This window comes from Bradyrhizobium sp. AUGA SZCCT0176 (genome assembly GCF_018130145.1).
GTDB lineage: Bacteria > Pseudomonadota > Alphaproteobacteria > Rhizobiales > Xanthobacteraceae > Bradyrhizobium.
On sequence record NZ_JAFCMB010000013.1, the window covers coordinates 1 to 176,712 of the forward strand.

Genomic DNA, 176,712 nt, shown 5'->3' on the forward strand with positions numbered 1-176,712 from the left:
AAGCCGAAGCCGAGCGTCACCGCGAGCACGATCCAGACATAGGGATTGAGCGGGTTGGCCCACAGCAGCGTCGAGACGACGAGGCCGGACAGGATCATCAGCCCGCCCATCGTCGGCGTGCCCTTCTTGGCGATGATGTGCGAGGCCGGACCATCGGTGCGGATCGGCTGGCCCTTGCCCTGCCGCAGCCTTAAGTGATCGATGATCCAGGGACCGAACAGGAACACGAACAGCGCGCCCGTCACCATCGCCCCGCCGGTGCGGAAGGTGATGTAGCGAAAGACGTTGAGGAGGCCGCGCAAGAAGGAGAAAGCGGGGACGGTGTTGGAAAGCTCGATCAGCCAGTAAAACATTCAATATGCCCTATTGCGCGGCACGGATACCGCTTGCAGCACGAACAACCCGACGATGACGGCGAGCAGCATCTCGTGTTTGACCGCGACTGCGATGGCGCCCAGCATACCGCCGAGCGCAAGTGAACCGGTATCGCCCATGAAGGTTGACGCCGGTGGCGCGTTGAACCACAGGAATCCCAATCCGGCGCCGAGCACCGCGCCGCACAGCACCGCGAGTTCACTGGTGCCGGCGACGTATCTCATCTGCAGATAGTCGGATAAAACGGCGTTGCCGGTGAGATATGCGATCATGCTGAGGCTTAGCCCGGCGATCATGACGAGGACAATCGCAAGACCGTCGAGACCGTCGGTGAGATTGACCGCGTTGCCGGCGCCGACAATGACGAGGGCGCCGAAGATCGCGAAGAACCAGCCGAAATTGACCACCACGTCCTTCAGGAAGGGGACCCCGAGCGAGGTGTACGTCACGTCGCGGCCGAGCCGCACCAGCGCGTAACAGGCGATCAGCGCGATCACGCCTTGGATAGCGAGACCAAACCTGCCCGCAACACCGCTGCGGGTCTGTTTCGTTATCGTCAGATAATCGTTGTAAAAGCCGACAAAGCCGAAGCCGAGCGTCACCGCGAGCACGATCCAGACATAGGGATTGAGCGGGTTGGCCCACAGCAGCGTCGAGACGACGAGGCCGGACAGGATCATCAGCCCGCTTATCGTCGGCATGCCTTTCCTGGCGATGATGTGCGCCGCCGGGCCATCGGTGCGGATCGGCTGGCCCTTGCGCTGCCGCAGCCTTAAGCGATCGATGATCCAGGGGCCGAACAGGAACACGAACAGCGCGCCCGTCACCATCGCCCCGCCGCTGCGGAAGGTGATGAAACGGGCGAAAGCAGGGACGGTGTTGGAATGTTCGATCAGCCAGTAAAACATTCAGTATGCCCTGTTGCGGCCTGGTTGCGCCGTCTTGCCGGGTAAGCGCATTGCTAGCGCGTTGACAATCGTTTTCATCCTAGAAACCAAGCAAATCCTGGTCACGATCGCGGCGGCACGTCAGCGAATCACCACGGAAATCACGGGTGGGTCAGCCCGGCCAGTTTACGCTTTTGCCTGTAAGGCGGCCAGCAGCTTGGGCACAAACTTGTTGACCCAGAACATCTTTTTGCTGCCCTTGACCACCACGACGTCACCGCTTTGCAACAATGCGGCGATTTTCTGCGGCTCCAGCGTGGCCGGGTCGTCGTGCCAGCCGAGGGCGCTGTTGGCCGGCAGCAGGTCGTAGAGATGGCGCATCAGCGGGCCGACACAATAGACGCCGTCGATGCCGGGCAGATCCCTGGCCAGCTTGACATGATAGGCGGGTGCGTCGGGGCCGAGTTCCAGCATGTCACCCATGATGGCGATACGCCGGCCTGACTTGACCGGCCGCGCCTTCAGGCTGTCGAGCGCCGCGACCATGCTGGCCGGATTGCCGTTGAAACTGTCGTCGATCACGGTGACGCCGGCTGCGGTCTGCTCCACCCCGCGCCCAGTCATGATGCCGACCTTGCCGAGCTCTTTGGCCAGCGCCGCTTCATCGAGGCTGGCGGCATGGATCGATGCCAGCGCGGCCAGCGCGTTCTGCAGGCGATGCGGCGCGCCCGGCGTCAGTTCGAACGCGACCTGTTTGCCGCCAACTTGCGCTGACACGTCCCAGCTTTCGCCATGCGGGCTGTGTTTCAACTCATGCACTTCCGAGCCATTGCCGAAGCGGACAAGCTTGCCGTTCCATTCCGGCGCTTCGACGCCGGTCGGCAGCACCAGCACGCCGTTTTGCGGGAGGCCCTCCGCGATGCTCACCTTCTCGCGCCGGATCGCCTCCAGGCTGCCGAGCTTTTCCAGATGCACCGGCTGAACGTTGACCACCAGCGCCACGGTCGGCTGCGTCAGTTCGCTGAGCCGCGCGATTTCGCCGGTCTGGTTCATGCCCATTTCCACCACCCACAGCGAGGCGCTCGGGCTGGCATTGCACAGCGTCAGCGGCACGCCCCAGAAATTATTGAAACTGCTCGGGCTGGCATAGGCGTTCGGATAGGCGGCGAGATATTCCTTGGTGCTGGTCTTGCCGGCGCTGCCGGTTAGGCCGATCACCGGGCCCTTGAACCGCGCCCGCGCCGCGCGCGCCAAACCCCAGAGACCGTCGATCAGCGTATCCTTGACGATCAGCTGCGGAACACTCACGCCTTCGATCCTGTGCGGCACGATCATCGCCACCGCGCCGGCGGCTTCCGCCTTGTCGGCGAACTCCCAGCCGTCGCGCGCGCTGGCGAAACTCGAAATGAAGCCGCCGCTCGGCGTGCCGCTGAGCGCCACGAACAGGCATCCGGGTTTTACCAGCCGGCTGTCCTGCGTGACAAAATCGATCGCGGTGTCGGGAAATGTACCCGCAAGGCCCAGCGCCTTTGCAATCCCGGCAATCGTCCACAATGGCGCAGCGCTCATGCATTCCTCTCCGCCAGCGCGGCTGCCACCGCGTCGTGATCACTGAATGGTAATGTCTTGTCGCCGACGATCTGGCCGGTCTCGTGGCCCTTGCCCGCGATCAATAGCGCGTCGCCCGGCTGCAACGCCGCAATCCCGGCCTTGATGGCTTCCGCCCGGTCGCCGATATCAGCGGCGTCCCTGGCAGCGTCCAGAATGGCGGCGCGGATTTTTTGGGGATTCTCGCTGCGCGGATTGTCGTCGGTGACGATCACGCCGTCGGCGTTCTCGGCCGCGATCGCGCCCATCAGCGGACGCTTGCCGGCGTCACGGTCGCCGCCGCAACCGAACACCACGACCAGTTTTCGTTTCGCATAAGGCCGCAGCGCCTGCAGCGCTTTCGCCAGCGCGTCCGGCTTGTGCGCGTAGTCGACAAAGATCGGCGCGCCATTATGTTCGCCGACCTGTTCCAGCCGGCCCTTGGCGCCTTCGAGATGTTCGAGGCCGGCGAGCACCGCCGCGGCTTCGCTGCCGGTACCGATCGCCAGCCCCGCTGCGACCAGCGCATTCTCGATCTGGAATTCACCGACCAGCGGCAGCTTGATCATATGCCTGCGCCCGCGATGCTCGAGCGTCAGCTTCTGCGCAAAGCCATCGACGATTGCATCGACCAGACGGATTCCCTCGCCCAAACCGTCCGCGTTGCGGCCGATGGCGATGATCCGCAGTTTCCGTTCCCGCGCGGCGTCGATCACCTGTTGCGAGCAATCATGATCGGCCGAGATCACAGCGGCTCCATCGGCCACGACGAGATCGCGGAACAGCCGCAGCTTGGCGCCGAGGTAATGCGCGACGTCGGGATGATAATCCATGTGGTCGCGCGTCAAATTGGTAAAGCCGCCGGCAGCGATGCGCACGCCGTCGAGCCTGTATTGGTCGAGCCCGTGCGACGAGGCTTCAAAGGCAAGATGGGTGACGCCATCGCCGGCGATCGCGTCGAGCTGGCGATGCAGCGCGATCGGGTCCGGCGTCGTCAGCGAGCCGTAGACGGTGCGCTTCGGCGAGACGAGCCCGATGGTGCCGATGCTGGCGGAGACGTGGCCGAGCCGCTGCCAGATCTGGCGGGTGAACGCCGCGACCGAAGTTTTTCCACTCGTGCCGGTGACGGCTGCGATTGTCTGGGGTTGCTTCGGATAGAACCGTGCCGCCGCCAGCGCCAGCGCACGGCGCGGATTTGGCGTGGTGACAAACGGCACGCGATCGCTTGTGGCGTGTTCGCCCGCGATCGCGACCGCGCCAGCGGCAATGGCTGAATCAACAAAGCGCGAACCATCGGTCTTGCTGCCGGCGAGCGCGAAAAACAAATCGCCCGGCTTCACCGCGCGGCTGTCCACCGCCAGGCCCGTCACGTCGACAGATTCGGCCTGCGGCTCGATCGCGGCATCATTGCTGAAGAGGTCGCGAAGTTTCATGGTCGTCCAGTCCGGCCCGGGCGCAGCTTGGCGCGTCGTCCTACGCCTTACTGGGTTGTCCTCGATGTCGCAAGAATGAGGCGATCTGCCGTCGGCAGATCGAAGCGCGGTTCGACGCCCAAAAGCGGTCCGATTCGGGCGATCACCTTGCCGCCGGTCGGCACCGTGTTCCAGCCCGAGGTGATGAAACCATGGGTTTCCGGCAGCGCCTTGGGCTCGTCCAGCATGATCAGCAGCTGATATTGCGGGTTGTCGGCCGGGAAGATTGCGGTGAAGGAATTGAGCACCTGCTTCTTGGAATAGCGGCCATTGACCACTTTTTCCGAAGTGCCGGTCTTGCCGCCGATGTAATAGCCCTTCACGTCGGCTTTCTTCGCGGTTCCGATCTCGGCGTTCAGCCGCATCAGATACCGCATCTTGTCCGACGTTTCGGTCTTGAGCACCTTCTTGCCGATCGCCCTGGCTTCTTCCTCCGAGCGCTTGAGGAAGGTCGGCGGGATAAGATAGCCGCCATTGACGACCGCGTTGATGCCCATCACGGCCTGCAGCGGCGCCACCGCCATGCCGTGGCCGAAGGCAATGGTGATGGTGTTGAGTTCACCCCAGCGCTTCGGCACGATCGGCGACGTGCTTTCCGGCAGTTCGGTGCGCAGCCGGTCCAACTGGCCGAGCTTTTTCAGGAACGCCTTGTGCGCCTCGACGCCCTGCCCCAGCGCGATCTTGGCCGCGCCGACGTTCGAGGAAAACGTGAATACTTCCGACAGCGTGATCGAGCGGCCGACGGGATGCGTATCGTGGATGGTGAACTTGCCGTATTTCATCGCACCCCGGCCGTCGTAGAGCGTGTTGAGGTTGGCCTTGCCGGAATCCAGCGCCATCGCCAGCGTCAGCGCCTTGAAGGTCGAGCCCATCTCGAACACGCCGGTGGTCAGGCGGTTGATGCGGTCGGGGTCGTGCGCCTCTTTCGGGTTGTTCGGGTCGAAATCCGGCAACGACACCAGCGCGACGATCTCGCCGGTCCTGACGTTGGAGACGAGGCCGGAGGCGGCCTTGGCCTTGTACTTCTCTTTCGCTTTCATCAGTTCGTCGCGCAGCGCGTGCTCGACGCGCAGATCGATCGACAATTCCACCGGCCGCTGCAGCCGATCGGTGGCAAAGCCGGCGCGATGCAGATCGGCCAATCCGTTATTGTCGAGCCACTTCTCCATCCCGGCGATGCCCTGGTTGTCGATATTGACCAGACCGATCAGATGGGCGACCGACGCACCGGTCGGATAGACGCGCTTGTTCTCGCGCAGGAAGCCGATGCCGGGAATGCCGAGGCGATGAATCGCCTGCTGCTGCTTCGACGTGATCTCGCGCTTCAGCCACACAAAGCCCTTGCGCGACGACAACCGCTCGCGCACCTCGGTCGTGTCGAGATCGGGCAATGTCGCGGTCAGAAGCTCGATCGCCTCGTCCTTGTCGATGATGCGGCGCGGTTCGCCGAACAGGCTCGGCGACTTGACGTCGGTCGCCAATATCTCGCCGTTACGATCGACGATGTCGGGCCGCGCGGTCGCGATCGCGTCCCGCGAGCCGGTGCGGGCCGAGCTGTGGCTGTCGGCGCCGATCGCAAACATGACGAGGCGTCCGGCAATGATGGCGTACACCAATGCGAACGCCAGCACCGCAAATCCGACGCGCGCGCGCGCCTTCGCCGCGCGATCGACATTGCGCCCGTAGAGCACGCTGCGGATCAGCCGCTGACGCCAGGGCTCGGCAGGCTTGGCAGGTCGGCTGGTGACAAGCGCCTGATCGGTCATCGCTGATCTCCCGGCGCGGGCACCGAGCCGGTCACGGTCGGCGCATCGGTGGCAGCCTCGATGGTATTGATCATCGCGCCGATCGGATCGGGCGCGCCTGGCCTTGCAAAGCTGGGCGGCCGTTCCGGCAGGTTCTTCAACTGGTCATATTGCGTGGCGACCAGCGACTTCAGCGGAAGGTGGCGGTCGGCAAGGCCCTGCAGCCGCAGCGGCGCGTCGAGCTTGGCCCATTCGGCGCGGAGCCCAGCAATGGCGTCGCGCTGCTCGCGGATTTCCGCGTTCAGCCGCAGCACGCGCTCGGTGCGCGAGGTCGATTCCATCTTGATCCGGTAGACATAGGAGGCGGCGAACACCAGCATGCCGATCACGAGGAGGTGGATGATCCGCATGATCAGCCTCCCCTCATGACGCTGTCGATGGTCGGCCACGCCGGCAGTGCGTCTGCGGCATGCGCCGGCGCCACGGTCCGCTCGGCGGCGCGCAGTTTGGCGGACCGTGCACGCGGATTGGCCGATATCTCCGCCTCATTCGGCGTGACCGGACGCTTGGTCAGAATCTGGAAACTCGGAACGGCCTGCGCGACCTCGGGCAGATGCCGCGATCCGCCGCCGGACTTGCCGCGCTGGTTAAGGAAATCCTTGACGATGCGGTCTTCCAGCGAATGAAACGACACCACGACCAGCCGGCCGCCCGGCTTCAGCACGCGTTCCGCCGCCGACAGCGCCAGATGCAGCTCGTCCAGTTCCGCGTTGACGAAAATCCGCAAGCCCTGGAACGTCCGCGTCGCCGGATGAATTTCGTTCGGCTTGGAGCGGACCACCTTGCCGACGATGTCGGCGAGCGCCTTCGTGGTCGTGATCGGCGCTTCCTTGCGGGCGGCGACGATGGCGCGCGCGACGCCGCGGGAGTGACGCTCCTCGCCGAAGATGTAGATGATGTTGGCGAGATCGGCTTCGGAGGCTTTCGCGACCACGTCCGCCGCGGTCGGGCCGTCATGGCCCATCCGCATGTCGAGCGGGCCACCGAGCCGGAACGAGAAGCCGCGCTCGGCCTGGTCGAGCTGCATCGAGGAGACGCCGACGTCCATCACGACGCCATCGACGGCATCAACGCCCTGCGCGGTACAGACCTCGGCGAGATTGGAAAACCGGTCCTCGACCAGCGTCAGCCCGCCATCGGCCTGGTCGACCAGATCGAACCCGCCAGTAATCGCCGACCGGTCGCGGTCGATACCGATCACCCGGGTTCCAGCGGTTTGCAGGATCATGCGGCTGTAGCCGCCGGCGCCGAAGGTGGCATCGACATAGATGCCGCCGTCGCGGGGGCCAAGCATCTCGACCGCCTCGCGGCCGAGAACGGGGATATGGCGGGAGGCAGCCGGGGTCATTCGCCGGCCTTCAGCGTATTCCAACGTGCACAACTGAAACTGGACGCCAACCGGCCCATTGCGCCTCAAATCCCTGCGCTTTGCCGGGCTGTTCCGGCCAAAAACCCGCTGCGAGGCGCGACTGCTGTCATCAACCCCAGCCCGCAACCCCTGTTTTCCGGACGGAATTTGCTGGGCTGCCATGGCTTTTCGAGCGTGAAAGAGGGCCTCGGCCGTCCCCAAAACCGGTTCGGCTCTTCATCACTTAGTAACGGCACTTAGCGTTAAGAAAGCGTTGATGATCGGCCGCGGCTTTTACGCGCTTTTTTACTACTGCAGGCCGGTGATGTCCCGGCTCACTGGCCCAGCCAGTAACGGCTCACCTCGTGAAGGCAGTGATGCCCGGCTCACCTGGCGCAGACAGTGATGCCCGCCGCACACACTCGGTCAAAATACGAAACCGGGCGCGGCTGCCGGATTGCGCGGATGACTTGGTAAAGGAATAGTAAACATCGATATTTTGTAAAATTTGCGGGTTGTCGTTCTCCTGCCCGGTTTGAGCTCATATAATGGCTGCTGGTTCGTTCACGTCCGCTGGTATTGATTCGAAGCGTCAACGCGCCCTTCCCGTTCCCAGGGCTAACGCGGACATGAAGACTTTTACCCCGGATTCCTCGATTGCCTCCGACGTGATTCCGTCGGCGAACTATGGCGACCGCAACAAGGGCCGCCTGCCCGACATGATCCTGCTGCACTACACCGGCATGCCGGATGTGGAAGGCGCGATCGCCCAGCTCTGCACGGCCGGAACCGACGTCTCGGCACATTACATCGTGCTGGAAGACGGCCGCATCGTGCAATCCGTGCCCGAGAGCAAGCGCGCCTGGCATGCCGGCGTGTCGTTCTGGGCCGGCGAAGAAGACATCAACTCCTGCTCGATCGGGGTCGAGATCATCAATCGCGGTCACGACTGGGGCTATCCGGATTTTCCGCTGCGCCAGGTCGCCGCCGTGATCGCGCTGTGCCGCGGCATCATGCTCCGCCGCAACGTGCCGCCGCATCGCGTGCTCGCGCATTCCGACGTCGCGCCTGCGCGCAAAAAGGATCCCGGCGAGAAATTCCCGTGGCATTCGCTGGCCAATTCCGGCGTCGGCCATTGGGTGCAGCCGGCGCCGATCGTGCGCGGCGAATCGCTCAAGCTCGGCAGCATCAGCGACGATGTCGCTGGCCTGCAGACTGCCCTGGCGCGCTACGGCTACCAGGTGCCGAACCACGGCAAGTACGACGGCCCGACCATGGAAGTGGTCACCGCGTTCCAGCGCCACTTCCGCCCGGCCCGCGTCGACGGCATCGCCGATCATTCGACCATGAGCACGCTGCACGCGCTGCTGGCCACTTTGCCGGCCGATGCGACGCCGACCGCCGTCGCGGCGAAGTAGATTAAGCGAGAGCATTCGACCGTCATTGCCTGCGACAAACGCGAAGCGTTTGCGCAAAGGAGCAAAGCGACGAAGCAATCCATGCTTCGGCTTGGCGAGCTATGGGTTGCTTCGCTGCGCTCGCAATGACGGCTAGAGTTCGTCGAGCTCTGCCATCCGCCGTGCATAAAGCCGCCGCAGCGGCTCCAGTTGCGTCGCTGATGTGGCTGCCTGATAGGCTTCCCGCGCCGCGTCACGCCGGCCAAGGCGGCGCAAGAGATCGGCGCGGACGGCCGGCAGCAACTCATACCCTTTCAACCCGCCACGCGCCTCCAGCGCATCGATCAGGTCGAGTGCCCGCGCCGGCCCATCGACCATCGACACCGCGGCGGCGTGATTGAGTTCGATCACCGGCGACGGGCTGATCCGCAGCAGCACCTCATAGAGGCCGGCGATCTGCGGCCAATCGGTGTCGTTATAATTCGGCGCACGCGCGTGCAGCGCTGCGATCGCGGCCTGCACCGCATAGGATTGCGGCCGCCCCGGCACCCGCAACGCCTCTTCCACCAGCTTCAAGCCTTCCGCGATCTGGGCCTGATCCCACAGTGAACGGTCCTGCTCTTCCAGCAGCACGATGTCGCCGCCCGCGGTCTCGCGGCCGGCGCGGCGGGAATCATGCAGCAACATCAGCGCCAGCAATCCCTTGATCTCGCCGCGGCCGGGCATCAGCGCGTCGAGCAGCCGCGCCAGCCGGATCGCTTCGCGCGCCAGATCAGGTCGCATCAGATCGTCGCCCGAGGTCGCGGCATAGCCTTCGGTGAAGACCAGATAGATCACCGCGAGCACGCCGCGCAGGCGCGGCTCCAGTGCTTCGCGTTCCGGTACTTCGTAGGCGATGCCGGCGAGGCGGATTTTTTGTTTCGCGCGCACCAGCCGCTGCGCCATCGCGTCTTCGCTCGCGAGGAACGCCCGCGCCACCTGCGCTGTCGAGAGTCCGCACACGGTGCGCAGCGTCAGCGCCACCTGCACTTCCGCCGCAAAGGACGGATGGCAGCAGGTGAAGATCAGCCGCAGCATGTCGTCGTCGAGCACGTTGTCGGCAGCCTCGTCAGGCGCCGACGCATTCAGCAGGATTTCGCGCGTCAGCTCCTGCTGCTTGCCGCGAAACGCGACGTTTCGGCGGACGCGATCGATCGCTTTGTTGCGCCCGACATTGACCAGCCATGCGCGCGGATTGGATGGCAGATTGGCGGTGGACCAGCGCTCCAGCGCCACCGCGAACGCGTCCTGCAGGGCATCCTCGGCGAGATCAAAATCGCCGACGAGGCGGATCAGGGTCGCCAACACCCTGCCCGCCTCGTCGCGGAAGATTTTTTCGGTCTCAACCGGGGTCATGGCGCCCTACATCGTCATTCCGGGGCGTCCGAAGGACGAACCCGGAATCTCGAGATTCTCCGATGTGCAATTGCACATCGTAGTTCGCTTCGCGCCCCGGAATGACGGCTTCGCCGTCAATCATAAACCATGACCGGCCGCACCTCGATCGAACCTGTCTTGGCGCCGGGAATGCGCGCGGCGATGGCCAGCGCGGTGTCGAGATCCTTGGCCTCGACCAGATAATAGCCGCCGAGCTGCTCACGCGTTTCCGCGAACGGACCGTCGGTCGTCAGGGTCTTGCCGTCGCGAACGCGCACGGTGGTTGCGGTCGTCGACGGCTGCAGGCCGTCGCCGGCCTTGAAATGGCCGCTCTGAACGATGGACTGGGTGAACGCGCCGTAGTCCGTCATCATTTGCTGGCGCCCCGCGGCGTCCATTTTGCCAAGCTCGGCTTCGCTCCGATAGATCATCAACAGATACTGCATCGCTCTACTCCTCTTGATCGGCTGGATCGCCGACACCCAGTCGAACGGGCCGGACGCGAAACGACATCTTCAGGATAGTTTATTTTGCTCCGTTTCGTGGCTTGACGCCACGCCGCCCAGCCGCCATGCGTAAGGGGTCAGTCGGCCGGACGGCCGCTCCCGCTACGGTCGAAAGGCTGCGGGAGAGGAAAGTCCGGGCTCCATCGACATACGGTGCCGGATAACGTCCGGCGGGGGCGACCCCAGGGAAAGTGCCACAGAGAACGAACCGCCTTCTCCTTGGGAGAGGGCAAGGGTGAAAAGGTGCGGTAAGAGCGCACCGCGGGTCCGGCAACGGAACCGGCATGGCAAACCACACCGGGAGCAAAACCGAATAGGGACGGCAACGCGGGCAGTTCGCGAAAGCGAAAACGCCGCAGGGCGATGTCAGGCTCGCCGTCCGGGTAGGTTGCTCGAGGCCATGTGCAAACATGGTCCCAGAGGAATGGCCGTCACGTATCACTCGCGAAAGTGAGTGGTGCCCTACAAAACCCGGCTTACAGGCTGGCTGATGTTTCTAAAATGAGGGGTTCGGCGTAACGCGCCGGACCCCTCGCCATTTTTCGCACCGATGCGCGCGCGTGCTCGGGAAGTTCAGTCGCGCGCCGCCTCCTCGATCGCCTGCGCGAGCCGAGCCGGATTGCTGAAGAACATTTCATGGCTGCCGTCGCACTCGACGAGGCGAAACAGGCCGAGGCGCTCCGACAACCGTGGATGCCACGGCAGGCTGTGCGGCAAGGCGATATCCTGGCGGCAGTTGACGTAGGATTTGCCGACCGGCAGCTCCGCCAGCGGACGCTTCAGCGCGATCTTATCGGTGAACGTCTTGTAGGGATGCGGGTTGAGTTTGGCGAACGCAGACTTTGCCAGATCGAGGTCGGCGTCGTTGATGAAGGCATCGCGCCAGATTTCAAACGGCAGCATGACGGCGTTCTTGTTGGCGGCGGCCACCGCATCGAACAGCCCGACATAATGCGGCGGCACCATGTCGTTGAGACACTGCCCGTCCAGCGGGACGAAGGCATTGACATAGACGAGACGCTTGATGCGATCCGTCAGCCGATCGGCAACGCCTGAAATCAGCATTCCCCCATAGCTGTGGCCCACCAGCCAGATATCCCGCAGATCGTTCTTTTCGATGTAGGCGGCAACCGACGCGATCGCCTGTTCCAGCCCGATCTTGTCGCGATCGTCGCCCGCGTTGTTGCCGGCAACCGTCGGGCAATGCACGGCATGGCCGTACTTGCGCAAGTGTCCGGCGACGGCATCCATTTCGGCACCGGTGTGCCACGCGCCGTGCACAAGAACGTAAAGGCCTGCCATTTCCGTCTCCCCCGTTTATGGAAGTGGATTTGATAGGCCCGACAGATTATGCCGGATGGCCGGACTAAGCCACCATCATCGCCGATTTACGCCAGGGACTTTGCCAGAACGGGTCAGCGCTGTCGCCTGAATGCGGCCGGTGTCATGCCGAAATATCTGCGGCATTGGCGAATGAAATGGGACGGATCGGACAGGCCGACGCGCAATCCTATCCCGCCGACACCGATGTGATCGAACCGCGCTTCACTCAGCATCCTGCGCGCGACCGCCATCCTGCAGTCGTTCAGCATGCCGCTAAACGTCAGGCCTGACTTGTTGAGGCAGCGATGCACCGTCCGCTCCGAAACACGCAGATGCTCCGCGACGGAAGCGGCCGTCAACCCCGGTTCGGCGTAGAGCAACCGGATGGCGCGGCCGATCTGATCCAGCAGGTTGCCCGCCTCGCGCCGCTCCGACGGCGTGGCTGGAATCTCGCTGCCCGCCGCCAGCGCCAGCAGCCCGCCGAGCTGGTCGGTGAGAACCTGCGCGGGCAGCGGCAGACTGACCGCCAGATGCGGCGACAGCTGGCATGCAAAGGCGCTGAGCGCCGCGCCCCAGCCGGTGCGCCCGTCGATCCGCTGCCCGGCCCGCCGTTCGGGATCGACGAGCCACGATTCAACCCAGGGGATCGGCAGTTCCAGCGACAGCGTATTGGAAGTCACCGGAAAGTTGAATTCATAGCAGCGCCGGGAGTCCAGCAGCACGAGATCGTACGGCTGCAAGATCGACCGATGGCCATTTTGCATGACCGTCCAGTCGTTGTCGGTCTTGCATAGAAGGTAATAGTAGTTCGACGCACTGCGTGCGAGGCTGGCTTTCCTGCGGTAGACGTGCTGCGCCGAGCCCTCGACGCGATTGACGCCGATGGTGTCGAGTTGCCCGCGCTGAACCGAGCAGTCGAAGCCCGACCTGACCGGCGTCGTGACGTCCATCTCGAGAAAGCATTCGCAGACGGCGCCGATCCAGTAGTCCAGCCGCCGCTCCGGTTCGACCACACTGGTCGACCACTTCTCGATGACTGCCGTCGCCCTGGCTGCCATGGCTCTGACCTCCCGTTATTTCACGCCACGATCTTCTCCAACAGCGCCATCAACGCTTCCGGCGCGGTGACGTTCGGCGCGTGGCTGGCATCGATCTCGAAATAGCGCCAGCCCGCCTCGTTCCTGGTTCGCCTCGCAAACGGACCGAACGTGTCGGCCGGCGGGAAGCGGGTGGCGTAGATGTAACTGCGTGGCAGCGTCAGTGTGCCACCTTGCAGCTTGAGCCTGGTCTCGAAGCATTTGACCGGCATTGGAACGCGGCGCGCAGCCAGCCATTCGACGTCTTCAGCCGCGGTGTCCGGCGGCGACGTCATCGGTGGAATGCGCCAGCCATCCCCCTTCTTCGCGCCATCCAGCATCGGCTGCCGGCCCGGTTCGTTGATGTCGAACAGCGACTGTCCATCCTCCGGCACGAAGGCGTCGACGTAGATCAGCTGCGTAACGCGATCCCTGGCGCGATCGGCCACGCCGGTCGCGACCATGCCGCCATAGCTGTGGCCGACCAGAACGATGTCGCGCAGATCCTCATATTTGATGACGTTGAGCATGTCCTCGATATGGGTTTCGAGATCGATCGAGGGGTTTGCCAGATGCGCGCGTTCGCCAAGCCCGGTATAGCTCGGCGTCACCAGCCGATGCCCGGCGGCGCGCATCAGCGGGTGCATCTTCTTCCACGCCCAGCCCGCGGACCACGCGCCGTGACAAACAAGGAATGTCTTTGCGGAGGTTGAGCTCATCGGGGCGTTTCCGTGAAGTTATTGTTGAAGGCTTGAATTGCGATAGTACCCGCTGGCGGCGTCGTGTAAATGTCGCGCTAAATTCAACGACGTCATTCCGGGATGGTCCGAAGGACCAGACCCGGAATCTCGAGATTCCGGGTTCGCTTCGCGCCCTCAGATGCGCTATTGCGCATCGGGGAATGACGAAGGAAAAAGCGGTTGGAAACGTCCACCTACGCGCTGTTGCTTTTTGGCGCGCTTGCCGGCGGCTTCGTCTCCGGGCTTGCCGGTTTCGGAACGGCGCTGATGGCGCTAGGGATCTGGCTCTATGTGCTGCCGCCGTCGCTGGCCGTCCCCTTGGTGCTGATCTGTTCGGTCAGCTCGCAGATCTCGACGCTGCCGACGATGTGGAAGGTTCTCGACTTCAAACTGGCCGCGCCGTTCGTCATCGGCGGGCTCGCCGGCATGCCGATCGGTGCGCTGCTGGTCGCGCAGGCCGAGCCGCAAATATTCAAATTGAGCGTGGGCGTGATGCTGCTGGTGTTTCCGGCCGCGCTGTTCTTCGTTCGCAAGCCGATGGCGTTCGCCTTCGGCGGCAAGCCGGCGGACGCGGCCGTTGGATTTGCCGGGGGCATCCTGGGCGGCCTCGCCGGGCTGTCCGGCCCGCTGCCGACCCTGTGGGCCAGCGTGCGCGGCTGGACCAAGGATCAGCGCCGCGGCGTATTCCAGATCTTCAACGGCACCGTGCTCGGCGCCGCCTTGCTGCTGCAGATCGCCAATGGCTTCGTCAAGACGGAAGTGTTCTGGCTCGCGCTGCTGGCGCTGCCAGGCACTTTGATCGGCGCACGGATCGGCGCGCGCGTTTATCAGGCGCTCAGCGATCGCAATTTCTACGACATCGTGCTCGGCCTGCTGTTTGTGTCCGGACTCGCACTGGTGTGGAGCGGCATTGCTCCGAGTTAGCAGCGCATGGCGGCCATGTGCTCCGAGTAGATTGCTGTACGCTGATCTGTAAAACAGTTATCCAGTCGCATCATGACCCCTCCAACTTTTTCACGCACACGTCTCGGTCTGTTGCTGGGTTTTATCGGCGTGCTGATCTTCGGCGGCACGCTGCCGGCGACGCGGATCGCGGTGTCGGCCATTGATCCGATTGCTCTGACCTCGCTGCGCACCCTGATCGCCGGGCTGTGCTCGCTGATCCTGCTGGTCGTGCTGCGCCGCCCGCTGCCGCCGCGCGCGCTGTGGCCGCAACTCGTCATCACGATGATCTGCGTCGCCATCCTCTTCCCGTTCCTGATGTCGGTGGGGGTGCAGACCGTCGATGCCTCGCATGGCGGCGTGGTGTTCGGGATCATGCCGATCGCGACCGCCCTGGTCGCGGTCATGATCACCCATGAGCGGCCGCGGCCACTGTTCTGGATCGCCTCGTTCGCGGGCGCCGCATTGGTGATTGCCTTTGCGCTGCGGCAAGGCGGCGGTGAACTGTCGAGCGGCGACCTGTTCCTGCTTGCGGCGGTCGTCGTGTCCGGCATCGGCTACGCCTTCTCCGGCCGGCTCACCGCGCAGATGCCGGGCTGGGAAGTCATCAGCTGGGTGCTGGTGATCGCACTGCCGCTCTCGATCCCGGCCGCCGCGCTGACGATGCCGGCTGATCTCACCCACATCCCCCTAAAACCGTGGCTGGGGCTGCTCTATGTCGCGCTGTTCTCGCAATGGATCGGCTTCTTTGCCTGGAACGCCGGCATGGCGATGGGCGGCATCGCGCGGGTGTCGCAGGTGCAATTGCTGCAGCCCTTCGTCGTGTTTGCACTCGCGGCGATTTTCAACGACGAGACCATCACGCCGCAGATCGTGCTGTTCGCCGCCGGCGTGGTCGCAACCGTCGCGATCTCGACGCGCACGCGCGGGCGCAAAGCGCCCGATCGTTCGGAGCTGGCGTCAGTTCCAGGCGTCACACCGCCGGCAACGCCGACTTGAGCGGCGTCAGGCGTTTCCTGAACTCCAGATGCAGCAACCACAAACTCAATGCGGCTTGCAGCGTCGTTGTCAGGTTCGATATGTACCACGCGTACTCAATGCGAAACCCCGGCCTTGCAGACAGCCAGAGTACCGGCAAGGCGTAGGTGACCAGACGTACGCCGGAACTCAGCAGCACCGGTTTGGTGTTGCCCAGTCCCTGGAACATGCTGGAGCACACGAAGTTCAATCCCTGTGCGACGAGATTGAGCGAGACCAATTGCAGGAACACGACGGCGACCGCTATCGTCTGCGCGTCGCTCGCGAAGCCGCCGAGCAGCAGCCCGGGCCAGCATTGCGCCAGGATCGTGAAAACGATCATCACGATCGTGGCGATCACCGCCGCCTTGGCGAAGGTTTCCTTCACGCGTGCGGCGTTGCCGGCGCCGAAATTCTGCCCGGCGATTGGCCCCGCGGCGAGCGCTATGGCCAGCGCCGGCATCTGGATCAGGCCGAGCACGCGCGTGCCGATGCCGAAGCCGGCCTGCGCCGCCGCCCCGAAATCGCGCAAGGCGTAATAGATGACGCCCATCCAGATGAAGATGATCGCGAACTCGCCGCCGGCCGGCAGGCCGACATTGAGGATGCGCTGCCAGTGCCGGGCCTGCGGCCGCAGCTGCGCGCGATCGACGCCGACATAGCGCTCCAGCCTGCGGAAATACATCCACAGCATCAACACGGCGAACAGCATCGCAATCGAGCTCGCAAGTCCGGCGCCCGCGACGCCAAACGGGCGGCCGGTTCCCCAGCCCGAGATGAGGACCGGCGCCAGCGCGATATTGATCATCACCACTGATATTTGCACGATCATGATCGGCCGCACGATGCCCGTGCCGCGCAGCGCGGCCCCCATCACCTGCGTGACGAACTGCAGCACCAACGCCGGAACGAACCAGAGCAGATATGTCGTGCCCGCAGCGACGGTGGCCTCGTCGGCGGCCACCGTCCGCATGTAACCGCCGGCGAACACAGATACTGCAACCCAGGTCAGCAATCCGCACACGACCGCCAGGCCGAGCGACTGATTGTACACCAGATTGGCGTCGGCCCGGTCCTTGCGGCCGACGGCCTGCGAAATGAGCGCGCCGGTGCCGACGCCGAGCACCTGCATCAGCCCGTTGATGAGGAATGCCAGATTGCCCGCCGCCGCCACGCCCGCGACGGCGGCATCACCAAGCCCCGCCACGAAATACAGATCGACGAGCTGGCAAATCATGATCGTGATCATGCCGGCGACGATCGGCGGCGCCATGCTCAGGATGTGGCTCACGATCGAGCCTTGCGTAAGGTCTTTCATTTCAAATCCGCCCCTGGAGCCTGTTCCGATTGAACCGGAACGGGGCTCCATCTTTTTGTATTGACGCGGTTTCTTTACGCGAACCGGTAGCTACCCCCGGATCAAGTCCGGGGGCATGCTTCGCTTGAAAACGCTCGCGCGCGCGGCTTTCGAACATCCGAAGGCCGCGCGCCGCAATGCCATTTTACTCCGCCGCCGTAATGCGGCCGAACTCCGTCGCCTGCCGCTCGAACAGCCCGCGATAGATGCCCCCCGCGCGCGCCGTCAGCATCGCGTGGGTGCCCTGCTCGACGATCTCGCCGCGATCGAACACCAGGATCCGGTCGAGGCTGCGCACCGTCGACAGCCGGTGCGCGATCACAATCGAGGTGCGGCCTTTCATCAGCCGCTCCATCGCCTGCTGGATCAGGCCTTCGGACTCCGAGTCGAGGCTGGAAGTCGCCTCGTCCAGGATCAGCACCGGCGCATCCGCCAGGAACGCCCGCGCCAGCGCGACGCGCTGCCGTTCGCCGCCCGACAGCTTGACGCCGCGTTCACCGACCAGCGTGCCGTAACCCTTCGGCAGCCGCAGGATGAACTCATGCGCGTTCGCCAGCCGCGCCGCCTGCTCGACCGCCGCCATGCTGGCGCCGGGCCTGCCATAGGCGATGTTCTCGGCCAATGATCGATGAAACAGGATCGGCTCCTGCTGCACGATCGCGATCTGGCTGCGCAGCGAATGCTGCGTCGCCTTGGCGATGTCCTGACCGTCGATCAGGATCCTGCCGCCGCCGATGTCGTGGAGCCGCTGCACCAGCTTTACAAATGTCGTCTTGCCCGAGCCGGAACGGCCGACCAGACCGACACGCTCGCCGGCGCGGATGTCCACCGACAGGCCGTCATACAAGGGATCGCGATGTCCGCCGTAATGGAACGTCACGGCGTCGAACACGATGCGGCCGCCCTGGATATCGATCGGCCTGGCGTCGGGCGCATCCGCGATGCCGATCGGCTCGGCGTGGATCGCGACTAGCTCCTCCATGTCGTTCACCGAACGCTGCAGATTGTTGATGTGCATGCCGACATCACGCAGGTAGGCATGGATGATGTAATAGCTGGTCAAGACATAGGTGACGTCGCCCGGCGTGGCGCGGCCCGCGATCCACAGCAGGATCGCGCCGCCGATCACGGACGTGCGAAAGCACAGCAGCACCGCGAGCTGCGCCGTCGAGGTGTAGTTGTAGCGTATCCAGGTCCGCCGCACCCGCGTGCGCCAGCGGCCGATCACGCCGGCCAGCCGCCCGTCCTCGCGCGCTTCCGCGCCAAAGGATTTCACCACCGCGTTGCAGGTCAGGGCATCCGCCAGCGTGCCGCCGACCTTGGTGTCCCAGGCGTTGGAGACGCGCGCGGCAGGGGCGATGTAATTCATCGAAAACGCGATCGTCATCGCGACATAGATCAGCGTGCCGACCGCGATGACCGCCCCGAGCGAGGGCCAGTGCAGCCCGAGCAGAATCATCGAGCCCAACAGCACCGTCAGCGACGGCGCCAGCGCCATCAGGATGGTGTCGTTGAGCAGGTCGAGCGCCCACATGCCGCGCGTGATCTTGCGCACGGTCGAGCCGGCAAATGAGTTGGCGTGCCAATCGGTCGAGAAGCGCTGCACCCGCATGAAGGCGTCGCGCGACACGTCGGACATGATCTTCAGCGTGAACGGCACAATCGCCTGCAGGCCGATCAGCCGCAGCACCATCGACAGCGCGCCCAGCGCCACGATGCCGCCAAAGGCGATCATCGCCGCGCGGCGCGCAGCCGGATCAGACGCGCCTTGGGTCAGCGCATCGACCAGATGGCCGGAGAACAGCGGCATGAACAGGTCGGCTGCGGTCGCGCCCAGCAAACCGCCGGCAACAACGCTGGCGCGGGCGGGCTGTTCGAGCCAGTGCCGGAACACGAACGGGATCACCACGCGTATCGCCGCGGGACGCTTGCTGGTTTGAACGGTCATGGCCTCATCCGGCACTGCGTTCTGCGCACGCCGGCTCCATCTGAAGGACGCAAGGGACGGCACAGGACCGAACGCAAGCGTCGTTGAAAAATCGGTAACTCGTTGGGAAGCTTGGGATGATCGGGACGTCAGGCCCGGTCAGCGCTGGCGAAATTGGGCCTCAAAGGCCCGGTACGGCGCCCAGCATAGGCATCGAACGCGAGCGGGCGGTCTGCGAATAAGACGAAATCATGCAAATCCTCCCCGGTTCGAGCGACAATGCGCACGCTTATAAATGCATCACGGGTGATTTGCAATATGACAACCGCGTGAGCGCGCGAAATCAATCAACGCTAAGTTCAGTGCCCTGGGCCGCCGCCCGCCTGCCACGCCGGCGGCTTGTTCAGCAGCACGACCAGAAGGCTGAGGCCGACATAGAACACGGCCAGCATGAAGAAGGCGTCGCCGAACCCCATCACGACAGCCTGGCGGTGGACGATCTGCGATAATTGCTTCATCGCCATCCGCGCGGCGTCGCCCATGCCCTGCATGCGCTGGGTAAACATGTTGAGCGTCTCTACCGCGGTGGCGTTGCCCCAATTGACGCGTTCGTGCAGCCGCGAGATGTGCAGATCGGTGCGCTCGTTCAGCACCTGGTTGATCAGCGCGAGCCCCACCGCGCCGCCGAGATTGCGCGTCAGGTTGAACAGGCCGGAGGCGTTCTTGACCCGCTCCGGCGCCAGCGTGCCGAGCGCGATGGTGTTGGTCGGCACCATCGCGAACATCATGCCGACGCCGCGCAGGATTTGCGGGACCAGCAGTTCATAGAAATCATATTCGCGGGTGATCCAGGTCATCAAATAGGAGCCGAGCGCGAAGCTGCAAAGCCCGAAGGCGATGAGGTAACGCATGTCGACCTTAGTCATCAGCCGTCCGACGATCGGCGCGGTGAGGAACATGGCGATCCCGGAGACGAACATGGTCTCGCCGATCATCAGCGCGCTGTAACCGCGCACTTCGGCGAGATAACGCGGATAAACGTAGGTCAGGCCGTACAGCCCGATGCCGACGCAGAACGAAATCAGGCAGCCGATGGCAAAATTGCGGTCGCCGAACGTCCTGATGTCGACGATCGGCTCATGCGCTGTCAGCACACGCCAGAAAAACGCGATCGCCGACACCAGACAGACGGCGGCGCAGATCGCGACCGACGTATCCTGCAGCCATTGATATTGCGGGCCTTCCTCGAGCACATATTCGAGCGAGCCGAGGAAGCCCGCCATGAACAGCAGGCCCCACCAGTCGAAATGTTCGAGCAGCTTGAAGTTCGGCTCGTCGAAATCGACCAGGATCAGCACGCCGATGGTGATGCCGATGCCCGGAATGATGTTGATGAAGAACAGCCAGTGCCACGACATCAGGTCGGTGATGTAGCCACCGACAGTGGGACCAATCGTCGGCGCCAGCGTCGCGACGAGGCCAATGATCGGACCGACGATGTAGAATTTCGAGCGCGGAAACACCGTATAGGCGGAGGCGAACACGGTCGGGATCATGCCGGCGCCGAGAAATCCCTGCAGCGCGCGCCATACGATCATCTGTTCGATCGTCGAGGCGAAACCGCAGAAGAAACTCGCGATGGTGAAGCCGGAGGCGGAGATTGCAAACAGCAGGCGGGTGCCGAACGCGCGCGACAGGAACCCGGAAAGCGGAATCGCGATCACCTCGGCGATCAGATACGAGGTCTGCACCCACGACACTTCGCTCGAGCTTGCCGAAAGCCCGGCCTGGATCTCCGACAGCGATGCCGAGACGATCTGGATGTCCAGGATCGACATGAACATCCCGAACACCATGATGAGGAACGCAAACAGCCGCCGCGGCGGGATGCGCTCGTCCGGCACGCTTGCGGCTGGTATCATCGACGGCGATGCGGTGGTGGCGTCTGCCATGATCTGCTCAGGACGCGCGCCGGGCTCCCCCTGCGCTGAAAAAATTACTTCGGATGAAGCATCGGCGACGCGTCGAGGTCGGCCTCGTTGTCCGCATCGGCCGCGCCGTCACGGGTGTTGACGGTGGTGTAGACCGACATGCCCGCGCGCAGCAGGTTTTGCTTCGCGACATCCTTCGGCACGCGGATACGCACCGGCAGCCGCTGCACGATCTTGGTGAAATTGCCGGTGGCATTATCCGGCGGCAGCAGCGTGAACACCGAGCCCGCTGCCGGCGAAATGCTGTCGACCACGGCGGCGAACTTGCGATGGCCGTAAGCATCCACGGAAATCGTCACGGGCTGGCCCGGGCGAATCCGCTTGAGCTGGGTTTCCTTGTAATTGGCGTCGATGAAGACGTCGTTGAGCGGCACCACATTGCCGAGGCGCTGGCCGGCCTGGATGAAATCGCCGGTGTTGACGATGCGGTTGGAGAAGGTGCCGTCGACCGGCGCACGCACCGCGGTGAAGGCGAGATCGCGCTCGGCCTTTGCCAGCGTGGTCTGCAACTCCGCCAGCTGGGCGCGGGCCTCGTTCTGCTGCGCCCTGGTCACCTCGACATTGTCGCGCGCGGCATCAAAGGCCGCCTGCGCCGATTTCACCTGCGCCACACCCTGATCGCGGCCGGCTTCGGAAACCTCGAACGTGGCGCGCGAGGCAAAGCCCTTGGTGCTCAGCGCCTGCTGGCGGTCGAAGTCGAGACCTGCGCGCTTCAGCGCCGCTTCCGCCGAGACGAGTTGCGCCTTGGCCTGCTCGACCGCGCTTTCCATCGCCGCCACCTGACGGCCGATGCGGTCGATGGTGGCCTGCTGGGTCGCGATCTTGGTGCGCGCGGCCTCCACGGCGATCCGGTAATCGCCGTCATCGATCTTGTAGATCACGTCGCCGGCGCGAACGATTGTATTATCGACGGGAATGATCGCCGCGATATGGCCCGCGACCCGCGCACCCAGCGTGGTATTGTTGGCACGCACATAGGCGTCGTCGGTCGAGATGTAAAAGCGCCCGATGAATGTGTAGTAGACGCCGTAGCTGACGGCCGCGAGTGCCAGCAACGCGAACACGCCCATCATCACGAATTTGCGCTTGCCGGATTTCGGCGCGGGTTGTGCGGCATTGGCGGGCGGTGCGGCCGGCCTGTCGGTTGCCGGCGCGCCTGGAGCAACTGCCGGCTGGCGCCTGGTTTCTTCCGCAACGTGAGCTCGAAGCTGGTCCGCCAACTGGGCGGGGTCGCGCGCGGCTTCGTCTTCGGCCGTTGCCGCCTCCGGCTCCTGACGAGCCGACGCCTCCGGCTGTTGCCGAACGACGCGTGCGGCCTGGTCTCTCGCTGCGGCCATACCCGGCCTCCCCATTACTCATGCACGGTGCAGACGCAGCCGAACCCCGGCCGTGAAGGCATCGTCATTTCCAGAATTAACATTGACCGAACGGTTCGGTCAAGATACATTTGCGTGAAGGGACCATAGATCGAAAGCACCTTCCCGTGCATATGTCCGGTTGAAATCTTTCCCGAGAAGATAAACCAATGGTTGCAGACACGTCGCATACGCTAGATGTCATCGCCGACGAGGATTCCTCGAAGCGCCGCCAGATCCTCGATGGCGCGCGGAAAGTGTTCCTGGATCTCGGTTTCGACGGCGCCAGCATGGGCGAGATCGCGCGCTCCGCCGGCGTCTCCAAGGGAACGCTCTACGTCTATTTCGCCGACAAGCACCGCCTGTTCGAAGCCATCGTCGAGGAAGAATCGATCGAACAGGGCAAAACCGCATTCAATTTCGATCCCGACCGCGACGTAGACATCACGCTGCCGGAATTCGGCCGGGCCTACATCCAGGTGCTTTGTCGTCCCGGCGGCGGCTCGGCGATCCGCACCGTGATGTCGATTGCGGAGCGGATGCCGGAAGTCGGCCGCAGATTTTATGACAATGTGCTGGCCCGCACCGTCAATCGCTTCGCCACCTATCTTGAGGCGCGGGGACGGCTCGGCGAGCTCTTGATCGACGATTACGAACTGGCGGCCTGGCAGTTCATGCAGATGTGCCAGGCGACGCTGTTTCAGGCTTTCATCTTCCAGGCCAAGCCGTCGCCGTCGCCAGAGCAGATCGCAACCGTTGTCGACAGCGCGACGCGGGTGTTTCTGACAGCGTATCGGGCGAAGTAGATCGCAGGTAACCGGCATTCGCTCCAATCCGTCGTCCCGGCGAAGGCCGGGACCCATAGCCACATGTTTCAGTGGCGAAAGTGATTGGAGCTCCAGCTTGGTGCAACATCAGGATGCGGTGGTTATGGGTCCCGGCTCAAGGCCGGGACGACAGTTTTTTCCGAATTGAGTTTTGGAAAACTCCAAACGCAATAGCTCCGCCCCCGCGCCTTCCCGTTCGTTCAAATTGTCCGCAACTGCAACCAGCGTCCCCTCAGCGCGTTTGATCGGCGGGAGGTATCCGCATGGCAATTTTCGGTCGAAAGTCCCGGCCCTCTCGCCGGCGAACCAACCAGCCCGCATGGATGACCATCGATGGCAGTTTTGCCGCGCGTCAGTGCACGGTCATCGACATTTCGGAAGGCGGTGCGCGATTGCGGGTTGAAGACCCGCAATTCGTCAAGCCGCATTTTCATCTGAAATTTGACCGGGCCTCCCCGGGCAGGGCCTGCAAGCTCGCCTGGAAGAAGGGCGACCTGATCGGGATCAAGTTCGTTTAATTGGGCAAAGCAACAATGTAGCCCGGATGAGCGAAGCGACATCCGGGTGTCCGGCCCCTGATCCCGCATGTCGTGGAGCCTGTCATCGGGCGCGCATTCGCGCAACCCGGTGGCTCATGCGGGCTACAGCTGCGGCGACCGCCATCATTGAGTGTCATGCGGTGCAACAATCGACGCCCGCTATGGAACAAGTGTTCCCGCCAGCAGTTGCCAGCGACGAAACCAAAATCGACCTTTGATTCAAAAGCCGGGTTCGTATTTGCACCGACGCAGGCTCTCAAAGCGAAATCATTTGAGAGACTCGGGGAACAATAGGCCATGCGTGTCTTGATCCTAGCCTTGTCGATCCTGGGAATTCTTGTCTGCTCGGATGCTGCCAAGGCCGGGCCAAGCACGACCACGCGCGATCAGGCCGCATCCGTCGATGAGGCGGTCTTTACCGACGAAGCAACGCAGGAAACCGAGGATCGGATCGGCCTCGACAAGCCCAAGCGCCGCGACCTGCAGCGCCGTCTGACCCGTCTCGGCTTCGACACCAGGGCGAACGGAAAGTTCGACGCGCGGACCCGCGCCGTCATCACGCGCTGGCAGGCCGCGCGCGACTATCCCAAGACCGGTTTCCTCAACACGTTGCAGCATCAGGCACTCCTGAACGATTCCGTCTCGACGGCGAACGCCAGCATCCGCGACAACAAGTCCGGCAACGAGCGCCGCGCCCGTCGTCGCGGCGGGGGCGGCGGCGGCGGTCCGGTTGGTGTGATCGGCGGCGTCGTGGGCGGCGTGGTCGGCGGAATTTTCGGACGCCGGTGATCCGTAAATGGTCCTTGAACCCGGCCGCCGCGACCAGCAGCGAGACGTGGGGCAGTTAGCCGCGCCCCAACACAAATCCGTCATTTGACACTTCGTCTAGTTTTGTCAAATTCGTCAAATGAAGCCCCGCGACCGCATCCTCGATGCCGCCATGCTGGTGTTCCGCCGGCAGGGGTTTCGGCGCTCGTCGATCGAGCAGGCGGCGGAGGCCGCCGGCCTGACACGTCAGGCGCTCTACCATCATTTCAAGTCCAAGGAAGAACTGTTCCGCGCCGTGATCGAGCGGCTGCATGAGAACGCGCTGGCCGCCGAGATCGCGGGGGGCGAGGCCACCGAAAAGGCCGGCGGCGGTCTCGCCGACATCCTGATCGCCGAGATCACCGCGCGGATCGGGCAGTTGATCGCGCCGCTCGAGGGTTCGCCCCATATCGAAGAGCTGTTCTCCGAGCACCTGCTGCAGGCCCGCGACATCTACCAGAAATATGCCGCGCATTATGCCGCGCAGCTGACGTCCACGATCGAACGCGTCTGCCGCAAGCAACGTCTCGCGATCAAGGGCATGAATGCGTCCGACCTCGCGAGGTGCGTTGAAATGGCGTTCAACGGCACCAAGTCCGCCTATCCGGCGATGCAGCCGGCCGACGCCTTCCTGCGGGATTTCGGCATCATGGTGCGCACGCTGGTTGCCGGCGCCGTGAGCCCGTCGCCGAAGCCGCGTTCAAGAGAAACTGCAAGAAGACCTGCAACAAAACCTGTCGCAAGAAAAACCGCCCGCAAATCAGGAGATCGCAGATGAGTACGATGACGATCAACGGCCGTGTCGCACCCCTGCCCGACGACGTCGACGCCATGCTGATCGATGTGGTTAGAAGCGATCTCGATCTCACCGGCACCAAGCTCGTCTGCGGCGCCGGCGTTTGCGGCGCCTGCACCGTGCTGGTGGATGGCGCGCCGGTGGCGAGTTGCCTGATGCCGGCCCGCGCCGCCGCCGGCAAGACAGTCACCACGGTCGAGGGCATCGGCGCCGAAAAGCTGCACGCGGTGCAGAAGGCGTTCATGGTGCACGACGCGCTGCAATGCGGGTTCTGCACGCCGGGCTTCATCGTCGAGGCCGCGGCGTTTCACGACCACTGGCGCGCAACACGAGGAACGGCAACACCTTCGCGCGACGAAATCGGCGCGGCGCTGTCGGGGCATCTGTGCCGCTGCGGCGCCTATGACGGCATCTTCAGCGCGGTGGCCGCGGCCTGCAGCGGCCAGTTCGACGGCGGCGACATCGTCTCGCCGCGCGTCGAGGCGCGCGACAAGGTGACGGGTGCGGCGAAATACACCGTCGACATCCGTCATGAAGGCCAGCTCGAAGGCGTCATCCTGCGCTCAGAGATCGCGCATGGCAAAATCGCAGAGCTCGACCTCGCGCCCGCGCTGGCGCTGCCGGGTGTCGGCGCCGCGATCTCGCTGCTCGCTGAAGACCGTATCGTCCGCTTTGTCGGCCAGCCCATCGCCGCCGTCGCGGCCAGGGATCGCAAGACCGCACTGGCAGCGATTGCCGCGATCAAAATATCCAGCGAAAAGCTGCCCTCGGTGATCGGGCTCGATGAAGCCCGCAAGCCCAATGCGCCTGTGGTGTTCGAAAAGGCCGACCGCAAGAAAGCCGGCAACGTCTCCGAAGGCGCCGGTGCGCCGGCGCCGTGGAAGGCGAACATCCGCGGACCGTCAGCTGCGTTCTCGCTCAAGCCGAAGCAAGTCCGAAGCTGGGTCGAACGCGCGCGGCAGGAGAAAAATCCGTTGCTGGTCGAAGGCGTGTTCCGGACCGGCACGCAATCGCATACCTGTCTGGAGCCGCACGCCACAGTCGCGCATTTCGAAGGCGACCGGCTCACGGTGCACGCCTCGACGCAGAGCGTGTTCCATTTGATGGAGCTGATCGCCAAGCGTTACAAGCTCGACCACGACAAGGTCCGCGTCATCGCCGATCACGTCGGCGGCGGCTTTGGCTCGAAGGCCAGCCTCGGCGCGGAGACGACGATCGCGATCGATCTGGCGCGCGCCGCCAACGCGCCGGTCCGCGTCGCCTTCGATCGCCACGAAGAGCTTTCGGTGACCGGCTATCGGCCGGCGTCGGAGGTCAAGCTCGCGCTGCTGCCGTCCGAGCAAGGCGGCCTGAAAGCGCTGTCGCTCACGGCCTACGCCGACACTGGCGCCGCGATCAATTCCACCATCGCCACCCTGGCACGGCTGATCTATCCGGCTGATGGCAAGGAGCTCGCCGATTTCGACGTCATCAGCAATTTGCCGCCGGGGGCGGCGTTTCGCGGCCCCGGCGGACCGCCGATGGCGTTCGCGGTGGAGCAGGCGATCGACGAAGCCGCGCTGCGGATGAAGGTCGATCCAATCGAGCTGCGCAAACGCTGGGATACCGATCCCAACCGACTGCGGCTTTATGAATGGGCGCAAGGGCTCGACGTCTGGCGCAACCGGAAGTCACCGGCCGAGCAAACCGGCCGCTATCGCCGCGGCGTCGGCGTCGCCACCGGATACTGGCTTTATCTCTGGCAGCCCGGCTCGAAGGTCGAAGTATCGGTCAAGGGCGGCCGCCTGATCGCGAGTACGGCGATCCAGGATATCGGGACCGGCAGCCGCACCGTGATCGCCAATACGGTGGCGCGCGAATTCGGCCTCGAACCGCATGAGGTCGAGGTTCACATCGGCGATTCCAAGCTGCCGGTAGGCCCGGGCTCGGGCGGCAGCCGCACCACGGCCTCGGTGGTGCCGCCGACATTGCTCGCGATTCAAAAGCTCAAGGCCGCGATCGAGAAAAATGCAAAACGAAAGCCGGCGCCGGGCTCCAATGCGCCGTGGCGCGAATTGCTGGCGGCGTCGCCCGACCTCACCGCGTCAGGCGTGCGGCCGGAGGACAGCAGGCAGATGGCGCCGGGCGTTGAGTCGCCCCTGAAGCAGGTGGGGATTCTGGGCTGGATCTTCGGCAAGATGATGCGCTGGATGTCCAACATGGTGATCGGCGCCGGCGTACCGAGTTCGGTGCAGGTGATCGAGGTCGAAGTCGATACCTGGCTCGGCCATGTCCGCGTCCTCAACGTCCACACCGGCATCGCGGTCGGCAAGATCGCAGCACCCGCGCTGGCGCGAAGCCAGGCGGCGGGCTCGGTCATTCAAGGCATTGGCTACGCGCTTTACGAAGCGCGCGAGATCGACGGGCGAACCGGCGATACGCTGAGTGGCGGGCTGGAGGATTACCGGATTCCCGGGATAGCCGACACGCCCGTGATCGACGTGCATTTCGACGAAGCCGGTTTCGATCACGTGCTCGGCGGTAGCGTCGGCATCGGCGAGGTCGCCACCGTGCCGACGTCACCTGCGGTCGCCAACGCGATCTACAACGCCACCGGCATCCGGCCGATGGAGTTGCCGATCCGGCCTGATCGCCTGATATCAGCCCTGAAAGGGAGGGCCGCCGCATGACATCAGCCATGACGACCGAATTCCGCGCCGCCGGCACCGACCTTTCCGAACGCCGCCGCAGCGGCGTCTCGAAGGGCCCGCTGATGGATATCGTGCCCGCGTCTGACATCTCGGGCATGAACTGGGGCGCCGACGGCACGCTGCGCATCGGCGCCTACACGACAATCGCTGCAATCGCCGCCGATCGAAGCATCGCCGCCGCCTATCCCGGCATTGCGGCGTCAGCGCTCGGCCTGGCAACACCGCAGATCCGTCATCTCGCCACGCTCGGCGGCAACATCGCGCAGCGTTCACGCTGCTGGTATTTTCGAAATCCGCATATCGCCTGCCTGAAGAAGGGCGGCACCGATTGTCCCGCCCGCAACGGCAATCACCTCTATCATGTCGCCTTCGATCTCGGCCCCTGCGTCGCACCGCATCCTTCCACGATGGCGGCCACACTGCTCGCTTATGACGCGACCATCATCACCTACACGCGAAGCGGCCTGTCGATCCCGGACGTGCTCGGCGACGGCTCCAACGGCACCGTCGACAACTTGCTGCAGCCGGGCGAGATGATCCGGGGCATTGAACTGCCCAAGCCCTTGGAAGGCGAGCGCGCGTTCTACAAGCGCGCGATCAGCCGCTCCTATGCGGAATGGCCGCTGGTCGAAGTCTGCGCCCGCGCGGTCATCAAGGACGGCGCGTTCCAGTTCATCCGCCTCACCGCCGGCGGCATCGCGCCGGTGCCGCTGCGGCTAAAGGCGGCGGAAGGCGCCGTGCAAGGCAAGGCGGCCAATGCGTTGAACATTGAAGTGGCCGCCAAGCTTGCGATGTCAGGCGCAAAGCCGTTGCCGATGACGGGCTACAAGCTCGATCTGCTGGAAGGCGTGGTGCGCGATGTGCTGGAGAAGTTGGGCGCGTAAGCAGGCTGAGCCTTCAACAAACGGTGTCATACCCGCGCATGCGGGTATCCAGTACGCCGCGGCCATTCGGTTCTATCGCTGACGTCTCTGGAATACTGGATCGCCCGCTCCAGTGCGCAATTGCGCACAAGGCGGGCGATGACAGTGGGCCTAATGGCCGTCGAATTCGTCTTCCTCGTTGACCTTGCTTGAGTGCCGGTGCGCCCTCCTGCCGCCGAGTGAACCCGTCACGTAGGGCTCGCGCGACGAAGCGTAGGGATTGCGGCCGCCGGCCCTACCCGCGACCTGATCGCCGGACACCGCAGCCGGCTGGCAGATCACCCGCCCGCTGGAGCGGCGCATCAGATCGACATGGATGTGGTCCTCGTGATGACGGTTGGAGCCCGGCGCCAGCACGGTGTTGAACTGCTGGCAGGCGCTCGCCTGCACGTCGCGCAGAAAGCCCTGCTCTTCCGGCATGCCGCGCCAGCCGCCCTTCACCGTCACGCGCCTGCCATCGGCCAGCGTAAAGGAGGCGATATCGAGCGCGTTGCCAAAAGCGTGTTCGGAAATATGCGAATTCGGATTGCCGTTCATGCCGCGGCAGGAATAGGCGGAGATCTGCCTGATCTCGACCACGCGCACGCCGAACCAGCGCTGAGCGGCCGGCTGCACCGAATCGGCGAGCCAGCGGTCGAGCACCGAGACGATCGGACAGGCCAGCGTCGCGGTCGGTTTGATCGCGACTGGCCCCACCGTGTTGACGGGATCGCCCAGCGTCGGTCCGAGCCGCGGCGGCGCGGCGGCTGGCGCCTGCGAATAGGGTGCCGGCGAATAATTCGGGGATGACGGGTAGCGGTCGCGCGGCGGATAGGAAGGCGCGGCCATATAAGAGCCGCCGCCGCGCGGGTCGCGCGATTGCGGCGCGCCTTCGGCCGGCAGATCGATTTCGTCGTCCTGCTGGGCCACGCCCGGCGCGGTCAGCGAGACCGGCCCGTTGGACGGCGCGCCATAGCTCGGCTGGCGCAGTGCCGTATCGGAATAGGTCTGCGACGGTGCGGCGGCAGGCGCCGGCCGGACCGGCCAGCGCGGCTGGTTGCCGATAGCGCGGGGCGGCCGCAACTCGTCGGCAAAACCGAAACTCGGGCTGCCCTCGCCGAGGGCTGCGACTTTCAGCGGAAATTGCGCGCCACAGGCGCCGGGACCGGAAATCGGGTCAATCCGGACCAGTTCGGGGGTCTCCTTGACCGCACCGGACTTCAGGCATGCGACCTCGGCCTCGGCCCGCCACGGTTCACGCTCGGCGGACTGAAACAGTCCGCGGCCGCAACCCGCCAAGGAGACAAGGACGAAGGAGCCGACGAGATACAAACGAACTCCGCGCGTCATCCGCGCACGTTCGGCGAATTTATTTAAGAAGTCTTCAACACGTTGATTTCATGAATCATTTACTATGCTTGCTGGAACCACCGGCTGTGGACAGGGCCGGGATGGACAGCAACGCTGACTTGTTTGGGCCGGGAACGCTTTGTTAGCCTGAAGCGTTATGAGCGGGCACGACGTGAACCAAGGGAGTATTCCCATGACCATGGTCAGCAGACTGAGCGTTGTAACCGCGTATCTCGCATTCGCCTTCGTCGGCGCCATTGTGATCGGCGTGTTCTAGGCTTCCGCTTCTTGAAGCCAATCGAAAACTGTTCGCCCGGTGGTCGCTCCACCGGGCATTTTCATGCGTGATGACTACGACCGCGGCTCCACAAAAGTCTGCCGCGACGACATCAGGCTTTCGTTCCCTGTCGTAATCCGGCGCCAGTTGTTGCCCGAGCAGTAGAAGCGGCCGAGCGCGCAGGCTTCGACGCGCAGCGTGTTCTGGCCTTTCATATCCATGGTGCCGTAATAGGTGTCGCCGCTGGCCTGGCTGTAGACGCTGCCGGTCCACTGCTTCTCGCTCTTCGGCTTCATGTTGATCAGGACGGCCTCGCCCTTGTCGTTGGAGGACGAATTGAGCACGTAGCCGCACAGCGCGTTGCCGCATTTGGCGATACGAACCGATCCCTTGCCTTCGGTCTGCCAGTCTCCAACAGGCGTGTCGGCATCGTCGGCGAAATCACTCGAGACACGCGAAATCTGCGGCACGGCCACCGGCGCCGGGCGCACCGGCTCGGCCGGCTTCGCAACCGGTGGTGCAGGCGGTGGCTGCGGCGGTGGCGCGGGCGGAACAGCGAGTGTTGCCGGCGGAGCGGGCGACTGCGGCGCAGGCACAATTTGCGTCGCGGCGGCGGCCGGCCTGTACACGGCCGGCGGCGGAGCGGCAACGGATTGAACCGGGGGCGGAGCTACCGCCGGTGCGGTTGGTAATGTCCTCGTTGACTCGCTGATCCTGCGATCATCGCGATAGCGATCATCGTCGTTGTAACGATCACGGTCGTCATAACGACCTCGGTCGTCATAGCGATCACGGTCATAACGACTTCGGTTACGCGAGGTGCCCGAAATCGAAACCGAGGCGCAGGAGGTCGAACGGCAATATCTGGACGCGTCGATCTGGATGCGATGGCCACCGACCACGAATGAAATCGAGTCACCCGCATACGCGGACGGACTGAGCAGCATCAGCGCGGCGAGAAAACAAAGGCGGTTCATCGGACCCTCCCCGGGTTGAGCGCACAAGCTAGGCCGCGGCCGGTTCCCCTGGATGTGATTTGAGTCACCTGGGTTCCCCGTGACCTACGTCACAGAAGGCGAACCCGGCCGGGCATAGGGTCTGCGCAAGTTCATCGCCAACCAATTCAAGCCGCCCAGGAGGCTCTCATGAAGAAGCTCTACATCCTCGCAGCCCTGCTGTTGGCCACCACCTCGGCCCATGCCGGAGGCATCTCGTTCCAGATCGAAGGCCAGCGCGTCCGCATCGAAGCGCCGCGCGGTTGTGCCTCGCTGTCCTGCATCAACATCACGGCGCCCGGCTTCAAGGGCCTCAAGTCCAACCGCTACGACGACGATGACGATGTCGCGCCGGCGCCGGCACGACCTGAATACAGCGACTCCAAGCGCTACAATGATGATTACGCGCCGGCGGCCGGGAAGCCCCGTTACAACGGCTACCAGCCCAAGCGCTACAACGACGATGACTACGCGGCAGCGCCTCCAAGGCAGGACCGCCCTCCGGCCCCGGCTCCTGACCAGGCGGCGGCCCCTGCCCCTGCCCCTGCCCCGGCTCCGACCACCTACGCCGCCGCGCCTCCGCAAACCGACGTCGCACCACCGGCACCCGCGCCGGCTGCCGAGCCGGCTCCAGCCAGGTACTCAGCGCCTGCTCCGGCTCCGGCTCCGGTTGACGCTGGCCCCGCGTCCGATCCGAACTCGCCGATCGGCGTCTGGGCCACCGAAGAGAACAAGGGCAATGTCCGCATCGAGCAGTGCGGCGACAATCTCTGCGGCTATGCCGTCAAGACCGGCGAAAAGATCCTGATCAACATGAAACCGCAGGGCTCGAAGTGGGCCGGCCGGATCAACGATCCCGACAGCGGCCGCAAGTACGACTCGACGATGTCGATGAAGAGCAACGGCTCCCTCCGCGTTCAGGGCTGCGCCTTCGGCGGCATGTTCTGCGGCGGCCAGACCTGGAAGCGCGTGAGCTGATATTTCTTCGAGCTGGACGTGAAAGGGCCTCGTGACACGTCACGGGGCCCTTTTCGCGTTTCCATTCGTTAACGACTCCTTACTCGCGATAGACGACGAAACAATTCTCCGCGCGACGAAACCGTTTTGGTCCCGCGACGAAGAAATCCCGAAACCAAGCCCGCGTAGTTCTCTTGCCCAACGAGGCGCCACCCGGCGCGCAACTCGGGCGCACCACTCACCAAACCTGCAAGAGGGACACACCATGGCTTTCGCACGCTCCACCATCCGTAACTGCCAATTGCTGATCGCGGCCACGCTTGCGTTCGGAATGCTGACGACCGTTTCGCAGGCCCATACGCAAGAGCAGGAGCAGATGTGCGCCGGCGACGCGATGCGGCTGTGCGGAGCGGAAATTCCCGATGTTGATCGCGTCACCGCCTGCATGATCCGGCAGCGCGCGTCGCTGAGCGACGGTTGCAAGGCCGTGTTCCGTTACGAGCCCCCGGCCGCGACACCCGTCAGCTACGCGCCGTCGGCCAAGCCGTCGAAGCCGCTGAACCTGACCCCGCACAAGCGCGGCTGATCAACACTCTATGTAAGATAAGAAAGCGCCATGCCCGGGGATGCCGGACGTGGCGCTTGTCCGTTTTGCCTGACCATGACAACAAGGCGGAAACGTTCATCCCGCATTCAGCCCGGCAGCGCTGAAATCGCGGCGCCGCTCCTCGCCCTCGTCTCTCCCTGTTCCCGGAACTCCCCTTGATGCCGCGCCGGTTGCGATTCGCGCTTCTGCTGTTGGTTTGCGGCACGCTGTTTGGCGCGACGAACGGTTTCGCTGGCCCCTCCGTCACAGCAAGATCGGCGCAAGCCGCACCCGCGCAGCCTGCGGCGCCGGCGCAGGCCGCGCCCGATCCGGCGGCTCCCGCGGCCGACGCACAACAGGCCGCGGAAGAGCCGATCGGCAATGTCGCGACCGTGACCGGCAGCGCCAGCGTTATCCGCAACAACGAGACCACACCGCTCAAGGTCAAGGACGACATCTATTTGAACGACGTCGTGCAGACCGGCGCAAAGTCCTCGCTCGGCATCACCTTCAGCGACGCCACCACCTTTAACCTCAAGGCGAATTCGCAGATCACCATCGACAGCTATGTCTATGAGGATGGCGGCAAGCAAAATGCCGGCGTATTCGACGTCGCCAAGGGCACGGTTGCCTTCGTCGCCGCCGCCGTCGCCAAGACCGGCGACATGAAAATCACCACGCCGACCGCGACGCTGGGCATTCGCGGCACCACCGGCCTCGTCGAGGTGCCGGAAGGTGCGGCCGCCAACAGCCCGAACAACGTCGCCATCAAACTCTATCCCGACGCCGACGGCAGGGTTGGACGCATCGAGGTCAACGACCGCGCCGGCGCGCGGCTGGGTTTCCTCAACCAGGGTTCCAGCGGCTTTACGATAAGTCCCGGCGCGGGCGGCATGCGCTTTGCCGCGGTGCCGCTGACGATTTCGCCGCAGCAGGTGCTGCGCGATCAGGGCTTTGTGCGCCAGGTGCACTCGACGCAAAATCTCGGCCGCCGCGTTTTCAACGAGCAGCGCGATTTCCGCCGCGCCAACCCCGGCTTCAATCGTGGCAACGCTCCGCGCCGTGGGCCGCAGCAAAACGGATTGCCGGGACAGAACCGCACCGGCCAGCAACCGGGCTTACAGAATCGTCCCGGGCAACAACGATTGCAGAACCGGCCGGGCCAGCCGCAACAGCTGCAGCAACCAGGCTCGCCTAACCGGCAGGGTCGGTCGTTGCAGCGGCCGGGATCGACGCAGCCGGGTACGCCACGGGAGACCGGCTTGCCGCCGCGACCCGGTCAGCCGCAACAACCGGTGACGGCGGGACGACCGGGCGTCCAACAAGGCGCGCCCTCGCAAGCTGGTGGGCCGCAGCGCTTCCAGCAGCCCGGCGGTCAACAACAGGGCGTTCAGCAACCGGGCTTCCGGCAAGGCTCACGGCCCGGCGGTTTGCAGGCTGCGCCCGGTGTGCTGCGGCAAGGCTTGCCGGCTCGACCCGCTCCGGGTCGGGCGCCGCCGCCAAGGGGAAGCAAGCTGCCGAAGGATGCGCGGTAAGCTCCGTCTGAAGGACGGCGTCGCTTCCGCTCGCCTTTGCCCCGGCCATCCACGTCGTACTTGTCGAGGCACTGCAAAGACGTGGATGCCCGGCACAAGGCCGGGCATGACGAGAGATTGCGGATCACGCTGCGCGCCGAAACCAGTCCCGCATCTTCTGCATGAGGCTGCGCCGATCCCGGAATTCACTAACCGTTTCGACACGCGCAGGCTCAGGCACACGAGCAACCGACGTACCTATCTGCGCGACCCTCCCCGCAGCCATCGCGATCGGCCCGACATTTTCCAGAAACGCCCGCTCATAGCCGCGCGACAGCCGCTCGACCGCATCCGCCAGCGGCAGCCACTCCACCGCCTTCACGTCGCGCATCAGTTTACGGACCGGCTCGGCGCCTGCCTCCATCCGCCAGAAGTGCACGACCTTGGAGCCGCCGCGGGATTCGTAGACCAGCGTGCCGAGAAACTCGTGCACGGCGACATCGTGCCCGGTCTCTTCATTGACTTCGCGCTCGGCCGCAGCCCGCGGCGTCTCGCCGCGATCGAGCTTGCCCTTCGGCAGGACCCATTCGTTGCGCTTGCGCAGGCGCACGATCGCGACCAGCGGCGTCGCCGCCTGCCGCAACACAATGCCTCCCGCCGCCAGCACAGGCGCTCGCGCCATCGCCATCCTCTCCGATCGTCGTAGGAATGCTCCACACATAGAGAATTTCGTACGGCGATGCTACCGTCTCGGTTCGTCAACGCACGATGCAGTTCCAGTGGTCTCGAGACGCCGCATGCAATCCATAACAGGAACCGCCCGCATCTGACGGCCGGCACGCAGCAAAAGAAAAGCCGCCTCACGGCGGCTTCTGTGATTTTGATTTATTGAGCACCGCCGCTGAGTCGCTTCGGCGCTGACAACGCAGTCAGCCCTTACGTGCCATTGTTGTAAGCCCTTCCCCGATTGACTTCAGGGCTTCGGAAAACGCGCTGCCGAACATGGCGCCACCGGAAACGGCCTCAAGCTCACCATCTTTCAAGACCCGCTCGTCCAATGTGCGCTGGTTTCCATTGATCGACTTGCTGGTCTGCGTCATGGCACTGCTCCCTTGTTTGCTGCGGAGGTGTTAGCGGAGCCAAGATAATCGCACGATGTGTAGCGGCGCCTCGGTGATCCAGCTCACAGTCGCGGCAGTGCCTTGCGGAACACCACAATCATCCCTTTGGCTTCCGCAGCAACGCCTCACCGGCACGAACGCGCGCACCCTCGGCTACATTGTCGGCGAACTCAAAATGCTCCGGCGCCAGCACGATGATGGTCGAGCCGTGCTCGAACCAGCCAAGCTCATCGCCCTTGCGCATGCTGGCGGCGCACGGGAAATCCACCGGCCCCCTGCTCTGCGCGTTGAGAGTCACATCGAGGAAGTGCAGGCGGATGCTGGCGACCAGGATCGCGGCAACCGGCACCAGGGTCAGCGCTTCGCCGGACGCGAGCCGCGTCTCCAGCACCGCGCGCTCGTTCTTGCAGAACAGCCGCTCCACCCTTTTCAAGGCAATCGGATTGACGTTCCAGACGTCGCCATGGATGAATCTCACCCGCTCGATCGTGGCGTCATAGGGCGCGTGAAAACGATGATACATGCTCGAGGTTAGCCGCAGCGTCAGGTAACGGCCGTTGCGGTGACGCTCCACTAACGCGGGATCGCCGAGCAGATCCAGCAGCGAATACGGCGCGCCCTTGATCTGGAACAGTCTTGTGTCCTCGATCCCGCCGAACGCGCCGATGATGCCGTCGGAGGGGCTGGCGACGACGCCCGGATCCGGGTCGGCGGGGCGCAGGCCCGGGCGCAGCTCGCGGGTAAAGCAGTCGTGCAGGCTCTTGAACTCGGTCTTCTTCGCCTCCGACAGGTCGAGATCGGAGAACAGCCGCCAGCAGGCGATCGAGGCGTCCCGTACCAGCGGGTTCTCGATCTTGCTGAACCACCCCATGAAGCGGGTGATGGCCGCCCGGGGAATCCGGTTGGTCAGCAGGAAATTGAGGTCTTCCTGCTGGGTAAAGGCCGAAATCAGGCCTTTGACTGTCATGAATCTGTTAGCAGGATTAGCTAGCGCTGGTGGCATGGATTCGCCCCTTTCGATTCTGTCGCTGTCCGCCGTTGCGATTGCCGGCGCCGCGGTGACCTTCCCCAAATTGCAGGCGCGGCTGGCGCTGTCGCGCGCCAAGCACCGCTCGCTGACCGGGCATTCCAAGATGTCCAAGATGGTCGCGCGGCTGATGCCGCATTACGAATTCGATATCGGCGACTTCTTCCGCTCCGACGGCGCGCCGGCCGATGTCGCGGCGCAGCGCCAGGACGGCTTCTTCCGGCTCGCCGGCGTCTATCAGGACCGTTATCCCAAGGGCCGGCAGATGACCGCCGAGGCGGCCGAGCACATTTCCGACCTGCAATTCACCGAAGCCTACCGGGTGCCGTTCCAGTACAGCCGGCTGGTGCGCGAGCATCTTTCCACCAGCGCCTTCGTGCAGTCCTCTTCCGGCGTCACCGTCACCGATGTCGACGGCAATGTCTCCTACGACCTGACCGGCTCGTACGGCGTCAACATTTTCGGCAACGATTTCTACAAGGACTGCATCACCGAGTCGGAAAAGCGCGCGCAGGCGCTCGGACCGGTGCTCGGTCCCTACCACCCCGTCATCACCGACAACGTCAAGCGTCTCTGCGAGATTTCCGGCCTCGACGAAGTTTCGTTCCACATGTCCGGCACCGAGGCCGTGATGCAGGCGGTGCGGCTGGCGCGCTACCACACCAAGCGCACGCATCTGGTTCGCTTTGCCGGCGCCTATCACGGCTGGTGGGGCGACGTGCAGCCCGGCGTCGGCAATCCCGTGTCGCCGCACGAGACCTATACGCTCGCCGACATGTCGGAGCGGACGCTGCATGTTTTGAACACGCGCCGCGACATCGCCTGCGTGCTGGTCAACCCGCTGCAGGCGCTGCACCCGAACGCCAACGCGCCCGGCGATTCCGCGCTGGTCGATAGCTCCCGGTCCGGCAATTTCGATCGCGCCGCCTATACCGAATGGCTGAAGAAGCTCCGCGAAGTCTGCACCGAGCGCGGCATTGTCCTGATCTTCGACGAGGTCTTTGTCGGCTTCCGCCTTGCGGCCGGCGGCGCGCAGGAATATTTCGGCGTCCGCGCCGACATGGTGACGTATGGGAAAAGTCTTGCGGGTGGACTTCCGGTCGGCGTGGTCTGCGGCGCTAAGGATTTGATGCGGCGTTTTCGCGACGATCGCCCGGCCGACATCTGCTTTGCCCGCGGCACCTTCAATTCGCATCCCTACGTCATGACGGCGATGGACGAATTCCTCGGCCGGCTCGCCAGCCCGAATTTCAACTCGGTCTATCATGGCCTGGACGAGACCTGGAACGCGCGCGCCAAGACGCTCAACGACCGGCTCGCCGCGCAGGACCTTCCGGTGCGCGTCAGCAATCTGTCGTCGATCTGGATGGTGCATTATACCGAGCCGTCCCGTTACAACTGGATGCTGCAATATTATCTGCGCGCCGAGGGGCTGGCGCTGAGCTGGGTCGGCACGGGCCGGCTGATCTTCAGCCTGAACTATACCGATGACGACTTTGCCGCGGTCGCCGACCGTTTCGTCGCCGCCACCGAAAAGATGAAGCACGACGGCTGGTGGTGGCGTGATGCAGGCCTCACCAACAAGAACATCAAGCGGCAGATTCTGAAAGAGATGTTCACGCGAAAGTGGATGCGGTAACTCCGCTCTCTCATTTCTCGTCATGGCCGGGCTTGTCCCGGCCATCCACGTCTTCCTTTGTCTGTCGCCAAGACGTGGATGCCCGGCACGAGGCCGGGCATGACGCGCATTTGATAGATTCAAGATCAACGATCAGGCGTGCTTGACGTGCTTCTCGAGGCCGGGGTCGATCAGTTCACCCTTCATCAGGGCGATCGGCGCCTTGTAGTAGAGCTTGAGATCGCTGAACGGGTCGGTCACGATCTTGGTCATCCAGACGAGGCCGGTCTCGACGTCGCGGATGAAGAACAGGTGGATGGTGCGGAACAGAAGCCCGCCGATACCGATCGCCAGCCAGATCTTGGCGACCTGACGCATGAAGTCCGCCGTCGTCTCCCACGGCGCGAACATGCCGAACAGGGTCGGATCGACATACAGCACCAGCGGCGACAGTGCCCAGATCACCATCAGCACGACCTTGCGCTGAAGATTGTAGCCGACCTTGATATCTTCCTTGTGCTCGTGGGTGGCGTGGTTGACGTGGTCATAGCCCTTCGGCTCGAAGAAGAAGTGACCGGCCTGGCGCGACGTCATCGAGACCAGCCAGCCGACCAGCGCCGATACCATCGGATCGATGAACAGCATGACATAGGCGAACAGGAAGCTCATGGCGCTGACGAAGTGCAGCGACTGGTTGATGCGGCTGTGGTGATAATAGCGATGGTCGTCCCAGCGCTGGGTTCGCAGTTCCTGCATGAAGTTCTTGATCATGATCTCCCCCAAAATTCTTTCGGGTTAAGGATTAACGGGATTCGATGTCCGGCGTATGACATCATCTAAATGTCATATGAAGTTTCGCGGCGCCGCAGCTGCCACCGCGATGACGCGGTTACGCTGCCTTCGCGACGTCGACTTTTCGGAAACGCACCAGCGAGAAGTGACCGAGCGGCGGCACCAGGCGGCGCTCCGCCAGCTCCATGCCGGGCGCTCCGGCCAACCACTGCGCGTAGCGCGACCAGGCGAACTCGGCGGTGCGGAAGCCGAGCGGGCGAACCACCGGCTGCAGGCGCTGCTCGATGAAGCGGCGCACGCCGGCGTCCGCACTGACGCGGGTCAGGATGATGAGTTCACCGCCGGGCCGCAGCACGCGGGCGAATTCGTCGAGCGCCGCTTCCGGGTTCGGCACGGCCGTGACGACGTACTGCGCCATCACGACGTCGAAGGAGTTGTCGGGGAATTCGAGCTTCTCGGCGTCCATGACAGCCAGGCCCTCGACGTTCTTCAGCTTGAGCTCGTCGACGCGCTTCTTGGCTTTCTGCAGCATCGCTTCCGAAATGTCGGTGCCGAAGATGCGTAAGTGGGCTGCGTATTGCGGCAGCGAGATGCCGGTGCCGACACCGACCTCGAGCACCCGGCCGCCGATCTTGTTGGTCGCCTGAATGGCCGCCTTGCGGCCCTTGCTGAACACGCCGCCGAACACGAGGTCGTATACCGGCGCCCAGCGGTCGTAGGCCTGCTCGACCGTCTCGCGGTCGAAGTCCAACGCCCTGGTGCCGTCAAGCTTGATGATGTCTGCCATGGTCTGCCTTCTCGTCTCTCTTCAAGTAGATTGAACTAACCCTGTACGGCGCTGGTGCCGGGGATGCGGCGCGCCGGCAGCGTGGCGCGGCTGGGCTGCAGCGCGGCCAGATTGCCGATGAATTGACGGGCGCTGTTTTCCCAGGAACGCCCGAGCGCAAAGTTCCGGCAGGCCTCGCGCGACATCGTCAGCGCGCGCAGACAGGCGCTGCGCAGATCCCCGTCCAGCGCGCCGATCGGATGATCGGCGATGACGTCCAAGGGCCCGGTGACCGGAAACGCCGCAACCGGCGTGCCGCAGGCGAGCGCTTCCAGCTGCACCACGCCGAACGTGTCGGTGAGGCTCGGAAACACAAAGACATCGGCGGCAGCGAGATGGGACCTGAGATCCTCGCCCTTCTTCTCGCCGAGGAAGACGGCGTGTGGATATTTCTGCGCCAGTAGCGCCCGCTGCGGCCCGTCGCCGACCACGACTTTCGTTCCCGGCAGATCGAGCGCGAGAAACGCCTCGAGATTCTTTTCAACCGCAACGCGGCCCATGGTCATGAAGATCGGCCGCGGCAGGTCGATCGTGGCCGGGCTTTCAGGCGAGAACAAATCGGTGTCGACGCCGCGCGTCCAGAAACCAAGCTTGCGAAAACCGCGCTCGCTCAGCTCCTGCCGCAATGAGGCGGTCGCGACCATAGTGGTCGACGCCGCCGCATGAAAATGCCGCAGCAAAGCGTAGCCGACGCTGGCCGGGATCATGGTGCGGACCGCGACATATTCCGGGAAGCGCGTGGTGTAGGACGTGGTGAACGCGAGCTTGTGGCGGCGGCAATAGCCGCGCACCGCCCAGCCGATCGGACCTTCGGTCGCGATATGTATAGCGTCGGGCGCCGCCGCCTCGATCCGGCGCGCGATCTCGCGGCGGTTCGGCAGCGCGATGCGCAAGCCGGGATAAGTCGGGACGCCGACGGATGGAAATCCGTCGGGGGTCAGGAAGCTGATCTCGGCGTCAAGCTTGGACGCGCTGCGCGCCAGCGAGGTTAACGTCCGGACCACTCCATTCACCTGCGGATGCCAGGCGTCGGTTGCTATCAATACCCGCATGTCGGGACCCCGGGGTTATCCATGATTCTCACTTCCCGACGTTGGTTCATGGATATTTCAAGCGTATGACGTCATCGATCTGTAAGGATGTTTTTCCCGTCGCCCCGGCGCTTTTTCGTGTAACGTGACAGTACGATGTCAAACCCGAACGCAAATTCCGCTCCATCCCGCCCGCGTCGGAAGCGAAAGAACTATGCGCTGCTGGTCCTCGCCGCCGGAATTTTCGTTTTCGGCGCCGCCGCCGCCACGCTTTATTATCTGTTGCAGCCGACCACCTTGCGGATCGCGGTTGGCCCTCCCGGAAGCGACGATCAGAAACTGATCCAGCTGATGGCGCAGACCTTCGCGCGCGATCACAGCTCGGTTCGGCTGTCGCTCGTTTCGACCCCGGGCGCGGCCGAGAGCATCGCGCTGTTCAATACCGGCAAGGCCGACCTTGCGGTGGCGCGCGGCGATCTGAACCTGCCGACCAACGCCGAGTCGGTCGCCATCCTGCGCAAGAACGTCGTCGTGCTGTGGGCGCCGTCAGGCCTCGCGCCGAAGGGTTCGAAGAAAACGCCGGTGGCCAAGATCAAGAGCCTCGACGAACTCGCCGGACATCGCGTCGGCGTCGTCGGACGAACGGAGGCCAACGTCAAGCTGCTGCGCACGATCCTGACCGAGGCCGGAATCAAGGTCGACAAGGTGACGATCACCCAGTTCGGCGTCAATCAGCTCGCCGAGATGGCGCGCGACCAGGCCGTCGACGCGTTCATGACGGTCGGCCCACTCAACAGCAAGATCACCGTCGACGCGATCAACGCCACCGTAGCGGTCCGGGGCGAACCGAAATTTCTCCCGATCGAGGTGTCGGAGACGATTGCGAAGAAGCACCCGGTCTATGAAGCCGAGGAAATTCCCGGCAGCATCTTCGCTTCATCGCCGGCGCGCCCCGAAGACAAGATCGATACCGTCAGCGTCAACCATTTGATCATCGCGCCGAAGACGCTGTCCGACACCGCGGTCGGCGCGCTCGCCCGCCAGATCTTTACCCACCGCCAGCAGCTCGCGCGCGAATTGCCGAGCGCCGCGCAAATCGAGAAGCCCGACACCGACAAGGACGCCGCCTTGCCGGCGCATCAGGGCGCCGCCGCCTATATCGACGGCAACGAGCGCACGTTCCTCGAAAGAAATACCGACTTTCTCTGGTTCGCGATCATGGTGTTCTCGGGCATCGGCTCGGCATGGGCATGGCTGCAGCATTACTGGAAGCGGGAAGAGCGCGAGCAATATTCCGAGCATCGCGACAATCTGCTCGACCTGATTTCGAAGGCGCGCATGGCTGAAACGCCCGAAGAATTGTCCGAGATGCAGGGCACGGCGGATGCGCTGTTGCGCGAGGCGCTCGACTGTCACGAGGACGGTGCGATCGAGGACGGGGATTTGGCCGCGATCGGTCTGGCGCTCGAACAATTCCACCATGCGGTGGCGGACCGCCGCGCCATGATCGGCACGGCCGAACCCGACATGCAGCGGCTGCGGGCGCTGCAGAGCTAAAGCGTTTTCCGGAGAACTTCGGTTCTGATCCAATCAGAACCGAGGTTCTAAGGAACGGCGGCTTTTTCTCTATTTTTTTAATGCTTTGCGCACGAACGGCGCCCCGCTGCCGTCCCCCAAGACCCTGCGACGAAGCCGTCCTGAAACAATTCCCTAACGCGACGAAACCATTTTGGCGGCATTGTGCAAATGTCCTGAAACGGTTGGCCTGTACTGGTTTGCCTCAACGACGCGCTGGAACTGGCGCGACAGGGCGCAAACTGAAGGGGACGACCGATGTTCAGCTCATTCAAATTGAATACCCGCCTCGCCGCCGCCGCTTTCGGCGCAATCGCGATTGGCGCTACCGTATTTTCCGCACCCGCCGCCGCAGCCCCGCTGCCGCTGTTTCCCTTCTTCATGGCGCCCCCGGTCGAAGCCGCTCCGCCGCCGGTGGCGGTTGCTCCCTCGCAGGACGAAGAGCGCTTCGAGCTGCCCGCCCGCCTGCGCCGCCAGGTCGTGAACTACAACACCCGCGAAGCTCCGGGCACCATCATCATCGACACCCCCAACACCTATCTTTATCTGGTGATGGGCAACGGCCAGGCGATGCGCTACGGCATCGGCATCGGCCGCGACGGCTTCACCTGGTCCGGCACCCAGACGATCACCAAGAAGGCGGAATGGCCGGCATGGACGCCGCCCCCGGAAATGATCGCCCGCCAGCCCTACCTGCCGCGCCACATGACCGGTGGCCCGGGTAACCCGCTCGGCGCGCGCGCGATGTATCTCGGCGGCACCATCTATCGCATCCACGGCACCAATGCTCCGGAGACGATCGGCACCCGCGTTTCCTCCGGTTGCCTGCGCCTCACCAATGAAGACGTCAGCGACCTCTATTCGCGGGTCAGCGTCGGCACCAAGGTGATCGTGCTGCCAATGACGGATCGCCGCGCCGACCTCGGCCGCACCATCCGCTAAGACCCAATCTTCGAAATCCAAAAATGGCTCCGGCGTTCGCCGGGGCCGTTTTTGCGTTGCGGAGTTCGCTACCGCCAGTCCGATCCTCCAAAAACATCTTCGCGCACGGCCGAAGTGCGATATGTTCCTTGAGAATTCGGCAATAAAAAGCAACGACGCCGTCGGCTGGCAGCACCAGGAATGGCCGGCTGTGTTCAGCGGTCAAAAAAGGCGGAATGACGCCGCCGTCGATTGTAGGGAGGATTCATGAAGCTTCAGCGCCGTCGATTTTTGAATCTGGCAGCGGGTGCTGCCGCGTTCCCGGCCGCTTCGCGGATGGCGCGGGCGCAGACCTATCCGACGCGGCCGGTTCGGATCATCGCCGGGTTCGCTGCCGGCGGCATCGTTGACATCCTGGCGCGCATCATTGGCCAGGCCTTGTCGGAGCGCCTCGGGCAACAATTCATCGTCGAGAACCGTCTGGGCGCCGGCAGCAACATCGCCACCGAAGCCGTGGTTCGCGCGTCTCCCGATGGCCATACGCTGCTCCTGATCAGCGTCGGGAACGCAATCAGTCCGGCGCTTTACGACAATCTCAGTTTCAATTTCATCCGCGACATCTCGCCGGTCGCGGCCATCATGCGTGTGCCGAACGTCATGGAGGTGACCCCTTCATTGCCGGTTAAGACCGTTCCCGAGCTTATTGCCTATGCCAAGGCCAATCCCGGCAGCATCAGCTACGGGTCGGCCGGCATCGGAACCTCCGTCCATGTCTGCGCCGAGTTGTTCAAGCAAATGACCGGTGTCGACATGGTTCATGTGCCGTATCGCGGCATGCCAGGTGTGCTGACCGACCTGCTGAGTGGCCGAATACAGGTCGCCTTCGATAACGTCTCCAACTCGATCGAACATATCAGGGCTGGCCGACTGCGGGCGTTGGCGGTCACAACCGCAACACGCTGGCATGGCTTGCCTGATATCCCGACGGTAGGCGATAGCGTGCCGGGCTTTGAGGCGAGTGCGTTTTTCGGCGTTGGCGCCCCGAAGGAAACGCCGGCCGAAATTGTTGCCCTGCTCAACAAGGAAATCAACGCGATCCTCGCCAGCCCTGTGGCAAGGGCGCGGCTTACCGATCTCGGCGGCACGATGCTGTCAGGCTCGTCTGCCGACTTCGGCACGTTCATCGCCGATGAAACCGAGAAGTGGGGCAAGGTGATCAGCACGGCAAACATCAAGGCGGAATGACTCAGTCGGCACTTCGCCGGCGATTCCATAAGCCCGATATGGCCGCGGCGCGTTTGGCGATTTTCAACGCGCGCTTCTTCCTGCGCCGGACCGACCCCTTCGACGCGAGCAGGGCTCTTCGGCTTCGATTTAGGATTGAGCCGAACGGTCTCGGCCCAAGCGCTCTTCCGCATGACGCGCGTTTGATGTAGGCTAATCGACAGCCGCAAGCGGGCAGTGCCGAAGGCCCGTTGGAGTGCTAGCGGTATTTTGCCCACGGCGGGCTTGCAATGTTCATCTCACGTTTTGGGGGGCCGATCCGTTTTCAATGGAGTCGGCAGGGAGGCGTGCGCCTCGTTGATCAAACACACCCAACAGGAGAACATCATGCATTTTTGTATGACAGCACAATACACGCCTCAGGCTCTCAACAAAATCATGGAAAATCCCAAGACCAATCGCCATGAAGCGGCGAAAAAGCTGATCGAAGCAGCTGGTGGCAAATTACTCTCGATGTATAGCACCGCTGCCGATGGTCCCGGCGTTCTGGTAATCTTCGATGTACCTGACCCCAATGCAGCACCGGCCATTTCAGGCACGGTGGTGGCATCCGGTGCCATCCACAATGTACACCTGACTCGTTTGTGGACGCAGGATGAAATCATGCTGGTTCGCCAAAAGGCGGTCCAGCTTCGTGCCTCATACACGCCGCCCGGCGGCTAGTCCCCAGGGTGGATTGAGCCCAACGGGCGCGCGCAAAGCGCGGCCCGTTGGGCGCCACTCGTAACTCCATCCTGCGCCGACGACGAACGATCGTCGTCCGAGATCGATGTGCGGAGATTTTGATGAGGATGATCGCGCGGAGGCTTCGCGTTGCCTTGGCGAGGCCGGACGCCAGCGAGCCGTCGCCCAATCCAGCCTCACGGACAGGATCAACCTCAGCGTTGCTGAGGCCTTCGTCAACGTCGGCTCGCTGACTTCATTGAATCTACACATCCGTCGCTGCCCACGCAATTTGCATGTGGGCGCTTTTTTCTCGGCGCCTCGATTTCTTCGGCTAGGCAATCCGCCAACCCTCGCCCGGTCCGATCAAGCAATCGCAATTATTAGTGAGCGCCGCAAATCGCATGGCGTCTGCCGCCATCGTGCCGTTAATCCGCCATCTCGCCAAGCCTTGTTGCCTTGTCCGCACGCCGCTACGGCGTGCCCGGTGTTAACGGATTAACGTGATGAGTTCCGGCCCACTCTGGCGCCCCCCTCGCCGCCCCTGTAAGAGAAGTAATTCAATCGGTCCGGGGGGACGATGCGTCTGCCGATGCATTCCAAAACGATCCTGATCGGGGTCGCGGTAATCGCGGTCTCGTTTCTGATCAGCCTGAAAGCTATGGATTGGCTGGCGCCGAGCGGCACGGTTAAGCCGCCGGTGCTTGTCGAATTGCCGCCGCTCGCTCCCGCCCCGCGCAGCTCCACCGTGATGGCGCCGATCGCGGTGGCGCTGACGGCGATCCGCGACGCCGCCGATCGCGGTTCGCCGCGCGCCTTCAACGGCAAGGCGGAAAATCCCATCTCGCAGATCCTGCAGAACGCCGATATCGGCTGGACCGCCTCGCGCGGCCCGATCGCCGCGACCGGCGGGCAGGACCTGCTGACGCTGACGACGCCGCTGACCGGGACGCTTAACGTCACCGGTTCGCTGTCGGCAAAGGCAACGGGGGCGGTTGGCGACGCGCTCGGCGGCCTGCTCGGCGGCAACGTCGCCAAACAGATCGGCAGCGTGAACATCAAGAACCTCAACGCGTCAGCCGAGATCAAGGGCAATGTCGTCATCACCGCGCGGCCGAAGATCGCCGCCGCCTGGCGCATCGAGCCCAATCTCGCCGCGCAGGTGAATCTGGGCGACACCAGCGTTACAATGGCCGGTGCCCGCATCAACGTGCCGGCCCAGGTCAAGCCGCTGATCGACAAGACGGTCGCCGATCAGATCAACCTGGTGCAGGCGCGGATGCGTAACGATCCCGCGTTTGAAAACAACGCGAAGGTGCAATGGGCCAAGGCCTGTCGCTCGATCCCGCTGCAGGGCACCGGCACCAGCTCTTCTCTGCCGGCGCTGTGGCTGGAGCTGCGGCCGACAAGGGCGATCGCGGCCCAACCGCGCGTCGACGCGCAGGCGCTGATACTGACGCTAGGCATCGAGGCGGAGACCCGCATTACCCCGGTCGAGACCAAGCCCAGTTGCCCGTTCCCCGCCACCATCTCGATCGTGCCGCCGACGCCGGGCCGGGTTGCCATCGGCGTCCCCGTCGACATGCCCTTCACCGACATCAACAAGATCGTCGAGGCGCAGTTCGCCGGAAAGACCTTTCCCGAGGACGGTTCGGGTTCAGTCGACGTCACCGTGAAGCGCGCCACGGTGGCGGCATCCGGCAATCGCCTGCTGATTTCGCTGTTGGTGAACGCCAAGGAGAAGAAGAGTTTCTTCGGCTTCGGCGGCGAGGCCAATGTTCATATCTGGGGCAAGCCGGTGCTCGATCAGACACAGCAGACCCTGCGGTTGACCGATGTCGAACTCGCGGTCGAGTCGGAAGCGGCGTTCGGCCTGCTCGGCGCCGCGGCGCGCGCGGCGATGCCACATCTGCAGAAGGCGCTGGCGGACAAGGCCACCGTCGACCTCAAGCCGTTCGCCAGCAATGCGCAGAAAAAGATCGCCGCCGTGATCGCGGACTTCCAGAAGAACGAGGACGGCATTCGCGTCGCCGCCGAGATCACCAAGCTGAGATTGGCCGACATCGCCTTCGATTCGAAAACGCTGCGCGTGATCGCGGAAGCCGAAGGCGCCATCAATGTGTTTGTGACCACGCTGCCGGGATTGTAGCGCCGTCCTTGCTGACAGATCGTAGGGTGGGCAAGGCGTCCTTACGCCGTGCCCACCAGATCTTTGCCGAGAAGAAAATGGTGGGCACGACGCTTGCGCGTCTTTGCCCACCCTACATTCTAGCCTTCGAATTTGAACGAGACTTTCACCTTGGCGCGGTAGGCTTCGACCTTGCCCTTGGCGTCCAGTTGCAGATCGAGTTGCACGATTTCGGCGACGCGAAGATCGCGCAAGGACTTTCCGGCCCTCGCGACGGCCGCGGTCGCGGCCTTTTCCCAGGAGTCCTTGCTGGTACCGATCAGCTCAATCACCTTGTAGACGCTCTCAGCCATGTCGTCCTCCCGTTGATGTTACAGGCAGGACTTATGGTGCTCCTGCCGCGCCTCAGCCTAACATCGGGATTTCAGACCTGATAGGATGCGGTGCAGCAATTGCACGCAGAGCGAGCTTCAGCAAAACAAAAGGCCGGGCGGCAATGATGCCGACCGGCCTTTCCAGATCAGTCGTAACTTAAGGTCGCGAGCCTAGTTGGTCGTATATTTGAACTCGCTCATCGCCTTCAGCTCATCCTTGGTCGCGCTGAGTACGGCGTGATCCGGATACCAGGGATTCGGCTTTGCCGCAGGCGCCGTGGCCGCACCCGTGGTCGTGGTCGATCCCGGCCGTGCGCCGCCGCTGGCGGGCGTATTTGCGGCGCCGGTATAGGCGACGGGCTCCATCACGAACTTGACCTTGTCGAGCGGCACCGCAACCAGATGCTCGCCTACGCCGAGGAAGCCGCCAACGCCGATCACGACGGCCTTGATGTCACCGCTCTTGTCGGTGAGCAGGTCGTTGATCGAGCCAAGGCTTTCATTCTTGTCGTTGTACACGCTCAGGCCGACCATCTTCGAGGCGCGCCAGGTGCCCTGGAACGACGAAGACATGTCCGACGCTGTCGCAGGCGCTGGCGCCTTGCTCATTTCAGCGGCGGGCGCAGGTGCCTTGCTGGTTTCAGCGGGAGCCGTCGGTGATTGCGCGAACGCGACAGTCGCAAGCAACGCAGAACCGGCCAGGCCGGCGATGGTATATTTGGCTAACATATCGGTTCTCCTCAGTTTCGAAATCGTGCTGAGAAAACCCGTGACATGAACAAGTGTTCCAATGGAACATGCGACAAGAGTTCTCTTTGGACGCGCTTTCTTCACCGCGAACCCGGTACCCACTTCGCTCGAAAGCGCGCTAGAAGCCGCTCCAGTATGGCGGCATGCCGTAGTAGCGATGCAGTTCCGCTTCCTGCGCGCGATCGCCCCAATCGAAATCCTTGTCGGCGCGGAATGACGGCGCGCGCTTCAATTCTTCATCGTCGATGTCGAGTTCGTAAGCTTCGAATTTGGTGTTGTAGCTGAGCCGGCCCCAGGGCAACGGAAGCAGGTTGGTGCCCATGCCCAGGAACCCGCCGAAACTCAACACGGCGTAAGATACTTTGCCGGAGATCTTGTCGATCATCAGCCGTTCGATATGCCCGATCATGTCGCCGTTCGGTCGTCGCACCGCGGTGCCTTCGACACGATCGCTCGCGATCAACTGATGCGGCTTGGTCATGACGTCGATTGCCATCGGACCCTCCACACATAAAATCAATGATCTAACGCTCCAGCCGGTGGCCGGTTCCCGCACCGCAAAATGAGACAGCCACCCTTCCCTTTCAGCAAGGAAGGATGGCTGCGACGTATCGCTGCGTTGGCTAGATCAGCTTTGGTAGTCGATCAGCAGCGCCGAGAACGAGGCACTGGTGCTCGATGTGCTCGAGCTGCCGGTCGCGCTGTAGCTCGTGGATGACGACGCCGACAGTGATTCCTGCAGCGTCTGCAAAAACTGCTTGAGGATGTCGTCGAGCGAAGTGGTGCTCGAAGAAGTGTCGTCACTCGAGGACGCGCCGTCAGCGGGCGGCGGACCGCCGGGAGGCGGACCACCGGCGCCGCCGGGACCACCCGGTCCGCCCGGACCACCAGCCCCGCCGGGGCCATTGGCGAACGCGGCCTTGAAGACGCCCTGCAATTCGGTGGCCTGCTCGCTGGTCAGCTTGCCGCTGGAAACCTGGCTGCTGATCAGATCGTCGATCTTCGACTTCATCTCCTCGGGCGAGGGCCGAACGCCGCTGGCCTGGTCGCTGGCCCGGCTGGACTGCATCGCCGAGTCGATATCGGTCAGCGCCGCCGACAGCGCATCCTTGTCCGACGAGCTGATGACGCCGGAATTGACTTCCGACAGCAACTCGTTCTGCAACTTCTGAAGGGGCGACTGGTAGGACTGGGCCGAGGCCGCCGAAATCGAGGTCATGATGGCTCCAAAGTTTCGTAGCAAGCGGTGGTAAGAGACGTCACGACCGTAGGGTTAACGGTCTTAACGAGGTCTTTGCAGCCGCTCCCTGACCTGTTGCCCCGTATTGCCCGACTCCATCTGGAAACATTGGGAAACAAAAATCCTTCGCCCGCACCCCCGAATCACCGACAAAAGGTCGACATGGCCCAGGCACAACCCAACATCCTCGTAGTCGAGGACGACCGCGAGACGCGCACGCTGATCGCGAAATATCTGCGCAACAATTCCTGCAACGTCACCACGGCGAGCGACGGCCGGGAGATGGCCCGCGCCATGACCGACCATCGCGTCGACCTCTTGATCCTCGACGTCATGCTGCCGGGCGAGGATGGTCTCAGCCTGTGCCGCAAGGTGCGCGCGACGTCGCAGACCCCGATCATCATGCTCACCGCGCGCGGCGAGGACGTCGACCGCATCCTCGGCCTGGAGATGGGCGCCGACGATTATCTGCCCAAGCCGTTCAACCCGCGCGAATTGCTGGCGCGGATCAACGCGGTGCTGCGCCGGCAGGCGGCCGCGCAAACCGCCAGCGCGGTCGAAGGCGCGAGCGTGCTGACATTTCTGGGTTGGCGGATCGACTGCCGGCTGCGCGAGCTGCGCAATCCCGAGGGCGCGCGCGTCGCCATGACCAGCGCCGAATTCGACCTGCTGCGGACCTTCTGCGAGCGGCCCGGCCGCGTGCTGTCGCGCGACAGCCTGCTCGACCTCACCCAGGGCCGCAACGCCGGCTCGTTCGAGCGCTCTATCGACGTGCTGGTCAGCCGCATCCGCCGCAAGATCGAACCGGATCCGCTGGAAGCCACCATGATCAAGACGGTGCGCTCGGGGGGCTACATGTTCACGCCGAGAGTTGAAGCGACAGGAGTCGAGGCGGTGACCGCCGGCGGCAGGTGATCATGAAGCTTTTGGGCTTTCTGAATCTTCGCGGCATCAGCGGCCAGATCGCGGCCCTCGTCATCGTCTCGATCGCAGCGCTGCATCTGATCATCACGACGGGTTTCTGGCTGCACCGGCCCGACCAGCCGGATCCCTCGTTCGACCGCGGGCACGGCCAGCTCGCCAGCGCCGTCCAACTGCTCGGCGCGGCGCCTGCCTCCGAACGGCCGCGGCTGTCAGGCGACATCGCGCGCGCCTTTCCGCAACTCGGGATCCAGATCCTGCCGCCGGGCTTGACGCCGGAGGCGCGCGAACCCGAGGGCAATCTGCGCGGCCTGCAGCGGCGGCTCGGCCGCGATTTTCGCATCTTCCCGCTGCCGCCGGACGGAGACGTCCGCAAGATCGGCGTGGCCTTGCCGGACGGCGCGATGGTTTCGGCGAATGTGATGCCGGACCAGCACCGGCCACCACCCTTCCTGGGCGGACCGTGGATGATGACGCTGCTGTTTGCGGTCATCAGCGTCACCCTGCTCGGCCTTTGGGCGGCTCGCGCGCTGACCGCGCCATTGTCGTCGTTCGCAAAGGCCGCCGAAAGCTTCAGCCTCAATGGCGCGGCGGCGCCGCTGCCCGAGCGCGGACCGGAGGAAATCCGCTCGGTGGCACGGGCGCTGAACCGGATGCGCGCGCGCATCACCGGCCTGATCGACGACCGCACCAAAATGCTCGCCGCCATCAGCCACGATCTGCGCACGCCGATCACAAGAATGCGGCTTCGTTCCGAATTCATCGAGGACGAAACCCATCGCAGCCGCATGCTTGACGATCTCGACCAGATGCGCGCGATGCTGGAATCGGTGCTGTCGTTCCTGCGCAACGACCGCAGGCTTGAATCGATGACGCTGGCCGACGTCGCCAGCACGCTGCAACTGATCACCGATCAGTTCGGCGACATGGGACGCAAGGTCGCTTACGACGGCCCCGCGCATGCGATGGCGACGGTGCGGCCCGACGATCTGCACCGCAGCGTTACAAACCTCGTGGAAAATGCCGTGCGGTTCGGCGCCGAGGCCGTCATCCGTCTTCGCGTATCGGGCGATCAGATCACGATCGACGTCGAAGACGACGGCCCCGGTATTTCGGATGCGCAGAAGCAGAACATGCTGGAGCCGTTCGTGCGCGGCGACGACGCCCGCAACATGGATGAAGCCGCGGGCTTCGGCCTCGGCCTTTCCATCGCCAACGCCATCGTGCTCGCCCATGGCGGCACGCTGTCACTGCACGACCGGCAGCCGCGTGGGCTGGTCGTGCGCATCCAGCTGCCGGTTCATCAGCAGAGCGTTGCGGCTTAGTTTCTGGCGGATGAGCTTGGTCACCTCGCCCCGCTTGCGGGGAGAGGTCGGATTGCGAAGCAATCCGGGTGAGGGGGTACTGGTCCCTCTGCTGCCAACGCTCGCTGATAGAGCCCCTCACCCCGACCCTCTCCCCGCAAGAGCGGGGAGAGGGAGGAGATATTCAGGCCGCCAGTGAATCCGGATGCGATTCCTCGTAGATCGCGACCGCCTCGAACTGATAGTCGCAGGCGCGGCAATACCACAGGAAGGACGTACGGCCCGCGTTGCTTTCGATCCAGTCGGGTCTCGAGATCGGCGTTCCGCATTGGGCACAGGGATTCTCACGGGGCAAATAGCTGGAATCCAGTCGAGCCATGGCGCATCTCCCCTCGCTGATATTCTTGTTTTGTATTTGAAATAGACAGCTTTGCTGTCGAAACTGAACACGCTGTCGCGAAGTCTTTTAAACCCTCCTCGAATCATTTGCACGACATTCATGCTCGGACGAATCGCCGCAATGCTGTTCGAACCAATCGCCGCAATGGCGTCGAATTTTTCCTCTATTGCCGGTCGCTCCTCCGCAATAATCGTGTTACGCAAATCGTTAACGCGCAGGTTGCGACCGAGATTTTTGATGAAGGCTTTGATTGTTTGATGAAAGCTTTGCTGAACCTGGCCTCGTTCGCCGTCGTGGCAGCTTGTTTGGTTGCGCCACCAGCTGCAGCGCAACAGCGCGCGCAATATGAAAGCCTGGTCGCCGCCCATGCCAGCGCCAACAATGTGCCGGAAGCGCTGGTGCATCGCGTAATCGTTCGCGAAAGCAAATATCATCCGGATCTGGTCGGACGCGGCGGCACCATCGGGCTGATGCAGATCAAGCTCGCGACCGCGCGCGGCGTCGGTTACACCGGCGACGCGGCCGGCCTGCGCGATCCCGCCACCAACCTCGCCTATGGCGTGAAATACCTCGCTGGCGCCTGGCGCGCTGCCAACGGCAACCAGGACCGCGCCGTGCGCCTTTATGCCGGCGGCTATTATTACGTCGCAAAGCGCCAGCGGCTGGAACGGCTGAACCAGCCCGGACCGGTGCTGGCGAGCGCCCTGCCAAGGAACATCGCGCCGGCCAGCGACGCCCCGGTGGAGGCGACGGAAGCCGCTATTGAGCCGAAACAAGCTTTGAAACCGGCCGAAGCGGTCGAAAAGCCGAAAGCGGCGGCGACGCTGGTCCCGATCCCGAAGAAGCGTCCGAAGAAACTCGCCGAGGCGAAGCCGCAAGTTCCGCACCCGCCAGACGCCTTATCAGGTGCAAACGGCGCCAAGCCGCGTTGACACGCCCCCACATCGGCCTACATTAGACCTGTTCCGAGGGGAGCTCCGATGAGGAGCTGAGATACCGCAAGCTTGGACCTGCCAAATGGCACGGTTTGGGACCGCGGTGACCCTTTGAACCTGATCCGGGTCATGCCGGCGAAGGGACAGGGATGTTTCAGGGTTTCAAGCCGCGGGGGGATTCCCCTGTATCTATTATCGGCGCCGGCATTGCCGGCGCGTGGCAGGCGTTGCTGTTCGCGCAAGCCGGCCATGCCGTCACCTTGTACGAGCGCAGTGACGCCGGGATGACGCTGTCCACCAGCCATTGGGCCGGCGGCATGCTGGCGCCCTGGTGCGAGGCCGAAGCGTCCGAACCCGTGATCGGCCGGCTCGGCATCCGCTCGCTCGACCTCTGGCGCGAGCATTTCCCGGAAACGCCGTTCAACGGATCGCTGGTCGTGGCGCATCCGCGCGACCGCGCCGATTTCGAGCGTTTTGCCAAACTCACGTCAGGCCATGTCAGGCTGGACGCGCTAGCTTTGCGCGAACTCGAACCGTCGCTGGAAGGCCGTTTCCGCGACGGGCTGTTTTACGCCGATGAAGGCCATGTCGAGCCGCGGCGCGTGCTGCCGGAACTGCACGCGCGTATCGCCGCGGCCGGCGGCCAGATCAAGTTTGACCATGACGCCTGCGCGGACGATCTCGACGGCCTCGTGATCGATTGCCGCGGCCTCGCCGCGCGAGACGCGCAGCCGGAGCTGCGCGGCGTCAAGGGCGAGATGATCATCGTCGAGACCTCAGAGGTCGAACTGGCGCGCCCGATCCGGCTGATCCATCCGCGCTGGCCGCTCTATGTGATCCCGCGCGGCGACGGCAGGTTCATGCTGGGCGCGACCTCGATCGAAGCCGAGGACACCGGCGTCAGCGTGCGCTCGGCGCTGGAACTATTGGGCGCCGCCTACGCGGTGCATCCGGCATTCGCCGAAGCGCGCATCGTCGAATTCGGCTCGGGGCTGCGCCCGGCCTTTCCCGACAATCTGCCGCGGATCGCCATCAACGATGAAAAGATCGCCGTCAACGGACTCTATCGCCACGGCTTTCTGCTGGCCCCGGCGCTGGCAGAGCTGACGCTTGGCTACATCAAGCGCGGCGTGATCGACAATGAGGTGATGCAATGCGTGTAACCATCAATGGCGAGGCGCGAGAGATCAACGCGTCAAGCGTCGATGCGCTGCTGCGCGAGCTCGAATACGAAGGCACGCATTTCGCGATCGCGCTGAATTACGACGTGCTGCCGAAGAGCCGCTGGGCCGAGACGCCGATCAAGAGCGGCGACGAGATCGAGATCATCACGCCAAGGCAGGGAGGGTGAGTTGATGATCGCAACCTCTCTCCACCCGTCGTCCCGGCGAACGCCGGGACCCATAACCACCGGCCTGCGTGGTTACGAAAGGTCTCTGACACCGTGCCTTAACGAGATGTCACGGCGTATGGGTCCCGGCCTTCGCCGGGACGACAACGGAATGTTATCGCCATGCTGAATTTCTACGGCAAAACCTTCTCTTCCCGCCTCCTGATTGGCAGCGCGCTCTACCCCTCGCCTGCGATCATGCAAGGCGCTATCCGCGCGTCCGGCGCTGGCATCGTCACCGTGTCGCTGCGGCGGGAAGCCGCCGGCGGCAAGACTGGCGATGCTTTCTGGTCGCTGATCCGCGAGCTCGACGTGTCAGTGCTGCCAAACACCGCGGGCTGCCGCAGCGTCAAGGAAGCCGTCACCACCGCAAAACTGGCGCGCGAATTGTTCGGCACGCCCTGGATCAAGCTGGAAGTGATCGCCGACAACGACACGCTGCAGCCCGACGTGGTTGGCCTCGTCGAGGCCGCCGGCATCCTGATCAAGGACGGCTTTGAAGTATTTCCCTACTGCACCGAAGACCTCGGGGTGGCGATGCGGCTGGTCGACGCCGGCTGCAAGGTCGTGATGCCATGGGCAGCCCCGATCGGCAGCGCCAAGGGCATCACCAACCGCGATGCCTTAAAACTGCTGCGCGACCGGCTGCCTGACATCACGCTGGTGGTCGACGCCGGTTTGGGCGCGCCGTCGCATGCGGCCCACGCCCTCGAACTCGGCTACGACGCGGTGCTGCTCAACACGGCCATCGCCAAAGCCGCCGACCCCGTCGTGATGGCGAATGCGTTTCGTCTCGGCGTCGAGGCTGGACGTACCGCTTATGAGGCCGGGCTGATGGAAGCCCGCGATTTCGCCTCCCCTTCAACCCCTGTCATCGGGACACCGTTCTGGCATGCCGTATCCTGATAAATTCTATCCCGTCGTCGACAGCGTCAGATGGGTAGCCCGGCTGACCGCCCTCGGCGTCGGCACCATCCAGCTGCGCGCCAAGGACTTGAATGACTCCGAGGCGCTGCAGATCGTCAGCGACGCGCTCGCGGTCACCAAGGGCACGTCCACAAAACTCGTGGTCAATGATTACTGGCGCGCGGCGATTGTGGCCGGCGCGGAGCATCTGCATCTCGGCCAGGAAGATCTTGCCGACGCCGATCTCGACGAAATCCGCAAAGCAAAGCTGACGCTCGGCATCTCCACCCATGACGACGAGGAACTGGCGACCGCGCTGCGCGCAGCGCCGGATTACATTGCGCTGGGGCCGATCTTCCCGACCACGCTGAAATCGATGCGCTTCGCCCCGCAGGGCATTCCAAAGATCACCGAATGGAAAAAGCGCATCGGCGACATCCCGCTGGTCGCGATCGGCGGCATCAAGTTCGAACAGGCAGCCGAGATCTTTGCCGCCGGCGCCGACTCGATCGCTGTTGTCTCCGACGTCACCCAGAACACCGACCCCGATGCGCGGGTACGGCAATGGCTCGGCCAGGATGCGAAGGCCGCGTGATGATGCTCACACCAACCACCGTCATTGCGAGGAGCGCAAGCGACGAAGCAATCCATCTATCACCGGCGACGCTGCCCGATGGATTGCTTCGCTGCGCTCGCAATGACGACACCAACCAATCAGAAATTCAACGGAGGATAACATGAACATCCGCTCCAACCCCGACACCACCCTGCCCGCCGTCACCACCGGGCCGCTGCCCGCCTCGCGCAAGATCTGGGTCACGCCCGACGAGGCGCCGGATGTACGCGTTCCCCTGCGCGAGATCATTTTGAGCGAAGGCGCCGGCGAGCCGAACCTGCCAGTCTACGACACCTCCGGTCCCTACACCGATCCTGACGTCACCATCGACGTCAACGCCGGCCTCAAGCGCGCGCGCATCGAATGGGTGAAGGAGCGCGGCGGCGTCGAGGAGTATGAAGGCCGCGACATCAAGCCGGAAGACAACGGCAATGTCGGCGCTTCCCATGCCGCAAAGGCCTTCACCGCGCACCACAAGCCGCTGCGCGGGACAGGTGACCACATGATCACGCAGCTCGAATTCGCCCGCGCCGGCATCATCACCAAGGAGATGATCTACGTCGCGACCCGCGAAAACCTCGGCCGCAAGGTGCAGCTCGAGCGCGCGGAAGCCGCCATCGCCGACGGCGAGAGCTTCGGCGCCGCGGTACCCGCATTCGTGACGCCGGAATTCGTGCGCTCTGAGATCGCGCGCGGCCGCGCCATCATTCCCTGCAACATCAACCATGGCGAACTCGAGCCGATGATCATCGGCCGCAATTTCCTCACCAAGATCAACGCCAATATCGGCAACTCCGCGGTGACCTCGTCGGTCGAGGAGGAAGTCGACAAGATGGTGTGGGCGATCCGCTGGGGCGCCGACACCGTGATGGACCTTTCCACCGGCCGCAACATCCACACGACGCGGGAATGGATCCTTCGAAATGCGCCGATTCCGATCGGCACGGTTCCGATCTACCAGGCGCTGGAGAAGTGCGACGGCGATCCCGTCAAGCTGACCTGGGAGCTCTACAAGGACACGCTGATCGAGCAGTGCGAACAGGGCGTCGACTATTTCACCATCCACGCCGGCGTGCGCCTGCCCTACATCCACCTCACCGCCAACCGCGTCACCGGCATCGTGTCGCGCGGCGGCTCGATCATGGCGAAGTGGTGCCTGGCGCATCACAAGGAAAGCTTCCTCTACACCCACTTCGAAGAGATCTGCGACCTCATGCGCAAATACGACGTGTCGTTCTCGCTCGGCGACGGCCTGCGTCCGGGCTCGATTGCGGATGCCAACGACCGCGCGCAATTCGCCGAGTTGGAGACGCTGGGCGAACTGACGCAGATCGCCTGGAAGAAAGGCTGCCAGGTCATGATCGAAGGCCCCGGCCACGTGCCGCTGCACAAGATCAAGATCAACATGGACAAGCAGCTCAAGGAATGCGGCGAAGCGCCGTTCTACACCTTGGGCCCGCTGACGACCGACATCGCGCCGGGCTATGACCACATCACGTCAGGCATCGGCGCCGCCATGATCGGCTGGTTCGGCTGCGCGATGCTCTGCTACGTGACGCCGAAGGAGCATCTCGGCCTGCCCAACCGCGACGACGTCAAGGTCGGCGTCATCACCTACAAGATCGCCGCCCACGCCAGCGATCTCGGCAAAGGCCACCCGGCAGCCCAACTGCGCGACGACGCCCTCTCCCGCGCCCGCTTCGACTTCCGCTGGGAGGACCAGTTCAACCTCGGCTTGGACCCCGAAACCGCCCGCGCCTATCACGACGAAACACTGCCCAAGGAAGCCCACAAGGTCGCCCATTTCTGCTCGATGTGCGGCCCAAAATTCTGCTCGATGAAGATCACGCAGGACGTACGCGACTACGCCGCCACGCTGAACGACCCCGACAAGCGCGCGGTGGCGGGCAGCGTCGGCATGTCGATGTCGGGCGTGATCGAAGATGGGATGGCGACGATGTCGCAGAAGTTCAAGGACATGGGCGGACAGGTGTATCTGGACGCGGAGAAGGTGAAGGAGAGCAATCGGGTGTTGTGAGGGGTTCTCGGATGCCTGGGCTTGACCCGGGCATCCGTCTAAAAGTAGCAATTGGTAAGCGTATCTCCGGCATGCCTCACGTCGGATTTCGTACTTTCAAAACCGCGTTGATCAAATTCGCAGATCGGCCATTTCGCTAAAATTCTTAGTATTCTTAGATGGAGATGAACTGGGAACAACTTGTCCGAGTGACGCAATTCATAACTGGTTTCAAACGCGCCAGCCGAAGAACATTCATGTCCGCTTCGCATTTCACGAAGTCGAAAGTTGGCTGCTGGCGGATAAGCACAACTTGGCCGCTTTCTTAAACGTGTCTCCGAGCGCCATCCCTCCCGCGGGAGACAGTGTTCGAAATACGAAAGAGTTGCTTATTCAACTTGCGCGCCGAAGCCGTACCCTTACTCACCTGAACCCCAATGACCGACGATCTGACCGGCGTCTGGGACGGCACCTATATTCAGCCGTCAACTGGAATGGTCACGTTCCTGGCGACGCTCATCGATTCCGGTGGCGCGGTCGGAGGAAGCGTGACCGAACCCTGCATGACATCAGGCTGCCCGGTGAGCACCCACAACGCTTCGATTTCAGGTCACCGATCCGGCAGCGCGGTTTCGTTCGTCAAGACGTACGAACCTCCGGGCTACGGCTATGACAAGGTCTTCTATGAAGGCACGGTCAATGCCGACGCCACGGAGATCAGCGGCCGCTGGCGACTGCCGGGCGCTACGCTCTCGGGGACATTTTTGATGATCCGCTCGAGCAAGACGGCGGAAACGACCGCAGCCGACGAACAGGCCAAGGAGCCGGTGCGCTAGCGGACGCAGCCCGGATGAGCGCAGCGACATCCGGGGATGGTGGGAATCCCGCATATCGCGGAGCCTGTCATCGGGCGCGCATTCGCGCGACCCGTTGGCTCATGCGGGCTATAGACCAGGAACTCCAGAACTTCGCGCTCCAACCAGGAGTAGCGCAGGTCTTCTTTTTCTCCCGTTAGCATTTCGTTAACCATTTCCGCCCACCTTCCCCTCAGCGGCTTGGGGGCCGTTGATTCCTGATGCTTCTGCTCCGTGTTTGGGGGCTAGCGTTGATCGGGAGGTGTTGATGACCCAAGAGTCCCTTGAGCGCTTTTCCGGCGCGCCGGAGTTTTCATCGCCGGATCCGCAAAGCCTTGCGCCCCAAGATCTTGTACCCCACGAACTTACGCCCCATGAAATCGTTCCGATGCTGATCGGCTCCACCGTCGAGGCGGTCGAGCGCGAGCTCGTGGTGCAGACGCTGGTCCGGTGCGACGGCAATCGCACGCGCGCCGCGCGGGTGCTCGGCTTTTCCGTGCGCACGCTGCGCAACAAGATCCGCCAGTACACCACCGACGGGCTCGACGTTCCCGGGCCGGAGTAGAGGCGTGTAGGGCGGATTAGCGGAGTAATCCGCCATTCTCGCGAACACATGGAATTGGTTCCGCAACGGTGGGTTACGCTTCGCTAACCCACCCTACGAAGCTGCGTCGCCCCGCGCGCAAGCGCAATCTCGCGATCTACCTGCGACAAAGTAACCCGACGGGCAAATCAGTTCTGATTTGCGGAAATCATGTCAAGCCCCGGAGCAAAAAATATTTCTCTTTTACCGAACCCCAAATCAGTGTTCCTGTATGCCCATCCCGCCCTGATCAGAAGGGCGTCGGCCGTCGTCACGGACGTTGGGCGGGGAGCGGTGGACGCGTTGGCGTCAGGCGTGAAACGAGATCGCAGGGCGGTTTTGCCGTGAGCGGTCATCGGCACGCAGACGAACGGCGCCAATGCGTACGGCAAAACCGTGTGGTCCTGGCATCCGTTGCTGATGTCAAGCTGGCGGAGGTGAAGTTGGCCCAACCGGGTTCGATCAGCCTTAATCCGTCAGCGACGGTGACAACAAAGAACTCGTCGCCGGGGAGAGCACGATATAAGCCGTAAAGCCACTGCGCAGGGAATGTCGGATGTTCTCCGCTGCCCTGTATGCTCGTGTGCAGCCTACTTAGCACTAACCGCACACGGGACCGCGGGTGCAGCGCGCATCCGGCATTCCCTGCGCCCTCTCTATTTGAGGGCGGCAAGTGACGCAAAGCTCGGGCGTATCGCGCCGCGAGGATGTGGAACCATATCCACGCGTCGTCCCGGCGAAGGCCGGGACCCATACGCCGCGGCCCCTGTTGTCGAAACGAAGGATAACGATGAGCGCGCAAGACAATTATCGCTGGTGGCTATGGGTCCCCCGATGCGCAATTGCGCATCTGAGCCTTCGCCGGGACGACGTAGCGTAGGCCGGATGCACCGAGCGACATCCGGGACTGGCAGAAATCCCGCATGTCGCTATGCTCATGCGGGCTATAATTCACATCAATCGAGGCGCCCCATGCCCATTCAGCATTTCCTCCCTCCCGCCGGCATCAAGTCGCCGCCGCTGTCGTTTGCCGCCCGCGTCGGCGATCTGCTGTTCATCTCAGGCATTCCCGGCTTCGACGAAAAAGGCGCGCTGCCAGATACGTTCGAGGCGCAGTTCGGCAACGTCGTGATCAACATCAAGCGCATCCTCGTTGAGGCCGGCGCGACGTTCCGCGACCTGGTCAAGGTCAACGTGCTGCTGACGCGCGCATCCGATGTCGCCACCATGAACAAGCTCTATGCGGAAGCGTTCGGGCCGGCGCCCTATCCGGCGCGCACCACCTGCGTGGTGGTGGCGCTGCCGAACCCGCAGATGCTGATCGAGATCGAGGGCGTGGCGTCGCTGAAGGCGCGGTGAGCCGATGCTGACGCTTTATTCCTATCCAGAACTGTTCGGCGTCGCCGACAATAACGGCTATGGGCTGAAAGTGTTCGCCTTCCTCAAGCTCACGGGCGTTCCGTTCGTCCATGAGCATGTGTTCGACGCCTCGGCGGCGCCGCGCGGGCAGCTGCCTTACATCGTCGACGACGGCGAAACGATCGGCGACAGCGAGACCATCATCGCGCATCTGGTGCGAAAATATCGCCTCACCATCGACGCAGCGCTGACACCTGCGCAGCGCATGACCGATCATCTGGTCACGCGCATGCTCGACGATCTCTATTGGGTGATGTCGTATTCGCGCTGGAAGGACGATCGCTATTTCCCCGCGTTCCGCGACGGCTTCATGGCCCAGCATTCGCAGATCGACGCAGCCGGGCTGAACAAGGCGCGGGACTACAACGCGCAGCGCTATTATTACCAGGGCATCGGCCGCTACACGCCCGACCAGGCCTACGCGCGCGGGCTGGCTGACTTGCAGGTGCTGGCCGATTTGATTCCGGCGGATGGATATGTGCATGGGGTGACGCCGACCAGCGTCGATGCCGGCATCTACGGCTTCATCGCCAACATCCACTTCTTCCCGATCCCGACGCCGCTGAAAGCGTTCGTGTCGGATCATCCCAATCTCGTGCGCCATTGCGAAGCGATTCACGCAATGGTCAGCAAGAAATCGTAGGGTGGGTTAGCCGAAGGCGTAACCCACCACGTGATGAGCAAAGATGGTGGGTTACGGCTTCGCCTAACCCACCCTACGCACCTCGCGTTACCTCAGCGTAATCGCGAGCCCGCTCAAATCCGCATTCGCCATCAGGCCGGTCTGCTGGCCGGCGAGTTCGAGCACTGCGCCCTTCTGGTTGGTCAGCACGATCGCGCGCGCGCCGCGGCCGATCGCAAGGCCCGCGCCCGCCGCGCCATAGACGCCTGCGACGTCGGACGGGCGGTAGATGTTGCTGACGCGGCCGCGCAGCACCGTCTTCGAGCCGCCGAACACCAGGCCGTAGTCCAGCCCGCCGGTGGAGAGCGCGTAGCGCCTGCCGCGGAAGTTCAGCGTGCCGCTGCCGCCGGAGCCGCCGATGACCCATCCGGCCTTGTAGATCGTCATCGCGATGGTGCCCTCATCGGCACGGGCGACGGAGGACAGCGCGGCGCCGGCGAAAGCCGTCAGCGCAACGAGCGCGACACGAATGGCGGATGACTTCTTCATGGAGTGTTTCCTTAGGCGGTGGAGAGCGAGCGCCGCGACGGTGAATCAGAGTCGCGCCTGGCTGATTGTAACCGATTGACGGGATCGACAAAGCCTATTCACGCCGCGCGATTTGCAGGGTTCCACCGCGCTTCAGGCCCGGCCATTTCTGGGCGCGCGGCTTTGAACCAATCGGGCACTTGCGGGACATAATTCATGACCGGGACATGACGTCTCGGGCACCTCCCCGATCGGATTTCATTGGCTGGGAGAGCTGCAAACCCCTTGATGCTCAGGAGACCCTCGATGCGCCGTCTTTGCCTCCTCGCCGCCGCTGCCGCTGTTGGCGTCACTTCGCTTGCCGCCATGAGCCCCGCCGAAGCCTCCTTCCATCTGATCCGCTGGCAGGATTCCGGCTTCTGCCAGATCTGGGACCAGAGCGTGCCGACCGCGCCGTATCCGAGCAACTACACGGTCGTCGTCGGCAGCGAAGTGCCGACCTTCGGCGATGCGCTGGTGCTGAAAGACGGCCTGCTGCACAACGGCACCTGCTCGTTCTGAGCGCGCGTTGACGCTTCGATCAAGGCCGGCCCCACCGGCCTTTTTCGTGGCGGAAAAATTGAACCAATCACGCTTTCGCCACACTCAATGAATGCCCGGATCCCCATCGGGCGCCGCCCCCGCCAGCACGCATTGCGGGGGCCGGCCGACATTTCCCAACAGGAGACCTTTGCCCATGCTTCGAGTTACCGCTCTCAGTGCCGCCGCCGCTATCGCGCTGTCCGCTTTTGCCGCGACCGCGCCTGCCGAAGCCGCGTTTCACCTGATCCGCTGGGAAGGCACCGGCGCCTGCCAGATCTGGGACGAGAGCATTCCGGGCAAGCCGATCCCCTCGAACTACAAGACAGTCAGCAAGCCGGTCCCGACCTTCGCCGCCGCGATCGCGATCAAGGACGGCATGCTCAAGAAGGGCGCCTGCAAGATCTAAGCTTGCGCCTATCGACCATCATTTCGTCGATCAAGGCCGGTGGGTGATGCCCCGCCGGCCTTGCCGCTTTGAAAAACGCCTGCCGCGTCGCGCTGCCGGCTCCATGCTCCGCACACACCTGCCCCGCGCTTCCAGCACCGTCCGGGGGCTGACGGCCCGCGATCCGCATCCTAGTATGATCCTCACACAAAAACAGAACCGTTGAGGAAACATCCATGCCCCTGCTCCAAAATCACATCGCTGTCATCACCGGCGCAGGCTCCGGCATCGGGCGCGCGATCGCGAAAGGCTACGCCAGCGAGGGCGCGCGCGTGGTGCTGCTCGACATGAACGAGGCGGCGGCGGCCAGCGTGGCAAAGGAAATCCGCGACGCCGGCGGCAAGGCCGAAAGTTTCCTGCTCGACGTCACCAGGCGCGACGACTGCGTCGCGATCGCCAGGCGCGTCGCCGAAAAGGTCGGGCAGACCTCGATCCTGGTCAACAATGCCGGCATCGCCCGCCGCAACGGCATGCTGGGCGCGGCCGAAGCCGTGATCAACGATTGGGAAGACATCATCGCGATCAACCTCACCGGCGTCTTCAACGTGACGCATGCCTTCCTCGAACCGCTGCGCGCCGCCAAGGGGCGCATCGTCAATATCGGCTCGATCCAGTCGTTCGTGCATCTGAAGACGCCGAGTTCACCGGCCTACACCGCCTCCAAACACGGCGTGCTCGGCTTCACCAAGGCGCTCGCCGCCGAACTCGGCAAGGACGGCGTCCGCGTCAACGCGATCGGCCCAGGCTTCATCGAGACGCCGCTGAACGAAAAGGTGCGCGCCAGCAATCCGGCGCTGGTAAAAGTGTTCGTCGACCACACCCCGCTCGGCCGCGCCGGCACCGCCGAAGACATTGTCGGCCCCGCGGTCTTCCTGGCGTCCGATCTGTCCGCCTATGTGTCGGGGTCGATCGTGATGGTGGATGGAGGCTACCGGACGGTCTGAGCCGACGGGACCCGCGATTTGGTGCGGGAACCCAAGAAAAACGGATTGCGGGGTCAGGCCCGGCAATGACATACTTGCCTAGGCAACTAGTTAGCTCTCCCACCCGCGGTAACCGATCATGTCCAACGCCCCGCATTTCGACATCGACGTACCAACGTTCTGGGCCGATCCCTATCCGGCCCTGGCGCGGATGCGGAAGGAGGCGCCGATCGCGTTCGTGCCGCAGCTGGGCTCGACCGTGTTCACCCGGCGCGACGACATTTTCACCCAGGAAAAACGCACCGACGTGTTCTCCTCGCATCAGCCGGCGGGGCTGATGAACGTGCTGATGGGCCACAACATGATGCGCAAGGATGGCGATGCGCATAAGTCGGAACGCGCGGCGATGTTTCCGGCGGTGTCGCCGCGCACGGTGCGCGACACCTGGGTGCGCCAGTTCCAGGCCCATGCCGACCGCATCCTCGACGAGCTCATGCCGCAGGGCGGCAAAGCCGATCTGTGCAAGGCGCTGGCGCTGCCGCTGTCGGCCGAATGCCTGAAGGACGTCACCGGCCTGACCAACATGCGCTACCAGGACATGGACGCCTGGTCGCAGGCGATGATCGACGGCATCGCCAACTACACGGGAAACAAGGAGGTCGAGGCGCGCTGCCACGCCGCGACGTCAGGCATCGATGCCGCGATCGACGACATGATCCCGGTGGTGGCCAAACATCCCAACACCTCGATCCTCAGCGTGCTCCTGGCCTCCGGGCAGAACATGGAAAGCATCCGCGCCAACATCAAGCTGGCGATCTCGGGCGGCCAGAACGAACCGCGCGACGCCATCGCCGGCGCGACCTGGGCGCTGCTGACGCATCCCGAACAGCTCGCGCTGGTTCGCGAGGGCAAGGCGAAGTGGCTCGACGTGTTCGAGGAGTATGCGCGCTGGATCGCCCCGATCGGGATGTCGCCGCGCCGCGTTGCGAAACCGTGGTCCTATGGCGGCGTCGATTTCGAGCCGGAGGATCGCGTGTTCTTCATGTTCGGCTCCGCCAACCGTGACGAGGCCGTTTTCGGCGATCCTGATCGCTTCGACATCACTCGCAACACGTCGAAGAGCATCGCCTTCGGCGCCGGCCCGCATTATTGCGCCGGCGCCTTTGCCTCGCGCGCGATGGTCGCGGATGTCGCGCTGCCCGGCATTTTCACACGGCTCAAGGGTCTGCAACTCGACGAGAGCGAGCCGGTGCGGATTGGCGGCTGGGCGTTTCGCGGCCTGCTCAATCTGCCCGTGACCTGGATCACATAAGCAAAGCGAGACTCCCGGTTCGGGCCGAAAAATCGAACGGACATCGGCAAGCTGACGACCAATCTCCACATACGCTAACAATGGAGAACGACAATGCTTGCGGAAATCTTTTTGCTGCGCCTGGAAGCCAAGTTGCGATCGAACCAACAAACCACGCCATTGAGGAATCCACGCTTCGTGCCGATCGTACTGCGTTCGTAGCAGAACCGTCATCGGAGGCCCGCCAACGGGACGCCTCCATGACGATTCCGTTGATGTTGATCAAAATCGACAACTCAATTGAAGCCGTCATCAAACGTCTGATAAGAAGCGCTTCGGAATCATATTCGGAGCGCACACGTGGCGGACGAAGCAGGTACCCGGCAGGGACGACAGGGACCACAGGGCCCGCGCGGCGAGCCCGGACGTCCCGGACCGCAGGGGCATCCCGGACCGCCGGGCCTGGAAGGCCCGCGCGGCAAGCCTGGAGCGGACGGCAAGGCCGGCGCGCAAGGTAAAGCCGGACCGCAAGGCAAGCGCGGCGAAGCCGGTCCACAGGGCAAAGCCGGCGCGCAGGGTCCGGCAGGCTCCCGCGGCGAACCCGGACCGCCCGGCCAGTTGCCCTCGATCGAGCAGGTAATGCCGTGGCTGCATCTGATTTTCGATGCCTGGGAAGATCACCGGAAGATGCGCGAGCGCGAGGCGGCGGAGCGCGAAGCGGCGGCACTCGAGGCCGCCGAACGGGAAGCCGCCGAGCGAGAGGCGCTCGAGACGGCCTTGCACGGTGATGATGGCGACGCTGATGATGACGACGATCGCCAAAAGGAAAAGAAGAAGCACAAGCGCAAACACAAGGACAAGAAGTAAGCGCGCCGCTCAGCGCCGCGGACATTCCCTGTAGCCGAACCTGTCGATGATCATCGCCCCCCGAATGGCGTGAAACGCCAAGCGTGTCCATGTGGCGATTGTCGATGAGATATTGGCGCAAGGCGAAGTTGTAGGCACTCAGCATCCGCCTGCGTGGAGCCGGCGTGAATATTGCCATTCGCCCGCGGGGATCATGGGATCGACCAGGCCGTCGCCAGTCCGGTGAACAGCATCAGCAACGCCGAGCCCGATGCGATCATGACGTTCAATGAGCGGCGCTGGGCCCGGCGCCAATATCCGGCAGCAGACGCATGAGCCGGAAGCACCAGCGCATGACGCGATACCAGAGAAAACCCGCAATGGAGCCCGAAATCGCGAGAATGATGATGATGGCGGGCTCGTAGCTTCCGCCCACCCACAGCATCCAGCCGGACCACAGCACGGTGAAAGCGATGGCGCTCAGTTTCAGGGGAATCGTCGGCTTCATGACACCCTCCACGGCAATCGGATGGTGCCAACCTATGCCCGGGCGACCGGACGCACTGTGAGCTACGTCACGTGGGCTACCGAACCCAGGAAAACGCGATCAGGAACGCCTCCAATTCAATGCCGGGCGGCGAACGCAGCCCGTCTTACCCGAATCTCGCCCGCGATCGTTCCCGTGCCTTCTCGGCCTCGACCTCGCGGTCGCGGGCCGGCGCGTTGGTCTGCAGCGACGCCAGCAGGCGGCGGGCGCTGTCGGAGACCTCGGAGACCGCGCGGTTGAAGGCCTCCGCATTGGCCTGCGACGGCGAGTTGAACCCGGAAAGCTTGCGCACGAATTGCAGCGCCGAAGCATGGATTTCCGCGTGCGTCGCCGGCGGCTCGAAATTGAACAGGGTCTTGATGTTGCGACACATGGTTCTCTCCTCGGGATGCAGGCTGGCCATTCCAAGGACGAACGGCCGATGCAAAATCCGACAGTTTCGACTATTCTGTCATAGATTGACCGGCGCGTTCACCCTCTCGGCAATGGCATAGCGAGTTCCCGATGAGCCACGTGACCTACAAGATCGTCGAGCATGACGGCGGCTGGGCCTATACCGCCAATGGCGTTTTTTCCGAACCGTATCGGACCCATGCCGCGGCGCTCGCGGCCGCGCGGCGTGCGGCGGCCGAGCAGCGGGTGCCCGGTCGCACCGAGGTGATCGAATACGAAACCGCTGACGGCAAGTGGCAGACCGAGACCGCGGCCGGCAACGACCGGCCGGAGACCGATGTCGAGGACACCGCCTAGCCGCCCAGGGCGCACGCCTCAAGTCTGGTGAACGCGAGGGGTGAAAGCCGCGACCAACGTAGCGCGACAGCGAAAGGCTTCCGATGCTCGCCCCGATCCGCCTCGGCCTTGCGCTCGCCATTTATCTCGTGGGCCAGACGTCCTCCGCCCTCGCCTGCGCCTGCTGCACCAATGAAGGCCAACGCAACGTCGCCACCGTGGCGCTGGATTCCAGCAAGCAGCAGGAGATTGAAAGCCTGCGTTTCGGCGGCAAGGCGACCTTGTTCACGGGCGAAGGCGACGTCGAGGGCATCCAAGGCATCGCCTCGCCCGCCGGCACCTACACGCTTTCGGCGCAATGGCGCGAGGACAGACTCGTGCTTTCGTTCCGCGACGCCGCCGGCCACACCGGCACGTTAGCGTTGACGCGTCCCCCAACGATCTCGGTGTTCGAGGTCGACCCGCGCGACCGGCCCGACAGGGGCCGCGGCCCGACGCTCTACAAGGAATGGAAGCTGTCAGCGCCCGCCTCAGGCAGCGGCGTGTTTCAGCCTGGTATCGCGACGCAGCAGATCCTGACGCTGATCCTGCAGGGCGGTGGCAATTCCTGCACCTCCTCGATCGACTTTACGCACTGGACGCTGGTGATGCAGGGCCCGAAAGCCAATTACACGCTGTACGGCAATCTGGTGCGCTGAAACAGCCGTTGTGATAGGCTCCCTGACAAGTGGCCCTAAAAAAGAGCGCCGCATCGGGGAGATCAGCATGAATTTTTCGCAAATCACATTAACGGCTGCCATCGCCTTGACCTCCTTCGCCGCGTCTGCCGCAGATTATCCGGCGCCCAAACAGGGCGACTGGATCGCCAAGGATTTCAAATTCCACTCCGGCGAAACCATGGAGCTGCGGCTGCACTACACCACGATCGGCGAGCCGACCGGCCAGCCGGTGCTGGTGCTGCATGGATCGGGCGGCTCGGCCACCAACATGCTGACGCCGACCTTTGCCGGCGAATTGTTCGGCCCCGGCCAGCCGCTGGACGCGACGAAATACTACATCATCATCCCGGACGGGCTCGGCCACGGCAAATCGTCAAAGCCCTCCGACGGCATGAAGACGGCATTCCCGAAATACAATTACGAGGACATGGTCGACGCGCATTACCGCCTGGTCAAGGAAGGCCTCGGCGTGAAGCACCTGCGGCTGGTGATCGGCAATTCGATGGGCGGCATGCACACCTGGATCTGGGGCGGAAAATATCCGCAGTACATGGACGCGCTGGTCCCGATGGCCGCGCAGCCGAGCGAGATGGCGGCGCGCAACTGGATGCTGCGGCGGATGATGCTGGAGACCATCCGCAACGACCCCGACTACAACCGCGGCAATTACATTACCCAGCCGCGCATGATGAAATACGCCATCGCCGCCTATGGCATCGCCACCGGCGGCGGCACGCTGGCCTATCAGATGCTGGCGCCGACGGGCGCGAAGGCGGACAAGATGGTGGACGACCGGCTGGCGCTGCCGATTACAGCCGATGCCAACGACTTCATCTATCAGTGGGAAGCTTCGCGCGATTACAATCCGTCCGCAGGGCTCGACAAGATCGAAGCGACGCTGCTTGCGATCAACGCCGCCGACGATGAGCGCAATCCGCCGGAAACCGGCGTCACCGATGCAGCGATGAAACGCGTCAAGAATGGCCGCCTGTTCCTGATCCCGCCCTCGACCGAGACGCGCGGACACCTCACCACCGGCAACGCGGCATTCTACAAGAAACAATTGCAGGAATTGCTGCAGACCGCGCCGCAGCGGACGATGTAGGCCCGGAAGAAAGCGTGCAATGTCAACCAGCCGTTTTCGTCGGACCGCACTCGCGCTTTCCGATACGGTGGAGAGCGCGCATCACGGCAAGGCTGATTTCCGCGTCGGCAAACGTATCTTCGCTACGCTGGGCCATCCCGACGAAAACTGGGGCACGGTGAAGCTAACGTACGAGCAGCAATCGATGCTGGTAGAGGCGGAGCCCGAAATCTTCCGCCCGGTGCCAGGTGGATGGGGCAAACAGGGCTACACCAATGTTCGCCTGGCCAAGGCCAATGCGGCGACGCTAAAAAGCGCGCTGACAATGGCCTGGCAGAATGTCGCGCCAAAGGCATACGCCAAGCGACGCGCGATGCCGCAATAGCGATTGCTGCAACCCCATAGCTCCTTCCGATTGCTGCATCATCTATCGTCGACCCGCCTGGATATTCGAAACTCGGGACAACTACCCCATGGGACGTTGCGCGCGCGATTTTTGTCGGGGGCTCCTTTCAGCCCGGCGTGCAGAACGTTGACTTCCTGCAACGCGTATCGATCGGTGGCAAGATCATGAGAAAAGATCACGTCAATGGTTGTGTACGACCATATCAGGCAAAGAACACACACAGGCGCGAAACGCACTTGAGGCAAGTAGTATTGGAAATGGACGCGCGAACTGGTGCGGTCCCCGCGCATGTCCGGCACCTCCTGCGTTTGGACGTATTCTGCACCCATGCTGCGCATGACGGCATGGGCCGAGGCCAGTTGGCGACTGATGGACGGATCGGATCCAGCAAGCTCTCTAATGTGTGAGAGAAGCTGATCATTGAGATTGCTGTTGAAGGTTACTGTCGGGCCCCGAAAGCCACTGTCCGACGGCCAAAACACCCCATTCGACAGACCGGGCCAGACTGTCCAGCGTTGCGCGCCCGCCCGAGACAGGATGCGCTCGTATTCAGCAACGCCAATCGAACCGACGCTGCATTTCTCCAGCCCGAGGAGTTCGGTAAAGCTGAAAGCCCAGAGCAAGACGGGGAGCGCAAACAGCAATCCCACGGGTGAAAGCAAGCCTATCGCAATCTTCGGATTCGTGCCCAACGCGTTTCCAATCGTGACGATGACCGCAGAGCGGCTCCTGCCACCAACCACGGGCGGTCAGACCGCATGTTAGGCAGCTTGCTGCCCCCGCCAGCTCACCACACGTCCACCGCAAGAAGATAGCACGTTCGTGCTGCGCCCATTTCAAGGCACTAATCAGTTCGATGCAACGGCTGAGCGGCCAGCATGAATTCCCGATTTCGCACCGCATCAATTTTGGACCCGCCGCATCGCTCATTATTTGAGCGTGCATCAGTTCGCGTGCTCCGCTTGAATTGTCACCGATACGATTCGAAAGACAACACGGTGGAGGATTGGATGCGAAGACTCGCGCAGCTCGCTCTACTCGTGTGTCTCTGTGCGCTCGCAAGCGCAACGCTCGCCGTCGACAGGGGCCAGTTCGAAAATGTCCCGCCCGATATCCGCAACTGGTTCAAGAGTGTGATCGCGCCGAACGGCGTGCCCTGCTGCGATATTTCCGACGGCCATCGCACCTCCTACGACGTGCGCGACGGCGCCTATTGGGTGCCGATCGAAGGCCAATGGATGGTGGTGCCCGACCGCGCCGTCATTCGCGATCACGGCAATCCGATCGGAGAGGCCGTGGTGTGGTACGTGCATCACCGCGGCAGCATCATCATCAGCTGTTTCGTGCCTGCGGACGCGGTGTAGGATTCCGGCAGCATCCGGGATCGCAGGATGGAGAGATAATAGGTGGTCGCCGGAATACCGCGATGGTATCTTCACCTCATCGCGCCGCATTCACTCAGGAGATGTGCCTTGACCGACTTTGCCGCCAGCGACCTCGCCGCGATCTATCCTGCCCCCTCGCCGCGCGTGATCGCGAAGGCGCGCCCCGAGATCGACGTCCATGCGAAGAAATTCATCGGCATGTCGCCGTTCTGCGTGCTGGCCACGTCGGGCGCGGACGGCAGCGTCGACGCCTCGCCGCGCGGCGGCAATCCCGGCTTCATCCATGTCGCCGGACCGAAGGCGCTGCTGATGCCGGACCGCTCCGGCAACAACCGGATCGACAGTTTTCGCAACATTGTCGAGGGAAGCGGCTTCGTGCAGCTGATCTTCTTCGTGCCGGGGATCGACGAGACGCTACGCGTCGGCGGCAAGGGCAAGGTATCGGTGGATCCGGAGGTGATGGCGTCGATGGTGGAGTTCGGCAAGCCGCCGCGCGCGGTGCTGCACATCGACGTGCACGAGGCCTATTTCCATTGCGGCAAGGCGCTGATGCGCTCAAAGCTGTGGGCGGGCGATACGCGGGTTGAACGCGCCGTGATGCCGAGCATCGGCGAAGTCATTCACGACCAGACCGGCCTTGGCGAACGGGAAAGCCAGGAAGTGATTTACGAGCGGTACAAGACTCAGCTGTAAGATGAAGAGTTAAGCTGCGACTCTCGCCGTCATGCCCGGGCATTGCCGTCTAAAGGACGGCGTGGCTTTCGCTCGCCTATGCCCCGGCCATCCACGTCTTCACGGTCTGGCGGCGCCTAAGTCGTGGATGGCCGGGTCATCCAAGGCGAAGACGCGCTTCGCGCTTTAGCCCGGCCATGACGAGATGGTCACCTGTGACCGCCGAATCTGACCGCCTCAGTGCTCGCTCTCGAGCCCGCCGACATGCTTCTGGGTGTAGAGCTCAAGCCCGATGCGCTTGATCAGGTCGAGCTGGGTCTCGAGGAAATCGATGTGATGCTCCTCGTCCTTCATCAGCTGCTCGAACAGGTCGCGTGAGACGTAATCCTTGACGCCGTGGCAGTGGGTAGCGGCTTCCTGGTAGAGCGCGCGCGCGGATATCTCGGAGGCCAGATCGCATTCGATGATTTCCAGGACGTTCTGGCCGATCCGCAAGGGATCGAGAACCTGCAAATTGGGAAAGCCGTCGAGGAACAGGATCCGATCGGTGAACTTGTCGGCGTGTTCCATCTCCTCGATGGATTCCTTGCGCCAGACCTTGGCCATATTCAGCAGGCCCCAATTGTTCAGGAGCCGGTAATGCAGCCAGTACTGGCTGATCGCGGTAAGCTCGCTGCGCAGGCCCTTGTTGAGATAATCGATGACTTTTGGGTCGCCCTGCATTGGTGCACTCCGTGGTTTTGAGGCCAAATCGGCCCGAAACTGTATTTAGAACGTTTCTAAATCAGTTTGGAGGCAAGAGCAACCGTTCCCGCAAAAAAGCGGTGGGAACCGAACTATCCCGTGGATTTGAGAGGTATCAGGAGGCAGCGAGCGCGAACTCGTGGGCCTGCTCTTCGGTCACGGCGTGACTATGCGGGCAGCCCGAGCAGCAGGCCTTGGCGCAGGGACCCAGCGCTTCGTCGATGATGGCCTTGATGGTGCGCGCGCAGCGGCCGCACTCGGCGCTGCAGCCCAAGCATCCATAGATCTGCTTCGGATTGCGCGGCAGGTCCGAAGCTGCACTGACAGCATTGCGGACATCATGGTCGCTGAGGACGTTACAGGAACAGACGATCATGAATACGGCAGGTCCATCGGTGATGCTTACCCACTTCGATATTGAAGCGGCGGTCGCGATGCAAAAGGAAAAACAACACTTTCAAGCAATTCCAAAGTGAACCCAAGTCAGTTTGGAATGAGTCTAAAAAGCCTTGTCTTACAGGCACAATCGCAGGCTTCCCGCGCGGGCACCGTGACCTTAATCACCACCACCTCCACCACTATCAATCATCGCTACTACCGCCGCTGTCGCTGTCACTACCGCTGTCGCTGTCGCCTCCCCCGCTATCATCGCTGGAGGAATCACTCGACGAGCTGGAGTCGTCGGACGAGCTGAAACTGTCGGACGAACAGTTGGAGCTGGAATTATCGGTCGGCGTGGAATTGTCGGACGAGCAGTTCGAACTGGAATTATCGCTGCTGAACAGGTTGGCGATGCTCGAGCCACTGCTGCCGCCGCCGCTACTGGAACCATAGCTGTCATCATTGCGGTCGCGATAGCGGTCGCTGTCGCGCGACGAGCCGCTGGGCCATGCGCTGATATTGTACGTCCGGGCTATCACCCAATAGAACATCACCGCCATGCCGCCGAGTGCGACCAGATATATTGGCATCCCGCTCATCCCGGAATCCTCTTCAAAAGCGGTTGGGAAACGGGCCTTTTGCACCGCAATGAAGCCCAACCGTACGCCCCTTCGTCGCAAAAAGAGGCGGTCCCGTTCATTGATCATTTCAGCGAAATATGGAACTTTCGCCGCGACGGACCGCTTTCCCGCCGTCCTTTGCTCCATCAGAAAGGTGAGGCCCATGAAGAAGACATTGATGGCGCTGACTGCCGTCACCGCTTTGGCTGTTTCCGCGGTAGCCGTTCCAGCTCCTGCCCATGCGCAGCGTGGCGTAGCGGCCGGCGTCGCAGCCGGATTGATCGGCGGCGCCATTGTCGGCGGTGCGATCGCCTCGCAGCACGGCTATTACGGTGGTCCGGGCTATTATGCGCCGGCTCCGGGCTATTACGGCGGCCCGGCCTATGTCGCCGAACCCGGCTACGGTCCGGACTGCATCTGGCAGAAGCAGCGCTTCTGGGACGGCTATGGCTGGCGAGTGCGCAGCGTCCGGGTTTGCGACTAGAGCATTGTCGGTTCTGATCTGGTCGGATCAGAACCGAAGCCCGAAAACGCTCTGAACACCCGTTCACCTTCATTAAATCGCACGCAAAGTCCCGGAAACCCGATGGGTTGTCCGGGACTTTGCCCTTCCATGGCCAGAAAAAACCGCTTTTTTCGGCCATCAAGCCCGCACGTTTACTTTCGGTTGACCGTTGTGCGCTCTTTTCGAAGCGGCCAATTCGAGTACGGCGTGTTTGCCTAACCCTAAACCCGGCGTCGGCTGATCAGGCGCCACCTCCAGGAGAGTCCCCAACATGAAGAAGACATTTGCTGCCTTCGTCGCGGCCGCAACGATTGCCGGTTCGCTCGCTGCGGCACCCGCACCCGCGAACGCTCAGCGCGGCGTGGCAGCTGGCGTGGTCGGCGGCCTGATCGGCGGCGCGATCATCGGTGGCGCCATCGCCTCCAGCCGCCCGGCTTACGGCGGACGGGTCTATGTGGAAGACGCGCCCCCGGCCTGCCGCCTGGTTCGCGAGCGCTTCTGGGACGGCTACGGCTGGGCCTACCGCCGCGTCGAAGTCTGCCACTGATCTGACCGACCGGCGCGTCTAACGCGCCTTGCGAGTTCAAGCCCGGCCGGGATCCTCGGCCGGGCTTTTTCGTTCGCGCTGATGTCTTTTGCCTGCGGCACAGCTTCCGTAGCCCAGGATGAGCGCAGCGATATCCGGGAACAAGGCGCGCACCGACCCGGATGTCGCGGAGTTTATCATCGGGCGCGCATTCGCGCGACCCGTTGGCTCATCCGGGCTACGATCAACCAAGTCAGCGCGACGAACTAATCGAACGCAGCACCGCTTCGCTCGGCCAGCAATCGACCTTCAATCCGGCGGACTTCTGATACGCCCCCAGCGCCGCGCGGGTCTGCATGCCGGCCTTGCCGTCGAGCTTGTCCTTGTAGAGGCCGATCCGCGTCAGATGCCGCTGCATGGCTTCGACGTCCTTGCTGCGCAATTGCGTCGAAGCCGACCATGGCGTCGCGAACGGCAGCGGGTTCGACATGCGATCGGCGAGATGGCCGACGAACAGCACGTACAAATCAGAAAAGTTATATTCCTTGATCACGAAGTAGTTCTTCGTGGTCAGGAACGCCGGACCATAGATGCCTTCGGGCTGCAGCAGCGAGGCTGGCTGGGCCTGCTCGGCCGCACTCAACTTCGCGCCGCGCACCGGCACGAAGCCCGCGCGCAGCCATTCGCCGATAGGCTTCGTCACCTCGGGCACGCCCATGGTGCAGTCAACATTATCAGGCGCGCGCACTTCATAGGCCCAGCGCAAACCCGGCTGCCAGCCCTTGTTGACAAGCTGCTGGGCAGCGGAGGCGAGTGCATCCGGCACCGAATTCCAGATGTCGATGCGGCCATCGCCATCGAAATCGACACCATGCTTGTAATATTCGCCCGGCAGGAATTGCGTCAGGCCGGTGGCGCCGGCCCAGGACGAGCGCATGTCCTTGCGCGTCACCGCGCCCTCGCCGAGGATCTTCAGCGCCAGAATGAATTCGCCGCGGTACTGATCCTTGCGCCGGCCGACATAGGCCTGCGTCGCCACCACGCGCACGGTGTCGTAAGGCAATCGATACCGGCCGTAATCGGTTTCGCGGCCCCAGATCGCGAGCACGACCGTCGCGGGCACGCCGAAGCGGCTCTCGATCTGACTGAGCGCTGCGCGATGCTTTGCCATCAGCTTCTGTCCCTCCGCCGCCAGCCGCGCGATCGAGGCCTCCTTCACATAATCGGCTGGCACCTGCACGAACTCGGCCTGCGACGGCGCGCCGGTGGCGGGCCGTCCCGGCAGGATCAGGTCGGGCAATTTGTAATCCGGCTCGAGGCCGCGGGTCTCGGCGTCAAACGTCGCCCGCGACACGCCGGCGGCCTGCGCCTCCGGCCACAGCGAGGCAATGAACTGCGTGAAGCCGGCATCGGCGGCAAGGGCGGGTTGTGAGCCGAACAGGGCGACCCATAACAGAATTCCCGCTCGCCCAATCATAGTTGCATATTGCACGCGCGCACCTGTTCCATGACGCTCGGTAATCTACCAGACTGAGTCGTTCGGCTCAGTGATTTTAACCAGCCGGGACCATCCACGCGATGTTCTTCCCAAAGATCAATGTGAAGAATGACCCGGCCAAGCACTGGCACAGGCCCGATCGGCACTTCTTCGCCAATGGCGCCTGTCAGGTGCTGGCCTTCGCTTTTCTGGAACGATACCCGGACCTGGGCTTCCACGCCCGCTGGATCAAACCCACGGCCGGGTTCACCGGCAACCACATCTATGTGACGGATGGCATCAACGCCTTCGACTATCACGGCCTCACGACGGAACAGCGCCTGCTCGCCTTCGGTTTCAAACGCGGCCGCCGGTTTTTTCCCGGCTGGGACGCAAGCCTGGTGGACTTGCCAGCCGCCATTCTGGTTTCGGAACAGCGCTCGCGGCAAATCGAGGGGCTCTGGCTGCGAGAACCAAAGCAGTTCCTCCATGATGCTCTGCCTCGAGCACGCAATTTCCTCGACAGATTCGGCGATATCAAACGCCGGCTGAAGTGACGTCCACCGCTTGCCGAAGGCGATCGCCGTCAATGCGTGGCGGCGGCGTGTTTGGCGTTTTCGGCGGAATCATTCGACAGCTTGTCGACATAGGCAATGCCGATCGCGGACAGAATGAAAACCGTATGGATGATGGTCTGCCACATCACGCCGGTTTCGGTGTAGGAGCCCTTGCCCGAAGCGAGATTCCCGGCCTCGATGAAGGTGCGCAAGAGATGGATCGACGAGATGCCGATGATGGCCATCGCGAGCTTGATCTTGAGCACGCTGGCGTTGACGTGGCTGAGCCATTCCGGCTGGTCGGGATGTCCTTGCAGATTGAGACGGGAGACGAACGTCTCGTAGCCGCCGACGATGACCATCACCAGGAGGTTCGAAATCATCACCACGTCGATCAGGCCCAGCACCGCCAGCATGATCTGCTGCTCGCTGAAATCGAAGGCGTGGGCGAACAGGTGCCACAGCTCTTTCAGAAACAGCACGACATAGACGCCCTGCGCGACGATCAGGCCGATATAAAGCGGCAATTGCAGCCAGCGGGAGCTGAAGATCAGGAACGGGATCGGACGCAATGCCTTCCTCTCAGCTGGGGGCGGCAACGGCGTTTCCGGCGTCATGGACATGGTCGGGGGTCTCTCTGTGCGGGACTTAGGTGGGGCAATCGCGGCCAATCTAATAGCCGGATATGGCACCCTCCGGACGGGCGGAATTGAGCGGCCATTTGGCGCAGGCGGAGTAGCGCCTGCGACACGGCTTCGTCATCTCGGCGCGAACCACAACTCAGCGCGTCAGCTTCTTGTACTTCACGCGATGCGGGATGATGGAGTCCTGGCCGAGCCGGCGCATCTTGTCCTTCTCGTAATCCTGGAAATTGCCTTCGAACCATTCGACATGGCTTTCCCCTTCGAAGGCCAGGATGTGGGTGGCGATGCGGTCGAGGAACCAGCGGTCATGGCTGATGATGACGGCGCAGCCGGCGAAGTTCTCCAGCGCCTCTTCCAACGCGCGCAGCGTGTCGACGTCGAGATCGTTGGTCGGTTCGTCGAGCAGCAGCAGGTTGGCGCCGGACTTGAGCATCTTGGCCAGATGCACGCGGTTGCGCTCGCCGCCCGACAGCGCGCCGACCTTCTTCTGCTGGTCGGCGCCCTTGAAGTTGAACGACGAACAATAGCCGCGTGAGTTGACCTCACGCTTGCCGAGCAGGATCAGTTCGTTGCCGCCCGAAATTTCCTCCCACACGTTCTTCTTGCCGTCGAGATCGTCGCGCGACTGGTCGACGTAACCGAGATGCACGCTTTCACCGACGGTGATCGTGCCCTTGTCCGGCGTCTCCTGCTGGGTGATCATCCGGAACAGCGTGGTCTTGCCGGCGCCGTTGGCGCCGATCACGCCGACGATGCCGCCCGGCGGCAGCTTGAAGGTGAGGTCGTCGATCAGCATGCGGTCGCCAAAGCCCTTGCTGAGGCCTTCGAAGTCGACGACGTTCTGGCCGAGCCGCTCGGCCACCGGAATCGTGATCTGCGCGGTCTGGGTCTGCTTCTCGCTGGCCTGCTTCAGCAGGTCCTCGTAGCGCTGGTAGCGCGCCTTGGACTTGGCCTGGCGCGCCTTGGGCGACGACGCAATCCACTCCTGCTCGCGCTCAAGCGTCTTCTGGTGCGCGGCGTCCTCGCGGCCTTCCTGCAAGAGGCGCTTCTGCTTCTGCACCAGCCAGGACGAATAATTGCCCTCGTAGGGAATGCCCTTGCCGCGATCGAGCTCGAGGATCCAGCTCGTGACGTTGTCGAGGAAGTAGCGGTCATGGGTCACGATCAGGATCGCGCCGGGATAGTTGCGCAAATGGCCTTCCAGCCACGACACTGACTCGGCGTCGAGATGGTTGGTCGGTTCGTCGAGCAGCAGCAGCTCCGGCTGGTCGAGCAGCAGCTTGCACAACGCCACGCGGCGGCGCTCACCGCCCGACAGCTTGGTGACGTCGGCATCGTCGGGCGGGCAGCGCAACGCGTCCATCGCCTGGTCGACCTTGCTGTCGAGATCCCACAGGCCGGCGGCCTCGATCTCGTCCTGCAGCTTGGTCATCTCGTCGGCGGTCTCTTCCGAGTAATTCATCGCCAGTTCGTTGTAGCGATCGAGGATCGCCTTCTGCTTGGCGACGCCCAGCATAACGTTCTCGCGGACCGTCTTGGTCTCATCGAGATGCGGCTCCTGCTCGAGGTAGCCGACCCGGGCGCCCTCGGCGACCCAGGCCTCGCCGTTATATTCCTTGTCGAGGCCGGCCATGATCCGCAGCAAGGTCGATTTGCCGGAGCCGTTGACGCCGAGCACGCCGATCTTGGCGTCCGGGTAGAACGACAGATGGACGTTATCGAGCACCTTGCGGGTCGGGTAGCTCTTGGTCAGACCCTGCATGAAATAGACGAACTGGCGAGCCATCGCGATCCCTTGAAACCAGAGGATTTATGGAAATTTGCTGCCGCTGATGTAGCGGCGCGGCCCCCAAAGGGCAACCGCGGGAACGCGTTTTCTGTTCGTTCACCACGGATGAATACGGGATGGTCACCATGTGCGGGCATGTGTGCGCCGGATCACGACAATTGAAACCAACTTTTAATAAATCAGGCCAAAAGTCGTTCAAGACGCCGAAAAACGGCGTCTCCGCGGCGAAACCGCGAATGGCAAACCAGAGACCCTCGTCATGGCGACGACCAGTTCGGCATCCCTTTCCACCCCGGCGCACGGCCACGGCCTTGCCAAGCCGCTCGCCGAACTCCGCAACTTCTGGCGCCAGTTCGTTGCCAAGGCCTTCAACCCCTACCGTCCGGAACTGCACTATATGCGCGGCCCCGGCCCGGCCTGGCGCGCCAAGCAGGCTCGCCGCGATTAAGCGACTTTCAAGCAAGTCCCCAAACGGCGCGTGACGCCCGGTAATCCCGGCTGTTAGCGTATCATGCAACCTTGCATTGTCGCAGACCGCGAGCAAAATCGATGAACGGCTTGCTCTATGTCCTGGCCGGCGGCTGTCTTGCCGGTGTGATCGCGCTCGCATTCTTCCAGAAGCAGGATATTGGAAAAATCGGCTCAACGGATGTTTTCGTCACCCTCTTGTTCCTTTCGGCCCTGGCCGGCGCAGCTTGCATTCTGACGTACTCGCGCTGGGGCCGGAAGTTGAGGTCGCGGATCGAGCAGAAACATGCTGACGCGGACGACCGGGTACGCACCAACGCCCGCACAAAAGGTGAGGTGCGAAAGCCAGATTCTTGGCCCCTGACGTGAGACATCAGCCGCTTGCGTTCGACCACAAAGCGCGCAAGCATGGCTGATCCTGGGCGGCCCTCGAGCCGCCATCTCTCAACGTATGGACTTTCCAATGACGCGGCTGCGCTGTGCAATCCTCGACGACTATCTCGATGTGGCCTTGAAGGTCGCGGACTGGTCCCAAATCGCCGACCGGGTCGATGTCACCGTCTTCAACCAGCCGTTTGCGAACGCGGAAACCGCGGCCAGTGCGCTGAAGGATTTCGAGATCATCTGCGCGATGCGCGAGCGCACGCCGTTTCCACGCACGATGTTTGCGGCGCTGCCGAAGCTGAAACTGCTGATCACCTCGGGCATGCGCAATGCCGCCATCGACATGGAAGCCGCCAAGGACCACGGCGTGGTGCTGTGCGGCACCCAATGGGGCCGCGATCCCACCGCGCCCCTGACGATGGGCCTGATCCTGGAATTGACCCGCAATATCGGCCGCGAGAATGCGCGCATGCATGCCGGCGAGCCCCTGCAGAAATTCGTCGGCATGGAGATCGAGGGCCGCACCCTGGGCGTGATCGGCCTCGGCAAGCTCGGCACCAAGGTCTCAAAGCTGGCGCAGGCCTTCGGCATGAACGTGATCGCCTGGAGCCCGAACCTGACGCCCGAGAAGTGCGCGGAAGCCGGCGTCGGCTACGCCTCCAAGGAGGAACTGTTCGCGACATCAGACATCGTCACTATCCATGTCGTGCTGGGCCCGCGCTCACGCGGGCTGGTCGGACGTGAGGACCTCGCCCGCATGAAACCGACCGCCTACCTCGTCAACACGGCGCGAGGGCCGATCGTCGATGAAGGCGCTTTGCTGGAAGCACTGACGCAGAACAAGATCGCGGGCGCCGGCATCGACGTGTTCTCGGTCGAGCCGCTGCCGGTCGAGCATCCCTTCCGCAAGCTCGACAACCTCGTGCTGACGCCGCATCTCGGCTACGTCACCGAGGACAGCTTTCGCAACCACTATCGCCAGATGGTCGAAGGCATCGACGCCTGGTTCAAGGGCGAGGCGCTGCGGAAGCTGGCCTGAGGACGCGAGCCTCAGTCACGCCGCAGTCCTCTCCGCCACCTGCCTCGCGACCATTGCAAATCCGTTACGCCAGGATGAATAGGCCGGCCGCCAGCCCAGCTCCTGCCTCGCCTTGGCGTTCGACCCTGCCCGCACCTCGGTCATCATCGAGACCATGTGCTCACCCGCCAGCAGCCGGCCGAGCCAGGCCGGTACGTGAAATGGCGGCTTGGCACCGAGAATGCCTGATAGCGCCGGGAGCCAATCCCTGACTTGCGCCGGTTCGTCGTCGACGATGTTGTAGATGCTGCCGGGCCTGCCATGCTCAATAGCGGCAACGGTTGCGGAGGCCGCGTCCTCGACATGCACGAACGACCACCAGCCGCCGCCGTCGCCGATCAGCGGCACGCGGCGATGGCGCAGCTGGCCGATCATGGCTGACGACAGCATGCCGGTATCGGGTCCGTAGAACGATCCGTAGCGCAGCACGATGCCTTCGGGCGCGGCCGACGCGGTCACGGCACGCTCCAGATGCTGGATCGCTTCGAGTGTGGGGCGCAATTCCTGCGGCGGATCGGGATCGAGTTCGTCGGCTTCGGTTTTGACCGGCCCGCCACCGCTGCCATAGGTCCAGCCGCAGAAACTCTGGGCGATGAAACGTTTCGCGCCGGCATCGCGCGCGGCAATCAGCAGAAAATCGGTGCCGCGCGTCCGCAGCTGATTGGTGGTGGCGAAGGCGCGATCGAAACGGCGCAGATCCGTCACCGCGGCAAGATCGGTCATCTCGTCGATCACGACATCGGGCTTCGCTGACATCACGGCGGCATGAACGGCCGGTGCGTCGAGGCCGTCGGCCACGACTGGTTCAGCCCCCAGCCGTTTGACGGCATCGGCCTTCGCCGCCGTCCGCGTCATGCCGGTGACGGAGTGACCGGCCGCAACCAATGCAGGAACGAGTTCGCGGCCAACGGCGCCGGTGGCGCCCGCAACGAAAATTCGCATGCTGAGATCCTTCTGCTTGCCGCCCAGCTTCTGACGTCGGCGGCAAATAGTCGGAAGAAATGTGAATTCAAGTGGCAGCCGGACAAGGCGCGGCGCCGAAAGCTTGCGTACGACGCCGAACGACGCACAGCCGTCATTGCGAGCGAAGCGAAGCAATCCATGGTCCGGCAAAGCAAGTGTGGATTGCTTCGTCGCTTCGTTCCCTTGTGCAAACGCTTCGCGTTTGTCGCAGGCAATGACGAAAAAAAGGCCCGCGTTGCGGGCCTTTTTCAATAACGGTCGTGCAAACCTCTGACCCTAGCGCACCGTCACCGGCGCGGGCAGCGGGGGCACCACGGTCGGCTGCATGCCGGGAACCGGGGCGAGCTGCGCCTGAGCCGGCGCGCCCTGAGCACTTGCCGGCGGCAAGCCTTGAGCAGGGGCCAAGCCTTGGGCAGGCGCGGCCGAAGCGGTCGCAGTTCCGGGCGGCGGACCACCGGGCATCACGACGACGCGGGTGCCGACTTTGACGCGCTCGAACAGGTCGGACACGTCCTCGTTCAGCATGCCGATGCAACCCGACGAGACGAACTTGCCGATCGTCGACGGCTGGTTGGTGCCGTGGATGCGATAGACGGTCGAACCCAGATACATCGCGCGGGCACCCATCGGGTTGCCGGGGCCGCCGGCCATGAAGCGCGGCAGATAGGGCTGACGCTCGATCATCTCCGACGGCGGATGCCAATCCGGCCACTCGGCCTTGCGGCTGACCTTCTGCACGCCGGTCCAGGTGAAGCCATCGCGGCCGACGCGGACGCCGTAGCGGATCGCGCGGCCACCGCCGAGCACGTAATAGAGGTAGGTATTCGGCGTATCGACGACCAGCGTGCCGGCGGGCTCCTTGGTCGCGAACGAAACTTCCTGACGGCGCAGATGCGGCGGAAGCTGCACGGGCGCCGCTTCCGGCTGTTCTTCCGGTGGCAGTGCTGACAGCACCATCGGCCTGCCGTCAGCGCCAACAGCGGGCTGCTGCGGTTGCACGGCGCCGGTGACGGCGGGTCCGCCGCCGACGGCTTCCGGCGGACGCAAGCGGTCGTCGCTCGGATAGACCACGCCTGCAGCGGGAACACGGCCATCGCCGCGATCGGAGTAGATCACCGGGGGAGGACCGGCAGGACGGCCGTAACGCGGATCATCCGGCGAAAGGACGGGACCCGTGGGCATCGGCGGGCCGCGGTCGGAATACATCGGCCGGCCGTAGCGCGGGTCGTTCGGCGACAGCACCGGACCAGGCGGCAGCGCGGTCGAACTCCGGGCGTTCGGCGCCTCGTCGTCTTCGTCGTCCAAGGCATCGAAATCGGGCGTGCCGGGTCCGCGGCGCTGATCGATGCCATAACCACCGGGAACATACGGTCCCGGAGCTGCCGAATAGGTCGAGCCAGCGGGATAGCCCTGCTGTGCCTGGGCAAGCGAAATTCCTGCCGAGGCAGCAGCGACGGCAGCGCAGATCGTCAGAATACGGTTAATCATCATCGCTCTTGTATAGTCCCCAAGCCACACCGGACCGTTAACGGCAGATGACGGAAGATAGCGGCGCATTCAAGACAAATCCGTCAAATTCGGCCCAAATCGGTCATTTTGTGATGGGCCGTGAACGCTGCGGCAAAGATGCCGCACGGCGCGAAAAACATTGATTACCGGCGTAGAGCCTTTTCCGTTCCGATTGAATCGGAACGGGGCTCTAGATTCTTGATTTGACGCGTTTTCTTGACGCAAACCGGGTGCCCACTTCGCTGGAAAACGCTCTAGCGCCGCCATTGGCCGCCAATTTTGTAACAAACAGGTTAGAGACGTTGAGATACTCTCGAATCGGCCTGATTCGCGGTGCGAATCCAGCCGCTTCCCAGTGGTCACCGCGTTCCCTTGGCATCAACAGCCCTGCATATTCTTGGCAAGGCGGAACTCGCGTCCATGCTCCCCGGTTTTCGCTTTCTGTTCGCCGCGATCGTGCTGTCGATGTCGGTTCTGGTCTTTGGGCTCGGAGCGGCAGCACTGCTGCGTGCCTCGCACGAGCAATTTGCCAGCATTCCGTCGCGGCGGCCGCCGCCCGAACCCGTCTTTGTCAGGCAGAACGAACCGCCGATGCCGACGCTGGCCCTGCTGCGCGTCGAGCCCGATGTCGCGGAGAAGGTGCCTGACAATGTCGCGGCGACGATTATCGAGACCGTTACCCCTGCCGCACAAGCTCCGGAAGCGCCGCCGGCTGAACCGGAAAAGACTGCTGCGCTGAAACTGGACGAGCCCGTGAAGCTGAACGAGGTCGTGCCGGCCGAGACGGTGAAAGCGGAAATCCCGGCGACGGAAACAATACCGGCTGTTCAGGCCACGCCGGCCGAGGTGCCTGCCGCCGAAGCGCCTGCTGCCGAGACGCCTGCGGCCAATGAGCAAGTGAAGCTCGCGGCGATCGCGGAAACGCCGCCGCCGGCGACATCAGCCGTATCGACCGAGCCTGCGCCGGTGGCGGAAGCGCCCTCCCTGGAAGGCAACCTCGCCGCAATGAAGATCGCCACGCTGGGCGGTCCTGCCGTCGCTATCCAGGAAACGGCTTCGGTGAAACCGACGGCCGCGAAACCAGAGCGCAGCGTCAACCGGAAGCGGGCGCAGCGCGCCAAAGAGCGCCGGCGCATCATCGCGGCGCGACGCGCGCTGCAGGCGCGGCAGGTGGCTCAGCAAGCGGCCGACCCGTTTGCGCAACTAACCTCGCGCGGCAGATAATAAAACCCGCGCCGCTCAGGTGGGGCCGGTCGCAACCGGCGGCCCGTCCTGCTCACCCCATTCGGTCCATGAGCCGTCATATAGCGCACTGCCGCGGACGCCGAGGCGATAAAGCGCCAGCGTCAGCACCAGCGCGGAGACGCCGGAGCCGCAACTCGTCACGATCGGCGCGTCGAGCTTGACGCCGGCGCCGACAAACACGCCGCGCAACTCCTCGAGCGACTTCATCGCACCGGTCGAGGCGTCGAACAACTGGTTGTAGGGCACGCTGAGGCTGCCGGGAATATGCCCCGAACGCAGGCCCGGCCGCGGCTCGGGCACCTTGCCCTGGTAACGTTCGTTGGCGCGCGCATCGAGCACCTGCTCAGTGCGGCTGGTGAGATTGTCGACCATCTGCTGGATGTTGCGCGTGTACCGCGCATCGAAGGTCGCCTTGAACGTCGCCGGCTTCGGCGTGATCTCACCGCCCTCAACCTTGCGGCCTTCGGCACGCCACTTCTTCAGGCCGCCATTCAGGATCCGGACGTTCTGGTGTCCGAACGACAGGAACATCCACCACACGCGCGGTGCTGCGACCCATCCGCCGGAATCGTAGAGCACGACCGTATCGCCGTTGCCTATTCCAAGCCCGCCGACATCGCGGCCGAACTGCTCGGCGCTCGGAAACATGTGCGGCAGCGGATTGGAATGATCGGACACCGCATCGACGTCGAAGAAGACCGCGCCCGGAAGATGGGATGCGAGATAGTCGTCCTTCGGCAGCGGCAGGATGCCCGGCATCTTGAACGACGCGTCGATGATCTTGATTGTTGGGTCGTCGAAATGCTCGGCGAGCCAGTCGGTGGAGACAAGCGGATCGTCGGTGGAAGACATGCACGAAATCCCTATGGTGTTCGTCATGGCCGGGCTTGTCCCGGCCATCCACGCCTTTGGTGTTGCAACTACCGTAAGACGTGGATGCCCGGGTCAAGCCCGGGCATGACGGCGGTGGTTGTGGCTGACGACCTTCAGCCCTTCTTCTTCGGCTCCCACTTCTCGACCGGGCCGCCGGCGTCGCGCCAGGCGGCGAAACCGCCGGCCATGTGCGCGACCGGCTTCAGGCCCATGTCTTTCGCGGTCTTGGCCGCCAGCGCCGAACGCATGCCGCCGGCGCAGTGGAAGATGAATTTCTTGTCCTGCTGGAACACCGGCTTGGCGTATGGGCTTTCCGGATCGATCCAGAATTCCAGCATGCCGCGGGTGCAGGAGAACGCGCCGGGAATGCGGCCGTCGCGCTCGATCTCGCGGGGATCGCGGATATCGACGATGACCACGTCGTCGCTGGCAGCCGCCTTGATCGAATCCGCAGCACTCAGGGTTTCGATCTCGGCATTGGCTTCGTCGATCAGGGATTTGATACCGCGGTGGATGGTCTGGGGCATTGATTGCACCTTTGTTGTTATCCGACTGCTGTTGTTTGCTGCCGTCATTCCGGGGCGATGCGAAGCATCGAACCCGGAATCTCGAGGTTCCGGGTTCGCGCTACGCGCGCCCCGGAACGACGACATCCTTTTACCGCACCAATTCCTTCATCGCGCCTTCGAGGCCTTCGATCGTGATCGGGTACATCCGCTCCGAGAACAGCCGGCGAATGATGGTGGTGGATTCCGAATAGTCCCAGTGCTTCTTCGCCACCGGATTGAGCCACACCGCGTGCGGATAGGTGCGCGTGATGCGATCGAGCCAGACCGAGCCGGCCTCCTCGTTGACGTGCTCGACCGAGCCGCCGGGGACCATGATCTCGTAAGGCGACATCGAGGCGTCGCCGACGAACACCACCTTGTAGTCGTGCGGGTACTTATGCAGCACGTCCCAGGTCGGCGTGCGATCGGTGAAGCGCCGCTTGTTCTGCTTCCAGACGCCTTCATAGAGGCAGTTGTGGAAGTAGAAATATTCCATGTGCTTGAATTCGGTCTTCGCCGCCGAGAACAACTCCTCGACCTGCTCGATATGCGAATCCATCGACCCGCCGATATCGAAGAACACCAGCACCTTGACCGCGTTGCGCCGCTCGGGGCGCATATGCACGTCGAGATAGCCGTGATTGGCGGTCTCCTTGATCGTGGTGTCGAGGTCGAGTTCATCGGGCGCGCCGGTGCGGGCGAATTTGCGCAACCGCCGCAACGCGATCTTGATGTTGCGGATGCCAAGCTCGACGTTGCCGTCGAGATCCTTGAACTCGCGCTTGTCCCACACTTTCACGGCGCGGTTGTTGCGGTTCTTTTCCTGGCCGATCCGCACCCCTTCGGGATTGTAGCCGTGGGCGCCGAACGGCGAGGTGCCTGCCGTGCCGATCCACTTGCTGCCGCCCTGGTGGCGGCCCTTCTGTTCCTCAAGCCGCTTGCGAAGCGTCTCCATGAGCTTGTCCCAGCCCATCGCCTCGATCTGCTTCTTCTCTTCCTCGGTGAGGTATTTCTCCGCGAGCTTCTTCAGCCATTCGGCGGGAATGTCCGCCTTCTCCATGGCGTCGAGCAGGTTCTCCAGCCCCTTGAACACGGAGCCGAACACGCGGTCGAACTTGTCGAGGTTGCGTTCGTCCTTCACCAAAGCGGCGCGGGAGAGGTAATAGAAATTCTCCACCGTTTGATCGGCGAGGTCGGCGTCGAGCGCCTCCATCAGCGTCAAATATTCGCGCAGGGTCACCGGGACCTGTGCGTCGCGCAGCGATGTGAAGAATTGCAAGAACATGGAATACAGATTGCCCGCCGGGCCGCTGACGTCAAGGGCTGGCGGATTCCCGACGGGGAAGGCCAGCGCATACCAGACAGGCCTAGACCGGGAGGGTTTTTCCTCTAGAATTGAGCCATAAAGGGCTTATTCCGGCAGGGGAAATTCAATGGGGATCATAGCTGCGCTGATCATCGGCGCGATTGCGGGCTGGCTGGCCGGGAAGATCGTGCGGGGCGCAGGCTTCGGGCTGATCGGCAACATCGTGATCGGCATCATCGGCGCGCTTCTCGCGGGCTGGCTGTTGCCGCAACTGGGCGTCAACCTCGGCGGCGGCTGGATCCGCGAGATCATCAACGCCACCATCGGCGGCGTGATCATCCTGGTGATCCTCTCGCTGGTCAAACGCTGAGAGGCGCGCATCACCTCCAATCGCGACCGCCGAGCCGGCGGTCGTTTACTGTTCAGGCCGGAAACGGCGCAAGAACGAACAACAAGGCAAAGAGATAGATGAAATTTACCGGCACCAAGGACTACGTCGCCACCGAAGACCTCAAGGTCGCGGTCAACGCCTCGATCGTGCTCGAGCGCCCGCTGCTGATCAAGGGCGAGCCCGGTACCGGCAAGACCGTGCTGGCCGAGGAAGTCGCCAAGGCGCTCGGCGCGCCGCTGTTGACCTGGCACATCAAGTCCACCACCAAGGCGCAGCAGGGCCTTTACGAATACGACGCGGTATCGCGGCTGCGCGACAGCCAACTCGGCGACGCCAGGGTCTCCGACATCTCCAACTACATCAAGCGCGGCAAGCTGTGGGAAGCCTTCACCCATGACAAGCGCCCGGTGCTGCTGATCGACGAAATCGACAAGGCCGACATCGAATTCCCCAACGACCTCCTGCTCGAACTCGATCGCATGGAGTTCTTCGTCTACGAGACCGGCGAGAACATCAAGGCGAGCCTGCGCCCGATCGTGATGATCACCTCGAACAACGAGAAGGAATTGCCGGACGCGTTCCTGCGCCGCTGCTTCTTCCACTACATCAAGTTCCCCGACGCCGACACCATGGGCCGGATCGTCGACGTGCACTTCCCCAACATCAAGAAGCGCCTGGTCGAGGAAGCCTTGCGGATCTTCTTCGAGGTGCGCGAGGTGCCGGGGCTGAAGAAGAAGCCCTCGACGTCGGAGCTGCTCGACTGGCTCAAGCTGCTGCTCAACGAGGACATCACCCCGGAAATGCTGCGGGAGCGCGATCCGCGCAAGCTGATCCCGCCGCTGCACGGCGCGCTGCTGAAGAACGAGCAGGACGTGCATCTGTTCGAACGGCTGGCGTTCCTGAGCCGCCGCGAAGTGTAATCGGAAGACGACAACGCCAGAACCCGGGGTTCTGGCGTTGTGCTTTTGAAACGACAAAACCAACGACAAGAAGAACAGGGAAGATGAACGTTCAAACCCAGATTCACGCCGCCCCGCCGGGCCATACCGAGCATTTCGACGTCCTGATCGCGGGCGCCGGGATCTCCGGCGTCGGCGCGGCCTATCATCTCACCACGCAATGTCCGGGCACGAGTTTCGTTGCCCTCGAAACCCAGAAGACGTTCGGCGGCACCTGGAGCACGCACCGTTATCCGGGCATCCGCTCGGACAGCGACCTGCATACGTTCGGCTATCGCTTCAAGCCGTGGACCTCGGCGCCGATCGCAAGCGCGGCCGAGATCCTCAAATATATGGGCGACGTCATCGAAGAGAACGATCTCGCCCGCCATATCCGCTATCAGCACACCATCAATTCGGCGACCTGGTCGAGCGAACAGAACCTCTGGACCATCGAAGCCACTCGGAGCGACACCGGCGAAAAGCTGCGTTTCACCACGAATTTCTTCTGGATGTGCCAGGGCTATTACCGCCACACCGAAGGCTATACGCCGGAGTGGAAGGACATGGCCAAGTTCAAGGGCCAAATCGTCCATCCGCAGAAATGGCCCGAAGATCTCGACTACAAGAACAAGCGCGTCATCGTGATCGGCTCCGGCGCCACCGCCGCGACGTTGATCCCGGCGCTGGCCAATGACGTGGCGCATGTCACCATGCTGCAGCGTTCGCCGACCTATTTCCGCACCGGCCGCAACGCGATCGAAATCGCAGAGCAACTGCGGCAGTTGCAGGTCGACGAGAAGTGGATCCACGAAATCACGCGGCGCAAGATCCTGTTCGATCAGGACGCGTTCACCCGCAAGACGTTCGAGGAGCCGGAAGCGGCCAAGAAGGATCTGCTGTCGGCGGTGGAGGCCTATCTCGGCAAGGACTACGACATCGCTACCCACTTCACGCCAAAATACCGGCCGTGGCGGCAGCGCATCGCCTTCATTCCCGACGGCGACCTGTTCCAGGGCATCAAGTCGGGCAAGGCTTCGGTCGTCACCGACGAGATCGAGTGCTTCACCGAGAAGGGCATCCTGCTGAAGTCCGGCAAGGAGCTGGAAGCCGACATCATCGTCACCGCGACCGGCTTCAACCTCAGTGCAAACGGCGACATCGAATTCGCGGTCGATGGCAAGAAGCTCGATTTCGCCGATACCGTGACCTATCGCGGCATGATGTTCACCGGCGTACCCAATCTGGTCTGGGTGTTCGGCTATTTCCGCGCCAGCTGGACCTTGCGCGTCGACCTCGTCGCCGATTTCGTGTGCCGGCTGCTCAACCACATGAAGGACACCGGCGCGAAGAAAGTGGTGCCGCAGCTTCGGCCGGAAGACCACAACATGCCGCTGCTGCCCTGGATCGATCCGGAAAATTTCAATCCCGGCTACATGATGCGCGGCATGCACCTGTTGCCCAAGCGCGGCGACAAGCCGGAATGGCAGCACAACCAGGATTACTGGGCGGAGAAGGATGAATTCCCGGCCATCGACCTGAAGGACCACGTCTTTATCTACGGCTCCTGATGATGGGCGCCGAGTGACGGAGACATCCGTCACTCGGGCAGCTGTCAGTTGAGATGTGCCTCAATCACGTTGAAGCGGCCGGCCGGATAGATCGCGGCGAGGCGGAAGCCGGTTTGGGCAAGCAGTTCGGCATACTGCCGCTCGGTGCGCTCGAGCCCGCCCGGCCCGCGAAGCATGTTCAGATCACTCAGTGCGTGCGCCCTGTCCTCTTCCGTCGTCGTTGGCGATTCCGGCATCAGCCGTTCGACCAACAGCAATTTGCCGCCGCTCGGCAGCGCCTGGCGGCAGTTCCGCAAGATTGAAGTGCTGCGGACGTTATCCCAATCGTGGATCACGCTCTTGAGGATGATTGCGTCAATGGCCGGCGGCACGCGCTGAAAGAAATCACCGGCTACGAAATCCACGCGGTCACTCACATCGATGTGTCGAAGATGGCTGGTTGCAGCCTCCGCGCACCTCGGAAGGTCGAAGACAGTTCCGCGCAGCTGCCGGTTTTGCCGGGCGATGGCGCCGAGCAATTCGCCGGACCCGCCTCCCACATCCATCAGGTGGGACAATCCGCTGAAGTCGTAGCATCGCAGAATTTCCGGCGTGACCAGCCGCGTAAGGTCCGTCATCGCCGCGTTGAATTTGGCGACGCTGCCCGGCGTTTGCCCCATCAAATCAAAGCTGTTCTCAAGCCCCATAAGTTGAGCGGCGGTCTTGCCGGTCATTATCGTTTCGAGCAGGCCAGCCCAGGACTTTGTGAGCATCTCCGCTTCCAGGAAGGCCCACGCCTTGAACGATTGCTCGGATGCGCCGTCGAGGCAGGCCCCCACGTCAGTCAGTGCGTAGGAATTGTCGCTGGTCCGCGCGAACAGGCCGATGGTGGAAAGTGCGGTGAGCAGACGTCCGAGCGCCCGCTCGTCCGCGCCGGTCGCCGCTGCAAGCCTGCCCACCGTCTGCGGTCCGTCCCGCAGAAGCTCCGCCAGCCCCAGTTTCACCGCGACATGGATCACCGCAGTGATGCGGTGCGACTGTATCAAGTCGAGAAGCTTGAGGGCCGGGAGTTGTGACGACATCGCCTCTCTCCGATCGCGGGTTTATTGCGGGCTCCGGATATCAATCGATTTGGTGATTTCGCTCAACGCTGTTCGTTGCTTTTCGATCCCTTGTTTCAGCTCCTCGGTCGTTCCGTTGAGCACGTTATGCCCGCTTGCCTCCAGTTTGCGGCGAACATCGGCGTCCCGGCAGATCGCGGCGACATCAGCGGCAATTCGGTTTCTCAGCGCTTCGGACAGGGCCTTGCCACCAAAAATTCCTGCCATTCCAGCGATTTCAAGCTCGGGGTAACCGAGTTCGCGCACGGTCTTGATGTCGGGCAGCGTGGCTGCACGGCCTGGATTGGCGACGGCAAGAAAGCGCGCCTTTCCGGCCTGAACAGGCGAGGACGAGGCCGTCAATGAGGTCAGAAGCGCCTGTATCCGGCCCTCACCGAGGTCAGCCTGCGGCTGGGAGGCGTCTCGATAACTGACGAAATTCATCTTCAGATCGTGTTGTTTCAGGAATGCTGAAAATACAAATCGCGGCAGGGTCGGTCCGGACGCCCAGGCATATTTCTCGGGGCTGGTCCGCAGCGCCGCGATCAACTCCGGAATGCTGTTGACTGACAGCTGATTGCTGACCGCGAGCGTCAAAACGATCTCTGTGGTCGCCGCAATCGGCACCAGATCCTGGTTGACGTCGTATGGCAGCCGGTCGACGAGCAGTGGCGCCACCGTGATGGAGCCGGCCACCGTATACAACAACGCATGATCGTCCTGGTTTGCGACGAACGATCCGACGCCAATCGTACCTTCAGCGCCAGGCCGATCCTCAACCACGACTGGCTTGCCCCATTTTTTGCCTAGAGCATCGGCGAAGATTCGGGCAGCGGCATCATTGGCGCTTCCGGGCGGAAAGGTCACAATCAGCTTGACCTGCCGCTCGGGCCAATCCGCTCTTGCCGACATCGGCGCGATAAGCGCCGTGACACAAGCCGCAAGAACAGCGATCGCGCGCAGCCCTCGCGCCTTGCACCCGATGGATTTTCCTTGAGCTGAGCGATGAGCCGACGATGTTGAACCATGAGACACTTGCGAGAACATTGTCACGACTGCCTCCCATTCGTTACTGGCTTGGATTTACTGGCTTGGATTTGCGTTGCGGCTTTCGGCGACCGTTTCCGGGACGCGCGTAGGAATCATTCGCTTCAATGACGCGCACGAGCATGTCCAGCAACGCGCGCCGTTCATCTGGCGATAGCGGCGCCAGCAGGCGTTCCTGAGCGGCGAGCAAGTCGGGACTTAAGCGGCGGCGCAAGGCCGCGCCTCGCTCGGTCACGTAGAGCTTGCGCGCGCGCCGGTCATCGGGATCGATCTTCCGCTCGACGAGGCCCTTGCCCTCCAGTTCGTCGATCATCTGGCCAAAATTGACCACATCGACGCCCATGCGCTCGGCCACCTGTCTCTGGCCTCTCCCCGGCTGCTCCAGGACGGCCACGAGGACGCCGAAAATCATCGGCGTCAGATCGTCACCGCTCAGTATCTCGGCGGTGACACCAAGGCAGATTTGATTGAAGCGACGCGCCAAATGAGCCGGCACCCGGTGGGACGGCAATACTTCCGGAGAAGCGTGCGGCTCGGCCATGACCATCTCCAAAGGTAATAATTATTATTATAATAATTCTTACTGTATGTCAAACCGCCGAGAATTTAGATGTATGTATACTTTAAAGGTAATATAAAACCATAAACATTCGCAATTTGCCATCTATGGCACACTAATGTATACATAATGAACTCATTGTGCCATGGAGTGCAGCCATGCCGTCATCCTTCCCACTCAATGCCTGGTACGCCGCCGCCTGGGACGTCGATCTCAAGCACGCGCTGTTTCCCCGCACGATCTGCGGCAAGCATGTCGTGATGTACCGCCGCTCTGACGGCCAGGTGGCCGCGCTGGAAGACGCCTGCTGGCACCGGCTGGTGCCGCTGTCGAAAGGCCGGCTCGACGGCGACACCGTCGTCTGCGGCTATCACGGGCTGAAATACAACGCGCAGGGCCGCTGCACCTACATGCCCTCGCAGGAGACCATCAATCCTTCCGCCTGCGTGCGTTCCTATCCCGTGGTCGAGCGGCATCGCTTCGTCTGGCTCTGGATGGGCGACCCGGCGCTGGCCGATCCGGCGCTGGTGCCTGACATGCACTGGAACGACGATCCGGCCTGGGCCGGCGACGGCAAGACCATTCAAGTGAAATGCGACTACCGCCTCGTGGTCGACAATCTGATGGACCTCACCCACGAGACCTTCGTGCACGGCTCCAGCATCGGCAACGACCACGTCGCCGAGGCCCCCTTCGACGTCACCCATAGCGAGCGCACCGTGACGGTGACGCGCTGGATGCGCGGCATCGAGGCGCCGCCGTTCTGGGCCGCACAGCTCGGTAAGCCCGGCCCGGTCGACCGCTGGCAGATCATCCATTTCCAGGCGCCCGGCACCGTCAATATCGATGTCGGCGTGGCGCCAGCCGGCACCGGCGCGCCGGAGGGCGACCGCTCGCAGGGCGTCAACGGCTTCGTGCTCAACACCATGACGCCGGAGACCGACACCACCTGCCACTATTTCTGGGCCTTCGTCCGCAACCACCGCCTGACCGAACAGAAGCTGACCACCGAGATCCGCGATGGCGTCTCCAATATTTTTCGCGAGGACGAGATCATCCTCGAGGCACAGCAGCGCGCCATGGACGAGAACCCGGACCGCACCTTCTACAATCTCAACATCGACGCCGGCGCGATGTGGGCGCGGCGCGTGATCGATCGCATGGTGGCCCACGAGACATCGCCGCCGACCACCGCGCAAGCCGCGGAGTGAGGCCATGAGCGAACGCGATTCCGAACGCTCGATCTCGCAGACGGTGCGGGCCCAGCTCGCACTGCGCGACATGATCCTGTCCGGCCGATTGCGGCCGGGCGAGCGCATCAGCGAATTGCAGGCGGTCGAGATCACCAGCGTGTCGCGGACGCCGGTGCGGCTGGCGCTGGTCCGGCTCGAAGACGAAGGCCTGCTGCAGGCGATCCCCTCCGGCGGCTTCATGGTGAAGGCGTTCACCGAGCGCGACATTCTCGATTCAATCGAGCTGCGCGGCACGCTGGAAGGCCTCGCCGCCCGCTTCGCCGCCGAACGCGGCGCCAGCGCGCGCAGCCTTGAACCGCTGAAGGAGTGCCTCGCCGACCTCGATCAGCTGGTTCGCCAGGATCCGGTCTCGGTCGAAGCCTTTTCCGCCTATGTCACCATGAACGCGCGCTTTCACGCGCTGCTCACTGAACTATCCGCCAGCCCGCCGCTGATCCGGCAGATCGACCGCGTCTCGGCATTGCCGTTCGCGTCGCCGAGCGGCTTCGTGATGGCGCAGTCGGCGCTGCCGGAAGCGCACCAGATCCTGCTGATCGGCCAGGACCATCACCGCATCGTGGTGGACGCGATCGAGAACCGCGAGGGCGGGCGCGCCGAAGCCATCATGCGCGAGCATTCGCGGCTCGCCGCACGCAATCTGCGGCTGGCGCTGCGCAATCGCACGCATCTCGATTTGCTGCCCGCGCTCGCTCTGCTTCAATCCCCGGCCGTATAGGTTAGTCATGCGCTTTGCCGAACAATGGAGCTGGTGCACGGTCGAGGATATCCGCGACGTTGCGCCCATGATCCGCGAATTCCGCCTGCGCCCTGACGGCGGCGTGGCGCCCTACCCGGCCGGCAGCCATCTCAACGTCGCGGTGCTGATCGACGGACAGCCCGCACGGCGGTCCTATTCGCTGGTCGGCGACCGCGATCCACACAGCTATCGCATCGCGGTGCGGCTGGCGCCGGACAGCCGTGGCGGCTCGCGCGCGATGTGGAGTCTGAAGCCGGGCGCGCGGATCGAGATCTCCAATCCGACATCGCTGCTCGAGATCGACTGGAACAGGCAGAATTATTGCCTGATCGCTGGCGGCATCGGCATCACCCCGATATCAGGCATCGCCAGCGCGCTGCAGCGGCGGAATATCGACCTCACCCTGCACTACGCGGTGAAGTCGCGCAGCGATGCCGCTTATCTCGACGAACTTTCATCCGTACTCGCTGACCGGATGGTCGTCCACGCCAGCGACGAAGGCGCACGGATCGATCTCGATGCCACCTTCCGTGCGCTGCCATCGGATGCGATTGCCATCATGTGCGGGCCGATGCGGATGCTGGAAGCGGCGCGGCGTGCCTGGAACGAGGCCGGGCGGTCTCCCGCCGATCTGCGCTACGAGACATTCGGCTCCAGCGGCCTGCTGCCGACGGCGGAATTCCGCGTCCGCCTGAAGGACACCGGCGCCGAGCTTGTGGTCTCGCCCAACAGCTCGATGCTCGACGTGCTCAACGACGCCGGCTTCGAGGTGATCTCGGACTGCCAGCGCGGCGAATGCGGCGTCTGCGCGGTCGACGTCATCGCGGTCGACGGCGAGATCGACCACCGCGACGTGTTCTTCAGCGACCAGCAGAAGCGTGACAACCGCAAGATCTGCCCCTGCGTGTCACGCGCCGTGGGCGTGGTCACGATCGACACGCTGTACCGGCCTGAGCCACCTCTGCGCGGCTAGACCCGCGCCGCCTCCGGCGCGGCCTTGCCGCGGATCATGTCGGAGGCCTTGTCGGCGATCATCATGGTCGAGGCGTTGAGATTGGCGGAGATCATCCGCGGCATGATCGAGGCGTCGACCACACGCAGGCCCTGCAGCCCGTGCACGCGCAGCTGGTCGTCGACGACAGCCCATTTGGTATCCGCCGGTCCCATCCGGCAGGTGCAGCCGGGGTGGAACGTGGTGGTGCCGCGCTCGGTGGCAGCGGCGAGAAACTCGTCGTCGCTTTGCACTTTCGGTCCGGGGAAATCCTCATAGGCGTAATATTGCGACAGCGGCGCGGAGGCGAGCAGCCGGCGCGCCAGCTTCATGCCGGCGACGACGACGCGGCGATCGAGCTCCTCGACCAGATAATTGGTCTGGATGATCGGCGGCGCAAACGGATCGGCCGAGCGGATGCGGACATAGCCGCGGCTTTCCGGGCGCTGCTGCCATGAGGCGATGGTCATGCCGGGCTCGTCTTCGAGCTGACCCTGCACGCCCTCCTTGTAGCTTGCGGGCGTGAACGTCAGCTGCAGGTCGGAGCTTTCGGTGGTCTCGCCGGAATGCCAGAAGCAATAGACCATGGTCGGCGACAGCGACAGCAGCCCGCGCCGCGTCGTCGCCCACTTCAGCGCCTCGACCCAGAGGCTGAGCCCGCGCCGGAGTTCGTTGATGGTCCTGATGTTCTTGACGCGCGCGACCGAACGCGGCGCGTAATGATCCTGCAGACCCTCGCCGACGCCGGGCAATGCATGACGGACCTCGATGCCGTGCGACTGCAACAGCTCCGGCGAGCCGACGCCGGACAATTGCAGCACCTGCGGCGAATTGTAGGTGCCGCCGGACAGGATAACTTCCTTGTTGGCGCGCACTTCGGTGGGCGTGCCGCCCTTGCCACCCTTCAGGTAGCGAACGCCGACCGCGCGCTTGCCCTCGAAGATGATGTTGGTGACGTGCGCATGGGTCCGCACATCGACATTCCCACGCTTCACCGCCGGATGCAGGAACGCGGTCGCGGCGCTGACGCGCAGGCCGTTTTTAATGGTGCGCTGGGCGTAGGAAACGCCCTCCTGGATCGCGCCGTTGTAATCGGGGTTGCGCGGAATGCCGAGGCTCATGGCGCCCGCCATGAACGCCTCGCAGAGCGGATCCCGCCAATCCATTGTCGTGACGGTCAGGTTGCCGTCGCGCCCGCGAAAGGTTTCATCGCCCTCGCCGACGCGCCGCTCCAGCCGCCTGAAATAGGGCAGTATGTCCGGATAGCCCCAGCTGCGATTGCCGAGCTGCGCCCAGGTATCGAAATCCTGGCGCTGGCCGCGGTTATAGATATGGCCGTTGATCGACGACGAACCACCGAGCGTCTTGCCGCGCGGCGCGTAGATGCTGCGGCCGCCGGTCCAGGGGCCGGGCTCCTGCTGATACGCCCAGTTGATGCTCTTCATATGGAACGTCTTGATGAAGCCGGCCGGCAGATGGATGTAAGGATGCCAGTCCTTGCCCCCTGCTTCGAGCACGCAGACGCGGGTGCCCGCATCTTCGCTGAGGCGATTGGCGAGCACGCTGCCTGCGGAGCCCGCGCCAATGATCACATAATCGAACGTTTCCATCACACTTTTTTCCGCCGCGGGCTAAAACTACCGCAGTCTATCGTTGAGTTGATAATTGAGATGCGCCTTCACCGTCGGCCACTCGCTGGCGATAATGCTGAAGACCACGGTATCGCGCAACGTGCCGTTCGGCGCGATCACATGGTTGCGCAGGATGCCATCCTGCTTGGCACCCAGGCGTTCGATGCCGCGGCGGCTCTGCTGGTTGAAGAAGTGGGTGCGGAACTCCACCGCAATGCAATCGAGCTGCTCAAACGCGTGCGTCAGCAACAGCAATTTGCACTGCGTATTGACGGCGCTGCGCTGCACGCGCTTGGCGTACCAGGTGGAGCCGATCTCGACGCGCCGGTTGGCGGCATCGACATTCATGTAGGTCGTCATGCCCGCGATCTTGCCATCGGTATCGAACACAGTGAACGGCAGCATCGAGCATGATGCCTGCAAGCCGAGCCGGCGATCGATCTCCTTGGTCATGTCTTCCGGCGCCGGCACGAAGGTGTACCAGAGATTCCACAGTTCGCCGTCGCGCACCGCTTCGGTGAGGCCGTCGCGTTGATCGTGCGACAGCGGTTCGAGCCGCGCGTAGGCGCCGCGAAGGGTAACCGGTTCAAGCCAGGGCATTCAAAACTCCGAAGTCGTCGTTGCGAGGAGTGTAAGCGCAATTTCAGAGATCGTCATTCCGGGATGGTCCGAAGGACCAGACCTCAGGTGCGCAATTGCGCATCCGGGGAATCTCGAGATCCCCCGATGCGCAATTGCGCATCTGTGGTTCGATGCTTCGCATCGCCCCGGGATGACGATCGCGTTTTGCGCGATCGTCACTTATTCAAGAAATTCAGCGGCAGGCCGGGGCGCGGCCAGTCCATCGCGACCAGTTCGCCCTTGGTTGACAGCGTGATGTAGGCAGTCTTCAGGTCGGGCCCGCCGAAGGCGATATTGGTGGTCATGCGGTCGCCGGTCGGCACCTGCTCGACCAGCGTGCCGTCGGGCGCGATCACCGAGATGCAGCCCGAGATCAGCGTCGCCACGCAGACATTGCCTGAGGCTTCGACCGCAAGCGAGTCGAACATCTGATAGCCGCCGAGGCCCGTGATCGGCTTGCCGCGTTCACCGCGATAGATCGGCTCACGCGGCTTCAACATGCCGGGCGCGGAAAGTTCGTAGGCCCATAGCCGCGCGGTCGGAGTTTCGGCGATGTAGACGGTGTTTTCGTCTGGCGACAGCCCGATGCCGTTGGCCGGCAGCACACCGTGCACGATTTCGACGATCTCCTTCATGCCGGGCTTGACGTAGTAGACGCCGCCGACATCCATGTCGCGAGCCCGGCGCTTGCCGAGTTCGGAGAACCACAGGCCACCGTGCTTGTCGAAAACGAGGTCGTTGGGACCCCGCAGCGGATACTCGCCGCATTTGTCGACCACCGTCTCGACCTTGCCGTTCGAGAGGTCGACGCGCTGGATCGAGCCACCGAGATAATCATCGGGCTGCGGACCCGGCATAATCACCTTGCCCGTCGGAATCCAGCTAAAGCCGCCATTGTTGCAGAAGTACATTTTTCCGTCGGGGCCAAGCGCCGCGCCATTGGGGCCACCGGGGACTTCCGCGACCACCTCCTTGCGCCCGTCCGGCCAGATCCGTGTCAGCCGCCGGCCGCGGATTTCGACCAGCACGACCGATCCGTCCGGCATGACCACCGGGCCTTCCGGAAACTCCAGATCGGTGGCGAGAACGCGGATATTGGCCATGAAATCCTCCCGGCTTGCTTTTGGCTGCAGGCGGATTTTTGGCTCGACCCCGCACGCGCAACATTTCGTTGCGTGATGTTATGGCAAAGCAGATCACGCTTGCCAACCCGACGACCTGCGCAACAGGTATGCCGCGCTCCCCGGCCGCGCCACCAGCGAACGGATACAGTACAGCAAAAAGGCGTATGCGCCTTTTCAGTTCACTCGTACAAATACCCGACCGGCTTGCCTTCGTTACGCAGCGGACGAACGTCCTTCCGCGTGATGATTTGACCAGCCAGGCCGTCAATTTCGTCGCGCTGCGTCGGCGTCCAGCTGCGAAGATTTTCCATGCCTTTCAGCAAGCCCAGTCGGAGGATTTGGGTATTTTCGCTTAAGCCCACCAGATCGATCGTGTTCTTGCCCGCCGTGACCGTATCGCCGGTCGCAAGTTCAAAATTCTCCCCCGCGCCATTCGTGAATTGGGCTGTGCCGCGAATGACGCGATAGATGACAACCTCACCTTTCCCAAGAAAGGCGGTTTCCGCTGCTGCGGAGGTGCTCTTCGGCAGCAGCGACTGGCCACGCGGATCGGTCGCGATGATATGTCCAGTTGTAAGGCGGCCGCTCGGAATCTCTATACCGATATCGCGCACGTAAACAGGCCCGGCGGATTTGATCGGCGAACCTGCCGGCAGCGGCTTGTAGAGTGCTTCCAGCTCCAGCGGATCCTGCAGCCAGAAACAGGCATCGGCAGGACGGTCATGCAGCGGATGGCTCCAGGCTACACGCGGCGTTTCCTCTTCGTTGATGTGATCATGATCCACCACCGTCGGGTTGGGGAAGGTCGTGGGATCGGTGATGAAGGCTTCAAGAAATTTGCCGGAATAGCCCATCGACATCGGATCCGGCACCACCGTCTGCGGCGTTTTCAGGTTTTCTTCGGTGGACAGTCCCGACCATGTGTAGAAGAGCTGGCGATGCACGATCGCGCTCTGCAGCATCACCGCACCGGGACCAACGTAGTAAAATCGGCCATCGTAGTCGAAGGTGAACACGCCAGACGTGACCAGCACGAGTTGGTAACCGCCGGGTGGAAGGTGAAGATGGAAATCGGTGGGGCCCGTATCGGAGCGGTAGATCGGCAGATTTGTCGAAACTTCGTGGAGGAGGAAGGTTTCGTTGTTCGCATGGAAACCTTCGTTCGCGCGATTATAGAGGGCTTGCGGGCGATAGGTCGGCTCGTGCAAGGCATCCCGATCGCGATCGATAGCCACGAAGTTCGTTTTATTCAGGCGGAGGGCATCGCCGTCCGGACGAGTAAGGCCAGGCCATTTGAGATCAACCGCGGCATGTATATTCATGGCGTCCTCCAATCCCTGAACTTCAGCGCGACCTCGGGCCTGTTCAAATGCGCTGCTCAGCTTTGGCAGAGCGCTTGGAGTCGCCGGTCGACGCTGACGGGCTCATGCTGCAATGCGAATTCCGGGCCAGTTCGAGCACGGAGCATCGCGCCGATTCCCAAGGCATTCTTTGGGGCAGGACGATTGAAAAAAATTCAAGGCGTACAGGACGTTAGACAGCCCGCCGCTTGACGCTGCCTTGCCCCTCATCGCCAACTTCGCAACTCCAGGGAGAATTAGCGAGAGTTGCCTTGCGTAAATTGTCAGCAAGCCTTGCCAGGAAACGCGCAGCTGGATGCCGCGAGACTGATCTGCCGCCACGCGCTGCTTTGGTCATGCGGTCTACTCATCCCGGAGAGAGCTCATGCCCGGCGCGTCGGCTCCGCGCTCCGGCGCTCGCCCCGAAGGTGATGGATTTCGCTTCCGCCAACTCATTCCACGAGCCGTCCTACTCCCTCACCGGTATCCATATCTCGAGCCCGCCATTGCCGGTCGCGGCATCGAACGTCTCGTCATAGCGCTCGAAGTTCGGCGCGTCGGCGGCCTTCATGCCGGACGCCGGCAGCCAGTGATTCCAGATCGTGTTGACGGTACGGCGGATGGTCGAGATGTGCTCGGCGTGGGTAAACACGGCGTATTTCTGTTCGGGAATCCGCACCCGCTGGAATTCGCGCGGCAGGTCGGAGAAATCGGTCACTTCGACGGCGGCGACATAGTCGAAATTGCCGGCATCGTCGGCGTTGCAGCAGACGCCGTAGGCGACCTTGCCGATCCGGCTGGGGACGTTGCCGATGGTCTGATGGAAGCGCTGCCACAGGCTTGGGATGAACGCGCCTTCGTTTTCGTGGGTGCAGCGTTCGCCGATGCCGGCAACGAGCAAGGCCTTGCCGGTCTCGAAACGCGGGGGCTTGAGATGATCGAGCGCGGTTGAAATCATGACGATGGGCTCCTGAAGCTTGCGGCGATCAAGGCACGTTCCTGATCGAACCATCTCGGGCGTGATGCCGAAATGGTCGCGGAACGCGCGGGTGAAGGCTTCGTGAGAGCTGTAATCCGCATCCAGCGCCAGGCTGAGAATGTCAGGCGCGCCGGCCGCAAGCGCACGCGCCGCGTTGCTGAGACGACGCGCACGTACATAGCGCATGACCGAATATCCCGTCGCGGCGGCAAACGCCCGCACCAGATGGAAGCGCGAGACGCCGGCGACCGCCGATATCTCGTCGAGGGTCAACGGTGCGGCGAGATGGCTTTCGATATACCAGAGCGCCTTCTGGGCCGGATTCATCGGTGACAGCTTTCATTCGAAACGGCCGCAACCATGAACGCTTACCGCGCGCCGCATTTGACCGGCGTTGCTCTCGCAGCCGCAATTGCGCCGCTGATTACCGAGGCCGGGCATTATCCCGCAACGGCGGCAATTATTTCGCCGCAGGCGCCGCATCCTTGGCCGCCGGCGCGTCGGCTTTCTTTTTCAATTCCTCCGCCGTCTTCTTCTGCAGATCGTCCACGAACTTCTGCAGCGCGATCACCGTTCCCTTCAGCGCCTCGATCTGCCGGTTGGCGGCGTCGAGCTTCTGCTGATTGTCCTGCGTGATCTTGTTGATGGTCTTTTGCAGGAAGTCGACATTGCTCTGCAGGCAAGAGGTGCGCCGCTCCATGGTTTTTTCGACCGTGCAGATTTCGATGCCGGGAACATCCTGCGCGTAGCTTGCGCAAGGCATTAGCAGCGCTGCAACGGCGACAGCGGTTCTTGCAATCCGGGTAATCATCCAACCCTCACTCAAACTTCATTCGGTCAATCACATTGATTTGCTCGTATCAGTCCGCTGGCTGCAGCGATACCACACTGATACCGCATTCAGGCGGTGAGCTTCCCCTTTATTGGTGTGGATGGACTATCGCCGGGGAACCCAAACGTAAGGTTTGCACGCCCGGCAGTGGAGATTGAACATATGGCAACGCGCGAGAAGCGGCTGGCACAGTTCGATGGCAACGGGGAACCGCCGCCGGACCGGCCGGTGGAGGTGCTGTGCGAGGATCACAGCGGCACGTATCAATTGCCATTCGCCTGCCGCTGGATTGAAGGTCAATGGCGCAATGAGCGGACCGGCGGCGCGGTCGAGGCGACCGTGGTCGGCTGGCGGCTGCCACGGGTGAGCAGTCAGGTTTGACGGGCATTTTCCGGGGCTAGAGCCTTTTCCGTTCCGATTGGAATCGGAACGGGGCTCTAGATTCTTTGTTTTGACGCGTTTTCTTCACGCGAACCGGTGTCCACTTCGCTGGAAAACGCTCTGGGCGGCTGCAGGTCAGCCGGACGCGCGGCGCATTGTTCCAGAATGCGACGATATCGCGCGTCATCCGGAGCGGTCTTTAAGTTTCGGAACGCGGGCGGAACGAATCGCGCCCGAATCACTGCTTGGCGGCTGTACTCCCCTGTTCACGGCTAGATATCGGCTGGAACGTCAGGCGGCGCACCACATGCAGCACCGCCACGATTGGCCGCAACCAGCGGCCGACGACAAAGGTTAATTCCTCGGGGGATGACATCGCGGTCACTTCCAAGGTGTCGGCGGCGAAATGCCGAGGTCGCGATAGAGGAAGTAGTTGCGCGCGATTGCGGTGTGATTCATCGAAGCCTCCACGGTTCTTCGCGAGATCGCGACCACGCAAGGCGTCCAGATTTTCGGCAGCGCCGCATCGTCGCGTTCACAGCTGCATGCTGCCATGCGAAATCCGCACCAATCGCGTTGCACTGCAGCGATCACGGACGGTCACCGCTGAAAGCCCGTCAAACGGGCACAGCGCCGGGTGCACTGCCTAATATTCGACCTCGAGCTCCTCGATGTCGGCGGGCTCGGCCTTGGCGGCTTCGATCCACTCGACCATCTCGGGCATCACCATGATGGTTTTTGCGTAGGCTGCAAGCTTCGGGTCGAGCTTGACGTCATAGGTCATGAAGCGGGTCACGACCGGCGCGTACATCGCGTCCGCCATGGTGCGCTCGCCGAACAGGAACGGCCCGCCGGATTGGGCCAGGCACTCGCGCCAGATGGTGCAGACCCGGTCGATATCGGACTGTGCGCGCGACCAGATCTTGAAGTTCGGGAAATGGCCCTTGAGATTGACCGGCAGTGAGGCCCGCAGCGTGGTGAAGCCGGAATGGATTTCACCACAGATCGATCGGCAGTGCGCCCGCAGCACGCGGTCCGCCGGCAACAGGCCGGCGTCCGGCATCACCTCGTTGAGGTATTCGCCGATCGCCAGCGTGTCCCAGACGGTGGCGCCCTCGTGCCGCAGGCACGGCACCAGGATCGATGACGACAGCAGTAGGATTTCGGCCCGCGCCGACGCATCGTCGGGTGCGGTCACGACCTCTTCGAAGGGGAGCCCTGAGAACTTCGCGAGCAGCCAGCCGCGCAGGGACCAGGACGAATAGTTCTTGCTGCTGATGGTTAGTGTCGTATTCGCCATAGGGCCTTCCCTCACGCCTGAACGTCTACCGCAAGGCTAAGTGGACGGCCGCGCCAGCGCGCCGCCGCCGATAGCTTACGCCGGTCACGTGCGCCGGTCACGTTCCGCAGCAAGCCACGTGCCAGTTTTTCGGGCGGTTCGCTCTGCTTTGGCTTCGATATTGCATGGCATCATCGGGCAAGGGCGGATGGGTATGATGTCATTGATGTACCAAGCTTATCAGAACCATATGGACCTCACGGCGCCGTGGCGGACCGGGGCCGGAGCGGCGCTGAAATATCTCAACCTCGTGCCGCAAGGCGTGTCCGACAAGGCGTTCGGGCGGCTGGCCGCGGCGCTCGAACTGATCTCGCGCACCTCGCTGACCTACACCCGCCCGGCCTACGGCATCGACAAGGTCATGGTCGGCAATCAGGAATTGGAGGTGACCGAGGAAGTCACCTTTGCCACGCCGTTCGGATCGCTGCTGCGGTTCAAGAAGGAGCATGCGCCGGAGCAACCCAAACTGCTTTTGGTGGCGCCGATGTCCGGCCATTTCGCGACGCTGCTGCGCGGCACCGTGAAGACCTTGCTGCAGGACCACGACGTCTACATCACCGACTGGCATAATCCGCGCGAGATCCCGCTCAATGCCGGCCGCTTCGGCCTCGAGGATTATACCGACCACCTCATCACCTTCCTCGACAAGATGGGCCCGCGCTCGCACATGGTGGCGATCTGCCAGCCCTCGGTTTCGGCGCTGGCGGCGGCGGCCGTGATGTCGGAGCAAAATCACCCGGCGCGGCCTGCGACGCTCACGCTGATGGCGGGGCCGATCGACACCCGCATCCAGCCGACCAAGGTCAATGATTTCGCCAAGAGCAAACCGATCAAATGGTTCGAGGAGAATTTGATCAACTACGTGCCCGTTCAATGCAAGGGCGCGTTCCGCCAGGTCTATCCGGGCTTCGTGCAGCTCACGGCGTTCGTCTCGATGAACCTCGAGCGTCACATCAAGCAGCACATCGATCTTGCCCAGCATCTGGCCAAGGGCGAGAAGGAGAAGGCGGAAGTCATCAAGACTTTCTACGACGAATATTTCGCCGTGATGGACCTGCCGGCGGAATTTTACATCGAGACCGTACGCGACGTGTTTCAGGAGCATCTGCTGCCGCTGGGCAAGCTGATGCATCGTGGCAAGCCGGTGAACCCGGCCGCGATCAAGCGCATGGGCCTGATGACGGTCGAAGGCGAAAAGGACGACATCTGTTCGATCGGCCAGACACTGGCCGCCCAAGACCTCTGCACCGGCGTGCGCGCCTATCGCCGCGTCCATCACATGCAGGCCGGCGTCGGCCATTACGGCGTGTTCTCCGGAAAACGCTGGAACAACGAGATCTATCCGCTGCTGCGGGATTTTGTTCATGTGAATTCGTGAGGCGGGACGCTTTCGCTTCGCGTCGTCGCAGGGACGACGTGAGGTGGGATTCTGATTCTCAAACGGCGTGAGGGCACGCGTCGGCATTTTCGCGGCGCGATGCGCCCGAAGTTTTCAAAATCATCCGCCCTCAAGATCGGAGAGCGCAGGGCTTTCCGCCGCACCTTGTGCTTCGCGGCGCCACGCGGCCGGGCTGACGCCGACCAGGGCCGAAAATACCCGCGTAAAGTGGCTTTGATTGGCAAACCCGGCGGATACTGCGATCTCCGCAAGCGACAGGCCACGGACGGTCATCAACTGCTTGGCGGCGTCAACGCGCTGGCGAAGGAGCCACTGGTGTGGCGGCAGGCCGACGGACGCCCGAAACGCTCGAGAAAAATGGCTGACCGACAGGCCCAATTCAGCCGCGATCTCCTGCAGCGTGAGTTTGCCACTGAGATCAGACTGGAGCCGTTCGCAGGCCCGCTTCGTCTGCCACGGAGCAAGGCCGCGATACACGGGTTCGGCATTGCGAAGCCCGCCATACGCCCGAGCGACATGCGCTGTGAGCGCCAGCATCATGTGATCGACGAAAAGCTGGTTCGCTTCGGATGGCCGGCGCAATCCCTGCAGGAGCGCTGCGCCGATGTGATGCACGGCGGCGTCGTCAAAGCCGTTGCCGAACTGGCAGTCGAGCTGGCCGACACGCCGCGCGCCGAACCGCTCTGCGACGCCGTTAAGCGCCAAAGCCGGAACATAGAAATGAACGGAGTGGAACGGCTTTTCGATCACAAAGCGCGGATCGCACTTCATGTCGTACAGATATGTCGTGCCTGCCCGGATATTGGGCTTGGCCACGCACTTGCCATGCTCCCAGTATTCGCAGTCGGGATAATCGCGAAGTTTCAAGCTAACGAGATAGGCATCCTCAGGTGCGATGGCGCCGCAAAGGCCCGGCACGGGATTGTCATCCCGCGTTTCGGTGGCTGTGACCTCGACACCGCGCATAGACCGCGTGATCAGCGATGACGGTGTATCCTGAAGGTGCAGCAGGTCCTTGAACGCCTGACCGTGAAAACCGCTCTGTGTCATATGCGTCTACCCATGGGTAACGCGGGATCAGCATCATTGCCGCGCCGTCCCGCATTATCGTAGATCAGCGAGGGGCCGTCCAGCGCGGCCGATGACAGGACCGTTTACGCTGCGATTTCAAGGTATCGTGATTTCCACGGTCCGCTTCGAGTCAATTTCGGAACCTGGACTCCATGACGGGATCCTTATCCACCTCGGGACCGGACGTGGTCAGGCCGAATTTCCGGCGAGAGACTGTTGATGATCCGCCCGTCCGGGTTGTTTTGTCGCACCGATGTATCCAGATCGTTACAATCCGAGCCGCGGGCCGCTCTTTCTCCTGCGCAGGCTGTCGTATAAAAGTGAATCGCCCCCGGAACGGGCCGAATTCGCGGCGTGGATAGTGGTGGCGATTGGTTGATCCAAAATTCATGAATCTGACATCTGATCGACGCACGCGCGGACAGACATTTGAACCGGGGCAAGGAATGGTAATTCGATTGGCGACGGCGCGATACTCCGTGGCGATGCGGCGTCGGGGTGTTCCTGCCATTGTGACATTCGCGGCGGTGGCCGCATTGGCGGCCTTGACGGGACTGGCCGCCGACGCCGCGCCGAAACAAGCGCGCCCGAAGCCCGCCACCGAGGCGACGGCGCCGCGCGATGCCGGCGAGCCGCTCATGGCGATCGTGTCGATCAAGAGCCAGCAGGTCACTTTCTACGACGCCGACGGCTGGATTCTGCGCGCGCCGGTGTCGACCGGCACCAAGGGACGCGAGACGCCCGCCGGCATCTTCGCCATCCTCGAGAAGAACAGGGAACACCGCTCGAACATGTATGACGATGCCGAGATGCCGAACATGCAGCGCATCACCTGGAACGGCATCGCGCTTCATGGTGGGCCGCTGCCCGGCTATGCGGCCTCGCACGGCTGCGTGCGGATGCCGTTCGGCTTTGCCGACAAGATGTTCGACAAGACGCGGATCGGAATGCGGGTGATCATCTCACCCAACGACGCTGAGCCAATGGAATTCTCCCATCCGGCGCTGTTCTCGCCGAACCGCGAAGCCATCGCGGCCGCGCCGGCCAAGGCCGAAGCGCTGCCCCGCGAGGCGGCCGAGGCTGCCAAGGCGGCCGACGAGGCGAAGAAAGCCATCGCGACGGCGACGCGCGAGACCGCGTCGCTGACAGCGTCGCTGCGCAAGCTGCAGGGCCTGAAGACCCGCGCCGACGGCGAGCTTGCCGCCGCCGAGAAGGCGGTCGCCGCCGCCAAGACCGACGAGGCCAAGACGCGGGCCGAGGACCTCAAGCAAAAGGCCGCAGCCAAGGCCGCGGACCTCGGGACCCAGCTCGACACCGCCAAGGCCGACTCGAAATCGAAGCTCGACGCCGCCGCCGCGGCCAAGGAAGCGGCCAAGACGGCCCAGACCAGGAAGGCCGACACCGCCAAGGCGGCGAGCGAGGCCAAGCTCGCGCTCGAGCCGGTCTCGATCTACATCAGCCGCGCGACGCAAAAGCTGTACGTGCGCCGCCCGACGCATAAGCCGGCCCCGGACGGCGGCGGCATTGTGTTCGATGCGACCATCGAGGTTCCGGTCACGATCCGCAATTCCGACAGGCCGATCGGCACGCACGTCTTCACGGCGGTGGCGCAAAAGGATTCCGGCCTTCGCTGGACCGCGGTCACCATCGACAGCGCCGACGACGCCAAGGCCGCGCTCGACCGCATCACCATCCCGCAGGAGGTACTCGATCGCATCGCGCCGACCGCCATACCGCGATCCTCGATCGTGATCTCGGACGAGCCGCTGAGCGTCGAGACCAACTATCGCACCGAGTTCGTCGCGGTGCTGAGCACCCAGCCGCAAGGCGGCTTCATCACGCGCAAGCCGACGCCCCCGGTCGATGTCTACGCTTCAAGCGACCCCGTCCAGGGCGACGGCTTCAACCCGTTTTTCCAGCGCAGCTGGGAACCCCAGCCGCCCCAACCCGCCAATACGCGCCGGCGCGGCGGCCAACAGTACTGGCAGCCGGGCACGAACTGGTGGTAGGGCAAGGCACGCTGGGCGCAGGGCGCAGGGACGCTCAGGTTCATTCGCGTCGATTTAATCTGCCTCTCGATGTCCGATCAGCGGAGCGGCTCAACCCGCCCCGCGAGGGCCTCGGTCTCAGCAAGTAGCCTTAAGCGACGCGCCAAACGGGATCACGTCACCGCGAAAACCCGGATGTCGCGGAGCCTGTCATCGGGCGCGGATTTGCACGACCCGTTGGCTCATTCGGGATACGCTCGCTGAATTCAGTCGGCGTCCGTAATTCTTCCCTTGCCGGCACAGGCCTCGCACTTCGCCGGATAGATCTTGCGAGTTACCAGCACGGGCTGCTTCACGGCAGGGAATCCCGTTCCATTGCAGGCAGCGCAGGTGTGCTCTTTGATCTTTTGTATCATGGCGTTCATTTGAACCCCTTCCACGCCGCCATGTTTGGCAGCCCTCGTACAGTATGTATGGCAATGAGACGCGGCCAGTTATTTTCGCCCGTGTGATTGCGGAGACCCCAAACGCGCGCATGGGGGCGCACAGGTGTGAGCGCCTCAGCAAGTAGCCCGTACAAGCGAAGTGCCATACGGGATCACATCACAGCGAAAACCCTGAAATCGTGGAGCCTGTCATCGGGCGCGCATTCGACCCGTTGGCTCAGCCGCGCTAGACTCGCTCAACAAGATGCGCACGCGAGGCTGCAGGGTCAAAACGATCGGCGAAATATTGCGTTTCGTGGGCCACCAGTCCTTCGCGGAACTCCATGATGCTCACGGCGTAAGATGGTATGCCGTCATAGGTAAGCACGAATTCAGTGATCCAGAGATCGCTGCTGCCGATCATTCGCCGCACCGCAAAATGTTTCTTGTTTGGCTGGACGGTTCGGCTCTCCTGAATTTTGCGCCGGCCGCGGATCCGCTCGCCCGATTGCGGATAATCAAGCACAGCATCCTCGCGGTAGATTTCATGTTCGGCCTCGAAATCGCTCGCGTCCGAAGCATCCCAATGGCGCTGCAGCGCAGCCTGCACGGTTCGATCATCCATCGCAATCTCCCGCTTGCGCTTCCGGCTATTATTTTCCGAAACCCTCGCATTCATTTAGCTGTAAACTCCAGAACACCTCGCTCGAATGTTTGAAGCAAGGACGGTAGGGTGGCTCTACCCATCCCACGAACTATCAATATCGTCAGATCATTCGAAAGGCTCGCCATGTCGCGTCCCGCCCGGTTCCCTCTGCGTTTCCCGCTGGCCTGTATCGCCGCCTGCACCCTGGCCTTGTCGCCCCTGCCCGCACGGGCCGCGCCGGTGACCAGCATTCACGAGCTGGCGCAGCAGGAAAAGGCCCCGCTGCTCGACACGCTGCGCGACCTCGTCAACATCGAGTCCGGCAGCAAGGATTCCGAGGGCCTGGCGCAGCTGGCGGCGTTGATCGCCGAACGCCTGACCAGGCTCGGCGGCAAGGTCGAGATCATCGAGCCGACCGAAATCTACCGGATGGACGACACGCCGCCGAAGCCGGGTTCCATGGTGCATGCGGTGTTCAAGGGAACGGGAACCAGGAAGATCATGCTGATTGCCCACATGGACACCGTCTATCTGAAAGGCATGCTGAAGGACCAACCCTTCCGCATCGACGGCGACCGCGCCTATGGCCTCGCCGTCGGCGACGACAAACAGGGCATCGCGCTGATCCTGCACGCGGTGGCGATGCTGCAAAAACTGAAGTTTACGGATTACGGCATGCTCACCGTGCTGATCAACGGCGATGAGGAGATCAGCTCACCCGGCTCGCGCAGCACCATCACCCGCATGGCGGGCGAGCACGATGCGGTGTTCTCCTATGAGGGCGGCGGAATGGATGGCAATTTGCGCCTGGCCACCAGCGGCATCGGCGCGGCGTACCTGACGGTGGACGGCAAGGCCTCGCACGCCGGTGCGGCGCCGGAAAAGGGCGTCAACGCGCTGTACGAGCTGTCGCACCAGATGCTGCAATTGAGCAACCTGTCGCGGCGCGAACAGGGCCTGTCCCTGAACTGGACCGTCTCGCAGTCCGGCACCAATCGCAACGTGATCCCGGCGCAGGCCACCGCGCAAGGCGACGCAAGGGCGCTGAAGGTGTCCGATTTCGCCGAGCTGGAGGCCACGCTGCAGCAACGCATCAAGACCCAGCGGATCCCCGACGCCAAGGTGCAGCTGCGGTTCGAGATGCGCCGCCCGCCGCTGGAAGCCACGCCCGCCTCGCGCCGCCTAGCCGCCCACGGCACCGCCATCTACGAGGAACTCGGGTTGCCCTTGAAGGTGATCGACGTCGCCTCCGGCGGCGGCACCGACGCCGCCTTCGCCGCGCTGATGACCAAGGCTCCCGTCATCGAGGGCTTTGGTCTCAGCGGCTTTGGCGCCCATTCCAACGACGCCGAATACGTCAAGCTGGAGACCATCGTGCCGCGGCTTTATCTGTCGGCGCGCATGATCATGGATGTGTCGCAGGACAAGGTGAAATGAGACGGTTCAGCGGTGGCTGGGCCGCTGGAATCGGCCTCGTTGTCACGAGTTCCAAAAATAAAAAGGCCGCTGAGTGATGTCAGCGGCCTCGCTAAAATTTTTAAGTATGAAATCCTGCTTGGCAACTTGATAGCGCAGAACCGTTCTATTGTGGATTCCGGGCAAATACGGTGTCCTGATCTGCGAAGGCTGTCGCGTCGCTAACAGCGCACGTCCTAACCGCGCTTGCCGCCGATCGAGATGAAGGCCATCAGACAGGGCTCCGGCAACGGGTTACGCCAGCGATGCCTTGTGCCGTTCTGCACGATGCAATCGCCCTGGCGCAGATGGACCTTCTGGCCGTCGTCCAGTTCAAGCGTCATCTCGCCGCGAACCACGACGCCGTAGTCGATGGTATCGGACGTATGCATGCCCGGCGCGCTGCGGTCGAAAACGTCACCCATGCCGGGGAGCTTGTCGGACAATTCCTTCAGCCCGCTTTCGAACGTGACGCCGGCCGGCGGCTTGTAGCCTTCGGGCCGCCTCGGCGGATACGAGATCAGGCGGAACATCGTGCCGCCCGGGCCGGGAAACCCTATTGTGCCCTTGAGCATCGGGTCCGGCTCCCGGCCGGTGAGCTGCGGCACACCTTCGGTCATGTATAGCTCGTAGAATGTCAGCCCCGGATTGCTATCGATCTCCACGACCTTGGACGTGACGTCAAAGGACTTGAACACCGACTTGCCGGCCTCATCGCGGCCGGTCAGCGCCCGCTTGGGCGGCGGCAGGTCGCTGGAATCCTTGGCTTCGGCAGGTTGCGAGATCACGGCCAGCGCGCCGCTGCCGGCGATCGCGGAAAGCGCCTGGAGCAACTGGCGCCGATCCCCGCCTGCAAATTCTTCGGACGGGGGCGTCCTCTCGCTTACGGATTTGTCCTTGTTCCGTGTCCACCAGCGCCACGAGAGCCTGCTCATCTGTGTCCTCCGCCTGTTTTGGTTTTCGTTGTCGTCAGTACTATTTGTGCCGAAGCAAGCAGGCCCGTGGAACTAGACCTTAGGCGTAACATGCAACCAGTGAGGGTGTCGCATGCAGGTGGCGAGGGCTTCATTTGAGATAGCCGCTCGGCCTTATGCGCAGTAACATCCCTCGCAAGGACGTCCGCTCAAGAAGCGCCCCGGGAGGAATAACCATGCGGCTGAATTCAACTGTTTTCCGCGCACTCGCACTCGGCTTCGTTGCCGCCTTCGCGTTTTCAGGCTCAGCCTCCGCCGCCGAGGTCCGCGTCATGATCTCCGGCGGATTGTCCGCCGCCTATAAGGCGCTGGTCCCTGAGTTCGAGCGTGCCACCGGCCACAAGGTGCTGACCGCCTACGGTCCGTCGATGGGCACGACGGCGAATGCTATCCCGGTGCGGCTGGAGCGCGGCGAGGCCGCCGACGTCCTGATCATGGTCGGCTATGCGATCGACGATCTCGCCAGGCAGGGCAAGGCGATTGCGGAAAGCAAGATCGACCTGGTCAAATCGCCAATCGGGGTTGCGGTGAAGGCAGGCGCCCCGAAGCCGGACATCAGCAACGCGGACGCGGTCAAGCGCGCGCTGCTGGCCGCGAAGACCATCGCCTATTCCGACAGCGCCAGCGGCGTCTATGTCTCGACCGAGATGTTCGACAAGCTCGGCATCAAGGACGCCATGAAGGACAAGGCGCGAAAAATTCCCGCGACCCCGGTCGGCGAAATCGTCGCGCACGGCAACGCCGAGATCGGCTTCCAGCAGATCAGCGAGCTGCGGCCGGTCGAAGGCATCGACATCGTCGGTCCCCTGCCCGACGAACTACAGAAGATCACGGTGTTCTCCGCCGCGATCGCCAGCGTCTCCAAGGAGCCCGACGCCGCCAAGGCGCTGATCAAATTCCTCGCCTCGCCCGCGGCGCGGCCGGAGATCGTCAAGAGCGGGATGGACCCGATCGTGGGGGCGACGAATTAGGTGATGCTAGCGCTCCCTCTCCCGCTTGCGGGGAGGGTTGGGGGGAGCTGCCGCGAGTCGCACTCTTCGTGGGGAGAGAGTCTCCACCCGCCGCGCTCTTCGAGCGCAGCGACCTAAGAGCGAGCTTCGCTCGTCTCGACCCCGCAAGCGGGAGAGGTGAAGTCCCGCGTCACCGGTGCATGCCGTGCTGCATCGCCAGCAGCACGATGATCGCCAGCGCCAGCACGACCGTGGTGCTCTTCCAGAACAGCAGCGGGTTGCGCTCGATCAGCGGTGTTGACGAATTGCTGAGATAATTGGCGTTGGGATGACGCAAATCATGCAGGAATTCCGACAGGCTGTCGTATCGCTTGTAAGGATTCGGATGCACCGCGCGCTCCAGCGTGCCGTCGACCCATAACGGCACTTCGCGGTCGCGGTGCGAGGCCGGGCTGTAGATCAGCCTGCTGAACTGCGAGCGGGTTCGGGCTTTCGCCGCTGCGGCGCCATAGGGCAGCTTTCCCGTCAGCATGTGATAGGTGATGACCCCGAGCGAGAACAGGTCGGAGCGCGACGAGACCGGCTCGCCCAGAAAATATTCCGGCGCGGTGTATTGCGCGGTGCCGAGGATGTCGTTGCGGTTGCCGGATGGAGCGGCCTCGATGACGCCGGTGATCTTGGTCGAGCCGAAATCGATGATCTTCACCGTTCCGGTCTTGTCGATCATGATGTTGTCGGGCCGCAGGTCCTGATGCAGCATCTCCTTGCGGTGGAACGCGCGCAGGCCCTTGGCGATCTGCTCGACGATGCCGCGCACCGTTTCCAGCGTCGGCCGGGGATTGTCGATCATCCATTGCGTCAGCGTCTGGCCGTCGATGTATTCGGTCGCGACATAGAGGAAGTTGCGCTTGCGTGACGGCAAACACGGCTTCAGCACATGCGGGCTGTCGATCCGCCGCGCCACCCATTCTTCCATCATGAACCGCTTCAGATATTCCGGGTCGTCGCGCAGGTCGATCGACGGAATCTTGAGAGTGACGACGTCCTCGCTCTCGATGTCGACCGCAAGGTAAATGTGGCTGCGGCTGCTGCCGTGCAATTCCCTGACGATGCGGTATCCATCGAAAACCTGCCGCGCTTCCAATAGCGGCGGCAGCGGCAGTTCTCTCGGCTGCCCGAACACCTCGCTGGCGGCGCTTTCGGGCAGCTCATCGACGCGCACGATCTGAATGGTGAGATTGTCCTTGCTGCCGAGTTCAAAGGCGAGTTCGGCGACGGCTTTTGCCGCCTGGTCGAGATCGGTGGCGTTATCCCGGACCGTTCTGGCGATATGGCGATCGCTGACCTGTTCGTAGATGCCGTCGGTCACCAGCACGAAGGTGTCGCCCTTCTCGACCCGGGACATCAGATAGTCGATTTCGATCTGCGGATTCACCCCGAGCGCGCGGCCGAGATAGGACTGTTCCGACGAAATGATGACGCGATGGTCGTTGGTCAGCTGCTCCAGCGAGTTGCCGGACACGCGATAGATCCGGCTGTCGCCGACGTGAAACAGATGCGCCGTGGTCGACTTGAGGACGATGGCGCTCAGCGTGCAGACGTAGCCGCGGTCCCGGTCGTAGGAATACTGGCTTCTTCGCGTTTGCGAGTGCAGCCAGGAATTGGTCGCTTCCAGCACGCGCTGGGCAGAAGTTCGCACCGACCAGGATTCCGAGGTGCAGTAATAGTCGGTCAGAAAACCCTTGACGGCGGACTCGGCTGCGATCCGGCTGACATTGCTGCTCGAGATGCCGTCCGCCAGCACGATGGCGATGCCCTTGAGGCTCAATAGCGGCTCGGCCGGAATCAGGACGCCGTGAAAATCCTGATTGGTCTCCTTGCGACCTTTGTCAGAATATTGCCCGACCGATATTTTCAGTTCACGCGGCATCTGTCCCGTCAAAGGAAATGGGGGTCTCAACCCTTGGAATAATCCCTGGAGTTGAGACCCCGAATGGCCGATGCGGTCAACCCACGGCGCGCTTCGGCGCCGTCTTGACGTGGGTGGCGTACAGCGTCAGGCCGGTGAAGGCGAGGCCGCCGACGAGGTTGCCGACCACGGTCGGAATCTCGTTCCAGATCAGGTAATCCCAGACGGTGAAGTGGCCGCCCATCAAGAGGCCCGACGGGAACAGGAACATGTTCACGATCGAATGCTCGAAGGTCATGTAGAAGAACAGCATGATCGGCATCCACATCGCGATCACCTTGCCGCTGACCGTCGTCGAGATCATCGCGCCGACGACACCGGCCGAAACCATCCAGTTGCAGAGCATGCCGCGGATGAACAGCGTCAGCATGCCGGACGCGCCGTGCGAGGCGTAACCGACGGTGCGGCTTTCGCCGATGGTGCCGATCACCTGACCGACCTTGTCCGGCGGCGTCGAGAAGCCGAAGGTGAAGACGATCGACATCATCACGGCGACCGTGAACGCGCCGCCGAAATTGCCGACGAACACCAGGCCCCAGTTGCGCAGCACGCCGGCCAGCGTCACGCCCGGACGCTTGTCGATCAGCGCCAGCGGACACAGCACGAACACGCCGGTCAGGAGGTCGAAGCCGAACAGATAGAGCATGCAGAAGCCGACCGGAAACAGCGCCGCACCGACGATCGGCACGCCGGTCTGCACGTTGATGCTGACCGCAAAGGCGGCCGCGAGCGCGAGGATCGCGCCGGCCATATAGGCGCGGATGATGGTGTCGCGCGTCGACATGAAGATCTTGGATTCTCCGGCATCGACCATCTTGGTCACGAATTCCGAAGGCACGAGATAAGCCATTGCAGTTCCCCCTGTTTCGCAAAAATCTAACCAGCGCCGGCATCCATATGGCCCGCGCCGATGTGAGGTGTGGCGAGCCGTCCTCGCGCGCGCGTGCCGCAACCAACACCATCAGCAGAAGCAAAACGCTTCTGCTCGGCGCCGCGGGTCACACGCTCACGCTTGATCTGAGACAGAGATGTTTGTGGAGTGGTCCCGATGACTGCTCCAGACGCCTCATGGAGGTCGCCTGATCCCTGCGCCTTGGCCAACACTGGCTTTGGCAATCCGTAGGACGGCAGTCGTCATTGACTGAGATTTAATTAAGCAATCGATGTGCCAACACGGGGCGGGCGCCGAAGTGGCAAAAACCCCGTGATTTTACAGGATTAATCGCCCCGGATCGCATCCAGGCGCATCGATCTCATGCCTTGTATTTGTGCAGTTGCACAGATGTAGCGCAGGGTTCGACTCCTCACGCTAACATCGCAAACCACGGAGACACCCCCACCCCAACCCTCCCCCGCAAGTGCGGGAGAGAAAGCCCAGCTCCATCGTGGAAGCAGTGTGCGGTCTAACGCTCTAACCGCTCACTTCGTCTGGGTCCGGATCGGCGAGTCCTTCAGGCCGTTATTGTCATAGGCCTTGCGCAGCGTGCCGTTCGAGATCGACTCGGTCAGGAACTTGACCGCAAACGCGTGCGACAACGGATGATTGAGCGGCACCGCGACCGCGGTCACCGTCTGCTTGAAGGTTTCGTCGAGCACGCGCGTGCCCGGAATTTTTTTGGCCATGGCATTGAGCGTTTCGCGCGACAGCGCGAAGGCATCGATCTCGCCCTTCGCAAGCAGGCCGGCGATTTCGTCAAAGGTCTGGTAGCCGGTGATCTTGGCATTCTTCAGATGCACGATCGCGCCGCGCATGGTCGTGGTGTTGTTGACGGCGGCGATCTTGACGCCGGGTTGATCGAGGGTCGCGAAATCAGTCACCGTCGAGCCGGGCTTGACGATGTAGGTGGCGTCCGCGACCTCATAGATCGGCCCGAACGACATCTTTCCCTCGCGTTCCGGATCCTTCGGCAGGAAGGTGACGTCCCAGGTGCCCTTCGACGCGGCGTCAACGATCTGGCCGGAATTCTGGTGCACGACATATTCGACGGCAACGCCGAGCTGCGCCGCCATCGCCTTGCCGAGATCGACCGGGACGCCAGCATAGCCGGATTCGGTTTTGGTCGACCAGAACGCGCCGCCCGCCGGGCTGATCGCAATCGCCACCCGCAGCTTGCCGGTCGGCGCGATTTCATCTTTCAGGGCATCGGCATTTGCCGGCATGGCTATCATCATGGCTCCAAGGACGAGGCCGGCAAGTCGCGGCAATTGATGGGACATAGCTTTCCTCCACGCCGGGTCTTCGCCCGGTCAATTCTGGAAAGTTTGCTTTTAGCTCAGCGAAGATCGGGCGTACAGCGATCCGCCATGCACGCCGCATATGACGCAAAGCCCTATCCAGACCATCTGCAGGCCACTATCGTCTGCCGCAAACGCAGATCGGGAGCGAAACGTCTTGACGGGTAAATCCGGTTTTGATGCGGAGTTCGATGTCGTCGTGGTAGGCGGCGGCTCCGCCGGCTGCGTGCTGTCGGCACGACTGACGGAAAATCCAAGAGTGTCGCTTTGCGTCATCGAAGCCGGCGGACGCGATCGCAATCCATGGATTCACATTCCGATGGGTTTCGGCAAACTGGTCCCGAACCCGAAGATGAACTGGGGTTACGAAACCGAACCCGAACCGGGTCTGGGCGGCCGAACCGTGATCTGGCCGCGCGGCAAGGTTTTGGGCGGCTCCGGCTCCATCAACGGCCTCGTCTTCCTGCGCGGCGCCCCCAGCGACTACGACGAATGGCAGCGCCTAGGCGCGCGTGGCTGGGGCTACAATGACGTGCTGCCCTATTTCAAGCGAATGGAGCACAGCGTTGACGGCGCCAATGCATGGCGCGGCACCGGCGGTCCGATGACGGTGTCGAACATCAAACGCCCTTCGACGGCGGCGAAGGCATTCGTCGAGGCCTGCGAGCGCCTGCAATATCAGCGCAACCCTGATTTCAACGGCGAGCGTATTGACGGCGTCGGCTTCGCGCCGCTCAACGTCCACAATGGCTGGCGCCGCTCGACGGCGGTCGGATATCTCAAGCCGAACCTTGCCCGCAAAAATCTCGAGCTGATGACGAAGACCCGCGTCCGCCGCATCCTGTTCGACGGACGCCGCGCCATCGGCGTGGAGGTCGAACGCGACGGCCAGATCCAGCGCATCGGCGCGCGGCGCGAGCTCATCGTCTCAAGCGGCGCGATCAATTCTCCGGTGCTGTTGCTCGCCTCCGGCATTGGCCCGGCCGCAGAACTGGCAAAGCTCGGCATCGACGTGAAATGCGACCTGCCCGGCGTCGGCAAGAATCTGCAGGACCATTATCAGTCGAACTTCACATTCAAGACCAACGCGACCGATACCTTGAATGAAGCCGTGATGAGCCCGGCCAAGTCGGTCAAGCTCGCGCTCGAATGGCTGCTCAGGGGATCCGGACAACTCTCGGTCGGCGCGACCGAAGCGACGCTGTTTGCGAAATCGGACCCTTCCGAACCGGTGCCTGACATCCAGTATCAGTGCCTCAATTTTTCGACTGACGGGTTCAAGAACGGCCTGCATCGGTGGCCGGGCTTTACCTTCATCTTCAGCGTCTGCCGGCCGAAGAGCCGCGGTGAAATTACGCTGCGCGACGCGGAGGGCCGCACGCCGCCGCATATCCGCGCCAACTATATGACCGACCCTGATGATATGCGCATCATGCTGGCGGGCTTTCGCATTGCCCGGCAAATCGTCGCGACCGAGCCTTTCCGATCGCTGGTGGTCGAACAGATCAGGCCCGGTCCCGAGGTCACCAGCGACGATCGGGCCGCCGATTACATCAGGAATATCGGCTCGACCGTCTATCATCCCTGCGGCACCTGCCGGATGGGCGAGGATGACGGGGCCGTCGTCGATAGCCAGCTCCGCGTTCGCGGCATCGACGGTCTGCGGGTCGTCGATGCGTCCGTCATGCCGGCGATGCCCTCGCCGAACATTCACCCGGCGACGATCATGGTCGCAGAGAAGAGCTCCGATATCATCGCCAGCGCGCTGGCGAACTGACGCTGGCGAGCTGACGCGAAAACTCGACTGCGATCAATTCGTCTGCGCCGCCGGCACCTTGATTTCCTGCGGCAGGATGATGGCGGCGACGATCACCAGGAGGCACAGCGCGCCAAACGCCTGCAGCATGGTGACAAAGCCGCCCTTCTCGTACAGCCACGCCACCAGCCCGACGGAAGCGCCCGCGGCCGTGAAGCCGATGAAGTAGCGCACGGAGTAAGCGCGCGAGCGCCATTCATCGGTGGTGTACTTGCCGACCATGGCGTCGTTCACCGTGACCTGGCCGAACGCGCCCATCACGATGCCGATCGAGGCGATGATCAGCGGCAGGTTCGACAGCGTCGCCGCGAAATACAGGAATGGCGCCAGCAGGAACGACAGCGGCAGCATCACGGTCTTCAGTGAGTAGTGATCGATGAGCTTGCCGATGGTGTACTGCGTCATCGCGCCGAACACATAGACGCCGGCGGCGATGACGCCGAGCAGCGCCGGGCTATTGGTCAAGTCGGCCAGCCGCTCCGCAAACAGCTTTGGCAGCGCCACGGTGACGGCGTTGAAAGTGGTCGAGATCGCGATCACGACGATCAGCAGCGCCAGGATCACCCGCCACATGTCCTCTTTGGCGATGCGCGCCTGGGCTGCCGCCTGCCTGGAGCCGGTTCGATCCTCGTGCACGACCAGCATGGCGAAGGCCACGCCGATCAGCATGGTGACGACCCCCGGCACGATGAAGGCCCAGCGCCAGCCGAGATATTGCCCGATCACGCCGGTGACCAGCGCCGACGACGCCACGCCGAGATTGCCCCAGACCCCGTTCAGCCCCATCTCGCGGCCGAGCTTGTCGGCATAGGATACGATCATGGCGGTGCCAACGGGGTGATAGATCGAGGCGAACAGGCCGATCGAGAGCAGCACCGCGCCGAGCTCCAGCGGTGTCCGCACGAAGCCGACCGCGATCATCGAGGCGCCGATGCCGGCAAAGAAGATCACCATCATGTGGCGGCGGCTCCAGCGGTCGCCGAGCCAGCCGGTGATCAGCGATCCCGCGCCGAAGGCGACGAAGCCGGGGGTGGCGTAAGGCAATAGCTCCGAATAGGCCATGCCGAATGCCGGCCCCATGATGATGACGGCGGCGGCGAAGATCAGCATCGCGTAATGATCGATGAAATGGGCGGCGTTGACGAAGCTGATCACCCGGCTGGGGCTGTTCATGGTCTGGTCCAGTCCTTGGCGCTTGTTGGGCATTTCTTGGCAGGCGGGTCCCGGTCAGAGCCCTGGGCCCGAATCCCGCAACTTTCCAAAATAGGTTATAGGGGGTTGTCCTGACGGGATGTCGCCAATGAATATCGCCGAAAAGCCAATCGCCGCCATTATCGGGCGCCGCATCTCGACCGGCGACGGCATCCATATGATCGCCAACAACTACAAAAAGGGCTTCCGGATCGACACCCACATGCACCGCGAGGCGCAGCTGGTTTACGCCGCCCGGGGCACCATGCAGGTCACCACCCCGAAGGGCCGCTGGCTGGTGCCGCCCGACCGCGCGGTCTGGGTGCCGGCGCGGCTTGCGCATGCCATCGACGTGCTCGCCGACATCGAAATGCGCACCCTGTATTTCGACCTCGACTGGCTGGCCCGCGAGGAGCGCAGCCAGAGCCTCAGGTCAGAATTCGTGGTGCGGGTGTCGCCGCTGTTGCATCAGGCAATTCTGGCGCTGTTCGACGAGCACACCACAGCCGAGCGCACCGGCCTTTTGGTCAAACTCGCAATGCTGGAGCTGCACCAGGCGGAAGATTCCGCGACCTTCATCCCGCTGCCGCACGAGCCACGCTGCCGGCGCGCCGCCGACATCGTGCTGTCGGATCCGACCGGCGCCCATGAGATCGAAACGCTGGCGCGCGAGGTCGGCACCTCGGCGCGGACGCTGTCGCGGCTGTTTTCGGCCGAGACGCAACTCAGCTTCAAGAGCTGGTGCCAGCGCGCCCGTGTCGCGGCCGCGATCGAAAAACTGTCCACCGACGCCAACGTCTCGGTCAAGCAGCTGGCTTCCGACCTCGGCTATGCCAGCGTACCGGCGTTTTCGCACGCCTTCCGGCAGGTCACCGGCAAGACGCCAACCGAATTTGCGGAAAAGGCCTGAATTATACCTTCGTCGAAGCCTGACATATTTCCGTACGATCCATGCGCTTGAATAAGATCGGCCGCGCCCTAGATTCGATATAAGGTTCGGCATCACCTCCGGAATCGACTTCGCCCATGGCCAACGCCTTCTTCTCCGACCTGCTTTCGACGATTTCCGAACGCGGCCGTACGCTGCTTCGGCGCGGCGGATCTTCGGATACCAAGGAAGACGCCTCCGAACTGCTTGAACTGTGCGAGGCGCTGCTGTCGGGCCGCGGCGAGGCTACGGGCACCGCGATGGCCCGCGAAGTGCTCGATCGCTACCATGACCTCGACACAGCCGGCCGGCTTTCGTTCTTTGCCGCCCTCGCCCGCGACTACGGTCCCGATCGCGAACGGCTTTCGCGGGCGATCGAGAGCTGGCGCGCGCAGCCGAGCGACGCCGACGCCAGCGATCTTCATTTTGCTTCCGAGCCGCGGCGCCAGGAACTGGTGCGCCGGCTCAACCGCGCGCCGGGCGGCACCAGCGATCTGGTGGCGATGCGCGCCGATCTGCTTTCGCTCATGAAGGGCAACAAGGATCTGGCAGCGCTGGACCGCGACGTGGTGCATTTGCTGTCTTCCTGGTTCAACAGGGGATTTCTCGTGCTGCGCAGGATTGACTGGTCGACGCCAGCGAACATTCTGGAACAGATCATCCGTTATGAAGCAGTGCATGAAATCCACGACTGGAACGATCTGCGCCGCCGCATCGACCCGGTCGACCGCCGCTGCTACGCCTTCTTCCATCCGCAGCTGACCGACGAGCCGCTGATCTTCGTCGAGGTCGCGCTGACCGAAACGATCCCGACCGCGATTGCGCCGCTGCTCGCCGCCGAACGCCAGCCGGTGGCGATCGAGCGTGCCCGTACCGCCGTGTTCTATTCGATCTCGAACACCCAGAAGGGACTTGGCGGCATCTCGTTCGGCAGCTTCCTGATCAAGCAGGTGGTCGAGGAATTGCGGCGCGAATTGCCGAAACTCGACACCTTCGTGACGCTGTCGCCGGTGCCCGGCTTCATGCAATGGCTGAAGGAAGCCGACGACGTTCCCTTGTCCGACGAGGAACGAACGCTGCTGGAAAAGCTCAACCAGCCCGGCTGGTTCGAGAACGCGGAGACCACCACGCAACTGCGCGCGGTGATCGAGCCCTTGGCCGCGCATTATTTTCTCAAGGCCCGCACCTCAAAAGGCCGGCTGATCGATTCGGTGGCGCGCTTCCATATCGGCAACGGCGCGCGGCTGGAGCGGATCGACTGGCTCGGCGACCTCTCGCCGAAGGGCGTTCGCGAGTCCGCCGGCATCATGGTCAATTACCTCTACCGGCTCGACGACATCGAAAAGAACCACGAAGCCTACGCCAACCAGGGCGAGATCGCCGCCTCCAGCGCGGTGAAGAAGCTGCTCAAGACCGAAGGCCGGCGGCTGCTGGATATGCGGCTGTCGTAAAACGTCATGAAGTTAGGTCAATAGCAACCGCGAAGGAACCGCGCCCCCTCTCCCGCTTGCGGGGGAGGGTTGGGGTGGGGGTGTCGCCGCGAGTACCCGTGTGGCGAGAGCCCCCACCCGCATCGCATCGTTCGATGCGATGCGACCTCCCCCGCAAGCGGGAGAGGTGCAGCGAGCCTGCCGCCGGAGCTACGCAGATTTGCTTCCGCCCCGCTCAGATCTTGTATTCGTAGAGCAAGCGGGCGCGAATGGTGCCCTCGAGAGCCCGGATGTCCGCCAGCACGCGCTGGCCGTCGGCGGCGGAGGCGTCGGCGTCGAGAACGACATAGCCGACGTCGTGATCGGTCTCGTAATATTGCGCGGCGATGTTGACCGAGTGGCGCGCGAGCACTTCGTTCAGACGGCCCAGCATGCCCGGCAAATTGCGCTGCACCTGAATGAACCTTGTGCCCGAAGGCCGCGGCGGCAGTTGGACCTGCGGGAAATTGACGGCGCCCATGGTGGAGCCGGAATCGCTGTATTCGACCAGCTTGCGTGCCACTTCGGCACCGATGCGCTCCTGCGCCTCTTCGGTCGAACCGCCGATGTGCGGCGTCAGGATGACATTTTCCAGCCCCTGCAGCGGCGATACGAAGCGATCCGCATTCGAGCGCGGCTCGACCGGGAAAACGTCGACCGCGGCGCCGCGCAACCTGCCTTCGCGCAGCGCGTCGGCGAGCGCCTCGAGGTCGACGACGGTGCCGCGGCTGTTGTTGATGAAATACGCACCCGGCTTGATCGCGGCAATCTCGTCGCGCCCGATCATCCCGGCCGTGGCCGCCGTTTCCGGCACATGCAACGACACGACGTCGCTCTGTGCCAGGAGCTCATGCAAGCTCGCGACCGGCTCGGTGTTGCCGTGACGAAGCCGGTCCGTGTGGTCGTAGAAGATGACCTTCATGCCCAACGCTTCAGCGAGATTGGAGAGCTGCGAGCCGATATTGCCGTAGCCGATGATGCCGAGCGTCTTGCCCCTCACCTCATAGCTGTCGTTGGCGGACTTGTCCCAGCGTCCCTGATGGGCGGCGTTGGAACGCGCCACGATCCGGCGCAGCAGGATGACGATCTCGCCGATCACCAGTTCCGCCACGCTGCGCGTATTGGAAAACGGGGCATTGAACACCGGAATCCCGCTGCGGCGCGCGGCGTCGACATCCACCTGGTTGGTGCCGACGCTGAAGCACCCGATCGCGATCAGCCGGTCCGCGGCTTCCAGTACATCCGGGGTGATCTGCGTGCGGGAGCGGATGCCGAGCAGATGCACGCCCTTGATGGCTTCCTTGAGCGCATCGCCTTCCAGCGCCTTGGACAGGCGCGTCATGCTGGAATAGCCGGCCGACTCGATCAGCTGCACGGCGCTGTCGTTGACACCTTCGAGCAGCAGGACCCGGATCTTGTCCTTTGCGAGCGAGAGTTGGGGGAGCTTACTGGTCAAGATCGCGGCGTCCTTCAGCGATAGAAATGGATGATTGATCTATGCCGTCATTGCGAGCGAAGCGAAGCAATCCATTCTTTCTTTTTGTGGCGAGATGGATTGCTTCGCTTCGCTCGCAATGACGAATGAGACAGGACCCCCTCAGGACGACGCCTTGTCCCGGAAATACGGCTCGACCGGGCCATGAACCTTGATCGTCAGGGGATTACCGAAGCGGTCCTTGGCATTGCCCGCAGTGACGCGGATCCAGCCCTCGCTGATGCAATATTCCTCGACATTGGTCTTCTCGGCGCCCTTGAAGCGGATGCCGACGTCGCGCGACAGCAGCTCTTCGTTGTAATAAGGGCTGTTCGGATTGGTCGACAGGCGGTCGGGGAACGCGTCGGTTTCGGTTTTCTCGTTCATAGCAGTGCCTCGATTTCTCTTCTCAGTGCTTCGGGTGTCACGGTCGGGGCATGGCGTCCCACCACCTTGCCCGAACGGTCGACCACGAATTTGGTGAAATTCCATTTGATCGACGAGCCCAGCAGGCCCGACCGTTCGTTCTTCAGGTATTCATACAGCGGGTGCGCCTTGCTGCCGTTGACGTCGATCTTGGCGAACATCGGAAACGTCACCTGAAATCTGGTTTCGCAGAACGCCTCGATTTGTTTGGCGTCGCCCGGCTCCTGCGCGCCGAACTGGTTGCAGGGAAAGCCGAGCACCGCAAAGCCGCGCGGCGAAAGTTCGCGATGCAACGCTTCCAGACCCTTGTATTGCGGCGTGAATCCGCAGGCGCTGGCGGTGTTGACGATCAGCAGCACCTGACCCTCGAACTGCTTCAGCGGAACCTCTTCGCCGGCCAGCGACTGCGCCGTGAAATCATAAATGCCTGACATCGAATTCCTTCGGTCTCTTGTTTGACGCGTTTTCTTTACGCGAACCGGTGTCCACTTCGCTTGAAAACGCTCTGCTAGCTTGCCGGATCGATCGCCGCCGACGGCGTTCCGCCGGCCTCGATCGCCTCGCCCGCGGCAAGGCAGAGATCCTCACGGTAACGGCCGGAGACCAGTTGAACGCCGACCGGAATCCGCCCCACCAGTCCCGTCGAAACCGTTAGCCCGGGCAGGCCCATGAAGGGAATGGCAATCTGCGGCAATTGGGCGTGCCACACCCTCGCAAAAGACGCCTCGTCCTTGCGGTCGAGGTGATCGGGGAACGGCAATTCGCCGGATACCGGCATCAGCAGCACCGCGTATTGTTCGAAGAATTCCAGCCATTCACGGGTCAGCGTCGCGCGCCGGGTCAGCGCCCTCGAGAACGCCGCGGCATCGAACGGAAACACTTTTGTCCGGCTGCCGCGCAGACAGGCCAGCGCGCCGGGATCGCCCTCACGCTCGGCGGTCTCCAGCTGCGCCTCATAGCTGTCGCCGAGCCAGAGCTTGGTCTGCAGATCGGCGGGCTCGCGCAGCGGCGGTGTATTGGTGATTTCCTCGACGATCCAGCCCGCGCGCTCCAGCCGCTTGCCGGCATCGGCAACGGCGGCTTTCACCTCGGGCACGGGATCGAGGCCATCAGGATTGAGGCACATCGCGACGCGCTTTTGCACCGGCGGGCCTTCCAGCGGCGCCGGGACCCACCAGGGATCGCGATAATCCCGGGCCGACATCGCCGCCAGGGCAATCCTGATGTCGCCGATGGTCCGGGCCAAGGGTCCCGATACCGCGCTGATCTGGGGACCAATCGTGCGCTCGGGGAGCGCGGCATTGAATGCCGGAATCCGGCCCATCGTCGGCCGCAGGCCATGGACGCCGCAGGCGTAGGCCGGGTAGCGGATCGAGCCAGCGATGTCGGTGCCATGCGCGATATGCCCGATGCCGGCCGCGACCGCTGCACCCGCGCCGCCCGAGGAGCCGCCCGGCGTGATGCCGGGATCGCGGGGGTTTTTGGTATCGCCATGCACGAGATTGGTAGTGAACCAGCGATAGGAAAAGGCCGGGCAATTGGTCCGCCCCAAAATGACGGCGCCGGCCTTGTAGAGATTATCGATCACGGGGCTGTTGGTCGTAGCAATCGCGTCGCGCTGCAGCTTCAGGCCGTTGGTGGTGGCAAAGCCCGTCTGGTCGATATTGACCTTCACGGTAATGGGTACGCCGCCCAGGGGGCCGACATCTTCGCCCCGCCCGATCGCGGCATCGATGGCCGCGGCCTGCGCCAGCACCTCGGCCGGCTTGTGGTCGACCACGGCATTGATCCTGGGATTGACCGCGTCCAGCCGCGCCAATGCGGATGTGGCCGCCTCCGTTGCCGAGACCTTTTTTGTCTTGATCAGCGAGGCCAGCTCCGCGGCCGACAGGCGCCAGATTTCTTGCATGGGAAACTCCGTTTGACCGCCTTGTAGCGCCGCGCGAACAGCAACGCCAGCCGGGGCCGTGAACCAGGGTTTAGCGCAAATGGGCAATGAAATGAGCGAGATCGGCGATCTGCTCTGATGTGATCGGACCCATCACGTCGGCCATGCTGCCGTCATAGCCGTGGCGGCTATTGTCCTTGTATTCGCCAAGCGTCTTGGCGAGATAATCCTCGCGCTGGTTGGCGATCCGCGGCACGTTTTCCTTGCCGGAATAATCCGGGTTGTGACAGCTGTTGCAGCGATGCTGCTGCCCCAGCGTCTGGCCGCGCTGCATCCGCGCGGGATCGCCGGCCTCAGCTGGTGGTGTGGGTTTGGGTATCTTGGCGATGAAATCGGAGAAGGTGCGCAGATCGTCGTCGGTCAGCGCCTTCGCCATCTCGTTCATCGGCTCGAAGCTGCGCAGCTTCTCGCGAAACATGAAGAGCTGGATCAGCGTGTAAGGCGCCTGCTGCGCGCCGAGCGAGGGCGTGTTTTCGGTCTCGGACTGTCCGCGCTCGCCGTGACAGGCCAGACACGGCGCGATGCGATCCTGGAAGGTTTCCGCGCTTGCCATTGAGGCGATCAGGGTGAACGCCAGCGCCGTTATTGTTCTATGCATCGGACTTCCAGGAATGCCTGTCATTCCGGGGCGATGCGCAAGCATCGAACCCGGAATCTCGAGATTCCGGGTCTGGTGCTAACGCACCAGCCCGGAATGACCACGTAGCTTGTTCGTCGCGTTGCTCCTCACAATGACGAACTTCCGATCACTTAGCGCCCGCCACCTTCTGCTTGCCGTAGGTGATGCGATAGACGGCGCCGTTGTAGTCGTCGGAGACCAGCAGCGAGCCGTCCTTCAGCTGCAGCACATCGACCGGGCGGCCGATGTACTTGTTGTCCTCGACGAACCCGGTGAGGAACGGCTCCACGGATTTGACTGACCCGTCCTTGTTCAGCCGGGCGATGAGGACGTCACCGCCGACCTTCTTGGTCCGGTTCCACGAACCATGGCGGGCGATGAAGATCGCGTTCTTGTAGGACTTCGGGAACATGTTGCCGGTGTAGAACCGCATGCCCAGCGCTGCGGAATGCGGGCCCAGCAGGCCGACCGGCGCAGTGTAGTCGCTGCAGGATTTTCCCCAGCCGAATTCGGGATCGACGATGTTGCCCTGCAGGCAGTAGGGCGCGCCGAAATGTTCGCCGACCTTGGTGATGCGGTTGAGCTCATCCTCGGGCACGTCCTCCGACATCCAGTCGCGGCCGTTGTCGGTGAAATAGAGCTGCTTGTTCTCCGGATTCCAGTCGAAGCCGACGGTGTTGCGCACGCCCCTGGCGATCACTTCGGCGCCGGAGCCGTCGAGATTGATGCGCTTGATCAGGCCGTGCGCGTCGCTGTGCAGCACGTTGTTGCCGGGTTGCCCGACCGGAATATACAGCTTGTTGTCCGGACCGATGCCGATGAACTTCCAGCCGTGGGCTTCATCCTTGGGCAGATCGGAGTAGATCACGGTCGGCTTCGGCGCATTGTCCAGATTGTCCTCGATCTTGTCGATCCTCGAGATCTTCGACAGTTCGGCGATGTAGAGCGTGCCGTTCTTGAACGCGAGGCCGTTCGGGCGATAGAGGCCGGAGGCGATCACCTTCACCGAGCGCTTGCCGTCCTTGTTGACGACCGCATAGACCTTGTCGATCAGGCGGGTGCCGGCAAACACCGTGCCCTTGTCGCCTTCGATCAGCGAGCGCGCGTTGGCCATCCCGGCGGCGTAGACTTCGATGTTGAAGCCGGCCGGCACCTTCAGCTTGGCGGTCGGCAATTTGTCGGGCGCGGCGGGGATGGGCGGCGGTGCGATCGGTGCGAGCTTGGCGGCGGCTTCATTATCGGCAGGCCGGCCGATCAAGGGCGAGCCCGGCGGAAGCGGGGCTGCGGCTGCCGGCGCCGCACCTGCCGCAGGCGGCGTGGCGGGCTGCTGCGCTGCAGCGTTCAATGTCAATGCACCGAAAAAAGCACCGGCCAGCAATAGGCTGCGCGGCGCCGACGAATAGCTCATCATGGCATTCTCCCTGGCGGAAGCCTTATCCTCGCGCGGCAAACATCATCCGCCGGTGGCCCCCCGGGCGGCACTCTCTAATATTTGTCCGTACATTTGCAATCGGAAAACATCGCTGACCCATCATCCAGCGCCATTCCCCGGTGCGCAATTCGCACCTGAGATTCACGCTGACGCGCGCCCCGGAATGACGGTGGCTGAATCAATGCCGGGTGATGGAGCGATCCGGCGTGTCGAGAATGGCCTCGGTGAACGGAAACTCGAGCACGATCTCGCCCTCGTCGTCCGTGACCTCGATGGTCGCGTTCAGCAGCGCGCCGTCAGTGCCTTCGGTCTTGAGCAGTTCCCGGATCATGGCGCGCGCCATTTCCCAGGCGCGGTCGGGATCCCGCAGCACTTCGCCATCGGGATCGGAAATCAGCTCATCGCCGATACGGGTGTTGAAAAAATAGCGTGGCATCGGCGGTAACCTACTCCATGGATGCCCCGCAGCCGGGGGCCAGCCCATTTTTCACAAGTTCTTTATCTGAAGCCGGCAGCGCTCCGTCGAACGGAAAATCAGCATTCGCGGCGTTGCGATCAACCCGGAAACGCTTGATCCCACGCAGTTTTGACCGCGGGCCTCCGCACAAAAACGTGAATTATCTCGCGATGCAACATGAAAACACGGAAGGCATGCGGCAAAAAGATTTCACTGGCGAACTTTCTGATCCGCAGTACCTTATCTCCGAGGGCGGAGTTCGTCCGGTATCAAAAGGAGCGCTTAATGGCCTGGAAAGCACCGAAAATCGTCGAAGTGCCGGTCGGCATGGAAATCAACATGTATGCGTGCGCCGCCCGAAAGTAACCGGCAGCGATCGCCAAGGTTTTAGCGAGGTGGATCTTTGGGCCTGACACGTTCCCGAACGCGGAACTGTGTCTTTGGCCCGGATCCACCTCGTAGCGTTTTGACCTTACCCGTTTGTGCCCAAGTTTTGAATTTGCCAGGAGACGGATCATGCTTCGCGTCGTCGTCCTGGGCGCCGCGGCGGGTGGCGGTGTTCCGCAGTGGAACTGCGGATGTCCGGTGTGCCGGACGGCCCGCAACGAACATCCCGAACTCCAGAGCACGCAGGCCTCGATCGCGGTCAGCGCCAATGGCGAGCACTGGTTCCTGATCAACGCCTCGCCGGATCTGCGCCAGCAATTGACCGCGACGCCGCAGCTTCATCCCAAGGCAGGCCAGCTCCGTCACAGTCCGATTGCGGGCGTCATCCTGACCAATGGCGAGATCGACGCGGTTGCAGGCCTGCTGTCGATGCGCGAGGGATCGCCCTTCATCCTCTATGCGCATGAGCGGGTGCTTGCGATCCTCAAATCCAACAGCATCTTTAATGTGCTGAGCGAAAAGAACGTGAAACGCCAGCCGATCGCGGTCGACCGGGCGTTCGAACCTGACTTGCCCGATGGCTCGCCATCCGGCATCGAAATCCTCCCCTTCGAAGTTCCCGGCAAGGGCGCCTGGTATCTCGAAGGCAAGGCGCATCCGGCCGGCGGCAGCGGTGTGGGCGATACGCTCGGGCTTCGAATCCTGGACAAAGCCAGCGGCAAATATCTCTATTTCCTTGCTGCCTGCGCGCGGGTGACCGACGATCTGAAGTCGCGGCTGAAAGGCGCCGCACTGGTGTTCTTTGACGGCACGGTGTGGCGCGACGACGAACTGGTTGCCGCGGGCCTCGGCAACAAAACCGGGCAAAGCATGGGACACATCTCGATGTCAGGCGAGAACGGCGCGATCGCAAGCCTTGAAGGACTCGACATCGGGCGCAAGATGTTTTTGCATATCAACAACTCCAACCCCGCCTTGCTGCACGGCTCGGACGAGCGCAAAACCGCCGAGCAGGCCGGCTGGCACATCCCCGCCGATGGAATGGAGATCACACTGTGAGCGTCGTGCCCGTCACCAGAATGACCGCGCTATCGATCGGCAAAGGCATTTCGCTCAATAACGCCGAGGAACTGGAGGCAACGCTGCGCCACATCGGCGCGACGCGCTATCACAACCTGCATCCGTTCCACCGGCTGCTGCATGGCGGCAAGCTCAACAAAGGCCAGGTGCAGGCCTGGGCGCTGAACCGCTATTTTTACCAGAGCACGATCCCGCTCAAGGACGCGATGGTGATCTCGCGATTCCGCGACCGCGCGACCCGCGTCGAATGGCGGCACCGGATCGAAGACCATGACGGCGATCTCGGCTCCGAAGGCGGCATCGAGCGCTGGCTCAAGCTGACCGAGGGCCTCGGGCTCGACAGCGCCTATGTGGAATCGACCGAAGGCATCCTGCCCGCGACGCGCTTTGCGGTGGAGGCCTATGTGCATTTCTGCCGCGACAAGACGCCGCTCGAGGCGATCGCCTCCTCGCTGACGGAACTGTTCGCGCCGAACCTGCATGAAGAGCGCATCTCGGGCATGCTGCAGCACTATGATTTCGTCAATCCCGACATCATGAGCTATTTCAGCCGCCGCCTGCAGCAGGCGCCGCGCGATGCCGGTTTTGCGCTCGACTACGTCAAGGCGCACGCCAGGACGCCGGCGGAACGCGAGGCGGTCTGCAACGCCCTGATCTTCAAGACCAATGTGCTATGGGTTCAGCTCGATGCGCTGTATCATGCTTATGTCGAGGGCCACATACCGCCCGGCGCGTTCGTGCCCCAAGGGGACTGAAGCCTAAGAACCGAAACCAAGAACCGGGATTTAGCGATCGATGGCTTTGGGCCGCAACATCAGTGTCAGCGAGGCGAGCCGGCCGAAATTGCCGCGGCACGCCAAGCTGAAATTCGATGAGACGCGGCAGGTCTGGGTGATCCTGGCGCCGGAGCGCGTGCTGGCGCCGGACGAAATCGCGGTCGAAGTGCTGCAGCTTTGCGACGGTGTTCGCAGCGTCTCTGCTATGATCGATCAGCTGACCGCGAAATACGCCGCGCCGCGCGAGGCAATTGCAACCGACGTCATCGCAATGCTGCAGGACCTCGCCGACAAGGGCTTTCTGACCGAAGCGCGCGAGAAGACGTCATGAGCGACATCCTCACCGACGGCAAAGCGGCAACCGCGCCCCATGACGGGCTCTCGGTGCTGGAACAGCGGCGCTCGACGGCGGAGACGTTCGGCATTCCGCTCGCGGTGCTGGCCGAGCTGACGCACCGCTGCCCGCTGCAATGCCCCTATTGCTCCAACCCGCTTGAGCTCGACCGCGGCGGCACTGAGCTGACCACCGAGGAATGGAAGAAGGTTCTGACCGAGCTCGCCGAAATCGGCGTGCTGCAGATCCATTTCTCCGGCGGCGAGCCGACCGCGCGCAAGGATCTGGTCGAACTGGTCCAGCACGCCAGCGATGTCGGGCTCTACAGCAATCTCATTACCTCGGCGGTGCTGCTGACACGCGAAAAACTGTCCGCACTGGCCGATGCCGGGCTGTGCCACGTGCAGATCAGTTTTCAGGGCAATGAGCCCATGGTGGCCGACCGCGTCGCGGGCCTGAAGAAGGCGCATGAGAAGAAGCTGGAGGTCGCGAAGTGGACGCGCGAGCTCGACCTGCCGCTGACGGTCAATGCCGTCATGCACCGGCAGAACCTGCACCAGCTTTCCGACATCATCCAGATGGCGGTCGATCTCGACGCCGACCGGCTCGAGGTCGCCAACGTGCAGTATTACGGCTGGGCACTGAAGAACCGCGCCGCCTTGATGCCGACGATGGCGCAGATCGAGGAGACCAGCCGGCTCGTCGAGGAAGCCGAAGTGCGGCTGAAGGGCATTCTCGCGATTGACTACGTCGTGCCGGATTATTACGCGTTGCGGCCGAAGAAATGCATGGGCGGCTGGGGCCGGCAATTCTTCAACATTTCACCTGCCGGCAAGATCCTGCCGTGTCACGCCGCCGAGAGCATCACCGGGCTCGAATTCCTTTCGGTGCGATCCAATCACTCGATCGCCTGGATCTGGCAGAATTCCGAAGCTTTCAACCGCTATCGCGGCACCGGCTGGATGCCTGAACCGTGCCAGAGCTGCGAGTTCAAGGAGATCGATTTCGGTGGCTGCCGCTGCCAGGCCTTTGCGCTGACCGGCGATGCCGGCAATACCGATCCGGCCTGCACGCTGTCGCCGATGCACGAGCAGATCTTCAAGCAGGCCGAGCAGGAAGCGGCCTCCGACAATAACCGTTTCCTCTATCGCAATTTCGCCGGCGGTACGCTGGAGACGGAAGGCGAGCATGGCGCCTGACGCCGACGCCGGAAAATCCGCCAAACGCGCCGATCCGTTTGCACCGCTGACCTCGGAGCAGCTCGATGTCGGCGATGGCCACGACATCTATGTCGAAAGCGTCGGCCGCATCGGCGGCATTGCGGCGGTCTATCTGCATGGCGGGCCCGGCAGCGGTTGCCAGCCCGATCACCGCCGGCTGTTCGACCCCGAGCGTTTCCACGCGGTGCTGTTCGACCAGCGCGGCGCCGGCCGCAGCCGCCCCAAGGGCAGGCGTGAAGACAATACCCTGCCGCATCTGATTGCGGACATGGAGAGGATCCGCGAGAAATTCGGCTTTGAGCGCTGGATGATCGTCGGCGGCTCCTGGGGCGCGACGCTGGCGCTGGCGTATGCGCAAGCGCATCCCGACCGCGTCACCGGCATCGTGCTGCGCGCCACCTTCCTCGGCACCCGCAAGGAGATCGAGGATGGATTCCTCGAGGTGCTGCCGCGCTTCTATCCGGCGCTGCACGCGGAGTTCCTCGACGTGTTGCCGCCAGCGGAACGCACGCACCCGATCGACGCATATTTCCGCCGCATCCTCAATCCCGATACCGCCGTGCATGGCCCGGCCGCACGGGCATGGGGCGAGACCGAACGCATCCTCTCCGAGCACACGCCCGGCCGCGCCCGGCTCGATCCGGTCAACTCGTCGCGCGCCCTGCCCGCCACGCCGTTCATGGAAGCGCATTATTTCGCCAATGACTGCTTCATGAGGCCGAGCCAGCTGATCGAAGAGGCCGGCAGGCTTGCTGACATTCCCGGCATCATCGTGCAGGGCCGTTATGATTTGCTGTGCCCGCCGGCGACCTCGCATGCGCTTGCCGCGGTGTGGCGCCAGGCCGAGGTTCGCCTGGTCGAAGGCGCCGGCCACACGCTGTACGATCCCGGCGTCCGCGACGCCGTGATGAAAGCGGTCGCGGACATGGCTTCCAAGATTACCAGATAGGGATTCCGAAATGCCGATAGCCGGAAAAGGCATGCTGCTGACGTCGATGAATATCGATGCCGCCGACGAGGCCGAATTCAATCGCTGGTACGACCGCGAACATCTCGAAGAGCGCGTCGCGATGCCCGGTTTCCTCGAAGCGCGGCGCTATGTCGCGCACGATGGCGACCCGAAGTATCTCAGCCTGTATTCCACCGAAACCATCGAGGTGCTGGACAGCCCGTTCTACCGCACTGCGCTCGCCAACCAGACCGCCTGGTCGAAGGCCAACATCGCCCGCTTCAAGAACATGATCCGGGGCGTTTCGCGTATCACCATCAGCCACGGCACCGGCCGTGGCGCCGTGCTCGGCATCATCCGGCTGCGGCCGCCCGCCGGCGGCGAGGAAAAACTACGTACCGCACTGCGGGATCAACTTGATCCCACAGGACTCGACGGCATCATCTCCATGCACCTGCTGGAGAACAATCCGACGCTGTCGAAACCGATCACTGATGACCCCGCAGCGCCCAATCCAGGCGCCGGCGACTGGTTTATGCTGATCGACGCCACCGATGTCGGCGCAGTCCCGGCGGCCGCGGCGCGCTTCAACGACAATGCCGCGATCAAGCCACTGGTGGTAACGAGCGGCGTTTACCGGCTGATGTGGGATCTGGCGAAGAGCGATCTGCCGCGCGCGTAACATTGGCGACGAAGCGGTGCTCATGCTGCACCGCCGCATAATACCAGCGAGTATTAACGTTCACGCGTGCCTGCATTGAAAGCTGGCGATCGCGCAAATTTGCCTTTGTGACTCATCTGGAATGGCTCTAAGCTCCGATAAGATAAGCCTATGATCCAATTCAAAAACCACAAGAACGCCTACTGAGCGTTCAGGCAAACAAGGCCGCGTTCGGATTGCTACGCGGAAAAGGCAGGAATGAAACCGACTGATATCTCGGCGCCGGACTACTTTCACAAAGTGGTTGATTGCCAATGGGCCTGCCCCGCTCACACGCCAGTTCCCGAATATATCCGTTTGATTGCCGAGGGGCGGTATAGCGACGCCTACATGATCAACTGGAAATCGAATGTGTTTCCCGGAATTCTGGGACGCACCTGCGATCGACCATGCGAGCCGGCCTGCCGTCGCGGCCGCGTCGAGGAAACACCCGTTGCGATCTGCCGGCTGAAGCGGGTCGCCGCCGATTTCAAGGACGACGTCAAGCACCGCATGCCGAAGGTATCGGCGAAGAACGGCAAGCGCATCGCGCTGGTCGGCGGCGGTCCCGCTTCGCTTGCGGTGGCGCGCGATCTTGCGCCGCTCGGCTATCACTGCACCGTGTTCGATGCCGACCCCAAGGCGGGCGGCATGATGCGCAGCCAGATTCCAAAGTTCCGGCTGCCGGATTCGGTGATCGACGAGGAAACCGATTACATCCTGGGCCTCGGCATCGAGTTCAAGGGCGGTCATCGCGTCGACAGCCTGAAGAAGCTGATGGCTGAAAATTATGACGCGATCTTCGTCGGTTCCGGCGCGCCGCGCGGCCGCGAGCTCGAGATCCCCGGCCGCAAGGAGGCCGCCGCCAATATCCATATCGGCATCGAATGGCTGGCTTCGGTTTCGTTCGGCCATGTCGAGAAGATCGGCCGCCGCGTGATCGTGCTCGGCGGCGGCAACACCGCGATGGATTGCTGCCGCACCGCGCGCCGCCTCGGCGGAGAAGACGTCAAGGTGATCGTGCGTTCCGGCTTCGAGGAAATGAAGGCGAGCCCCTGGGAAAAGGAAGACGCCATCCACGAGGACATTCCGATCCTCAATTTCATGGTGCCGGTGGCATTCAAGCATGTAGCCGGCAAGCTCATCGGCGTCACCTTTCAGAAGGTGAAGGCGGAATATGACGCCAAGGGCCGGCGCAACCTGGTGCCCGCGGGCGAACCGGACCAGACCATTCCCTGCGACGACGTGCTGGTCGCGGTCGGGCAGGAAAACGCTTTCCCCTGGATCGAGCGCGACTGCGGCATCGAGTTCGACAAGTGGAACATGCCGCAGGTCGATGCCAAGACTTTCGCTTCGACCAACCCGAAAGTGTTCTTCGGCGGTGACGCGGCGTTCGGCCCCAAGAACATCATCTGGGCGGTGGCGCACGGGCATGACGCCGCGCTGTCGATCCACAAGATGCTCTCCGGCGAGGACATCACCGAGCGCCCGCTTCCCGAAGTGAATGTCTCGTCGCAGAAGATGGGCATCCACGAGTGGAGCTACGACAACGACATCTCCGCCGACAAGCGCTACAAGGTGCCGCACCGCGACAAGGTGATCGCCCTCAAGGACATCCGCGCCGAGGTCGAGCTCGGCTACGACGTCAAGCTCGCGCTCGGTGAAGCGCAGCGCTGCCTGAACTGCGACATTCAGACGATTTTCAGCGCCCCCGCCTGCATCGAATGCGACGCCTGCGTCGACATCTGCCCGATGGACTGCATCACCTTCACGGAGAACGGCGAGGAAGAGGACCTGCGGACACGGCTGAAGGCGCCCTCGCCGCATCACGACCAGGCGCTCTATGTCGCCGATGGGCTCAAGACCGGGCGCGTCATGGTGAAGGACGAAGACGTCTGCCTGCATTGCGGGCTCTGCGCCGAGCGGTGTCCCACCGGAGCCTGGGACATGCAGAAGTACCTCATCGATATGACTCACGCGGGATCAACATGTCAGACCAAAGCCCGATCAGCAGCGTAAACGACTTCGTCGTCCGTTTCGCCAACGTCAACGGCTCGGGTTCGGCCAGCGCCAACGAGCTGTTCGCGCGCTCGATCCTGCGCCACGGCGTGCCGGTGAGCCCGCGCAACATCTTTCCCTCCAACATCCAGGGACTTCCGACCTGGTACGAGGTGCGGGTGACCGAGGAAGGCCATCTCGGCGCCCGCGGCGGCGTCGACATGATGGTGGCGATGAACCCGCAGACCTGGGACAAGGACGTCGGCTCGATCGAGCCCGGCGGCTATCTGTTCTACGATTCCACCAAGCCGATGCCGACGTCGAAATTCCGCGCCGACATCAACGTCATCGGCGTACCGCTGACCGCGATCACCAACTCGACCTATACCGATCCGCGCCAGCGCCAGCTGTTCAAGAACATCATCTATCTCGGCGCGATGTGCGCCCTGCTCGAAATGGACCCGAAGATCGTCGAGCAATTGATATCAGAACAGTACAAGGGCAAGGAAAAGCTGTTGTCCTCGAACGTCCACGCGCTGCATCTGGGCCGCGACTGGGCGTTGCAGAACCTGAAATGCCCGATCGGGCTGCAGGTGAAGAAAGCCGACAAGGTCGGCGACCGCATCTTCATGGAAGGCAACAGCGCGGCCGCGCTCGGCGCCGTCTATGGCGGCGCCACCGTCTGCGCCTGGTATCCGATCACGCCGTCGTCGTCGGTGGCGGAGGCCTTCACCAGCCACTGCAAGAAGCTGCGGCACGACCCCGAAACCGGCAAGGCCAAATACGCTATCGTGCAGGGCGAGGACGAGCTTGCATCGATCGGCATGGTGATCGGCGCCTCCTGGAACGGCGCGCGCGCCTTCACCGCGACTTCCGGGCCCGGCGTCTCGCTGATGACGGAATTCATCGGCCTCTCGTACTTCGCCGAAATTCCCGGCGTGATCATGAACATCCAGCGCGCCGGCCCCTCGACCGGCATGCCGACGCGCACCCAGCAATGCGACATCATCGCCTGCGCCTATGCTTCGCACGGCGACACCAAGCATATCCTGTTGTTCCCGGAAGACCCGGCGGAAGCGTTCGAATTCGCGGCGCAATCGTTCGATCTCGCCGAGCGGTTGCAGACCATGATCTTCCTGATGCTCGACCTCGACATCGGCATGAACCACCGGCTCTGCCGTCCACTGAAGTGGGACGACGCCCGGCAATATGACCGCGGCAAGGTGATGACCGCAGAGATGCTCGACGAGCCCGGCCGCGATTTCGGCCGCTATCTCGACGTCGACGGCGACGGCATTCCCTACCGCACCTATCCCGGCACGCATCCGACCAAAGGCTCGTTCTTCACCCGCGGTACCTCGCGCGACCGCTATGCGCGCTATTCGGAAGAAGGCGCCGTCTACGCCGACAACATGCAGCGGCTGATGCGCAAGTTCGAGACCGCGCAGGACATGGTGCCGCGGCCGCTGCAGGCCAACGCCGCCAAGCCGACCAAGTACGGCGTGATCTATTTCGGCTCGACCGCACCGGCGATGGACGAGGCGATCGGCCTGCTCGAGGCGCGCGGGCACCACCTCGACCGCATGCGGATTCGCGCCTTCCCGTTCCACTCCAGCGTCGCCAGCTTCATTGCCGACCATGACTTCGTTTACGTGGTCGAGCAGAACCGCGACGCCCAGCTGCGCCAGTTGATCGTGAACGAGAACGGCATCGATCCGGTGCGGCTGGTGCCGATCCTGCACTATGACGGCACTCCGATCACCGCGCGCTTCATCGCCAGCGCCATCGGCGACCATCAGGACCATCTGAAAGTGACTCCTCTCCGCAAGGCCGTGTCATGACCTACATTGCAAAACCGAAATTCCACCATCCTGGCCTGCCGAAGAACGATCTCGGCTACACCCACCGGGACTACGAGGGCAAGATTTCGACGCTGTGCGCCGGCTGCGGTCACGACTCGATCACCGCCTCGATCATCGAGGCCTGCTACGAGTTGTCGATCGAACCGCATCGCGTGGCCAAGATTTCCGGCATCGGCTGCTCCTCGAAAACGCCGGACTATTTCCTCGGCAATTCGCACGGCTTCAACTCGGTGCACGGCCGCATGCCGTCGGTCCTGACCGGCGCCAACCTCGCCAACCGCGACCTGATCTATCTCGGCGTCTCCGGCGACGGCGATTCCGCCTCGATCGGCTTCGGCCAGTTCGCCCATTCGATCCGGCGCGGCGTCAACATGACCTATATCGTCGAGAACAACGGCGTTTACGGTCTGACCAAGGGCCAGTTCTCGGCCACCGCCGACCGCGGCTCGAAATCCAAGAAGGGTGTGATGAACACCGACAACGCCATCGATCTGGTTGCGATCGCACTGCAGCTCGGCGCCAGCTTCGTGGCGCGCAGCTTCTCCGGCGACAAGACCCAGCTGGTGCCGCTGATCGCCGCCGCCATCCGTCACAAGGGCGCGTCATTCATCGACGTCATCAGCCCCTGCATCGCCTTCAACAACCACGCCGGCTCGACCAAGAGTTTTGACTACGTCCGCGAACATAACGACGCGGTCAACCGCCTCGACGTCATCACCAGCCGTGACCCCATCACCGTCGATTATGCCCCGGGCTCGGTGCAGGTGGTGGAGCAGCACGACGGCACCAGGCTGGCGCTACGCAAGATCGACGCCGATTACGACGCCAATGACCGGCTGGCGGCGATGACCTTCCTGCAGAAGCACGCCGCCAAGGGCCAGGTGGTAACCGGCTTGCTCTATGTCGATCCCGACGCCGAAGACATGCACACCCATCTCGACACCGTCGAGACGCCGCTCAATACGCTGGAAGCCAAGGAATTGTGCCCGGGCTCGTCAGCGCTGGAAAAGATCAACGCCAGCCTGCGTTAGCGCATGCAGTCGTCAGGCTGCAACGTCGATGCATCCTGCGATATGAGCTTTAGCCTCGGAAGCAGGCATCGGTTGGCGTGCCTGCTTGCGTCCAAGCAGTCATCGCGGCCGCGCTGCCGACAATAAGCCCGACCGGATTCGTTATCCACGGAATCCGACGGGCGTGCTATGGCTGCTCGACCACGCGTCGATACACTTGCCGCCGTAAATTTTTATCATTCATAGTTGAGAGATATGATGAGGCACAAACCTGCCGCGATTGCCGCGGCCCTGGCGGCAACGATCTTTTGGACCGTCGGCAGTGCAAGCGCAGCCCCCAAAAGCAAGCCGAACCAGATCAAGTACGAATATGTGTCGCCAAAGGACCCGGCACATCAGCCGATCCACGACCAAATGAAGCAGGGTCACGCACTCGAACACCTGCAGGAACTGCTTAGTCCACTCCGCCTTTCCTACCCGCTGACGCTGAAGGTCGCGGGTTGCGACGGCGCCGCAAACGCCTGGTACGACGATGAAGTCATCACCGTGTGTTACGAAATGCTGGCGAACATCCTGAAGAGCGCGCCGCCGCAAGACCTTCCCGGCGGATTATCCCGGGCCGACACTGTGCTGGGCCCAATTCTCGCGGTGTTCCTGCACGAGACCGCGCATGCGGTTTTCAACATGCTGCAAATACCCGTGCTCGGCCGCGAGGAAGATGCCGCCGATCAGTTCGCCGCCTACGTCATGCTTCGACTAAGCACGGACGAGGCCCGCAGAATGATCCTGGGCTCCGCCTATCATCATGCGATTCAGATGCCGGGACCGCATGTCACCGTTCCGATCCAATCGCTTTCAGGTGAGCATTCGACGCCGGCGCAGCGGACGTTCAACATTCTGTGCGTCGCCTATGGCGCAGACAAGACGTTGTTTGCCGACGTCGTCGAAAGGGGCTTCCTGCCCAAGGACCGGGCCGAGGTCTGCGCAAGGGAATACGATGACCTCAACTTTGCCATGACCAAGCTGATCAAGCCGCATATTGACCAGCGCCTTGCCGGAAAATTTCACGGAACCTGGGCACGAACCGTCAACGCCCGTCGCGCAAACCTGGCGCGTCGATAGGATTTGGGGACGCGGGAACAGCCGACACCTAACCCACCCCGCGGCCGACCAGCGAATTGTGCCTCGGCTCGTCAGCGCTGGAAAAGATCAACGCCGGCCTGCGGCAGAGCGGGACGTACGAAGAAAGGGTCTGCCGAGTGCACCCGACCTTATTGTGCGCGTCTCAATGCGGTTGCACTGGTAGCAACGGAAAACCTTGATGAGTGGCTTGGCCCCGATAGCGGGCAGCTTGCCTAACAGCCGCATTTCGGCGTGGCACTTTTCGCAAACTCGGATTTCCCGTATTGGCTGACCCATCTCGATAGGATGTGTACGAAACCAGTCGGAACAATGGAGTTTTGCTCCGTAAGACTACGGCAAAAGAAAAGCCGCCCTTTCCGAGAGGGCGGCGATTAATGGAGTCTTAGGCTGGTCGTGCCGATGATCGACCCTCTTGTGAACGCTCAAGGAAGAGGTTCCACCGTGCTCAAGGACGGTACTTATGCGGCATGGTTCAAGACCCCGGTAAGCCAAGGCACTGGCATCGTCCATGTTGCAAACGGCAGGATCTGGGGGCGCGACGGCGTCATGACCTACGAGGGGTCATGCGAAGTCGACGGAGACCGATTCACCGCAGTCGTCATCACAAGAAAACACACCGACGGGCTGCCAACCGTATTTGGCGATGATCAGGAACTCGAGCTTAAGCTGCAGGGAACGTGCACCGGCAAGATAGCGACCTACATCGGAACGGCGGAACAGTTCCCAGGCCTGCTCCTGGAGGGAACGCTCATTTACAACCAGCAGGCGCGCGCCCCGGAGGCGAGCGAGCCCATACCAGCATTCGATCCGCACAAACTGCCGAAGTTGCCGACGCGCGGGCGCTGATCGCTCGGGATCGCCGGAGTAGCTACGCCACCGCGGCCAGCCCGCGCGGGTTGGCGACGTATTCCTTCAGCACCTTGCCGGTCGCGTCGACCTCGACCAGCGAGACGTTGTATGTCCAGAGGTCGGCGAGGTGCTGCAGCACGCGCTTGGCGTCGGTGTCATTGAGCTGCGCGCCGTTCAACACGGTATGGCGCAGCATCAAATGACGATCGCCGGCGAGATCGACATCGACGACTTCGATATTGGCATCGATGAAGCCGACATCGTACGTCCGCGACAGCGCGCGGCGCACGCGCCGATAGCCGCGCTCGTCGTGGATCGCATCGACCTTGATGCCGGCGGTCTCCGCCGGATCATCATGCAAATGGAACATGCGGAAGTGCCGCATCAGCCGCGGTGAGAGGAACTGGCTGATGAAGCTCTCGTCGCGGTAATTGGCCCAGACATCGCGGAGCACGCCCATCGTATCGCCCTTGCCGGCGATATCCGGGAACCATTCGCGATCCTCGTCCTCGGGATTGGTCACGATGCGCTCGATATCCTGCATCATCGCAAAACCGAGCGCGTAGGGGTTGAAGCCCGAGAAATATTTACTGTCGAAGTCGGGCTGGAATACGACGTTGGTATGCGACGACAGGAATTCGAGGAAATTGCCGTCGGAGAGCCGCCCCTGCAGGTGCAGCCGGTTCATGATGCGGTAATGAACGTAGGTCGCGGTGCCCTCGTTCATGACCTTGGTCTGGCTCTGCGGGTAAAAATACTGTGCGATGTGCCGCACGATTCGCAGCAGCTCGCGCTGCCAGGGCGCCAGGCGCGGCGCGGTCTTTTCCAGGAAGTACAGGATGTTTTCCTGCGGCAGGCCGAGCAGCGCGCGGCGGCGATCGGCGCTCAGCGTTGCCACGCTCTTGACCGGTCCGGTCGGAATGGTCCGCCACAAATCATTGAACACGCTTTCTTCGTGCTGGCGGCGGTACTGGGCCCGTTTCTCCTCGACGCGCAGGTCGGGCAGCTTCTTGCCGGGATAGCGGTTGATGCCATGCGACATCAGCGCGTGCGCTGCATCGAGCGTCTGCTCGACCGCCAACCGGCCGTGGCGATCCTCGCACTGCGCGACGTAGGTCTTGGCGAACTCGAGATAATCGAGAATGCCGTCGGCATCCGTCCATTGCTTGAACAGATAATTGTTCTTGAAGAAATGATTGTGGCCGAAGGCGGCGTGCGCGATCACCAGGGTCTGCATGGTCGCGGTGTTCTCCTCCATCAAATAGGAGATGCACGGCGACGAGTTGATGACGATCTCATAGGCCAGGCCCATCAGGCCCTTGCGGTAGGACGCCTGCTGATAGGCGAAGTGCTTGCCGAACGACCAGTGCTTGTAGAACAAGGGCATGCCGACCGAGCAATAGGCGTCCAGCATCTGCTCGGCCGTGATCACCTCGATCTGGTTCGGATAGACGTTGAGCCCGAGTTCGGACTCCGCGATCTCCTCGCAGGCGTCGTGGATCCGCTGCAGCGTCGGGAAATCCCAATCGGCGCCCTGAAACAGCCGCTTGTCTGTCATGGTGCCCTTTCCTGTCTTACACGGCGCTGGAAGAGATCGTGAAACACCGGGAAGATTTCGCTGCGCTCGCAGACCTTGCGCATCGACAGCGGCGCGCCGGCGAGGCGCAGGCGCTCATACAGCGTCCATAGCGACGAATCCGGCATCTCGAAGGTCAGGCCGGCATCCTGGCCGACCTCGAGATAGGCAAAAAACTGGCTGACCGGCAGAATCTTCTCGGTCAGCAGCCGGCCCGCCACCTCGCCGTCGGACGTGGAATTGTCGCCATCGGAAGCCTGCGCGGCGTAGATATTCCAGTCCGCCGGGCGGAACCGCGAACGCACGATCTCGTGCATTTCCTGCAGTGCACTCGACACCAGCGTGCCGCCCGATGCCGGGCCATGGAAGAATGTATCCTCGTCGACCTCTTCGGCGCGGTCGGTATGGCGGATAAAGACGATCTCAACATGGCGATAGCGCCGCTTCAGGAAGACATAGAGCAGCGTGTAGAAGCGCTTGGCGAGATCCTTCATGTGCTCGGTCATCGAGCCCGAGACGTCCATCAGGCAGAACATCACGGCCTGGGCTATCGGCTTCGGCGTGGTCTCGAACCGCCGATATCGGATGTCGATCGGATCGATGAACGGGATCCGCTTGGCCTTGGCTTTCAGGGCTTCGATCTCGGCCAGCAGTTCGGCGCGGCGCGCCTCGTCGCCGCAAATCAGCAGCTCAGCTTCGAGGGCCGCGATCTCTTCCGGCTTCGGCCGCCGCAATGCCACCCGCCGCGCCATCGCGCGGCTCACGGTACGGGGAATGGAAATATTCGCCGGCGAACCTGATGTCGCATAACCGGCGCGGCGGATTCCTTCGCTCTCCACCTCGGCAAGCTTGCGCTTGGCGAGATCAGGCAATTCGAGATCGTCCAGGAACAGGTCGACGAATTCCTCGCGGCTGAGAACGAAGCGGAACGCGTCTTCGCTGTCGCCTTCACCCGCGCCGCCGGCCTTGCCGCCCGAGCCGCCCGAGCGCGGCAGCATGTCGCCTTCGATGAACTTCTTGTTTCCGGGAAGCACCATGTCGCGGGTGCCGCCTTCACGGCGGAACCGCGGCTCGTCCATGCCGTCGAGCGGTATGCTGACCACGCCGCCTTCCAGGACATCCTTGATGTCCCGGTCGTGCGAGGTCTTCTTGACCGCCTGCTGAACCAGCGCCTTCGCCCGGCGCAGGAACCGCTGACGGTTCTCGAGACTCTTGCTGCCCGGATTCAGCCGCCGGTCAACGATGTGAATAGCAACCACTTCGCATCCGCCTCAGCCGGCTTGCTTCACGCGCATGTACCATTCGACGAGCCGGCGGACCTGCCGTTCGGTGTAACCGCGGTCCACCATCCGCGCGACGAAATCGTCGTGCTTCTTCTCAGTTTCGCCGTCCTTTTTCGAGCCGAACGAAATGACGGGCAGCAGATCTTCCACTTGCGAGAATATCCGCTTTTCGATCACCTCGCGAACCTTTTCATAGCTGGTCCAGCCCGGATTCTTGCCGCCGTTCTGGGCCCGCGACCGCAGCGAGAACTTCACGACCTCGTTACGGAAGTCCTTCGGGTTGGCGATGCCCGCAGGTTTCTCGATCTTGGTCAGCTCCTGATTGAGCAATTCACGATCGAGCAATTGTCCGGTGTCGGGATCCTTGAAGTCCTGATCTTCGATCCAGGCGTCGGCGTAATCCACGTAACGGTCGAACAGGTTCTGGCCATAATCCGAATAGGATTCGAGATAGGCTTTCTGAATCTCGTTTCCGATGAACTCGGCATATCGCGGCACCAGTTCGGCCTTGATGAATTCGAGGTAACGCTTTTCGGTCTCATCAGGGAGCTGCTCGCGACGGATCGACTGTTCCAGCGCATACATCAGGTGAACGGCATCCGCGCCGACCTCCGACGTATCGTGATTGTAGGTTGCGGCGAGCACCTTGAACGCGAAGCGGGTCGAGACGCCGTCCATGCCTTCGTCGACACCGGCGGCATCCTTGTATTCCTGGACGCTGCGGGCCTTGGGATCGGACTCTTTCAGGCTTTCGCCGTCATAGACCCGCATCTTTGCAAACACGGTGGAGTTTTCGTGACGGCGCAGCCGCGACATCACCGAGAAGCGCGCCAGCGTCTCCAGCGTCGACGGCGCGCAGGGCGCGGCGGCGAGTTCAGAGCCCTGGATCAGCTTCTCGTAGATCTTCTGTTCTTCGGTGACGCGCAGGCAATACGGCACCTTGATGACGCAAATGCGGTCGATGAAGGCTTCGTTGTTCTTGTTGGTCTTGAAGCTCTGCCATTCGGACTCGTTGGAGTGCGCAAGAATGACACCGGTAAAGGGGATCGCACCGATGTTTTCGGTTCCGATGTAATTCCCTTCCTGCGTCGCCGTCAGCAGCGGATGCAGCATCTTGATCGGCGCCTTGAACATCTCGACGAATTCGAGGATGCCCTGGTTGGCGCGGTTCAAGCCGCCGGAATAGCTGTAGGCGTCGGGGTCGTTCTGGGCAAAGGTTTCCAGCTTGCGGATGTCGACCTTGCCGACCAGCGAGGAGATGTCCTGGTTGTTTTCATCACCCGGCTCGGTCTTGGCGACCGCGATCTGCCGCAGCCGCGACGGCTGGATCTTGGCGACACGGAATTGCGAGATGTCGCCGCCGAACGATTCGAGCCGCTTGTAGCACCACGGGCTCATCAAGCCGTTGAGGCGGCGGCGCGGAATGCCGTATTTTTCCTCGAGCATCGGCCCGAGTGTTTCCGGGTCAAACAGGCTGAGCGGGCTTTCAAAGACGGGACTGAGTTCGTCGCCGGCCTTCAAGACATAAATGGGGTGAACCTCCATCAACGCCTTCAGGCGTTCGGCGAGCGATGACTTGCCGCCGCCGACGGGCCCGAGCAGATAGAGGATCTGCTTGCGCTCTTCGAGGCCTTGAGCCGCGTGCCGGAAGAATCCGACGATGCGCTCGATCGTTTCCTCCATGCCATAGAAGCCGGCAAAGGCCGGATAGGTGCGCATGGTGCGGTTCAAAAAAATACGGCCAAGGCGTTGGTCCCTGGCCGTGTCGATCATCTGAGGTTCGCCAATTGCCGCGAGCAACCGTTCGGCCGCATTCGCATATTTAAGTGGATCGCTTCGACACGATTCCAGATAGTCCGCCATCGACATGTCGCTCTGACTTCTGGCTTCGAAGGAGCGAGCAAACGCGTTGAACAGAGAATCGTTGTACATAGATTCATCTCCTCATGGTTCAGCTATAACGTAGGATGCGCTGGCCAAGTTCCAAGCCCCGGCAAGCCTCCTGCGTACCCAATCGCGAATCACCAACAGCAGATGTGATATCTGACACGCGACTGACTCCCTCACGCAATGCAATAGTCATGCTAAACGACTCGGGAGCTCAAGAATGTACTGGAATCCACTGAATCTGTAACCGGAGTGCAACATGCGGCATCCGGAGAAGTACTGGTTTTTCAGGTAGATGAACGAACCTGCAGAATTCGTGCGGTTGAACACGCGCCGCCGCAATGCTTGTCGATTCATTAATGCACGCCGCGCGCGGCGTCCGTTCAGCGCGTTGGACCATAACGGGCGATCGGAAATCCAGATCACTCCAGGCTGCGTCATCCTCGGCAGATCATCTCTCTGTTCGGTGTCGTTCGACGAATCCAAACGCGCGAATTCCGCTTCTCGGGCTTATGCCACTCACCACGACGGGTGACGTTTGCGTTCTCGTCGGCATGAACGCCGTCACGGCGGCGTTCATTGCGACTGTAATCAAGTCCCGAACGCGGCGAACCGATACAAGAGGCTCGCGCGCTAGTACTTTTGGATTAGTCCGGCGCAACCAATTCGCCGGTCCTCCTGAGTGCGGCGCAAAAACGAAACCCGCGCTGCGTCCAATTGGGTCAGGCGTGCTCCAGGTCATGGTCCGAATTGGACACCGGCCGGGATTTATTGTGCAAGGCACAATGCGGGCAAATCATGGGGCGCGAATGGGCGCGTCGCTCAATATTTAGGCAAGCGGCTGCCAGCAGCACGGTTTTCCCGCCAACTGCCTGAAATTGAACGCAGCCGCGGCCGCCTGCGACCAATCAACAGATCGAAGCCGAACCTTGGCGGCGCCTGGCGCCGCACCGCTTCCGTGCGGACGGTCGGTGTGTCACGCATTTAGGGACGATCATGAAGCGTATCTTCCTGTGTACCCTCACGCTGGCCGCGATGGCCTCGCTTGCCGGCCCCGGCCATGCCCAGGACGACGTCGACAAGGCAAGAGCTGCCGCCTTCGACAACAGGATGTTCGCCGGCCCCCTCGGTCAAAAGACCTATGCCTGCTTCGTCCGCCGCTATGACGCCAACCACCTGGCGCAGCATCCCAAGCAAAAAGTCAGCGCGATGAAGCTGCTGGTCACCGCCGAAAACCCGCCGGAAGAGAAGATCACCAATTACTCCTTCCGCATCGGCGTCAAATATCGGCATCGGCCGGGCAATTTCGACTCCAGCGGCTATTGCAACCATGTCGTCGCCGAGGACAAAGGCAACGAGATCCGCTTCGGCTGCGGCATCGATTGCGACGGCGGCGGCATCGATGTCGCGATGAAGGACGACAAATCCGCCATCATCCGGCTGGAGCGGATCAGGATCTGGGAGCGCAGCAAGCCCGACGACGATGCCAGCAATGATCTGGTAGCCGGCGCCGACGACAAGATTTTCCGGGTCGATCGCGCCGATCTGCGCGAATGTGCCGAGCTGGTGACCGACCGCAAGGAACTCGCGGCGCTCAGGCATAAGTGACAGCTCAGAGGCAATCGAGTTGGAGGACGCCATGCATCGACGCAGCATCTTGTGGGCCGCGGCGTCCGCTTTCGGCGCCGCCTTTGCCGCCTCGCGCGCCAGCGCGGCCACCGAGGCGCCGCCGACGAAAAAACTGAAAGTGGTCTATCACCTCAACGACCTCGACAAGGTCAGCTCTGTCGTCGGCAACATCCAGAACCATCTCGACGGCGTCGGCGGGCCCGACAACGTCACCATCGCTCTGGTCGTTCACGGCCAGGCGCTGCGCGCGTTCCACGCGTCCGCGGCCAATCCCGATCTGACACGGCATATCGGCCAGTTCGCCAAGGCCGGAATTGAACTCGCCGTCTGCGGCAACACCATGAAATCCCAGAAAGTCGGCCTCGCCGATCTCTTGCCGGGCTTCATTTCCGCCGACCAGGGCGGCGTGGTGCGCATCGCCGAGTTGCAATCGCAGGGCTATCTCTATTTGCGACCCTGATCGCAATCTGCGATCGTGATCGCGGCGTCCGCTTTCCCGTCACAAAATTGTGCTGGATTTCGTCAACTCTCCGGGTGCTCATCCCGGGGATCGAACTGACATAAATGGCGTTATCCGACCGGATACACCCATTCCGACCGGCAGCCATTCCATCACTTGCCATCCACTTGCCATCCAATTGTTGACATTCCCGCCTCGCACCCGAAAGCTGCCGGGGAACCCGAAAACCGACGACCGGACAGAACAGGCATCATGAATCCCGTCAAAGCACTCGAAAACCACGGTCAGGCCGTCTGGCTGGATTTCCTCGCCCGCGGCTTCGTCGCCAAGGGCGATCTGAAGAATTTGATCGACACCGACGGCGTCAAAGGCGTGACATCGAACCCCGCGATCTTCGAGAAAGCCATCGGCAGTTCGGACGAATATGACGGCGCGATCGGCCAGGCGCTGAAAAAGGGCGACCGCCCGGTCGCCGACCTGTTCGAACATGTCGCCATTGAGGACATCCAGAACGCCGCTGACGTGTTGCGGCCGGTCTACGACCAGTTGAAGGGCGAGGACGGTTTCGTCAGCCTCGAGGTCTCGCCCTATCTGGCGATGGACACCAAAGGCACCATCGCCGAGGCCGAGCGGCTGTGGAAGGACGTCAAGCGCAAGAATTTGATGGTGAAGGTGCCGGCGACGCCGGAGGGCCTGCCTGCGATCGAACATCTGATCGGCGAAGGCATCAGCATCAACATCACGCTGTTGTTCTCGCAAAAGGTCTATCGCCAGGTGGCGGAAGCCTATCTCGACGGGCTGGAGAAACTCGTCGCCGGGGGTGGCGATCCCTCGCGCGTGGCCAGTGTCGCCAGCTTCTTCGTCAGCCGGATCGACAGCGCCGTCGACAAGCAGCTCGACGACAAGATCGCAAAGGCCAACGATCCCAGCGAAAAGGAGCGCCTGAGCGCGCTCAAGGGCAAGGTCGCGATCGCGAACGCCAAGATGGCCTATCAGGACTACAAGGGGCTGTTTTCGGGCGCACGCTGGGACAAGCTCAAGGCCAAGGGCGCAAAGCCGCAGCGGCTGTTGTGGGCTTCGACCGGCACCAAGAACAAAGACTATAGTGACGTGCTCTATGTCGAGGAACTGATCGGCCCCAACACCATCAACACGGTGCCGCCGGCGACGCTCGACGCGTTCCGCGATCACGGCACGCCGCGCGACAGCCTCGAGGAAAATATCGAGGACGCGCGCCGCGTGCTGGAAGAGCTGGAAAAATCCGGCATCTCGCTCGATGCGATCACCACCGAGCTGGTCAAGGATGGCGTCAAGCAATTCGCCGACGCCGCCGACAAGCTCTACGGCGCCGTCGCGCACAAGCGCGCGGCTTCGCTTGGCGGCGGGATCGACAAGCAGCACCTCGTGCTCGGCGACGGCATCAAGAAAGCCGTGCAGAAGAGCACCGAGGACTGGCGGGCGTCAGCAAAAATCCGACGGCTCTGGCACAAGGATAAATCGGTCTGGAGCAATGACGACGAGAACAAATGGCTGGGTTGGCTGAACAGCCCGGCTGCCGCTGACGTCGCCGACTATGAGGATTTTGCCAGGCGCGTGAAGGGGCAGAACTTTTCCGACGCTGTCGTGCTCGGCATGGGCGGATCGAGCCTCGGTCCGGAAGTGCTGGCGGAAACCTTCCCGAAAAAGTCGGGCTTCCCGAAACTGCACGTGCTCGACTCCACCGACCCCGCGCAGGTGCGCGCGATGGAGAAGAAGGTCGACCTGGCAAAAACCCTGTTCATCGTCTCCAGCAAATCCGGCGGCACCACCGAGCCGAATGCGATGAAGGATTATTTCTTCGATCGCGTTTCCAGGACCATCGGCGCTGACAAGGCCGGCCATCGCTTCATCGCGGTGACCGACCCCGGCTCGTCGCTGGAGAAGGTCGCGACCAAGCAGGGTTTCGCGCGCATTTTCTACGGCGATCCATCGATCGGCGGACGTTACTCGGTGCTGTCACCGTTCGGGCTGGTGCCGGCGGCTGCCGCCGGCATCGATGTCAAAAGCCTGATCAAGCACACGCTGGCGATGGTGCGCTCCTGCGGCGCCGACGTGCCGCCGCACGAAAACCCCGGCGTGCAGCTTGGGCTTGCGCTCGGGTTAGCCGGGCTCGAAGGCCGCGACAAGGTGACGATATCCTCGTCGAAGAAGATCGCCGATTTCGGCGCCTGGGCCGAGCAATTGATCGCGGAGTCCACCGGCAAGGACGGCAAGGGCCTGATCCCCATCGACGGCGAACCGCTCGCCGATCCCGCCGTTTACGGCGACGATCGCTTCTTCATCGATATCCGAACCGAGGGCGAAGACGATCCGGCGCACGACGACAAGCTCACCGCCCTCGAGGCCGCCGGGCATCCGGTGGTCCGCATCGTCATGAAATCGATCGACCATATCGGCCAGGAGTTCTTCCGCTTCGAGATGGCGACCGCAGTGGCCGGCGCTATCCTCGGCATCAACCCGTTCAACCAGCCTGATGTCGAGGCGGCCAAGATCAAGACGCGCGAACTGACCGCGGCGTTCGAGAAAACCGGCGCGCTGCCGGCGGAACAGCCGGTGGTCGCCACCGCCGAAGCCGACATCTACACCGACGAAGCCAATGCCGCCGCGCTGCGCAAGGCCGGCGCCAATGGCACTTTGGAATCCTGGATCAAGGCGCACCTCTCGCGTCCCGGCAGCGGCGACTATTTTGCGCTGCTGGCCTATATCGCGCGCGACGGCGCTTCGATCGACACGCTGCAGAAGATGCGGCTGGCGGTACGTGACGTCAGGCAGGTAGCGACCTGCGCCGAATTCGGTCCGCGCTTCCTGCATTCGACCGGCCAGGCCTACAAGGGTGGGCCCGACAGCGGCGTGTTCCTGCAGATCACCGCCGACGATGCCAAGGACCTGGCCGTGCCCGGCCAGAAGGCGAGTTTCGGCGTCGTCAAGGCAGCCCAGGCGCGCGGCGATTTCGACGTGCTGACCGAACGCGGCCGGCGCGCATTGCGGGTTCATCTCAAAGGCGACCTCAAGCCGGCGCTTGCCGCGCTGGATGCCGCGATATCCGAAGCGCTCAATTAGGGAAGTATTGGCATGCAGCTTGGCATGATCGGCCTCGGCCGGATGGGCGGCAATATCGTGCGGCGGCTGATGAGGAACGGCCACACGTCGGTGGTCTACGACAAGGACGCCAAGGCCGTTGCGGCACTGGCGGCCGAAGGCGCTGCCGGCGCCGACACGCTCGAAGCTTTCGTGGCGAAACTGGAAAAGCCGCGCACCGCCTGGGTGATGCTGCCGGCCGGCAAGATCACCGAGGCCACCATCGAAGCACTCGCAAAACTGATGGAGCCCGGTGACGTCATCATCGACGGCGGCAACACGTTCTGGCAGGACGACGTCCGCCGCGGCAAGACGCTCAGGGAGCGCGGGCTGCATTATGTCGACGTCGGCACCAGCGGCGGCGTCTGGGGCATCGAGCGCGGCTATTGCATGATGATCGGCGGCGACAAGGCCGTGGTCGACCGGCTCGATCCGATCTTCAAGACGCTGGCGCCGGGGATCGGCGACATCCCGCGCACCGGCGGACGCGACGGACGCGACCCGCGCATCGAGCAGGGCTATATCCATGCCGGTCCCAGCGGCGCCGGGCATTTCGTCAAGATGATCCATAACGGCATCGAATATGGCCTGATGCAGGCCTATGCCGAGGGTTTTGACATCCTGAAGAACGCCAATATCGAGGCGCTGCCGGCGGAGCATCGGTTTGATCTCGACATCGCCGATATCGCCGAGGTGTGGCGGCGCGGCAGCGTGATCCCCTCCTGGCTGCTCGATCTCACCTCGTCAGCGCTCGCGGAAAATCACACGCTCGACAACTATTCCGGCCATGTCGAAGATTCCGGCGAAGGCCGCTGGACCGTCAATGCCGCGATCGACGAGGCGGTGCCGGCCGAGGTGCTGACGGCGGCGCTCTATGCGCGCTTCCGCTCGCGCAAGGATCACACATTCGCGGAGAAGATCCTTTCCGCGATGCGCGCAGGCTTCGGCGGTCACAAGGAGCCGCCGAAGAAGCCGGGCTCGAAGGCTTAATGCCCATGGCGGTCGGCAAACTGGCACAGACGAAACCCGATCCCTGCTCCTTCGTCATCTTTGGCGTCACCGGCGATCTCGCGCATCGGCTGGTGATCCCTGCCCTCTACAATCTGGCGGCAGCCGATCTGCTGCCGGAAAAATTCTGCGTCGTCGGCATTGCCCGCAAGGGCATGACCAGCGACCAGTTGCGCGACAGCCTGATGAAGGGCCTGCATCAATTCGCCACGCGCCAAGTGGACGAGGAGATCGCGATGCGCCTGCTCGCATGCGTCACCTGCATCGAGGCTGACCCGCGGGATCCCGCCTCATTCGACGCCATGAGCGAGCAGCTCGACAAATTGGAAGCCGCGCGAAACACCCAAGGCAATCGCCTGTTCTATCTCGCGACGCCGCCGAGCGCCTTCCTGCCGATCAGCCGCGAACTCGGCCGCACCGGCATGCTGGTCGAGAACGGCACATGGCGTCGCCTGGTGGTCGAAAAGCCGTTCGGCACCGATCTGGCATCGGCAAGAGAGCTCAACAGCGAACTCCTGAAGCTGGTCGAAGAGCATCAGATCTACCGGATCGATCATTATCTCGGCAAGGAGACCGTCCAGAACATCCTGGTGCTGCGCTTCGCCAACGGCATGTTCGAGCCGATCTGGAACCGCAATCACATCGACCACATCCAGATCACGGTCGATGAAAAACTCGGCGTCGGTCATCGTGGCAGCTTCTATGACGCCACCGGCGCGTTGCGCGACATGGTGCCGAACCATCTGTTTCAACTGCTGTCGCTGGTCGCGATGGAGCCGCCATCGAAGTTCGACGCGCATTCGGTGCGCTCGGAAAAGGCCGACGTGCTGGCCGCGATCCAGACCCAGAGCGAGCAGGAGGCGCTGCATAATTCGGTGCGCGGGCAATATCGCGCCGGCATGGTCGGCGACACCGAGATCGAGGACTATCGCCGGACCGCCGACGTCAAACCCGCCAGCACCACGGAAACCTATGCTGCGCTGAAACTGACCATCGACAATTGGCGCTGGGCCGGCGTTCCCTTTTATCTGCGCACCGGCAAGGCGCTCGGCATCAAGCGCACCGAGATCGCCATCAAGTTCAAGCAGGCGCCATTCGCGATGTTCCGCGACACGCCGGTGGACCGGCTCTCGCAGAATTACCTGATCATCTCGACCGAACCGACCGAAGGTATCGCGCTGCAGTTCAATACCAAGGTGCCGGGCCCGACCATCAATATCGACGGCGTCGAGATGAAGTTTCGCTACAAGGATTATTTCAAGGCCGAGCCATCGACCGGCTATGAGACCCTGATCTACGACTGTATGATCGGCGACAACATCCTGTTTCAGCGCGCCGACAGCGTCGAGGCCGGCTGGCGCGCGGTGCAGCCATTTCTCGACGCCTGGAAGAACGCCGGCGGCAAGGGGCTCAAGGTCTATGAGCCCGGCAGCGAGGGTCCGGAGGAAGCCAACGATCTGCTGGAGCGAGACGGCCGCAGCTGGCGCAAGCTCAGTTAGAGATGATGTCGAACGACAATCGCCATGTGACGTCAGTTGCCGATCCAGCCGCGATGGCCGAGGCCGCCGCAGAGCGCGTCATCGCGCGGATATCGGAGAACCCCGGCCGCGTCGCGATCTGCCTGACCGGCGGATCGAGCCCGAAACAGCTCTATCAATTGCTCGGCACCGACCCCTGGCGAAGCCGGATTCCGTGGCAACGCGTGCACTGGTTCATCGGCGACGAACGTTTCGTGCCCGCGGATGATCCCCTCAACAACATGCGCGTGGCACGGAAGACCTTTCTGGACCGATGCGCGCCGGCATCCAACATCCATCCAATCCCGACGAGTACGGCCGATCCCACCGATCCCGATCGCGGTGCGGCGCTTTACGAGGGCGAACTGAAAGCGTTCTATGGCGCAGACGACCTCGACCCTGCCCGGCCGCTGTTCGATCTCGTGCTGATGGGCGTCGGGCCCGACGGCCATACCGCGTCGCTGTTTCCCGGCGATCCCTTGCTCGACGAGGTCAGGCGTTGGGTGGTCGGCGTACACAAAGCCAATGTCGAACCGTTCGTCCCGCGCATCACGCTCACGCTGCCGACGCTGGCTTGCTGCCGCGAAATGCTGTTCGAGATCGCAGGATCAGACAAACGCGCGATCTTGACGCGGGTGTTCGCAGGCGAGAACCTGCCGGCGAGCCGCGCGCGATCCAGCGGCGAGACGACCTGGCTGGTGGATCAGGCGGCATTGCCGGAGGATTTTTGTGCGTGATGCGACAAGCCCCTGCGCGCTGGTGGTGATGGGCGTCTCCGGCTCAGGCAAGAGCACCATCGCTGAAAGCCTGGCCGCGCGGCTGGGCTGGCGCTACGAGGATGCGGACAAATTTCACCCGCCCGCCAATGTCGCGAAGATGAGCGCGGGCCAGCCGCTGACGGATGAAGACCGCTGGCCCTGGCTGCAGGCGATTGCCGACGAGATCGACCGCCTCTCGGCTGCCGGACAACGCGCTGTCGTCGCCTGTTCGGCGCTCAAGCGCAGCTACCGCGACATTCTCGTGCATGGACGCGATGATATCCGCATCGTCTTTTTGAACGGGACGCAGGACCTGATCGCGGACCGGCTCGCTGCCCGCAAGGGCCACTTCATGCCGCCGGGGCTGCTCGCCAGCCAGTTCAAGACGCTGGAGCCGCCGCAGCCAGCCGAACGTCCGATTACGGTGTCGATCGCCGCCCCGATTGAGACCATCGTCGACGACATTGTCACTCAATTGAAAGTGCCCTCATGAGCCGCATTGCGCTTGTCGTATCCGATGTCGATGGCACGCTGTTGACCAAGGACAAGATCCTCACCGATGACGCAAGGAACGCCGTCCGAGCGCTGCACGCCGCCGGCATCGGCTTCACCATCGTCTCCAGCCGCCCGACCATCGGCATGGGCTTTCTGATCGAACCACTTGCAATCACGCTGCCGGTCGGCGCCTTCAACGGCAGCTCGATCGTCAATGCGAAGTTGCAGCCGATTGAACAGCATCTGATCGCGCCAGCGGTGGCGCAACGCAGCCTCGATGTGCTCAATGAATCCGGCGTCGATATCTGGCTGTTCAGCAACGAGCGCTGGTACACGCGCAATCCCGACGGCGAATACGTTTCGCACGAAAAGCGGGCGATCAAGGCCGATCCGACCATCATCGCGGATTTCACGCCGCATTTGTCCGAAGCTTGCAAGATCGTCGGCGCCAGTTCCGACGCGGCGCTGCTCGCGCGCTGCGAAGCGGCGATGAAGCAGGCGGTGGGCGCAGAGGCCACCGCGGTTCGCTCGCAGACCTATTACCTCGACGTCACCCCCGCGGGTCACGACAAGGGCACGTTCGTCGAGAACATCGCCAAACGGCTCGGCGTTTCGACCGACGCCGTCGCCACCATCGGAGACATGCAGAACGACCTGCCGATGTTTGCCCGAAGCGGCATGTCGTTCGCGATGGGCAACGCGGCCGATGACATCAAGCAGCGCGCGACGCATGTGACCGATACGAACGAACGTGACGGTTTTGCCCGCGCGATGGAGACGATTTTGAAGCTCGGCTAGCCAACCGTTTCGTATCGTCGCTGTGAGAGTGCGAAATCAAGCACGTCTCAAGAATAAATCCATAAGTCGCCAAAGCTTTCGCCCGGCAAATCCGCTTTATTGCCTTCGTCGCCGCGGTTTTCGGGGTTGCCGATACCCCACACCATTTCCGACTCCAACGGGTGTGAATCGGCAAGCGCGAGCCGGTATTCATCCAGAGGTACGCAGGCACCCAGCCCCGCCTGCAGCCGTGCGACTGGGTGCCGGCTCGCGTGACGTCAATCCGACGAGATAGCCTACTTCGACCGCTGCATCGCCGGCTTCTCGGTCGTCTGCTTCGCCGCGCTGAGGTTATGGGCGGTGTTGATCAGCGCGATATGCGTCAACGCCTGCGGGAAATTACCGGTCTGGCGGCCAGCGCCGGTGTCGAACTCTTCGGCCAACAGGCCGACATCATTGGCAATCGCGACCACGCGCTCGAACAACGCCCGCGCCTTGTCGAGTTCTCCCGTCAGCACATAGGCATCGGCGAGCCAGAGGCTGCAGGCCAGGAATGCGCCTTCCGCCGGCTGCTGCTCGACTTCACGGGGGTCATGCCGCAACACGAAGCCGTCCCGCATCAAGTATTTCTCGATAGCGGCCAGCGTTCCCCGCACGCGGGGATCCGTTGGTTCGAGGAACCCGACCGAGGGCAACAACAGGATGCTGGCATCCAGCATTTTCGAACCGTAGGATTCGACGAACGCGTTCAGCTCGCGATCAAAGCCCTTTTCGCAGACGTCGCGATGGATGGTGTCGCGCAGTGTCCGCCACTTTTCCAGTGGCGCCTTGAAGCCGAATTTTTCGACGCTCTTGATGCCACGGTCGAAGGCGACCCAGCACATCACCTTGGACGAGACATAGTGCTTGCCGTCGCCGCGGCGCTCCCAGATGCCGTGATCCGGTTGATCCCATTGTTCGCCCAGATGCTCCAGCACCGTGCATTCCAGTGCCCAGCTTCCTTCATAGAGTTCGAGCTTGGCTATTCGCCACTGATGGAAGGCGTCGATCAGCTCGCCATAGACGTCGAGTTGCAGCTGCGCATGCGCGGCGTTGCCGACGCGGACCGGCTGCGCGCCCTCATAGCCCGGGAGCCAGCCCGCCTCCCATTCCAAGAGCCGCCGCTCGCCCATGATGCCGTACATGATCTGCATGTTGGCCGGCGATCCCGCCACCGCACGCAACAGCCAGTTGTGCCAGGCGAGGGCTTCCTCGGTATAGCCCGAGTTCATCAGCGCCAGCAGCGTAAAGGTGGCATCGCGCAGCCAGCAGAAGCGATAGTCCCAGTTGCGCCCGCCACCGAGCTTTTCCGGCAGCGAGGTGGTGGGCGCCGCGACAATACCGCCGGTCGGCGCATAGGTCAGCGCCTTTAGCGTGATCAGCGAGCGCATCACGAGATCGCGATGTTCGCCTTCGTAGCTGCAGCGGGCGCTCCATTCGCTCCAGAACGCCTCGGTTTCCTGCAAAGCGACCGCCGGATCGATCGGCGCGGGCACCGCCAGATGCGAGGGCCCGTAGGTGAGGACAAAGGGCACGGTATCGCCCTCGCCTACCTCAAACTCCGCCACCGTGGTCAGGTCCTCGCCGCGGGTCTCGACCGGCGTTCGCAGCACGGTCATGTCAGGCCCGCAAATCGCGAGCAGACCCGAGCCGTCGTCGGTTTTCCTGACCCAGGGAATATCGATGCCAAAGCCAAAGCGGATCACCAGTTGCATCCGCAGCCTGACCCGGCCGCTGACCCCGCGCACCAGCCGCACCACGTCGGACGCATTGCCGCGCGGCGGCATGAAATCGATCAGGTCGATCACGCCATTGGCGGTCTCAAACCGCGTCTCCAGGATCAGCGTGTTGCCCCGGTAGCGGCGTGACGTGTTGGTGATCTCTTCTGCGGGCGCGATCAGCCAGCGGCCATGCTTGTGGCTGCCGAGCAGCGCGGCAAAGCAGGCGTCGGAATCGAACGCCGGCCAACACAGCCAGTCGATCGAGCCGTCACGACCTACCAGCGCCGCGGTCTCGCAATCGCCGATCAATCCGTAGTCTTCTATCCTGCACGACAAGGCTTGCTACCACCTGGATCGGACCTATCCGCGCGACCGCTCGCGTGTCGCGGCCTTCAGCGCGGCAACGTCGATCGTGGACGCGATCTGCTCGAGCGGCACCGGCAGCCGGCGGCGCCAGTTCGGGTGTTCGTCGACCGTGCCGGGAATATTGGGCTGGTCCACCAGACCCAAAAAATCCTCCAGCGCGATCGCGAGCAGCCGTGATGGCGTCCGCGCGAGGAAATTTGCCACCGAGTAGAGGTCGTTCTTGTCGATGCCGTTGTGGCGCAGCACGTCGTCCAGCATCGCCAGCGCATGCCATCGCGCATCATCGCTTTCGCCGGGATCGATGCCGAGCGCACGCTTGGTCTTGAGGTCGCCGAACGAGCGCCAGCCGGCATAGGTCGACAGATCGTGGGTATTGAAGGTGACGAGCGCGTTGGCGAGGTAATGATCGAGGCTTTTGAACGCGCCGTGATCGTCGCGCTCGAACATCATCACCAGATAGGACCAGATGCCCCACCCGGCAATCTGGTCGCGAAAACCCTCCGGCACGGTGCCGAGGTCTTCACCGATCACGACGCAGCGCTGCGCGATGCTTTCCTGCGCGGTTGCGGCCAGTAACGCCTCGAACGGCATCGGCACATAGACGCCGTCGGCGGCGCTGAAGCCTTGCGGCACCAGATAAAGCCGCTTCAAACCCAATACATGGTCGAGCCGGATCGCGCCGGCGTGCCGCATCGAGGCGCGCAGCATTTCGCGATAGGGCGCGAACGATTGGAGCTCCAGCCCGGTCGCGTTGAAGCCGGCAAGGCCCCAGCTCTGGCCGGCGGTGTTGAGCGGATCGGGCGGCGCGCCGACGCCGAGATGCCGCGAGATCGCCACCTGTTCGTTCCACGCATCGAAACCGTCGGCTTGCACGCCGACGGCGACGTCGAGATAGAGCCCTACCCTCATGCCGAGCTCAAGCGCGCGGTCTTTCGCAGCCGCTAATTGCCGATCGGCCGTCCATTGCACGAATTCGACAAACGCGATTTCGGCCGCGTCCGGACCCTTGCGCAGCTCAGCGCATTTGGCGTCGTCCGGTTGCCGCCATTCGTCCGGCCATTCCCACCAGGGCTTTTTGAATTTGTGCCGGAGCGTCTCGAAGCAGGCGAAGTGCGACAATAGCGAGCCGCGCTCGGCGCGAAATTTTTCGAACTCCTGCCTGCGCCCTTGTGTCGCATCGGCTTCGAAGGCGGCGAATGCCGATCGCAGTGCGCGCCATTTCAATCCGGCGACAGCGACATAGTCGATCATTTCGCCTTCTCTGGCCCGCGCCAGCGCATCCCTTGTCCCGGCGTCGATGCGGAATTCCGGGATGTTCTCGACATCGACATAGAGCGGGTTGAGAAACAGCCGGCTGTTCGGCGAATACGGACTGCAATCACCGGGACGATCGTCGAACAGGGCATGCAGCGGATTGAGGCCGACGCCATCGGCGCCCAGATGGTTCGCGAGTTCGATCAGACCCTTTAGATCGGTGAAGTCGCCGATCCCCCAGTTGCGCGCCGAGCGGACGCCGTAAAGCTGGACCGCGAGCAGCCAACAGCGGTCGAAATCGCCGCCAAAAGCCCTTGGCGGCGCCGATAGCAGCGGCACGTCTTCGGTGGTGGATGCGGCATCGGTCAGCTGCAGCCGATGGACCCCCAGCGGCAGATCCAGCGGCCAGGCAATGACGCGATCGACGGCCTCGCCTTCCGCGATAACCTTGTGATCGGCCACGATTTTCCATCGGACCGGAAGCCTTGCGGCAGCCGAAAGCCCGGTCCGCGCAGGCAGCCCGGACCGCACCACGACCGGGCCGCCGATGAACGGGCCCGGGGTCTGCGGCGGCAAGGCATCGAGGATAATTTTGAGGGCGGCCGTATCAGTCACACGGCGGTGACCCTGACCGTCCACGAATTCGGTCTGGATTCCCTGGCTGTTAGCTTGAGCGAAAAGGTCCATTCGGCACGCGGTTTGCACGCAAACGTCTCAGAGGCGTCGCGAAATTGTCCAAATACAGGAAGGGGATAGACGGTGTCTAACGCTCAGCCCCTTGATCGGTTCCAGGGGAACCAAAGTCGGCCGAGCGGCTTTTTACATATGTTCGGAACGTCTCCTTTCTCGCAAGTGAAACGGGGGCGTCGTTTCCATGGCTATGGCATCACCGTGAACAAAAAAGTCCAAACCGGCGAAAGCTCCAAGGCCGGCGTCTCCTACCGATTCGATGCTGCCGATCCGCTGAATGACGGCGGCAGCTTTGCGATCGATGCAAGCGAGGTGCCAGCCGTCGAGTCCAGCGACGATGAGCTTTGGTACAAGGATGCCATTATCTATCAGCTCCACGTCAAGGCCTTTGCCGACAGCAACAATGACGGCATCGGCGATTTCGCAGGACTGACGGAGAAGCTGGGTTACCTGCAGGACCTCGGCGTCACCACGCTTTGGCTGTTGCCGTTCTACCCCTCACCCGGGCGTGATGACGGCTACGACATCGCCGACTATGGCGACATCAATCCCGATTTCGGGACGATGAAGGATTTCCGGCGCTTCATCCAGGAAGCCAAGCGGCGCGGCCTGCGCGTCATCACCGAGCTCGTCGTCAATCACACCTCCGACCAGCACGACTGGTTCAAGCGCGCCCGGCGCAGCGGCCCGGATTCGAGCGCGCGCAACTGGTATGTCTGGAGCGATACCGACCAGAAATACCAGGGCACGCGGATCATCTTCACCGATACCGAGAAGTCGAACTGGACCTGGGACCCGGAAGCCGGCCAGTTCTACTGGCATCGCTTCTTCGCGCACCAGCCGGATCTCAATTTCGACAATCCGCGCGTGGTCAGTGCGCTGGTAAAGGTGATGAAGCGCTGGCTCGATACCGGCGTCGACGGTTTCCGCCTCGATGCCATTCCTTATCTGTGCGAGCGCGACGGCACCAACAACGAGAACCTGCCCGAGACCCACGCCATCATCAAGCGGCTGCGCACCGAGCTCGACGCCTATGCCAAAGGCAAGGTGTTGCTGGCGGAGGCCAACCAATGGCCCGAGGACGTGCAGGAATATTTCGGCCGCAGCGATGAATGCCACATGGCCTATCACTTCCCGCTGATGCCGCGCATCTACATGGCGATCGCCCAGGAAGACCGCTTTCCGATCACCGACATCCTGCGGCAGACACCTGACATTCCGAGCAATTGCCAATGGGCGCTGTTCCTGCGCAACCATGACGAGCTGACGCTGGAAATGGTCACCGACGTCGAGCGCGATTACCTGTGGTCGACCTACGCCAACGACCCCCGCGCCCGCATCAATGTCGGCATCCGCCGGCGCCTGGCGCCGCTGATGGACAATGACCGGCGCAAGATCGAGCTGATGAACTCGCTGCTGCTGTCGTTCCCGGGCACGCCGATCATTTATTACGGCGACGAAATCGGCATGGGCGACAACATCTATCTCGGCGATCGCAACGGCGTGCGCACGCCGATGCAATGGACGCCGGACCGCAATGGCGGGTTCTCGCGCGCCGATCCGGCGCGGCTTTATGCGCCCACCATCATGGATCCCGTCTACGGTTATGAATCCGTCAACGTCGAGGCGCAGTCGCGCAGCCTGTCGTCGCTGCTGTCAGCCACCAAACGGCTGATCGCGGTCCGCAAATCGACACTGGCTTTCGGCCGCGGCACCATGACGTTCATCCGCCCGGAAAACCGCTCGGTGCTGTGCTATGTGCGCCAGTACGAGGACGAGGCCATTCTCTGCGTCGCCAATTTGTCGCGCTCCGCACAGGCCACCGAACTCGATCTCTCCCCGTGGAAGGACCGGATTCCCCTGGAGATGCTCGGCCGCACGCGCTTCCCCGCGATCGGCGAACTGCCCTACATGATCACGCTGGCGCCGTACGGCTTCTACTGGTTCGAGCTGCAGGAGCGCGACAAGTCCGAGCCGGTGGTGCAGCGGGCGGTGCCCGAATTCGAAACGCTGGTGGTGCCGCTGGGCGCGACCTGGGTATCTCTGGCGCGCACCCGCGGCGTGTTCGAACGCGACGTGCTGCCCGGGCATCTGGCGCGGACGCGCTGGTACCCGGAGCGATCGGCCAAGGCCATCCAGCCGACGCTGATTTCGGCGATCCCGTTCTGCGATATCGGCGATAACAGGCCATGGCTCGCCTTCTTCAAGTCGACGCAACGCGGCGTCACCACGCGCTACGTGCTGCCGTTGCAGATCGAATGGGTGCGCTTCGACCGCGAGCGCTATAACCCGCGCGCGCTGGCCGCCGTGCGTCAGGGCGCCCGTGAAGGAACATTGCTCGACGTCGCCAACGACCAGATTTTCATCGCGATCTTGCTGCGAAACCTCAAGGAGTCGCTACTCGTCGACGAAAGCGAGCAGGGTTTGAAGCTGGAATTCCGGCCGACCAGCCGTTTCTCCGATAAGGCGATCAAGCAGCCCGAACACATCCGCACGATCGAGACCGAGCGGGTCGACAGTACTGCGCAGGTGGATGACGATTACGTCGTCAAGATCTACCGCACGCTGCAGGCCGGCATCAGTCCCGAGATCGAGATGGGCCGTTTTCTGACCGAGATCGCCGGCTATGCCAACACGCCGGCGCTGCTCGGCAGCGTCGAACTGATTGACGGCGACGAACGAAACGCTATCGGCGTCCTGCATGCTTTCGTCGCCAACCAGGGCGACGCCTGGACCGTGACCGCGGCCTATCTCGACCGCTTCGTCGACGAGCAGCGCCTGCTGGCGGCAAGCGAGCGTGTCAGGGAAAGCGAGGATCAGGTCTCTTTTCTGCGCTACATGTCGCAGGCCGGCCGGCGCGTCGCCGAGATGCATGTCGCACTGGCAAGCAATAATGAGCTTCCCGACTTCGTGCCGGAGCCCATCAAGCACGAGGATGTCCAGCGCTGGTTCGGCGACACCCTGGCCCGCGTCGAGCGCGTCTTCGACACGCTGAAGCAGCGACGCGATACGCTGAAAGAGGCGGATCGTCCGCTGGTCGATCAGCTATTGGCCCAGCAATCCGGCCTGCCCGATCGGCTGAAGGCGCTGTTGCCGCAAGAAAACGCCGGGCTCAATATCCGCCATCACGGCGACTTCCATCTTGGCCAGCTGCTGATCGTCAAGGACGACATCTTCATCGTCGATTTCGACGGCGATCCGCGGCGCTCCATCGCCGAGCGTCGGCGCAAGGCGCCCGCGGCGCGCGACGTCGCCAGCATGATCCGTTCGATCGATTATTCGACGACTGCTGCCCTTGAGCGGGCGCTCAAGGTGGCCCACGATGAAAACGGCAGGCTCGGGGCTGCGCTCGCGGAGTGGCGCAATCGGGCGACCGCCGCGTTCCTGGCCGCCTATCGCGAAGCCATGGTTAACAAGCGCCTTTGGCCAGCCGACCCTGAAGCTGCCGAGTCGATGCTCAACTTCTTCCTGCTGGAGAAGGCATGCTACGAGATCGAATATGAACTATCCTACCGGCCGGATTGGCTACGAACGGCCTTGACCGGAATGCTCCGTATTTTGCCGCAACAGTCGCTTGAGGCCTTATGACCAAGCTACCCGCCGAGGCCTATGCGATCATCCAGGGCAATCACACCGACCCCTTCCATTATCTCGGTCTCCATACCGAGGGCGACCGCAAGATCGTTCGTGCGTTCCTGCCGGAGGCCTCCAATGTCGAGGCAATCGGAGAACATGGTGAACGGGCGCCGCTGGCGCGGATCCATGATGCCGGGCTATTTGCCGGTGCGCTGCCGAACGGCTCTACGCGCTATCAATTGCGCGCCCGGTTCGGCGACAAACTGGTCGAACTCGACGACCCCTACCGTTTTCCGCCCGTCCTGAGCGACTTCGACCTTTACCTGCTCGGCGAAGGCACCCATCAGCGCATCTACGACAAGCTCGGCGCCCATCCGATGACGCTGGAAGGCGTCGAGGGCGTGGCCTTTGTCGTGCTGGCGCCGAACGCCCGCGGCGTCAGCGTGGTCGGCGATTTCAACTACTGGAATCCGCGCCGGCACCCGATGCGGGTGCGCGGCGTCGGCTATTGGGAGCTGTTCATTCCCCACGCCAGCGTCGGCGACCACTACAAGTTCGACATCATCGAACCCAACGGACAGCATTTGCCGCTGAAGTCCGATCCGGTCGCCTTTGCCGCCGAAGTGCGTCCCAAGACCGCCTCGATCGTTTTCGACCAGGCCAATCTGCCGCGTCCGCGCCCGGCACCGGTTGGCATGAATGCGTTGAACGTGCCGATGTCGATTTACGAGGTTCATCTCGGTTCATGGCGGCGCAAGGGCAGCAACGATTGGCTGACCTACCGCGAACTCGCCGAGCAGCTTCCGGCCTATGTCAGGAATCTCGGATTTACCCATGTAGAACTTCTACCCATCAGCGAACATCCGTTCGACGGCTCGTGGGGCTATCAGCCGACCGGCATGTTCGCACCGACCAGCCGGTTCGGCACGCCGGAGGATTTTGCCGCGCTGGTCGATGCCTTCCATCGCGAGGGCATTGCCGTGCTGCTGGACTGGGTGCCCGGACACTTCCCCGACGATCCCCATGGCCTCGGCCATTTCGACGGCACCGCATTGTACGAGCACGCCAACCCCTTGCAGGGCCGCCATCTCGACTGGGGCACGCTGATCTACAATTACGGCCGCACCGAAGTGGTGAATTTCCTGGTGTCGAACGCGCTGTTCTGGCTGGAACGCTACGCCATCGACGGGCTGCGCGTCGATGCGGTCGCCTCGATGCTCTATCTCGACTACTCCAGGCCCGCCGGCGAATGGATTCCGAACCAGCTTGGCGGGCGGGAAAATCTCGAAGCCATCGGCTTTCTGCGCCGCTTCAACACCGAAGTGTTCGGACGCTTCCCGGACGCCACCACCGCGGCGGAGGAATCCACCGCATGGCCGCAAGTCTCCCGCCCGGTCGAATATGGCGGGCTTGGCTTCGGCTACAAGTGGAACATGGGCTGGATGCACGACACGCTGAAATATATCGGCAAGGATCCGATCCACCGCAAATTCCATCACGGCGACATCCTGTTCGGCCTGCAATATGCGTTCTCGGAAAACTTCATCCTGCCGCTGTCGCATGACGAAGTCGTGCACGGCAAACGCTCGATCCTGGGACGGATGCCCGGCGACGACTGGCAGCGTTTTGCGAATTTGCGCGCCTATTACAGCTTCATGTTCGGCCATCCCGGCAAGAAGCTGATGTTCATGGGCTGCGAATTCGGCCAGGAGCGCGAGTGGGATCACGATCACTCGCTGGATTGGCACCTGCTGCAACAGCCAAGGCATGCCGGCATCCACAGCCTGGTCCGCGACCTCAACCACCTCTATCGCACGGTGCCGGCGCTGCACGAGCTGGATTGCAGCCAGCCGGGCTTCGAATGGGTCATCACCCATGATTCCGGCGGCAACGTCTTTGCCTGGGTCCGCAAGGGCCTTGATCCGCGAGCGCGCTGCCTCGTGGTCGTGAACTTCTCGCCCAACGTCTACTACGATTACCGGGTACGTGTGCCGTTTGCCGGCAAATGGAAAGAAGTGTTCAATTCGGACTCCGCGCATTATGGCGGCAGCAATGTCGGCAATATCGGCGAGGTCCGGACGCTGGAGGGCAACATCCCCGAACTCAACCTGACCATTCCGCCGCTGGCCGCGATCTTTCTCGTACCGGAAAGCTGACGCATGCGCCTGACCGCGGGAACGCCCTCACGTCTCGGCGCAAGCTGGGACGGAAGAGGCACCAATTTTGCGCTGTTCTCGGCCAACGCAGAGAAGGTCGAGCTTTGCCTGTTCGACGGCCAGGGCCGCCGCGAGCTCGAGCGCATTGAATTGCCCGAACGAACCGAGGATGTCTGGCACGGCTATCTCAACGACGTCTCGCCCGGGCAGCTCTACGGCTATCGGGTCCACGGGCCCTACCATCCCGAGCACGGGCACCGCTTCAACGCCAACAAGCTGCTGCTCGATCCCTATGCAAGGCGGCTGGCCGGCCGGCTGGTCTGGAGCGACGCGCATTTCGGCTATCGGGCCGGCAGTTCGCGCGAGGATCTCTCCTTCGACCGGCGCGACAACGCCCGCGGCATGCCCAAAGCGGTCGTGGTCGACGAGACCTTCAATTGGGGCCGCCGCGAGATGCGCCCCAACATTTCCTGGGAAGACACCATCATCTACGAGGCCCACGTCAAGGGCCTGACGCAGAAGCGCGACGACGTGCCGCCGGGCCTGCGCGGCACCTATAGCGGGCTCGCCTCGCCTGCGATGATCGATCACCTCAAGCGCCTTGGCGTCACCACCATCGACTTGCTGCCGGTCCACGGGCTGATCGACGACCGCGTGCTGGTCGAAAAGAAGCTGGTCAACTACTGGGGCTACAACACACTGGCGTTCTTCGCGCCCGAAGGGCGCTACGCGCAGGACAATCCGCTCGATGCGTTCCGCACCACGGTGGCGCGGCTGCACGATGCCGGCATCGAGGTGATGCTCGACGTCGTCTACAATCACACCGCCGAAGGCAATCATCTCGGCCCGACGCTGTCGTTTCGCGGCATCGACAACGCGTCCTATTACTGGCTCAAGCCGGACAATCGGCGCTTCTATGACGACTTCACCGGCTGCGGCAGTTCGGTCAATCTGACCCATCCGCGCGTGCTGCAAATGGTGATGGATTCACTGCGCTATTGGGTCGAGGTCTGCCACGTCGACGGCTTCCGCTTCGATCTCGCCACCACGCTGGCGCGCGGGCCGAACGGTTACGACCGCAACGCCGCCTTCCTCACCGCCGTGCGGCAGGATCCGGTGCTGGCAACCGTCAAACTGGTCGCCGAACCCTGGGATCTCGGTTTGGGCGGCTATCAGGTCGGCGCGTTCCCGTCGCAATGGTCGGAATGGAACGACCGATATCGCAGCGCGATGCGGCGCTACTGGAGCGGCGAAGGCAGCCTGATCGGCGAAATATCGAGCCGCATGACCGCTTCCTCCGACCTGTTTCACCATGACAATCGCGCCCCGCGCGCCGGCATCAATCACATCACCGTTCATGACGGCTTCACGCTGGCGGATCTGTTCAGCTACAACGAGAAGCACAACGAGGCCAATGGCGAAGACAACCGCGACGGCTCCAGCCACAACGACAGCAACAATTGCGGGCATGAAGGCCCTACCGATGACGCTGCGATCATTGCGTTACGCCGCCAGCTCCGCAAGAACCAGCTGGCGTGCCTGATGCTCGCGCAGGGTACGCCGCTGATGCTGGCCGGCGATGAAGTCGGCAACTCGCAAAGCGGCAACAACAACGCTTATTGCCAGGACAACGAGATCGGCTGGGTTGGTTGGGAAAACCTCGGCAAGGAAGGCGAGGACCTCACCGATTTCATCGGCCATTTGACCGGCCTGCGCCGGCGGTTCGGCCAGATCCGCTGCCAGCGCTGGCTCGACGGCCGTCGCGCCGACGGCTCCTACGGCGTGCTGTGGCTGACGCCGGCGGCCGAGGAAATGAAGGAATCCGACTGGAAGTTTCCGGAAGGACGATTCCTCGCCTATGTGCTCGGACCGATGGAACAAGGACAAGCGCCGATCTTTATCGTTCTGAACGCCGCCCCCGAAGAGATCGCATTCAAATTGCCCAAGATGAGCAACTACAAGAGTTGGCAGCGGGTGCTGAATACCACCGAAAACGCACAAGCGACGGCCGACTTCGCCGCGGGCGCCAACCTGAAGGCGCCGCCGCGCTCGGTGCTCGCCTTTGCGGGCTCAGCATGAATGACCGACAATTTGGCCCAAAGCTGACGAAAGACGGCGCGCGCTTTCGCCTGTGGGCGCCGGCGGCCAAGCGCGTCGATCTGCTGCTGCAACAACCCCATGCGATGCAGGGCGGCGACGGTGGATGGTTTTCCACCAATATCCCGGGCGCGAAATCGGGCGCCCGCTACAAATTCCGCATCGACGACGAGATCGATATCCCCGACCCCGCGGCCGATTTTCAGCCCGAGGACGTCTTCGGTCCGAGCGAGGTGATCGACCACGCCGCCTTTCCGTGGCGCACGACGGAGTGGCGCGGGCGGCCCTGGCAGGAAGCCGTCATCCTCGAGGCTCATGTCGGAACCTTCACGCCGGACGGCAGCTATCGCGCCATGATCGGGAGGCTCGATCATCTCGTGCAGACCGGCATCACCGCGCTGGAATTGCTGCCGCTGGCGGACTTCGCCGGCAGCCGCAACTGGGGGTATGACGGCGTGCTGTGGTATGCGCCCGACAGCGCCTATGGCCGGCCTGAGGATCTCAAGGCGCTGATCGACGAGGCGCATCTGCGCGGCCTGATGGTGTTTCTCGACGTGGTCTATAACCATTTCGGCCCCGAGGGAAATTATCTCGGCCGTTACGCGCCGGGGTTCTTTACGGAGGCCCACACCCCGTGGGGCAGTGCGATCGATTACCGCGTGCCGCAAGTGCGCGCCTTCGCGATCGAGAATGCGCTGCATTGGCTGCGCGATTATCGCTTCGACGGATTGCGGCTGGATGCGGTGAACAGCATCGTCGAACCGGGTGGGCTCTCGCTGCTGCACGATCTCAGCATGGCTGTGGGCCAGCTCGCCGCGGCAACCGGTCGGCACATTCATCTGGTGCTGGAAAACGGCGACAACCGCGCCAGCATACTGGACGCTGCGCAGGACCTGCCGCGCGGCAAATATCGCGCGCAGTGGAACGATGATTATCATCACGCCTGGCGCGTGCTGATGACCCGCGAAAAGCAGGGCTATTATTGCGACTATCAGCGTTCGCCGCTGGGCGACATCACCAGATCGCTATCCTCAGGGTTTGTCTACCAGGGTGAAATTTCGGAATTTCGCGGCGGCAGGCGCGGCGAACCGAGCGGCAAGCTCGCACCGACGGCTTTCATCAATTTCCTGCAGAACCACGACCAGGTCGGCAACCGCGCCTTTGGCGACCGGCTCGAAGGCGTAGCGCGTCCGGAAGCCATCGAAGCGGCCCTCGCCGTCATGCTGTTGGCCCCTGCGATCCCGATGCTGTTCATGGGGGAGGAATGGGGCTCGAAAACTCCCTTCCCATTCTTCTGTGATTTCAAGGGCGATCTTGCGGACGCGGTCCGCAAGGGCCGCCGCAGCGAATACGCCTGGGCCTACGCCGAATATGGCGACGAGGTCCCCGACGCGTTGGCGCCATCCACCTTCCAATCGGCTGTGCTCGACTGGAATGAACGTGCCGAGCCGGCGGCACAACGACGGCAGTCAACCGTGCAGCAGATGCTGGCGATCCGCAGGCGAGAGATCGTCCCTCGCCTCGCAGGCGCGGCGTTCGGCGAAGCAAAGGCCGCCGGCAATGGCCTGCTGACGGCCAGTTGGCGCATGGGCGATGGCGCCACGCTTCGTCTGCTCGCCAACCTGTCAGACCTGGAGATCGCCAATACTTCAGGTGAATTCAAGGGAACCCTGATCTGGGGCAGCGAGTTGGGAGAGCGCGTCCCGCCATGGTCGGTGCACTGGCGCATCGGATAGGAAAATGCCCCCGGCGATCCCGATCGCGACCTACCGCCTGCAGCTTTCGGCGGATTTCGATTTCGACGCGGCCGCTTCCGTCGTCCCGTATCTTGCGGCGCTCGGGATCACGCATCTCTACGCTTCGCCCTTCATGACGGCGCGCAAGGGCAGCACGCACGGCTACGACATCACCGATCACACAAGGTTCAATCCCGAGCTCGGCGGCGAAGCCGGCTTCGAACGGTTGAGTGCGGCGCTGCGGAAATACGATCTCGGATTGATCCTCGACTTCGTGCCCAACCATGTCGGCGTGCACTTTGCGGACAATCCGTGGTGGCTCGACGTGCTGGAATGGGGCCAAGCCTCGCCGCACGCGGCATCCTTCGATATTGACTGGGAACTGCTGCCGTATCGCGCGCGCGGCGGCGTGCTGCTGCCGATCATCGGTTCATCCTACGGTCAGGCGCTGGAAAGCGGCGAGATCGAACTGCGCTACGATGCCAACGAAGGCAGCTTTTCGGCATGGTATTTCGAGCATCGGCTGCCGATCGCACCCGAGCGCTACAGCGAAATCCTGCGAACCGTCGTCAGAGAAGCAGGCGCCGAAGATCGTCCAGCCGGCAAGGACATCCTCGCCCTCGCCGCACGCTACCACGGGCTGCGCCGCCCCAACCGGAAGGAAGCCCCGGCGTTCAAGGCGGAGTTGCGGGCGATCGCCGGAAGCACTGCGGCCATCACGCACGGGATCGACGCCTATCGCGCCGGACCGGATCGTCCCGCTCAGACGCTGGCGCTGCACCACCTTCTCGAACGCCAGCATTACAAGCTCGGTCACTGGCGGCTTGCCTCCAGCGACATCAACTACCGCCGCTTCTTCGACGTCAATTCGCTCGCGGGATTGCGCGTCGAGGACGCCGGCACCTTTGAGGCCATCCATCAACTCGTCAGACGGCTGATCACGGAAGGAAAGCTGCAGGGCCTGCGGCTCGACCATATCGACGGCCTGCGCGATCCCGTCCAATATTTTCAGCGCCTGCGCCGCCTGATCCGCGGCGCGCAGGGCAGCAAGCCATTTTACATGGTGATCGAGAAGATTCTCGGCGAAGACGAGAAGTTGCCCTCCTTCATCGGGGTTCACGGTACCACCGGCTACGAGTGGATGAACACGATTACGCAAGCGCTGGTCGACGGCAATGGTCTCGAACCGCTCAGCGAAATCTTTCGCCAGATCAGCAGCCAGTCGCCGAAACTCGAGCCGATCCTGAAGGAGGCCAAGCGCCGGGTGCTCGAAACCCTGCTGACCAGCGAATTCACGGTGCTGACGCGCCTCCTGGCGCGCATCGCCAGCGGACACTACTCGACACGGGACTATTCCGCCGACAGCCTGCGACAGGCGCTGGAACTCTACGTGCTGCATTTCCCGGTCTACCGGACCTATTTGACGTCGTCGGGTCCGAACGCCCATGACCGTGCGCTGATCTCGCAGACCCTCCAGAAGGCACGCGCCGACTGGTTCGCGGCCGATGACGGCATTTTCGAATTCCTGCGCGACACCCTGACCATGGACCTGCTCAAGCCCGGCCGGCCGCCACACAGCGCGCCGCGCGTGCGGCGATTTGCGCTGAAGGTGCAGCAATTCACCGGGCCGATGATGGCCAAATCGCTCGAGGACACCACGTTCTATCGCTACCACCGCCTGCTCGCACTCAACGAGGTCGGCGGCGACCCATCTGCCAGGGCGCTCTCCGTCGACGATTTTCATCAGGTCATGCAGACGCGCGCCGGGGAATGGCCGCATGGCATGACCGCGACCGCAACGCATGACACCAAGCGGGGCGAGGACGCCCGCGCCCGGATCATGGCGCTGTCCGAGATCCATGGCGAGTGGACCAGCGCCGTGGCGCGGTGGAAGGTTCTCAACGCGCCCCATCTGGTCATCGACGGCGAGATGCGGGCGCCGTCGGCGACATTCGAATACATGCTCTATCAGGTCCTGCTGGGCGCCTGGCAGCCGGACGACGAGGGGTTCCTGGAGCGGATGCAGGCCTATGCGCTGAAGGCGGCGCGCGAGGGCAAGGAAGAGACCAGCTGGCTCAATCCGCACGCGGCTTATGAAGCGGGACTGAAGACCTTCATCGCGCGCATTCTGGACCGCTCCATTTCCGCCGAGTTTCTGGACGCGCTTGATGCGCTGGCGCGGCGCGTATCGCTATTAGGCGCCTTGAACTCACTGAGCCAGATCACGTTGAAGGCAACGATGCCGGGCGTCCCCGATTTCTATCAGGGTACCGAGCTTTGGGATTTCTCGCTCGTCGATCCCGACAACCGGCGGCCAGTCGACTTTGCCAAACGTGCCCACCTGCTCGCTTCACTGCAGACACCGGACTGGGACCAGCTGGTGCAGGATTGGCCGAGCGGCAAGTTGAAACTGGCCTGGACGCGGCATCTCCTCAAATTGCGCACTGGGCTCGCCGATGTCTTCACCAACGGCGATTATCAGCCACTGGATATCAGCGGACCTCATCGCGACCACTTTATCGCCTTTGCCCGCCGTCGCGGCCGCGAGGCCGCAATCGTCGTCGTCACGAAATCGTCCGCCGCGTTCTCCGAGAGTGGCCGGGCGTGGCCCCGCGCCGAAAGCCATGATGCCACCCTCGACGTCACCGGTTATTCGGCGGAAGGCTTTGCCGACGCCGATGCCTCACAATTGCGGTTGTCCGACCTGTTGGCGCACCTGCCTGTGGCCGTGCTGAAGGCCAGATATCACGGCGCGGCGCAGCGTGCGCCAAAGCGCAGGCGCTTGATACCAACGCCCTAGTTCTTCTTGGTCAACAACAGATTGCCGCGACTCCGGATCGCGGCCTGGGCCACTTCGGCGAAGCGCTGCAGCAGCCACGGCAACACGACCTCGACCTTCACATGATCGTCGGCGACATCGACATGCCCGGCAGCCGCCTGCCCGAGCGCGCGGACGCGAAAGACCATGCGGTTGTCTTCCCATCGCTCCTCATCGACGCTCAGCATCGGCACGCTCGACGCAGCGCGCGATAAACCTGTTTTGAGACGGCGCATGGCTTCTTCGCGGCCGAGGCTGTGCGGAATGGAAACGACCAGCGGTGCGGACATTGGACAAATCCTCGGGTCTGATCTTTCGGATGTAATTCCGTTCCGTTCGAAAGGAAGAGGCGGGCGCGATATGTGCACTGCAATAGGCGGAACTTTCACACCTGCCATTTGTTTTTCCGGTTGAGGGCAAGGCAAACAGGCGCCCAATGCCGGGCTGAGGAGAACTACATGTCACTCGGAACAATCATCCTGATCATTCTTATCATCGCCCTTCTCGGCGGCTTTTCCGGCATCGGCGGCGGACCGTTCTACGGCACCGGCTATTACGGTGGCGGCGGCCTCGGGCTGGTGATCGTGATCCTGCTGATATTGTTGTTGCTCGGGAAGCTGTGATCTCTGAGTAAAGAGATTTTCCGTCATGGCCGGGCTTGTCCCGGCCATCCACGTCTTCCTTGCTTGAGCTTGGCAAAGACGTGGATGCCCGGCACAAGGCCGGGCATGACGACTTGGCTGTGTTCGCTGCCCTCCATCACTTCCCCGCCAGCTTTTTCATCGCCGCCTTGATCGACGCCGCCGCCTCATCATAGCCCTGCCACGCCTTGGTTTTGGCCAGTAACGCCGGCACCGTGCGCACGGTGTATTTCTTTGGATCGAGATCGCCGCGCACCTGCGCCCAGGTCAGCGGCATTGAAACCGTAGCGCCCTCGCGCGCGCGCGGCGACAGCACGGCGACCGCGGTCGACATCCGGTCGTTGCGCAGATAGTCGAGGAAGATCTTTCCCTGGCGCTGCTTCTTCGACATGTTGAGCAGATAGCGCTCGGGATCGTCGTTCGCCATCCACTGGCAAACGCCCTGCGCGAACGCCTTCGCTTCCTTCCACGTCACCTTGTCCTTAGGCCCGTGGAGCAGCGGCGTCACCACGTGCAGTCCCTTGCCGCCGGTGGTCTTGCAGAAGCTCTCGAGGCCCACGGCAGTCAGCCGCTGCCGCATCTCCTTGGCGGCCTCGATCACGTCAGCAAATTCGACATCGGGCGCGGGGTCGAGATCGAACACCAGCCGGCCGGGCACATCTGGCGCATCAGGCGCGCAATTCCAGGGATGCAGTTCGAGCCCGCCGCTTTGGGCTACCGCAGCAAGGCCCTCGATGCGATCGATCTGCAGGTACGGCTTGCGGTCGCCGGAGACCTTGACGAGTTCGAGCAGCTCCGACTTGCCCGGCATGCCATGACGCTGAAAGAACGTCTCTCCCTTGATGCCATCGGGCGCGCGAACCACCGAGCACGGCCGTCCCTTGAGATAGCCGATCATCCATTCGCCGACCGCCTCGAAATAACGCGCAAGATCGAGCTTGGTCACGCCCTTGCCGTCCCCGCCGTCGGGCCACAGCGCCTTGTCGGGTTTTGAGATGACGACGCCCATCACCTCAGCGGATTTGCTGGCCGACGACTTGCCGGATCTGATCAAAGGTTTTGCCGCCTTGGTCATGACAGGCTTCTCCGCTTCAACCTCATTTGCCGGCTTGTCCTGCCGCAGCCCCTTGAACGCCGCCTGCCTGATGTTGCCGCCGTCGGTCCACCCCGCGAACTCGATCTCGGCAACGAGTTCAGGCTTCAGCCAATGCACGTCGCGGGTCTTCTTCGGCGCGTCCTTGCCGCCAAACGGGCTCTTGTCTGAACTCGCCGACTTCAGCGCCGGCATGATGCGCCGGACCGTATCCTGCCCAAAGCCGGTGCCCACGAGGCCGACAAAGGCGAGATGACCTTCGCGATAGACGCCGGCCATCAGCGAGCGGAATTTGCCGTTGGTGGTCTTCCAGCCGCCCAGCACCACCTCGTGTCCGGCGCGGGTCTTGGATTTGGTCCAACTTTCGGACCGCCCGGATCGATACGGCGCATCCAGCTTCTTGGAGATGATGCCTTCAAGCGCCAATTTGTTGGCGGCTTCCAGGACGGAATCGCCGCTTTCCTCGAAATGCGCGACGTACTGAATCAGACGGCCCTTGCGCTTCCTGGCTTCCAGAAGCTGCTTCAGGCGCGCCTTGCGCTCGCCAAGCGGGAGGCCGCGTAGATCCTCACCGCCGGCGAACAGCAGATCGAACGCGAAGAAGATCAGGGCGCCGGTTTTGCCGTCGGAGATTGCGGCCTGCAGCGTCGAGAAATGCGGTACGCCGTGGTGGTCGAGCGCCGCGATTTCGCCGTCGATCAGCACATCCGGCAGCGATGTCGCCTCCTTGGCGATGGCGCCGAACTTTTCCGTCCAGTCCAGTGCTTTACGGGTTTTCAGGACGGCGTCGCCATCCTCGACCCGCAATTGCATGCGGTAGCCGTCGAATTTGATCTCGTGGCACCAGCCGTCCGAATTGGGTGGGCTTTCGGCCGAGGCGCAAAGTTGCGGCGCGACGAAATCCGGCATCGCGTCAATCTTCTTCGCCTTGGCGGCGGCGGGCGCCTTCGTTAGAGGCGCGGACCGCGCGATCGACGTCTTGATCGATGTTTTTCCCTGCGCCCGCGCTTCCGCCGCATCGCCGCGGTTGGAATGCCACACCGCATCCGCTTTGGTCTTGCCGCCCTTCGCCAGCATGAACGGCTTTGGCGCCCTCCCCTTGCCGTTCGCAATCTGATCCATCGAGCGGCCCGACGCGACCGATTTGTCCTCGTCGAGGATATCGTTGTCGTCCCCTTCCTTGACGAATTCGTCGCGATGCTTGATCAGCAGCCAGTTGGTGCGCTTGCCGCCATAGCGGTCGCCCTTCATCCGCACCAGCACCCAGCTGCCATGCAGCTTCTCGCCCTGCAGGTTGAATTTCAGGTCGCCCTTCTTGAAGCCGCGCTCGGGGTCGTCGGATTCCCAATAGCCGCGGTCCCAGAGCTGCACGGTCCCGCCGCCATATTGGTCATCCGGAATGGTGCCTTCGAAATCACCGTAATCGAGCGGATGGTCCTCGACCTCGACCGCGAGCCGCTTGTCGTGCGGATCGAGCGAGGGACCACGCGTCACCGCCCACGACTTGAAAACGCCGTCGAACTCCAGCCGGAGATCGTAGTGCAGCCGGGTCGCGTCATGCTTCTGGATCACGAACCGCCGCTGCTTCGACGGCGCCACCTTGACGTCGCCGGAGGGCTCGCTGGTCTTCTCGAAATCGCGTTTTTTCCGGTAGGTGTTCAGGTTTCGTAGCGACACGGCCTAGCCTCACATCCGTCCGGCGCCCCGCGAGGCGGCAACGTTATCCAAAACCCATGGTAACCGTTGAAGTTCCGAAACCAAAGCCCGCCGGGGTGCGGCCCTGGCACGCTTTCGCATCCCCACTACTCGTCGTCCCGGCCTTGAGCCGGGACCCATAGCCACCGGCGGGAATTGTTTAGCACCGTAGTCGTTATCTTTCTTTTTCAGCAATCGGGGCCGCGGAGTATGGGTCCCGGCTCAAGGCCGGGACGACGGCGGTGTTTGTTGCTGCACCTTGGTCTAAACACAGTTTAGCGATCTCGCGACGCATTACGCCCGAGCTTTGCCAGAAATTCCTTGCCCTCCAATGAGAGGGCGCAGGGAAGACCGGGTGCGCGCTGCACCCGCGGTCTCGCGTGCGGTTTGCACAAAACAAAGTGCACACGAGCATACAGGGCAGCGGAGAACACCCGGCCTTCCCTGCGCAATGGCTTTACGGCTTATGCCGTGATCTC

Annotated in this window: 162 protein-coding genes, 1 other RNA gene, 3 pseudogenes and 1 riboswitch; of the genes and pseudogenes, 89 read left to right on the plus strand and 77 right to left on the minus strand. The window is 62.9% G+C overall.

Going from position 1 to position 176,712, the window contains the following annotated elements:
* The 7 genes and pseudogenes from mraY (JQ600_RS25415) to rsmH form a co-directional block, all read right to left on the minus strand.
* Window positions 1–353, minus strand: a pseudogene (mraY, locus tag JQ600_RS25415) (phospho-N-acetylmuramoyl-pentapeptide-transferase); the annotation flags it as partial.
* A gap of 21 nt (window positions 354–374) precedes the next feature.
* Window positions 375–1,283 (minus strand): annotated as a pseudogene (mraY, locus tag JQ600_RS25420) (phospho-N-acetylmuramoyl-pentapeptide-transferase); the annotation flags it as partial.
* 165 nt (window positions 1,284–1,448) lie between these two features.
* Window positions 1,449–2,831, minus strand: coding sequence for a UDP-N-acetylmuramoyl-tripeptide--D-alanyl-D-alanine ligase (gene murF / locus JQ600_RS25425; protein WP_212389766.1), 1,383 nt, complete (start codon window positions 2,829–2,831; stop codon window positions 1,449–1,451).
* The gene (locus JQ600_RS25430; RefSeq protein ID WP_212389767.1) at window positions 2,828–4,282 is read right to left on the minus strand and encodes a UDP-N-acetylmuramoyl-L-alanyl-D-glutamate--2,6-diaminopimelate ligase; all 1,455 of its coding nucleotides are present in this window, start codon (window positions 4,280–4,282) and stop codon (window positions 2,828–2,830) included. Before JQ600_RS25430 ends, murF begins: the two co-directional genes overlap by 4 nt.
* Window positions 4,283–4,329: 47 nt before the next feature.
* Complete coding sequence (locus JQ600_RS25435) at window positions 4,330–6,087, minus strand: penicillin-binding protein 2 (protein WP_212389768.1); 1,758 nt, start codon at window positions 6,085–6,087, stop codon at window positions 4,330–4,332.
* Window positions 6,084–6,476 (minus strand): hypothetical protein, encoded by a 393-nt coding sequence (locus JQ600_RS25440; protein ID WP_212389769.1) that lies wholly within the window; start codon window positions 6,474–6,476, stop codon window positions 6,084–6,086. The genes JQ600_RS25435 and JQ600_RS25440 overlap by 4 nt, the downstream gene beginning before the upstream one ends.
* A gap of 2 nt (window positions 6,477–6,478) precedes the next feature.
* Complete coding sequence (gene rsmH / locus JQ600_RS25445; RefSeq protein ID WP_212389770.1) at window positions 6,479–7,474, minus strand: 16S rRNA (cytosine(1402)-N(4))-methyltransferase RsmH; 996 nt, start codon at window positions 7,472–7,474, stop codon at window positions 6,479–6,481.
* 548 nt (window positions 7,475–8,022) lie between these two features.
* Between rsmH and JQ600_RS25450 the strand changes: the two genes are divergently transcribed.
* On the plus strand, window positions 8,023–8,892 hold the full coding sequence (locus JQ600_RS25450; protein WP_212389771.1) for an N-acetylmuramoyl-L-alanine amidase: 870 nt from the start codon (window positions 8,023–8,025) through the stop codon (window positions 8,890–8,892).
* 132 nt (window positions 8,893–9,024) lie between these two features.
* On the opposite strand, the gene JQ600_RS25455 is transcribed toward JQ600_RS25450, so the two are convergent.
* Window positions 9,025–10,266, minus strand: a complete 1,242-nt coding sequence (locus tag JQ600_RS25455) for an RNA polymerase sigma factor (RefSeq protein WP_212389772.1) — start codon at window positions 10,264–10,266, stop codon at window positions 9,025–9,027.
* A gap of 116 nt (window positions 10,267–10,382) precedes the next feature.
* Entirely contained in the window at window positions 10,383–10,733 is a 351-nt protein-coding gene (locus JQ600_RS25460; RefSeq protein ID WP_212269912.1) for a YciI family protein, read from the minus strand.
* A gap of 137 nt (window positions 10,734–10,870) precedes the next feature.
* Between JQ600_RS25460 and rnpB the strand changes: the two genes are divergently transcribed.
* An RNA gene (rnpB, locus tag JQ600_RS25465) (RNase P RNA component class A) lies at window positions 10,871–11,288 on the plus strand.
* A gap of 78 nt (window positions 11,289–11,366) precedes the next feature.
* Here the strand turns inward: rnpB and JQ600_RS25470 are convergent.
* From JQ600_RS25470 to JQ600_RS25480, 3 genes are all read right to left on the minus strand, one after another.
* Window positions 11,367–12,095: an alpha/beta fold hydrolase gene (locus tag JQ600_RS25470; RefSeq protein WP_212389773.1), complete on the minus strand. Its 729-nt coding sequence runs from the start codon at window positions 12,093–12,095 to the stop codon at window positions 11,367–11,369.
* A gap of 113 nt (window positions 12,096–12,208) precedes the next feature.
* Complete coding sequence (locus tag JQ600_RS25475; protein WP_212269914.1) at window positions 12,209–13,174, minus strand: AraC family transcriptional regulator; 966 nt, start codon at window positions 13,172–13,174, stop codon at window positions 12,209–12,211.
* Between the two features lie 20 nt (window positions 13,175–13,194).
* Window positions 13,195–13,911, minus strand: a complete 717-nt coding sequence (locus tag JQ600_RS25480; protein ID WP_212389774.1) for an alpha/beta fold hydrolase — start codon at window positions 13,909–13,911, stop codon at window positions 13,195–13,197.
* Between the two features lie 201 nt (window positions 13,912–14,112).
* On the opposite strand from JQ600_RS25480, the gene JQ600_RS25485 reads away from it, so the two are divergent.
* Window positions 14,113–14,856 (plus strand): sulfite exporter TauE/SafE family protein, encoded by a 744-nt coding sequence (locus tag JQ600_RS25485; protein WP_212389775.1) that lies wholly within the window; start codon window positions 14,113–14,115, stop codon window positions 14,854–14,856.
* A gap of 72 nt (window positions 14,857–14,928) precedes the next feature.
* Window positions 14,929–15,873, plus strand: coding sequence for a DMT family transporter (locus tag JQ600_RS25490; RefSeq protein ID WP_212389776.1), 945 nt, complete (start codon window positions 14,929–14,931; stop codon window positions 15,871–15,873).
* Here JQ600_RS25490 and JQ600_RS25495 read toward each other — a convergent pair.
* The 4 genes from JQ600_RS25495 to JQ600_RS25510 all read right to left on the minus strand — a co-directional run bounded on the left by JQ600_RS25495 (window position 15,848) and on the right by JQ600_RS25510 (window position 22,503).
* Window positions 15,848–17,209: an MATE family efflux transporter gene (locus JQ600_RS25495; RefSeq protein WP_212389777.1), complete on the minus strand. Its 1,362-nt coding sequence runs from the start codon at window positions 17,207–17,209 to the stop codon at window positions 15,848–15,850. The two genes, JQ600_RS25490 and JQ600_RS25495, sit on opposite strands and share 26 nt — an antisense overlap.
* A gap of 184 nt (window positions 17,210–17,393) precedes the next feature.
* Complete coding sequence (locus JQ600_RS25500) at window positions 17,394–19,196, minus strand: ABC transporter ATP-binding protein (protein WP_212389778.1); 1,803 nt, start codon at window positions 19,194–19,196, stop codon at window positions 17,394–17,396.
* 338 nt (window positions 19,197–19,534) lie between these two features.
* Entirely contained in the window at window positions 19,535–21,127 is a 1,593-nt protein-coding gene (locus JQ600_RS25505) for a DHA2 family efflux MFS transporter permease subunit (protein ID WP_212269920.1), read from the minus strand.
* A gap of 44 nt (window positions 21,128–21,171) precedes the next feature.
* Window positions 21,172–22,503, minus strand: a complete 1,332-nt coding sequence (locus JQ600_RS25510) for an HlyD family secretion protein (protein WP_212389779.1) — start codon at window positions 22,501–22,503, stop codon at window positions 21,172–21,174.
* A gap of 188 nt (window positions 22,504–22,691) precedes the next feature.
* Here JQ600_RS25510 and JQ600_RS25515 point away from each other — a divergent pair, with 188 nt between their 5' ends.
* From JQ600_RS25515 to JQ600_RS25540, 6 genes are all read left to right on the plus strand, one after another.
* Window positions 22,692–23,327 (plus strand): TetR/AcrR family transcriptional regulator, encoded by a 636-nt coding sequence (locus JQ600_RS25515; protein WP_212389780.1) that lies wholly within the window; start codon window positions 22,692–22,694, stop codon window positions 23,325–23,327.
* Between the two features lie 284 nt (window positions 23,328–23,611).
* Window positions 23,612–23,866, plus strand: a complete 255-nt coding sequence (locus JQ600_RS25520) for a PilZ domain-containing protein (RefSeq protein ID WP_212266684.1) — start codon at window positions 23,612–23,614, stop codon at window positions 23,864–23,866.
* 318 nt (window positions 23,867–24,184) lie between these two features.
* Window positions 24,185–24,676: a peptidoglycan-binding domain-containing protein gene (locus JQ600_RS25525; RefSeq protein ID WP_212389781.1), complete on the plus strand. Its 492-nt coding sequence runs from the start codon at window positions 24,185–24,187 to the stop codon at window positions 24,674–24,676.
* 118 nt (window positions 24,677–24,794) lie between these two features.
* A complete protein-coding gene (locus JQ600_RS25530) occupies window positions 24,795–25,472 on the plus strand; it encodes a TetR/AcrR family transcriptional regulator (protein ID WP_212389782.1) in 678 nt (225 codons plus the stop codon).
* Complete coding sequence (locus JQ600_RS25535; RefSeq protein ID WP_212490144.1) at window positions 25,469–28,159, plus strand: molybdopterin-dependent oxidoreductase; 2,691 nt, start codon at window positions 25,469–25,471, stop codon at window positions 28,157–28,159. Before JQ600_RS25530 ends, JQ600_RS25535 begins: the two co-directional genes overlap by 4 nt.
* Entirely contained in the window at window positions 28,156–29,064 is a 909-nt protein-coding gene (locus JQ600_RS25540; RefSeq protein ID WP_212389784.1) for a xanthine dehydrogenase family protein subunit M, read from the plus strand. Before JQ600_RS25535 ends, JQ600_RS25540 begins: the two co-directional genes overlap by 4 nt.
* Before the next feature lie 150 nt (window positions 29,065–29,214).
* Here the strand turns inward: JQ600_RS25540 and JQ600_RS25545 are convergent, their stop codons facing one another.
* Both JQ600_RS25545 and JQ600_RS25550 read right to left on the minus strand, forming a co-directional pair.
* A complete protein-coding gene (locus JQ600_RS25545) occupies window positions 29,215–30,432 on the minus strand; it encodes an extensin family protein (RefSeq protein WP_212389785.1) in 1,218 nt (405 codons plus the stop codon).
* Between the two features lie 351 nt (window positions 30,433–30,783).
* Window positions 30,784–31,686 carry a DUF2147 domain-containing protein gene (locus JQ600_RS25550; protein WP_212389786.1) on the minus strand — a complete coding sequence of 301 codons (903 nt, stop codon included), beginning with the start codon at window positions 31,684–31,686 and terminating at the stop codon, window positions 30,784–30,786.
* A gap of 168 nt (window positions 31,687–31,854) precedes the next feature.
* Here JQ600_RS25550 and JQ600_RS25555 point away from each other — a divergent pair, with 168 nt between their 5' ends.
* The 3 genes from JQ600_RS25555 (at window position 31,855) to JQ600_RS25565 (ending at window position 34,782) form a co-directional block, all read left to right on the plus strand.
* On the plus strand, window positions 31,855–32,682 hold the full coding sequence (locus tag JQ600_RS25555; RefSeq protein ID WP_212389787.1) for a DUF2147 domain-containing protein: 828 nt from the start codon (window positions 31,855–31,857) through the stop codon (window positions 32,680–32,682).
* Window positions 32,683–32,926: 244 nt separating this feature from the next.
* A complete protein-coding gene (locus JQ600_RS25560; protein ID WP_249136093.1) occupies window positions 32,927–33,247 on the plus strand; it encodes a hypothetical protein in 321 nt (106 codons plus the stop codon).
* Between the two features lie 179 nt (window positions 33,248–33,426).
* Window positions 33,427–34,782 carry a FecR domain-containing protein gene (locus JQ600_RS25565; protein WP_212389788.1) on the plus strand — a complete coding sequence of 452 codons (1,356 nt, stop codon included), beginning with the start codon at window positions 33,427–33,429 and terminating at the stop codon, window positions 34,780–34,782.
* Window positions 34,783–34,906: 124 nt separating this feature from the next.
* Here the strand turns inward: JQ600_RS25565 and JQ600_RS25570 are convergent, their stop codons facing one another.
* From JQ600_RS25570 to asd, 3 genes are all read right to left on the minus strand, one after another.
* The gene (locus JQ600_RS25570; protein ID WP_212266705.1) at window positions 34,907–35,443 is read right to left on the minus strand and encodes an NUDIX hydrolase; all 537 of its coding nucleotides are present in this window, start codon (window positions 35,441–35,443) and stop codon (window positions 34,907–34,909) included.
* A 247-nt stretch (window positions 35,444–35,690) separates the two neighbouring features.
* Window positions 35,691–35,861, minus strand: coding sequence for a hypothetical protein (locus JQ600_RS25575; RefSeq protein ID WP_212266709.1), 171 nt, complete (start codon window positions 35,859–35,861; stop codon window positions 35,691–35,693).
* A 118-nt stretch (window positions 35,862–35,979) separates the two neighbouring features.
* On the minus strand, window positions 35,980–36,849 hold the full coding sequence (gene asd / locus JQ600_RS25580; protein ID WP_212389789.1) for an archaetidylserine decarboxylase: 870 nt from the start codon (window positions 36,847–36,849) through the stop codon (window positions 35,980–35,982).
* Between the two features lie 34 nt (window positions 36,850–36,883).
* Between asd and JQ600_RS25585 the strand changes: the two genes are divergently transcribed.
* Window positions 36,884–38,548 carry an aminotransferase class III-fold pyridoxal phosphate-dependent enzyme gene (locus JQ600_RS25585; protein WP_212389790.1) on the plus strand — a complete coding sequence of 555 codons (1,665 nt, stop codon included), beginning with the start codon at window positions 36,884–36,886 and terminating at the stop codon, window positions 38,546–38,548.
* Between the two features lie 132 nt (window positions 38,549–38,680).
* On the opposite strand, the gene JQ600_RS25590 is transcribed toward JQ600_RS25585, so the two are convergent.
* The 3 genes from JQ600_RS25590 to JQ600_RS25600 all read right to left on the minus strand — a co-directional run bounded on the left by JQ600_RS25590 (window position 38,681) and on the right by JQ600_RS25600 (window position 41,197).
* Window positions 38,681–39,298: a hypothetical protein gene (locus JQ600_RS25590; protein ID WP_212266717.1), complete on the minus strand. Its 618-nt coding sequence runs from the start codon at window positions 39,296–39,298 to the stop codon at window positions 38,681–38,683.
* 118 nt (window positions 39,299–39,416) lie between these two features.
* Entirely contained in the window at window positions 39,417–40,106 is a 690-nt protein-coding gene (locus JQ600_RS25595; RefSeq protein ID WP_212389791.1) for a class I SAM-dependent methyltransferase, read from the minus strand.
* A gap of 35 nt (window positions 40,107–40,141) precedes the next feature.
* Window positions 40,142–41,197 carry a glycosyltransferase family 1 protein gene (locus JQ600_RS25600; RefSeq protein WP_212389792.1) on the minus strand — a complete coding sequence of 352 codons (1,056 nt, stop codon included), beginning with the start codon at window positions 41,195–41,197 and terminating at the stop codon, window positions 40,142–40,144.
* 135 nt (window positions 41,198–41,332) lie between these two features.
* Here JQ600_RS25600 and JQ600_RS25605 point away from each other — a divergent pair, with 135 nt between their 5' ends.
* The 5 genes from JQ600_RS25605 to JQ600_RS25625 all read left to right on the plus strand — a co-directional run bounded on the left by JQ600_RS25605 (window position 41,333) and on the right by JQ600_RS25625 (window position 47,768).
* A complete protein-coding gene (locus JQ600_RS25605) occupies window positions 41,333–42,733 on the plus strand; it encodes a TAXI family TRAP transporter solute-binding subunit (protein ID WP_212490145.1) in 1,401 nt (466 codons plus the stop codon).
* Between the two features lie 276 nt (window positions 42,734–43,009).
* The gene (locus tag JQ600_RS25610) at window positions 43,010–43,693 is read left to right on the plus strand and encodes a L,D-transpeptidase (RefSeq protein ID WP_212389793.1); all 684 of its coding nucleotides are present in this window, start codon (window positions 43,010–43,012) and stop codon (window positions 43,691–43,693) included.
* A gap of 246 nt (window positions 43,694–43,939) precedes the next feature.
* Complete coding sequence (locus tag JQ600_RS25615; protein WP_212389794.1) at window positions 43,940–44,917, plus strand: tripartite tricarboxylate transporter substrate binding protein; 978 nt, start codon at window positions 43,940–43,942, stop codon at window positions 44,915–44,917.
* Window positions 44,918–45,253: 336 nt separating this feature from the next.
* Window positions 45,254–45,619 (plus strand): GYD domain-containing protein, encoded by a 366-nt coding sequence (locus JQ600_RS25620; RefSeq protein ID WP_249132819.1) that lies wholly within the window; start codon window positions 45,254–45,256, stop codon window positions 45,617–45,619.
* Window positions 45,620–46,199: 580 nt separating this feature from the next.
* Window positions 46,200–47,768 carry a DUF4403 family protein gene (locus JQ600_RS25625; protein WP_212266728.1) on the plus strand — a complete coding sequence of 523 codons (1,569 nt, stop codon included), beginning with the start codon at window positions 46,200–46,202 and terminating at the stop codon, window positions 47,766–47,768.
* Window positions 47,769–47,887: 119 nt separating this feature from the next.
* Here the strand turns inward: JQ600_RS25625 and JQ600_RS25630 are convergent, their stop codons facing one another.
* From JQ600_RS25630 to JQ600_RS25645, 4 genes are all read right to left on the minus strand, one after another.
* Window positions 47,888–48,100 carry a dodecin family protein gene (locus JQ600_RS25630; RefSeq protein WP_212266730.1) on the minus strand — a complete coding sequence of 71 codons (213 nt, stop codon included), beginning with the start codon at window positions 48,098–48,100 and terminating at the stop codon, window positions 47,888–47,890.
* 192 nt (window positions 48,101–48,292) lie between these two features.
* Entirely contained in the window at window positions 48,293–48,850 is a 558-nt protein-coding gene (locus JQ600_RS25635) for a PRC-barrel domain-containing protein (RefSeq protein ID WP_212266732.1), read from the minus strand.
* Between the two features lie 139 nt (window positions 48,851–48,989).
* Complete coding sequence (locus JQ600_RS25640; protein ID WP_212266734.1) at window positions 48,990–49,367, minus strand: PRC-barrel domain-containing protein; 378 nt, start codon at window positions 49,365–49,367, stop codon at window positions 48,990–48,992.
* A gap of 132 nt (window positions 49,368–49,499) precedes the next feature.
* The gene (locus JQ600_RS25645; RefSeq protein ID WP_212490146.1) at window positions 49,500–50,090 is read right to left on the minus strand and encodes a hypothetical protein; all 591 of its coding nucleotides are present in this window, start codon (window positions 50,088–50,090) and stop codon (window positions 49,500–49,502) included.
* A gap of 183 nt (window positions 50,091–50,273) precedes the next feature.
* Here JQ600_RS25645 and JQ600_RS25650 point away from each other — a divergent pair, with 183 nt between their 5' ends.
* On the plus strand, window positions 50,274–51,026 hold the full coding sequence (locus JQ600_RS25650; protein WP_212389797.1) for a response regulator: 753 nt from the start codon (window positions 50,274–50,276) through the stop codon (window positions 51,024–51,026).
* Between the two features lie 2 nt (window positions 51,027–51,028).
* Window positions 51,029–52,357, plus strand: a complete 1,329-nt coding sequence (locus JQ600_RS25655) for an ATP-binding protein (protein WP_212389798.1) — start codon at window positions 51,029–51,031, stop codon at window positions 52,355–52,357.
* 163 nt (window positions 52,358–52,520) lie between these two features.
* Here the strand turns inward: JQ600_RS25655 and JQ600_RS25660 are convergent, their stop codons facing one another.
* Complete coding sequence (locus JQ600_RS25660) at window positions 52,521–52,715, minus strand: hypothetical protein (protein ID WP_192738155.1); 195 nt, start codon at window positions 52,713–52,715, stop codon at window positions 52,521–52,523.
* A 278-nt stretch (window positions 52,716–52,993) separates the two neighbouring features.
* On the opposite strand from JQ600_RS25660, the pseudogene JQ600_RS37010 reads away from it, so the two are divergent.
* From JQ600_RS37010 to JQ600_RS25710, 10 genes and pseudogenes are all read left to right on the plus strand, one after another.
* Window positions 52,994–53,404, plus strand: a pseudogene (locus tag JQ600_RS37010) (transglycosylase SLT domain-containing protein); the annotation flags it as partial.
* A 290-nt stretch (window positions 53,405–53,694) separates the two neighbouring features.
* Window positions 53,695–53,833: riboswitch (TPP riboswitch) on the plus strand.
* Window positions 53,821–54,834 (plus strand): FAD-dependent oxidoreductase, encoded by a 1,014-nt coding sequence (locus tag JQ600_RS25670; RefSeq protein WP_212389800.1) that lies wholly within the window; start codon window positions 53,821–53,823, stop codon window positions 54,832–54,834. It overlaps the preceding riboswitch by 13 nt.
* On the plus strand, window positions 54,825–55,022 hold the full coding sequence (gene thiS / locus JQ600_RS25675; RefSeq protein WP_212266746.1) for a sulfur carrier protein ThiS: 198 nt from the start codon (window positions 54,825–54,827) through the stop codon (window positions 55,020–55,022). The genes JQ600_RS25670 and thiS overlap by 10 nt, the downstream gene beginning before the upstream one ends.
* 162 nt (window positions 55,023–55,184) lie before the next feature.
* Window positions 55,185–55,967: a thiazole synthase gene (locus tag JQ600_RS25680; protein WP_212389801.1), complete on the plus strand. Its 783-nt coding sequence runs from the start codon at window positions 55,185–55,187 to the stop codon at window positions 55,965–55,967.
* Entirely contained in the window at window positions 55,954–56,562 is a 609-nt protein-coding gene (locus JQ600_RS25685; RefSeq protein ID WP_212490147.1) for a thiamine phosphate synthase, read from the plus strand. Before JQ600_RS25680 ends, JQ600_RS25685 begins: the two co-directional genes overlap by 14 nt.
* Window positions 56,563–56,704: 142 nt before the next feature.
* Complete coding sequence (gene thiC / locus JQ600_RS25690; protein ID WP_212389803.1) at window positions 56,705–58,621, plus strand: phosphomethylpyrimidine synthase ThiC; 1,917 nt, start codon at window positions 56,705–56,707, stop codon at window positions 58,619–58,621.
* 416 nt (window positions 58,622–59,037) lie between these two features.
* A complete protein-coding gene (locus JQ600_RS25695; protein ID WP_212389805.1) occupies window positions 59,038–59,436 on the plus strand; it encodes a hypothetical protein in 399 nt (132 codons plus the stop codon).
* A gap of 286 nt (window positions 59,437–59,722) precedes the next feature.
* Window positions 59,723–60,019 carry a helix-turn-helix domain-containing protein gene (locus tag JQ600_RS25700; RefSeq protein WP_212266757.1) on the plus strand — a complete coding sequence of 99 codons (297 nt, stop codon included), beginning with the start codon at window positions 59,723–59,725 and terminating at the stop codon, window positions 60,017–60,019.
* A gap of 990 nt (window positions 60,020–61,009) precedes the next feature.
* Window positions 61,010–61,396: a RidA family protein gene (locus tag JQ600_RS25705; protein WP_212389806.1), complete on the plus strand. Its 387-nt coding sequence runs from the start codon at window positions 61,010–61,012 to the stop codon at window positions 61,394–61,396.
* Between the two features lie 4 nt (window positions 61,397–61,400).
* Window positions 61,401–62,099 carry a glutathione S-transferase family protein gene (locus tag JQ600_RS25710; protein WP_212389807.1) on the plus strand — a complete coding sequence of 233 codons (699 nt, stop codon included), beginning with the start codon at window positions 61,401–61,403 and terminating at the stop codon, window positions 62,097–62,099.
* 87 nt (window positions 62,100–62,186) lie between these two features.
* On the opposite strand, the gene JQ600_RS25715 is transcribed toward JQ600_RS25710, so the two are convergent.
* Window positions 62,187–62,627 carry a hypothetical protein gene (locus JQ600_RS25715; protein ID WP_212033840.1) on the minus strand — a complete coding sequence of 147 codons (441 nt, stop codon included), beginning with the start codon at window positions 62,625–62,627 and terminating at the stop codon, window positions 62,187–62,189.
* Between the two features lie 285 nt (window positions 62,628–62,912).
* Between JQ600_RS25715 and JQ600_RS25720 the strand changes: the two genes are divergently transcribed.
* The 5 genes from JQ600_RS25720 to JQ600_RS25740 all read left to right on the plus strand — a co-directional run bounded on the left by JQ600_RS25720 (window position 62,913) and on the right by JQ600_RS25740 (window position 66,714).
* Window positions 62,913–63,167, plus strand: a complete 255-nt coding sequence (locus JQ600_RS25720) for a hypothetical protein (RefSeq protein ID WP_212389808.1) — start codon at window positions 62,913–62,915, stop codon at window positions 63,165–63,167.
* Window positions 63,168–63,342: 175 nt separating this feature from the next.
* On the plus strand, window positions 63,343–63,594 hold the full coding sequence (locus JQ600_RS25725; RefSeq protein WP_212266766.1) for a hypothetical protein: 252 nt from the start codon (window positions 63,343–63,345) through the stop codon (window positions 63,592–63,594).
* Between the two features lie 215 nt (window positions 63,595–63,809).
* Window positions 63,810–64,577, plus strand: coding sequence for an SDR family NAD(P)-dependent oxidoreductase (locus tag JQ600_RS25730; RefSeq protein ID WP_212389809.1), 768 nt, complete (start codon window positions 63,810–63,812; stop codon window positions 64,575–64,577).
* A gap of 118 nt (window positions 64,578–64,695) precedes the next feature.
* Window positions 64,696–65,868, plus strand: a complete 1,173-nt coding sequence (locus tag JQ600_RS25735) for a cytochrome P450 (RefSeq protein WP_212490148.1) — start codon at window positions 64,696–64,698, stop codon at window positions 65,866–65,868.
* 339 nt (window positions 65,869–66,207) lie between these two features.
* The gene (locus JQ600_RS25740; protein ID WP_212389811.1) at window positions 66,208–66,714 is read left to right on the plus strand and encodes a collagen-like protein; all 507 of its coding nucleotides are present in this window, start codon (window positions 66,208–66,210) and stop codon (window positions 66,712–66,714) included.
* Window positions 66,715–66,979: 265 nt separating this feature from the next.
* Here JQ600_RS25740 and JQ600_RS25745 read toward each other — a convergent pair whose 3' ends face one another.
* Together JQ600_RS25745 and JQ600_RS25750 are read right to left on the minus strand one after the other, a co-directional pair.
* Window positions 66,980–67,201 (minus strand): hypothetical protein, encoded by a 222-nt coding sequence (locus JQ600_RS25745; protein ID WP_212389812.1) that lies wholly within the window; start codon window positions 67,199–67,201, stop codon window positions 66,980–66,982.
* Window positions 67,202–67,346: 145 nt separating this feature from the next.
* On the minus strand, window positions 67,347–67,613 hold the full coding sequence (locus tag JQ600_RS25750; RefSeq protein WP_211997302.1) for a DUF2277 domain-containing protein: 267 nt from the start codon (window positions 67,611–67,613) through the stop codon (window positions 67,347–67,349).
* Between the two features lie 131 nt (window positions 67,614–67,744).
* On the opposite strand from JQ600_RS25750, the gene JQ600_RS25755 reads away from it, so the two are divergent.
* The 4 genes from JQ600_RS25755 to JQ600_RS25770 all read left to right on the plus strand — a co-directional run bounded on the left by JQ600_RS25755 (window position 67,745) and on the right by JQ600_RS25770 (window position 70,157).
* Window positions 67,745–67,990 (plus strand): DUF2188 domain-containing protein, encoded by a 246-nt coding sequence (locus JQ600_RS25755; RefSeq protein WP_212266777.1) that lies wholly within the window; start codon window positions 67,745–67,747, stop codon window positions 67,988–67,990.
* Window positions 67,991–68,073: 83 nt separating this feature from the next.
* The gene (locus JQ600_RS25760; RefSeq protein ID WP_212389813.1) at window positions 68,074–68,667 is read left to right on the plus strand and encodes a hypothetical protein; all 594 of its coding nucleotides are present in this window, start codon (window positions 68,074–68,076) and stop codon (window positions 68,665–68,667) included.
* A 67-nt stretch (window positions 68,668–68,734) separates the two neighbouring features.
* Window positions 68,735–69,793, plus strand: a complete 1,059-nt coding sequence (locus JQ600_RS25765; RefSeq protein ID WP_212389814.1) for an alpha/beta fold hydrolase — start codon at window positions 68,735–68,737, stop codon at window positions 69,791–69,793.
* Between the two features lie 19 nt (window positions 69,794–69,812).
* Window positions 69,813–70,157: an MmcQ/YjbR family DNA-binding protein gene (locus tag JQ600_RS25770; RefSeq protein WP_212389815.1), complete on the plus strand. Its 345-nt coding sequence runs from the start codon at window positions 69,813–69,815 to the stop codon at window positions 70,155–70,157.
* A 38-nt stretch (window positions 70,158–70,195) separates the two neighbouring features.
* Here JQ600_RS25770 and JQ600_RS25775 read toward each other — a convergent pair whose 3' ends face one another.
* The gene (locus JQ600_RS25775) at window positions 70,196–70,870 is read right to left on the minus strand and encodes a hypothetical protein (RefSeq protein ID WP_212266787.1); all 675 of its coding nucleotides are present in this window, start codon (window positions 70,868–70,870) and stop codon (window positions 70,196–70,198) included.
* Window positions 70,871–71,188: 318 nt separating this feature from the next.
* On the opposite strand from JQ600_RS25775, the gene JQ600_RS25780 reads away from it, so the two are divergent.
* Both JQ600_RS25780 and JQ600_RS25785 read left to right on the plus strand, forming a co-directional pair.
* Window positions 71,189–71,542 carry a hypothetical protein gene (locus JQ600_RS25780; RefSeq protein ID WP_212266790.1) on the plus strand — a complete coding sequence of 118 codons (354 nt, stop codon included), beginning with the start codon at window positions 71,189–71,191 and terminating at the stop codon, window positions 71,540–71,542.
* Window positions 71,543–71,650: 108 nt separating this feature from the next.
* Window positions 71,651–72,256 (plus strand): pyridoxamine 5'-phosphate oxidase family protein, encoded by a 606-nt coding sequence (locus JQ600_RS25785; RefSeq protein WP_212389816.1) that lies wholly within the window; start codon window positions 71,651–71,653, stop codon window positions 72,254–72,256.
* Between the two features lie 216 nt (window positions 72,257–72,472).
* On the opposite strand, the gene bfr is transcribed toward JQ600_RS25785, so the two are convergent.
* The 3 genes from bfr to JQ600_RS25800 all read right to left on the minus strand — a co-directional run bounded on the left by bfr (window position 72,473) and on the right by JQ600_RS25800 (window position 74,178).
* Window positions 72,473–72,958, minus strand: a complete 486-nt coding sequence (bfr, locus tag JQ600_RS25790; protein ID WP_192740037.1) for a bacterioferritin — start codon at window positions 72,956–72,958, stop codon at window positions 72,473–72,475.
* 136 nt (window positions 72,959–73,094) lie between these two features.
* Window positions 73,095–73,355, minus strand: a complete 261-nt coding sequence (locus tag JQ600_RS25795) for a bacterioferritin-associated ferredoxin (RefSeq protein ID WP_212206892.1) — start codon at window positions 73,353–73,355, stop codon at window positions 73,095–73,097.
* Between the two features lie 205 nt (window positions 73,356–73,560).
* Window positions 73,561–74,178, minus strand: coding sequence for a hypothetical protein (locus tag JQ600_RS25800; protein ID WP_212266798.1), 618 nt, complete (start codon window positions 74,176–74,178; stop codon window positions 73,561–73,563).
* Between JQ600_RS25800 and JQ600_RS25805 the strand changes: the two genes are divergently transcribed.
* Both JQ600_RS25805 and JQ600_RS25810 read left to right on the plus strand, forming a co-directional pair.
* The gene (locus tag JQ600_RS25805; RefSeq protein ID WP_211997293.1) at window positions 74,144–74,464 is read left to right on the plus strand and encodes a hypothetical protein; all 321 of its coding nucleotides are present in this window, start codon (window positions 74,144–74,146) and stop codon (window positions 74,462–74,464) included. The genes JQ600_RS25800 and JQ600_RS25805 overlap by 35 nt on opposite strands.
* Before the next feature lie 292 nt (window positions 74,465–74,756).
* Window positions 74,757–75,032 (plus strand): hypothetical protein, encoded by a 276-nt coding sequence (locus tag JQ600_RS25810; protein ID WP_212389817.1) that lies wholly within the window; start codon window positions 74,757–74,759, stop codon window positions 75,030–75,032.
* 232 nt (window positions 75,033–75,264) lie between these two features.
* On the opposite strand, the gene JQ600_RS25815 is transcribed toward JQ600_RS25810, so the two are convergent.
* Entirely contained in the window at window positions 75,265–76,488 is a 1,224-nt protein-coding gene (locus JQ600_RS25815; RefSeq protein WP_212389865.1) for a lytic murein transglycosylase, read from the minus strand.
* A 101-nt stretch (window positions 76,489–76,589) separates the two neighbouring features.
* Here JQ600_RS25815 and JQ600_RS25820 point away from each other — a divergent pair, with 101 nt between their 5' ends.
* Window positions 76,590–77,045, plus strand: a complete 456-nt coding sequence (locus JQ600_RS25820; protein WP_212389818.1) for a hypothetical protein — start codon at window positions 76,590–76,592, stop codon at window positions 77,043–77,045.
* Window positions 77,046–77,074: 29 nt separating this feature from the next.
* Here the strand turns inward: JQ600_RS25820 and JQ600_RS25825 are convergent, their stop codons facing one another.
* Both JQ600_RS25825 and ettA read right to left on the minus strand, forming a co-directional pair.
* Window positions 77,075–77,668, minus strand: a complete 594-nt coding sequence (locus JQ600_RS25825) for a TIGR00645 family protein (RefSeq protein ID WP_192740043.1) — start codon at window positions 77,666–77,668, stop codon at window positions 77,075–77,077.
* A gap of 157 nt (window positions 77,669–77,825) precedes the next feature.
* Window positions 77,826–79,475, minus strand: a complete 1,650-nt coding sequence (gene ettA, locus JQ600_RS25830) for an energy-dependent translational throttle protein EttA (protein WP_212389819.1) — start codon at window positions 79,473–79,475, stop codon at window positions 77,826–77,828.
* 262 nt (window positions 79,476–79,737) lie between these two features.
* On the opposite strand from ettA, the gene JQ600_RS25835 reads away from it, so the two are divergent.
* The 3 genes from JQ600_RS25835 to JQ600_RS25845 all read left to right on the plus strand — a co-directional run bounded on the left by JQ600_RS25835 (window position 79,738) and on the right by JQ600_RS25845 (window position 81,369).
* A complete protein-coding gene (locus JQ600_RS25835) occupies window positions 79,738–79,926 on the plus strand; it encodes a hypothetical protein (protein WP_212266804.1) in 189 nt (62 codons plus the stop codon).
* A gap of 101 nt (window positions 79,927–80,027) precedes the next feature.
* Window positions 80,028–80,315 (plus strand): hypothetical protein, encoded by a 288-nt coding sequence (locus tag JQ600_RS25840; protein ID WP_212490149.1) that lies wholly within the window; start codon window positions 80,028–80,030, stop codon window positions 80,313–80,315.
* A 94-nt stretch (window positions 80,316–80,409) separates the two neighbouring features.
* Complete coding sequence (locus JQ600_RS25845; protein ID WP_212389820.1) at window positions 80,410–81,369, plus strand: D-2-hydroxyacid dehydrogenase family protein; 960 nt, start codon at window positions 80,410–80,412, stop codon at window positions 81,367–81,369.
* A gap of 15 nt (window positions 81,370–81,384) precedes the next feature.
* On the opposite strand, the gene JQ600_RS25850 is transcribed toward JQ600_RS25845, so the two are convergent.
* Window positions 81,385–82,350 carry an NAD(P)-dependent oxidoreductase gene (locus tag JQ600_RS25850; protein ID WP_212389821.1) on the minus strand — a complete coding sequence of 322 codons (966 nt, stop codon included), beginning with the start codon at window positions 82,348–82,350 and terminating at the stop codon, window positions 81,385–81,387.
* A 297-nt stretch (window positions 82,351–82,647) separates the two neighbouring features.
* Window positions 82,648–83,862, minus strand: a complete 1,215-nt coding sequence (locus JQ600_RS25855; protein ID WP_212389822.1) for a L,D-transpeptidase — start codon at window positions 83,860–83,862, stop codon at window positions 82,648–82,650.
* A gap of 438 nt (window positions 83,863–84,300) precedes the next feature.
* Here JQ600_RS25855 and JQ600_RS25860 point away from each other — a divergent pair, with 438 nt between their 5' ends.
* Window positions 84,301–85,104, plus strand: a complete 804-nt coding sequence (locus tag JQ600_RS25860; RefSeq protein WP_212266814.1) for a hypothetical protein — start codon at window positions 84,301–84,303, stop codon at window positions 85,102–85,104.
* Window positions 85,105–85,119: 15 nt separating this feature from the next.
* Here the strand turns inward: JQ600_RS25860 and sseA are convergent, their stop codons facing one another.
* The 3 genes from sseA to JQ600_RS25875 all read right to left on the minus strand — a co-directional run bounded on the left by sseA (window position 85,120) and on the right by JQ600_RS25875 (window position 87,831).
* Window positions 85,120–85,977 carry a 3-mercaptopyruvate sulfurtransferase gene (gene sseA, locus JQ600_RS25865; RefSeq protein ID WP_212389823.1) on the minus strand — a complete coding sequence of 286 codons (858 nt, stop codon included), beginning with the start codon at window positions 85,975–85,977 and terminating at the stop codon, window positions 85,120–85,122.
* A gap of 134 nt (window positions 85,978–86,111) precedes the next feature.
* Entirely contained in the window at window positions 86,112–86,525 is a 414-nt protein-coding gene (locus tag JQ600_RS25870; protein WP_212389824.1) for a rhodanese-like domain-containing protein, read from the minus strand.
* A 130-nt stretch (window positions 86,526–86,655) separates the two neighbouring features.
* A complete protein-coding gene (locus tag JQ600_RS25875) occupies window positions 86,656–87,831 on the minus strand; it encodes a VWA domain-containing protein (RefSeq protein WP_192740051.1) in 1,176 nt (391 codons plus the stop codon).
* A gap of 148 nt (window positions 87,832–87,979) precedes the next feature.
* On the opposite strand from JQ600_RS25875, the gene JQ600_RS25880 reads away from it, so the two are divergent.
* The 3 genes from JQ600_RS25880 (at window position 87,980) to JQ600_RS25890 (ending at window position 90,752) form a co-directional block, all read left to right on the plus strand.
* A complete protein-coding gene (locus JQ600_RS25880; RefSeq protein ID WP_212033892.1) occupies window positions 87,980–88,222 on the plus strand; it encodes a GlsB/YeaQ/YmgE family stress response membrane protein in 243 nt (80 codons plus the stop codon).
* A 98-nt stretch (window positions 88,223–88,320) separates the two neighbouring features.
* The gene (locus JQ600_RS25885; protein ID WP_211997282.1) at window positions 88,321–89,163 is read left to right on the plus strand and encodes a MoxR family ATPase; all 843 of its coding nucleotides are present in this window, start codon (window positions 88,321–88,323) and stop codon (window positions 89,161–89,163) included.
* A gap of 83 nt (window positions 89,164–89,246) precedes the next feature.
* Complete coding sequence (locus JQ600_RS25890) at window positions 89,247–90,752, plus strand: NAD(P)/FAD-dependent oxidoreductase (protein ID WP_212389825.1); 1,506 nt, start codon at window positions 89,247–89,249, stop codon at window positions 90,750–90,752.
* A gap of 44 nt (window positions 90,753–90,796) precedes the next feature.
* On the opposite strand, the gene JQ600_RS25895 is transcribed toward JQ600_RS25890, so the two are convergent.
* Genes JQ600_RS25895 through JQ600_RS25905 form a run of 3 tightly spaced genes read right to left on the minus strand, consistent with a single transcriptional unit; the run spans window position 90,797 to window position 93,419 of the window.
* A complete protein-coding gene (locus tag JQ600_RS25895) occupies window positions 90,797–91,813 on the minus strand; it encodes a methyltransferase (protein WP_212490150.1) in 1,017 nt (338 codons plus the stop codon).
* Window positions 91,814–91,834: 21 nt separating this feature from the next.
* A complete protein-coding gene (locus JQ600_RS25900; protein ID WP_249136096.1) occupies window positions 91,835–92,878 on the minus strand; it encodes a tripartite tricarboxylate transporter substrate binding protein in 1,044 nt (347 codons plus the stop codon).
* 22 nt (window positions 92,879–92,900) lie between these two features.
* Complete coding sequence (locus JQ600_RS25905; RefSeq protein ID WP_212266827.1) at window positions 92,901–93,419, minus strand: MarR family winged helix-turn-helix transcriptional regulator; 519 nt, start codon at window positions 93,417–93,419, stop codon at window positions 92,901–92,903.
* 176 nt (window positions 93,420–93,595) lie between these two features.
* On the opposite strand from JQ600_RS25905, the gene JQ600_RS25910 reads away from it, so the two are divergent.
* The 3 genes from JQ600_RS25910 to JQ600_RS25920 are packed head-to-tail and all read left to right on the plus strand — an operon-like array spanning window position 93,596 to window position 96,399.
* Window positions 93,596–94,648 carry an aromatic ring-hydroxylating dioxygenase subunit alpha gene (locus JQ600_RS25910; RefSeq protein WP_212266829.1) on the plus strand — a complete coding sequence of 351 codons (1,053 nt, stop codon included), beginning with the start codon at window positions 93,596–93,598 and terminating at the stop codon, window positions 94,646–94,648.
* 4 nt (window positions 94,649–94,652) lie between these two features.
* Window positions 94,653–95,405: a GntR family transcriptional regulator gene (locus tag JQ600_RS25915; protein ID WP_212389827.1), complete on the plus strand. Its 753-nt coding sequence runs from the start codon at window positions 94,653–94,655 to the stop codon at window positions 95,403–95,405.
* A 7-nt stretch (window positions 95,406–95,412) separates the two neighbouring features.
* Entirely contained in the window at window positions 95,413–96,399 is a 987-nt protein-coding gene (locus tag JQ600_RS25920; RefSeq protein ID WP_212490151.1) for a PDR/VanB family oxidoreductase, read from the plus strand.
* Here JQ600_RS25920 and JQ600_RS25925 read toward each other — a convergent pair.
* From JQ600_RS25925 to JQ600_RS25950, 6 genes are all read right to left on the minus strand, one after another.
* Window positions 96,396–98,027: a GMC family oxidoreductase gene (locus JQ600_RS25925; protein ID WP_212389829.1), complete on the minus strand. Its 1,632-nt coding sequence runs from the start codon at window positions 98,025–98,027 to the stop codon at window positions 96,396–96,398. The genes JQ600_RS25920 and JQ600_RS25925 overlap by 4 nt on opposite strands.
* Before the next feature lie 27 nt (window positions 98,028–98,054).
* Window positions 98,055–98,648, minus strand: a complete 594-nt coding sequence (locus tag JQ600_RS25930; protein WP_212389830.1) for a GNAT family N-acetyltransferase — start codon at window positions 98,646–98,648, stop codon at window positions 98,055–98,057.
* Between the two features lie 197 nt (window positions 98,649–98,845).
* Complete coding sequence (locus JQ600_RS25935; RefSeq protein ID WP_212389831.1) at window positions 98,846–99,772, minus strand: SMP-30/gluconolactonase/LRE family protein; 927 nt, start codon at window positions 99,770–99,772, stop codon at window positions 98,846–98,848.
* A gap of 200 nt (window positions 99,773–99,972) precedes the next feature.
* Window positions 99,973–101,115, minus strand: a complete 1,143-nt coding sequence (locus JQ600_RS25940; protein ID WP_212389832.1) for a hypothetical protein — start codon at window positions 101,113–101,115, stop codon at window positions 99,973–99,975.
* A 487-nt stretch (window positions 101,116–101,602) separates the two neighbouring features.
* Window positions 101,603–102,439, minus strand: coding sequence for an AraC family transcriptional regulator (locus JQ600_RS25945; protein WP_212389833.1), 837 nt, complete (start codon window positions 102,437–102,439; stop codon window positions 101,603–101,605).
* Window positions 102,440–102,572: 133 nt separating this feature from the next.
* Window positions 102,573–102,875 carry a hypothetical protein gene (locus tag JQ600_RS25950; protein WP_212389867.1) on the minus strand — a complete coding sequence of 101 codons (303 nt, stop codon included), beginning with the start codon at window positions 102,873–102,875 and terminating at the stop codon, window positions 102,573–102,575.
* Between the two features lie 231 nt (window positions 102,876–103,106).
* On the opposite strand from JQ600_RS25950, the gene JQ600_RS25955 reads away from it, so the two are divergent.
* A complete protein-coding gene (locus tag JQ600_RS25955) occupies window positions 103,107–103,325 on the plus strand; it encodes a hypothetical protein (protein ID WP_212266854.1) in 219 nt (72 codons plus the stop codon).
* A gap of 381 nt (window positions 103,326–103,706) precedes the next feature.
* Here JQ600_RS25955 and JQ600_RS25960 read toward each other — a convergent pair whose 3' ends face one another.
* Both JQ600_RS25960 and JQ600_RS25965 read right to left on the minus strand, forming a co-directional pair.
* Window positions 103,707–103,880, minus strand: coding sequence for a hypothetical protein (locus JQ600_RS25960; protein ID WP_212389834.1), 174 nt, complete (start codon window positions 103,878–103,880; stop codon window positions 103,707–103,709).
* A gap of 91 nt (window positions 103,881–103,971) precedes the next feature.
* Window positions 103,972–104,625, minus strand: coding sequence for a glutathione S-transferase family protein (locus tag JQ600_RS25965; RefSeq protein ID WP_212389835.1), 654 nt, complete (start codon window positions 104,623–104,625; stop codon window positions 103,972–103,974).
* A 193-nt stretch (window positions 104,626–104,818) separates the two neighbouring features.
* Between JQ600_RS25965 and JQ600_RS25970 the strand changes: the two genes are divergently transcribed.
* Window positions 104,819–106,042, plus strand: a complete 1,224-nt coding sequence (locus tag JQ600_RS25970) for a polyhydroxyalkanoate depolymerase (RefSeq protein WP_212266986.1) — start codon at window positions 104,819–104,821, stop codon at window positions 106,040–106,042.
* Between the two features lie 120 nt (window positions 106,043–106,162).
* Here the strand turns inward: JQ600_RS25970 and JQ600_RS25975 are convergent, their stop codons facing one another.
* Window positions 106,163–107,113, minus strand: a complete 951-nt coding sequence (locus JQ600_RS25975) for a helix-turn-helix domain-containing protein (RefSeq protein WP_212389836.1) — start codon at window positions 107,111–107,113, stop codon at window positions 106,163–106,165.
* A 467-nt stretch (window positions 107,114–107,580) separates the two neighbouring features.
* Here JQ600_RS25975 and JQ600_RS25980 point away from each other — a divergent pair, with 467 nt between their 5' ends.
* The gene (locus JQ600_RS25980; protein ID WP_212389837.1) at window positions 107,581–109,143 is read left to right on the plus strand and encodes a L,D-transpeptidase; all 1,563 of its coding nucleotides are present in this window, start codon (window positions 107,581–107,583) and stop codon (window positions 109,141–109,143) included.
* A gap of 245 nt (window positions 109,144–109,388) precedes the next feature.
* Here JQ600_RS25980 and JQ600_RS25985 read toward each other — a convergent pair whose 3' ends face one another.
* Both JQ600_RS25985 and JQ600_RS25990 read right to left on the minus strand, forming a co-directional pair.
* On the minus strand, window positions 109,389–109,547 hold the full coding sequence (locus JQ600_RS25985; protein WP_212389838.1) for a hypothetical protein: 159 nt from the start codon (window positions 109,545–109,547) through the stop codon (window positions 109,389–109,391).
* 247 nt (window positions 109,548–109,794) lie between these two features.
* Window positions 109,795–110,172, minus strand: a complete 378-nt coding sequence (locus tag JQ600_RS25990) for a nuclear transport factor 2 family protein (RefSeq protein WP_212389839.1) — start codon at window positions 110,170–110,172, stop codon at window positions 109,795–109,797.
* Between the two features lie 165 nt (window positions 110,173–110,337).
* On the opposite strand from JQ600_RS25990, the gene JQ600_RS25995 reads away from it, so the two are divergent.
* Complete coding sequence (locus tag JQ600_RS25995) at window positions 110,338–111,630, plus strand: M20/M25/M40 family metallo-hydrolase (protein ID WP_212389840.1); 1,293 nt, start codon at window positions 110,338–110,340, stop codon at window positions 111,628–111,630.
* A gap of 215 nt (window positions 111,631–111,845) precedes the next feature.
* On the opposite strand, the gene JQ600_RS26000 is transcribed toward JQ600_RS25995, so the two are convergent.
* Window positions 111,846–112,583, minus strand: a complete 738-nt coding sequence (locus JQ600_RS26000; RefSeq protein WP_212266874.1) for a cupin domain-containing protein — start codon at window positions 112,581–112,583, stop codon at window positions 111,846–111,848.
* Between the two features lie 215 nt (window positions 112,584–112,798).
* Between JQ600_RS26000 and JQ600_RS26005 the strand changes: the two genes are divergently transcribed.
* Window positions 112,799–113,593, plus strand: a complete 795-nt coding sequence (locus JQ600_RS26005; RefSeq protein ID WP_212266876.1) for an extracellular solute-binding protein — start codon at window positions 112,799–112,801, stop codon at window positions 113,591–113,593.
* Between the two features lie 169 nt (window positions 113,594–113,762).
* Here the strand turns inward: JQ600_RS26005 and JQ600_RS26010 are convergent, their stop codons facing one another.
* From JQ600_RS26010 to JQ600_RS26020, 3 genes are all read right to left on the minus strand, one after another.
* Window positions 113,763–115,502 carry a bifunctional protein-serine/threonine kinase/phosphatase gene (locus JQ600_RS26010; protein ID WP_212389841.1) on the minus strand — a complete coding sequence of 580 codons (1,740 nt, stop codon included), beginning with the start codon at window positions 115,500–115,502 and terminating at the stop codon, window positions 113,763–113,765.
* A 76-nt stretch (window positions 115,503–115,578) separates the two neighbouring features.
* The gene (locus tag JQ600_RS26015) at window positions 115,579–116,391 is read right to left on the minus strand and encodes a formate/nitrite transporter family protein (protein ID WP_192740075.1); all 813 of its coding nucleotides are present in this window, start codon (window positions 116,389–116,391) and stop codon (window positions 115,579–115,581) included.
* A 569-nt stretch (window positions 116,392–116,960) separates the two neighbouring features.
* Window positions 116,961–117,758, minus strand: a complete 798-nt coding sequence (locus JQ600_RS26020) for a transporter substrate-binding domain-containing protein (RefSeq protein WP_212266880.1) — start codon at window positions 117,756–117,758, stop codon at window positions 116,961–116,963.
* Window positions 117,759–117,933: 175 nt separating this feature from the next.
* On the opposite strand from JQ600_RS26020, the gene JQ600_RS26025 reads away from it, so the two are divergent.
* Window positions 117,934–119,553, plus strand: coding sequence for a GMC family oxidoreductase (locus tag JQ600_RS26025; protein WP_212266882.1), 1,620 nt, complete (start codon window positions 117,934–117,936; stop codon window positions 119,551–119,553).
* 33 nt (window positions 119,554–119,586) lie between these two features.
* Here the strand turns inward: JQ600_RS26025 and JQ600_RS26030 are convergent, their stop codons facing one another.
* Window positions 119,587–120,765 (minus strand): MFS transporter, encoded by a 1,179-nt coding sequence (locus JQ600_RS26030; protein ID WP_212266884.1) that lies wholly within the window; start codon window positions 120,763–120,765, stop codon window positions 119,587–119,589.
* 127 nt (window positions 120,766–120,892) lie between these two features.
* On the opposite strand from JQ600_RS26030, the gene JQ600_RS26035 reads away from it, so the two are divergent.
* Complete coding sequence (locus JQ600_RS26035; RefSeq protein WP_249136094.1) at window positions 120,893–121,693, plus strand: AraC family transcriptional regulator; 801 nt, start codon at window positions 120,893–120,895, stop codon at window positions 121,691–121,693.
* Window positions 121,694–121,809: 116 nt separating this feature from the next.
* Window positions 121,810–123,162: a malonyl-CoA decarboxylase gene (locus tag JQ600_RS26040; protein ID WP_212266889.1), complete on the plus strand. Its 1,353-nt coding sequence runs from the start codon at window positions 121,810–121,812 to the stop codon at window positions 123,160–123,162.
* A gap of 214 nt (window positions 123,163–123,376) precedes the next feature.
* On the opposite strand, the gene serA is transcribed toward JQ600_RS26040, so the two are convergent.
* The 7 genes from serA to JQ600_RS26075 form a co-directional block, all read right to left on the minus strand.
* The gene (serA, locus tag JQ600_RS26045) at window positions 123,377–124,636 is read right to left on the minus strand and encodes a phosphoglycerate dehydrogenase (RefSeq protein ID WP_212266892.1); all 1,260 of its coding nucleotides are present in this window, start codon (window positions 124,634–124,636) and stop codon (window positions 123,377–123,379) included.
* Window positions 124,637–124,777: 141 nt separating this feature from the next.
* Entirely contained in the window at window positions 124,778–125,041 is a 264-nt protein-coding gene (locus tag JQ600_RS26050) for a DUF3297 family protein (protein ID WP_212266894.1), read from the minus strand.
* On the minus strand, window positions 125,038–125,514 hold the full coding sequence (locus JQ600_RS26055; RefSeq protein WP_212266896.1) for a glutathione peroxidase: 477 nt from the start codon (window positions 125,512–125,514) through the stop codon (window positions 125,038–125,040). Before JQ600_RS26055 ends, JQ600_RS26050 begins: the two co-directional genes overlap by 4 nt.
* A gap of 74 nt (window positions 125,515–125,588) precedes the next feature.
* Entirely contained in the window at window positions 125,589–126,989 is a 1,401-nt protein-coding gene (locus tag JQ600_RS26060; RefSeq protein WP_212266898.1) for an amidase family protein, read from the minus strand.
* 70 nt (window positions 126,990–127,059) lie between these two features.
* Window positions 127,060–127,626, minus strand: coding sequence for a c-type cytochrome (locus JQ600_RS26065; RefSeq protein ID WP_212266900.1), 567 nt, complete (start codon window positions 127,624–127,626; stop codon window positions 127,060–127,062).
* A 148-nt stretch (window positions 127,627–127,774) separates the two neighbouring features.
* Window positions 127,775–129,058, minus strand: coding sequence for a sorbosone dehydrogenase family protein (locus JQ600_RS26070; protein WP_212266902.1), 1,284 nt, complete (start codon window positions 129,056–129,058; stop codon window positions 127,775–127,777).
* Between the two features lie 199 nt (window positions 129,059–129,257).
* A complete protein-coding gene (locus tag JQ600_RS26075; RefSeq protein WP_192740088.1) occupies window positions 129,258–129,515 on the minus strand; it encodes a DUF6894 family protein in 258 nt (85 codons plus the stop codon).
* 306 nt (window positions 129,516–129,821) lie between these two features.
* On the opposite strand from JQ600_RS26075, the gene pqqA reads away from it, so the two are divergent.
* The 12 genes from pqqA to JQ600_RS26135 all read left to right on the plus strand — a co-directional run bounded on the left by pqqA (window position 129,822) and on the right by JQ600_RS26135 (window position 141,841).
* The gene (gene pqqA / locus JQ600_RS26080) at window positions 129,822–129,902 is read left to right on the plus strand and encodes a pyrroloquinoline quinone precursor peptide PqqA (RefSeq protein WP_012029362.1); all 81 of its coding nucleotides are present in this window, start codon (window positions 129,822–129,824) and stop codon (window positions 129,900–129,902) included.
* 150 nt (window positions 129,903–130,052) lie between these two features.
* Window positions 130,053–130,982, plus strand: coding sequence for a pyrroloquinoline quinone biosynthesis protein PqqB (gene pqqB / locus JQ600_RS26085; RefSeq protein ID WP_212490152.1), 930 nt, complete (start codon window positions 130,053–130,055; stop codon window positions 130,980–130,982).
* Window positions 130,983–131,002: 20 nt separating this feature from the next.
* Complete coding sequence (pqqC, locus tag JQ600_RS26090) at window positions 131,003–131,758, plus strand: pyrroloquinoline-quinone synthase PqqC (protein ID WP_249136097.1); 756 nt, start codon at window positions 131,003–131,005, stop codon at window positions 131,756–131,758.
* A 40-nt stretch (window positions 131,759–131,798) separates the two neighbouring features.
* Complete coding sequence (pqqD, locus tag JQ600_RS26095) at window positions 131,799–132,110, plus strand: pyrroloquinoline quinone biosynthesis peptide chaperone PqqD (RefSeq protein WP_212266907.1); 312 nt, start codon at window positions 131,799–131,801, stop codon at window positions 132,108–132,110.
* Complete coding sequence (pqqE, locus tag JQ600_RS26100; RefSeq protein WP_212389844.1) at window positions 132,107–133,312, plus strand: pyrroloquinoline quinone biosynthesis protein PqqE; 1,206 nt, start codon at window positions 132,107–132,109, stop codon at window positions 133,310–133,312. The genes pqqD and pqqE overlap by 4 nt, the downstream gene beginning before the upstream one ends.
* On the plus strand, window positions 133,302–134,282 hold the full coding sequence (gene pip / locus JQ600_RS26105) for a prolyl aminopeptidase (RefSeq protein ID WP_212389845.1): 981 nt from the start codon (window positions 133,302–133,304) through the stop codon (window positions 134,280–134,282). The genes pqqE and pip overlap by 11 nt, the downstream gene beginning before the upstream one ends.
* A gap of 10 nt (window positions 134,283–134,292) precedes the next feature.
* On the plus strand, window positions 134,293–134,964 hold the full coding sequence (locus tag JQ600_RS26110) for a DUF4286 family protein (protein WP_212389846.1): 672 nt from the start codon (window positions 134,293–134,295) through the stop codon (window positions 134,962–134,964).
* A 237-nt stretch (window positions 134,965–135,201) separates the two neighbouring features.
* On the plus strand, window positions 135,202–137,001 hold the full coding sequence (locus JQ600_RS26115) for an FAD-dependent oxidoreductase (protein ID WP_212389847.1): 1,800 nt from the start codon (window positions 135,202–135,204) through the stop codon (window positions 136,999–137,001).
* Window positions 136,971–138,821, plus strand: coding sequence for a 2-oxoacid:acceptor oxidoreductase subunit alpha (locus JQ600_RS26120; protein WP_212389848.1), 1,851 nt, complete (start codon window positions 136,971–136,973; stop codon window positions 138,819–138,821). The genes JQ600_RS26115 and JQ600_RS26120 overlap by 31 nt, the downstream gene beginning before the upstream one ends.
* Window positions 138,818–139,873 carry a 2-oxoacid:ferredoxin oxidoreductase subunit beta gene (locus JQ600_RS26125; RefSeq protein WP_212266925.1) on the plus strand — a complete coding sequence of 352 codons (1,056 nt, stop codon included), beginning with the start codon at window positions 138,818–138,820 and terminating at the stop codon, window positions 139,871–139,873. Before JQ600_RS26120 ends, JQ600_RS26125 begins: the two co-directional genes overlap by 4 nt.
* A 237-nt stretch (window positions 139,874–140,110) precedes the next feature.
* A complete protein-coding gene (locus tag JQ600_RS26130) occupies window positions 140,111–140,974 on the plus strand; it encodes a DUF4344 domain-containing metallopeptidase (protein ID WP_249132821.1) in 864 nt (287 codons plus the stop codon).
* Window positions 140,975–141,436: 462 nt separating this feature from the next.
* Window positions 141,437–141,841, plus strand: a complete 405-nt coding sequence (locus JQ600_RS26135) for a hypothetical protein (RefSeq protein ID WP_212266996.1) — start codon at window positions 141,437–141,439, stop codon at window positions 141,839–141,841.
* A gap of 22 nt (window positions 141,842–141,863) precedes the next feature.
* Here JQ600_RS26135 and JQ600_RS26140 read toward each other — a convergent pair whose 3' ends face one another.
* Genes JQ600_RS26140 through JQ600_RS26150 form a run of 3 tightly spaced genes read right to left on the minus strand, consistent with a single transcriptional unit; the run spans window position 141,864 to window position 146,635 of the window.
* Window positions 141,864–143,402, minus strand: coding sequence for a SpoVR family protein (locus JQ600_RS26140; RefSeq protein ID WP_212389850.1), 1,539 nt, complete (start codon window positions 143,400–143,402; stop codon window positions 141,864–141,866).
* A complete protein-coding gene (locus JQ600_RS26145; RefSeq protein ID WP_212266999.1) occupies window positions 143,399–144,670 on the minus strand; it encodes a YeaH/YhbH family protein in 1,272 nt (423 codons plus the stop codon). Before JQ600_RS26145 ends, JQ600_RS26140 begins: the two co-directional genes overlap by 4 nt.
* Window positions 144,671–144,691: 21 nt before the next feature.
* Window positions 144,692–146,635 carry a PrkA family serine protein kinase gene (locus JQ600_RS26150; protein ID WP_212266931.1) on the minus strand — a complete coding sequence of 648 codons (1,944 nt, stop codon included), beginning with the start codon at window positions 146,633–146,635 and terminating at the stop codon, window positions 144,692–144,694.
* 951 nt (window positions 146,636–147,586) lie between these two features.
* On the opposite strand from JQ600_RS26150, the gene JQ600_RS26155 reads away from it, so the two are divergent.
* The 8 genes from JQ600_RS26155 (at window position 147,587) to JQ600_RS26190 (ending at window position 156,372) form a co-directional block, all read left to right on the plus strand.
* Complete coding sequence (locus JQ600_RS26155) at window positions 147,587–148,198, plus strand: hypothetical protein (protein WP_212389851.1); 612 nt, start codon at window positions 147,587–147,589, stop codon at window positions 148,196–148,198.
* A gap of 31 nt (window positions 148,199–148,229) precedes the next feature.
* Window positions 148,230–148,679 (plus strand): DsrE family protein, encoded by a 450-nt coding sequence (locus JQ600_RS26160; protein ID WP_212266937.1) that lies wholly within the window; start codon window positions 148,230–148,232, stop codon window positions 148,677–148,679.
* Window positions 148,680–148,931: 252 nt separating this feature from the next.
* On the plus strand, window positions 148,932–151,778 hold the full coding sequence (locus JQ600_RS26165) for a bifunctional transaldolase/phosoglucose isomerase (RefSeq protein ID WP_212389852.1): 2,847 nt from the start codon (window positions 148,932–148,934) through the stop codon (window positions 151,776–151,778).
* 12 nt (window positions 151,779–151,790) lie between these two features.
* Complete coding sequence (gene gnd, locus JQ600_RS26170; protein ID WP_212389853.1) at window positions 151,791–152,786, plus strand: phosphogluconate dehydrogenase (NAD(+)-dependent, decarboxylating); 996 nt, start codon at window positions 151,791–151,793, stop codon at window positions 152,784–152,786.
* Window positions 152,787–152,791: 5 nt separating this feature from the next.
* Window positions 152,792–154,303, plus strand: coding sequence for a glucose-6-phosphate dehydrogenase (zwf, locus tag JQ600_RS26175; protein ID WP_212389854.1), 1,512 nt, complete (start codon window positions 152,792–152,794; stop codon window positions 154,301–154,303).
* A 2-nt stretch (window positions 154,304–154,305) separates the two neighbouring features.
* A complete protein-coding gene (gene pgl / locus JQ600_RS26180; protein WP_212389855.1) occupies window positions 154,306–155,058 on the plus strand; it encodes a 6-phosphogluconolactonase in 753 nt (250 codons plus the stop codon).
* A gap of 28 nt (window positions 155,059–155,086) precedes the next feature.
* The gene (locus JQ600_RS26185) at window positions 155,087–155,572 is read left to right on the plus strand and encodes a gluconokinase (protein ID WP_212389868.1); all 486 of its coding nucleotides are present in this window, start codon (window positions 155,087–155,089) and stop codon (window positions 155,570–155,572) included.
* Window positions 155,569–156,372, plus strand: a complete 804-nt coding sequence (locus JQ600_RS26190) for a Cof-type HAD-IIB family hydrolase (RefSeq protein WP_212389856.1) — start codon at window positions 155,569–155,571, stop codon at window positions 156,370–156,372. Before JQ600_RS26185 ends, JQ600_RS26190 begins: the two co-directional genes overlap by 4 nt.
* A gap of 275 nt (window positions 156,373–156,647) precedes the next feature.
* Here the strand turns inward: JQ600_RS26190 and JQ600_RS26195 are convergent, their stop codons facing one another.
* Both JQ600_RS26195 and malQ read right to left on the minus strand, forming a co-directional pair.
* Window positions 156,648–158,447 (minus strand): glycoside hydrolase family 15 protein, encoded by a 1,800-nt coding sequence (locus JQ600_RS26195; RefSeq protein WP_212389857.1) that lies wholly within the window; start codon window positions 158,445–158,447, stop codon window positions 156,648–156,650.
* Between the two features lie 24 nt (window positions 158,448–158,471).
* Window positions 158,472–160,418 (minus strand): 4-alpha-glucanotransferase, encoded by a 1,947-nt coding sequence (malQ, locus tag JQ600_RS26200; RefSeq protein WP_212490153.1) that lies wholly within the window; start codon window positions 160,416–160,418, stop codon window positions 158,472–158,474.
* Window positions 160,419–160,718: 300 nt separating this feature from the next.
* Here malQ and treS point away from each other — a divergent pair, with 300 nt between their 5' ends.
* From treS to treY, 5 genes are read left to right on the plus strand one after another with little or no spacing between them, the layout of a single operon-like run.
* Window positions 160,719–164,009, plus strand: coding sequence for a maltose alpha-D-glucosyltransferase (gene treS, locus JQ600_RS26205; protein ID WP_212389869.1), 3,291 nt, complete (start codon window positions 160,719–160,721; stop codon window positions 164,007–164,009).
* Complete coding sequence (glgB, locus tag JQ600_RS26210; protein ID WP_212389859.1) at window positions 164,006–166,153, plus strand: 1,4-alpha-glucan branching protein GlgB; 2,148 nt, start codon at window positions 164,006–164,008, stop codon at window positions 166,151–166,153. Before treS ends, glgB begins: the two co-directional genes overlap by 4 nt.
* Window positions 166,154–166,156: 3 nt before the next feature.
* The gene (gene glgX / locus JQ600_RS26215; protein WP_212266963.1) at window positions 166,157–168,232 is read left to right on the plus strand and encodes a glycogen debranching protein GlgX; all 2,076 of its coding nucleotides are present in this window, start codon (window positions 166,157–166,159) and stop codon (window positions 168,230–168,232) included.
* Complete coding sequence (treZ, locus tag JQ600_RS26220; RefSeq protein ID WP_212389860.1) at window positions 168,229–169,986, plus strand: malto-oligosyltrehalose trehalohydrolase; 1,758 nt, start codon at window positions 168,229–168,231, stop codon at window positions 169,984–169,986. Before glgX ends, treZ begins: the two co-directional genes overlap by 4 nt.
* Before the next feature lie 4 nt (window positions 169,987–169,990).
* Window positions 169,991–172,786 carry a malto-oligosyltrehalose synthase gene (gene treY / locus JQ600_RS26225; protein WP_212389861.1) on the plus strand — a complete coding sequence of 932 codons (2,796 nt, stop codon included), beginning with the start codon at window positions 169,991–169,993 and terminating at the stop codon, window positions 172,784–172,786.
* Here the strand turns inward: treY and JQ600_RS26230 are convergent.
* Window positions 172,783–173,094: a polyhydroxyalkanoic acid system family protein gene (locus tag JQ600_RS26230; protein WP_212389862.1), complete on the minus strand. Its 312-nt coding sequence runs from the start codon at window positions 173,092–173,094 to the stop codon at window positions 172,783–172,785. The genes treY and JQ600_RS26230 overlap by 4 nt on opposite strands.
* Window positions 173,095–173,262: 168 nt before the next feature.
* Between JQ600_RS26230 and JQ600_RS26235 the strand changes: the two genes are divergently transcribed.
* The gene (locus JQ600_RS26235) at window positions 173,263–173,427 is read left to right on the plus strand and encodes a DUF3309 family protein (RefSeq protein ID WP_192740124.1); all 165 of its coding nucleotides are present in this window, start codon (window positions 173,263–173,265) and stop codon (window positions 173,425–173,427) included.
* Between the two features lie 136 nt (window positions 173,428–173,563).
* On the opposite strand, the gene ligD is transcribed toward JQ600_RS26235, so the two are convergent.
* Entirely contained in the window at window positions 173,564–176,215 is a 2,652-nt protein-coding gene (ligD, locus tag JQ600_RS26240) for a DNA ligase D (RefSeq protein ID WP_212389863.1), read from the minus strand.
* Window positions 176,216–176,712 lie beyond the last annotated feature (497 nt).

Coding starts and splice junctions, on each gene's coding strand:
- murF (WP_212389766.1), bottom strand. CDS start 2,831: ATGAGCGCTGCGCCATTGTGGACGATTGCCGGGATTGCAAAGGCGCTG.
- JQ600_RS25430 (WP_212389767.1), bottom strand. CDS start 4,282: ATGAAACTTCGCGACCTCTTCAGCAATGATGCCGCGATCGAGCCGCAG.
- JQ600_RS25435 (WP_212389768.1), bottom strand. CDS start 6,087: ATGACCGATCAGGCGCTTGTCACCAGCCGACCTGCCAAGCCTGCCGAG.
- JQ600_RS25440 (WP_212389769.1), bottom strand. CDS start 6,476: ATGCGGATCATCCACCTCCTCGTGATCGGCATGCTGGTGTTCGCCGCC.
- rsmH (WP_212389770.1), bottom strand. CDS start 7,474: ATGACCCCGGCTGCCTCCCGCCATATCCCCGTTCTCGGCCGCGAGGCG.
- JQ600_RS25450 (WP_212389771.1), top strand. CDS start 8,023: ATGGCTGCTGGTTCGTTCACGTCCGCTGGTATTGATTCGAAGCGTCAA.
- JQ600_RS25455 (WP_212389772.1), bottom strand. CDS start 10,266: ATGACCCCGGTTGAGACCGAAAAAATCTTCCGCGACGAGGCGGGCAGG.
- JQ600_RS25460 (WP_212269912.1), bottom strand. CDS start 10,733: ATGCAGTATCTGTTGATGATCTATCGGAGCGAAGCCGAGCTTGGCAAA.
- JQ600_RS25470 (WP_212389773.1), bottom strand. CDS start 12,095: ATGGCAGGCCTTTACGTTCTTGTGCACGGCGCGTGGCACACCGGTGCC.
- JQ600_RS25475 (WP_212269914.1), bottom strand. CDS start 13,174: ATGGCAGCCAGGGCGACGGCAGTCATCGAGAAGTGGTCGACCAGTGTG.
- JQ600_RS25480 (WP_212389774.1), bottom strand. CDS start 13,911: ATGAGCTCAACCTCCGCAAAGACATTCCTTGTTTGTCACGGCGCGTGG.
- JQ600_RS25490 (WP_212389776.1), top strand. CDS start 14,929: ATGACCCCTCCAACTTTTTCACGCACACGTCTCGGTCTGTTGCTGGGT.
- JQ600_RS25495 (WP_212389777.1), bottom strand. CDS start 17,209: ATGAAAGACCTTACGCAAGGCTCGATCGTGAGCCACATCCTGAGCATG.
- JQ600_RS25500 (WP_212389778.1), bottom strand. CDS start 19,196: ATGACCGTTCAAACCAGCAAGCGTCCCGCGGCGATACGCGTGGTGATC.
- JQ600_RS25505 (WP_212269920.1), bottom strand. CDS start 21,127: ATGGCAGACGCCACCACCGCATCGCCGTCGATGATACCAGCCGCAAGC.
- JQ600_RS25510 (WP_212389779.1), bottom strand. CDS start 22,503: ATGGCCGCAGCGAGAGACCAGGCCGCACGCGTCGTTCGGCAACAGCCG.
- JQ600_RS25515 (WP_212389780.1), top strand. CDS start 22,692: ATGGTTGCAGACACGTCGCATACGCTAGATGTCATCGCCGACGAGGAT.
- JQ600_RS25520 (WP_212266684.1), top strand. CDS start 23,612: ATGGCAATTTTCGGTCGAAAGTCCCGGCCCTCTCGCCGGCGAACCAAC.
- JQ600_RS25525 (WP_212389781.1), top strand. CDS start 24,185: ATGCGTGTCTTGATCCTAGCCTTGTCGATCCTGGGAATTCTTGTCTGC.
- JQ600_RS25530 (WP_212389782.1), top strand. CDS start 24,795: ATGAAGCCCCGCGACCGCATCCTCGATGCCGCCATGCTGGTGTTCCGC.
- JQ600_RS25535 (WP_212490144.1), top strand. CDS start 25,469: ATGAGTACGATGACGATCAACGGCCGTGTCGCACCCCTGCCCGACGAC.
- JQ600_RS25540 (WP_212389784.1), top strand. CDS start 28,156: ATGACATCAGCCATGACGACCGAATTCCGCGCCGCCGGCACCGACCTT.
- JQ600_RS25545 (WP_212389785.1), bottom strand. CDS start 30,432: ATGACGCGCGGAGTTCGTTTGTATCTCGTCGGCTCCTTCGTCCTTGTC.
- JQ600_RS25550 (WP_212389786.1), bottom strand. CDS start 31,686: ATGAACCGCCTTTGTTTTCTCGCCGCGCTGATGCTGCTCAGTCCGTCC.
- JQ600_RS25555 (WP_212389787.1), top strand. CDS start 31,855: ATGAAGAAGCTCTACATCCTCGCAGCCCTGCTGTTGGCCACCACCTCG.
- JQ600_RS25560 (WP_249136093.1), top strand. CDS start 32,927: ATGGCTTTCGCACGCTCCACCATCCGTAACTGCCAATTGCTGATCGCG.
- JQ600_RS25565 (WP_212389788.1), top strand. CDS start 33,427: ATGCCGCGCCGGTTGCGATTCGCGCTTCTGCTGTTGGTTTGCGGCACG.
- JQ600_RS25570 (WP_212266705.1), bottom strand. CDS start 35,443: ATGGCGCGAGCGCCTGTGCTGGCGGCGGGAGGCATTGTGTTGCGGCAG.
- JQ600_RS25575 (WP_212266709.1), bottom strand. CDS start 35,861: ATGACGCAGACCAGCAAGTCGATCAATGGAAACCAGCGCACATTGGAC.
- asd (WP_212389789.1), bottom strand. CDS start 36,849: ATGACAGTCAAAGGCCTGATTTCGGCCTTTACCCAGCAGGAAGACCTC.
- JQ600_RS25585 (WP_212389790.1), top strand. CDS start 36,884: ATGGATTCGCCCCTTTCGATTCTGTCGCTGTCCGCCGTTGCGATTGCC.
- JQ600_RS25590 (WP_212266717.1), bottom strand. CDS start 39,298: ATGATCAAGAACTTCATGCAGGAACTGCGAACCCAGCGCTGGGACGAC.
- JQ600_RS25595 (WP_212389791.1), bottom strand. CDS start 40,106: ATGGCAGACATCATCAAGCTTGACGGCACCAGGGCGTTGGACTTCGAC.
- JQ600_RS25600 (WP_212389792.1), bottom strand. CDS start 41,197: ATGCGGGTATTGATAGCAACCGACGCCTGGCATCCGCAGGTGAATGGA.
- JQ600_RS25605 (WP_212490145.1), top strand. CDS start 41,333: ATGTCAAACCCGAACGCAAATTCCGCTCCATCCCGCCCGCGTCGGAAG.
- JQ600_RS25610 (WP_212389793.1), top strand. CDS start 43,010: ATGTTCAGCTCATTCAAATTGAATACCCGCCTCGCCGCCGCCGCTTTC.
- JQ600_RS25615 (WP_212389794.1), top strand. CDS start 43,940: ATGAAGCTTCAGCGCCGTCGATTTTTGAATCTGGCAGCGGGTGCTGCC.
- JQ600_RS25625 (WP_212266728.1), top strand. CDS start 46,200: ATGCGTCTGCCGATGCATTCCAAAACGATCCTGATCGGGGTCGCGGTA.
- JQ600_RS25630 (WP_212266730.1), bottom strand. CDS start 48,100: ATGGCTGAGAGCGTCTACAAGGTGATTGAGCTGATCGGTACCAGCAAG.
- JQ600_RS25635 (WP_212266732.1), bottom strand. CDS start 48,850: ATGTTAGCCAAATATACCATCGCCGGCCTGGCCGGTTCTGCGTTGCTT.
- JQ600_RS25640 (WP_212266734.1), bottom strand. CDS start 49,367: ATGGCAATCGACGTCATGACCAAGCCGCATCAGTTGATCGCGAGCGAT.
- JQ600_RS25645 (WP_212490146.1), bottom strand. CDS start 50,090: ATGACCTCGATTTCGGCGGCCTCGGCCCAGTCCTACCAGTCGCCCCTT.
- JQ600_RS25650 (WP_212389797.1), top strand. CDS start 50,274: ATGGCCCAGGCACAACCCAACATCCTCGTAGTCGAGGACGACCGCGAG.
- JQ600_RS25655 (WP_212389798.1), top strand. CDS start 51,029: ATGAAGCTTTTGGGCTTTCTGAATCTTCGCGGCATCAGCGGCCAGATC.
- JQ600_RS25660 (WP_192738155.1), bottom strand. CDS start 52,715: ATGGCTCGACTGGATTCCAGCTATTTGCCCCGTGAGAATCCCTGTGCC.
- JQ600_RS25670 (WP_212389800.1), top strand. CDS start 53,821: ATGTTTCAGGGTTTCAAGCCGCGGGGGGATTCCCCTGTATCTATTATC.
- thiS (WP_212266746.1), top strand. CDS start 54,825: ATGCGTGTAACCATCAATGGCGAGGCGCGAGAGATCAACGCGTCAAGC.
- JQ600_RS25680 (WP_212389801.1), top strand. CDS start 55,185: ATGCTGAATTTCTACGGCAAAACCTTCTCTTCCCGCCTCCTGATTGGC.
- JQ600_RS25685 (WP_212490147.1), top strand. CDS start 55,954: ATGCCGTATCCTGATAAATTCTATCCCGTCGTCGACAGCGTCAGATGG.
- thiC (WP_212389803.1), top strand. CDS start 56,705: ATGAACATCCGCTCCAACCCCGACACCACCCTGCCCGCCGTCACCACC.
- JQ600_RS25695 (WP_212389805.1), top strand. CDS start 59,038: ATGACCGACGATCTGACCGGCGTCTGGGACGGCACCTATATTCAGCCG.
- JQ600_RS25700 (WP_212266757.1), top strand. CDS start 59,723: ATGACCCAAGAGTCCCTTGAGCGCTTTTCCGGCGCGCCGGAGTTTTCA.
- JQ600_RS25705 (WP_212389806.1), top strand. CDS start 61,010: ATGCCCATTCAGCATTTCCTCCCTCCCGCCGGCATCAAGTCGCCGCCG.
- JQ600_RS25710 (WP_212389807.1), top strand. CDS start 61,401: ATGCTGACGCTTTATTCCTATCCAGAACTGTTCGGCGTCGCCGACAAT.
- JQ600_RS25715 (WP_212033840.1), bottom strand. CDS start 62,627: ATGAAGAAGTCATCCGCCATTCGTGTCGCGCTCGTTGCGCTGACGGCT.
- JQ600_RS25720 (WP_212389808.1), top strand. CDS start 62,913: ATGCGCCGTCTTTGCCTCCTCGCCGCCGCTGCCGCTGTTGGCGTCACT.
- JQ600_RS25725 (WP_212266766.1), top strand. CDS start 63,343: ATGCTTCGAGTTACCGCTCTCAGTGCCGCCGCCGCTATCGCGCTGTCC.
- JQ600_RS25730 (WP_212389809.1), top strand. CDS start 63,810: ATGCCCCTGCTCCAAAATCACATCGCTGTCATCACCGGCGCAGGCTCC.
- JQ600_RS25735 (WP_212490148.1), top strand. CDS start 64,696: ATGTCCAACGCCCCGCATTTCGACATCGACGTACCAACGTTCTGGGCC.
- JQ600_RS25745 (WP_212389812.1), bottom strand. CDS start 67,201: ATGAAGCCGACGATTCCCCTGAAACTGAGCGCCATCGCTTTCACCGTG.
- JQ600_RS25750 (WP_211997302.1), bottom strand. CDS start 67,613: ATGTGTCGCAACATCAAGACCCTGTTCAATTTCGAGCCGCCGGCGACG.
- JQ600_RS25755 (WP_212266777.1), top strand. CDS start 67,745: ATGAGCCACGTGACCTACAAGATCGTCGAGCATGACGGCGGCTGGGCC.
- JQ600_RS25760 (WP_212389813.1), top strand. CDS start 68,074: ATGCTCGCCCCGATCCGCCTCGGCCTTGCGCTCGCCATTTATCTCGTG.
- JQ600_RS25765 (WP_212389814.1), top strand. CDS start 68,735: ATGAATTTTTCGCAAATCACATTAACGGCTGCCATCGCCTTGACCTCC.
- JQ600_RS25770 (WP_212389815.1), top strand. CDS start 69,813: ATGTCAACCAGCCGTTTTCGTCGGACCGCACTCGCGCTTTCCGATACG.
- JQ600_RS25780 (WP_212266790.1), top strand. CDS start 71,189: ATGCGAAGACTCGCGCAGCTCGCTCTACTCGTGTGTCTCTGTGCGCTC.
- bfr (WP_192740037.1), bottom strand. CDS start 72,958: ATGCAGGGCGACCCAAAAGTCATCGATTATCTCAACAAGGGCCTGCGC.
- JQ600_RS25795 (WP_212206892.1), bottom strand. CDS start 73,355: ATGATCGTCTGTTCCTGTAACGTCCTCAGCGACCATGATGTCCGCAAT.
- JQ600_RS25805 (WP_211997293.1), top strand. CDS start 74,144: ATGAAGAAGACATTGATGGCGCTGACTGCCGTCACCGCTTTGGCTGTT.
- JQ600_RS25810 (WP_212389817.1), top strand. CDS start 74,757: ATGAAGAAGACATTTGCTGCCTTCGTCGCGGCCGCAACGATTGCCGGT.
- JQ600_RS25815 (WP_212389865.1), bottom strand. CDS start 76,488: ATGATTGGGCGAGCGGGAATTCTGTTATGGGTCGCCCTGTTCGGCTCA.
- JQ600_RS25820 (WP_212389818.1), top strand. CDS start 76,590: ATGTTCTTCCCAAAGATCAATGTGAAGAATGACCCGGCCAAGCACTGG.
- JQ600_RS25825 (WP_192740043.1), bottom strand. CDS start 77,668: ATGTCCATGACGCCGGAAACGCCGTTGCCGCCCCCAGCTGAGAGGAAG.
- ettA (WP_212389819.1), bottom strand. CDS start 79,475: ATGGCTCGCCAGTTCGTCTATTTCATGCAGGGTCTGACCAAGAGCTAC.
- JQ600_RS25835 (WP_212266804.1), top strand. CDS start 79,738: ATGGCGACGACCAGTTCGGCATCCCTTTCCACCCCGGCGCACGGCCAC.
- JQ600_RS25840 (WP_212490149.1), top strand. CDS start 80,028: ATGAACGGCTTGCTCTATGTCCTGGCCGGCGGCTGTCTTGCCGGTGTG.
- JQ600_RS25845 (WP_212389820.1), top strand. CDS start 80,410: ATGACGCGGCTGCGCTGTGCAATCCTCGACGACTATCTCGATGTGGCC.
- JQ600_RS25850 (WP_212389821.1), bottom strand. CDS start 82,350: ATGCGAATTTTCGTTGCGGGCGCCACCGGCGCCGTTGGCCGCGAACTC.
- JQ600_RS25855 (WP_212389822.1), bottom strand. CDS start 83,862: ATGATGATTAACCGTATTCTGACGATCTGCGCTGCCGTCGCTGCTGCC.
- JQ600_RS25860 (WP_212266814.1), top strand. CDS start 84,301: ATGCTCCCCGGTTTTCGCTTTCTGTTCGCCGCGATCGTGCTGTCGATG.
- sseA (WP_212389823.1), bottom strand. CDS start 85,977: ATGTCTTCCACCGACGATCCGCTTGTCTCCACCGACTGGCTCGCCGAG.
- JQ600_RS25870 (WP_212389824.1), bottom strand. CDS start 86,525: ATGCCCCAGACCATCCACCGCGGTATCAAATCCCTGATCGACGAAGCC.
- JQ600_RS25875 (WP_192740051.1), bottom strand. CDS start 87,831: ATGTTCTTGCAATTCTTCACATCGCTGCGCGACGCACAGGTCCCGGTG.
- JQ600_RS25880 (WP_212033892.1), top strand. CDS start 87,980: ATGGGGATCATAGCTGCGCTGATCATCGGCGCGATTGCGGGCTGGCTG.
- JQ600_RS25885 (WP_211997282.1), top strand. CDS start 88,321: ATGAAATTTACCGGCACCAAGGACTACGTCGCCACCGAAGACCTCAAG.
- JQ600_RS25890 (WP_212389825.1), top strand. CDS start 89,247: ATGAACGTTCAAACCCAGATTCACGCCGCCCCGCCGGGCCATACCGAG.
- JQ600_RS25895 (WP_212490150.1), bottom strand. CDS start 91,813: ATGTCGTCACAACTCCCGGCCCTCAAGCTTCTCGACTTGATACAGTCG.
- JQ600_RS25900 (WP_249136096.1), bottom strand. CDS start 92,878: ATGTTCTCGCAAGTGTCTCATGGTTCAACATCGTCGGCTCATCGCTCA.
- JQ600_RS25905 (WP_212266827.1), bottom strand. CDS start 93,419: ATGGCCGAGCCGCACGCTTCTCCGGAAGTATTGCCGTCCCACCGGGTG.
- JQ600_RS25910 (WP_212266829.1), top strand. CDS start 93,596: ATGCCGTCATCCTTCCCACTCAATGCCTGGTACGCCGCCGCCTGGGAC.
- JQ600_RS25915 (WP_212389827.1), top strand. CDS start 94,653: ATGAGCGAACGCGATTCCGAACGCTCGATCTCGCAGACGGTGCGGGCC.
- JQ600_RS25920 (WP_212490151.1), top strand. CDS start 95,413: ATGCGCTTTGCCGAACAATGGAGCTGGTGCACGGTCGAGGATATCCGC.
- JQ600_RS25925 (WP_212389829.1), bottom strand. CDS start 98,027: ATGGAAACGTTCGATTATGTGATCATTGGCGCGGGCTCCGCAGGCAGC.
- JQ600_RS25930 (WP_212389830.1), bottom strand. CDS start 98,648: ATGCCCTGGCTTGAACCGGTTACCCTTCGCGGCGCCTACGCGCGGCTC.
- JQ600_RS25935 (WP_212389831.1), bottom strand. CDS start 99,772: ATGGCCAATATCCGCGTTCTCGCCACCGATCTGGAGTTTCCGGAAGGC.
- JQ600_RS25940 (WP_212389832.1), bottom strand. CDS start 101,115: ATGAATATACATGCCGCGGTTGATCTCAAATGGCCTGGCCTTACTCGT.
- JQ600_RS25945 (WP_212389833.1), bottom strand. CDS start 102,439: ATGAATCCGGCCCAGAAGGCGCTCTGGTATATCGAAAGCCATCTCGCC.
- JQ600_RS25950 (WP_212389867.1), bottom strand. CDS start 102,875: ATGCCTTGCGCAAGCTACGCGCAGGATGTTCCCGGCATCGAAATCTGC.
- JQ600_RS25955 (WP_212266854.1), top strand. CDS start 103,107: ATGGCAACGCGCGAGAAGCGGCTGGCACAGTTCGATGGCAACGGGGAA.
- JQ600_RS25960 (WP_212389834.1), bottom strand. CDS start 103,880: ATGGCAGCATGCAGCTGTGAACGCGACGATGCGGCGCTGCCGAAAATC.
- JQ600_RS25965 (WP_212389835.1), bottom strand. CDS start 104,625: ATGGCGAATACGACACTAACCATCAGCAGCAAGAACTATTCGTCCTGG.
- JQ600_RS25970 (WP_212266986.1), top strand. CDS start 104,819: ATGATGTCATTGATGTACCAAGCTTATCAGAACCATATGGACCTCACG.
- JQ600_RS25975 (WP_212389836.1), bottom strand. CDS start 107,113: ATGACACAGAGCGGTTTTCACGGTCAGGCGTTCAAGGACCTGCTGCAC.
- JQ600_RS25980 (WP_212389837.1), top strand. CDS start 107,581: ATGGTAATTCGATTGGCGACGGCGCGATACTCCGTGGCGATGCGGCGT.
- JQ600_RS25985 (WP_212389838.1), bottom strand. CDS start 109,547: ATGAACGCCATGATACAAAAGATCAAAGAGCACACCTGCGCTGCCTGC.
- JQ600_RS25990 (WP_212389839.1), bottom strand. CDS start 110,172: ATGGATGATCGAACCGTGCAGGCTGCGCTGCAGCGCCATTGGGATGCT.
- JQ600_RS25995 (WP_212389840.1), top strand. CDS start 110,338: ATGTCGCGTCCCGCCCGGTTCCCTCTGCGTTTCCCGCTGGCCTGTATC.
- JQ600_RS26000 (WP_212266874.1), bottom strand. CDS start 112,583: ATGAGCAGGCTCTCGTGGCGCTGGTGGACACGGAACAAGGACAAATCC.
- JQ600_RS26005 (WP_212266876.1), top strand. CDS start 112,799: ATGCGGCTGAATTCAACTGTTTTCCGCGCACTCGCACTCGGCTTCGTT.
- JQ600_RS26010 (WP_212389841.1), bottom strand. CDS start 115,502: ATGCCGCGTGAACTGAAAATATCGGTCGGGCAATATTCTGACAAAGGT.
- JQ600_RS26015 (WP_192740075.1), bottom strand. CDS start 116,391: ATGGCTTATCTCGTGCCTTCGGAATTCGTGACCAAGATGGTCGATGCC.
- JQ600_RS26020 (WP_212266880.1), bottom strand. CDS start 117,758: ATGTCCCATCAATTGCCGCGACTTGCCGGCCTCGTCCTTGGAGCCATG.
- JQ600_RS26030 (WP_212266884.1), bottom strand. CDS start 120,765: ATGAACAGCCCCAGCCGGGTGATCAGCTTCGTCAACGCCGCCCATTTC.
- JQ600_RS26035 (WP_249136094.1), top strand. CDS start 120,893: ATGAATATCGCCGAAAAGCCAATCGCCGCCATTATCGGGCGCCGCATC.
- JQ600_RS26040 (WP_212266889.1), top strand. CDS start 121,810: ATGGCCAACGCCTTCTTCTCCGACCTGCTTTCGACGATTTCCGAACGC.
- JQ600_RS26050 (WP_212266894.1), bottom strand. CDS start 125,041: ATGAACGAGAAAACCGAAACCGACGCGTTCCCCGACCGCCTGTCGACC.
- JQ600_RS26055 (WP_212266896.1), bottom strand. CDS start 125,514: ATGTCAGGCATTTATGATTTCACGGCGCAGTCGCTGGCCGGCGAAGAG.
- JQ600_RS26060 (WP_212266898.1), bottom strand. CDS start 126,989: ATGCAAGAAATCTGGCGCCTGTCGGCCGCGGAGCTGGCCTCGCTGATC.
- JQ600_RS26065 (WP_212266900.1), bottom strand. CDS start 127,626: ATGCATAGAACAATAACGGCGCTGGCGTTCACCCTGATCGCCTCAATG.
- JQ600_RS26070 (WP_212266902.1), bottom strand. CDS start 129,058: ATGATGAGCTATTCGTCGGCGCCGCGCAGCCTATTGCTGGCCGGTGCT.
- JQ600_RS26075 (WP_192740088.1), bottom strand. CDS start 129,515: ATGCCACGCTATTTTTTCAACACCCGTATCGGCGATGAGCTGATTTCC.
- pqqA (WP_012029362.1), top strand. CDS start 129,822: ATGGCCTGGAAAGCACCGAAAATCGTCGAAGTGCCGGTCGGCATGGAA.
- pqqB (WP_212490152.1), top strand. CDS start 130,053: ATGCTTCGCGTCGTCGTCCTGGGCGCCGCGGCGGGTGGCGGTGTTCCG.
- pqqC (WP_249136097.1), top strand. CDS start 131,003: ATGACCGCGCTATCGATCGGCAAAGGCATTTCGCTCAATAACGCCGAG.
- pqqD (WP_212266907.1), top strand. CDS start 131,799: ATGGCTTTGGGCCGCAACATCAGTGTCAGCGAGGCGAGCCGGCCGAAA.
- pqqE (WP_212389844.1), top strand. CDS start 132,107: ATGAGCGACATCCTCACCGACGGCAAAGCGGCAACCGCGCCCCATGAC.
- pip (WP_212389845.1), top strand. CDS start 133,302: ATGGCGCCTGACGCCGACGCCGGAAAATCCGCCAAACGCGCCGATCCG.
- JQ600_RS26110 (WP_212389846.1), top strand. CDS start 134,293: ATGCCGATAGCCGGAAAAGGCATGCTGCTGACGTCGATGAATATCGAT.
- JQ600_RS26115 (WP_212389847.1), top strand. CDS start 135,202: ATGAAACCGACTGATATCTCGGCGCCGGACTACTTTCACAAAGTGGTT.
- JQ600_RS26120 (WP_212389848.1), top strand. CDS start 136,971: ATGTCAGACCAAAGCCCGATCAGCAGCGTAAACGACTTCGTCGTCCGT.
- JQ600_RS26125 (WP_212266925.1), top strand. CDS start 138,818: ATGACCTACATTGCAAAACCGAAATTCCACCATCCTGGCCTGCCGAAG.
- JQ600_RS26130 (WP_249132821.1), top strand. CDS start 140,111: ATGAGGCACAAACCTGCCGCGATTGCCGCGGCCCTGGCGGCAACGATC.
- JQ600_RS26140 (WP_212389850.1), bottom strand. CDS start 143,402: ATGACAGACAAGCGGCTGTTTCAGGGCGCCGATTGGGATTTCCCGACG.
- JQ600_RS26150 (WP_212266931.1), bottom strand. CDS start 146,635: ATGTACAACGATTCTCTGTTCAACGCGTTTGCTCGCTCCTTCGAAGCC.
- JQ600_RS26155 (WP_212389851.1), top strand. CDS start 147,587: ATGAAGCGTATCTTCCTGTGTACCCTCACGCTGGCCGCGATGGCCTCG.
- JQ600_RS26160 (WP_212266937.1), top strand. CDS start 148,230: ATGCATCGACGCAGCATCTTGTGGGCCGCGGCGTCCGCTTTCGGCGCC.
- JQ600_RS26165 (WP_212389852.1), top strand. CDS start 148,932: ATGAATCCCGTCAAAGCACTCGAAAACCACGGTCAGGCCGTCTGGCTG.
- gnd (WP_212389853.1), top strand. CDS start 151,791: ATGCAGCTTGGCATGATCGGCCTCGGCCGGATGGGCGGCAATATCGTG.
- zwf (WP_212389854.1), top strand. CDS start 152,792: ATGGCGGTCGGCAAACTGGCACAGACGAAACCCGATCCCTGCTCCTTC.
- pgl (WP_212389855.1), top strand. CDS start 154,306: ATGATGTCGAACGACAATCGCCATGTGACGTCAGTTGCCGATCCAGCC.
- JQ600_RS26185 (WP_212389868.1), top strand. CDS start 155,087: ATGGGCGTCTCCGGCTCAGGCAAGAGCACCATCGCTGAAAGCCTGGCC.
- JQ600_RS26190 (WP_212389856.1), top strand. CDS start 155,569: ATGAGCCGCATTGCGCTTGTCGTATCCGATGTCGATGGCACGCTGTTG.
- malQ (WP_212490153.1), bottom strand. CDS start 160,418: ATGGACCTTTTCGCTCAAGCTAACAGCCAGGGAATCCAGACCGAATTC.
- glgB (WP_212389859.1), top strand. CDS start 164,006: ATGACCAAGCTACCCGCCGAGGCCTATGCGATCATCCAGGGCAATCAC.
- glgX (WP_212266963.1), top strand. CDS start 166,157: ATGCGCCTGACCGCGGGAACGCCCTCACGTCTCGGCGCAAGCTGGGAC.
- treZ (WP_212389860.1), top strand. CDS start 168,229: ATGAATGACCGACAATTTGGCCCAAAGCTGACGAAAGACGGCGCGCGC.
- treY (WP_212389861.1), top strand. CDS start 169,991: ATGCCCCCGGCGATCCCGATCGCGACCTACCGCCTGCAGCTTTCGGCG.
- JQ600_RS26230 (WP_212389862.1), bottom strand. CDS start 173,094: ATGTCCGCACCGCTGGTCGTTTCCATTCCGCACAGCCTCGGCCGCGAA.
- JQ600_RS26235 (WP_192740124.1), top strand. CDS start 173,263: ATGTCACTCGGAACAATCATCCTGATCATTCTTATCATCGCCCTTCTC.